Origin of the sequence: Mesorhizobium sp. Mes31 (assembly GCF_024519675.1) — a bacterium.
Taxonomy (GTDB): Bacteria; Pseudomonadota; Alphaproteobacteria; order Rhizobiales; family Rhizobiaceae; genus Mesorhizobium.
The window spans coordinates 57209-246204 of sequence record NZ_JALJRL010000011.1; the positions used below are offsets into that span (position 1 = coordinate 57209).

The following is a 188996-nucleotide window of genomic DNA, read 5'->3' on the forward strand; positions in this document are numbered from 1 at the left end:
CCCGCATCGAGCAGCAGCGCGTCGAAGAGCAGAAGAAGGCCGCCGGGGGCACCAACCCCGGCGATACCGCGACGCCGGTGGCACCAGGCGCCATTCCCAACGCACCGGGCACCGACGCCGTGACGCCGGCCGGTCGTGAACAGGCCCTGGCGACCAGCAAGCGCGTCAAGATCGACACGCCGAGCCTCGAGGGCTCGATCAACCTGACCGGCGCCCGTCTCGACGACCTCAGGCTCAAGCACTACACCGAGACCGTCGACAAGAACTCGCCCGAGATCAGCCTGCTCAACCCCGCGGTGCTGCCCAACGGTTATTATGCCGAGATCGGCTTTGTCGGCAACGACAAGACCGGCGCCGTGCCGGGTCCGGAGACGGTGTGGTCCGTCGATGGCAACGCGACGCTGACGCCGACAACACCGGTCACGCTGACCTATTCGAACGACAAGGGCCTGACCTTCAAGCGCACCTTTTCCGTCGACACCAACTACATGTTCACGGTTTCCGACACGGTGCAGAATTCGGGCGCGGCTCCCGTCTCGTTGTCCAACTACGGCCGCGTTACCCGTTTCGACAAGCCGGCCGTCGCCAGCACCTATGTGCTGCATGAAGGCCTGATCGGCTTCACCGGCACGGAAGGCCTGCAGGAACACAAATACGCGTCCATCGAAAAGGACAAGCAGGCCACCCCCGGCAAGTCGACCGACGGCTGGCTCGGCATCACCGACAAATATTGGGCGGTGACCCTGGTGCCTTCCGAAAAGCAGCCGTTCCAGCCGCGCTTCGCCTATTTCGAGGACGGCCGCCATCGCTATCAGTCCGACTTCCTGACCGACCCGATCACCGTCGATGCAGGTCAATCGGCGACGGTGGAAAGCGAAATCTTCGCCGGCGCCAAGGAAGTCGCCAAGATCAACGCCTATGCGGAAGACCGCCACATCAAGCGGTTCGACCTCTTGATCGACTGGGGCTGGTTCCACTTCATCACCAAGCCGATGTTCTGGCTGATCGACACGCTCTACAAATTCTTCGGCAATTTCGGCCTGGCGATCCTGGCCACCACCGTTATCGTCAAGGCCCTCTTCTTCCCGCTCGCCAACAAGTCCTACGCGTCGATGGCGAACATGAAGAAGGTGCAGCCCAAGATGCTCGAGATCCGCGAGAAATATGCGGACGACAAGATGAAGCAGCAGCAGGCGATGATGGAGCTGTACAAGACCGAGAAGATCAACCCGTTGGCCGGCTGCTGGCCGGTGGCGTTGCAGATCCCGGTCTTCTTCTCGCTCTACAAGGTGCTCTACATCACCATCGAGATGCGGCACGCGCCGTTCTTCGGCTGGATCCAGGATCTGGCGGCACCCGATCCGACCTCGATCTTCAATCTGTTCGGCCTCATTCCGCTCACGCTGCCGCACATGCTGATGATCGGCGTATGGCCGCTGATCATGGGCGTCACCATGTTCCTGCAGATGCGCATGAACCCGACGCCGCCGGACCCGACCCAAGCCGCGATCTTCACCTGGATGCCGGTCATCTTCACCTTCATGATGGCGGGTTTCCCGGCCGGCCTCGTCATCTACTGGGCCTGGAACAACACGCTGTCGATCCTTCAGCAAGGCGTGATCATGAAGCGCCAGGGCGCCAAGATCGAGCTGTGGGACAATCTGGTCGCCCTGTTCCGAAAGAAACCGTCGCCGGCCGAATAGCCGCCGCCTCTTTTGTGAAAAGCCCCGGCTCGTCCGGGGCTTTTCCATTTGGGCAAGCATCGGTTCACGTTCCCGTGATCGGCGAAACTGCAAGCGGTCGCAGGGCGTGACTGCGTGTGCATTTCCAAAAGGCTGTCAATTCCGATCAGCCCTCACACGGAGGAAGAACACATGCGCTTGTCGTCATTCAGGATCATTGCGCTTTCCGCGCTCGTCGCCGGCGCGACGATCGTCGCCCCGGCCTATGCCAAGAACCCGGTGGTTGGCGGCGCGCCGATGTATGCCACCAAGAACATCGTCGAGAACGCCGTCAACTCGAAGGACCACACGACCTTGGTCGCCGCCGTCAAGGCCGCCGGCCTGGTCGACACGTTGCAGGGCGCTGGCCCGTTCACCGTCTTCGCGCCCACCAACGAGGCGTTCGCGGCCCTGCCCAAGGGCACAGTCGACACGCTGCTGAAGCCCGAGAACAAGGATCAGCTCACCAAGGTGCTGACCGCGCATGTCGTGGCCGGCAAGATCTCCGGCAAGGACATGATGGCCAAGGCCAAGGCGATGGGCGGCAAGTATGAGATGAAGACCGTTTCCGGCGACACGCTGACCGCCGAGGTCAAGAAGGGCAAGCTCTACGTCATGGACGAGTCCGGTGGCGAGGCCAAGGTGACGATCGCCGACGTCAATCAGTCGAACGGCGTCATCCATGTCGTCAACAAGGTGCTGTTGCCGAAGTAGCGGCTTCCGGCAAAGGGGATCAGGGCAAGTCCGTTGGGGCTTTCTCGGCTTGCCCTCCCCGCCTCATGACGAGGCGCCATTTTTCTCGGGAAGCCGCATCGGCAAAGGCCGGGGTCCTGTAGTCCCTCACAGGACCCCGGTTCGTTTTGTCTTCGGGCGTGTTGTCCGCTGTCATCCCTGTCGGGGATCCCGCGGCCTGGGTAGACGCAGGCTCCACGCATGCCTATAAGCTCGCTCTCGTTCGGGAGTGCCCCATCGATGAACAGGTAGGCTGATGCGTTCCGCAGGCCGTTGGTGCTGTGGTGCGGATCGCGCTATTTTGACCTGTGCGGCTTGAGCCCGAAATTCGCGCGTTGCTTTGCAGACCGATGCGAATTTCGATTTTTGCCGCACCGCCGGCCACATCATTCGACGGAGCCAGACCTCATGACCGGACCCAACCCCAACATCAAGCACCCGATCCCGATGCACACGCGGGTCGGCTTCCTCAAGGGGCTGGTAAGCGCGCCAAACATCGAGATCGGTGACTTCACCTACTATGATGACCCGGACGGTCCGGACAAGTTCGCCGAAAGATGCGTGCTGCATCACTACCCCTTCATTGGCGACAAGCTGATCATCGGCAGATTCTGTGCCATCGCCGAAGGCGCGCGCTTCATCATGAACGGCGCCAACCATGCCATGTCCGGCTTTTCGACCTACCCGTTCAATATCTTCGGCCATGGCTGGGAAAAGGGTTTTGACCCCGTCACCTGGTCGAAGGAAGTGCGCGGCGACACAATCGTCGGCAACGATGTCTGGGTCGGCATGGAGGCGGTGATCCTTCCCGGCGTCGAGATCGGCGATGGCGCCATCATCGCCGCGAAATCGGTGGTGACGCACGACGTGCCGCCCTATGCGATCGTCGCCGGCAACGCCGCCAAGGTGGTGAAGATGCGTTTCGACGACAGGACGATCCGGCGATTGCTCTCGGTGGCATGGTGGGACTGGCCGGTGGACAAGATCAGCCGTAACCTCGATGCTATCAGAGGCGCCGATATCTCTCTTCTGGAGGCAGCAGTTTGAACGCCCTGAACAGCAGCACGATCGGCATCGACCTGTTTACGCGCGGGTGGATATTCATCCGCGGCGTGCCGGCAATGAAATTCCTGCCACCGGAAGGACCGCCGGAAATCGCCTTTGCCGGCCGCTCGAATGTCGGCAAATCGTCGCTGATCAACGCGTTGGTCAACCAGAAGGGGCTGGCGCGCACGTCCAACACGCCGGGGCGCACGCAGGAGCTCAACTATTTCGTGCCGGACGGATTTTCGGGGGAAGGTGCCGACCTGCCGCCCTTGGCGCTGGTCGACATGCCGGGCTATGGCTACGCCACCGCGCCGAAGGAGAAGGTCGACGAGTGGACCAAGCTGGTCTTCGACTATCTCAAGGGCCGCGTCACGCTGAAGCGCGTCTATGTACTGATCGACGCCCGCCACGGCATCAAGGCCAAGGACGATGAGGTGCTGTCGCTGCTCGACAAGGCGGCGGTGTCCTACCAGATCGTGCTGACCAAGACCGATAAGATCAAGGCCGCCGGGGTGCCGAGATTGATCGAGGAGACGCTGCAAAAGATCAAGAAGCGGCCGGCGGCGTTTCCGTTCGTTCTGGCGACGTCGTCGGAAAAGGCCGAGGGCCTCGCGGAATTGCAGGCCGCGATCGTGCTCGCGGCCAATGGCGGCTAGAGCATGATTCCGAAAACTGGGAGCCGGTTTTCGGAAAAGGTCATGCTCTATCTCTTTGCCTCCAGTGCAATCATCTGGTGGCTCTCTTCCGCGGCAAGGCTCTCGGTGCCATAGGCCTTCAGGAACACGCTGACGCCGGAGCTGACGATGTGGTCGACTTCTTCCTGGCTCGGAGCTTTGGTGCGGTAGGCGAATATGCACTGGCGGAAAAGGCCGGCCAGGCACAGGTCGGTGAACTGATAGGCGGCAAGATCGACATCGTCGATCCGCAGCATGCCGCGCTCGATGGCGGCATTGAGAAAGACCATCAACTTGTCATGGCCGCGTTTCGGGCCGCGCTCGAAAAAACGTGCGCCGAGTTCGGGAATCCTGTCGCACGCGCCGATCACCGTACGCTGCGCTTGGATGACCTTGGCCGATGTGATCTTGAAGGCAAGCACCTTGCCGAACTTCACCAGCGTCTTGCGCAGGTCGTCGGTGTGATCCAGCACATCGTACATGTTCTTGAAGATGGTACCGCGTTCTTCCTCGATCAGCGCTTCGAACAGCTCTTCCTTGTTGGCGAAATAAACGTAGATCGTCCCCTTGGAAACACCGGCCTCGCGCGTAATGTCGTTCATGGACGCCGCTTCGAAACCCTTGTCGATGAAGACACGGCGGGCGCCGTCGATGATCTGGCTGCGCTTGACCGGATCCTGACCCGCCGCCGGGCGGCCACGGCGGATGGTGTCCAGCAGATCGTCGCACTGCTCGTTTTCGACGTCGGGCGCAGTCTCGTCCATAAAAGTCACACCTCGAAAAATAATTCGAACCAAGCGGTTCGATTGCTCTTGATATGGTCCTCTTTCCGCGCTATGTCAACGGCCCGATCGAACCGAACGGTTCAGTATTGTTATTTTAGAGAGATGTCATGTCCTCGAATGCACCCACCACCGCCGAAGTCCGTCCCTTCCCCAACGCCAAGGTTGCCCCGGCGACGGAAGCGCCAAGCGCACCGGTCGAGCCCGTAACCACGGCTCCGGTGGAAACGCCAGCCAGGAAGAAGCGTTCCGTTCGCTCTTTCCTGCTGCCGATCATCGGCGTTGCCCTGCTGAGCGCCGGCGCCTGGTACGGCTACAATTACTGGACCACGGGCCGCTTCATGATCTCGACGGACGATGCCTATGTCCAGGCCGACATGGCGTTCATCTCGCCGAAGATCTCCGGCTATGTCGATCAGATCAAGGTGAGCGAGAACCAAAAGGTCAAGGCTGGCGACCCGTTGCTCGTCGTCGATGACGGCGACTACAGAATAGCCGTCGCCCAGGCCGAGGCGCAGATCGCCACGTTGAGCAAGACGCTCGACCGCATCGACGCCCAGACCGAAGCGGCGCGTGCCTCGCTGCTGCAGGCGCAGGCGCAGAAGACCGCCGACCAGGCCGCCGCCGACAATGCGGCGAAGGTCGCCGCGCGCGCCTCGCAGCTGCTCCAGACGCATGTCGGCACGCAGGCACAGCTGGATGATGCCCAGACGGCGGTCCAGCAAGCCAATGCGGCGCTGGTCGGCGCCGACGCCCAGATCGCCGCGGCGCAGGCCAATATCGGCGTGCTGCAGGCGCAGCGCGCCGAATCGGCAAGCACGCTGGCGTCGCTGCAGCTCGGCCGGGACAAGGCCGTGCGGGATCTTTCCTTCACCGTGCTGAAGGCGCCCTATGACGGCGTCGTCGGCAACCGTTCGGTCGAGCAGGGCGACCTCGTCAGCCCCGGCCAGAAGCTCGCCGTCATCGTGCCGATGGACAAGCTCTACATCGTCGCCAATTTCAAGGAGACCCAGCTCGCGCGGCTGGTTCCCGGCGAGAAGGTCAAGATCTCGGTCGATGCAACCGACGGCCAGGATTTCGAGGGAACCGTCTCGTCGCTCGCGCCGGCTTCGGGTGCTGTGTTCTCGCTGCTGCCGCCCGAGAATGCCACCGGCAACTTCACCAAGGTCGTGCAGCGCGTTCCGGTCCGCATCGACGTGCCGGCTGACGTGCTGAAGAGCGGCAGGCTGCGCGCCGGCTTGAGCGTCGTCGTCGCCGTCGACAGCCGCACCGCGCCAACCGCGTCGAACTGATCGGAAGCCGGGGAGCAATGCCATGGCAACCGCAACCCTGACAGCAGGATCACTGCCGGCGAGGCCGGCGGTGCCTGACACCATCTCGACGCGTCGCGTCATCGCCTTCCTGGCGATGGTGTTCGGCATGTTCATGGCGATCCTGGACATCCAGATCGTCTCGGCCTCGCTGTCCGAGATCCAGGCCGGCCTCAGCGCCAGCTCCGACGAGATCCCGTGGGTGCAGACGGCCTATCTGATCGCCGAGGTGGTCATGATCCCGCTGTCGGGCTTCCTCAGCCGGATGCTGTCGACGCGCGTACTGTTCACGGTCGCGGCGGCGGGCTTCACCGCCGCCAGTGCGCTGGCTGCGACCGCCACCAACATCGACCAGATGATCGTCTACCGTGCCGTCCAGGGCTTCATCGGCGGCGGCATGATCCCGAGCGTCTTTGCCGCGGCCTTCACCATCTTCCCGCCCTCGCGCCGCGCCGTCGTCTCGCCGATGATCGGCCTGGTGGCGACGCTGGCGCCGACCATCGGCCCGACCGTCGGCGGCTATATCAGCCATGCCATGTCCTGGCACTGGCTGTTCCTGGTCAATGTCGTGCCCGGCATCCTGGTGACGACCGCGGCCTGGTCGTTGATCGATTTCGACAAGCCCAATCTCAAGCTGTTCAGCAAGTTCGACTGGTGGGGCCTCGCCGGCATGGCGGCCTTCCTGGGCTGCATGGAGTATGTGCTCGAGGAAGGCCCCAACAATGACTGGCTGCAGGATCAGGCAGTGCTCATCTGCGCGGTCATCATGACCGTCGGCGCGGTGCTGTTCTTCTGGCGCGCCTTTACAGCCGAGGAGCCGATCGTCGACCTGAAGGCGTTCAGCAACATCAACTTCGCTTTCGGCTCGCTGTTTTCGTTCGTCATCGGCGTCGGCCTATATGGCCTGACCTATCTCTACCCGGTGTTCCTCGGGCGCATCCGCGGCTACGATTCGATGATGATCGGCGAGGCGCTGTTCGTCAGCGGCCTGGCCATGTTCTTCACCGCGCCCATCTCCGGCATCCTGTCGAGCAAGATGGATCTGCGGCTGATGATGATGATCGGCTTCTTCGGCTTCGCCACCGGAACCTGGTGGATGACGCATCTGACCGCCGACTGGGACTTCTATGAGTTGCTCATTCCGCAGATCCTGCGCGGCTGTTCGATGATGCTGTGCATGGTGCCGATCAACAACATCGCGCTGGGCACCTTGCCGCCCGAGCGGCTGAAGAACGCTTCGGGCCTGTTCAACCTCACCCGCAACCTCGGCGGCGCCGTCGGCCTTGCCATCATCAACACCGTGCTGATCGACCGCAACGCTTTCCACTACGCAAGGCTCTCCGAGCACGTGCAGTGGGGCAGTGCGGCCGCGCAGACCAAGCTGCAGAACATGACGCTCAACTTCGAGCAGACCGCCGGCCTCGACGCTACCAGTGCGGCGATCTCCAAGCTGTCGGGCATGGTCCAGCAGCAGGCGGCGCTGCTGTCCTTCATGGATGTGTTCTACCTGCTGACGGTGCTGTTCGCGACGCTCGGCCTGTTCACCATGCTGATCCGCAAGCCGGCCGCGGCCGGTGGTGGAGGCGGTGGCGGCCACTGATACCGAACGTGGACAGAAATTTCGGGAAGCTCCTCCAGTCCACGCCCGAAAATGCCTGACCACGCAAAAAACTCCGGGCCGCAAAGCCCGGAGTTTTTTGTTTTCGCGGTTGGATCTCGTCAGGCCGTAGCGGGCTTGAAGGTCAGTGCCACGCCATTGATGCAGTGACGCAGGCCGGTCGGCGCCGGGCCATCGTCGAAAACGTGGCCGAGATGGCCGCCGCAACGGCGGCAGTGCACCTCGGTGCGGGTCATGCCGAGCGACCGGTCTTCGGTCTTGCCGATGGCATTGGCGATCTCTTGCCAGAAGCTCGGCCAGCCGGTGCCGGAATCGAACTTCGTCTCCGACGGATAGACCGGCAGGTCACAGCCGGCGCAAGCGAAAATGCCCTTGCGGTGTTCGTTGAGCAGCGGACTGGTGCCGGGATATTCCGTGCCTTCCTTGCGCAGCACGTCGAAGGCGGCCGGCGACAGGATGGCCTTCCACTCGGCCTCGGTCTTGGTGACCTCGAACGTTTCGGCGGCCTGCGCGGCCTGTGGATTGCCCATGCGTAGCACGGCGGCCGCGGCCCCGACGACGCCGATGGCGGCAGCACCGCTCAAAAGAAAGTCGCGACGGTTCATGACCAGGTTCCTCCTGTTGTCTCTTTGCCAAACTATACCGCCACACGGAAATCAAAAGCCGGTGACGGTGGCCCCCTCGCACGAACACTCCGCGCCGTTCCACATCTGAACGTGGACGGCGCGGAGTGCGCGGTCGGTTGCGGATCACGGGAGCGAGACCATGCAATCGACGAAGAGCCCTTGCCGCAATTTCGCTCGCGGCAAGCCTGTTGTTACATCTTCGGCAAAAGAACCTTGTCGATGACGTGGATGACGCCGTTGGACTGTTCGACGTCGGCGATCGTCACATTGGCGACATTGCCGTTCTCGTCGGTCACGGTGACCTTGCCGCCGTCCGCCTTGAGCGACAGTTCGCAGCCGCCAGCCGTCTTGACCTTGTGGGTGCCGCCATCAGCCTTGGCCATCGCGGCCACATCCGCCCCCATCGCCTTGGCGCCGATGACATGGCAGGTCAGGATCTTGGTCAGCTTGTCCTTGTTCTCGGGCTTCAGCAATGTCTCGACCGTGCCGGCCGGAAGGGCTGCAAAGGCCTCGTTGGTCGGCGCGAACACGGTGAACGGACCGGCGCCCTGCAGCGTCTCGACCAGGCCGGCTGCCTTGACGGCGGCGACCAGTGTCGTGTGGTCCTTCGAGTTGACCGCATTCTCGACGATGTTCTTGCTGGCATACATGGCGGCGCCGCCAACCATCGGGTTTTCGGCGTAGGCTGCGGTGGCAAGCGCGGAAGCAGCGATCGTACCGGCAAGCAAAAGGGTGGCGAATTTACGCATGATGTCAAAACTCCTCGGGTTTTCTCTTCCCATTTTTTGGGGACGCGAGGAGATACGGAACGCAAACGCATGAGTTTCAGAATATCGGATTTTTTTGATTCTATTTGCCCGACGATGAGGTTTTGGTGAGAAGCGCTTTGCCGGCTCACAAGTTTCCGCCAGCCCACGAAAGGCGGATAGCCCTTCAGTCTTCGTGATGTTGGTGGTGTGGGGAAGCGTCGGTCAGATGCTCTTCAGATCACCCGCCGCCACCACCGGTCCGGTCGGCTGGCCGGTCGGCGAACCGCCTGCCGGCTCGAGGCTGACGGCGAGCACCGCGCCCTGGGCGAGCTTCTGCTGCGCCGCCGGCGAGACGACGATATGCGCCGTCGAGCCGACGGGGATGACGCCCATCGAGACAGGCGGGTTCTTGCCCTCGATCATCCACAGTTCGAAGTCCTTGCCGGTGGCCCGCTCACCGGAGACGTGCGACAGGCCGACCTCGTGATGCGCGGCATCATAGATGGCAAGATATTTGACATCGCTGCCATCGGCGGCCAGCGAGGCGACGAGGCGCGCCTGCGGCTGCACGACCGGCGGATTGAGGTAGGGCACGGCAATGTAGATCGCCAGCGCGGCAACCGCGGCCGCCGCGAGGCCACGCCAGAAGGCCAGGCTGGACCACAGCCCAGCACGCGCCTCGGCAGGCGCGGTCGTGGTTGATGCGAACAGCCGGCGATCGAGCGCGATCTTGACGGAAGCCGGCGGCTCGATGTCCGGATAGGCGGCGGCCAGAGGCGAAAGGCGAACCTCCCAGCCGTCGACGAGCCGCGCGAAATCCGTGTCCGCGTCGATGCGTCGGGAAACGATCTGCCGCTCTTCCGCCGACAGCACGCCGAGAACGTATTCGGCGGCGAGCAGGTCGTCGCCTCCGCGTTCCGGTCCGTTGTCTTCCGCGAGCGTCATCTTTCCAGACATTCTCTGAGTTTCAGCAGGCTGCGGCGCAGCCAGGTACGCATGGTGTTCAACGGCACGCCATGGCGCTCCGCCAGTTCGGCATAGCTTTCGCCCTTGAGATAGGCGCCCCGGACCGCCGCTGCCCGGTCCTTTTCCAGCTCATCGAGACAATGACGGATGCGTTCGGATTCGCCGCCCGCCACCACCATCGCCTCCGGCCCCGGCGCCGGATCGGCCACGTCGAGCGCGGCATCGATATCGACGGCAGGCTTGCGCCGCGCTCTTATGCGATCGATCGCATGGTTGCGCGCGATCGCCACCAGCCAGGAGATCGGGCTGAGATCGGAAACGGCAAAACGGTCCGCCTTCATCCATATCTTGACGAAGACCTCCTGTAGGGCTTCTTCGGCATCTCCCCGGTCATTCAATACACGAAGGCAGACGCCGAAAAGTTTCGCACTGGTCTGCCGGTAGAGCAGATCGAACGCGGCCCGATCCTTCATCGAAGTCCGGACGATCAGCTTGGTGATGTCCTGCGGCGTCATGCAGGCAAATTAGGGGATCGCAATGTATTTGCAACGGCGGAAATCGCCTTGTGCACGCCAAACCCTGCCGCGCTTGCCACAGGGATTCGGTCCATCGATTGCCAACCGAATCACGACTGGCTAGCTTGCCGGCTGTGACAGGGGGAGCGCGCATGTCGGTTGGGCATACACTGTGGGCGCAAGACGCAACCGGCCTTGCCGACCTGGTCCGCAAGGGCGAGGTCTCGCCGATCGAGCTGACCGAAGCGGCGATTGCACGCGCCGAGGCCACCCGTCCCGACATCAATGCCACGGCCGAGCCGCTCTATGAGGCCGCACGGGCGCGGGCGAAGACCATCGACCGCTCGTTGCCGCTGGCCGGCGTTCCCTTCGCCATCAAGGACCTCGGCATCGCCATCAAGGGCGTACCGACACATGGCGGCAGCCGCATTCCGGCATGGCTGGCCGATGTCAATTCGGTGCTGACCGATCGTTATCTTGCCGCTGGGCTCGTTCCGATCGTCACCTCGACAGCGCCGGAGCACGGGCTGCGGCTGATGACTGAATCCAAGGCCTTCGGCATCACCCGCAATCCGTGGAACACCGGTCACACCAGCGGCGGCTCGTCGGGCGGCGCGGCGGCACTGGTCGCCGCCGGCGTCGTCCCGGTGGCGCATGCCTCGGATGGCGGCGGCTCGATCCGCGTGCCTTCCGCCTGCACCGGGCTTGTCGGCCTGAAGACGTCGCGCGGCCGTATACCGCTGACGCCATTGGTGAGCGAAAGCTGGTACGGCATGGTGGTCGACCATGCCGTCACCCGCTCGGTGCGCGATTCGGCGTTGCTGCTCGACCTCACCCATGGGCCCGACCCGCTGTCGCCCTATGCGGCGCTGCCGCCGAAAGGCACATTCACTGCCGCCGCCGCGCGCGATCCCGGCAAGCTCAAGCTGGCCGTGTACCGAAAATCGCCGCTCGGCCTGCCGGTTTCGTTGGAGACGTTGAAGGCGCTGGACACGGCGGTGGCGCTTGCCCGCGAGGGCGGCCATGCGGTCGAGGAAATCGACCTGCCCTTTATCGGGCGCGATTTCATCGCCGACTTCTGCAGGACGGTTGCCTCGGCCGTCGCCGGCACGATGCGGGCCGAAGCGCTGCGCGTCGGCCGTTCGGTTGCCGGCGACATCGAACGCGCCACGCGGGTGCTTGGCCGATTGGGCGAAATGGTCTCGGCCGGCGAGACCTATGCCGGCCTGCAGCGGCTGCATGCCACCTCGCGACGCCTGATCGAGGAGACCGCGCGTTATGATGCCGTGCTGATGCCGATCATCGCCCACCCGCCGCTCGCCTGCGGCGCCATGGATCCGAAAGGCGCCGATGACCTCATCGAAAACCTGCTCGACAAGCTGCACCTCACACCCTTGTTGAGGTTGAAGCCGTTGTTCGGCCAGCTGATGGACAAGAGCCTCTGGTTCACCCATTGGCCGGCGATCCAGAATGTCAGCGGCCAGCCGTCGATCGCGCTGCCCGTCCATGTCACCGATGCCGGCCTGCCGCTCGGCATCCAGGCGGCCGGCCGTCCGGGTGACGAGGAGACGCTGCTGTCGCTTGCTGCGCAGATGGAGAAGATCTCGGGTTGGCTGGGCCGCAGGGCGCCGCTGAAGGTGCCATCGTGATGACGACGTCGTGAGGCGTTCGAATATGACAGCAATGCCATTTGCGGGCCGCCGCAATTCCCGCTAAGACGCCGCCGTTCTTTCCAAGTGCATGTCGCCCAAAAGTGCTTGGCGGTTTTGGAGCAACGACATGCATAAACCAAGTGCATGTCGCCCAAAAGTGCCTAGCGGTTTTGGGACAGCGGCATGCACAAACCAGAAGCCGGGAACCACGCCGATGACGGAGATCACCGCCACCGCCGAAATGCAGGCCGCCCTGCTTTCGCGGGCGCTGCCCTACATGCAGCGCTACGAGAACAAGACGGTCGTGGTGAAATATGGCGGCCACGCCATGGGCGATATCGAGCTCGGCAAGGCCTTCGCCCGCGACATCGCGCTGTTGAAGCAGTCCGGCGTCAATCCGATCGTCGTTCATGGCGGTGGTCCGCAGATCGGCGCCATGCTGGCCAAGATGGGTATCGAATCCAAGTTCGAGGGCGGCCTGCGCGTCACCGACCAGAAGACGGTGGAGATCGTCGAGATGGTGCTGGCCGGCTCGATCAACAAGGAGATCGTGGCGCTGATCAACGCCGAGGGCGAATGGGCGATCGGCCTGTGCGGCAAGGACGGCAACATGGTGTTCGCCGAAAAGGCGCGCAAGACGATGATCGATCCGGACTCCAACATCGAGCGCGTGCTCGATCTCGGCTTCGTCGGCGAGCCGGTCGAGGTCGACCGCACTCTGCTCGACCTTCTGGCGCGCTCCGAGATGATCCCGGTGCTGGCACCGGTGGCGCCTGGCCGCGACGGCCACACCTACAACATCAATGCCGACACCTTCGCCGGCGCCATTGCCGGCGCCTGCAAGGCGACGCGCCTGCTGTTCCTCACTGATGTGCCGGGCGTGCTCGACAAGAACAAGAACCTGATCGACGAGCTGACCGTCGCCGAGGCCAAGGCGCTGATCAAGGACGGCACGGTGTCGGGCGGCATGATCCCCAAGGTCGAAACCTGTATCGAGGCGATCGAGCGCGGCGTCGAAGGCGTCGTCATCCTCAACGGCAAGACGCCGCATGCGGTGCTGCTCGAACTGTTCACCGAGCATGGCGCCGGCACGCTGATCGTTCCCTGAGGTGCATTGATATTCAGGCGATGCCGGCCTGCAAACGGGGGCTTTCTCCACTTCCGGTGCTCACGGACCAGAACGTCCGCTGCGCTCCGGTTTTGGAAAGCCACCGTTTTCGGCTCGTCCTGACCTGAATCTCAACACACCTTCACCGAGCGCGGTAACAGTCAGGGACTCGGCGAAATCATGATCCCGCATGATGTCAGCTTTCGCGCTGATCGTTGAACGGTCATGGATTCCTCTTCCGCGTCCTGCGGCGCGCCCCAGAACTCGGCGAGGGTCGGGCCGTTCTGCACCCGGCGGTCGCGGGCCAGAAAGCCCCAGACCTCGCGGAACCAGACGCGGCGGCCCATTTGCGTGTACCAGCGCATCGAGTGCCGCTGCTCGGGATCCTTGTGGAACAGGATGCGGGCCAGTGCCTTCGGCCGCGACTGCACCGCCAGCTCGATCAGCTTGACGCTGAAGAACAGCATCCACGGCTTCAGCCTGGTCATGTGCAACACCTGGTGCTTGTAGTCCCACAGCCGGGCATCCCTTTGGATCACCTTGCGATCCCGCGCGATCCTGAAGAACGGTGTCCAGCGGTGTGGCGTCACATAAAGCGCCTGGATCTGGTCCGGGTCATAGGCGATGAGCTGGCGAAAGCCGCGCCACAGATCACGAAAGCCTTCATCCTCGAAGCCGGCCACCCAGGTCGCCATCGACAGGATGCCATGGAGGCGCAGCAGCCTTATCGCCTCGCGGTCGGATGAGGTGCTGCCGCCCTTGCGGATCAATTGGAGCGTCTGTTCGTCGGTGTTTTCCATGCCGAGCAGCCAGCGGATGATGCCGGCCTTGCGGTAGAGATGCAGGATGTCGGCGTCGCGCACGATGTCGTCGGCGCGGGTCGATCCGACGATCAGCACCGGCACGTTCTGCGCAATCATGGCATCGAGAAAGGCCCGCCAGGCCTTCTTCGAAACCGTCGGGTTCTCATCGGCGAGGTTGATCAGCTCGACGCCGTGTTCCCGGTGCAGCCAGGCGATCTCCTTGGCGAATTTCACCGGATCGCGATGCCGCCAGCGGGTCCAGAAGCCGCGCTGGCCGCAATAGTTGCACAGATGCGGACAGCCGCGCGAGAACTGCATGACCACGGCACGCTTGCCGCCCCAATAGCTGTAACGGCTGAGGTCGATCAGCTCCCAGCCGACGCGGTAGGCGTCGAGTTCCGAAATGGTCATTGCCGGTTGCGTCGCGAAGGGACGGCGCAGATCGTCGCGAAAGGCGATGCCGGCCACGCTCGCCGGCGGCTGGTGCATCTCCAGCGCCTCGACCAGCGCCACGACGGTCGCCTCGCCCTCGCCACGCACGATGAAGTCGAAGACTTCCGTCGCCGTGAGGATGTCGCGCCAGTGATAGGTCGGGAAGACGCCGCCATAGATGATGATGGTCGCCGGTTCGCGCTCCTTGATCATGCGCGCGATGAGCAGGGCGGTCGGATGCGCCGAGGTCGAGCCGGAATGGCCGATCAGGACGAAGTCGGGGCAGCCGTCGAGCGCGTTGCGCACCACCATATCGAGCGGCATCGGCCCGAATTCGGCATCGACGAGCCGCACCTCATGGCCGGCGTCGATCAGCGGGCCGCCGAGCGCCAGGAGGCCGAGCGGCGGCAGGTGATCGTCCGGCACGCGGCTGCCGATGGCGGTGTGCGGCGGATTGATCAGGACGATTTTCATGGCGGACCTCCTGGAGAGTTGGTCCGCGCATGCTGGCCGGCGATGTGGACGCGCGCTTGGCCGGTTTCAGCAGTTTGCGTGCAGCTTTTCCGCAGGAATGCGGAGCAGCGTCATCGCCTGAGATGGGCGAGCGGCACGTGGCCGGGGCCCTTGATGTTCTGCAGCACCAGCTGCGTGTGGACGTCGCGCACGCCGTCGAGCCGCATCAGCCGGTGCATGACGAAGGCGTTGAGCTCGTCGACCGACGGCACCATGACATGCAGCAGGAAATCATGGTCGCCGGTCATCGTCCAGCACGAGGACACCTCGTCCATGCGCTGCACGGCGGCAATGAAGGTTTCGGGCGAGCCGTCGCTGTGGCTGACAAGGCGAACCTGGATGAACACCTCGACCATCAGGCCGACCGCCCGGCGGCTGATCACCGCCGCAAAGCCCTTGATGATGCCGGCATCCTGCAGCGCTTCGAAACGCCGCGCGCAGGGCGTCGTCGACAGGCCGATCTCTTGCGCCAGCTCGGAGACGGGCTTGCGTCCGTCGCGTTGCAGCACATCGAGCATCTTGATCTCGAAATCATCGAATTGAGGCATTTTCACTCCGTGTTGACACTAATTGAGTGGATGTTATCTCGAATATTCCGTTGGAGCCATCATCAAAACCGATTTGCCTCGGCAGATCCGGTTAGCCTCATGGCACCATTCGCCACTCATGATTTGCGAGGAGAAAAACCATGACGACGATGAGCGTTGCCGAATACGCCCGCGATTGCGCGGAGCAAGGGTTGCGCGGCGACTATTCGGTCTGCCGTGCCGACTTCACCGTGGCGCAGGGTTACGATTACAGCGCCGAGGAACAGGCGGTATGGCGCACGCTGTGCGACCGCCAGACCAAACTGACGCGCAAGCTCGCCCACCACTCCTATCTCGACGGTGTCGAAAAGCTCGGCCTTCTCGACCGTATTCCCGACTTCGAAGAGGTCAGCGCCAAGCTGCGCGAGCTGACCGGCTGGGAGATCGTCGCCGTGCCGGGTCTCATTCCTGCGGCACCCTTCTTCGACCATCTCGCCAACCGCCGCTTCCCGGTCACCAACTGGCTGCGCACCAGGCAGGAACTCGACTACATCGTCGAGCCGGACATGTTCCATGACTTCTTCGGCCACGTGCCGGTGTTGTCGCAGCCGGTGTTCGCCGACTTCATGCAGATGTATGGCAAGAAGGCCGGCGACATCATTGCGCTGGGTGGCGACGAGATGATCACCCGGCTCTATTGGTACACGGCCGAATATGGCCTGATGCAGGAGAGCGGCCAGCCGCTGAAGGCCTTTGGCGCCGGCCTGATGTCGTCCTTTACCGAGTTGCAGTTTGCCGTCGAAAGCAAGGATGCCCACCACGTGCCCTTCGACCTCGAAACGGTGATGCGCACCGGCTACGAGATCGACAAGTTCCAGCGCGCCTATTTCGTGCTGCCGTCCTTCGATGCGTTGCGCGATGCCTTCCAGACCGCCGATTTCGCGGCGATCGTCGCGCGCCGAAAGGGCCAGCCGGCACTCGACCCGGCGACGGTCTAGCTTTTCGCGTGTCGCGATCTCTCGCCCTCAAATGGGGCGAGAGGCATCGGCACCCCTATCGCCCGTTTGGAGTGTCCGGCCCCTCGGCCTTCAGTCGCGCCAGCTGGTCGCGCTGCAGGTCGAGCGCGGCGTTGACGAAGCGCGATATGGTGGCGAGTTCGGCGTCGCTGAAGGTGGCGATGACCTTTTCGCCTTCCCGCGCGATGGCGCCGTAATAGCGCGCCGACAGTTCCCGTGTCGCCTCGGTCGCCTCTATCACCACCTTGCGCCTGTCTTCCAGACTGCGCGTGCGCGTCAGCAGGCCGCGCGCTTCCAGCCGGTCGATCAGCGCCGTCACCGCGGCCGGCGTCAGCCCGGTCGCGGTCGCGACCGCGCCGGCCGATTGCGGGCCGCCATGGAGCAGCCCGATGCAATGGCGTTCGGCCATGTTCAGCCCGAGCCTCGCCCCCACCGCCTCGTCATAGGCCTGCGTCGCGTCCTGCCACTGCATGATCGCCAGGCCGATAGCGCTCGCCGTCTCGTCGCGATTCTCGCTTGACGATTTTATTTCGATCATCTAACTATCAATCTGTCTAACATTTAGACTGTAACAGCAATATGCGGCTCCGGCTCGGACAAGGCAAGAGCGAGCCGCCGACCAGGAGTGGAAAATGAGCTTGATTCAACAGCGGCAGCCCCTCTCGCATGAGGACGAATTCAAATACGCCAAGCTGGCGATGGAATGGTACGGCTGGGGCTCCCCCATCGGCCTTGGCATTCTGCTTGTGGCGCTGGCCGCCGCCGCCGTGCTGCTGCGCATCGCCGTCTACGGTTTTTGAAACCATGGCGGGTTTCTGCCGGTGCCGTCATCGGCGCCGGCAGGCATGACGTTGCAATGGTACGGACGAGCCTGCCGCCGAAAGCCGCTCAGACGGCGACCACCTTGCTCAGATGTTCGCCCAGCCGGCAGGCCAGCGCGGTAATCGTCGTCGTCGGGTTGGCTTGACCGGATGTGCAGAACACCGAGGAGCCGCCGACATAGAGATTGTCCATGCCGTGCACCTTGCAGTTGGCGTCCACCACACTCTTGGTGATGTCGGTGCCCATGCGCGTGCCACCCATGTGATGGTGGCCCGCTGTCTCCTCGTCGGTCGGATAATCCTCGCCATTGGCAATCCAGTCGATCAGACGAACACGACCGAGATCCTTCTCGATGAGGGTCGTGCCGAACAGCTTCAGGCCTTCGACAAGCGTGCGGCGTTCCAGCTCCGATTTCTTCCAGTGCAGCTCGATGCGCGGCACGCCGGCATGGTCGACATCGGTCTTTGACAGTTCGATCTGGTTGGAGGCCAGCGGCGCCTGTTCCCAGGCAACATAAAGCTGGGCCGCGCAGCGCAGATTCTGGCTGAGCTGATAGGCGACCCACTCGGCCATGTCGGGCGCCGTGCAGGCGAGGTCGGCGATCACGTGCTTGATCCCGGCATAAGGCGTCTCGATCAGCCTGATGCCGAAATTCATGATCTGCAGGCGCTCCATGGCGGCCAGCGTCGGCGAGAAGAAGGCCTCGTTGACGGCATCGACCTCGAACTCGCCATAGTCGGCCAGGATGGCATTGCCGCCCTCGAAGGTCGGGTGTTCCATCCAGTAGCGGCCAAGCGCCGCCGCATTCGGCACGACGCCGCCATTCGAGCGCTGGTTCGACCATAGAAGCAGCCGCGAATTCTCCAGCCCGCCGGTGCAGACGATGAAATAGTCGGCGCTGAACGAGCCGGCATCCTGCCCGTTCGACCATAGCCTGGCGCCTGTCACTCGCTTGCCGTCGCCGGCAAGCTCGGTGGCATAGGTGTTGAGCACCACCGCGATGTTCCTGCTCTTGTCGAGCTCGTCGGCGAATTTTTCGGCAAAACGCACCGCCGGGCTCTTGATCAGCTGCACCCAGCGAATGTCGTCCGAGATCGGCACGTCCGGCCGGAAATCGGGAAGTTCGAGGATGTCGTGCACCTCAGGCAAATAGGGTTCGATATCGGCGCGGCGGATCGGCCAGCCGGTATCGGGTGCCCAGGCCTTTGGCTCGAAATCCTGTTTGTCGAGGACGCGGCACCAGCCGGCCCAGTGGTTCGAGCTGCCGCCCATGAAGCGCAGCCGGGTGATGTCGAGATCGAAATAGAAATCACCGACCGTGGTGCCACGATAGAAATCTTGCGACTCGTCGCTGAACTCCCGTGAGCCCGCCTCCAGCACGACGACCGGAATGCCGGCGGCGCCAAGCTTGCGGGCAATGGTGGTGCCGGCCGGACCGGAGCCGAGGATGCAGACCTTGGGCTTGAAGTTGGTGGCGCGATACCCCTCGTAGCTGTCGAAGATCATGCCAGGTCGCTCCGCTTCAGGATCCAGCCATTGACCTCCACGATTTCATTCGGGTCGGCGTGGGATGGATCGCTGTCGGAAGCGTTGGCATCAGGCAGCTTGCGGAACAGCGACAGGGCAGGCAGTGCGATCAGCGCCTGCACGATGCTGCGGCGCGACATTTTCTTGAAGAAACTCATGACAGGTCTCTCGATGGGGGCCTCGACTGCGCATGGCAGTCCCTGAACGGCACATGCCCTGAAGGAAAAGCCAATTTCGTGCCAAGCTTGCCCGCAGATCAGCGAAAAACCGGGTAAACGGTGCAACCGAATGCAAACAGGGTTAGAAATTCGTTAACAGGCTGGTTGTACCGGATCGGGGACCAATCACGCCGCCGCGGAGATATCCGTGTCGAGGATCGTCAGATTGCGGCCCCCGTGCTTGGCCTGGTAAAGGCGCCGGTCAGCGGCACGCATCAGGTCCGATACGTTGGCCTCCGCGCCACACACGGTGCCGCCGATGCTGACAGTGAGCGGAATGGTCCGCTCGTCGATGGGCCGGAACCGGATCAGTTCGACTTCGCGGCGGATGCGCTCGGCGACGCGCTTGGCCTCCTGTTCGGTGGCGCCGACCAGGAAGGCGCCGAACTCCTCGCCGCCGATGCGGCCGAGCACATCGCCGCTGCGCACGCCACGCTCGATCGCGCTGGCGATCAAAAGCAACGCGTCATCGCCGGTCAGGTGGCCAAAGCTGTCGTTGATCCTCTTGAAATGGTCGGCGTCGATGATCAGCAACGCGCCGCGATCGGACTTGCGCCTGGAGCCGTCGAGTGCGGCAAAGAAACTCTCCCGGTTGAGCATGCCGGTCATGTCGTCGCGGCTCGCCTTTTCCTCCAGGCGGCGATGCGCGGCGGCGAGCTGGGCGTGCGCCCGGGCGAGATCGCGATGCGCGTTCTTCAGCCTGTCGCTCTGCCAGAATGTGCTGGCGCCGGCGATCCAGGCAATGACGAGCGGGCAAACCGTCGAGGTCAGCCAGATCGTCCGGTTGATGGGGAATCCCATCGCCGGAACGATGATCAGCGTCAGCAGGAGAGAGGCGGCGACGGAGGCGAAGGCGATCGCGGCGGACTTCAGAAATATACGACTCATCGCTTGCTCCCACAGGATTGTCTCTCTGCCAGCAAGCCCTGAAGGCCACCTTTCCCGGATGTCTAAAATTTGAATCGTGACGGCATTTTCTGCCCTTTCGACGCGCATAGGTTGTGGATAAAGTCGCTTTCAGAACGTCCGTTTCATGCCATAAGGATCGCATGACAACGCTCCCCGATCCCGCCCGCTTCGCCCACGTCACCGACTGGGTGTTCGACCTCGACAACACGCTCTATCCGCACCATTCGAATCTGTTCTCGCAGATCGACGTCAAGATGACCGCGTATGTCGGCGAGCTCCTGGCGCTGCCGCGCGACGAGGCGCGCAAGTTGCAAAAGGAGCTCTACCGCGAATACGGCACGACGCTGAACGGGCTGATGACGCGCCACGGCATCGACCCCGACGATTTCCTCGAGAAGGTGCATGACATCGACTATTCATGGCTGGTGCCCGATCCCGTTCTCGGCACCGCCATCCGCCAGCTTCCGGGCCGCAAGTTCATCTTCACCAATGGCGACCGCAAGCACGCCGAACGCACGGCGCGCCAGCTCGGCATCCTCGACCATTTCGACGATATCTTCGACATCGTCGCCGCCGGGCTCAATCCCAAGCCGGCGCGCCAGACCTACGAGAAGTTCGCCGAGCTGCACGCCGTCACCGGCCACAATGCGGTGATGTTCGAGGATCTTGCCCGCAACCTTTCGGTGCCGAAGTCGCTGGGCATGACCACCGTGCTCGTGGTGCCGCGCAATTTCGAGCCGACCTTTTCCGAAATCTGGGAGCGCGATCCTGCCCAGGAAGACGATGTCGATTTCGTCACCGACGATCTCGCCGGCTTCCTGACGGCGATCGTCGAGGTCACTGCCTGAAGCTTGTCGATATTCAGGTGATGCCGGCCTGCAAAGGCCCCCGCCACACTCTCACAGATTGTAGAAGCGGCTGATGATGCCCCAGGCCTCGTCGGCGGTGTCGACGAAATCGATGATGTCCTGATCGCCCGGGCTGATCGTGCCCTGTTCGGCGAGGAAGTCGAGGTCGATCGCCCGTTTCCAGAAGGATTTGCCGAACAGGATCACCGGCACGCGCTCCATGCGACCGGTCTGGATCAGGGTCAGCGTCTCGAAGAACTCGTCCATCGTGCCGAAGCCGCCGGGAAACACCGCCACGGCCTTGGCGCGCATGACGAAATGCATCTTGCGGATGGCGAAATAGTGGAAGTTGAAGCAGAGCTCCGGCGTCACATAGGCGTTCGGCGCCTGCTCGTGCGGCAGCACGATGTTGAGGCCGATCGACGGCGCACCGACATCGTCGGCGCCACGGTTGCCGGCTTCCATCACGCCGGGCCCGCCGCCGGTCACCACGACATACTCGCGGTAGTATGAAGCAGCCGACTGCTGCGAGCAGAGGCGGGCGAATTTGCGCGCCTCCTCGTAGTATTTGCTGTTTTCCTCGAGGTTCTTCTTCTGCGTCTCGTTCTTGGCCGCCCAGGCCGCGCCACCGGGCTCTGGCAGGCGCGCGCCGCCGAACAGGATCACCGTCGATCGGATGCCGCGCTCGGCAAGGATCATTTCCGGTTTCAAGAGTTCGAGCTGCAGCCTGACCGCGCGCAGTTCGCGCCGCGTCATGAAGTCGGGATCGTTCCACGCCAGCCGGTATGTCTCGGCCCGCGTCTGCGGTGTGTCCGGCACGCTTCTTGACCGCTCCAGATCCTCATCCGAATGCGGCAGCGGCGTCCATCCCGCCTTTTCCATAGGAGTCATAGTTGCGTTACCCGTCCAGTTCTTCACTTGCGCCGTCCCATGACGCAGCCGCGATTGACCCTCACCAGGGCTTCACTTAAGCAGGTTCCGCAAAAGTGTCCTGCGGTTTTGCGACAAGAACCTGTTACAGGCAAAGACCTGGGCAGGCGAAGCATGCTCAGGGTCCGCGCGACTTTCGAAACAGGTTAAGGCGCAGCCCCTTAACAGCTTGGTAATGGAGCGAATTCATGTCGAACGCCGATCTGGCAAGCCTCGAAAAGACCATCGAGAAGGCCTTCGAGGAACGCGACACGATTTCGACGGCAACCCGCGGCGAGACGCGCGACGCCATCCAGTCGGCGCTCGACCTGCTCGACCGCGGCACAGCCCGCGTCGCCGAGCGCCAGGCCGATGGCAAGTGGCATGTCAACCAGTGGCTGAAGAAGGCGGTGCTGTTGTCCTTCCGGCTCAACCCGATGGAGATCATCAAGGGCGGTCCCGGCCAGGCCGTGTGGTGGGACAAGGTGGCGTCGAAGTTCGACGGCTGGAGCGCCGTCGATTTCGAGAAGGCGGGCTTCCGCGCCGTGCCGGGATCGATCGTGCGCCACTCGGCCTATGTCGCGCCGGGCGCCGTGCTGATGCCGTCCTTCGTCAATGTCGGCGCCTATGTCGACTCAGGCACCATGATCGACACCTGGGTCGGGGTCGGTTCCTGCGCCCAGATCGGCAAGAACGTGCATCTGTCGGGTGGCGTCGGCATCGGCGGCGTGCTGGAGCCGATGCAGGCCGGCCCGACCATCATCGAGGACAACTGCTTCATCGGCGCGCGCTCCGAAGTGGTCGAGGGCTGCATCGTGCGCGAAGGCTCGGTGCTCGGCATGGGCGTCTTCATCGGCCAGTCGACCAAGATCGTCGACCGCGCCACCGGCGAGGTCTTTTATGGCGAGGTGCCGGCCAATTCCGTCGTCGTCGCCGGCTCGCTGCCGGGCAAGCCCCTGCCCAATGGTGAGCCCGGCCCCAGCCTCTATTGCGCCGTCATCGTCAAGCGGGTCGACGCCAGGACCCGCTCCAAGACCTCGATCAACGAATTGCTGCGCGATTGATCTTTGCGGAAAGCGAGTGCACCTTCCGCCGGCGCGACAATCGGTCGCGCTGGTTCAACATGGAGGGGTGACATGGACTGGAAATATCTGCTGACGAGTTTTGACGGCCGCATCAATCGGGCCAAGTTCTGGGCCGGCATCGGCGTATTCATCGTTATCGGCATTGTTGCCTTCATTCTCGACGCGATTCTCGGCACGCGTTTCACCACCGCCAGTGGCGGCCAGGTCGGCATCATCGGCATCCTCGTCGCGCTGGCATCGATCTATTTCGCGATTGCTCTCTATGCCAAACGCTGGCACGACCGGAACAAGTCGGGCTGGTGGACGCTGATCGGCCTCGTACCCGTCATCGGCGGCATCTGGCTGCTGGTCGAACTGGGCATTCTCGAAGGCACCAGGGGTGCCAATCAATACGGACCGGACCCGCTTGCCTGACAGATCAAATCTCACCTGGCTTTTCTTCAAAACCTCGGGCCGCGTCAGCCGCGCGGCCTATTTTCTTGGCGGGTTGCTCGTCGCCATCATCCAGGCATTTCCGCTCTATCGCTTCACGCTGGTGCCGGAAGGCTCGGCGGAGAGCAACATGTGGTCGTTCATCTTCTTCATCGCCTTCATCGCCTCGCTGTGGTCGAACATCGTGCTGGCGGTGAAGCGGCTGCACGACCTCGACAAGCCGGGCATTGCCGCGCTGATCCTGTTCGTGCCGGTCGTCTCCATCGTCGCCTTCCTTGTGTTGTGCCTGTTTCCAGGGCAGCCTGGGCCCAACCGCTATGGCCGGCGCACCAACGAGCCGGCCGAATCGTGAGGCTCGATCGGACATCTCGCCATGCGCTACCGCACGCTTGATCCGAAACTGATCGTCGAAACCGCCGAACGGCTGGAAGAGCGGATCGCCGACCGTTTTCCCGAAGCCGGACTGCGCGGCGTTGCCGCCGAACTGGTGTCGCTGTCGCGCGATCTGGCCAAGGCGGCGAAGGCGCTCGAAGCGCCGATCTGGTGGCTGCGCGGGCTCATCATCGCCGCCGTCGTCGCCGGCGCGCTGATCTTTCTGTTTGTCGGCACCATCCTGCCGCTCATTCACATTTCCCAGACCGACGATGCGGTGCAGTCGGTGCAAGGCATCGAGGCCACGATCAACATGATCATCCTCGCCGTGCTCGGTTTCCTGGCGTTGATCCGCACCGAGGAGCGGATCAAGCGCAAGCAGGTGTTTCGCCAGCTGCACGGTCTCAGATCGCTGATCCACGTCATCGACATGCATCAGCTGACCAAGGATCCGGCGGCGCTGTCGGCCAATTTCAAGCCGACCGAACATTCGCCGGCCCGCATCACCAACGCCGCCGACCTTGCCCGCTACCTCGACTACTGCTCGGAGATGCTGTCGATCACGGGCAAGATCGCCGCGTTGTTCGCGCAATCGGTCAATGACGATGTGGTCATTGACGGCGTCAACGACATCGAGAACCTGGCGTCCAACCTGTCGCGCAAGATCTGGCAGAAGATCACCCTGATCGACGGTCGTCTGGCCGCGCGTTGACCTGTTCCGGCGTCAGGCCGGGTGGTCCTCGTTTTTTCTGCTCGGCCGTGCGCACCAGCGCCGCGACCCGTTTTGTCAGGGGCGCCGATGTGCCCGCCTTTTCAGCCAGCCGCAGGATCGCGCCCTGCAGGTCGTCGATCTCCGTTGGGCGGCCGCGTTGCAGATCGTCCCACATCGACGAGCGCGCCTCGGGGGCGATGGCGAGCATGCGTCGCACCACGAGCCTGAACAGCCAGTCCGGCAGCCGCAGCACCTTCGGCAGCAGTGCTGGCCGCAGGCCGGCGATCCGCGCCGGCGCGATGCCCGACGCGTTCATTGCCTGCAGCGCCTCGTCGATCTGGCCGGCCAGGATCAGGCGCCAGCGACGGTCGGCGAGTTCGCTCGCCAGCGGCAGGCCCGACAACGCGACCAGCGCGTTGTTGAGGTTCATCAGCAGCTTGCCCCACAGCACGGCCTGCATGTCGCCATGGGCTTCGACCGCAAGCCCTTCGACGCCGAGGAGGCCGATCAGGCCGGCGTCGCCGTCCTCGACCATCACCTTGCCGTCGCTGGCGCGATGCACGCGCAGCGGCAACTCGCCGTCCGGCGACTGCACGACATTGAACGGCACCATGCCGGCCAGCACCGTTCGCCCGTCGAGCCCGGCACGCAGCCTGTCGGCATTGTCGACCCCGTTCTGCAGGCTGACCACGACGGCATCAGGATGGGCATGGGCCTTGATGAGGGCGGCCATCTCCGTGGTAGCACCGCTCTTGACCGTGACCAGGATCACATCTGCCTTCGGCAAGGCGACGGCCGGATCGGTGGTGACGACAAGTGCTTCCGGCTTGAGCGAGCGGTCGTGGCCATCGAGGTCGCTGACCCGCAATCCGCCTTGCCGCAATGCCGCCTCGACGCGCGGCCGGGCCAGCAGAATCACCCGGCGTCCAGCGAGCGCCAGGCAGCCGCCGGCATAGCAGCCAATGCTGCCGGCCCCGGCAATGACGATTGTCTTGTCCCCTTCTGCCATCCTGTCGCTCCCCCCGGGGCCCACAACTATACGACATGAAAACCATAATGTCGGCGGTATCGTCGGCCATGGGGCTGGCCCCTATGTCTGGCCGTGACAGGCCTTCCGCTTTCGACTATCGCTTTTGCCATGACGCTGCCGACCGATCCCGCCGAAAACCTCGCCGCCCTTATCCGTTGTGCCTCGGTGACGCCCGCCGAGGGCGGCGCGCTGAGCGCGCTGGAAACCATGCTGAAGCCGCTCGGCTTCCTGGTTGATCGGCCGGTGTTTTCTGAAGGTGGCACGCCCGATATCGAGAACCTCTATGCGCGGCGGTCCGGCAACGGCCCGCATCTGATGTTCGCCGGCCATACCGACGTGGTGCCGGTCGGCGACGAAGCCGCCTGGATGCATCCGCCTTTCGCCGCCGAGATCGCCAATGGCGAGATGTATGGCCGTGGCGCGGTCGACATGAAGGGCGGCATTGCCTGTTTCATCGCCGCCGTGGCGCGCCATGTCGAGACAAATGGCGGTCCGAAAGGGTCGGTCTCGCTGCTGATCACCGGCGACGAGGAAGGCCCGGCCATCAACGGCACGGTCAAGCTGCTCGAATGGGCGGCTTCCAAGGGCGAGAAGTGGGATGCCTCGATCGTCGGCGAGCCGACCAACCCGGATGCGCTTGGCGACATGATCAAGATCGGCCGGCGCGGCTCCATGTCGGGCGACATCACCGTCAATGGCCGCCAGGGCCATGCCGCCTATCCGCAGCTTGCCGATAATCCGGTGCGCGGACTGATGAGCCTTGTCGACGCCTTGCTGCATCCCGTCTTCGACAAGGGAACGAAGGATTTCCAGCCGACCAACCTGGAAGTCACCTCCATCGATGTCGGCAACCCGGCCACCAATGTCATTCCAGCGAAAGCGACCGCCACCTTCAACATTCGCTTCAACGACACCTGGACGGCCGAGACGGTCCAGGCGGAAATCCACAATCGCCTCGACCAGGCGGCTCGTCGCAACAAGTACCGGGCCGGCAAGAAAACGCCCGTCGACTACGACCTCGTCTGGCGCGATCGGCCCAGCCATGTCTTTCTGACCCGCGACGACAGGCTGATCGAGACGCTGAGCGGTTCGGTCAAGGCGGTGGTCGGCAGAAAGCCGGCGCTGTCCACCTCCGGCGGCACCTCGGACGCGCGCTTCATCAAGGACTATTGCCCGGTGGTCGAGTTCGGCCTGGTCGGCAAGACCATGCACATGGTCGACGAACGCGTCGCCATTGCCGATCTCGAAACGCTGACACAAATCTACCAGCGCTTCATCGACGACTGGTTCGGACAGGGCTGAGCAGCATGCTTTCGGCGGACGAGACCCAAGCTTCGCTGACCGGCGCCTGGCGCCTGATGCTCGGCAAGGTCGACGGATTGCGTCTGCTCGACCTGTCGGCCGACGGTTTCTGGAACTCCTTTTTCGCCATCGTCGTTGCCGCACCGGCGCTGATCGTCGGTTGGGTCGGCATTGCCAACGAGATCGGCGATCCCGATGCGTTCGCGGGGCGCTTCGGCATGCTGGTGCGCCTGGCAACGGTCGATATCGGCTCCTGGGTGCTGCCGCTGGTCGCCCTTGCCCTGGTCGCGCGGCGTGCCGGCATCGGCGGCCGCTTCGTCCACTATGTCGTGGCCAGCAACTGGGCCTCGGCCATCACCGCCTGGCTGATGCTGCCCTCGGCGCTGATCAGGCTTTTCCTGACCTCCGCAAGCCAGATCTCGAGCCTTGTGTCGCTGCTGTTGTTCGCACTGTCGATGGCGCTGACCTGGCGCATGACCAATGCCACAATCGGCAAGGGTGCCGCGGTCGGCACCGCCGTTTTCGTCGGCATGTTCATCGCCTCGCTGATGGTGCTGTTCGGGCTGCAGATGCTGCTCGGCATCACCGTTCCGGGTGACGTCTAGGCCTGGGCCACCGCCGCATCAGGTGTCCATGACATTTCTGCGCGATCCAGCCGAGGCAACGCGTCGGGTGCCGAGATCGCGGATATCGACCCGTCCGGGTGAACCCGGCCTGGCATTCGCGTGCCCACCAAAATCTCGTCGGCGCCATTCGGACAGAGCCGCAATCCCGACTTGCCGCAGCCGAAAGGGCTGAGAAGGCTCGTGATTTGAGACGTTTGCCCGACCCTACGGGATGAAGGGCACTGCCGTGCACGGTGCCCATCATGGCGGCTTCCGTATTGCGAGCGCTCACTCCCTGGAAAGTCTTCCATCGAATGCTTTGCGCCAGATCAATGATGAAGTGTGGACTCCAGAGTATATTTATCATGACAAGATTATGACAGTGCTTCGATCTCCGTTAATAAGCCGGCTTCTGATTTCGGTACACTTTGGTAGGCGGACAACGAGGCAGGAACACAACAATGTATCATTGTGTAGGATGGATGGCTGATAGATGGAAAAAGTGGATGTTGTCGCCGCGCTCGGCCAATCGAAACTGCTGCTGCCGGCCCGGATCACCGGCGCGCTTGCGGCCAATGACCGGCTGAAATTCGCACTGACCGCGCTTCAGGCCGCGGCTGCCCATGCCGCGGATGGCGCGGCTCCGCTATCCAACCTGCGTCGCGACTATGCGGCCGCCCATATCAACGCGCCGTGGCTCATGGAGATGCAGGCGACGGCCTGGCTGGAGGGCGGGACGTTGCATCTTGCCGACCTGGCACGACTTGGCAAGCTGCTCGGGGAGGATATCCGCCTGATGGCCCGGCCGCTGGAAGGCAGCGCGGATGCCGACCACAAGGCGCAAATCGCGCGGGTCGATCATTGGTGCGACTGGCTGGACCAGTTGAATGCGGGCGTGCTCGACGACGCCCAAATGCTCGCGCTGACGGGCGGGAAGCGGGGTGAGAGCGATACGTTCCACATTCTGGTGATGGATCTGCACAAGAGCCTGAACCGACTGGCGGTCGATATGTCGGACGATACGGTCGACGGTGCCCATGTCTGGCAGCTCGATGCCGACGACCGCCCTCGCGTCGCTGCCTTCATGCGCGGGCTGAACCGCACGCGCAGGCTCAAATTCGACCATCCCGGCCTCGACACGGCGGCGACGCGCGACGGGGCGCGGTTGCTCATCCAGAACGACATCGGCACCAACGACGTGCATGTGCTGGTGATCCAGATGGAGGGTTTTTCGATCACGCTCACCTATTCGGACCTGCACGAGCGGCGCTTTGCCTTCTTCCAGGGCCTTCTGTCGGAGATTGGAGCGCAATGGTCGGACGTCGGCGCGCGGCGCAGCGCCGGTCTGAACTCGGGCGCCGACTACGTCGTCGGCACGGCGCGCTTCAATTGCGCCGATCTCGCGGCGGCCGACGCGGCCCTTGAGGGGCTGGGCGCGCGCATCGTCTTCCTGATCGATTGGAACCGGGCACGCAAGCGGCTGAACCGGCTTGTCGCCAAGCCACTTTCCATCGCGGTGCTGACAGAGGCAGCCGATCGCGAGGCAGGCCATATGGGCTGGCTCATGGCCGGGGCCGATCAACTGGTCTTCGACGCGATGGAAGCGCTGTCGCCCGACCATTTCCGGATCGGCGACCGGTTGGACAGCGTGCTGGGAGCGGCCGAGGCGCAGGATTTCCTGACCGAGGCGCTCGTGCTTTCCTCCCATGCCATGCAGGTGGACCAGACCGTCGCCCTGATCGCCGACCAGATCCGGCTGCTGCTGTCGCGCCATGTCCGCCGTCACCGGGACGAGTTCGCGCTGCTCGGCGAGCACGCCGCCTTCTGCCACGCCTTGGCCGAAGGCATACGCGATGCGCTGGCCTATGGCCACGAAACGGACGTCAAGGCCGCTCGAAAGCTGTCGGAGCGCGCCAAGATCTGGGAACGCAAGGCCGATCATCTGGTGATGCGCCTGCGCGACCAGGCCGCGGGCAACGCGCGCTGGCTGCCCTTCCTGCAGCTGATCGAATGCGCCGACGATGCGGCGGATGCGCTGGAGGAGGCCGTTTTCATCCTGTCGCTGATCGCCGAGGACAATCACCATGGCTGGAGCGACGAATTGCGCACCGCGCTGCGCCGGCTGGCCGACAAGGTGCTTGAGGCGGCACAGGACCATGTCAAGGCGCTCGCCATCGCGCGCACGCTCAACGAAGCGAGCCTCGCGCAGGACCAGGATGACTTTCTGGCCGCCTGCTGGCGGGTGGTCGATGCCGAAAAGGCGTGCGATGTGCTGACGCGCGAGATCAGGCGCCTGTTCGTGCGCAATGTCTCGGACGCGGCCACGCTCAGCCTCGGCACTGATTTCGCGGCCGCGCTGGAAGCATCGACCGACGCGCTGCTGCACACGGGCTACGCGATGCGCGGCCTCGTCCTCACCCGGGTCGGCGCCGGCAACCAGGGGAGGCGAGCGTGAGCGGCGCATCGACGAGCACTCCGCCAGACGGTTCGGCTGAGCTTGGTCTGATCGTGGCCGGCAAGCCGCTGGAAAAAGCGGCTTCGCCCGAGACAATGGGCTTCAAGGCGTACAACCTTGCACGGATGGCGGCGCTCGGGCTGAACGTGCCGCCGGCCTTCGTGCTGGGCACCGGCTTCTGCGCCCATCCAGAGACGGCAACACCCGCACTCTGGCACGATGCACTCGTCCGGCTCGAGGCCGCGACCGGCCTTGGCTTTGGCGATCCGCGCCGACCGCTTCTGTTGTCGGTCCGCTCCGGAGCGCCGGTATCGATGCCGGGAATGATGGAGACGCTGCTCAATATCGGCCTGACCGAGGCGACGCTGCCGGGACTGATCCGGTCGACCGGCAATCCGCGGCTGGCGTGGGACGCCTATCGCCGCCTGATCGCCGGTTACGGCGAGGTGGTGGCGGGTGTCAACGCGGCCGACTTCGAGGCCGATCTCGACGCCGTGCGGCTGGGCGAGGAAGAGCGTATGCTCGACTTCGCCGCGCTGCGCGATCTCGCGCAACGGCACCTCGAGACCTATCGGCGGTCGGCGGGCGAAGCCTTCCCACAGGACGCGGTCGTGCAGCTGCAAGCGGCGATCGCGGCAGTGTTCCGGTCCTGGTCGAGCCCCAAGGCCGTCGCCTACCGCGAGATGCGCGGATTGAGCCATGGCATGGGCACGGCGGTGACGGTCCAGCGCATGGTGTTCGGCAATGCCGGCGGGTTGTCCGGGGCCGGTGTCGGCTTCACTCGAAACCCCAGCGACGGCAATCCCGCCCCCTGGGTCGATTTCCTGTTCAATGCGCAGGGCGAGGATGTGGTCAGCGGCCGGCGCAGCGCGCAGGGTCACGACCGGTTGGCGGCGATCGCGCCGCGCGTCTGGGAGGAACTGGTCGAGGCGGCGACGGCGCTCGAGCGGCATTTTGGCGACATGCAGGATTTCGAGTTCACGATCGAGGACGGAAAGCTCTTCCTGCTTCAAACCCGCGAAGGCAAGCGTACGCCGCAGGCTGCCGCCCGGATCGCCCTCGACATGGCGGAGGAAGGGTTGATCGACCGGGAAACCGCCTGCCTTCGCACCGCCGGCCTCGACGCCGCGGCGCTGACGACGCGCATCATCGTGGCCGAGGACGGCGCGGCGCCGACGGTGCTCGGCCATGCCGCGACCGCCTCTAGCGGAGTTGTCAGCGGCGTGGTTGCCCTCAACGATGCACAGGTCGCGGCGCTTGAGACGGAAGGCAAACCGGCGATCCTCGCACGGCAGAACGCCGAGACCGGTGACATTGCACTGCTCGAGCGCGTGCAGGGCCTGCTCACCCGGCACGGCGCGCGTACGTCCCATGCGGCCGTGGTGGCGCGGCAGCTTGGCAAGGTCTGCCTCGTCGGCTGCGAGGCAATGCGTATCGACGAATCGAGTGACCGGATCGGTTTCGGTGACACATGGCTCGATCCCGGAGGGGTGATCACCCTTGACGGCAACAGCGGCACGATTTTCGCGGGCGCATCGCGCACCGCCGAGCAGGTGCCGGCGGAATTGCTGCAGCGGCTCGACCGACTGCACGCGACAAGGGATGAAAGAAAGTCTGGCCCTGCATCAACCGGTCTGTGTCTCGCCTGATTTGGTCGATCGTGACATTCTCGCCCTTGGCAGGCATCGGACGGATTGCCGGGCCAAACGTATCAGCAGTCGCGCCGGCCTGCGATTGGGACCTCGGAGGCCTATGGTGTTGGCACAGGAAGTGGAACGCAAGCTCGCGTTGACGCCCGAGGCGGCCGACGGCTGATCGGGTAGGACGTGATCCTCACCGATACCGCCGTCGCTCAGCTTTGGTCGGTCTCCGGATAGTCGACGCCGACGAGAAACAGCCCATCGGGCGGCGCCACCTGGCCGCAGGCGGCGCGGTCGCGCGCCTCGAGCGCGGCTTTCAGGTCGGCAACGGTCCATCCACCTTCGCCGACGCGCTTGAGCGAGCCGACCATCGAGCGCACCTGGTTGTGCAGGAAGGAGCGCGCCGAAGCCTTCACCTCGATCAGGTCACCGCGCCGGCTCACGTCAAGCTGCTCCAGCGTCCTGATCGGGCTGTTGGCCTGGCATTGTGTCGAGCGGAAGGTGGTGAAGTCATGCCGCCCAAGCAGGACTTTTGCCGCCTCGTGCATGGCATCGGCGTCGAGCCGCTTCGGCACCCACCACATCTTGCCCTTGTCGAGCGCCGCCGGCGCGCGGCGGTTGACGATGCGATAGATGTAGTGGCGGCCCGTCGCCGAGAAGCGCGCGTCGAACCCGTCCGCAACCGCCGCCGCTTTGAGGACGGCGATACGGTCGCCGGCCATCTGCAGATGCGCGTTGACGGCGTCGCGCACCTTGTCGTTTGGCCATGCCTTGACGAGATCGACATGCGCCACCTGGCCGGTGGCGTGAACGCCGGCATCGGTGCGGCCGGCACCGCGCAGGGAAACCTGCTCGCCGCAGAATTTCTCGATCGCCAGTTCGATCGCCTGCTGCACCGAAGGCTGGTTGGCCTGGCGCTGCCAGCCAGCGTAGAGGCTGCCGTCATATTCGATGTCGAGGCGAAAACGCGGCATGCTAGGGCATGATGCCGAAAAGTGTGAAGCGGTTTTCGGACGACATCATGCTCTTTCTCGTTGGGTTAGAGGCGGATTCAGATTTCAGGTCGATTCGACCTGAAATCATCCGGCTCCAGGGCCGTTGCCGTTTACGCGGCGAGTGCCGAGCCGAAGGCCGAGGCGTAGACCAGCCTGCCGGCTTCCGGCGCCTCGCCCCAAGCCAGCGCCTGCAGCGCCTCGCCCTGGTACTCGCTCTCGAAGTTTTCGGCGCGTGCGTGGCTGTAGCCGAAACGGCTGTAATAGGCCGGATCGCCCAGCACCACGGCCAGCGTCTCGCCGGCATCCCTGAGGCGGATATGCGCCTCGCGGATCAGCGCGCCGCCGATGCCGCTGCCATGGAACGAAGGCTCCACCGCCAACGGTGCCAGCGCCACGGCCGCAAAGCTTTTGCCGCCATTGCGGACGAACAGCCGGGAAAACAGGATGTGGCCGACAACCTGGCCGTCCTCTTCCGCCACCAGTTCGGCAACGGCGTCGCCACCGGTCACCAGCGCGTCGACCAGCCCGGCCTCCGCCTGCTGGCCGAAAGCGTGTTCCTCGACGAGGCGGATGGCCTCGCGATCCCGCGGCGTCGCCGCGCGTATCGACATCATGCTCATGAGAATTTCATTCCTTTTTCGATCTTGGCCCCGCGCAGGAATTCCGACGCGGCAGCGGGCCTTCCGCCCGCCCGTTGAACTTCGACCAGCCTGATCGCGCCTGCCCCGCAGGCGACCGTCAGCCGGTCATCGAGAATTCCTCCCGACTCGCCCGCGCCTTGCGTAAGCACCGAGCGAAGCAGTTTCAGCCGCTCCGGGCGGCCGCCAATTTCAATCTCGGACCACGCACCGGGGAAGGGCGACAGGCCACGAATGTGATTGTGGACCTCGGTCGCCGAGCGATTCCAGTCCACGCGAGTCTCCGATTTATCGATTTTCTTGGCGTAGGTCACCCCTTCCACCGCTTGGGGGGCAAATATCAGGGTGTTCCTTTCCAGCCGCGCCAGTGCTTCCACCATGAGTGCGGCACCAACGCCCATCAACCGGTCATGCAGGTCGCCGGCCGTCATATCGGGTTCGATGGCACATTTTTCAACCATTCCCACCGGCCCGGTGTCGAGCCCTTCTTCCATGCGCATCACCATCATGCCGGTTTCGCGGTCGCCGGCCATGATGGCGCGCTGGATGGGTGCGGCCCCGCGCCAGCGCGGCAACAGCGATGCATGGCCGTTGATGCAGCCGAGCCGCGGCGCCTCAAGAACCGCCTTCGGCAGCAGCAAACCGTAGGCGACGACCACGGCGACATCGGCCCGCAGGGCGCGGAGAGCGGCCTGCTCGGCCTCACCCTTGAGCGACACCGGCGTACGGACCTCGACGCCAAGCCGCTCCGCCTCGCGCTGCACCGGTGACGGCGTCAGCTCCAGCCCGCGCCGTCCGGCGGCGCGCGGCGGTTGCGTATAGACGGCCGATATCTCATGTCCGGCCTCGCCGATCGCGCGCAGCGTCGGGACCGAAAACTCCGGCGTGCCCATGAAGATGACGCGAAGGGGCATTCCCCTATCCCACCAGCTTGCCCGGCGCCTTGTCCCTGGCGAGCTTCTTGAATTTCTTCACCACCATGTCGCGCTTCAGCTTCGAGATGTGGTCGATGAACAGCACGCCGTTGAGGTGGTCGATCTCGTGCTGCAGGCAGGTCGCCATCAGCCCCTCGGCTTCGATCTCCTGCAGTTTGCCGTCGCGGTCGAGATACCTGACCCGCACCGCCGCCGGACGTTCGACCTCGGCGTAGTAGTCCGGGATCGACAGGCAGCCTTCCTCGTAGACGGAGCGCGCGTCGGCGCTCTCCAGGATTTCCGGGTTGATGACGACGTGCGGCGCCGGTGTTTCGTCTTCCTTGGCGAGATCGATCACCAGCATGCGCAGCGGTTCGCCGATCTGGATCGCCGCCAGCCCGATGCCGGGCGCGTCATACATGGTCTCCAGCATGTCGTCGGCTAATTTGCGCAAGGGCGCGTCGACGCGCTCCACCAGCTTGGAAACCTGGCGCAGGATGGGGTCGGGAAGGATGATGAGCGGCTTGATAGGCATGGCGTTCCACGTAAGACGTCCAGCGAAAAGCGTCAACCGGGGCGCCTGGTTCGCGTTCACGTTTTGATCTGTGCCGACATGCCGAATCATCTATGCTGTCCACATGAATGACCTGACATCAATCCTTTCGGAGCCCGTCGCCCGGCTTGGCGCCACCACGATCACGCTCGGCCATGCGCTGGCTTTCGCCGTATTGCTGTTTCTTGGCCTGTTCGTGGCGCTCGTCATCGCGCTGTGGCGGTCGGCCAAGGCGCGCGCCGTGGCAGCCGCGGAAGCAGCCGACCATGCCCGCGACGCCGAGGCGCGGATGGCCGGCATATTGCAGAGCCAGGCCGAGATGCAGGGCCGCATGGGCGCCATCGCCGAGGTGTTCGGGGCACGGCAGGCGGAACTGACGCAGTCGATCGGCCAGCGTCTCGATGCCATGACCGGCCGCCTCGGCCAGACCATGACCGAGCAGACCAAATCCACGCATGAGAGCCTGGCCAAATTGCAGGAGCGGCTGGCGATCATCGATGTCGCGCAAGGCAACATCCAGTCGCTCGCCGGTCAGGTCGTGCAGTTGCAGGCGATCCTCTCCAACAAGCAGACGCGCGGCGCCTTCGGCCAGTCGCGCATGGAGGCGATCGTTGCCGACGGCCTGCCGCATGGCGCTTACGAATTCCAGGCGACCCTGTCCAACGGCAGCCGGCCCGATTGCCTGGTCAAGATGCCGAACGGCGCGCCGTCGCTTGCCATCGATGCCAAATTCCCGCTGGAGGCCTGGAATGCCATCCGCGCCGCCGATGGCGTCGAACTGCAGAAGGCCGCCTCGCAGGCCTTCCGCCGCGACATCGAGATCCATGTCCGCGACATATCGGAAAAATACCTGATCCAGGGCGAGACGCAGGACACCGCCTTCATGTTCGTGCCGTCGGAATCGGTGTTTGCCGAGATCCACGAGAATTTCGAGGCGATCGTCCACAAGGCACACCGCGCTCGCATCGTCATCGTTTCGCCGTCACTGCTGATGCTGTCGATCCAGGTCATCCAGGCGATCCTCAAGGACGCCCGCATGCGCGAACAGGCGCACCTGATCCAGGGCGAAGTCATCCGGCTGATGGAGGATGTCGCGCGTGTCGACGAGCGGGTGCGCAAATTGCAGGTCCATTTCGGCCAGTCGGCCAAGGACATCGACGATATCCTCGTCTCGACGTCGAAGGTGACCAAGCGCGGCCAGAAGATCGAGGCGCTGGAGTTCGGCGTGCAGCCTGCGGAAGACGGCACGGGCGCGGCTTCGTCGGCACCCCTCGCGAAAGCCGAAGGCGGCGCTCGCGTCGCCGATTCGAAGACCGGACAGCTCAGGCTGAGGGTTGTCGAAGGCGACGACTGAGCGGCGCTACTGCTCCTCCACGATGGTCATGCCTTGAAATTCCGGCAGCCAATGCAGCGCCGAGCGGTGCCATTTCTGCTGTGTAGGGATCAAATCCTCGCGTTGCCGCGCGGTTCCCACTCGAATTCCATAGACCTTTGGACCATCTCCGACCGACGTGGCGTAAAGGTGCGAACCGCAGTCGGCGCAAAAGGCCTGGGCGCGCTTGGCGCCGCTCGCCCCGGTCTTGGTATAGATTTTCGGCGTACCCTTGGTGATCCGGTAATGATTCTCGGGCGCCGGAACCGTCACGCGAAAGGCCGTGCCGGTGAGTTGCTGGCAATCCGTGCAGTGGCAGATCGAGGTCTTTTCCGGGTCGACCTCCGCCTCGTAAGCAATAGCGCCGCAATGGCATCCGCCGTCGATCTTCATCGCCGCTCCTCCAAAATCCACCCTATGGATCATAGCGGGCCAAGGCTGCGAGGCAACGGCACCGCGCTAGAGCATGATCCCGAAAAGTGGAATCCGGTTTTCGGGAAAGATCATGCTCAAACCAAGAGATAGAGCCCCATCCCGATTCCATCGGGATGGAACAGGCTCTAGTCCAGAGCCGGATCGGCTGCGGATGTGATCAGTTTGCGCCGTTGTTCCCAGGTGCCCGTGGTCTGCGGCTTGACGAACAGCCGCATGATCTCCGGCATCTCTGTCTTCAGCCGTTTCTCGAGGCGCTCGACACAGGCTTCGATCTCCGGCGCCGTCAGATGATCCTCGAATTCGATGCTCAGGCCAGCGACGATTTCCTCCGGGCCGATATGGACGCTCAATATGCCGTTCGCCCGCTGCACCGCCGGATCTTGCTGAGCGATGGCCAAAACCCTCCTCTGCACTTCTGGCGAGGCCGGCTCGCCGAGCAGCAGTCCCTTGCTTTCACGCGCCAGGAAGATCGCCGTCGCGCCAAGGATCAGGGCAATGCCGATCGAGGCGGCGCCGTCGAGCCGCGGCATCTCGAGGAGCTCCGCCGCCAGGATGCCGGCAAAGGCGACGATCAGGCCGAGCAGGGCGGCGCTATCCTCGAACAGCACCGTGTAGACGCTTGGATCCTTGCTCGCTTGCACGGCCTGCAGCCAGCCCTGTTTGCCCTTCTGCTGGCGGAACGCCTTCAGCGCCACCAGCCAGGAGCTGCCTTCGAACAGGAAGGACAGGCCGAGAACGATATAGTTCACCTTGGCGTTGGCGACCGGTTCGGGCGCCATGATATGAATGACGCCTTCGTAGAAAGACACGCCGGCGCCGAGCGCGAAGACGAGAAGGGCGACGATGAAACTCCAGAAGTAGAGTTCGCGGCCATGGCCGAGCGGATGCTTCGGGTCGGCAGGGCGGGCGGCACGGTGCATGCCGTAGAGCAGCAGCCCGCCATTGCCGGTGTCGACCAGCGAGTGCACGCCTTCCGACAGCATCGCCGAACTGCCGGTGAAGAAGGCGGCGGCGAACTTGGTCAGCGCGATGGCGAGATTGCCGGCAAGCGCCGCGTAGATGACCCTTTTCGATCCGCCATGACCGGCCATCGTGTGTTGTCCTGTTGGAGCTCCGAGCTTAGCGGAGCCCCTGTCGAAGCTCCACAGCCATCAACAACGCACGAACCGGCCAGTCGTTCAGGGTAGTTGCCTACTCGACGATCTCGTCGGTCCACACCTTGAAGCCGGCGAGCGTGCCCGGCCCGAAGATATGGGTCAGCGGCACGTCGGCGGCGTCACGGCCGGAGGCGATGAGGACGCGGCCGATGCGCGGCGAATTGTTGCGCGGGTCGAAGACATGCCAGCGGCCACCGAGATAGACCTCCATCCAGGCGGCGAAATCCATGCTCGACCAGGGCTTTGGCATACCGATGTCGCTGATGTAGCCGGTGCAGTAGCGCGTCGGGATGTTGAGCGCCCGGCAGAAGGTAACGGCAAGGTGGGCGAAGTCGCGGCACACACCGCTCTGCTCGCGATAGGCCTCCGCCGCGGTGCGCGTCGGCCGCGCATTGCCGTAACTGAAGACGATATGATTGTGGACGAAGTCGCAGACCGCCTGCACGCGCGGGATGCCGAGTTGCGTGTGGCCAAACAACCGCCACGCCTCGCTCGCCAGCAGGTCGCTCTCGCAAAAACGGCTGGGCAGCAGGAACAGCAGCGTGTCCGACGGCAGGTCGCGCACCTCGTGCTGCCAGGCCATCAGGTCGCCCATCTCGAAGGTGCCGGGGTCGCGGATCACGGCGTCGGTGCCGAAAGTGAAGCGTCCGGGCGGGGCGACGAACCGGTTGCACCAGTTGCCGAAGCTGTCGCGATAGCTTTCGATCGGCACTGGTGGGTTGGAGGTCAGGAAATCCGGCCGCTCGAGATCGGATGCGCGGGAATAGTGGACATTCAGCATCGCGATGAGCGGCGTTTCCTGCGGAAAGTCGAAGCTCATCTCGCAGCCGATGTGGATTCGCATTGTTGTCCTGACCAGCCTGCCCTGTCAGTCGCCCGGGCGAAAACCCAAGCTGATGCTGCAGTGCGACAAACAGCATGGCATGGTCCGAACCGCTTTACGAGGGGAAAACCGGTTGACAGCGGAGGGCCGGCGCAAACGAGCGGCAGCAGCCCCTTGCAGTCGGGCGGTTCTCTTGTTTCACTTCGCTTCCCACAATCGGAGGAACGAATCATGGCTAAAGGTGCGATGAAGGCAGGCAAGGAAGCCCGCAAGCCGAAGAAGGACGCCAAGAAGCCCGCCCCGGCTCCGGCCCTGAAGGCGCCGCCGGTCAAGGCGATGAAGCTCAAGGACAAGTAAGTCCGGCCAATCCGCTTTGGACAGGATGACGGCCGGCAACATTGTCATGTCGCCGGCCGTTGTTGATCGGGCACGCGAAATTCCCATATTGGCGTGGCGGGGACGACCTCGCGCTCCCCCGAAATCAGGCCGGGACGCCCCGCCATTCCTTGATCGAGCATCGGTCCGATGCTCGGATGGAGCGTTGCCGATGTCGTGGATCTTGCTGTTTTTTGCCGGCCTGTTCGAGATCGGCTGGGCAATCGGCCTCAAATACACCGACGGTTTCTCGAAGCTGGTCCCGACTGTCCTGACGGTGGCTTCGATGATCGTCAGCCTCACCCTGCTCGGCCTGGCGCTCAAGGTGCTGCCCGTCGGTACCGCCTATGCGGTATGGACCGGCATCGGCACTGTCGGTACCGCACTGCTCGGCATCTGGCTGCTCGGTGAGCCGGCCACCGCGATCAGGCTGGCCTGCATCGCGCTCATCGTCTGCGGCATCATGGGGTTGAAGTTCGCGGCGTGAGCCCCTTCAAGGCAAACGCTTTCAGGGCCGCTGCAAGGCGACCCTGATCCCAAGTCAATTCGGCGCTTGGCCGTGAAGGCGCTAGCGGGCGGAGAAGCCCGGAGGCGTTCTGCCGGTGCGCTGCTTGCGCGCCGCGTAACGCGCGTCGCGCTTGGCCTTGCGTTCGGCTTCGTCGGCCAGCAAACGGGCGATGCGCTCGTTTTCTTCGGCTTCCCGAATCTTGGCCTCCGCCTGTGCCGCTTCTTCGGCCGCGATACGTGCCGCTTCAGCCGCTGCCTCGCGCTCGGCCTTCTCGACCGCCTCGCGTGCCAGCTTTTCCTGCTTCAGCCTTGCCTTCTCGGCCTCGCGTATCTGGCGCGCCTCGAGGATTGCCTTGCGTTCGGCCTGTCGTGCCTGCACCGCAGGGTCATCTGCCGCCGGCTTTGACTTGAAGCGCTCCAGAAGCGCCTTCTTTGCCTCGTTCGCGGCATTGCGCCGCTCGAAAATATCTTTTTCCCTGTAGATAGCCAAGTCCACTTCCCTGAAGTCAATTCGCGAGGCTTACATACGCGCGAATGCCAAGAGTTCAAGCGCCAAATCGGTATGCCAGCCATGAAATTCTGGGTTGTTGCAGCCGGGAGACGGCTTTTTGGCCCAACCGGGACATGCACTGTTCACCGTCCGCCCCTCTGGCGACGAAGGGGGCCGATCGCTACCTCTACTCCGAAAAGCCCAACATCAGGATGACATGACATGGAACTCGGTCTCTATACCTTCGCCGACGTCAGCCCACAGCCGGGCCCCGGCGCCATCGGCCCGCATGAGCGGCTGCGAAATCTGATCGAGGAGGTCGAACTGGCCGATCAGGTCGGCCTCGACGTCTTCGGTCTCGGCGAGCATCACCGGCCCGATTATGCCGCCTCGGCGCCGGTGGTGGCGCTGGCCGCGGCCGCCGAGCGCTCGAAGCGCATCAAGCTGACCAGCGCGGTCACCGTCTTGTCCTCCGATGATCCGGTTCGCGTCTTCCAGCAGTTTGCCACGCTCGACCTTCTGTCGAGCGGCCGCGCCGAGATCATGGCCGGGCGCGGCTCGTTCATCGAATCCTTCCCGCTGTTCGGCTACAATCTGGAGGACTATGACGAGCTGTTCGCCGAGAAGCTCGACCTGTTGCTCGCCATCCGCGATCAGGTGAAGGTCACCTGGTCCGGCAATCTGCGTACGCCGATCAACGACCGCGGCGTCTATCCCCGGCCGTTCCAGGACAGGCTGCCGGTCTGGATCGCCATTGGCGGCACGCCGCAGTCGGCGGCGAGGGCCGGCGCGCTCGGGCTGCCGCTGGCGCTCGCCATCATTGGCGGCGAGCCGGCGCGCTTCGCGCCGCTGTTCGACCTTTACCGTGAGGCCGCCAGGCGTGCCGGCAGTGATCCGGCGGGCCTCGCCACCAGCATCAACGTGCACGGGTTCATCGCCGAAACCACGGAGCAGGCGGCCGATGATTTCTATGGCCCCCAGGCGGAGGTGATGAACCGCATCGGCCGCGAGCGCGGCTGGGGCCCGACGTCGCGGGCGCATTTCGACCAGTCGCGCAGTCCCACCGGCGCACTGTTCGTCGGCAATCCAGAGCAGGTGGCCGAGAAGATCGTCGCCCAGCACAAGATTTTCGGCAACGATCGCTTCCTGCTGCAGATGGCGATCGGCGTCATGCCGCACGCCAAGATCATGAAGGCGATCGAACTCTACGGCACCAGGGTGGCGCCGATCGTGCGCAAGGAAACGGCGAAATCCGCGCCGGCCGTGACAGCGCCTGCCGTATAAACCGACGGCAGGACCCTCATCGCGGGGCAATGCCGGCTAACGGAACCTTGATGCCGCGTCGGCGTTTTCCGTCGACGGACTGCACCAATTGCGGTGCGCCGCCGAGGGACCACGATGAAAGCCGAACCCGCCGCTTCGGGCGCAGGCGTTGCCGATGAGCCGGATCCGCGCGTCGAGGCACGCGCGGACACGCATCTGATGCGTTCGCTGCTCGTCGGCATCTTCGTGTTCATGACCGTCTATGCGCTTTACTTCGCCCGCGCCTTCTTCATGCCGGTGATCCTGGCTTTCCTGCTGGCCTTGACGCTGACGCCGATCGTCCGGCTGCTGCGCAAGCGCGGCATTCCCGAAGTGGTTTCGGCGACCCTTCTGGTGCTGCTGTCGATCTGCGTCTTCGCCAGCGCCGGCTACCTGCTCAGCGGCCCGGTCATCGACCTCCTCAACAACACCTCGTCGATCGGCCAGCAGCTCACCGAGCGGCTGGCACAATTGCGGCGTCCGCTCGAGCGGATCATGCAGATCTCGCACCAGGTCGAACAGATGACCCAGACCTCGCAGGAGCCGGGCATACAGAAAGTGGCGGTGGCGCAATCCGGCATCCTGTCGGCGGCCGCCAGCAACATCCTGTCGGCGGGGACAAGCCTCACCATCATCTTCGTGCTGTCGCTGTTCCTGCTCGCCTCCGGCACGATGTTCTACGAGAAGATCATCCAGTCCTTCGCCAGCCTCAGCGAAAAGAAGCGGGCGCTGCGCGTCGTCTATGACGTCGAGCGCGAAATCTCGCATTACCTGCTCACCGTCGCCATCATCAATGTCGGCCTCGGCACCGTCATAGGACTCGGCCTGTGGGCGCTCGGCATGCCCAATCCGCTGGTCTGGGGCGTGGCCGCGGCGCTGCTCAACTTCCTGCCCTATGTCGGAGCATTGATGACCATCGTGCTTGTCGCGATCATGGCGCTGATCAGCTTCGACACCATCTCCTATGCGCTGCTGGCGCCGGCCTTCGTGTTGTTGTGCGATATCGTCGAAGGCCAGTTCGTCACACCCATGGTGGTCGGCCGGCGCCTCGAGATCAACGCCGTGGCGATCTTCATTGCCATCGCCTTCTGGTCATGGCTGTGGGGCTTCGTCGGCGCCTTGATGGCGGTGCCGCTGCTGGTCGTCATCAAGGTGTTCTGCGATCATTTCGACGGGCTCAGCCATGTCGGCAATTTTCTCGCCGCGCAGCAGACCGTGGTGGTTGTGGAGGAACCGACCGAGGAGGGCGGCAAGGCCTCCGCATAATCGGCGGCCCGTGTTTGCGGCACCCGGATCGAATGCCTATATCCGGCCAGTCAATGCCGGTGCCTGCCTCATGAGCGATGCTTCCTTCGATCTCGACGCCTATCTCACGCGCATCGGCTATGCCGGTTCGAGGGATGCGTCGCTGGACACGCTCAAGGCGCTGCATCTCATGCATCCGCAGGCCATCCCCTTCGAGAACATCGATCCGTTCCTCGGCAGGCCGGTTCGGCTCGACCTCGCCTCGTTGCAGGACAAGATCGTCGCCGGCGGTCGCGGCGGCTATTGCTTCGAGCACAATCTGCTTTTTATGCATGCGCTGAGGGCACTCGGCTTTCAGGTCAGCGGCCTTGCCGCGCGGGTGCTTTGGGGCCAGCGCGAAGACGCCATCACCGCGCGCGGCCACATGCTGCTGAGCGTCGAACTCGACGGCCGCACCGTCATCGCCGATGTCGGTTTCGGCGGCCTGACCTTGACCGCGCCGCTGCTGCTCGAGCCGGGCCGCGAACAGACGACCCCGCACGAGACCTTCCGCATCGTCGAGACGGACGATCATTTTCGACTGCAGGCCGCCATCGGCGGCGACTGGCGCTCGCTCTACCGCTTCGACCTGCAGCCGCAATATGAGGTCGACTATTCCGTCACCAACTACTTCCTGTCGACCCACCCGACATCGCATTTCCTCTCTTCGATCCTCGCCGCGCGCGCCCTGCCGGACAAACGTTACGCACTGCGCGGCAATCGCCTGTCGATCCACCACATTGGCGGCCGCAGCGAGCAGAAGGAAATAGCCACTGAAGCCGAACTCGCCGACACGCTGCAGGGCCAACTCGGCATCGTCATTCCCGACCGCGCCGCCTTCGAAGCAAGGCTGCGCGAAAAGAACATCGTGGAGATCAACGCATGACAGACCTTTCCGTCCTCGACCTGTCGCCGATCGTCGAAGGCAGCGATGCCTCGCAGTCGCTCGCCAACTCGCTCGATCTTGCCCGCCATGCCGAGCGATTGGGCTACAAGCGCTACTGGCTGGCCGAGCATCACAACATGCCGGGCATTGCCAGCGCGGCGACCGCGGTCGTCATCGCCCATGTCGCCGGTGGCACCAGGACCATTCGCGTCGGCGCCGGCGGCATCATGCTGCCCAACCATTCGCCGCTGGTCATTGCCGAACAGTTCGGCACGCTGGCCGCCTTGCATCCGGGCCGCATCGATCTCGGCCTTGGCCGGGCGCCCGGCACCGACATGGGCACTGCGCGGGCGCTGCGCCGCAACCTCGAGGCCGGGGTCGACAATTTCCCACAGGACGTCGTCGAACTGATGGGTTATTTCCAGCCGGCCGAGGAAGGCCAGCGCATCCGCGCCGTGCCAGGCGAGGGCCAGAACGTGCCGATCTGGATTCTCGGCTCCAGCCTCTACGGCGCCCAACTCGCCGCCATGCTTGGCCTGCCCTATGCGTTCGCCTCGCATTTCGCGCCGGCGGAACTGGACAATGCGCTGGATATCTACCGCTCGCGCTTCCAGCCGTCGGACCAGCTCGACAAGCCGCATGTCATGCTCGGCCTCAACGTCTTTGCCGCGCCCACCGATGCCGAGGCGCGATTGCTGTTCACTTCGTTGCAGCAGGCCTTCGTCAATCTGCGCACCGGCAGGCCCGGAAGACTGCCGCCGCCGGTCGAGAACTATGACCGCGATCTCGATCCGATGGCCAGGACCATGCTTGACCAGGCGCTGTCCTGCGCCGTCGTGGGTTCCCCGGAAACGGTCAGGCAAGGCATCGATGCCTTTGTCCGCCGCACCGGCGCCGATGAGCTGATGGTCACCGCGCAGATCTTCGATCATGCGGCTCGGGTGCGGTCGTTCGAGATCCTGGCCGAAGCCCACAAATCGCTGTCGCAGGCGGCCTGAAATTTATCGGCCGCCAAGCGCTTTTGCGGACATCGATGCTCTGCTAAGTGCGGTGCATCCATAGGCAAGAGCGAGCTTTCCGGTGACATATGATCTCGACGCACGCATGCAATTCGCCATCGATCTGGCGCGGCGGGCCGGCGAACTCGGCCTGAAATACTTCCGCGACCTCGACAGCCTGACCATCGAGAGCAAGGGTCATCAGGACCTCGTCTCGCAAGCGGATCGCGAGGTCGAACTGTTCATCCGCGCCGCCATTGCCAAGGACTATCCGCAAGACGGCATCGTCGGCGAGGAACATGCCTCGGTCGCCGGCTCGACCGGCGATGTCTGGGTCATCGACCCGATCGACGGCACCGCCAATTTCGTGCGCGGCATCCCGGCATGGTGCGTGGTGATCGCTTGCGCCAGGGACGGAGAGACGGTGGTTGGCGTCATCCACGAGCCGTCGACCGGCGAGACCTTCCACGGCAGGCTCGGCGGCGGCGCCTTCGTCAATGGCAAGACGATCAAGACAAGCGCGGCCACCAGCCTGGCAGAAGGATCTGTCGGGACCGGATTCTCAAACCGGGCGGAAACCGGACATGTCGCCGTGCTGATCCGCATGCTCCTCGCCGATGGCGGCGTCTTCTTCCGCAACGCGTCCGGTGCCTTGATGCTTGCCTATGTCGCTGCCGGCCGGCTGCTCGGCTATGTCGAAGAGCACATGAACGCCTGGGATTGCCTGGCCGGCATGCTTTTGATCGAGGAGGCCGGCGGCAAAATCGTCAAGCCCGATCCGAAGACGGTGCTGCAGAGCGGAACGCTGGTGATATCGGGGGGCAAGGGTGTCTTTTGGAAGCTGCAGGAGCTTTGTTCGGAGGCGTTCAAGCTCTGATCCTGATCCAGCGTGCTCAACCTGGAATGAAATCGATCACTGCCGCTCAGGCCAGTTTGGCCAGCAGCTTCATGAAGGTGGCGATCTCCTTGGCCGAGAGCGGCGCCAGCGTCTCCTGGGTGATCTCGCGGGCCAGCGGGATCAGGCGCTCGACCGCGTCGCGGCCCTCCGCCGTCAGATTGACCAGCAGCCGCCTTTTGTCGACCTCATGCTTGGAGAGCTCGACCAGGCCGCGCGCCTTCAGCCGGTCGATGACACCCTTCACCGTCGCCGCATCCATGGCGATCAGCGTGCCGAGCTGGTTCTGCGAGGTCTCGCCGACGTCGCGCAGTTTGGCCAGCGCCGCGAATTGCGGCGGCGTCAGATCGGCGATACGCGCGGCGAAGATCGAGACATGGCGCTGATGCGCCTTGCGCAGGATGAAGCCGACCTGCTCCTGCAGGCGATAGTCATTTTCGTCGGGCTCTTCGGCCTCGACCAGTTTGAGCAGATTGTCCTCGCCGCTCACCGCAGCCCGTCCCAGGCCTTGATATCCTTGGCCGCCAGGCCGCCCATGCGGTCGTGCACGCGCGGGCCGCAGGTCATGGCGAGGCAGAACAGGATCTCGTCGGGGCGCGGCCCATCGCTGATGCCGACTTCCATGGCATCGAAATGGCTGCGCACATAGGCGGCGTTGATGTGGCCGAGCGGCACGTCGAGTCGCGAGCCGAAGGCGCCGACCTTCTTCGCCGACGGCACGATCGCCTTGGCGTCGCCGAGCCGCTCGCGCATGGCGTAGCCGCCCGGCACATGCCACAGCGCGCCGTGCTCCAGCTCGCCTGATGTGCCGACAATGGCGCCCTTGCCGTAACCATCGATCTGTTTCGCGTCGCCGCCCAAGGCGGCGATCAGCCGGTCTGCGAGCAGCAGCCCGAGCGGCTTCAGGTCATCCATGGCGCTCTGCAAGTCCTCGACATAGCGCCCGGCGAACGGGTTCTTGACCAATGCCATCGCGGCGGCGCGCCGGCGCGGCACCTTGGCCGCTGGCCCGCCATCGTGAAAGATCTCTTCGGTCAGAACCGCGATCTTGCGGATCGGAAACTCAGGCATGGGCAACTTCCTTCCCTGGGATTTTGTTGGGCGCGGCAAGCGCAACCGAGCCACTGATGCGGGCCTCACCGCCAAGAAACAGCGCCGATCCGGCTATCAGCCCGCGCCGGCGAAAATCTTCGGCGACGGCAAGGCCATTGTCCAGCGCCCGTGCGACCTCGCCAAATGCAAGCGTTCCGACGGCTTGTGTCACTAGGCGCGGGCCGAGATCGCTGTCGGGCGACAGTTCGTGCGCGGGAACGCGCCTGATGGCGGGATTGCCGGGCAGGTCGACGGCGTTGGCAATGAGCGTCGCCGCCGCATCGGCCTCGGCGCCAGTCCGCGCGAGAACGGTGACGGCGTCGGCAATGCCAAGCGAAAAGGAGCGGCCGCGCCAGCCGCTGGTTGCAACGCCGCGAACGCCATCTTCTGAGCGAATGGTGATCCGGTCGGCCAGGCCGTTGCCGGTGCCGGCAACCGCCAGACCCATCGACTGGCCGGTGCCGATATGGAGAGCGCTGTCGCCGCCATTGTTGACATATGCGCGATCGAGCTTGCGGCCGGCAAGCAGCGCGGCGAGCATTTCGTCGGCTACCGATCCAGCAACGGCCGCCATTGGTGTTATGAAGCATTCCGCCAAGGGCATGACGGCTGCTTCCATGCGGCGCGCCGTCGGGCCCGCGAAGGTACGCGGCGCCAGGAAAAACGCCGGGAGCCGCAATTCGGGAAGCTCCTCGACCAGCTCGATCAGGATCGTCTGGAAGCGCGCAACCGCCTGCTCATAGGCGAGGCGGCATTCGTGCGCCTCGCCAACGGCCTCGACGATCAGGTCGATCGGCCCGTGGTTGAGATGCAGCCGCTTGCCGTCCTGCAGCCAGTGCGCTTGCGGGCCGTTCATCATCCGGCCCCGTTCGATCCGGAGCGCCGCAACTGCGCCAGCGGCGGCCATGGATTGCCGGTCTCGGCGCCGGTGCCACGACGCGGATTGAGATATTCGCCACCGTTGGCAACGATATCGTCGACGCTGCGGATCTCGGCCTCGTAGCCGCCGAGCCTGATGTAGTCGTCGCGGCGCAGTGTGAATTCGATCGGCGCCACCAGTGCCGGCGTCGGCACATAGCCGAAGGCGCCTTCCGGCACCCTGGTGACATCGACCATCAGCGTGATGCCGCCGCCCGGCCAGACATAGACCGGCGCGCCACCGACCGTCACGTAAGTGGTCAGGCCTTGCACGGAACGGGTGAGATTGACCGGGTTTTCGGTGACGCCGGCGCGCAGCGAGCCGCCGGCGCCGCCGACGAACAGCACGGTGCACAGCGCCGGCTCGCAATTGTCCTCGATCAGCCCGACCGACTTTTGCAGCCGCTCCGGAAACGGTTTTTGGACCGGCTTCAGATCGTCATCGAGTTCGTAGTAGGCGAACTGTTCGCCGGTGGTCGAAACCATCAGCAGCGACAGGCCGGGCCGCGCGCCCTTCTTGGCGTTCCATTCGCCGAGGATCGACAGCGGATCGGAAATGCTGGTGCCGCCCCAGCCGAGGCCGGGCTCGGAGACCTTGAAATAGCGGCCGGGTGTAGAACGGCGGCCGATGATCTTGATCCCGGTATCCTGCCAGCCCAGCACCTTGCCGGCCTGATGCTCGGAAACGACGCCGGTGATGTGATCGTCGACCACCACCACCTCGTCGACGAGGCCGCGCCATTGCGTGGCGAACATGCCGATCGTGGCCGAACCGCAGCCGACGCGCATACGGTGTTCCTGCTTGCCGTCGATGACGGGTGGCTTGCCGGCTTCGACGATGATGGTGGCGCCGCCGTCGATGGCGAGTTCCACCGGCTTGCGGTTGCACAGATCGAGCAGCGCGTCGCAGGTGGCGCGGCCTTCCGACTTGGAGCCGCCGGTGAGATGATGCACGCCGCCCAGCGACAGCATCTGCGAACCATATTCGCCCGTGGTGACATGGCCGATCGCCTCGCCTTGCGACCGCACTATAGCCGTTTCGGGTCCGATATGACGGTCGGTGTCGATCTTCACCTTGACGCCGCAGTAGGAGAAGATTCCCTCGGTAACCACAGTGACGAGATCGACGCCTTCCACCTCCTGGCTGACGATGAAGGGGGCCGGCTTGTAGTCGGGATAGGTGGTGCCCGCACCGATGGCGGTGACGAAGCGGCGGCCGATGTTGATCAGTTCGCCCTCCCATGCCTCGCCCTCGGCAACGAACGGCACCACGGCGGCGCCGGTCTCCGCCGCATGGTCGAGGATGGTCAGTGGGTCCATCCGCACGATCCTGCCGCCGACATTGCCGTAGCGGTCGCAGGCGCCGGTGCGGCCATCGGCGATGTAGCACATCACCGGGCAGGCATCGCAGCGGATCTTCTCCGCCACCAGCTTCTCGCCGGGATCATGTGTTTCGAAGCGTTCGGCAAGCTCGCTCATCGGCGTGCCTCCTTGTCGCGAATGGCGGCGCGGATACGCGTCGGCGTCGCTGGAACCTTGGTGACCAGGACGCCAGTGGCGTGCCTGATGGCGTTGAGGATCGCCGGTGCCGTCGGGATCAGCACATGCTCGCCCAGGCCCTTGGCGCCGAACGGACCTTCCGGGTCGGGAACCTCGATCAGGATCGTCTCGATCGGCGGCACGTCGCCGATGGTCGGGATGAGATAATCGTGCAGATTCTCGGTGCGGCCGGGGATATATTCTTCCATCAACGCCATGCCGATGCCTTGCGCGATGCCGCCCTCAATCTGGCCCTCGACCAGCAGCGGGTTGATCGCCTTGCCGACATCGTGCGCGGCGGTGATCTTGATCAGCTTCACCGTGCCGAGCTTGAGGTCGACCTCCAGCTCGGCGATCTGCGCGCCGTAGCCGTAGACCGCATAAGGCTTGCCCTGGCCCTTGGCATCGAGCGGCAGTGTCGGCGGATCGTACGTCTCCTCGGCGCGGAAGACGAAGCCATCTGCATCCTCGTCAAGAGCGGCAAGCTCGATGCGGCGAGCGGCGTCACCCTCGCGGATGACGATCGCCGAGCCGTCCAGCTGCAGGGACGCCTTTTCGGAGACATTGGCAAAGCGCAGGATCTTTTCGCGCAAGGCGCGGCCGGCCTTCTCGGCCGCCTTGCCGGTGACGAAGGTCTGGCGCGAGGCCGATGTCTTGCCGGCATCGGGGGTGATCGCCGTGTCGGCGCTCTTCAGCCGGAATTTTCCCAGCGGCAGGCCAAGCGCGTCGGCGCAGATCTGGGCTATGACCGTATTGGAGCCCTGGCCGATATCGACGGCGCCCTGATGCAGGACGACGTCGCCGGAGGGCGAGATGCCGACCCTGATGGTCGACGGATTGGGCAGCGAGGTGTTGCCGCAGCCGTACCAGCAGGAAGCGATACCAACGCCGCGCCTTTTATTTATATTAGCAGAATTGAATGTATCTGCATCGGCGTTCGCGCGCGCCCAATGCGGCCGCAAGGATTCGAGGCATTCGGCGATGCCGACACCGGAGTCCAGCCGCTGCCCGGTGACCGTTTCGGAGCCGTTCCGAAGGCAGTTCTTCAGGCGAAAGTCGAGCCGGTCCATGCCGAGCTTGCCGGCCAGTTCGTCGTAGAGCGTTTCCTGCATGATCGTCGCTTGCGGCACGCCGAAGCCGCGAAAGGCGCCGGAAATCGGACCATGCGTGTGGATGGCGCGGCCCTCGGCGCGGTAATTGGGCGTCGCATAGGGGCCGGAAGCATGCACCGGCACGCGGTTGGCGACGGTCGGGCCCCAACTGGCATAGGCGCCGGTGTTGAAATCGCCGGCAAAGATCATGCCGGTGACATGGCCGTCGGCATCGGCGCCGATGGTCGCCTTCATCTCCGAGGGGTGGCGCTTGGTGGTCGACATCATCGATTCGTTGCGGGTGTAGGCGAGCGCTGCCGGGCGGCCGGTCTTCAGCGCCACCAGCCCGATCAGCGGCTGCAGCGACACGTCGAGCTTCGAGCCGAAGCCGCCGCCGGTCGCGGTCGGCACGATACGCACCTTGTCGGCGGCAAGGCCGAGCACCTTCGCGGTGTCGTCGCGGTCCATATAGGGCGCCTGGGTGCAGGCGACGACGACCAGCGTGTCGCCGTCCAGATAAGCATAGCCGGCTTCCGGTTCGATATAGGCATGCTCGACATAGGAGGTTTCGATCGCGCCGGAAACGGTGATGGCAGCGCCGGCAAGCGCCGCCTCGGGGTCGCCGCGCTCGACGAAGCCTGAGGTGAGCAGGTTCGCCGGGCGGTTCTGATGGATCAGCTCGGCACCACTGGCCTGCGCTTCGCTAGGCTGCAGGAGATGCGGCAATTCGGTCCAGCGGACCGGGAAGTCCGACAGGTCCAGATCGAGGATGGCCTCGCGCTCGCCGGCAACCAGCGCCACTGCTTCACCACGCAGGCGCGCAAACCCTTCGGCCAGTGCAGGCTGGTCGGCGAACGGACCGATGACGCCGAAACAGTTCTTTCCCGGAATATCGGCTGCGGTGAACACGCCGGCGATGCTGGGATGGGCTTTCGTCCAGCCCTCGAGGTCACCGAAGGCGAAGCTGGCGTGATAATGCGGCGAGCGGATCACCAGCACCGCCAGCGCATCGGCGGGGAAGGAATCGCCGCCGAATTTCTCGCCGCCGGTGACCTTCGGCACGCCGTCGAGCCGGACCGGGGAGGAGCCGATCGCATGGCCGGATTGGGGCAAGCGGAAATCGAGGCCGGCTGCCTGCAAGGAGGCATCCATCACCGCCGCGATGATCTTCCGGTAGCCGGTGCAGCGGCAGAGGATGCCGCCCAGCGCATCCTGCACTTCGGTCTCGGTCGGGTTGGGTTTCGCGTCCAGCAGCGCAGTCGCTGCAACAAGCAGGGCTGGCGTGCAGATGCCGCATTGCGCGGCGCCATGGGCGAGGAACGAGGCCTGCAACGCCGACAGCCGGCCATTGGCGAGCCCCTCGACGGTCGTAATCGCCGTCTCCGCGGCGGAAGCCGCCGACATCAGGCAGGCGCAGACGGGATCGCCATCGACCAGCACCGTGCAGGCGCCGCAATCACCGGCGTCGCAGCCGACCTTGGTGCCGGTCAATCGCAATTCGTCACGCAGCACGGAAGACAGCCGGCGCAGCGGGGGCACGTTGACCGAGATGGCCGCGCCATTGACTTCGAAGGCGATATCGGCGCGATCTGAACTCATGCGGCCACCTTGTCGCCTGCTAGCTGCCCTGTAGCGGCAAGAACGGCGCGGGCAACGATCTCGCGCACCGCATCGAGCCGGTATTCGGCGCTGCCGCGCACATCGGCGATCGGCGACAGTTCAGCCATCGGCGCGGACAGGACCGCATCGGCGAGCGATGGACCGACAGCCAGTCCGCGCAAGGCGGCCTCGACGCCGGCAAGCCTTCTGGCCACCACGGAGCAGGAACCGGCGGCGACGGCAGCATCCCTGACAGCGCCATTCTCCACGACCAGACGCGCCGCCACCATGGCGATGGAAATGACGAGATAGCGCCGCGCGCCGAGCTTGACGAAGGCCGACGTTCCGGTGGCGCCAGGCTTGGCCACGCGGATTGCCGTGACCATCTCGCTCGCCTGCAGGGCAGTGCGGCGATTGCCGAGAATGAAATCCTGCAGCGGCAGGTGGCGGGTCGCCACTGCTGAACGCAGTTCGACCTCGGCATCGAGCGCCAGCAGGCCCGGCACGCCATCGGCGGCCGGCGAAGCGTTGCAGAGATTGCCGGCGACCGAGGCGACGTTCTGGATCTGCGCCGAGCCAACCTCGCGCGCCGCCTGTTTCAGCGCATCGAAGGCCGGCGGCAAGGGATGGCGGATGATGTCGGTCCAGGTCGTGCGCGCGCCGATGACCCAGTGGCTGCCAGTCTCGGCGATGCCGCGCAGCTCGGCCAGGCCATTGATGTCGAGGACATTGTCGCGGAAGGGCTTGCTGCCTTGCGCTGGGTAGAAATCGGTGCCGCCGGCAAGGATGCGCCAGGCGCCCTCGCCGAGTAGAGCGAGCGCCTCGTCGACCGTGGTGGGTTTCGCGTAACGGATCACGCTTTACCTTCCAGAAAAGAGGGCCTTCCAGAAATGGGTGTTTCGAAAGACCTTGCCAGCATCGGAACTGGCTAAATTCATTCGTATGCAAATGATATCAAGCCGGCGGGAATTGTCAAAGCCGGAGTTTGCTGCGGCTCGGCCGGCACGTATTTGTTATACCGCCAGAGGTTGACGCAGCCGGCCATCTGGTCAAGTTTCTGCGTCCGGTCGCGTCCGCGGCACTTTTTCACTGGAGCACGCTCCCAGGACAGCCCACAAGGAAGCCCCATGGCCGACGAAGCGCTTGTTGTCATCGACCTGCAGAACGACTTTTGCCCGGGCGGCGCGCTGGCGGTTGCCGGTGGCGACGAGATCGTGCCGCTGGTCAATGATCTGATCCGGCGAACCGACCATGTCGTGCTGACGCAGGACTGGCACCCCGCCGGCCATTCGAGCTTTGCCTCCAGCCATCCAGGCTCACTGCCCTTCACGACGGTCGAGATGCCCTACGGCCAGCAGACGCTGTGGCCGGATCATTGCATCCAGGGCAGTATCGGCTCGGATTTCCATTCCGGCCTCGCCTGGACCAAGGCCGAGCTTGTCATCCGCAAGGGATTTCGGTCGGAGATCGACAGCTATTCGGCCTTCTTCGAGAACGACCGGACGACGCCGACCGGCCTTGCCGGCTATCTGCGCGAGCGCGGCATCGACAGGCTGACCCTGGTCGGCCTGGCGACCGACTTCTGCGTTGGCTTTTCAGCGCTGGACGCCGTCAAACAGGGGTTCAAAATCACCGTTCGCCTCGATGCCTGCCGTGGCATCGATCTCAACGGTTCGCTTGAAGCAATGCTGCAGCGCATGCGCGACGCCGGCGTGACGCTTGAAGACCATTTGTCGGACTGAACGGACAGTGGGGCGTCAGGGGGGCTTCTTGCGGACCACGGGGGTGATGGCGGGCGCGGCGATCGCCGTCGCGGCGCTGTTTCCAGCCCAGGCCTTCGCGGCAGAGGGACACGGCCTGCCCGGCGCCTCGATGTCGCTGTGGTGGGCGCTGCCCTTTGCCGGCCTGCTCCTGTCGATTGCCACGGGGCCGCTGCTGTTCCACCATGTCTGGGAGCATCACTACGGCAAGATCACGGCGCTTTGGTCAGCACTGGTGGTGGTGCCGCTGGTCGCGGCCGTCGGCGTCCCCGCGGCCGCCGAAGCTGTGCTGCATACCGTGCTCACCGAATATATGTCGTTCATCATCCTGCTGTTCGCGCTGTTCACCATTTCGGGCGGTATCCTCCTTGCCGGCAACATCCATGGCACGCCGCTGGTCAATGCCGGACTGCTGCTGGTCGGCGCCATTCTCGCCTCCATCATCGGAACGACCGGCGCCTCGATGATCCTGATCCGGCCGATCCTGCGCGCCAACGACGCCAGGCGGTTCAATGCCCATGTCGTCATCTTCTTCATTTTCCTGGTGTCCAACATTGGCGGCTCGCTGACGCCCTTGGGCGATCCGCCGCTGTTCGTCGGCTTCCTGCGCGGCGTCGACTTTTTCTGGACAACGACGAACCTCTGGCGCGAGACGCTGTTCGTCAGCGCAGTAGTGCTGATCGTCTTCCTGGCGATCGACATCGTCCTGCATCGCCGCGAGGCCGGCGCGCCGAAGATCAAGGACCCGACGCCGGACAAGGCCGTGCGCCTGCGGGGGCTGCCCAACATCCCGCTCCTGGCCGGCGTCATCGGTGCGATCCTGCTGTCGGCAAGCTGGAAGCCGGGCGTGAGCTTTTCCATCCTCGGCGTCAGCCTCGAGCTGCAGAACCTGATGCGCGACGCGATCATCCTGGCGCTCGCCTTCCTTTCGCTTGCCGTCTCGCGCAAGAGCCATCGGGAGGCGAACGGCTTCAACTGGGGCCCGATATCGGAAGTCGCGAAACTGTTTGCCGGCATCTTCATCTGCATCGTGCCGGTCGTCGCCATCCTCAGGGCGGGCCACGACGGCGCATTGGCGCCATTGGTCGCGCTGGTCACTTCGCCAACTGGCCAACCCAACGACCTCGCCTATTTCTGGCTGACCGGAGCGCTGTCGTCCTTCCTCGACAATGCGCCGACCTACCTGGTGTTCTTCGAACTCGCCGGCGGCGATCCACGGCATCTGATGACGGAAGCCGCCCCGACATTGGCGGCGATATCGGCCGGCGCCGTGTTCATGGGCGCCAACACCTATATCGGCAACGCACCCAACTTCATGGTCTATGCCATTGCCAGGCATGGTGGCGTGAAAATGCCGGGCTTCTTCGGCTACATGGCGTGGTCTGGCCTCGTGCTGATCCCGACCTTCTTGATCGCCGGATTCCTGTTCTTCGGGTGAACCTCACCCGACGCCGACATAGCGGCGGACCGCCGACGGATCGGCGCGCAGTTGCTCGACATCGACTGTCTCGCGGTTGCGGCCATTTTCGATGAAGCACACGCGGTCGGCGACGGACAACACGGCATCGACGCGCTGTTCGACCAGGATGGTGGAGACGCCCATGCCGCGCAGCTTCGCCACCGTTTCGCGGATCTTGGCGATCATCGACGGCATCAGCCCCTCGGTCGGCTCGTCGAGCAACAGCACCCGCGGCTCGAGGCAGAGCGCACGCGCCATCGCCAGCATCTGCTGCTCGCCGCCGGACAGCGTGCCGGAGCGCTGCCTGAGCCGCTGACGCAGCAGCGGGAACAGGTCGAGCACGTTTTCGCGCGTCGCCTTGCCCTTGCCGCGCGCCATCAGCCCGATCTCGATGTTTTCCGCCACCGTCATCTCGGCGAACAGCCGCCGGCCTTGCGGCACATAGGCGACACCGGCCTTCGGCACCTCATGTGCCGGCAGGCCGGTCAACTCCTGGCCGTCGAGCCTGATCGAGCCGGCCCTGACCGGAACCAGTCCCATGATCGCCTTCAGCGTCGTCGTCTTGCCGGCGCCGTTGCGGCCGAACAGGCACAGCACCTCGCCCTTGTTCAGCACGAGGTCGAGACCGTAGAGCACCTGGACCTCCCCATAGAAGCAGTCCAGTCCCGAGATCACCAGCGCCTCAGGCTTTGTCTCCGCCTTGTTCGTTTCAGTCATGGGGCGGTCCCCAGATAGGCGTCCTGCACCGCAGCGTTTTCGCGGATCGCTTCCGGCGTGCCTTCGGCCAGGATCTTGCCGGCGTTGAAGACGGTGATGCGGTCGGCCAGATGCATGACCACGGGCATGTTATGTTCGATCAACAGCACGGTGGCGTTTTTGGCGATCTCGCGCACCAGGGTGATGAAATTGTCGATCTCGCTGTCGGCCAGACCTTGCGTCGGCTCGTCGAGGATCAGCAGGCGCGGCTTCAGCGCAAGGCCCATCGCCACTTCCAGCAGGCGCTGATGGCCATAGGACAATTGTCCGGCCGGCATGGCGGCTTGGTCGGCAAGGCCGGTGCGTTCGAGCGCCGCCATGACGGCGGCCTGTATCGCGCTCTTGGAATGGCCATGCCGCAGCGTCAGTTGCGCGGGCAGCGCGACGTTGGCGTAAACGGACAGGTTGGCATAGACGCTGGTGATCTGGAACGTGTAGGCGATGCCCATGCGGACGCGGGCATAGGCAGGCAGGCCCGTAATATCGGCGCCGTCGAAGACGATCATGCCGGAAGACGGCTGGATGCGGCCGCTGACCAGGCTGACGAAGGTGGTCTTGCCGGCGCCGTTGGGGCCGATGACGGCGCGGATCTCGCCCGGCATCAAGGTGAAATCGACATTGTCGACGGCGCGCAGGCCGCCGAAATTGCGCGACAGGCCTTTCGTCGTCAGAAGAGGCGTCATGGCAGCCACCCGAGCCAGCGCTGACGGATGCTGCCGAGAATGCCCTTGGGGAAAAACAGCACCAGCAGGATCAGTGCGATGCCGACGATCAGCAGATAGGCGGAGGTGTAACCGCTGGTGATGTCGATGATATAGTACATGAACAGCGTGCCGAGCAGCGGCCCGAGCGTGGTGGCGGCGCCGCCGAGCAGCACCCACAGCAACGGCAGGATCGAGTATTGCACCGAGGCGAAGCTCGATCCGACATAGCCGAACAGCAGCGCGTAGGCAGCGCCGGAGGCGGCGCAAATGGTGCCGGAGAGAACGACGGCCGCGAGCTTGTTGGAGAAGGTGTCGTAGCCGAGCATCTTCGTCCGTTCCTCGTTCTCGCGGATGGCGACCAGCACGCGGCCATATCGGGAGCGGACGATGGCCAGTGTGATCAGCAGCACGAGCGAGAACAGCACCAGCGCCGTCATGTAGCGCACGGTCGGATTGGTGAGGTCGAGCGCGGTCGCGCCGAAAGTGAGGACACGCGCCGGCTGCGGCACGACCATGCCCTGGTCGCCACCGGTCCACGCCGCGAAGTAGAGGATGAGGAGGTAAAAGACCTGCGCGAACATCATGGTGACGATCATGAAGGCGACGCCCGTGGTGCGCAACGCCAGCAGCGCGATGACCAGGGCCAGAACCGCGCCGCAGGCAATCCCGCTGAGCATTGCCGCCGGCACGCTCCAGCCGAGCTGGATGACGGCAAGGCCGGCGCCGTAGAGCCCGGCGCCGAAGAACATGGCATGGCCAAGGCTGAGCAGGCCGACATAGCCGAACAGCATGTTGTAGCCCATGGCGAAGACCGCCAGCACCATGATGCGGGCGAGCAGGCCGTGATAATAGTCCGGCAGCAGGAAGCTCAGCAGGAAGAGCAGCGCGATGACGCCGAGATGCAGGCCGTAGGCCTTTGCCGGCGAAGCTTCGCTCATCGCGATGCCGTCCCGAACAGGCCCTGCGGCCGGAACACCAGCACCATGGCGACGAGAAGCGTGGCGATGATCTTGGCCAGTGTCGGCGAGAAGAACATCGAGATGATGCCGTCGGACAGGCCGATCAGCACGGCGGCGACGACGGTGCCGCGCAGCGAGCCGAGACCGCCGATGATGACGACGATGAAGGACAAGAGCAGCGGATCCTGCCCCATCAGGTAATGCGCCTGGCTGATCGGCACGATCAGCACCGCGGCGACAGCCGCCAGCATGGCGCCGAGCGCGAAGACGCCACCATAGACGCGGTCGACCGGAATGCCGAAGGCCTGCGCCGTCTCGCTGTCATACTGCGTGGCGCGCATGATGAGGCCGATCCTGGTCCGGGTCAGCACCAGCCACGTCGCCACCAGCAGAAGCGCGGAAGCGGCGATGATCGACAATTTGTAGCCGGAATAGCCGAACCACGGCAAAAGGATGCGGTAGCTGAAGGGCGGCTCCACCGGGCGCGCCTCCGGACCGTAGAAGGTCAACGCCAGCTGCTGGATGATGTAGAGCATGCCGATGGTGGCAACGATGGTGGCTTCCGGATTGTAGTCGAGCCGGCGCAGCACCAGCTGTTCGGCGATCAGCGCAATGGCGCCGACGATCAGCGGCGCAATCACCAGTGCCGCCAGGAAGCCGAGCGCAGGGTGGCCGCCGATCGCGGTGGTGATCGCCCAGGCAAGCACCGCGCCAAGCATGAAGAACTCGCCATGCGCGACATTGACCACCCGCATCACGCCGAACACCAGCGACAGGCCAAGCGCCGTCAGCGCCAGCACGGCGGCGGTGACGAGGCCTTCCAGGGCGGCGAGGAGAAGGTGGGGTCCGAAGGCCATTCAGGGCGCCCTTACCCTCCCCCTTGTAGGGAGGGTGACCGCGCAGCGGTCGGGTGGGGGGGGAATGGGGCATGGGCCGTCGCGGCCCCCACCCCGTCTCATAGGCTTCGCAAGGTGCGAAGCCTATTCGCCGACCCTCCCCACAAGGGGGAGGGTAAGGCGCCTCACAGCGCCTGCGTCGTATAATCGCCCTCGGCCTCGTAAAGCCCGTCCTCGATCTTGGTCTTGTGGACGACCTTCAGCTTGCCGCCTTCGACCTTCGAGATGTTCTGGATGCCGAAGCACTGGTGGATCTTGCCGTTGAAGGTCTTTGGTCCCTGCGGATGCTCGGGTCCCTCGGCGAACTCGGTCAGCGCTTCGGTCGCCTCGACCAGCTTGGCGCGGTCTTCCGGCCCCTTGTAGCCGGCGTCTTCCATCGCCTTCTTGACGACGTAGAGCGTCTCCCAGCAGCCGAACATGTGCGAGGCGGTGGAGATATCCTTGGGATCGCCGACGGCGGCGCCATTGTCGTCGATGCCGACGGCGGCGCGGTAGGCCTTCTGCGCGGCGGAATCGTCAGGCTGCGCATAGCGCGGCGAGCCTTCCCAGAAATGGCTGCCGTCGAGGAATTCCAGCCCGGGGCTGTTGATGTCGGTGGCCTCGAGCGAATCCATGAAGCCGAACAGTTGCGGCCGGTTGGAGCCGTAGAACTCGCCGAGTTCCTTGACGAAGGTGAGCACCGCCGGGCCTACCATGACGTGGTAGAGCACCTCGGTCTCGGCCGGGATCTGCGGGAAGTATTTCGTGAAGGAGGATTCCGTCGGCGGGATGGCGATCTGGGCGATGACGTCGGCGCCTTGCGCCTTCAGCGCCGGCGGCAGGTAGTCGCGATGGTCGTAGCCGAAGGCGAAATCCGGGAAGATCATGGTGACCTTCTTGCCGACATTGCCCGCGATCCACGGCGCCATTGCCTGGATCTGGCTCTTCACGTCGGTGATGCCGGGCTGGAAGACATAGCGATTCAGCTTGGTCGAGGCGACATGGTGGCCTTCGCTGACGACAAAGTAGGGGATCTTGGCCTCGCCGGCGGCGGGCGCGGAGCCGATGACGACGTGCGAGAACAGCGTGCCGAAGACGATGTCGGTCTTGTGCTGGGTGGCGAACTTGCCGACCACCTCGGCGCCACGGCCGGGATCGGTGCCGTCATCCTCGATGATCACCTCGACCTGGCGGCCATTGATGCCGCCGGCGGCGTTGATCGCCTTGATCGCTGCGGCGGTGGTCTTCTCGTACCAGCGGCCATAGGCGGCGCCGATACCGGTGCGGTGCGATTGGAAGCCGATCTTGATCGGCGCCGAACTCTGCGCCTGCGCATAGCGGACGAAACCCGGGGCGACAGCAAGGCCGGCGCCTGCGGCCAGCCCCTTCAACGCCGTGCGGCGGGTGAGGGCAGTCTTGGAGAGGTCGAAAAATCCGTTCTTGTCAGCCATGTTCGTTCCCCTGTTCTTCAGTCTTGACCAACGATAAGGCGGCTTCGGCATCCTCGCTCAGATGGTGCAAAAATTGCATGTATACAAACTAAATCACCAAAGCCCCGACGTGGCAAGCGAGCTTTCCCCGACGACATCGGAGCCGCTCTTTTCTCATCCGGCGGTCGGCGTGGCAAGCAACCAGAGGCCGAAGACCGTATAGGCGATCATCAGCACGGTGAGCGGAAACTGGCTGAGTGCGGCACGCGCCGGCATCGGGTGCAACCGTCCGGCGAAGCCGTGGGCGACGAGGACGGCGAGCACATGGCCGAGGATGATGGCGCCGGCCTGGAGATTCCATAGCCACCACGCGGAATCCGCGCCGGCAACGATTCCGGCTTCGATCTGCATGTCGGCGGTGCCGAACAGGTTCCAGCCCAGCGCGAACGGGTCGGACAGCGCCGCAAGCGCGTATTGGCCGTCGACGAGCAGCGCCGTCAGATAGTGCGCGACATGATAGGCGAGCGCGATCGGCACGATCGACCATACCAGAAGGCCGGCGGCTTGGCTGAATGGTTGATCGCTGCCGGCAAGACGCTGGCCGAGCCAGACGGCAAGCATGAACACCGCCGCCAGCAGCACGAAGGTCAGGACAAGCCCGAGAGTGCCGCTGCCGATCATGGCGGTGCGCCCGGGGAACTCGAGCGGATTGATGCCGAACAGGCCGAGCCAGAAGAAGGTTTTAGACAGGCCGTCGAAGGACACCGACGACAGGGCCAACAACAGAAAGGCGATGCCGCTGATCGGCAGCGGCTCGGCGGCGAGCAGTTTGGCGCCCGGCCAGCACAGGCCGAGCCGGCCGGTTTCGTTGCGCTCGACGACGGCGAAACGCGCCACCATCGAGAAGAAGACTGTCAGGAATTCGCCGCTGCGGCTCCAGTCACGGTAGCCGAACACCAGCATGGCGAGGAAGGTGAGCAGCCAGTAGAGGCCGGCGGCTGCGGCGAGCCGTGCCGGATCATCGGGGGCTGGATCGACGAGCTCGAACCAGGCAAAGGCGAAAAACAAGATGACGGCTGGCCAGCGACCGAGCCAGCGGGGAAGGTGCAGTGCCGCTTCATCGCCTGTGCCGAACAGCCGTGAGACGACGCGCCACGGCCCGTACCACGGGTTCAGCCATGACCAGAGATCGCCGAAGACACCTTGCAGCAGCGTGGCGCCACCCCACAGCAGGGTCCAGATCACCAGAGGCAGCGGATTGGAGAGCGGGTCGCGGCTGCCGAGGACGCCGGCGGCGATCAAAATTGCAAAGCCGGCAAAGGATATCAGGCTGACGGCGGCCCGAGCGCCGTCACCGAATGCAAAAAGCGGCAGCCGGCGGCGCCAGAAACGCTCGAGCCAGTCCGCCGGCAGCAACGCCAGAACGAGGAAACTGACGGCCACGGCGAAGGCGCCGCCGGCCAGATAATAGCCGGTCGGCAAGAGAAGGACATGGCCACGGTCGGAGGCATGGGCGAAGGCGGGGGAGGGCGAGACGAGCCAGAGCGCCGCAAGTAGTATCGCCAACCCCAGACGACAGCGCTCCACGGCGCCCCCCTCTGTCCTGCCGGACATCTCCCCCACAGGTGGGGAGATCACACGGTTATCTTCGGAAGGGAGCCTCTGCCGTTGAGGACTGGCGCCTGCTCGGATAGCTTGGCACCCTTCCTCTCCCCCGTCGATCGGGGGAGAGGTGTCGAGCGCAGCTCGACGGAGTGGGGGTCGACCCTGGCGCGGGTCAAGACGATGCTTGCGCGTGGTCCTCTTTCCTATGTCCGTTGCGGCGGTTGCCGAGTGGTTCCCCCACTCCGTCGCCGCTTCGCGGCGCCACCTCTCCCCCCTCCGGAGGGAGAGGAAAGGAGCCTCTGCCGGGTCATCGAGCAATCTCGTCAAGCGGTTGACACAACGGTTTTTGAAATGTGTGCATGCTGTAGCCCCCTTGAGGGGGAGATGTCCGGCAGGACAGAGGGGGGGCGCCAAGGAACTCAGCCTGTCCTAGAGCTCGCCACCCTCAAACCTTGACCAGTTGCTCCACGCGGTCCTTCTCACCGAAGATGCCGATATAGCGCTCGATCTCTTTCTCGTCGCCGGTCGCCTTGGCCGGATTGTCGGAAAGCTTGACCGCCGGCCGGCCATTGGCTTCGGTGACCTTGCAGACCAGCGATATAGCGTCCAGGCTCTTGGTCTCGGTCGGCGCGCAACCTTCGAAATCATTGGTCAGGTTGGTGCCCCAGCCGAAGGACATACGCACCTTGCCCTTGAAATGGCGGTAGGTCTCCTCGATGGTTTCGACCTCGAGCCCGTCGGAGAAGATCAGCAACTTCTGCCGGGGATCCTTGCCCTTCTCGCGCCACCAGGACAGGATCTTCTCGCCGCCTTCGATCGGCGGCGCGCTGTCGGGGCGAAAACCGGTCCAGTCAGCCACCCAGTCCGGCGCGTCGCGCAGGAAGGAGGCGGTGCCGAAGGCATCGGGCAGCACGATCAGCAGATTGCCGCCATAGTAGCGCTGCCAGTCCTGCAGCACCTTGTAGGGCGACTGTTTCAGTTCCTTCTCCGAATTGGCGAGTGCTGCAAACACCATCGGCAATTCATGCGCATTGGTGCCGAGCGCTTCGAGGTCGTTGTCCATCGCCAAAAGCACGTTGGAGGTACCGGTGAAAGCCTCGCCGATGCCTTCCTTCAACGCCTCGACGCACCAGCGTTGCCACAGGAAGGAATGCCGCCGGCGCGTGCCGAAGTCGGAAATGCGGATGCCGGGGAGCGCCTTCAGCCGCTCGGTCTTGGCCCACATCTTGGCCTTGGCGCGGGCATAGAGCACATCGAGCGCGAAGGGGCCGAAGGCGCGCATGGCCGCGCGAGATCGAAGTTCGTTGATGATGGCGAGCGCCGGAATCTCCCACAACGTGGTATACATCCACGGACCGCTGAAGGTGAGCTCGTACTGGCCATCGCGCCTGCAGAGCTCGTATGCGGGCAGCCGGAAATTCTCCAGCCAGGCGAGGAATTCCGGTTCGAAGATCTGCTTGCGGCCATAGAAATTGTTGCCGCCGAGCCAGATCATTTCCTTCTTGGAAAAGCGCAGCGTGCGCGCATGGTCGAGCTGTTCGCGCAGGTCGCCTTCATCGATCTCGTCCGCCAACCGCACCGAAGTGGTGCGGTTGATCAGGGTGAAGGTGGTGTCGACCTTGGGATACATGCCCCAGATCATCTGCAGCATCAAAAGCTTGTAGAAATCGGTGTCGAGCAGGCTGCGCACGATCGGGTCGAGCTTCCAGGTGTGGTTGTAGACGCGCCGCGCAATATCGGTCTTAGCCATATTTCAACACCGCCTTCGCTGCCTGCTGTCCACACCGCGACAGGCCTCATAGCATCGAATTGCCCAAAACGCTGCCCGGTTTCAGGCTGGCCCGACAAAAAGAAAACCCTGCGGCAAAGCCGCAGGGCTCAGTTCGTGATCGCAGGATCAATAGCAGTAGTAGGCGTATTCGCAGTAGCCGTTCCAGTAGCAATAGTACTGCCAGTAGCAGACGGCCTTGGAGTTGGCCTGAGCCAGGGTGCGTACGTCGCCGGCCACCTTGGTGATCAACTCGTCGCCCTGGGCCAGCCCTTCGGCCTTCTTGAGCACCGCTTCGATGTCGAAGTTCGCGCCCTTGTCGCCCTGCTGGCCATCGGCCAGGACGCGGCCGGGAACGCTTGCCACCATCTTGGCGGCGGTGACGAGGGCAAGCGGATCGCCCTTGGCTTCGCCATAGCTTTCGAGAGCCCGTGCCGTCTCCAGAATCTGGCGGCCCTCGGCCTGCTGGGCTGCGGAAATGTCCGGTTTCTTGTCTTCCGCAAGCGAGGCGCCGGCGGTCAGGCTGGTTGCGGCCAGAAGGCCGGCAAGAAGCAGTTTCTTGATCATTGGTCAGTCCTCCGTTGTGTCAGTTTCACTACCGCCGGCTACCCATCGGTTTTTCCGGCGCTTCCCCAATCCGATGCCGCCTCCCTTCGCAGCGAAACCAGTTGCGGACCTTGCAGGCGCCGGCCCTGACGGCGCCAATTCGTTCTGCTGCCCAGGCAGCCTCTATTTGCCCTTCACGGTCGTGAAGGGCCTGATATCGATCGACATTTCCTCCTCGATGCGCGGCGATTTGCTGGTCGAGTCCCGCGTCATGTCGTTCAGGCTCGTCGAAACCAGATTGTGCAGTTCGGCGATCTCCGGTGCATCGTCGTTCGCCGCGGCATCGCGCAGGCCCTCCTGCTCGAGATTGTCGAAGACAGTATGCACCTTGCCGAGGCCCGGCACCGCAATGAAGACCAGGCGCTCGTCGCTGGCTGTCGGCGAGCCGGGATCGATCTGGGCGATGTCGGCGCTCTTCTCGTCGCCGGAGGCTATCCGGTTGATGGTTGCCTGCGCCGGCCACAGCGTGGTGATCGAGAAATCCTGGCCGATCAGCAGCACGGTCACATCAGCCGGTTTGGCTCCCGTATTGCGCATTCTGACCGATATGATGTCGCAATCGCTCAGGCGTGGCGCCGGCCCCGCCTCGACCGGCGGCCCATAATTGGCGCGATCGTCGGAACAGGCGGCTCCGCCAACAGCTTGCGGCTTTGCGGTTGAAATCAGCACCTGCGATTCCAGCCCGATGGCTTGCCCGGCCGCACTGCCGGCCAGGCGTTGCAGGGCCAGGGCGCGGGCTATCCGGTTGATTGCCGCGGCCACGGTCGAAGCCGCGGCGGCTGGATTGCCAGGCAAGGTCAGGCGCGGTGACGAACCCGGCCCGCTTTGGTCGACCTGCCCGCCGGTGGCGGAAAAGGCCAGTTTGCCGTCGACCAGGGCGACGGCAATGTCGTAACCGCTCGAGCGCATCGACACGCGCCGAGACAGCGCCTCGGAGCCTATCGCCGCGCGAAGGGCCGTAATCACAGGTTCGTAGTCCTTGCCGTCGGTCGGGTCCATCCGGACGGGCTCCGACAGCGTGACCGAGAGATCGACGCCGGGCTCGACGACACGGGCGAAGCGGCCTTTCTTGAAGGAGGCGGCATCGGGCGCGGCCGGGCAGGAGCCGTTCTCGGAGCTCGGCATAGAACACGGCCAGGCGACCTGCGTGACGACGCTTTTGGTCGCGCCCGCGCTCTCCACGACGCCATAGGCCACGGCGTCCGCCTCGGGGGCGGCGGCATCGGTGTAGAGCGCGACGATGGCGCCGTCGTTCAGGCCGGCGAGCTGGCCGGCTTGAAGGTTTCCGGCATAGATTGGCCACTGCCGGATCGCGGCGGCCTTGCCCAGTCTGAGCACCGGTTCATCGAGCAGGTCGCCCTCCAGGTCCGGTGTCTGTGTCGCCATCAGCGTGTTGCGCTTGATGTCGGCGACCACGGCCTGATGCAGCGTCCGGTATGTCAGGTCCGGCGTCTGGTTGAGCCGGCTCAGCATCGTGTAGGTGAAGACGCCATAGCTTTCGCCGTCGGCGGCGCCCTTCGGCGTTTTCTCCAGGGCCACCTCGGTCGTCTGGGCGGCATAGAAGAAGGCGGCTCGGCCACGGCCTTTCGGCAGCGCCTTGCGTTCGAGAACAAGCGACCGGACTGCCGAACCAGCGCCCTCCGGCACCCCGAGATCGGCCGGATCGACGGCGCGGGCGCGAGCGTCATCGCCGGCAATGTCGCGAAAACCGGTGGCGGAGTGGCAGGCATCGATGATGCCGAAGAAGTCGGCGCCTTTGTCGAGGATGCGCTGGACGCGCTCGCCGAGTTCGTCATCGACAATCGCACGGTCGACGCCTTCGCCGTTCCAGCGGCCGATGTCATAGGGAAGGAAAATCTGGTCGAGACCGCCTTCCTCGTCGCCATTCAGGTCCGGCTGCTGCGAGCCGTGGCCGGAGAAATAGAAGATGACGAGATCGCCATTGGCGGCCGTGTCCGCGAGATGATCGAGGCCGGCCAGAACCGATTGCCTTGTGCCGGGACCCGGCGCCGACACGCCGTCGGCCAAGTCCTTGACCCCATCGGCCAGGACGGTGACATCCCTCGCCCGCACACCCAGACGAACGAGCGTGTTGGCCACTTCACGGGCATCGTTCTTCGGTCCGACAAGGTGAATGGCTTCCGGAAGATTCGGATAGCCCGATACCCCGACGATAAGCGCTCGGGTCTCCGCATGCACCAAGGTACAGCCAAGCAGAAAAGCACTGGCAAAAACGCACGGCCACCCCAAGCGCACAGTCATGTCGCTCGCCCGCCACTATTTTAGCCCCAGCTCACATTCGCAACCAAGGCAGCCCATGTCCAGTTAAATCGCCAAGTTGGGCGCCCTGATGTCCATGTCAGGGCGCCTTCGCGGGCTTTTCGCAACAATCCGATGAATTTGTATCTGGCCCGTGACGGTCGTGGCCTCGCACCGGTCGTCGGATCAGGATGTTGCCTTGCCGCCGATCACCTTGAGTGTCGGGCGCTTGCGCCGGGTGACGATGCGGCCCGCCACCGGCGCGTCGGCGCGGCCGTCATCCTGCGCCTTCTCGGCAAACAGCCAGTCGATGAACACCTGCACGATCGGCGTCGATCGCATCTCGTTGCGGCAGACGACGTAGAAATCGTCGACCGCCGGCACCGACAGGCTGAACGGCGCGACCAGCATGCCTCTGGCCAGCATCGCGCTCGCCGTCACCGAATCGCCGAGCGCCACGCCATGGCCGTGGACCGCGGCTTCGGTCGCCATGCGGGCATCGCCCAGGTGATGGCGGCGGCCGCGCTCCAGATCCAGGGCATCGGCGGCTGCCAGCCAGGTGTGCCACTCTCGGCCATCGTCGCCATGCAGGAAGACATGGTCGGCGAGATCGCGCACGCTGCGGATCGGGCGGTTGTTGATCAATGTCGGGCTGACCACGGGAAACAGTTCGAGGCCCGACCATTTGCGCATCCAGCAATCGGCCCAGCTGCCGTCGCCATAGTGCACGCAGACATCGATATCCGGCGCCCTTATATCCTTGGGATCGTTGGAGGGATTAAGCGTCAGCTGGATGTCGGGATATTGCGCGGTGAAGCTGCCCAGCCGCGGCGTCATCCAAAGCAACAGCAGCGCCGGCACGCAGGACACCGACAGCGCGCCGCTGCTCGCCGGCCTTGTCAGCCGCTGGGTGGCTGCCGCGATGCCGTCGAAGGCGGTCGATACGGCCGGCAAGAGTTCGGCGCCATGCGGGGTCAGCTTGACCCTCTGGCCGACACGCTCGAACAGCTTGACGCCGAGCGATTGCTCCAGCGCCTTGATCTGGTGGCTGATGGCGCCGTGGGTGACATTCAGCTCGCTCGCCGCCTTGGTCAGCGAGCCATGGCGGGCCGTTGCCTCGAAGGCGCGCAACGGATTGAGGGGCGGCAGGCGCTTGGCCATCTGGCTCTCGGTAGTCTGTGAGTTTTTCTCACAGAAAACACCCTAACAATATCAATTGATTTTTCAAAGGGGCTGCCCGACACTTTGCCCCGGGAACAGCATCAAGACGTCAGGTCAACAGGCGGCCGGCGCAACCAGGGCGGAATCCGAACGGGTCGAGCCACGCGTCGCCGAAGACCAGAACGCTCCAGTCAAGCAGGGAGAACCGGCATGGGTTACGATCGCGGCAAGCTCGACGCGTTGCGTCGCAAATATGGCGAGAGCCATGGCGGCGAGATGTTCGACCCGAAATTCCGCAAGGTCGCCGACAAGATCTTTTCCAAGTCCGGCACAAGGCTGGCGCCCTATTCCGGCATCCCGACCTTCCTCGCCGCGCCTTATCGCGAAATCGCGGCCGAGAACCCGGATTTCGGCGATCTGCAGGTGGCGATGATCGGCGTGCCGATGGATCTCGGCGTCACCAATCGGCCGGGCTCGCGTTTCGGGCCGAGGGCGCTGCGCGCCATCGAGCGCATCGGCCCCTACAACCATGTGCTGGAATGCGCCCCGACCCACGAGCTCAGGGTCGCCGATATTGGGGACACGCCGTTCCGCAGCCGCTACCGGCTGGAGATCAGCCACGAGGATATCGAGCGCCGCACCAACCAGATCGTCGATGCCGGCGTCATTCCGCTTTCGGTTGGCGGCGACCATTCGATCACCCATCCGATCCTCAAGGCCGTCGGCAAGAAGGCCCCGGTCGGCCTGATCCACATCGATGCCCATTGCGACACCAGCGGCCTGTTCGATATGACCAAGTTCCATCATGGCGGGCCATTCCGCAACGCGGTGCTGGACGGCGTGCTCGACCCGACGCGCACCATCCAGATCGGCATCCGCGGCTCGGCCGAATATCTGTGGGAGTTCACCTACGAGTCCGGCATGACCGTGGTCCATGCCGAGGAGGTCACCGGCCTCGGCATTCCCGCCATCATCGAGAAGGCGCGCAAGATCGTCGGCGACGGCCCGACCTATGTCTCCTTCGACATCGACAGTGTCGACCCGGCCTTCGCGCCCGGCACCGGCACGCCGGAAGTCGGCGGACTGACGACGCGGGAAGTGCTGGAGCTGCTGCGCGGCATGAAGGGCCTCAACATCGTCGGCGGCGACGTCGTCGAGGTGGCGCCGCAATACGACGCCACCACAAACACGGCGCATGCCGCGGCACAGGTGCTGTTCGAGATCCTGAGCCTGATGGTGTTCAGCCCGGCTGTCACCGGCAAGGCAGCCTGATCCCGACAAAGCAAAGGGCGGCCGCCGCGCTGGAGCCGGCGACCGCCTCAAACAGACAAAGCTTCCAGACAGGGGAATAACAATGACAATCCGCACGACACTCAAATCAACCATCGCCGCCGTCTTGGTGCTGGGCGTCGCCGGTCTCGGCTTCGCCACACAGGCCGCCAACGCCGACGCACTGGCCGACATCACCAAGGCCGGCACCATCAATGTCGGCGTCTTCGCTGATTTTCCGCCCTTCTCCTCGGCCAGCGCCGACATGAGCCTCAAGGGCTACGACATGGACGTCGCGCAGTACATTGCCGACACGCTCAAGGTGAAGCTCAACCCCGTCGCCGTCACCGGCCAGAACCGCATCCCTTATCTGAACGACCACCGCGTCGACATCCTGATGAGTGTCGGCTATTCGAAGGAACGTGAACAGGTCATCGACTTCGCCGCCGCTTACGCACCCTACTACATCGCGGTGATCGGTCCGGCGGCCCTGACGGTCAAAGGCAAGGAAGACCTTGCCGGCAAGTCGATCGCCGTCAATCGCGGCACCCTCGAGGACACCTCGCTCACCGAAGCCGCACCCGCCTCGACCGACATCAAGCGCTTCGACAACTACAATTCGGTGATCCAGGCCTTCATCTCCGGCCAGACCCAGCTGATGGTCGTCGGCAACGATGTCGGCGCCCAGGTGCTGGCAAAGCAGGATCAGCTCAAGCCGGAGCAGAAATTCCAGCTTCTGACCTCGCCCTCGCATATCGGTCTCAACAAGAACGAGGACAGCCTGAAGAAGGCGGTCAACGACGCCATCGCCAAGATGCTGGCCGACGGCAAGCTCGACGAAAGCTCGAAAGCCTGGCTGAAGACGCCGCTCAATCCCGACAACCTCAAGGATTGAATTTCCGTGGCCTTTGCCTGGCTTCCAGGTGCTGCCGGCGACATCGCGCGCGGGGCGGCCACGACGATCCTGTTGATCGCCGTGACCACGCTGGCCGGAACGTTCCTCAGCATCCTGGGCGCGGCGGGACGCCGAAACGGTCCGGTGCTGCTCAAACGGGCGATCGCCATCTATGTCGAGATTGTCCGCAACACGCCGTTCCTGGTGCAGCTGTTCTTCATCTTCTTCGGGCTGCCCAGCCTCGGTATCAGGCTCGACCCGATGCTGGCCGCCATGCTGGCGATGACGCTCAACATGGCGGCCTACACCATCGAGATCGTTGGCGCCGGGCTTGACGCCGTCCCTGTCGGGCAGACGGAAGCAGCCCTGTCGCTTGGGCTGCGGCCACGCCAGGTGTTCATCAAGATCGTGCTGCCGCAGGCGCTCAAGGTGATCTTTCCGGCGCTCACCAGCCAAATCGTCATCATGATGCTGGAATCCGCCGTCGTGTCGCAGATCGCGGTGCGGGAGCTGACCTACGAGGCGGATATGCTGCAGGCGCGCACCTTTCGCTCCTTCGAGACCTATCTTGTCGTGACGATGGTCTATCTCGTCCTGTCGATGGCCTTGCGCCGGCTGCTGGTTTCCGGCGGGCGCCGCGTGCTGGGGGCTGGCGTGTCATGATCGAATTCACCTTCTGGGACATCGTTCGCAACCTGCTGCTCGCCGCCCGCTGGACGGTGCTGTTGTCGCTGGCCGCCTTCATCGGCGGCGGCATCGTCGGCATGATCGTGTTGTTCTTCAGGATCGCCAAGAACAGATGGAGCCGGCGCCTCGCCTCCGGCTATATCGCGCTGTTCCAGGGAACGCCGCTGCTGATGCAGCTCTTCCTGATGTTCTTCGGCCTGCCCATGCTCGGCCTGCGCATCGAACCATGGACCGCGGCGGTGCTCGGCCTCACCTTCTTCGCCAGCGCCTATCTGGCCGAAATCTGGCGCTCCGGCGTCGACGCACTGCCGCGCGGCCAGTGGGACGCAGGCGCCAGCCTCGGTCTGCACTATCTGCAGGAGCTCAGGCTGATCATCCTGCCGCAGGCCTTTTCGATCACCCGCGCGCCGACCGTCGGCTTCCTGGTGCAGCTGATCAAATCGACGGCGCTGACCTCGATCATCGGCTTCGAGGAGCTGGTGCGGACCTCCAACGCCATCAACAACGCCACCTTCGAGCCGTTCAAGGTCTATGGCCTGGTGGCGCTGATCTTCTTCGCCATGTGCTTTCCCCTGACGCAATACGCCCGTTCGCTCGAGAAGCGGGCATCGGCGCACTGAGCCGAAGGCATGTTGTGTCGACCCGCGGCCTCGGGGAGATTTGCTGGACTCACGGTGGAACGTCGCTGCGTTACGCAAGTTTTAAGCGATCGCATTCACCCTGGAGGACATGTTATGGCCAAGCGTCGAGAGCAAGAGACAGAGCTGACACCCACCGAGGCGACGGACCGCATCTGGGAACTCGCCAAGCAAATCGACGTCTGCATGTTCGTGACCTGGGACGGCGAATACAATCGCGCTCGACCGCTCTCCGCGCGCGTCTCGCGTGAAGAAAGCGCCATCTACTTCCTCGTCAATGATGACAGCGCCAAGAACAAGCAGCTGTCGGCCTATCCGAAAGTGACATTGGCCTGGAGCGACAGCAGCCACTACAAATACGTCACCATTTCCGGTCCCGCCGCTGTGACCAATGACAGGAAGAAAATTGCCGAGCTTTGGGAGAAAACCGACGCGGCTTGGTGGGACAATGCCGACGATCCCGAGATCCGTTTGATAACGGTCAAGCCGGACGAAGGCGAATTGTGGGACAGCCCTGGACTGGTCGTTGCAACGGCAAAGATGGCGTTGGCGGCCCTCACCGGCTCCAAGCCGGATGTGGGCGACAACGCCAAGGTCGATCTCTGACGACCGCCCGACAAGTGATCGTTGAACTTTTCACGCGCTCTTCTTGCGTTCCGCCACTTCGACGCCAAGCCGGAACGCCTGGCCATCCGCATAGGAGCGTGCGTGACTTTCAGCCTCGAATGGGACTGTCAGCGTGTTGCCGTAGGCGGTAACGCGGACGGTCCATTTCTTGTCGCGAATGATTTCGACGGCGTGCTGCTCGGGCGATTCCATGATTTCCTCCACCATCACCAAGTGAGAGGGCGCAAAAATAGCGTCGTAAAGTCGTTTGAATGCGAACAATCCCACACAGCCGTGTCGCAATGTTTTGAATCGACCGCGCGTGTCCATAGGGCCCTTGAGCAACTTGGTTTCCTGCCCGAGCCGCTCTGACTCGCTGGAAGTCGTTAGGGGTGAACCCCATCCGGCCGTGGACCTATGTGCCGCGTGCCTTCCGGAAGCGGTCTCTCTCGTCGGTGCCCCGCGAGAGAGCGGAGAGATTGCAGGGGCCACTACTCGTGCTCATCCGGTTTGGTACTTGCTTGCAGTGCTTCGAGCGTTTCGCGCCCTTGCCCGGCTCCCCACAGAAATGCGTCCGCGTCCAGCCCGTGCACTCGACTTCAATCTCACACCGAATGCAGGGATTTCGAGGTCCACAGCCGGACATGGCGACTGCTTGGCAATCGGCGTCCGGTCAATGCCCAAACACCAACGGCGGCGCGATCCGATCGCGCCGCAGCCAGCGCACCAGAAGCAGGGCCGCCACCACGGCCAGCCCCGACGACAGGCCGATCCAGATGCCGACGCCATGCAGGCCGAAATGGAAGGCGAGCAGCACGCCGAGCGGCAGGCCGACGCCCCAATAGCCGATCGCGGCGTAGATCATCGGCACCTTGGTGTCGTGCAGGCCGCGCAGCATGCCGGCGGCAACCGCCTGCGCGCCGTCGAAGACCTGGAACAGCGCGGCGAAGGCCAGGAACGACACGGCAAGCGCGATCACCCTGGCATTGGCCGGGTTGCTGAGATCGATGAAGGCGCTGATCAGGAGATGCGGCCACAGGATCATCACCAGCCCCATCAGCGCCATGAACGAGACACCGATGACGAAGGCGGTCCAGCCAGCGCGGGAAACGCCTTCCGGATTGCCGGCGCCGTGGGCAAGACCGACGCGCACCGTCACCGCCTGGTTGAGGCCGAGCGGCACCATGAAGCTGATCGAGGCGATCTGGATGGCGATCGCGTGCGCGGCCAGCGAATCCGCGTCGATCAAGCCCATCAGCAGCGCCGCCGCATTGAAGATCGTCACCTCGAAGGCGAGGATGCCGGCAATCGGCAGGCCGAGCCGCAACAGGCCCTTGAAGCGCGGCCAGTCAGCGCGCCAGAAACGCCCGAACAGATGGTAGCGGCGGAATTTCCTCTCCAGCATCACCACGACGGCCATGCCGGCGAACATCAGCGTGCTGGACAGCGTGGTGGCAAGGCCTGAGCCGGCAATGCCCATCGGTTCGACGCCGAGATTGCCGAACATGAACACCCAGTTGAAGAAGACGTTGCAGGCAACGGCGACGAAGACGATGACCAGCGCCCAGCCCGGCCGCTCCAGTGCCGAGATGAACGAGCGCAGCACGATATAGCCGTAGAACGGCAGCACCGCCCATTCGAGGTAGCGCAGATAGATGCCGGCCTGACGCGCCAGCGCCGGTTCCTGGCCCATGGCCAGCAGAATGGCCTCGCCATGCCAAAGCACGATCCAGATCGGGATGCAGATAAGGATCGCCAGCCACAGGCCCTGGCGCACCGTGCGGCGCAGGTCGCGCACCGAATGACGGCGGCGTCCGAGTTCGGTGGCGATCATCGGCGAGGTCGCCAGCATCAGGCCAAGCCCGAAGATCAGCGGCATGAAATAGAGGTTGGCGCCAAGCGCGCCGCTGGCCAGCGTATCCGGCCCCAACCGACCCATCATCATGACGTCGGTGGCCGTCATCGCGGTCTGGCCGAGATTGGTCAGCACCATTGGCCAGGCGAGCGCCAGCGTCGCCCTGATTTCCTGACGCCAAAGATTTTCCGGCGCGCGAGCACCGGCTTCGATCGCAGACATTTTCCGCTCTTTCCAGGTACGGCACGTCGGCAAGGAGCCGGAAGCCGCATGTCAAACGGCAAAACCTTCGGTTTCGCAGCGTTTGCGTCAGCTTTTGGACGAAACGCGACATGAAGGCAAGAGAGGAGGGAGCGAGAACAGATTAAGCCAGGGATTGGCTTCCGCGCTCTACCGGATCGCGTCCAGCACCTGCCGCTGCCGGTGCATCTCGAGGAAAATCCGGTAATCGCGGTCGAAGCGCCCGGTTGCCGTGGGGTTGGACGCGCGCCTCTTGCCGCCCTGCTGCATGGCAAGGCAGGCAGCGTTGAGGTCGGGAAAAAGCCCGGCCGCGGTGGCCGCCACCATGCCAGTGCCGAGCAGCACCGCCTCGTCGGCCAGCGGCTCGATCACCGTGCAACCGGTGGCGTCGGCATAGAGCTCCATCAAAAGCGGGTTCTTGGTGTGGCCGCCGGTGACATGAAGCGTGTCGATCAGGTAGCCGTTCTCGTTCAGCGCCTCCAGCACATGGCGCACGCCGAGCGCGATGCCGACGGCGGTGCGCCAGTAGAGCTTGCACAGGCTGTCGAAGGAGGAATCCAGCGTCAGCCCGCTGACGACGCCGACGGCGTGCGGATCGGCAAGCGGCGAGCGGTTGCCGTGGAAGTCCGGCAGCACATGCAGCCTTGCAGCCAGGCTTTCGCCCTCGATGGTGCGCAGTTCGGCGACACGCCGGGCGATTTTGGCATGCATGGCGGCGTCTGGCTCGCCGCCGGCGCCGTGCCAGCGGATGATGTGGTCGAGCAGGGCGCCTGTCGCCGACTGGCCGCCTTCCGACAGCCACAGCTTGGGCAGCGCCGCGCCGTAATAGGGACCCCAGACGCCGGCGAATGGCTGCGGGTCGGGCGACATCGCCATGACACAGGAGGATGTTCCGGCGATCAGCGCCAGATGGCGGCCGATGTTCTGTTCGTCACCGGCAAAGCCGCCGAGCACGCCAAGCGCGCCGGCATAGGCATCGATGACGCCGGCGCCGACCCGGCACTTTTCCGTCAGGCCAAGCTCCGCCGCCGCCTGCTCGGTCAATTGGCCGATATCGGCGCCGACCGCACTGGCTCTCTCCGGCAAATTGCCGTGCTCAAAAAGATCATCGAGGCCGACGATCTCGAAGAAATCGCGCCGCCAGCCGCTCTCTTCATGCGCCAGATAGGTCCATTTGGCGGTCAGCGTGCATTGCGAGCGGGCCAGCGAGCCTGTCGCTTGCCAGGTCAGGAAATCGGTCAGGTCAAATAGATAGCCGGCTTCATTCCAGGTCTTCGGTAGATGTCGTTTCAGCCACATCAGCTTCGGCGTCGCCATTTCCGGCGACATGACGCCACCGACATAATCAAGCACGGCGTGGCCGCTTGTCGTGCATTCGTCGGCCTCGGCTATGGCGCGATGGTCGAGCCAGACGATGGTGTCCCAGCGCTTGTCGCCGCTGACCGAGACGCTGAGCTGGTCGCCTTGCCGGCCACGCACCACCAGCGAACAGGTGGCGTCGAACGAGATGCCGACAATATCTTCGGCGGCGACGCCGGCTTTTTGGCGCGCGGCGCGTACGGCGGTGCAGACTGCCGACCAGATATCGCGCGAATCATGTTCGGCGTGATCGGCCTTTGGCTGGTTCTTGGCGATGGGCCGCTCGGCGCGTCCGAGCAAGCTGCCAGTGGTGTCGAGAATGCCCGCGCGGGCGCTCCCGGTGCCGACATCGACCGCGCAGACAAATTGTTTCGTCAAGATGCTTTAACTCTCGCTCCCAGGCCTGCAATCAGATCGGGCAATTGCAGCATGTCAGCAAATATAAAGTCCGGTTCACTCGACGCAAGCCGCGCTTTCAAGGTGGGGTTGCCGGCATGCGAGCCGCCGGTGAAGGCAAGGACGCGCATGCCTGCCGCCCGCGCCGCGGCGATGCCGGCGGGGCTGTCCTCGACGACGACGCAGTTGCGCGGCTGGGCTCGCATGCTGGCGGCGGCATGCAGGAACAAGTCCGGCGCGGGCTTTCCCTTGGCCACCATGCCGGCGCTGAACAGATGTGGCTCCATCAGCCCAAGCAATCCGGTGACGTCGAGCGCATAGCGGATACGGTCGAGCGTGCCCGAGGACGCGACGCAGAACGGCAGCCCGAGCTTCGGCAGCATCTCCGTGACGCCGGGGATCGGCTTCAGCTCCTCGCGGAACCTGCGCATCAATTCGACGCGCATCTCGGTCAGGTGCCTGTCGGTGATGTCGAGCCCGAAGTCGCGGCCTAGGATCTCGCGGACGGTTTTCATGCTCTTGCCGAGGAAATGCTCGTAGGCGGTGTCCTCACTGACGCTGCCACCGGCAAGTTCGATCATGCCAATCAGCGCCGAGACGGAGAGCGCTTCGCTGTCGACCAGAACGCCGTCGCAGTCGAAGATGACCAGTTCAGGCGCCATGGTTTCGGGTGGTCTCAGAGCTTGCCGGCGAGGTAGCGCGTCAGCGTGGCCCGCGCGCCATCCGCCCACAATACATCGAGGGCATGAGCGAACGCCTCGACGAACGGTGCGGCGCGGCCGACATCGCCATAGATGTCCTCCATGGCAAGCCAGGCGGCAGGCGCTTCCCTGGCCGCCTTTGCCGTCACCTGCAGCCGGTCCCAGCTCGGATCGTTGGGCTCGATGACGGCGCCGCTATCCGTCGTGCCGAAGCAGTAGCGGCACCACAGCGCTGATTCCAGCGCCAGGCCGGCGACGCTTTTCCCCGCCTTCAGGCGGTCGGCGATGGTCGGGATGATGAATTTCGGCTGGCGGTTGGAGCCGTCGAGGCAGAGACGGCGCACCGTGTCGCCGATCTTGGGATTGGAGAAGCGGCTCTCGATGAGCTGGTAGTACTCTTCCAGAACCGTGTCCGGCACCGGCGGCACCGTCGGAATGATCTCTTCCCGTTCGAGTTTGGCCAGGAAGCCGGCGACCAGAGGCTCCTGCATCGCCTCATGGACGAAATGGATGTCCATCAAGCCGGCCGGATAGGCAATGGCGGCATGGCCGCCATTGAGGATGCGGATCTTCATCAACTCATAGGGTGCGACGTCCCTGACGAACTGCACGCCGACTTTTTCCAATGGCGGACGGCCATCGGTGAAATGGTCTTCCAGCACCCATTGCCGGAACGGCTCGCAGAACACCGGCCAGTTGTCCTCGACGCCAAAGTCCCTGGCCAGGATGCCGCGCTCGCGGTCGGTGGTGGCCGGGGTGATGCGATCGACCATGCCGTTCGGAAAGGCAACATGGTCGCTGACCCAGTTCGCCAGATCCTCGTCGATCAGGCGCGCCAGGCCGATGACGCCGTCGGAGGTGACATGGCCATTGTGGGGGATGTTGTCGCAGGACATCACTGTGAACGGCACGATGCCGTCATCGCGGCGGCGTACCAGTCCGGCAAGGATGATGCCGAACACGGTCTTCGGCGTGGCGCCTGGCTGCGCGTCGGCGGCGATATCGGGATGGGTCGGGTTGAACACGCCGGAGGCCGGATCGATGAAGTAGCCGCCCTCGGTGATGGTCAGCGAAACGATCCTGATCGCCGGGTCGGCAAGCCGTTCGATGATGCCGGCCGCGTCGCCCGGCGTCAGGAAGTCGATCATCGCGCCGGTGACGCGGGCACTCATATGGCCACTATCCTGCTCGACCACCGTGGTCAGCCAGTCCTGCTCTTCCAGTTTGGCCCGGCCGATCTTCTCGCCCTCGAACACGCCGGCGCCGACCAGCGCCCAGTCGTGGCCGATGCCCGAATTGAACAGGTCGTCGAGATAGACGGCCTGGTGCGAGCGATGGAAATTGCCGACTCCGAAATGCACGATGCCGGCCTTGAGCGCCGCGCGGTCATATTTCGGACCGGCGACCTTGGCGGGCAGCTTGGAGAGATTTGAAGACGAGAGTTTCACGGTCATCTGTTTTACCCTTTGGCCGGGCTGCGGCCTTCGTTACTCCCTCTCCCCGTCTTTCACGGGGGAGAGGTAGGGGCGGTGCAATCTTCCGAGGTCGATGCTGCCCGCCCCTGATGTCGGCCTCTTCTCCGCGCGGAGGAACGAGGAGAAGAGGCTGTCCCCGCCCTCAACTCATCCACTGGCCGCCATCGACATTGTAGGTCTGAGCGACGATGTAGTCGGCGTCACTGCTGGCGAGAAAGACCGCCATGCCGGTAAGGTCATGGGCCGTGCCCATGCGGCCATAGGGCACGGCGTCACCGACCAGCTTCTTCTTCTCGCCCTTCGGCCGGTTTTCGTACTTGGCGAACAGCGAATCAACGTGATCCCAATGCTCGCCATCGACCACGCCGGGGGCAATCGCGTTGACGTTGATGCGGTGCTTGATCAGGTCGAGCCCCGCCGACTGGGTCAGCGAGATGACGGCGGCCTTGGTGGCGCAATAGACGCCGACCAGTGCCTCGCCGCGCCGTCCGGCCTGGCTCGCCATGTTGATGATCCTGCCGCCCTTGCCTCGCGCGATCATCGAGCGGGCGGCGGCCTGCAGCATGAACAGCGTGCCGGCGACATTGACGGAGAACAGCCTGTCGTAGCTCGCCCTGGTGATCTCGACGATCGGCGCCAGATCGAACAGGGCGGCGTTGTTGATCAGGATATCGAGGCCGCCGGTCTTCGCCTCGACGGCTTTCACCGCCGCCTCGATCGAGGCAAGGTCGGTCACGTCGAGCTTGACCGCATAGGCCTTGACGCCGATCTCGGCGACTGTCTTCTGCGCAGCCTCCAGATTGATGTCGGCAATGGCGACGGTGGCGCCTTCGCCGATATAGGCTTCCGCGAAAGCCCTGCCGATGCCACGGGCGGAGCCCGTGATCAGCGCCGATTTGCCGGCCAGTCGCATGGTCACATCGCCTTTCCGTCGGCGCCGAAACGATGCAGCTTGGCCTTGTCGGGCGTCAGATAGATGGTGTCGCCGTGATGCACGGCCAGCTCGCCGTCGGCGCGCACCGTCAGCGGACCGACGCCATCGGCCTGGACGTGCAGGAAGGTGTCGGATCCCAGATGCTCGGCAACGCCGACGGTCGCTTTCCATTCGCCAGCGGTGGTCGAGATCTCCATGTGCTCGGGACGGATGCCGATCGTCTTGGCGCCGTATTTGGCCGCCGGCGCGCCTTCGATGAGGTTCATCTTCGGCGAGCCGATGAAGCCGGCCACGAACAGGTTCTTCGGTGTCTTGTAGAGTTCCATCGGCGAGCCGACCTGCTCGATGTTGCCGGCGTTCAGCACGACGATCTTGTCGGCCATGGTCATGGCTTCGACCTGGTCGTGGGTGACGTAGATCATGGTGGTCTTGAGCTGGTGGTGCAGCTCGCTGATCTCCAGCCGCATCGTGCCGCGCAAGGCGGCGTCGAGGTTGGACAGCGGTTCGTCGAACAGGAAGGCCGAGGGCTGGCGCACGATGGCGCGGCCGATGGCGACGCGCTGGCGCTGGCCGCCGGAGAGCTGGCCGGGCCGGCGTTCGAGATAGTTGGTGAGGTTCAGCACGCGCGCCGCGTCCTTCACCTTCCTGTCGATGGTGGCCTGGTCCTCGCCCGCCATCTTCAGCGGGAAGGCGATGTTCTTGGCCACCGTCATGTGCGGGTAGAGCGCGTAGGACTGGAACACCATGGCGAGCTTGCGCTTGGCCGGCGCTTCGCCGGTGACATCACGGCCGTCGATGTTGATGGTGCCGCCGCTGGTGTCCTCCAGCCCGGCGATCAGGCGCAGCAGCGTTGACTTGCCGCAACCCGACGGGCCCACGAAGACGACGAACTCGCCATTCTCGATCACCAGGTCGAGGCCGGGGATGATGGACGTCGCCCCGAAGGACTTGGAGACGTTCTTGAGCGTGATGTTTCCCATGGTTTCCTCCCCGAGGGGTTATTTTTCGTCGTTTGCTTCAGGCAACGTCCGTTACTTCACCGCACCAAATGTCAGGCCGCGCACCAGCTGCTTCTGGCTGAACCAGCCCATGATCAGGATCGGCGCGATGGCCAGTGTCGAGGCCGCCGAAAGCTTGGCCCAGAACAGGCCTTGCGGGCTGGAGAACGAGCTGATGAAGGCCGTCAGCGGTGCTGCTTCGGTAGTCGTCAGCCGGATCGTCCAGAACGCCTCGTTCCAGGCCAGGATGATGTTGAGCAGCATGGTCGAGGCGATGCCCGGCACCGCCATGGGTGTGAGCACATAGACGATCTCGTTCCACAGCGAAGCGCCGTCCATGCGCGCCGCTTCCAGGATCTCGCCGGGGATTTCGCGGAAGTAGGTGTAGAGCATCCACACCACGATCGGCAGGTTGATCAGCATCAGCATGATCATCAGGCCGATGCGGCTGTCGAGCAGGCCGGTGTCGCGGAAGATCAGGTAGATCGGGAACAGCACGGCGACCGCAGGCATCATCTTGGTGGACAGCATCCACATCAGGATGTCCTTGGTTCGCTTGGTCGGCGAGAAGGCCATCGACCATGCCGCCGGTATGGCGACCAGCAGGGCCAGGATGGTCGAGCCGACCGAGAGCAGCACCGAGTTGAAGAAGAATTTGAAGTAGCCGCTCTGCGCCTGGACCTCGGCGTAGCTCTCCATCGTCCCGGACGGGATGATGCTGAAGCCCTGGATGGCTTCCTGCTCCGACTTGAACGAGGTGATGATCGTGTAGAGGATCGGGAAGAAGATCAGCAGGGCGACGATCCAAGCGGCCGCGGTCGCGATCGTCTTGTGCTGGGTGGTGACTGAGCGTGCCATCGTATCCTCCCTATTTGTCCAGGTTCTTGCCGACGGCGCGCATGGCGAAGAAGGCAACGATGTTGGCGAGAATGACGGCGATCACACCGCCGGCGGATGCCTGGCCGATTTTGAATTCCAGCAACGCCTTCTGGTAGACGAGGAAGGGCAGGTTGGTGGAGGCGTATCCCGGGCCGCCATTGGTGGTGACGAGGATCTCGGCATAGACGGAGAGCAGGAAGATCGTCTGGATCAGGATGACGACGGTGATGGCGCGCGACATATGCGGCAGCGTCAGATAGATGAAGCGGCTGATGAAGCCGGCGCCGTCCATCTCGGCGGCCTCCTTCTGCTCACCGTCGAGCGACTGCAGCGCGGTCAAGAGGATCAGCGTCGCGAAAGGCAACCACTGCCAGGCGACGATGATGATGATCGCCAGCATCGGATGTTGCCCGAACCAGTCGATCGGCTGGGCCCCGAACAAGCGCGCTATATCGGCGAACACGCCATATTGCGGGTGCATGATCATGTTCTTCCAGACCAATGCTGCCACCGGCGGCATGACGAAGAACGGCGAAATGACGAGAATGCGGACGATGCCTTGTCCCCACATCGGCTGATCGATCAGAAGCGCCAGCAGGATGCCGCCGATCACCGTGATCAGAAGCACGCTGACCACCAGCGTGAGCGTGTTGAGGATCGATTGCAGGAAGGCCGGGTTTGAATAGAACAGCGCGTAGTTCGAGAAGCCCACGAAGCCGTCGTGGATCGGGTTGAGTGGGTTGTACTGCTGGAAGGAGAACCAGATGGTGATGACCAGCGGCACAATCATCCAGACGAACAGCAGCACCACGGATGGCGCCATCATGAAACGGGCAAGCGAACGGGTCTGCTGAGTAGCCATGACGGTCACCCTTCACTGGTCAGACTGAATTTTCAGAGGCGTTAAAGGCGGCCGCCCGAACTGGGATTCGGGCGGCCGTTGCCGGCCAGGAAGGCGACCGGCATTCGGCACCGGGAGGAGCCTTACTTGATATAACCGCCTTCGGTCATTGCCGCGGTGGCAGCGTCCTGGGCCTGCTTCAGCGCATCGTCGACGCTCGACTGGCCGGCAAGAGCCGCCGAGAAGAGCTGGCCGACTGTGGTGCCGAGACCCTGGAATTCAGGGATGGCGACGAACTGGACGCCGACATAGGGCACCGGCTTGACGGTCGGATGCGTCGGATCGGCGGCGTTGATGGAGTCCAGCGTCATCTTGGCGAACGGAGCCGCCTTCTGGTACTCGGCATTGGCGTAGAGCGAGGAGCGCGTGCCCGGAGGAACGTTGGCCCAGCCTTCTTTCGAAGCGACCAGTTCCGCGTAGTGCTTGCTGGTCGCCCAGGAAACGAACTTCTCGGCGGCGTCGGCCTTCTGCGTGCCGGCGGGGATCGCCAGCGACCATGCCCACAGCCAGTTGCCGCGCTTGCCCAGGCCATTGTCGGGCGCCAGGGCATAGCCGACCTTGTCGGCGACGGTCGAGTTCTTCGGGTCCGAAACGAAGGACGCCGCGACGGTGGCGTCGATCCACATGCCGCACTTGCCCTGCTGGAACAGCGCCAGGTTTTCGTTGAAGCCGTTGGACGACGCGCCTTCGGGGCCGTCGGCCTTCATCAGGTCGACATAGAACTGCAGCGTGTTCTTCCATTCGGGCTGGTCGAACTGCGGCTTCCAGTTCTCGTCGAACCAGCGGGCGCCGAACGAGTTCGACATCGCCGTCAGGAAGGCCATGTTCTCGCCCCAGCCGGCCTTGCCGCGCAGGCAGACGCCATTCACGCCATTGGCGCGGTCGGTCATCTTGTCGGCGGCCTGCTTGATGAAGTCCCAGGTCGGCGCGTCGGGCATCTTCAGCCCGGCCTTGTCCATCAGGTCCTTGCGGTACATGACGAACGAGCTTTCGCCGTAGAAGGGCGCGGCATAGAGCTTGCCGTCGACCGAAAGACCGCCGGCGATGGCCGGGATGATGTCCTTGGCGTCATAGTCGTCGCCGAGCTTGTCGAGCGGCAACAGCCAACTCTGTTTGGCCCAGATCGGAACCTCGTAGGTGCCGATGGTCATCACGTCATACTGGCCGCCCTTGGTGGCGATGTCGGTCGTGACGCGCTCGCGCAGCACGTTTTCCTCGAGCGTAACCCAGTTCAGCGTGATGTCGGGGTTAGCCTTGGTAAAGTCGTCGGTCAGCTTCTGCATGCGGACCATATCGCCATTGTTGACGGTGGCGATGGTGATGGATTCGGCGTGTGCGGCGAAGGCAAGAGCGCTTGCCGACAACAAGCCCAGGGTGAGCGTGCGAAGTTTCATCAAATTCCTCCCATGAACCAAGATGAGCATTTGCCTTGGCTGTGAGCAATTACTCATTTAGTGTTAATTATGTCAAGCCGGATTCGATGCTGCAGCGCAGCACACCGGCGACGCCGATGGGCAATGGACGCGCGGATAGTGCGGGGACGAGCCCCGCCCGCCGCCTTTGTCAGGCGGCAGGACAGGACGGCGTGCAGGATTGAGTGGGATTGCTGGAGGCTTGCCTCTCAGCAGGCGATCTCGGCCAGCAGCCAGTCGCGGAAGGCGCGGATCTTCGGCACGTTGCGGCGCGCTTCCGGGTAGACCAGCCAATAGGCGTGGCCGTCGTCACCGACCAGGTCGAAAGGCTGGATCAGGCGGCCGTCCGCCAGCTCCGCCTTGAACAGCGCCCTGGTCAGGATCGCCACGCCATGACCGGCGATTGCCGCATTGGCCTCATAGGCCTGTGCGCCCATGCTGCTGCCGGGCCGACTGGCAAGATCGTGCGAATGCACGCCGGCAGCCTCGAACCACTGCGTCCACCAGATGTCGCCGGGATCGAGGATCGGCAGCCGCAACAGGTCGGCCGGTTCCTTGACGCCGCCAATGCTCGCGGCCAGCCTGGGGCTCAGCATCGGCGTGAAATCGGCATCGAGCAGCTTGTAGGCTTCAAGCCCCGGCCATTTGCCGCCACCCGAGCGGATGGCGAGATCGACATCCTCGCGGGCGAAATCGGTCAGCCGGCTCGACGTTTCGAGCCGCACGGCAAGAGCCGGATGCGCGATCTGGAACGAGCCCAGATGATGCGCCAGCCAGTTCGAGGCAAAGGTCAGCACGGTGGTGACACATAGCAACCCATCGGCCCCGCCGCGTGCCGCGGCATAGGCCTGGCCAAGAATGGCGAAGGCCTCGCTGACCGCCGGCGCCAGGCGCTGTCCGGCCTCGGTCAGTGCGATCTGGCGCGGCCGCCGCAGGAAAAGCGGCGCGCCGACCCGTTCCTCCAGCACCTTGATCTGATAGCTGACCGCAGCCTGCGTCATGGCAAGCTCCTCGGCGGCCTTGGTGAAGGAAAGATGCCGGGCCACCGCTTCGAACACCCGGATCGCCTGCAGCGGCGGGAGCTGCGAAACCTGTCGCGAGCCAAGGTCCGGCATAAAGCCTCCTTATGGGTCCTTATCGACGTTCGATTGGCAAAGGCGGCCGGCAAGACCGACATTCAGCATCAGCCCGTCATTCGGGTGCAAGATAGCGAAGGTTGACGATCATGACCATGGCGCAGCAAAAATGCATTCCAACCCCGGATCATCGCTGGATTTCGTGGCTCGCGGACGGATTCGGCTGGTTCGCTGTCAGAAAAAGAGCGCATCTCGACATCAGGGACCTCTCCCCGCATTTGCAACGCGACCTCGGTTTCCTTGATGGCAACGACCCTTTCGGGCGGGGCAAATAGCTTGACTGACCTTATCCCAAATAGGTCACGGTGCCGTTACAGTCCCGCAAGCGAAAGCGGTTCGGCGTCATCCGCTAGCCAGCAGGGCTGCCGCCGTCCGTTCATCGGTTATGAGCCCGTTGACCAGCCGCCTGTTCACCGCCGCCAGGATACCAGGCAGCTTGCGCTCGCCCATGGCAAGCGCGATGACCAGCGATTTTTCGCGTGACGGCAGCGAAGCCGACGACACCCGGTCGTTGGTGATGCCTTCGATCATGCGGCCTTCGCGATCGAACACCCAGCCGACGATTTCGGCGATGCCGCCGGCCTTCTGCAGCGCCTTCAACTCACTTTCCGAAATGAAGCCGTCCTCGTAGAGCGGCGCCTTGGGGCCGAGGTCGCCAATGCCGATGAAGGTGACGTCGGCCTCGGCGGCCAGCGCCAGCGTCGGCTGGATCATCGGCTGGTTGAGCAGCATCTCGCGCTCCTCCGGCGAAGAGGCGATGACCGGCAGCGGCATCGGGAAGGATCGCGCCTTCACCCTGTCGGCCATGGTGAAGATGACGTTGTAGAAGGCGGCCGAGCCGTCCGGCGAGATGTTGCCGGTCAAGGACACCACCTTGTGCTGCGGACAGTCCATCGGCGGCAGCTGCTCGATCGCCGCCTTCAGCGTGCGCCCGGTGCCGATCGCCATGACGATCGGGGTCGGCGATCGCAGCCGCCGCTCGATCTCGGCGGCGGCCGCCTCGGCGATGCCGATGGTGGTGGAGGACGAGTTGGGATCGCTCGGCACCACCTCGACCAGATCGAGCGCGAAGCGCAATTTCAGCCGTGCCGCCAGATCGAGGCAGTTGGCGATCGGATGGTCGACGCGAACCTTGATCAGCCCTTCCGACACCGCCAGCGATACCAGCCGCTGTGCCGTCTGCCGTGAAATGCCGAGCGTGGCGGCAATCTGGTCCTGCGTGTTGCCGGCAACATAATAAAGCCAGCCGGCGCGCGCCGCGTCGTCCAGCCTGTTGCTGCCGCCATCCTGCCGGATACTCACGTCCTGCCTCCCGAAGCCGCCGGTCATCAGGGCGGTTCGCCGCTACTCTTACAGGGAAAAGCGTCCTGCGCAATTGTCAATCTCCAGGGCAATTGCTTGCGCCGCGACATGCCCACGACGGAAATGTCATCCTTCGCTCGTGTCGAGCGAGGGATGACGGGCGGTTTCGGCCCTGGAAAGACGACAAGGGATAGCTGGCCGGAAGGTTTATCTCCCGGCGCAAACCCTTTAAGGGATCAGAAAAAGGGATTTTCTCCATGACACCGAAAGCGGTTTTCTGGGATATGGACGGCACGCTGGTCGACAGCGAACCCCTGCACGAAGCCGCCCTGGTGGCGGCGATGCGCAATGTCGGCCTCGTGCCGCCGCCCGACCTGCATGAGCGCGTGCTCGGTGTCGCCGCCTGGCCGGTCTACGAAATGATGCGCGACGAGTTCGGCCTGGATCTGCCCTTCGACGACTGGATCGTCCGCAAATACGAGCACTATCTGCCGCTTGTAGAGAGCCTGAAGCCGCGCCCCGGTGCGATCGAGATCTTCAACGATCTGCGGGCAAGGGGCGTCGCGCAAGCCGTCGTGTCGAATTCGGACCGGATGATCGTCGACGCCAATCTGCACATGGTCGGGCTGACCTATCCTGGCATGAAGACGATCAGCCGCAACGATGTGCGCGAAGGCAAGCCGCATCCCGAACCATTCCTGCGCGCCGCGTATCTCGCTGGCGTCGATCCCGCGCAGGCAATAGCGATCGACGACAGCTGGCCGGGCGCCATGGCGGGGCTGGCGGCGGGGATGAAGACGATCTTCTGGCCGGAAGCGCCGATGGCTGGTCCGCCGGGCGCTGTCGTCATCAACAGCGCCGGTGAGCTTCGGGCAGAACTGGGGCTCTAGCCAGGCGCTCAGTTCCGGTAGGCCGGTTCCTGCTCGTCGAGGATCGCCTTCAACTCGCTGAGATGGCGTTCGGCCTGGCCGGGATAGTCATCCATCTCGCTCGCCGCCTTCTCCGCGATCGCGTCCGAGAGCACGCGCAACGGCCGGCCGGTCCACAGCGCCTTGATATAGGTCTCGGCGGCACGCTCGAAATAGAACATGCGGTTGAAGGCATCGGCGACCGTGTCGCCGATGACCAGCACGCCGTGATTGCCCATCACCATGACCTTGACCTTGGGATCGACGAGCAGCTGCGAACAGCGCTCGCCCTCTTCCTCGAAGGCCAGCCCGCCATAGTGGCCGTCGACGACATGGCGGTTGAAGAACATCGCCGAATTCTGGTCGACCGGCGGCAAGCGAGAGTCGGCGAGCGACGCCAGCACCGTGGCATGGATGGAATGGACATGCATGACGCAGCGCGCGTGCCGCACATTGCGATGGATGGCGCCGTGCAGGCCCCACGCGGTCGGATCGGGCGCGTTCGGGCCGGAGAGCGTATCGGGATCGTTGGCATCGATCATCAAAAGGTCGCTCGCCTTGATGCGCGAGAAATGCATCTGGTTGGGGTTCATCAGGAACTGCGTGCCGTCATCGTTGATGGCCAGCGAGAAATGGTTGGCCACCGCCTCGTGCATGTTGAGCCGCGCCGTCCAGCGAAAGGCGCAGGCGAGATCGACGCGCTCCTCATGGAAGGGCAGGTTGGTCAGCGTTTCCTTCTGCAGGCGGGCGATGCTCATCGACGACACTCCGTGAAAGAGGCGAGAATGCCGCGACCAGCCCGGGCCCGCAACCGGTTTCGCTTGGTGCAGCCCACGGCCCTATGCCGCCGTGCTTGCTGCTACGCCGGTCCGCAGCCCGCCATGCTCGACGATGAAATCGATGACCTCCTGCAGCCCCTTGCCGCGCGACAGATCGGTGAAACCGAACGGCCGCTTGCCGCGCATGCGGCTGGCGTCGCTCTCCATCACGTCGAGGTTGACGTTCACATAGGGCGCAAGATCGCTCTTGTTGATGATGAGGAAATCGGAGCGGGTGATCGCCGGCCCGCCTTTGCGCGGGATCTCCTCGCCCTGGCAGACCGAGATGACATAGAGCGTCAGGTCGGCAAGGTCCGGCGAGAAGGTGGCGGCGAGGTTGTCGCCGCCGGATTCGATGAAGACGATGTCGAGATCCGGAAATTTCCGGTTCATCTCGGCGATCGCCTGCAGGTTGATCGAGGCGTCCTCGCGGATGGCGGTATGCGGGCAGCCCCCGGTCTCGACACCCATGATGCGATCCTCGGGCAGCGCCTGCAACCGGGCCAGCATCATGGCATCTTCCTTGGTGTAGATGTCGTTGGTGACGACGGCGATCGAGAATTCGTCGCGCAGCGCCTTGCACAGCTTTTCGGTCAGCGTCGTCTTGCCCGAACCGACCGGGCCACCAATGCCGACGCGCAGCGGGCCATTTTTCTGTGTCATGTGGGAAACTCCGTGATGGCAAGGACTGCGAAGCCGAGCCCGATCAGCAGGCACAGCGGCGAATAATAGCGGACATCGAGCCGCGCGAAAGGCTGCTCCGGCGCCAGCCGGCGCCACCATGGCGTGAAGCCGGCGATGCCGCGCCCCAGGAAAACCATACAGATGAGCAGCGCGGTTGCAGCAAGGCCCTCCCTGGGGAAGGGTGAAGCAAAGACGCCCTCGAGCGCCAGCGGCCACAGCGTCGCCAGGCCCAGGCACGCGGCCACGGCGAAACTGGCGAACGGCGTCGGCATGTCATCGACACCGTGAAAGCCGACGACGGCATGGGCGCAGGATGCCGCATCCTTGCCCGGCCAGATGCCGCCAATGCCCCAATAGACATGCAGCGCGGTGATCAGCAGCAGAACAAAGGACAGCACGAAGGCAAGGACGATCATGAGCGGAACAATCGCGAATACTGGGTTTCGTGCTTCATCGCCATGACATCGGAGACGAAAGCGCAGCCGCCGAGATCGTCAAGTGATGAGCGCGCAGCGCGGGCGGCAGTTGACAGCGCCAAAGGCTCGAAGCCAGCAAGCAACACGGTGGCCGCGCTCTGGCCGACGACGCCGAGCCTGATCGCGGCTTGGACGAGGTTGGAGAAGAAGGCTTGCAGGAAGGCGGAAAGCGCGTCCTGAAGCGCGATGCCGTTGCCGCCGGCAACAGCGCCGACGGCGACACAATAGGCGCATTCGGCCGGCAAGCGATCCAGCCCGGGGTTGGGCCAGGCCGAGGCTGCTTTCAGGAAGGCGGCGCCCTGCAGCATGGTCTCGGTATGGCGTTCGCGCGACCCGGCCAGAGCCTCGGCCAGCGCGGCAATCTCGTCGAGATCCCCGGCGCGGCGCGCGCGGCGCCAGCTCTCGGCGAACAGCACGGCATCGTTCCAGCCGGAGCCCATCTCGACCAGCGTTTCCAGCCAGCCGGCGAGGCTGCCGGCATCGGCAACCAGCCCATCGTGCACCGCGCGTTCGAGACCGTGGCTGTAGGAGAAGCCGCCGACCGGAAAGGCCGGCGACAGCCACGCCATCAACCGCAGCAGGGCGATGTTCGACGGCTGGTCAGTCATGGTCGTGGTGGTGGCCGGCGTGGCTGTGCGAATGGGAGTGCGATTCGCCATGGGCATGGCTGTGCGCTTCGGTGTGGCTGTGTGCATGCGCCTCGGCATGACCATGGCCGTGATCGTGCCCGCCGGAATAGGCCCCGCGCACCGGCTTGAACGGTTCGGAGACGTCGCGCACCGTGGCGCCGAGCCCCTCCAGCATCGCCTTGATGACATGGTCGCGCAGGATGAGGATGCGCCCGGCCTCTATGCTTGCCGCGAGATGGCGGTTGCCGATATGCCAGGCGAGCTCGCTCAGATGTACGGCATCGCGGGCGCGGATATCATAGACATCTTCCGGCGCCGCGATGATCTCGATATGGCGTCCATCCTCCAGCACCAGCCGGTCACCATCGTTCAACGCGACAGGCTCTGGCAGGTCGACCAGCACCTTGTTGCCGTCGGCAAGTTCGATAGCCCGGCGGCGCAGATGCCGCTCGTCATGGGCAAGAACGGCACGACCGGATGGCGCGGTGGTTCCGGCGCCGCCGGCGGGCAGCACCGCGACGGCACGCGGGAATTTGGTGAAGTCGGTGTTGAGATTGAGCTTCATTTCATGGCTCCGCCATTGGCTTGTGCCCGTGCGCGGGCGGGTCGCGAAAGCACGCGGTCGAGATAGGCGTTGACGCGGTCGGACTCGATCGGGAATTTTCCGGCGCGAGCCCAGCTTCCCATGTCGCCGAGCAACACGTCGACGGCGGAAAACCGGTCACCCAGCGCAAAGGGCTTGTCGCCAAGCCGACGGTCCAGTGCCTTGACCTCCGTGGCAAAGTCATGAGCCGCCGCGGGGCCGACATCGACCCGCACTTCCTTCGGCAGCAGGAACCGGTGGCGCAATTTGTTCCACAGCGGCGCTTCGAATTCCGATTGGGCAAAATGCATCCAGGAATCCATCTCGGCGCGGCCGGCAACGCCCGGGTTTGCACCCATTCCCATGTCCGCGTGCTTGTCGGCCAGATAGACGCAGATCGCCGCCGAATCCGTTACCGTGAGGTCGCCATCGATCAGGATCGGCACCTTACCCGACGGGTTCAACGCATAGGCTTCCGGCGAACGCAATTTGACCTCGACGAATTCATAGGGCTGCCCGAGTTCCTCGAGCATCCAGAGAACGCGGCTGACCCGGGACCCACGCGATCCGACGGCCTTGTACATTGTTGAACCCTGCTTTCCCAGAAGCCTAGACCATGCCAGCGGTCCACCCAATGCCGCTCAAACGATCGTGTCGAAGAGCCGCAGGATGAACGATATCTGATAGACGAGCGCGGCCGCGACAAAGGCGATGTGGAAGCGGCGGTCGCGCACCAGGATCGCGACGATGCAGAGCACGACGAAGACCGGCGTGCGGAACAGGTACTCGTTGCCGAAGCGGGCGAAATGCTCCGGCCCCTTCAAGAGCGTATCGACAACGTCGAGCAGATAGGTCGCTGCCAAGAGGCCGAAGAACCAGCCTCGGCGCGAATAGAAGAAATCCTCGTAGCTGGTGTAGTCCAGCATGGAATCCGGAAACAGCAACGCGCAGAGCAGGAACAGCGTGATCGCATAGAAGATGATGAACAGGTACTTGCCGAAGGTCCAGGTTTCGATCGCGTAGAGGCCGAACTCCCACCACCAGAAATGCACCAGCATCAAAAGCACCGAGGCGACCCAGGCCAGATGCACGGGATAGAGCTTGTACTGGCCGGGATGCTGGACGATGCGGGCCAGTCCCGACAAAAGGCGGGTGACGCCGAGCCCGATCACCATGCCCATGACGATGCGGATATGCGGGAAGATATCGTGGGCAGAGGCGATTTCGGTGGCCATGGCTGGTCATGCGGTTTCGTTGAGCCGCATATTGCGGCGTCCGGTCACCAGCCGCAACGGATTTTGCACCAGTCGGCCCGATCCCCGATTTCGCGTCAAAACAGAAAGTATCGTTGCGCCATCGGCAGCACCGTCGCCGGTTCGCAAGTCAGCAGTTCGCCGTCGGCGCGGACCTCGTAGGTCTCGGGATCGACCTCGACATGCGGCGTGGCGTCGTTGAGCACCATCGAATGCTTGCCGATGCCGCCACGCGTGTTTTCCACGGCGACGAACTGCTTGTCGACGCCGAGCCTGCCATGCAGCCCCGACTCGAGCGCGGCTTTCGAGACGAAGGTCACCGACGAGTTGGTCCTTGCCTTGCCATAGGCGCCGAACATCGGCCGGTAGTGCATTGGCTGCGGCGTCGGGATGGAGGCGTTGGGGTCGCCCATCGGGGCGGCGGCGATCATGCCGCCGATCAGCACCATGTCCGGCTTGACGCCGAAGAAGGCCGGGTTCCACAGCACCAGGTCGGCGCGTTTGCCAACCGCGATCGAGCCGATGTCCTTCGACAGCCCGTGCGCGATGGCCGGATTGATCGTGTATTTGGCAATGTAGCGGCGGACGCGGAAATTGTCGTTGTTGCCGGTTTCCTGCGGCAGCGAGCCGCGCTGGCGCTTCATCTTGTCGGCGGTCTGCCAGGTGCGGATCGCCACTTCGCCGACGCGGCCCATGGCCTGGCTGTCCGAGGAGATGATCGAGAAGGCGCCGATGTCGTGCAGGATGTCTTCCGCCGCGATGGTTTCCTTGCGGATGCGGCTTTCGGCAAAGGCGATGTCCTCGGGGATCGACGGCGACAGATGATGGCAGACCATCAGCATGTCGAGATGCTCGGCCAGAGTGTTGACCGTGTAGGGTCTTGTCGGATTGGTCGAGGACGGGATGACGTTGGGCAGGCCGCAGACCTTGATGATGTCGGGGGCGTGGCCGCCGCCGGCGCCTTCGGTGTGGAAGGCGTGGATGGTGCGGCCCTTGATCGCCGCCACCGTGTTCTCGACGAAGCCGGATTCATTCAGCGTGTCGGTGTGGATCATCACCTGCACGTCGTAGTCGTCGGCGACCGACAGGCAGCAGTCGATCGCCGCCGGCGTCGTGCCCCAGTCCTCGTGCAGCTTCAGTGAACAGGCGCCGCGCAGCACCATTTCCTCGAGCGCTGCGGGCAGCGACGCATTGCCCTTGCCCGACAGGCCGATGTTCATCGGAAAGGCGTCGAACGACTGGATCATGCGGGCCATGTGCCAAGGCCCCGGCGTGCAGGTCGTCGCCAGCGTGCCGTGGGCCGGGCCGGTGCCACCGCCCAGCATGGTGGTGATGCCACTCATCAGCGCTTCCTCGATCTGCTGCGGGCAGATGAAATGGATGTGCGCGTCGAAGCCGCCGGCGGTCAGGATCTTGCCTTCGCCGGCGATGATCTCGGTGCCGGGGCCGATGATGATGGTGACGCCATCCTGCGTGTCCGGATTGCCGGCCTTGCCGATGGCGGCGATGCGGCCGTCGCTCAGGCCGATATCGGCCTTGAAGATGCCGGCGCTGGCATCGATCACCAGCGCGTTGGTGATAACGGTGTCGACGGCGCCCTGTGCCCGCGAGACCTGGCTCTGGCCCATGCCGTCGCGGATGACCTTGCCACCGCCGAACTTCACCTCCTCGCCATGGATGGTGAAATCCTTCTCGACCTCTATGAACAGCTCGGTGTCGGCAAGCCGCACCCTGTCGCCGACGGTCGGGCCATACATCTGCGCGTAGGCGGCGCGGGTTATTCTAGCCATCAGCAATTGCTCCCGAAATGCGCTCTGGCCGCAGCCGAACTCCATAGCGTCGCCATCCTATGGTCATGCAATGACCCGCTGGGCGACACCTTCTGATCCCATTTCCCGGTTGAGGTGGGCCGGCCACCCCAAAACGACCATTTGTCAATCGATGGAAAGGAAAATCCATGCGCAAGATGATACTTCTCGCGGCGGCCAGCCTGATGCTGGCGGGCGCGGCCAGTGCCCAGCAACAGCCCACGCCGGCTCAAACGCCAGCCGCGCCCGCGCCCGCGGCACCCGGTGCGCCGGCGGCCGCGCCGACGATCCAGAGCGTCAACATCGTCGACATCAAGGAACTGCCCGAAGCCACGCAGACGCAGGTCAACCAGGTGATCGCCAAGCGTGGCGACGCCGGCCTGCAGAAACTGCGCAGTTCGATCGACGCCACGCCCGAGGTCAAGTCGGCTCTCGAAGCCAAGGGGCTTACCTCGGCGCAGGTGATCGCGGCCAGCATGCAGCCCAACGGCGCGCTGACCCTGATCACCAAGAAGGCGAGCTAAGGACGCGGAGCGGCGGGCCAGATTCCGGCCCGCCGTCCACATCGGCAAGGGAACCGTGGCAGGGCTGGAGTCGTTTCGTTTCCTGAGTGCTGAAACAAATCTCGAAAGCGAGCGATGTCCATTACCACCTTGCCCGACGCCCGATGGCCGCAGGCCATTGCGGTGGCTGCGTTTCTGGCCCTGAGCCTCCCCCACGCCGCGCTGAATGCGCAGGGCCTTGAAAACCCGGAGACCGTCAACCGTATCATCGGCTCGGAGGTCAAGCAGGAAGAGGCCAAGGCCAACGCCGAAGCTGGGACCGTCAACACGGCGATAGAGCGGACGCGTGAAAACATCGGCACGGTGCGCAAGACGTCCAAGCTCGACAAGGTCGATATCGTGTTCCTCACCGACGCCGCGCGCAGCGAAGGCGGCCCGCCGCCGGCTATCGAGAGCAAGGTCAAGCAGCATCAGGACGACATTGCTGAACTGCGCAAGGAGATCGAGGCCAACGCCCTGCTGTTCAACGCCATCGAGTCGCGGCGCGTGCTTGCCGAGGATGTTCTCGCCGTCGAATTCGACGCTCCAGGAAAGATCGTCATCTACGCCGCGGCGAGGCCGTCGAACTGAGTCGAAAGCGCCACGTGTTTCTATGCATGTCGTTGCCCCGACACCGCTCGACACTTTTGGGCGACGCGAAGACGCCATCGATCTCACAGCTTCCCCATCACCTTCTGCTGAAATCCATAGACCTCGCGCTTGCCGCCGAGCGGCACCAGCGTGACGTCACGCTCCTGGCCCGGCTCGAAGCGCATGGCGGTGCCGGCGGCGATGTCGAGGCGCATGCCGCGTGCCTGGTCGCGGTCGAACTTCAGCCCCTCATTGGTCTCGAAGAAATGGTAGTGGCTGCCGACCTGGATCGGCCGGTCGCCGCTGTTGGCCACTTTCAGGGTGACGGTCGGCAGGCCCTTGTTGAGCTCGATGTCGCCGCTTGCGGTGATGACTTCGCCCGGGATCATCGCGCCCCTCACAGAACGCCGAAGACGAGGCCGGCACCGACCGCCGCGCAGGCCGCACCCGCGGCGCGGGCCAGACCACGGAACCTGATGCCGAGGCCAAGGCCTGCGGCGATGCCGATGGCGTGCAGGAGCGCGGTGGCGATGGCAAAGCCGGCCATGTATTCGAGCCCGCCGGCGTTTTCCGGCACTTCGGTGCCATGGGCATGGCCGTGGAACAGGGCGAACAGGCCGATGATGGCGACGCCGGCCGAAACCGGCAGATCGACCGCCAGCGCCACCAGCAGCCCGAGCGCCACGACCGAGGCCAGGATGGCCGGTTCGACGAAGGGCAGCGGCACATGCAGCATGCCGAGCGCACCGCCGGCCGCCATGACGCCGACAAAGGCCGCCGGCCATGCCCAGATTGCCTTGCCGCCCTTGAGCGCCGCCCACAGGCCGACCGCGATCATGACAGTCATATGGTCGAGGCCGGAGAGCGGATGCATGAAGCCGGCCGTGAAGGAGGAGGTCGTGCCGGCGCCGACATGGGCATAGGCCGGCATGGCCGCGGCCAGCAGCAGGATCGCCGAGAGGCACAGGCGTTTGGCTGACATCATCGATTTGCCTTCCGTTTGAAGTGTCGTGGTGCTCACGCGGCCTTGCGGGCCGGGCCGCAGCCTTCGGCCTTGAGAACGCGTTTGGTCGAAGCCGGATGCTTTTTCAGCATCGTTGCCGGGCGGATCGGCCGGGCTGAAAAATTGCCGCCGCAATTGGGGCAGACGCCGTCCAGCACGTTTTCGGCGCAATCGGCGCAAAAGGTGCATTCGAAGGTGCAGATCACCGCATCCGCCGCCTCCGGCGGCAGGTCCTTGTCGCAGCATTCGCAGTTGGGGCGCAGTTCAAGCATTTTTCTCTCCTCACCGAATAGGCTCGTGCACGGTCACCAGCTTGGTGCCGTCGGGGAACGTCGCTTCCACCTGCACGTCATGGATCATCTCGGCGATGCCTTCCATCACTTGCGCGCGGGTGACGACATGGGCGCCGGCCTCCATCAGTTCGGCGACCGGTCGGCCGTCGCGGGCGCCCTCGACGACGAAGTCGGTGATCAGCGCGATCGCTTCCGGATGATTGAGCTTGACGCCGCGTTCGAGCCGTTTGCGCGCCACGATCGCCGCCATGGCGATCAGCAGCTTGTCCTTTTCCCTCGGCGTCAGGTTCATGCGTTTTCCCGGACTGGCATAGACAAGATCACAGTGACCATAATTTGGGCAGTCCCGCCCTTCCGTTGAGCAGTTCGACGAGCGGAACCAGCCGCTGGCGGAGCCGGTAGCCGTCCTCGGCGTAAAGCCTCGCAAGAAGCTTGCCAGATTTCCTCACGCTCCAGACACTGGCGCTGCCCTGGTCGCCGACGATCTCGAGAACCGGATCGAGCAGGGCATCGGCCCGCGGCGACACCAGCAGCAGCGTCGCCATCGCGATCGCACCACCGGCAATCGCCGGGCGGCCGAGCGTGGCAGCAATATCGGGCCCGATGCGGAAATCCTCGGCATGGATGAGGGAGCCATCCTGGCGGACCCGCCAGCGGTCATGGAAATTGCCCTGCGCGGCGCGCTCTCCCATGGCCAGGCGGCCGAACACCGTGGCCTCCAGCACCAGCGCCTCGGCGTTGGCGGCAAGCTCGACGTCGAGCGTACGGGCAAACGCAGCCCTGTCGAAGACGATGGTTTCCTGCGGCAGCCAGGCGATGCGGCCGTTTTCGCCGACCGACAATCCGACCCGCACTTCGGCACGGTCGGACGCCGCGCGATAGATCTTCTCGCAGGCCTGGGTCGTTACCGACGCCGAGGCGCCGGGGCCGACATCCACCTGCCAGCCGAGACGGTCGCCGCCGGTCATCCCGCCGGCGGTGTTGATCAGCACCGCTTCGAGCGGATCGGCCGCGACGGTCGGCATCCTTATCTTGGCGGCACCGTCCTGATAGAGGCGCAACAAGCGCGTGCGACCGTCGCCAACAGCGCAGGAAAGCCGCGCCACGCCCGCCGCGCGCTGGGCCGCCAGCGTCGAAATCCCGCCATGTTCGATCGTATCCATGCCTGCACGTTAAGCACTACGGCGGCTTTGTCGATATATAGCTTGTTGCTTGACAACGTTTTGGTTTCTATAGAGGGAACCACCTTGGTACGGTCATGCAGCGCTTGGCGGGGGTATAAAGCGACGACGACGGCTTGATACCGGGAGAACAAGGGGCGCTGTCCAATTGGCGTCGGGAAACGCGACAAAAGTGGGGAAGAAACCGAATGGCCGACCAGCTGGCAACGGATATCATCGCGAAGATCAAGGCTCATGCCGAGCCGGGCGGCGAGGAAATCACCACCAACACCGAATTGACAGCGCTTGGTATCCATTCGTTGGAGCTGACGGAGATCATCTTTGATCTCGAGGAAGAATATGGCATCGAGATCGAGATGAACACGGTCGATGCCTGGAGCAATCTGAAGAATGTCGGCGACATGGTTGAAGCTGTTCGCGCGCTGATCGCGAAAAAAGCTTGAACTGAATGCATAAGCGCGTCGTCATCACCGGCATGGGCGGCATTTGCGGGCTCGGCACCAACGCACCCGCGATCTGGAACGAAATGCGTGCCGGCCGCTCGGCCATCGGCGCGATCAGCAGCCCGCAACTGCATGATCTCAAGGTCAAGGTCGGCTGCGAAATCAAGACGCTTCCTGATCACGGCATAGATCGCAAGCAATTGGTGTCGATGGACCGCTTCAGCCTGCTGGCGGTGATCGCGGCCAGGGAAGCGTTGCGGCAGTCCGGCCTGGTTGCGGATGAAGCCACCACCTACCGGATGGGCACCGTCGTCGGCGTCGGCGTCTGCGGCTGGGAAGCGATCGAGGAGAACTATCGCGCCATCCTGATCGAGGGCAGGAATCGCGCCGGCATCTTCACCGTGCCGAAAGTGATGCCGAGTGCGGCCTCCGGCCAGGTCAGCATCAATCTCGGTCTGCGCGGTCCGGTTTTCGGCGTCACATCCGCCTGCTCGTCGTCCAACCACGCCATCGCCTCGGCGGTCGACCAGATCAGGCTCGGCCGCGCCGATGTGATGGTCGCCGGCGGCACCGATGCACCGCTGGTCTGGGGAATTCTGAAGGGCTGGGAAGCGCTGCGGGTGCTGGCTCCGGATACGTGCCGGCCATTCTCGGCCGACCGCCAGGGCCTGTCGCTTGGCGAAGGCGCCGGCATGGCGGTGCTGGAAACCTACGAGCACGCCATGGCACGCGGCGCCACCATTCTTGCCGAAATTGCCGGCGCCGGCCTTTCCGCCGACGCGTCCGACATCGTCGCGCCGACCATCGAAGGACCAACGGCCGCCATGCGCGCCTGCCTGGCCGACGCCGGGCTCAATCCCGAGGATGTCGACTATCTCAATGCCCACGGCACCGGCACCAAGGCCAACGACCAGATCGAGACGGCGGCCATCAAGCGCGTCTTTGGCGACGCCGCCTACAGACTGTCGGTGTCATCGACCAAGTCGATGCATGCCCATTGCCTTGGCGCATCGGGCGCGCTGGAGATGATCGCCTGTGTCATGGCGATCCGCGAGGGCATCGTGCCGCCAACGGCCAATTTTCGCGAGGCCGATCCCGATTGCGACCTCGACGTCACGCCGAACGTGGCACGCGAGCGCAAGGTGCGGGCGGCGATCAGCAATGGCTTCGCTTTCGGCGGCACCAATGCGGTGCTGGCGTTCAAGGCGGTCTGATTCAGGACCGTCCCGCGCCATCCGTTCCGTTGACTGTCCGTGCACGGCGAAACTGTCGCCACCATATTGATCATGCCGCGTCGCGCGCCTAATCCTTGGCCGCCCCCGCCAAACCGCGCCTCCCGACGCACCCCCCCATTCAGGAGTTTTCCATGGCTGACCTGTCCGCCTTCCCGATCGCAACGCGCTGGCCGGCCAAGCACCCGGACCAGATCCAGCTCTACTCGGCAACAACGCCGAACGGCGTGAAGATATCGATTGCCCTGGAGGAACTCGGCCTGCCCTACGAGCCGCATCTGGTCGCCATCAGCAAGAATGAAAGCTGGACGCCGGAATTCCTGTCGCTCAATCCCAACGGCAAGATACCGGCGATCATCGATCCGAATGGCCCGGACGGCAAGCCGATCGGCCTGTTCGAATCCGGCGCCATCCTGCTCTACCTCGCCGAAAAGACCGGCCTGCTGATCCCGGCGGACGCGGCGCGGCGCTACGAGACGATCCAGTGGGTTTTCTTCCAGATGGCCTCGGTCGGACCGATGTTCGGCCAGCTCGGTTTTTTCCACAAATTCGCTGGTCGTGAGATCGCCGACAAGCGCCCGCTGGAGCGCTATCGCGATGAATCGCGACGGCTGCTCGGCGTGCTCGACGACAGGCTGAAGGGTCGCAAGTGGATCATGGGCAACGACTACACCATCGCCGATATCTCCCTGCTCGGCTGGGTGCGCAACCTGATCGGCTTCTACGAAGCGCGCGAGCTCGTTGGTTTCGATGATTTCGCCAATGTGGCGGCATGGCTGGAGCGCGGCCTGGCGCGACCGGCGGTGCAGAAGGGTCTCACGATTCCGGCGAGGGGCTGAGGTGTAGGCGCCGGAAAACGCGATTTTCCTGCTACTTGGCCTTTGCCTTGGCTTTCGAGCCACTCTTGCCCATGACGGAAGCCGCAAGCGATGCGGCACCCCTGGCAGCAATGACGACGGCGCCAGCCGCTACATTGGCCGTCGCCTTGGCCGTGCGCATGGCGCTTCCCGCCAACGAGTCGTTGGTGTTTGCCGGTGTTTTCGGCTTTGCGGCTTTCGCGGTGGCCTTCGTTGCGCCCGGCACCACTTTTCTCGGTGCTGCCTTGCCGAATGCGGGTTTTGCCGCATCCTTGGAGCGTTCGGCGATAGCCGGGCCGGCGCCGGCCTTCGATTGGGTTGCCTTGCCCTTGGCGGGCGCGGGCTTTCTTGCCTTTTGTGCCATCGGACGGAATCCTTCTTTGGCGGAAATGCCTCGTCGGCGATAACGGCCCGAAAGTCTTAAGGTTCCCGTTGAAGAATCCGTAGAATCAAGCGGAATCGCCGACCACGAGGTCGGCGGCCCGGCGGCGGGCAAGCACCCGGTCGATGTTGGGCATGTCGTTGGAGTCGATCCAGGCCCGCGCATCGGCGTCGGACCGGCCATGGCCGTGCCAGCGTTCGAGCAGGCGGCGCTCGAGTTCGGCGCGCGGTACGTCGACGAAGATCGAGAAATCGAACAGCGGCGCCAGCCGCGACCAAGGCTCCTCGTCGAGCAGCAGGTAGTTGCCTTCGACCAGGATGAACTTGGTCTCCGCGCCGATGATCGCGGCGGCGGCGCGCGACAGTTCCATGCTGCGGTCGAAGACCGGGATGGCGATATCGGGTTCGCCGGCGCGGATGCGCTTCAGCAGGGTCTCGAAGCCGGCGAAATCGAAGGTTTCCGGCGCGCCCTTTCGCGCGCGCAGGCCACGCCGGTCGAGCACCACGTCGTCATAGTGGAAGCCGTCCATGGGCACGACTTCCACGGCACCCTCGGGCAGCAGATCGCGCAGGCTCGCCGACAGCGTCGACTTGCCCGCCCCCGGCGGGCCGGCGATCGCGACGATGAAGCGTTGTGCCTTGCCGGCACGCTTGAAGATGGTGGCGGCGAGATGGGCGATTTCGGACATGAGAGCCTCTCTGGCGGAGCTTCAAATCCACCATGATCCGCATGATGATTTCAGCCACATCTTGGCGGCTATTGACGAAAATTTCAAACCCTGCGAGCGCGCAATCCCGCCTATGAGGCCGCTGGTTGGCCGATGCGCAGGAAATCGCTGTCGAAGGGAACATCCCGGGTCGAGCCGCCGGTCGCCAGCCGCATGCGGCCGTTCGCCGTAGTGACCTCCTGCGGCGGCTCGCCGCCGGACAAGGGCATGGCGCCGATAACATGGCGAAAGGAAACGCCGCGGCCCAGCGCAAACGCGGTCGCCACCCCTTCGCGCTTCAGCCAGTTGTCGCCGATCGAGGCGGCATGGCCGACGGCGGCGCGGCCGTCCTCGATGCCGAGCACGCCGCGGTGGCGGCCGTTCCACGGCGCGTAGTCGCGGCCGCCATTGCTGAGCCACAGCATGGTGATCGGCAGTTCGGCCGGGTTCTTGAGCACCAGCACGAGGTCCTCCTCGGCCTGACGCGCCAGTGCGGTCCAGCCCGGGCCGCCATGATCGGCCTCCACCAGGGTGACGAAATCCTCGCGTCGATCATCCATGCGGTACTGCGCCAGGTCGAGCGTGCCGCCGCCGGCGGCGGGAAAACGGCTGAGATCGGCGGAGCGCGCCGGATAGGCCAGCATGAAGCGGCCGCGTGCGGGATCCGGCTCCAGTGGGTCGTCCAGCGTCGCGGCAAATCGCTTCGGCGAGAAGGCGAGTTTGCCGCCATTGGTCATCGCCGTCATCGGATGGTGCGCGACGGAAATGGCGCCATGGCCACCGGAAAACACATGCTCCTGATAGAGAAAGGAATGGTCGTCGCGCAAAGTGAGGATCTTGTCGACGCTGGCGCCCATCACCGTGTGCCGCAGCCGGAGCACGGCCCGCCAGCCATCTTCCGTCGCGGCGCTGTCGACCACATCCCAGGCGCTGTTGGCCGGCCAGCCATGCAGCGGCGCGTCCTCGACATCGCTGCGCGAAAACGGCGCGCAGAGGAAGTCACCGGACAGGCGAACGGTGCCTTGCGGCAGGTCTTTCGGCAATGTCTCGGGCGTGTCGACCCACGGCGCGCGGTGCAGCGGCTTGAGCTGGCGCCCGTCCCTGTCGATGACCATGTCGGCGAGATGGCCGACCGTGAGATCAACCGAAACCGAAATGCCTTTGGCCTTGATCGTGCTGATGGTCATTGCGTTCTCACCGATTCTGAAGGCGCAGACAGAACCCTTTCGGCGTGGATTGCGCAAGCATGGCGACAGGCATTTCGCATCAGGATCGCCTTCACCCTCCCCTTGGGGGGGGTGGCCGCGCCTACTGCCGCTTGTATTCCCGTACCGGCGACTTCGTCCCGTCGGTGTAGGTGACCTGCACCGCCATCGACTTCACGCTGTCGGCGACCTTGAAATAGGGCTGGTAGTCGTAGGGGATGGCGTAGGGGTCCTTCTTGTCGCAAGCCGGCATCTTGATCTCCTTGTCGAGTGCCGCGCCGTTCAGGCTATAGCGCACCTCCTTGATGGCGCAGCGGTAGGACAGCATCTGGGTGAAATAGACCAGGCCGTGATTGCCGCTGGCATCGAAGGCGATCCACGACGTCCAGAACTGGTCGAGGATCTGCTTGTTGCCTTGCTGAAGGGCGGTCTCGGGGTCGAAGCGGATGTCGAACGGGCCGGTCTCGCGGCCCCTGATGTCGAGATATTTGATGGCGATGGTGCCGGCCTGCGTGCTGTCGGGCAGCTCGAAGCTCGGATTGGGCATCGGCTTGCCGGTCGCCTGGTCGTTCATCGCCAGGAAGCCGGTGTCGGTGAACGGCCCGCTGTCGCCCATGCGCCAGGAAATACCGGTCGCCGGCTCCGGCAGCGAGATGGTCATCGACCAGCCCTGGTTGGAGCGCATCGGCGTCAGCGAAGGCACGAAGCGGGCGGGATCCAGCACGTCGCCAAGCGCGGCCAGCCGGCTGCGGCTACGGTCCAGCCAGTCGGCGAGCTGGGTCTGGTCGACGAAATATTTGAGCAGCCCGCCATCCTTCTCGTAGGAAACGAACTTGGTCAGCGCCTTGGCCTCGTTGCGCTTGTCGGCCAGCGTCTGGGCGCCGAGGCGGTCTTCGGAAAACTCCTGCGCCAAAAGGAAATAGGCCGGCGCGAAATCCGCATTGGTCGCGATGAAGGCGTTGAGCTTGTCGAGGCGCTGGGCGTCGTCGAACTGCAGGATATGCACGAGCTTGATCGACAGCGCCTTGCCCTTGTCGGCCAGCGCCCCGAACACCTCGCGGGCGCCGGCCTTGCCGTCCTGCACCCGAAGCAGCGTGGCGAAGCGCGTATAGGGGTCGATGGCGTCGACATCGAAGCCGGCAAAAGCGAGATAGGAGCGCCGCGCATTGAGCATGTCGCCCGACAATTCGTAGACGCGGGCATTGTGGTAGAACTCGTCCGGCCGCTTCGGCTCGGCGATGGCCCCGCCCTGCGCGGCAAGGGCGGCAAAACCCTTGGCGATGGTGTCGATCGAGGCCGCGATCTGCTCGGTCGTCGCCTGCAGCTTCTCGGTCTGGGCCTGCTGCTGTGCCTGGCCGGCGGCCAGCGTCTCGGTGGTCTGCTTGACCGCCTCGACGGTCTTTTGCGTCTGGGCTCCCTGCTGCGTCTGCTGCTGCTGGGTGGATGCGATCTCGTCGGTCTTCTTCGCCACGGTGTCGGTCGACTGCTTGACCTGTTCGACCGTCTTTTGCGTTTGCGTGACGGTCTGCTCGATCCTTGCCACCTTGGCCGAGACGATGCCCATCGACTGCTGCAGCCCGGCCACCGCTGGCACCAGGCTGGCGATCACCCCGTTCTGCGAATTGGTCTCTTTCTGCATGGCATAGACGCCCCCGGCGACAGCCGCCGCACTGGTGGCGAATACCAGCGCCGGCAGCGCCTTGGCCGCCAGCACCAGCCTGAGCACGATTGCAATGGCGATGATGACCGCCGCCACCGAGGCGACCAGCGCGATATAGGCGGCGAAAGGCGCCAGCGGATTGAGCACGTCGGAAACGGCACCGCTGACGAAAGCGACGCCGCCGGCCCATTTGCCGGTGCGGCTGAGTGATGCCTTGATAAGCGACGGCGCAGCGCCGCCAACCCCGATGTCCGCCATTCCCCAGTCCCCCAAGCCCAGTCAATGCCGCGCCCCTTCCCACGGGAAACGCGGCTTTGGCAAGAAGGACACAGAAACAGGCGATTTCGGGGCGGATAAGGCTCAAGTTCCTCGCCCCCACTACCGTGCTACGGCATGCACACATTTCGAAGCGGCTGGCCTTCGGCGAAAGCATGCGTTGTCTCATGCCGCGCTGGTCGACCCCCACTCCGTCTCGGCTTCGCCGAGCCACCTCTCCCCCAATCGACGGGGTAGAGGAAAGGCGCCAGGCTTTTTGCCGTCAACGCTCGTAAAGCAAAGCTCCTTTCCTTTCCCTCCGGAGGGGGGAAAGGTGGCGCTGCGAAGCAGCGACGGATTGGGGGAACCACGTGGCCATCAAGCCTCGAGCTGATCAGTCACGCAAATCACAGAAAATGTTTGCATAGCATAGCGCAAAGCGTGGACGAGGAACCCGGTCGAGCTCGACATTCCTGGGTATGACCGACATTAACCAAATGGACGCAGCTGGCGGGTTACGTTAGCTTCGCCTCATCTCAGCAACAGCATCGCCAGAACAGACTTGCCCTTGTCCAACCCGCGTCCCCTTCCGCTCATCCAGAGACTTGTCGCGGCCCTCGGCCTGTTGCTGCTGCTTGCCGCTTGCTCGACCACGACGCCGCCGGATGCGGTGCTGGCGGTGCCGGCGCCGCCGCAGAAATATGCCGCGATCGTCGTCGACGCCAGGACCGGCAAGCAGCTGTTCGAGGTCAACTCGACCGCCCAGCGCTATCCGGCCTCGCTGACCAAGATGATGACGCTCTATCTCTTGTTCGAGGCGCTGGAGAGCGGCCGCGTCACCAAGCAGACGCAGATCCCGGTATCGGACCATGCCGCCTCGCAGCCGCCGACCAAGATGCGCTTTCGGCGCGGCGAGACCATCGATGTCGATTCGGCGATCCGCGCCATCGTCGTCAAATCGGCCAATGACGTCGCCGTGGCGGTCGGCGAATATCTCGGCGGCTCGGAGGATCAGTTCGCCGCCATGATGACCGCCAAGGCGCGCCAGATCGGCATGACCAGCACCACCTTCCGCAACGCCTCGGGCCTGCCCGACGACAGCCAGATGACGACGGCGCGCGACATGGCGGTGCTCGGCATGGCGCTGCATTCCCGATTTCCCCAGCAATTCCACTATTTCTCCGAAAGCGATTTCATGTTCCGCGGCAGGCTGGTGCGCGGCCACAACGATATGCTCGGCCGGGTGCGCGGCGTCGACGGCATCAAGACCGGCTACATCAGGGCCTCCGGCTTCAACATCGTCACCTCCTACAACGCCGACGGTCACCAGCTGATCGTGGTGGTGATGGGCGCCGACAGCGCGCGCCAGCGCAACGACCATGTCGAGGCGCTGATCCAGCGCAGCCTGTCGCCGACGGTTGCCGACACCAAGACCAGGCTGATGTTCGCCGAGCAGCAGTGAGCACCGAAGAGCGGAGCCATCCCTCTCCTCGTCATCCACGGGCGGAGCAAGGAGCGCAGCGACGCGGCGCAGACCCGAGAATCCACGCCGCGACCTCCGGGCGCTGCCGCGGTGCGGAATTCTGCTGCGCTGCACGCTACGTCCAACATCCCGGCATGGATCCCAGGGTCGCCGCGACTGAGCTTCGCTCCTGCTTCGCCCCGGGATAACGAAGTTGGGGAGGCTTCGGCCAATCCCGAATGTCTCTGATGATCCTCCGCCCTGAGCCCGCGAAGGGCTGCGGATCGCAGTCGCTGCCGGCAGCCAGGGCATCGCCCCTCCGGTTGATCAAAATTGCTTGTCCCGGCATGCGAAGTCCGCTGTCGCGCTGGCTATGCGCCGCCACCTCTGCTTATCGTCCTTCGCAACGCGACAGCAGGAGCCCGCATCATGAGCACCATCCCCAAGGCGCCCGAGCAGCAAGCGGCGGACAATCAGAACGACAGTGGCGGCGAATATTTCGAGGCGCCCACCATCGGGGAGCACGACGCGGATCAGAATTCGGATGAGCAGCTCGAAACGCCTGATGTGCCGGACTCGGAGCCGGCCGGTCCAGGCGCGTCGCGCGGCAAGCCCAAGAAGAAGCCATCGGCGATATCGGGCCGGAAATTCCGCAAGCGCGATCTGGTGCGCATCGACAATCTGCGCCCGAGCCTCGCCGACCGCATCCGCGCCGATCATCCGGACCTGCCGGCCGGCGCCCGCATCAGCCGCGCAGAGCTCGGCCGCTACCGCATGCGCTACATGGAGGAGCTGCTGCAGCAGGAGCACGGCGAATTCTCCGAGCTCGACCGGCAGGTGGTCGAAAGCATCGCCAGGCAAGACACTATTTCCGAAAACTCGGAGGAGGAGTTCGAGGAGCACAGGACGTTCGCCGACCGCGTCTCCGACAACATGGCGGCCTTCGGCGGCAGCTGGTGGTTCCTGATCTCGTTCGGCAGCGTGCTTCTGGTGTGGATAGGCATCAACCTGATCGCCGGCATGAGCGCCGCCTTCGATCCCTATCCCTTCATCCTGCTGAACCTGCTGCTCTCCTGCATTGCCGCCATCCAGGCGCCGATCATCATGATGAGCCAGAAGCGGCAGGAGACCAAGGACCGCCTGCGCTCCTTCAACGACTACCGGGTCAACCTCAAGGCCGAGCTGGAAGTGCGCCACCTGCACGAAAAGCTCGACTACCTCATCTCGCGCCAGTGGACGCGGCTGGCCGAAATGCAGCAGATGCAGCTCGACGCCATGCACGAACTGACCGGCGCCAAGAAGCCGAAGCGCGCGCCGAGGCGGAGGCGGACGGTGCGTAGCGAGGCCGGGCAGTAGAGGCGGCGCGGCGCGGGGTTGACCGGGAAAAGCGGGCTGCGGCCACAAAACGCGCCCCAGGAAAGCTTGGGTTCCTCGCCCCTACAAAGTGGGGGGTCCGAAGGATGGGCGAGACCCGTGGCTCGCCCCAAGGTGACTCGGCGAAGCCCAGACGGAGCGGGGGAGCGCCATATCCGATAAGCCCGCACCCGTGAGAGGACCTCCCCACCTCCAACACGGGACGCTCGCCCAATCGCCAATTGCCCGTTGAAGCCCGCCCCAGCTTCCGCTAAGAAGCCGTGACTTGCCGGTTCACCGGCTGGTTCGTTTTCCGGATCGCCGGGAAGCACCCGTAGCTCAGCTGGATAGAGCGCTGCCCTCCGAAGGCAGAGGTCACAGGTTCGAATCCTGTCGGGTGCGCCAACTCCCCATGGTCCATTCTGGACACATGGGTTACGGTTTATACTGGAGACATGGGTAACACTTTTGGCCCGAAGGGGTTTTGGAGTGGTTCGAGCCTGCATGTCTCGTCATCGAAATATCCCAAATCATAATCCATGAAGCTGGCCAGCCAGATATGGTCCTCGACCAGTTTGATGCCGACGGTCTGGCCGGCGAGGACGAGGCTGATTTTCTTGCAATTGTAGCAGATGCGGCCGCAGGTGGTGACGGTGACGGCCTTGTCGTGAAACGGATTATCGAGATCGGGCAGGCCGGCATAGGGTCGCGTTGAGGGCAGAGTAGGCGCGCCGCCGCCGAAGGGGATGGCAAAGGAGAAGGCGGAGTGGCCTAAGCCTGGTCAATGCTGCGCGATTTCGGGGAGGAGAACGGCCGCAGCTAGGCCTTCGTTCTTCCCTCTCGAAACATCGCCCGCGCTATCGCAAATTTGCCTTCACCCTGGCGTTTTTCTTCCGCGCATATTGTCAGTGGCGACCAGGCGTGGGGAGGGAGCAACTGCGCCGCGATTGGGCAGGCGGGCGTGTTCCCCATGCGCGGCCTGGCATGACTCTTGCGGGACGGGGAATACTGGGACGAGGTTGAGAACGTAATGCGTCGGCTTGCGGCGACACGCGAGCTCCGCGATGCGGCCCGCCAGTTCGACGGGAAGCACAATGAGGGCCGAGGCACAGGGCCGAGAACGGGAGCTTGGAGAAGCTGTGGCCGTCACAGCCCTGCGCACCCCACCGGCCTGCAGCGCTACCTGATCTACGCACGATAACAAAAACCCGCCGGCTCTGACCGACGGACTTTTGTGTTTCAGGCAATGTCTTAATACTTGGCTCCGGCGGTTTAATCTCCGTTTTCAAGTGCAATAGCTCGATCGCGGCGGCGAGCGCCTCCGCTTCGTCCGCCGGCCCGTCAGGCCCGAGGCTGGGTAGTGCATGCTTTGGCCGACACGCACTTGGAGGTCAGTTCGAATGACTAATGACCCATCCCGAATTTGTATGTGACGCGCGCCATCACCGCATCCACCTTGGCGTCGGTCCGATAGGTCTCCGGATTTGCTCCAAGGGTGCCATTATCAAACACGTTGTTGCCGGTGCTGGTCTTGGAACCAAGATCGATATGGGTGTAGTCCACGCCCAGCGATATGTTGTCGGTGATGGCATAATCAAGCCCGGCCCCGAGCGCGTAGCCGCTTTGCCAATCGTTCTTCTCGTATGTAACCAAGGCGTCGTTGTCACGTGCCGTGAACCTTACCTTGCCGCCTGCATAGCCAGCCTTGGCATAGATCAAGACCCGATCGAAGGCATAGCCGACGCGCCCGACGGCCGTGACGTAGTTGGAAATCTTGCCGGTTTCCGTGTCGCTGTCCGGAAAGTACGGGCTGACGATGGTCTTCTTTATGCCCGTAGCGGTCCAGGTCGCTTCGCCTCCGAAAACAAACTGGTTCCACTGATACTGCGCGCCAATGTGAGCACCACCAGCAACGCCGGCCTTGTTGAAATCGAAGCCCTCTGTGCCCGCAGGCACCGCATCTGTGAAAAAGCCACCGTCAGGCTGAGTCACGTCGGTCGCGGTGATGTCGCCGTTTGCCACGCCAAGATGTGCGCCGGCGTAGAAGCCGCTCCAATCGTAAGCCGAGCCGACAATGGGGCCGGACATATCGGCTGCCGACGCGCCGCTTGCGCCGAACCCGGCAACCGCAAGAATTGCAAGAAATTTGTACACTGACTTCTCCCGTTCCCTAAAACCCTCGATTTGGACAATATGTCAAAGCACGATACTTTACTGTGCTATTTTTGCCTCAATTACCTTAAAAGAAGGTGGTTGTGAATTGTCTCAGGACAAGTCATCGCAAATATTTAAGCGACAGCTAATATTTAACAGTCAAGCAGAAATCAGGTCGTGGGCCAATTTTGCATTGCTCAACACAGTCGCCATTGGCGCTGGGTACGCTCTCAGAGCAGCGAGCTTTTTTGTTCGGGCCAATCACGCTGAGGCGCGCCGTCGTGAGAATGTGCTTTGCGACGGACGGAGCGGGCCCTGCGCGGCCTGGCGGGAGGCTACAGGGGCCGATAACTGGAAGCAATTATCGCCGCACTGACGTCGGGGAGGCGTGCCCAATATGCAATGCTGGGCGGATGAAGGCAGTTGCCTCTCATGAGCACCCGCGATGCGGCTTCGCCGGCGTGTCACAAAGAGGCGGTGAACATATTCGACTAGCTTCCGGATAGCTAAGATCGGAGAATGGGATGGCGCAACAGCCAAGGAATCACGGGACGGCGTGGACGCCCGACCAAGTGAAGACGCCAAAGGAATTGGCTAAGGGAATACCCACACGCGTGATGGGCCTCAAGCTTCAGCGCACCGAGGACGCCATTTACTCCAAGGCGAGCCAGGAGGGCATTTCGCTAGGCCCAACGAACCGGTCATTGCATAATCGGACCAAATAACGCTGCCAGTCAGATGGACCGCGAATGGCTCGATCGCCACCCAGCAAGGGTTGGTTATCGGGTTTGGCGCGACCGAGGCTGGGTTCCTCCTCAAGTAGCCACCCCCCGCACACTCTCCCGCTCCACCAGCGGGCATTCCAGCTTGGTGATCGGATAGCGCCCCCTTCCGGGCGGTGACGGCGCCTCGAGCTGCTCGATCGCCCATTGGCCCATCGCCATGTGCGGCAGGATCGAGGTTGTCAGCGGCGGGAACAGATGCCGGGCGATTTCCTCGTCATCGTAGCCGACGACGGAGATGTCCTGCGGGATGTGCAGGCCGGCCTCCTTCAGCGCTTCGTAGCAGCCGATCGCGGTGCGGTCGTTCTGGCAGAAGATGGCGGTCGGGCGGTCTTTCAGCGCCAGGAGCTTGACGGTCGCGGCATAGCCGGCGCTGGCCGACCAGTCGCCCTCGACCACAAGTTCGGGATCGAACGGGATGTCGGCGGTGGCGAGCGCCCGGCGATAGCCCTTCAGCCGGTCTTGTGCCGCCTGCATCCAGGGCTCGCCGGTGATGGTCGCGATGCGGCGGTGGCCGTGGCTGATCAAATGGCGGGTGGAACTCTGGCCGCCGGCGATCTCGCTCGGCACCACGGCGGGAAAGGCATAATCCGATGTGTAGCAGTTGAGCAGGATCACCGGGATGTCGAGGCCGTAGAGATAGTCTGGCGCCGTGATCTCGCGGGTGAAGATGGTCATGTAGATCAGCGCCGAAATGCCCCGCTTGGTCAGCGCCGCGATGGCGCGCGGCTCCATGACGGCGTCGCCCATGGTCTGCGCCACCAAGACCACGTTGCCGGCATTCCACGAGGCCTGGCGCGCGCCCTCGATGGCGACCACCGCCTCGGGGCTGGTGGCGAGCTGGTCGACGACGAAGCCGATCACCCCGTCAAGTCCTTCGAAGGCGGGCCCCTCGAAGGCGGGGACAGGGCCACGCAGGGCGGAAAAGGCCGGTGGCGCATAGCCGAGCGCGCGCGCGGCCTCGATCACCCGCTCGCGTGTCTGCTGCGACAGCCTGATGCCGGGCGAATTGTTGAGCACGAAGGAAACGGTGGCTTGCGAGCAGCCGGCGGCCCTGGCGATGTCGGTCATGGTGACGCGACCCCTGGCGCTCTTCGCCGGCGCCTTGCGGCGCTTGGCCGTATCGAGGGCCGGACCGTCCGTATCCCTGGTCTCGCTCATGTCACTCGTGTCCCCAATCCCCAGCCTGTCTAGCGGCAGCCTGCCGGGCCGACAAGGTGGTGCGACGTCGCCGATTATGGAAGCCGTCGCCGTTGTTTATATTAATTAGCAGCTTCGAGACCCATCTGTCATGCGGTTCCGGATGCGCCGGGAACACAAAGACCGCAAGGCTCGGGCTTCCGGATGGCCAAGGCAGCAGTTCGTCGGCAAATCCGCGACGGTATCGCAACGATGTGCCCGGATATGTCCGGAACTAATACTGTTTACTAATACAAAAATGCGCTGTACCGTCAATCCATCGCGTCCGGCCCTTTCGGGTCCAGGTGTGATGGAAGTGTGCATGGATAGCCCGATGGCGAGCGGATCGACCGCCGCGAGCCCTGTCTCGGACATGTGATATGTCAGACAAATCGGACTATTTACGAACGATGGATGAGTCTCTAAAGTCCATGATCGTGGCTGGAACGACGCCATTCTTTCGTTGCCGGGGAACCCCTTTGAGGAGGAGGGCGTCCAAGCCGCAGACGGCAAAATGCAAAATCAGGTCAGTGCAAGATCGGTCAGTCGAACGACTGAACCAAAAGGGAGGTTGAACATGAAATCCTTGATACGAAATGCATCCGTAGCCGCCGCGGCGCTGCTGCTCGGCCTGTCGGCGACGGCCATCGCGCGCGCCGACGACAAGCCGACCCTGGCCTTCGTCGTCAACGGCGCTTCTGATTTCTGGAAGGCCGCCGAAGCCGGCGTCAAGAAGGCGCAAGGCGAACTGCCGGACTACAATCTCGAGCTCAAATACCCCGAGCAGTCCTCGGTCGCCATCCAGCAGCGGCTGATGGACGATCTGGTGACGGCCGGCGTGAAGGGCATCATGGTCTCCGCCGTCGATCCGAAGACCTCCACCGATGGTCTCAACAAGATCGCCTCGGAAACGGCGCTGTTCACCACCGACAGCGACGCCCCGCAGACCAAGCGCGTCGCCTATATCGGCTCGTCCAACGTCGATGCCGGCAAGCAGGCGGCGGAGATCGCCAAGAAGGCGATGCCCAATGGCGGCAAGTGCCTTGGTTTCGTCGGCCTGCTCGGCGCCGACAATGCCAAGGAGCGCATCCAGGGCATGAAGGACGGTTTGGCCGGCACCAAGATCGAGCTGGTCGACGTGCGCGGCGACGACATCGACCAGGCGCGCGCCAAGAAGAACGTCGAGGACGCGCTGGTCGCCAGCCCCGACGTCACCTGCATGGTCGGCTTCTACTCCTACAACACGCCGCGCATCTATGAAGCGCTGCGCGACGCCGGCAAGCTCGGCTCGATCACCGTCGTCGGCTTCGATGACGATCCGATCACGCTGGGCGGCGTCAAGGAAGGCACCGTTGCCGCGACCGTCGTGCAGCAGCCCTTCGAATGGGCCTATCAGGGCATGAAGCTGATGGCCGCCTATCTCAAGGGCGACAAGTCGGGCATCCCGGCCAACGGTCTCATCATCATCCCGACCAAGATCATCGGCAAGGATGACGTCGATGCCTATGCCGCCAATTTGAAGGCGATGTCCGGAAACTGATCGTCGTTGGCGCTGCCCCTCATCCGCCTGCCGGCACCGTCTCCCCGTGAACAACGGGGAGAAGGGACAAGGCCGGAATGGGTAAGGGTGAGGGGCAGCGCGACGCCTCGCTTGATATTGACGGGCTCGCTCAGGCCCGTCAGTCTGCGGGGAGGCCGGCCCGCTAACTGCTGTCAGGCATGATGAACTATTCCGACACATCCATTGCTGCATCGGTGCCCGCTCCGTTCCTCAGCCTCGAGAACGTGCGCAAGACCTATCCGGGCGTGGTCGCACTCGATGGCTTCTCCATGGAGGTCAGGCCGGGCGAGGTCATCGGCCTCGTCGGCGAGAACGGCGCCGGCAAGTCGACATTGATGAAGATCCTCGGCGGCGTCACCACGCCGGACACCGGCACGATCACGGTCGACGGCACCGCCCACACGGGACTGACCGTCGAAGCCAGCCTGGGGTCGGGCATTGCCTTCGTCCACCAGGAACTCAACCTGTTCGACAATCTCGACGTTGCCGCCAACATCTTCTTCGGCCGCGAGCCGTTGCGCGCCGGTCCACTCAAGCTCGTCGACCGCGCCAGGCTGCGCACCATGGTGGCGCCGCTGTTGAAACGCGTCGGCGCCAATTTCTCCGCCGACACCCCGGTAGCGACCCTGTCGCTGGCCCAGCAGCAGATGGTCGAGATCGCCAAGGCTCTGTCGATCAAGGCGCGGCTGGTCATCCTCGACGAGCCGACATCGAGCCTGCCGCTCGCCGAAACCGACAAGCTGCTCGACGTCATCAAGGCGCTGAAGGCGGACGGGATCAGCGTCATCTTCATCTCGCACCGCCTGCACGAGGTCGAGCGCGTCGCCGACCGCGTCGTTGTGCTGCGCGACGGCATGCTTGCCGGCACGCTGCAGAAGCGCGACATCAACCACGACCAGATGGTCAAGCTGATGATCGGCCGCATGCTGAAGGAGCGCGAGAAGGCCTCCGAGGCCGCGCGGGCACCGGGCGCCGTCGCGCTCTCGGCCAAGGCCATCCGCACCCCCGCCTATCCCAGCCGGCCGGTCGACCTCGACGTCAGGCGCGGCGAGATCCTCGGCCTTGCCGGGCTTGTCGGCTCCGGCCGCACCGAGCTCGCGCGGGTGTTCTTCGGTATCGACAGCACCCTTGGCGGCGCGCTCGAGCGCGACGGCAAGCCGCTTGTTCTCGGCTCCGCGGCGGATGCCGTCGCGAACGGCATTTTTCTCGTGCCCGAGGACCGCAAGCTGACCGGCATTCTGCTCGACCTGTCGATCGCCCAGAACATTTCGCTGCCCAACCTGCCGGCGCATGCGCGCCGCTCCCTGGTATCGGCAAGCGCGGAGGCCAACACCGCCGAGAAGCAGAAGAGCAATCTCGGCATCAAGGCGCCATCGGTGCAGACCCGCACCGGCACGCTGTCGGGCGGCAACCAGCAGAAGGTCGTGCTCGGCAAGTGGCTGGCCATGAACCCGAAGGTGATGATCCTCGACGAGCCGACGCGCGGCATCGACATCGGCGCCAAGGCGGAAATCTACGGGCTGATGCGCGCGCTCGCCGACGCCGGCGTCGCCGTGCTGATGATCTCCAGCGACATGGAAGAGGTGATCGGCGTGTCCGACCGCATCGCCGTCATGCATGAGGGCCAGATCTCCGGCATTCTCGACAAGGAACAGTTCAGCCAGGAAAACGTGCTGCTGCTGGCGGTGGGCAAGCAGCCGAAATAGTTCTGCCGCGGGTTTCGCAAGACGGCGCAACCCGCTCAGGCAGGCATTGGGGAGAAGACGATGAGCAAGAAAGATCTCGGCCTGCTGATCCTGATCCTGGTGGTCGGGACCGTGGTCGCCATCATCAATCCGCGCTTCCTGCTGCCGATCAACCTCGCCAACACCTCGAACCTGATCGGCCTGTTCGGCATCCTGTCGATCGGCCAGGCCTTCGTCATCATCACCGGCGGCATCGAACTGTCCGTCGGCTCGGTCGTCGCGCTGCTCGGAACGCTGTTCATCGACTTCATCGCCGTGCGCGACCTGGACTGGCCGCTGGCCTTCGTGCTGATCATCGCGCTCGGCGCCATCATCGGCCTGGTGCACGGCTGGCTGATCACGCGGCTCAAGCTGCAGCCTTTCGTGGTGACGTTGTGTGGCCTCTTGATCTATCGCGGCGTCGCCCGCTTCTACACCGCCGACGGCACCGCCGGCTTCGCCTTCGGCCAGAATTTTCCCGAGCTCGAATTTCTCACCGCTGGGCGGTCATATGGCGTGCCCAACAGCTTCATCGCGCTGATCGTCATCGCCATCGTCATGTGGGTGGTGCTGCACCGTTCGGTGTTCGGGCGCTATCTCTACGCCATCGGCAAGAACGAGGAGGCGGCGAAATATTCGGGCATCCGCACCGGCCGCGTCGTCATGGCCGCCTATGTCATCTGCGGCGTGCTGACGGCGCTGTCGGCGATCTATTTCGCCATGTACACGCGCTCGATCTCGCCCGCCAGCCACGGCCAGTTCTACGAGCTCTACGCCATTGCGGCGGCGGTGCTCGGCGGCTTCTCGCTGCGCGGCGGCGAGGGGTCGCTGATTGGCGTCATCCTGGGCACCGTCCTGCTGCAGGAGCTGCAGAACCTCGTCAATCTGCTCGGCATCCCGTCCTCGCTCAACTTCGCGGTGATGGGCGGCGTCATCCTCATCGGCGTGCTGGTCGACCAGCAATGGGGCGTGTTCCGGGCAAGGCGGCTGATGGTCGACGCTGCCCGCAAGAACGTCGCCGGTGCGGCGGCGGAATAACCGCCTTGGCAACGACCCACCTGCTTGTCCGGGCCTTGAGATTATTATAATAGCATAACCCGGGAATTGCTCGGGGGCTGACGGGACATGCGCTGCGATTTGCGAGGCAAGGTGGCGCTGGTCACGGGAGCCGCGGGCGCGATCGGCAGTTCCATCGCCAGGCGCCTGTCCGACAATGGCGCCGCGGTCGTCGTCGCCGATATCGACGGCGAAGGCGCGGATCGGGTCGCGGCGGGCTTGAGCAATGCCATGGCCTGCACCGCCGACATCCGCAACGTGGCATCGGTCGACAGTGCGATCGCCGCGATCATGGAGCGCCACGGCCGCCTCGACATCCTGGTCAACAATGCCGGCGTCAACACGCTGGCGCATCGCGTCACCATCGATGAATTTCCGGCCGAGGAATGGGATCGCATCACCGGCATCGATCTCGATGGCCTCTACATCATGAGCCGCGCGGCGCTTGGGCCCATGCTCGCCGCCGGCAAGGGCGGGCGCATCGTCAACATCGCCTCGGTCGTCGGCCTTGCCGCCATGCGGCTGCAAAGCCCGTTCGTCGCCGCCAAGGCCGGCATCGTCCATCTGACGCGCTCGATGGCGATCGAACTCGGAGCCAAGGGCATCCTGACCAACGCGATCGCGCCGGGCTCGGTGATGACGGCGCTGACCGCCAAGCTGTTCTACGGCGACGACGGCAAATTCGCCGGCCGCACCCAGGAATTCCTTGCCCATGTGCCGCTCGCCCGGCCGGCCCGGCCGGAGGAGATCGCCGAGGCCGTGCTGTTCCTTGCCTCCCCGGCCGCCAGCTACGTCAACGGCCAGGTGCTGGCCGTCGATGGCGGCTGGACGGCGGGATACATGATGTGAGTGCCGCCATGGAAATCGATCTCGAGGGTGCCGCTTTCGCACTGGACGGCGACACCAACCCGGTTGCCGAGGCAGCGCTTGTCGCGCTGCAGGCCAATGGCGGTCATCTTGTCGAAGGCTCGCATGCGCGCGCCGCCGATATCCTGCTGATCTCCTGCCCGCTGCGGCCGGGAACGGCGACCGGCGATCCGCGATCGCTCTATGCCGACGCGCGCAAGGCTGCCGTGACCATGACCGAGCGTGGGCGTGGGCGCATCGTCTTCCTGCTGTCGGCGATCGCAGGCATGCCGATGCGCCGGCATCCGCGCTTTTCCATGGAGAACGCGTCGATCCTTGCCGGCATGCGCACGCTGGCCATGGAGTTCGGCCCGAAGGTGTTGGTCAATGCCGTCGGGGTCGGCGCGGTCGAGGATGAAACCATGGTGTCGGGCGACAAGGCGATGCTCAGCCACACGCCGGTCGGCCGCGCCGGCAGCATCGAGGAAGCGGTTGCAGCCGTGCTGTTCTTCTGCGATCCACTGAACACCTACACGACCGGCCAGATGCTGGGCGTCGATGGCGGGTGGATGGCAGGCTATGGCCGCAATTTCTGACCCAATGACGCTCGACGCTGAAGCGCGCGAGGTCGGGCTGGTGCCTGGGATCTGTAGCAGCGTCGTCCCGCCGTGTTGGCGTGGCATCGATCTCATGCGCCGGCTTTCGGATCGGTGAAGTCTTCGACCGCGCGATGGTCGGGCGCATCGCTGGAAAGCGTCCGCCGCAACCGCTATGAATGGCGTTGTCGCGCGACCCCGGAAGACATTGCTTTGGCGGATCGCGCTCTCTTGGAGCACTTGCGATGACCGACAGGCCGGACGGCCCGGGCGAGAAGAAGTCACGGCGCCTTGGCGTCCGCGAGATCGCCAAGCGCGTCGGCGTCGCGCCGATGACGGTGTCGCGGGCGCTGTCCAATCCCGACATGGTCTCGCCGGACACGCGCGCCAAGGTGCTGCAGGCCATCGAGCAGGCCGGCTTCGTACCCAACCGGCTGGCGTCCAGCATGCGCGGCAACGGCCGCATGATCGGCACGGTGGTGCCACCGCTGATCAATTCGGGCATCGCCGAACAGGTACAGGGCATGTCCGACGAATGCCATGAGAGCGGCTATTCGATGCTCCTGGTGCAGGGCGAGTTCACGCAGGAGGCAGAGGAAAAATCGATCCGCACCCTGCTTGGCTGGCGCCCGGTCGGCATGATCCTGCAAAGCTTCGTGCAAAGCGAGACGGCCCGTGCGCTTCTCAAGAGCAGCGGCGCGCCGGTGGTCGAGATATCCGAGATCAAGGGCCGCAAGCCGATCGACATGGTGGTCGGCGTCTCCAACTTCGAGACCGCCTACGCCATGACCATGCATCTGGCGGCCAAGGGCTACAAGCGCATCGGCTTCGTCTCGACGCCAATCCATGGCAATGATCGCCTGCAGCAGCGCCGCACCGGATATCATGCCGCACTCACCGAACTCGGCATCAAGAACCATGCCGACATGGAGGTCGAGGTGCCGATCACCGCGCAAGGCGGCGCCGAGGCGCTGCTGACGCTGACCTCTCGCCACAAGGACATCGACGCCATCTTCTTCTCCAGTGACACGCTGGCCGTCGGCGCCGTGCAGGAATGCCACCGCCGCCGCTGGGCGGTGCCGGGCCGGATCGCCATCGCCGGTTATGGCGACATGGACCTTGCAGCGCAGCTTTATCCACCGCTGACCACGGTGAAGGTCAATCGCTACGAGATGGGCCGGCGCGCCGTGCGGCAATTGCTGGCGAGGCTCGGCGGCGACACCAAGGTGCCGACCATCACCAGCCTCGGCTTCGAGATCGTCGACCGCGAGAGCGCTTGATCAGGACGGCTGTTTCTTTGCCGTGTCCTCGCGCCGCCCGAGGCGCTTTTCCCAGCCCTCGGCATGGACGTTGAGATAGGCGTCGGGATCGTAAGGGTGATGCTTGATCGCATCGATGTCGAGATCGATACCGAGCCCCGGCGCGTGCGGCAGCGACAGATGGCCATTGTCCGGGTTGATGGTCGGATGCCAGGTCACGAGGTCGCGCGTCCACGGATCGTTGAAGGCATCGAAATGTTCCTGGATGAGGAAATTCGGCACCGCGGCGGCCAGTTGCAGGCACACCGCCGTCGCCACCGGTCCGCCGCTCTGGTGCGGCGCGATATGGCTGCCATGCGCAAGCGCGAGGTTGGCCACCTGCATCGACGGCGCAATGCCGCCCAGCGACATCGGCTCGGGCTGGAAGATGTTGACGCCGCCGCCGGCCGCCAGCGTGTAGAACTGGCCGACCGTGTCGTACATCTCGCCGGTCGCCACCGGGATCGGCGAGCGATGCGCCACTTCGTGCACGGTCTCCTGGCGGTCGCGCGAGGTCGGCTCCTCCCACCAGTAGATATCGAGGTCGGCGAACTTCTGCGCCGCCTGCAGGGCGGCGATCTCGGTGAAGCGGGCATGGACGTCGATCAGGATCAACGTGTCCTTGGGCAGTTCGTCACGCAATTTTCGGCAGATCGCGTAGGACAGGTCCAGCTCCTCGCGCGAAATGAAACCTTGCGCGGTGCCGAACGGGTCGAGCTTGAACGCCTTGAAGCCCTTGGCCAGCACCGCCTTGGCGGTCTCGAGGAAAGCCTCGGGCGTGCGCTCGGTGCGATACCAGCCATTGGCATAGCCGAGCACGCTGTCGCGCACCTGGCCGCCGAGCAACTGATGGATCGGCACGCCGAGGCTCTTGCCCAGTATGTCCCAGCAGGCCACCTCGATCGCCGCGATCACCGTGCGGTGGATGTGGCCGCCGTCGAGCGAAACGCTGTCCAGCATGCGTTTGGCCAGCGCGTTGATGCGGCGCGGATCTTGGCCGATGGCGAGATGCTTGAGTTCATGCACGCCGGCTTCGGTGGTTTTGATGAAGCCGTTCAACGTGCCTTCGCCGACGCCATGGATGCCCTTGTCGGTATGCACTTTGACGAACAGCCAGTTCTTCCAGCCGGCGCCGACGGCAAAGGTCTCGATCTCGGTGATCTTCATGCGAAACTCTAGCTCAAACCAGTGATTGTCGCGATGACGGCATCGGTCGTCAGGCCGTATTTCGCTTGCAGGGTCGGCACCGCGCCGCATTCGATGTAGCGGTCGGGAAGGCCGATGCGCGTCACTTTCTTTGCAATGCCGGCATCGAACAAGGTCTCGACGACCAGGCTGGCCAGACCACCGACGACGACATGATTTTCCGCCGTGACGATATGGCCGGCATCGGCCGCGAATTCGGTCACCGCTTCGGCGTCGAAGGGTTTGATGGTCGGCACATGCAGCACGCCGGCGGAAATGCCCTGTTTGCGCAAAGCGTCCGCCGCGTCCAGCGCCCGCTCGGTCATGAAGCCGGTCGAAATGATGCCGACATCCGAACCGTCCCGAAGCCGCCGCGCCTTGCCGATCTCGAAGCGGTAACCCGGCTCGAACACGACTGGCACGCTGCCGCGCAGCAGCCGCATGTAGACCGGGCCACGATGCTCGGCGATCGCCTCGGTCGCTGCCTCGATCTCGGTCGCATCGCAGGGATCGATGATGGTGAGGCCGGGGATCATGCGCATCAGCGCCAGGTCCTCGATCGCCTGATGCGTGCCGCCATAGCCTGTCGTCAGCCCCGGCAGGCCGGCGACGATCTTGACGTTGAGGTTGGAGTGGGCAAGCGCGATGGCGACGAAATCATAGGCGCGCCGCGTCGCGAACACGCCATAGGTGGTGGCGAACGGCACCTTGCCGGTGCGCGCCAGCCCGGCGGCGACGGCGACCAGATTCTGCTCGGCCATGCCGACATTGAAGAAGCGGTCCGGGAAGGCATCGCGGAACGGCAATATGTCGGTGTATTTGCCGAGATCGGCGGTCAGCCCGACAATGTCCGGATGGCTCTGGCCAAGACGGGCCAGCGCGCGGCCGAACGGTGCCTCGACGCTCTGCCGGTCGCCGCCACCAGCTTCGTCCTGGCCCATGGCCAGCGTGCGGCCAGCCTCCATTGCCGCGCCGCTCACTGGCCCGCTCCCGCGCTGTTCTCGAACTCGGCGATGATGCCGTCCCATTGTGCCACGTCGATGCGGAAGAAGTGCGATTTCTCGCTGCTCTCGATGCGCGGAACGCCCTTGCCGGGCAGTGTGCGCAGCACGATCGCCTTCGGCTTGCCGTTGCGATTTCTTGCATCGGCCAGCGCACTGACCACCGCCGTCATGTCGTTGCCGTCGATCTCGGATGTTTCCCAGCCGAAGGCGCGCCATTTGTCGGCGACAGGTTCCATGTCGAGCACGACAGGCCCGTCGGCCTGGATCCCGTTGCAGTCGATCAGCGCCACCAGCCCGTCGAGCTTGAAATGGCTGGCCGACATTGCCGCTTCCCAGGTTGAGCCTTCCTGCATCTCGCCGTCGGACAATTCAACGAAGACGCGTGCGTCGGAGCGGTCGACGCGCAGTCCGAGCGCCTGGCCGACACCTTGTCCCAGCCCATGGCCGAGCGAGCCGCCGATCATTTCGACGCCGGGCGTGGTGTCGAGCGTCGACATTTCCAGCCGGCTGTTGTCGGCGCCATAGGTGACCAATTCCTCGACCGGAATGATGCCGGCCTCGGCCAGGGCCGCCCACAATGCGATGGAATAGTGACCGGTCGACAGCAGGAAGCGGTCGCGTTCGGGCCAGGCCAGATTGTGCGGGTCGTAGCGCAGCTCATGGAAATACAGCGCGGCCAGCGCATCGGCGATGCCGAGGCCCTGGCCGATATAACCCTGGCCCTGGCCGCGCGCCATGGTCAGCATGTGGCGGCGCAACTGCGTCGCCTTGCGTTCGAGCGCGCCGATATCGGCGGTGCCGGGAGGAGAGTTGCGCAGCATTGGATCAGTCCTTGTCGAGTCCGCCCGACATGTTGAGCCGCTCGGCGGTCATGTATTTCGGCGCGTCGAGGCAGAGCCAGACGACAGCCTCCGCGACCTCGGAAATCTCGGCGCGGCGGCCGAGCGGTATGCGGCGCGTGCGTTCGTCGAGAAAGGCCTGCAGGTCGTTGCGGCCATTGGCGCGGGCGAGATCGGCCTCGGTCGAGCGCTGCATCTCGGTGTCCATCATCCCCGGCGCCAGGCTGTTGACCAGCACGCCGTAGGGCGCCAGTGCAACCGCCGCGGCGCGGGTGATGGAGTCGACGCCGGCCTTGCTCGCCGTGTAGGCGGTGTAGTCGGGCAGCGCCATGCGCGAACCGGGTGAGGTGATGTTGATGATGCGCCCCGAACGCTGCTCGCGCATCACCCGGCCCGCCGCCTTGCAGGCCATGGCAAGCGCGGTGACGTTGAGCGCCAGCGTGCGCGTCCAGGATTTGTAAGTGGCGTCGAGGAACGGCTCGATCACACCATAACCGGCATTGTTGACGAGGATGTCGATGCCGCCCCATTGCACGACCACCTTTTCGACCGCTGCCTCCGGCGCGCCTTCCCTGGTGAAGTCGCCGATGATCGTCTCGGCCTCGGCGCCTTTCTCCCGAACCAGGCGAGCGGTCTCGGCCGCGCCTTCGGCGTTGACGTCGGCGATGGCGACCGCGCATCGACGGGCCGCCAATTGTATCGCAACCTCGCGGCCAAGGCCGCCGGCGGCGCCCGTGACCAGTGCCCTGCGCGGCGTTGTCTCGAGAATTTCGGCAGGCAAGCGAGCACCCTCCCGGTGGCCATCTTGACGGAATTGATACCGGTACCATAAATGGCTGTCAACGGGGATGTGCTATTGTCCGCCGACCGAGCGGTCAATCGGTGCAGGGAGGAAAAAATGAAAGTCGTCGCGCTCGAGACGCTGCAGCTGGCGGAGTTCCCGTTCCTGTTCTGGCTGCGCGTCCACACCGATGCCGGCCTCATCGGCACCGGCGAGACCTTCTGGGCGCCAGGACCGGTCGCCTCCTACATCCACGACAATGTCGCCGCCTATCTTCTGGGCAAGGATCCGCGCGACATCGAGCTGCACGACCGTACGCTGGGCAGCGTCTATGTCGGCGCGCGCGATTCCGGCGCCGAGGTGCGCGGCAATTCCGCCGTCAACATTGCGCTCTGGGATATATATGGCCAGGCGCTCGGCGAGCCGGTCTGGCGGCTGCTCGGAGGCCGTACCCACAGGACCGTGCCGATCTACAACACTTGCGCCGGCTACAAACATGTCCGCGCCACGAAGAAGAACGCCCTGTTCGAGCGCGGCGAGGACTGGTCGCTCAAGGCCGGCGATTCGAACGAGGGCCCATATGAGGATCTGCTCGCCTGGCGCTACAATGCCGGCGACCTCGCCAAAAGCCTGAAATCCGAAGGTATCAAGGCGATGAAGATATGGCCGTTCGACATTGCCGCCGAGGCGTCGAACGGCACTCGCATTTCGCTTGCCGATCTCGACAAGGCGCTGGAACCTTTCCAGAAAATCCGCGACGCCGTCGGCCGCGACATGGAAATCATGGTCGAGCTGCATGGGCTGTGGACCTTGCCGCCGGTGCTGCGCATCGCCGAGGCGCTGAAAACGTATGACGTCGCCTGGCTGGAGGAGCCCATCCGCTACAACGAGCTTGACGCCATGGCCGAGCTTGCCCGCCACACGTCCATTCCGATCGCCGCCAGCGAAAGGCTGGCCTCGCGGCAGATGTTCAAGCAGTTGATCGACAAGCGCGCCGCTTCGGTGATCATGATCGACCTCGCCTGGTGTGGCGGCCTCAGCGAGGCACGCAAGATCGCCAACATGGCCGAAGCCAGCGAACTGCCGGTGACCTTGCACGACTGCACCGGGCCGATCGTCTATGCCGCCAGCTGCGCACTGTCCGCAACCTTGCCGAACGTCAACTACCAGGAGGCCGTGCGCGCCTATTTCACCGGCTGGTACACCGAGATCGTCGCCGACATTCCGCTGGTCAGCGACGGCCATGTCGCACCGCTGGAGGGGTCGGGCCTTGGCCTCAGCCTGCGGCCGGAGTTGTTCGAGCGGCCTGACGCCACGGTGCGCATCACCAAGATCTAGCGGCCATACGGGCTCTGTTCGGAGCCAGTAGACATTATGCTATTATAATCTATTATGAACCGAAGCGGGCGACCAACAAGCTCGCCGCCGGCGCTCTGCAGTCCGGCCAGACGGATTCAGGGAGGCTTTGGTGGCAATGTCTGCGGCGCGCACGCGCGAGGATTTCAAGAGTGCGCCAAATCTGCCCGACCGGAAAATCCTGCTCGACCTGTTCGAGCGCATGGTGCTGTTGCGCCGCTTCGAAAGCATCGCCCAGATCGCTTGCCGCAAAGGCGAAACGCCGGGCTTCCTGCATCTCTATATCGGTGAGGAGGCGACAGGCGTTGGCGTCTGCGGGCATCTGCGCCCGACCGACTGGGTCACATCAACCCATCGTGGCCATGGCCACGCGCTGGCCAAGGGCGCCAACCCCGGCCGGGTGATGGCGGAGCTGTTCGGCAAGGTCGACGGCATCTGCGGCGGCCGCGGCGGCACCATGCATCTCTATGACCGCTCGGTCGGCCTGTTCGGCACTAATGGCATCGTCGCCGCCGGTATCGGCCATGCCGTCGGCATCGGCATGAGCGCCCGCCAGCAGGGCCGCGACGACATCGGCGTCGCCTTCTTCGGCGACGGCGCCGCCAATCATGGCGGCTTCCACGAGGCGCTCAATTTCGCCGCCGTGCAGCGCGCCCCGGCGGTCTTCGTCTGCGAGAACAACCTTTACGCCACCGCGACGCCGCTCAAGTCCGTCACGCTCAATCCCGAAATCGCCACCAAGGCCGCGTCCTACGGCATGCCCGGCGTCGCCGTCGACGGCAACGACGTCTTTGCCGTCTGGCTGGCCATGAAGGAAGCCACCGAGCGCGCCCGCGCCGGCAAGGGTCCGACGCTGATCGAGGCCAAGACCTATCGCACCGTCGGCCACCATGAGGGCGATCCCGTCATCGGTACCTACCGCACGCAGGAGGAGCTCGACGCCTGGATCAAGCGCGACCCCATCGACATGTTCCGCAAGAAGCTGGTCGAGGACTATGGCGTCGCCGATGCCGAGGCGCTGGCGGCCATCGAGTCACGAATCGAGAAGGTGGTCGAGGAAGCGCTGACCTTCGCCCGCAATTCACCCGAGCCCGATCCGGCAACGGTGCGGCTGCACGTCTTTGCCGATCCGATCAATCCGCCCGCCGCCCTGCAGCCGCGCGCCGCCGGCGAGACGCGCACGCAAGGCTGGCTCGAAGCGGTGCGCGACGGCATCGCCGAGGAGATGCGCGCCAATCCGGCCATCCTCTATTTCGGCGAAGGCACCGGCGAGCGCGGCGGCAGCTTCGCCCACACCAGGAATCTCTGGCAGGAGTTCGGCGCCGAGCGCATGGTCGACACGCCGATTTCCGAACAGGGTTTCACCGCCGCCGCCGTCGGCGCCTCGGCCACCGGCGCGCGCACCGTCTCGGACCTTATGTTTGCCGACTTCGCCTTCGAGACCGCCGGGCAGATCTTTTTGCAGGCGGCCAAGCTGCGCTACATGACCAGCGGCTTGATGAGCGCGCCGATGGTGGTGCGCGTCGGCGCTGGCGCGCTGCGCAGCTCCGGACCGCATCACAGCGGCATCTATCATCCGGTCTTCGCCCATATGCCGGGCCTCATCGTCTGCGTGCCCTCGACCCCGGCCGACGCCAAGGGGTTGATGAAGACGGCGCTGAGGGCCGGCGATCCCGTCATCATGCTCGAACCCAAGGCGCTGTTCGCCTCGAAGGGCGAGGTGCCCGTGGGCGAACATTATGTGCCTTTCGGCGTCGCGCGCATCGCCCGGTCCGGTGCCGACATCACCATCGTCGCCGCCGGCCAGATGGTGCAGCGCGCGCTGGAGGCCGCCGAGACGCTGGCCGCCGAAGGCATCGAAGCCGAGGTGATCGACCCACGCACCATCATGCCGCTCGACATCGACACCATCGTCGCCAGCGTCCGCAAGACGCATCGTCTGCTCATCGTCGACGAGGCCTGGGCGATGTGCGGCCTTGGCGGCGAGATCGCGCAAGCCATCAACGAGCTCGCCTTCGATGAACTCGACGCGCCGCCCGGAAGGCTGCACACGGCGCCGACTTCGCATCCCTTCGCGCCGGTGCTGGAGCGCGCCATGCTGGTCGATACAGCGCGCATCGTCCAGGGCGTGCGCGACGTCATCGCTGGCCAGCCGCCGGTGCCGGATCACTGGTACACGGTCGGCCTGAAAAGTGCTGCGCCGGCTAAGCTTGCTTCTGCTCCTGCCAAGCCGCAGCCCACCGTGGCTGCGACGTCTGCTTCTCCTGCGGGCGACGACGAGCCGATAACGATGCCGTTCGGCGATCTCACCGTCAGCGAAGGCACCGTCATAAAATGGCTGAAGGCGGTCGGCGATGCCGTCAAGGAGGGCGAACTGATTGCCGAGATCGAAACCGACAAGGCCGTGGTCGAGATCGAGGCGCCGGTCAGTGGCACGCTTGCCGCGATCGACCAGCCGGTTGGCGCCGTGGTGCCAATGGGCGGCCGCATCGGCGGCATCAGGAAATAAACCACCACCAGATATGAAATCCGAAGGGCAAGCATGAAGATCCTGTGCGCCAACTGGCAAGCCGCCGACGAGGCCGAGCTCGAATGCGAGCACTATCCTGATATCGAGTTCATACTGGCCCGCTCGACCAACGACAAGGCTGCCAGCCTCGATCCCGCAATCTGTGGGTCGGTCGATGCCGTCATCAACTATTCGCCGACCCACAATGTCGCGGCCGCTCCGACCGCCTTTCCCAAGGCGAGGATCGCGGTGCGCTCGGGCGTCGGCTTCGACAACATCGACACCGCGGGCTGGGGCGCGCGCAAGATCCCGGCCTGCAATGTTCCGGACTATGGCACGACCGAAGTCGCCGACCACGCCATCGGGCTGATGCTGGCGCTGACGCGCGGCACCTCCGCCTATGGCGCGGAGCTTTCCGGTAACGGCGCCGAAGGCTGGCATTTCTCCAAGGCGCCACTGGTACGCCGGCACAAGGGTGCCATCTTCGGCGTTGTCGGGCTCGGCCGCATCGGGCTTGCCACTGCCCGTCGCGCCGCCGCTTTCGACATGAAGGTTGTGTTCCATGACCCGCATCTTCTGTCCGGCGTCGACCTCTCGACCGGCTACGAGCGGGTCCATTCGCTGGCCGAGCTGATGCGGCGGGCGGATGTGGTGAGCGTTCACACGCCGTTGAGCGAGGAAACCCGCAAGCTGCTTGGGGCGCCTGCCTTTGCCGCCGCCAAACCCGGTCTTGTGCTGGTCAACACGGCGCGCGGCCCGATCGTCGATCTCGACGCGCTGGAAGCGGCAATGCGCGAGGGCGCCGTTGCCGGGGCCGGGCTGGACGTGCTGCCGAACGAACCGGGCGATCTCGACCATCCGCTGCTGGTGGCATGGCGGCGCCGCGAGCCGTGGATCGCCAACCGGCTGATCGTCACGCCGCACGCGGCCTTCTACAGCCCGGCGGCGATGCGCGACCTCAGGCTGAAATCGATCGAAGTGGTGCACGCCTATCTCGCCGAGGGCCGGCTCACAAACTGCGTCAATGCCGAGTATCTGAAATGAATATGGCGGTCGGCCAAACCCGGCGTCTACCGGCGTCGCCCTATGCGCGCCGCCTAGCGCGCGAGCGTGGCCTTCCGCTCGAGACGCTCCGCGGCAGCGGCCCGGGTGGCCGCGTCCTGGCCGCCGACGTGCAGGACTTCGTCCCTGTTCCCGCCCCTGTAAATTCGCCTGATGTCGTCGCCCCTGCTGCTGCCGCGCCATCTGTCGCGGCGCCCCGCATGGCCGCTTTCGCCGCATCGCTCGCGCTGGGCGCGCTGCGCGACCTGCTGGCCGCGCTGGACAGCACCGGGAAAGTGTTCGACATCGACGACGTGCTGCTGCGCGCGGCCGGTCATGCATTCGCTGAAACTCCCGAGGCCGCCATGCTCGGCGGCGCTCCGGTGGCTCTGGAACTCGCCGGACGGCAAGCGGTCTTCGCGGTTGCCCCGCAGGTTACCTTGACGTCACTGCGCTCGACACGGCTTACGGCTGTGGCCGACAACCATGACGACGCGGACAAACCGGCCGCACTGTCCTTGCGGCTCTTGCCGGAGAGCGAAATCCGGCCGCTGATGATGCCGCTTTTGCCGGACCGAACCATGCGCCTGACCGTTTGCGTCGCTGCGGGAGGTGGCCATGCCGAATGCCTGCTCACCACGGATACGGCGAGCCTTGACGAGGCGGCCGCGGCTGCGTGGCTCGCCGCCCTGAAATCGGCGATCGAACACCCGCTCCGGCTCTTCGTCTGACGTTCCGCATCGTCGGCGGCATCGCCTAGCCTCGGGGCAAGTAAGCTATTATAAAAGCTTCGACACAGGCGCGACGAGGCTCATGGATCACTCCGTTCCCACCATCGACATACTTCCCCGGCGCACGCTCGGCCGTTCGAACGGGCCGCTTTACCGCCAGCTTGCCGACATCTTGCGCGAGCCTATCGGCGACGGCACCTTCCCCGTTGGCGGTGAACTGCCGAAGGAGGCGACCATTGCCGAGCATTTCGGCGTCAGCCTGATCACCGTGCGCCAGGCGTTGCGGGACCTCGAGGCCGACGGGCTGATCAGGAAGCGGTCGGCGAAACCAGCGGTGGTGACGGCGCGCAATCCGTCGGTCAACCTCAGCTGGAAATTCAAGAACTTCGCCGACATGGCGGCCTTCACCAAGGATGCCCAACTGACGGTGAAATCCTATCGCAAGGAGGTCTCCCCCGTGCTTCAGCGCCATTTCGGCATGGGCAAGGACGAGGCGGGCTACTGCTTGCGCGGCATCCTGTCGGTGGGTGAGCAGAAGAAGGCTCAGATCACCAGTTATTTCCCGCCTTCTGTCGGAGCGAAGCTGAAGCGGGACGATTTTTCCGACGTGCTGATCTTTCGTTCCGTGCAACGGCATCTCGGCCTTCGGCTGGACGTCGCGCATGTCACGGTCCGCGCCGAGATCGCCGACGAGGTCATCGCGGACGACCTCGGCATCGTGCTGGGCAGTGCGGTGCTGAGTGTGGAGATGCTCTACCAGTCGGCTGACCAGCAGAGCATCGAGTTCACCATCGCGCGGCATCCGGCCGATCTCTTCAGCATCAGCTACGACGCGCCGAACGACCTCGCCTGAACCCGATCGGCGGGATTGCCACGCCGATTTCGTCGTCTCGGCCATGGACAGCTTTATAAAATTATAATAGCATCATAGCTAGGATAGAGGCTGCGCCGGGAACCACGGTCAAACGTGGATGCGCAGCCGCATCCGACGTCGAGCATTTGCCTGTTGCGTGTCGCCCGAGTGCACAGTGGGTCTGGGTGGCGGCATGCACAAAACAAAGTCTGTCCATAAGGGGGTGTGCGGCGAAGGCACTTGATAGGCAGCGGCGTTCGCGCGGCTGACACCAAACACGGGAGGAGGAAATCATGAAAGCAGGCGCATTCTTCGCCGGCCTTGCGGTGATCGCGACGACTTTGCTGTCGATCGATGCCGTGCCGGCCAACGCACAGGACAAGAAGCCCTACACGATCTATCTGTCCAACAATTTCGTCGGCAACGACTGGCGCCAGCAGATGCTGCGCAGCGCCGACATCGCGGTCAAGAAGCCCCCGCTTGCCGGCCGCGTCGACCTCAAGGTCGAGGTGGTCGAGACCACGGTCCAGGCGCAGATCAATTCCCTCAACAACATCATTCGCAACAAGCCCGACGCCATCGTGATCGACGCGGGCTCCGGCGAAGCGCTCAACCCGACGATCGAGAAGGCCTGCAAGGCCGGCATCGTGGTCATCGCCTTCGACCAGATCGTCAGCGCGCCCTGCGCTTACACGATGGAGTCCGACTGGGGCCGGGCACCGCGCGTGGAGGCCGAATGGCTGGTCAAGAAACTCGGCGGCAAGGGCAAGATTCTCGTTGACCGTGGGCTTGCCGGCGCTCCGATCTCCGCCCAGCTGCAGGGCGGTTTCGAGGAAGTCATCAAGAAATATCCCGGCATTGAGGTGGTCGGCTATTTCAACGGCGACTATGCACTGGGACCGGAGCAGGCCGGCGTCGCCAGCTTGCTGGCGGCGCACCCGCAAGTCGACGCCATCTTCGTCCAGGGCTACGGCGCCGGAGCGATCAAGGCGCTGCAGGATGCCGGTCGCCCGATCGTTCCCATCACCGGCAGTCCGTTCAACCTGACGACGACGACCTGTGCGCAGACCCAGGGCGCCCAGTGCATCCTTGCACCCAACCCTGCCTATCTGTCGGCCGAGGCCTTGAAGCTGGCGGTGGAGATACTGGACGGCAAGAAGCCGGCGGAGAAAAAAATCCTGCTGCGCAATGCCTTCCTCACCACCGATCCGGTCCCGTCGGAATTGTATCCCGACGCGACCATGCAGAAGATAGAGGTCGGCAAGAATGCCTTTCCGGACATGGCGCCGGGCCTGTTTCTTCCGGTCAGCCCGGACTGGGTTGAAATCACCCCGGCCGAGGCCGCCGGCTCGAAATGACGATGCCTGCCGATCGGTGACGAAATGGTCGCCTCCAGGCCTCTCCAATGCGCCTTGGCTTAAATTGACAAGGCGCATTGGTACCGGTATCAATTTACACGCAGCACCCACCAAGATGGCGAAGTCCGTCACCGGCTGATGCAGGAAACGCAAGGAGGAGAGATCATGAAACTGAAGACAATTTGCGCCGGACTGGCAAGCCTTGCCGTGTCCGCGATCGCCATCGGCACGGCACCGGGCCACGCCGAGGACAAGAAGCCCTACACCATCTATCTCTCGAACAATTTCGTCGGCAATGACTGGCGCCAGCAGATGGAGCGTGTTGCCACCGTGTCGGTCAACAAGGGACCGCTGAAGGGTCGCGTCGACCTCAAGATCGAGAACGTCGAGAACACGGTCCAGGCGCAGATCAACTCGCTGAACAACATCATCCGCCAGAAGCCGGACGCCATCCTCGTCGATGCCGGTTCGGATTCGGCCTTGAACCCGACCATCAAGAAGGCCTGCGACGCCGGCATCGTCGTCATCAGCTTCGACCAGGTGGTGACCGAGCCCTGCGCCTTCGCCGTCGCGTCCGACTGGGACCGCATCCCCTCGGTCATGGCCGAGTGGATGGCTGTGCAGCTTGGCGGCAAGGGCAACATCATCCTCGACCGCGGCCTTGCCGGCGCGCCGATTTCGGCGCAATTGCAGCAGGGCTACGAGAAGGTGCTGGCTAAATATCCCGACATCAAGATCGTCGGCTACTACAATGGCAATTACGCGCTCGGGCCGGAGCAGTCGGGCGTCGCGGCGCTGCTTGCCGCCAATCCGAAGATCGACGGCATCATGACGCAAGGCTATGGTTCCGGCGCCATCCAGGCGCTGAAGGATGCCGGCCGGCCGATCGTCCCGGTCGTCGGCTTCTCCTACAATGTCGCCGCGCTCACCTGTGCGCAGACGCAGGGCGCCAAGTGCATCCTAGGCTCGAACCCGGCCTATCTCTCTTCGGAAGCGATCAAGCTGGCGGTCGATATTCTCGACACCGGCAAGAAGCCGGCCGAGCGCTCCGTCTCGGTCAAGGGTGACTTCGTCACCACCGATCCGTTCGAGTCCAAGCTTTACCCCGGCACCAAGATGATCAAGATCGCGGTCGGCGAAAATGCCTTCCCCGACCAGGCGCCCGGCCTGACGCTGCCGATCACGCCCGACTGGGTCGAGATCACCGCTGCGGAAGCCGCCGGCAGCAAGTAACATCTGTCACCGCGACCCTGTCTCCCGGCATCGCAGGATGTCGGGAGAGCTTTTCGAGAGCAGCCCATGGACCTCGTCACCGTCAAAGGCCTGTCCAAACGCTATGGCGGCATCGTCGCGCTGAGCGAGGCGACATTCAGTGCCCGCGCCGGCGAAGTGCACGCGTTGCTCGGCGAGAATGGCGCGGGCAAGAGCACTTTCATCCAGATCCTGTCGGGCGCGGTGCGGCATGATGGCGGCTCGATCCTGGTCGACGGCCAGGACTATCGCCCGGCCAATCCGGATGCTGCCCAGGCGCGCGGCATCGCCGCTGTCTTCCAGGAGTTGTCGCTGATCCCCGATCTCAGCGTCGAGCAGAACATCTGGTTCCGCCACGAGCCAAGAACGCTTCTGCGCACCGTCAATCGCGCCGAGATGCGCCGCAAGACGCTGGCGCTGCTCGAAAGATACAATTTCCCGGCACTTCGTCCCGACCAGGAATTGCGGCGGCTGACACTGGCCGAGCGGCAGATCGTCGAGATCGCCAAGGGCCTGGCCAAGGACCCGCGCATCCTGATCCTCGACGAGGCGACCTCGGCGCTGCCCGCGCGCGAGGCCGAGTGGCTGCTCAAGCTCACCCGGCAACTGGCCGCCGAGGGCAGGCTGGTCATCTTCATCTCGCACCGCATGGCCGAGGTGCGCGCCATTGCCGACCGGCTGACCATCTTCCGCAATGGCAGCACCATTGCCGTGCACGAAGCCAATGCCGTCTCCGACAACGAGATCGTCACCCAGATGATCGGCCGGCACCTCGACCGGCTCTATCCCGAGCGTATTGCCACCGCGACCGATCGCATCGCGCTGAGCGTCAAGAATTTTTCGAGCGGCAGCCGGCTCTCCGGCGTCGACTTTGCGCTGCGCGAGGGCGAGGTGCTCGGCGTCGGCGGTCTGCAGGGGCACGGCCAGCGCGAGCTGTTCCAGGCGCTGTTCGGCGCCAGCAAGGCGAGCGGCACCATCGAGCTCTGGGGCAAGCCGGTTTCGATCGCCAATCCGCGCCAGGCCCTGACCGGCAAGGATGGTATCGCATTGGTTCCCGAGGATAGGCGCGGGCAGGGCCTGCTTCTGACCAAGAGCGTGCGCGAGAACCTGACACTGTCGGTGATCAAACGCTTCACGGAAAACGGCTTGCTCAGCCGGCAAAAGGAGGCGGCCTTGGTCAAGGAGATGGTCGACTTCCTGCGCATCAAGGCCGGCACGCCGGAACAGCTTGCCGGCACTTTGTCCGGCGGCAACCAGCAGAAGGTGATCTTCGGCAAGATGCTGCTGACGCAAGCGCGGGTGCTGCTGCTCTACGATCCGACGCGCGGCGTCGATGTCGGCACCAAGGGGGAGATCTTCCAGCTGATGCGCGACCTCGCGGCCAAGGGCTATGCAATCCTGTTCCATTCGAGCGACATGCCGGAGCTTGTCCACGTCGCCGACCGCGTGCTGGTGATGCGCAACGGCGGTGTTGCCGCGACGCTGGAGGGCGACCGCATTTCGGAGGCGGGCATTTTGCGCGCCGCCATGCTTGAAAGCGAGGCGGCCTGAGGCATGGTGATGGCGATCGCGGAGCAACCTGTGGAGATGGCGCAAAGGCCAGCCGAAATGAAATCCGCCAAGCCGGGTATCGACTGGCGCGGCCGCGCGCTCGACCGCGCTCCCTTCCTCGTAGCATGCCTGATGCTGGCCTTGATCGTCGCCATCTATGGCAGCCTGCAGTCCGGCGTCTTTTCGCTGGATGAGCTGAACCTCGACACGGCGGCGGCGTTGACGCTGATGCTGGCGGCGACCGGCCAGACCATCGTGCTGGTGCGCGGCGGCATTGATCTGTCGATCGGCGGCATGATCAGCCTCGGCACGGTGATCGCGGCAACGCGCTTCACCGACGACCCCTCGACCACCGCGCTTTGGGCGTTGGCCATCCTCGCGCTCGGCTTCCTGATCGGCGCGCTCAATGGTTTGCTGATCTCGCTGCTCAAGCTGCAGCCCTTCCTGGTGACGCTCGCCACATGGTCGATCCTCAACGGCGTCGCCATGATCATCCTGCCGACCGATGGCGGCAGTGTGCCAGGCTGGTGGGTCAGCTTCGGCTACGCGCAACTGTTCGGCCTGACCAGCCCGGTCTGGATGCTGCTGGCACTGCTGTTGTTCTGGTGGTGGTTCCGTGCCACCGGCGTCGGCATCACCATCCAGGCAACAGGCTCCAACGAAAAGTCGGCCTTCCTGTCGGGCGTATCGATCACCCGCGTCAACGTCATCACCTATGGCCTCTCCGGCCTGTTCGCGGCGGGGGCGGCACTGTTTCTGACGACGCAGACCGGCGCCGGGTCGCCAACCATCGGCAAGGACTACATCCTGCCTTCGGTGGCGGCGGCGGTCATCGGCGGCGTCAGCCTGTTCGGCGGCCGCGGCCATCTCGCCGGCACGCTGATCGGCGCCTTCGTGCTCACCCTGATCGGCAATCTGGTCTTCGTCCTGCATGTGTCGAGCTACTGGCAGCCGGTCGCTTCAGGCATCATCCTCCTGCTCTCGGTGCTTGCCAGTTCCGTCGCCGAGAAAGCCGCGAGGGGCCGTGTCCAATGAGCGCCTTCCTCGCCCGCAACCGGCTCATCGTGCTTGCCTATGCCGGCATGGTCGTGCTGCTCCTGGTCACGGCGCTGTTCTCGCCGGGCTTCCTGTCGGTCTCCAACATGCGCTCCACCGTCGTGCTGGCCGCCTTCGTCGGCATCGTCGCGCTCGGCCAGACCTTCGTCATCATCGGCGGCGGCATCGACCTGTCGGTGCCATGGGTGCTCAATTCGGCGGCGATTGTCATGGCGCTGCTCTGCGGCGGCCAGGACCTGCCGCTGGTCTGGGTCATGCCGTTGCTGCTCGCCGGAGGCGCCTTCATCGGGCTCATCAACGGCATTGGCGTCGCCCAGTTCGGCGTGCCGCCAATCATCATGACACTGGCCACCAACGTCATCCTGCAAGGCTTGATCCTGGTGCTGACCGGCGGTTCGCCGACGCCCTCGGCGCCGGCCTTGATCCAATACCTTTCGGTCGGTCGCATCGGCGCCTTCCCGGTCATCGCGCTGATCTGGCTTGCGCTGACGCTGGTGGCGACGCTGCTGCTCTCCAAGGCGGCGTTCGGCCGCCACCTTTATGCGCTCGGTACAAGCGCCACTGTCGCCGAATTCTCCGGCGTGCCGACCGCGCGCACCACCATCCTGACTTATGTGATTTCCGGCCTCACCGCCGCCTTCGCCGGCATGTTGCTGACCGGCTATTCCGGCCAGGCCTATCTCGGCATGGGCGACGCCTATCTGTTCACCTCGATCGCGGCGGTCGCCATCGGCGGCGCCTCGATCCTCGGCGGCAGCGGCCATTATCTCGGCACCGTCGCCGGCGCCATGGTGCTCACCATTCTCACCGGCCTGTTGCCGGCGCTGAACCTGTCGAGCGGCGCGCTGCTCATCGTCTATGGCGCGGTGATCCTGCTCACCGTATCGATCGGCAGCGAGACCTTCGCAGGTCTCGGCGGCAAGCTACGCAGAAAGGAGAGCTGACCATGGTCGAAATCACCTGTGTCGTCGATGCCGGGGCCGAGCTCGGCGAAGGCACGCTCTGGGACCCGAAGGCCGGCGTGCTGTGGTGGATCGACATCTGGAAGAAGCTGATCCATCGCTACGATCCGTCGACCGGCAAGGACATGGTCTTCGAGACGCCGGAATATCTCGGCTGCCTTGGCCTGCGCGAGAAGGGCGGCCTGGTGCTGACCATGACCAACGGCTTCCATTTCTTCGATCCGGCAACCGGCAGGTTCGAGGCGATCGTCGACCCGGAAGCGCATATGCCGAAGACCCGCTTCAACGACGGCAAGCCGGACCGCCAGGGCCGTTTCTGGTCGGGCTCGATGTTCGAGGTGCCGGGCCAGCCGATCGAATTCATCGGCGCGCTCTACCGGCTCGATCCAGACCTTTCGGTGCACAAGATGATCGACGGCATCGGCTGCTCCAACGGGCTGGCCTGGAGTCCGGATTCAAAGACCATGTATTTCTCCGACAGCCATGCCGGCGCGGTGTGGGCTTATGATTTCGATGCCGCCACCGGCGAGATCGAGACCCGCCGTACCTTTATCGACATGACGGTGACCGGCGGCGTCGCCGACGGCGCCACCGTCGATGCGGAAGGCTGCTACTGGGTGACGATCCCGGTGACAGGCAAGGTCTGTCGCTACGATCCGGACGGCGAGCTGATGCAGACCGTGCAGTTGCCGACCGACCTGCCGACCTGTTGCGAGTTCGGCGGCAAGGACCTCGATATCCTCTATGTCACCTCGGCCGTGCTCCGGCGTCCGGCCAGTCACTTCGTCCGCCAGAAGCATCCGGGCGGACTGTTCGCGCTCGACGTCGGCGTCAAGGGCCTGACCTTGCCAGCGTTCAAAGGCTGACCTTTCCCTACTCCACCGGCGTGTCCAGCGGTTCCAGACCTCGGGCATCGTTCCGGTAACGAAACGATGCCCGAGATAGCTGGTATGCCGTGGACTCCGTCAAGTCGCAGTGGGTGTCGTGCGGCGCGAAGCCAAAACCCTATTGCGAGAGCTTGTAGAACCTAGATCAGACCCGACATGTCGGAAAAGGCCATCGCCTTGCGCAGCACCTCGGCGAAGCGCTCGCCGGCCGTTTCGCGCGGACCGCTGTTGTCGATCGAGGTGACGCCAGGTCCCGACAAGGTCACATTGGCGCTGCGCGCCAGCCGTGCCAGCACTTCGCCGCGTGACTCGCGGCCGCGCATCGCCAACCGCTCGGCCAGCACTTCCGGCGAGGCGGTGATCTCGACGATCGCCAGATTGGCATAACGCTGACGCAACACCGGGATGATCGCGCGCGATACGTTGGCCACGGCAACATGGCCATTGGCGACCGACCAGTCGACGTCGGCCGGGATGCCATAGCGCAAGCCGTGCGCCTCCCAGGAGATGGCGAAGGCGCCATCGGCTTCGGCTTCGGCGAAGGCGGCCTCGGCCAGCGTGTCGTGATCCTCGCTCGCGGCATCGCTCGGCCTGGTGATGACGCGGCGGACGAACTCCAGCCGGGTCTCATCAGTGAAGCGGGCACGGGCGTAGCCGATCACCGTGTCCTTGCCGGCGCCGCTCGGGCCCACAACGGCGACGAAGACGCCGTCGCGGATCGGAAACGTCTCGGCGGACAGTTCACGCTCGATCAACGCCGACACCATCATGCAACCCGGCGCCCCTGCCGCCAGACCGTACGCACCACCGGAACATGGTCGTCGACGCGTACGCGCACGAGGTCGGCGCGCCGGCCCTGTTCGATGACGCCGCGGTCGGCCAGGCCAACGGCTTCGGCAGGGTTCTTCGACACCATGGCGACCGCCTGCGGCAAGGTGATGCCCTCGACGACATCGCCAAGGAAGAAGGCGGACTGGATCAGGCTGAAGGGAATGTAGTCGGACGACAAGATGTCGAGCAGGCCGTCGCCGGCCAGCGTACGGGCCGAGACGTTGCCCGAATGCGAGGCGCCGCGCATGACGTTGGGCGCGCCCATCAGCACGCCGAGCCCGGCCTCTTTCGAGGCCCTGGCGGCTTCCTCCGTGGTGGGGAACTCGGCGACGCGCACACCTTGCTCGATCGCTTCGTCGACATGGCCAGTGGTGGCGTCGTCATGGCTTGCGAGTACGATGCCGCGCTCACGGCAGGCGGCGGCGATCACCGCGCGGTTCGGTGCCGAATTCCGCGCCGATTCCGCCATCCGCTTTTCGCAGAACACTTTGAAATCGCGGTCGGTCAGCTTCAGCTTGCGCTGGTAGTAGTAGGCATAGGTTTCGAGATTGACGAACTGGCGCTGGCCGGGCGCGTGGTCCATCAGCGATGCCAGCTTGACCCGCTCGTCGCCGTCGAAATTGGCGAATGCCTTGAGGCAATCCGGTGCCGAAACCTCGCAGCGCAGATGGATGAAATGGTCGGCGCGCAGCCGATCCTGCTGCACACTGTCCTCGATCGCGTCGGCCAGCTTGCGGATGTCGGCCAATGTCAGGTCGGCGTCTTCGTCCATGCCGACGCGCAAAGCATCGAGCACGGTGGTGATGCCGGCGGTCGCTACCTGTGCGTCATGCGCGAGCACGGCGGCGATCGGGTTCCAGCGCACCTTTGGCCGCGGCGCGTAATGGCCTTCGAGATGGTCGGTGTGGAGTTCGACCAGGCCCGGAATGATGTAGTCACCGCCCATGTCCTCGCCGGTGCGGCCGGCGCCGGCATCGATGCCGGCGATAAAGCCGTCACGCAGTACCAGAGAACCCTCGACGATCTCGTCGGCAAGCACGATGCGGGCATTGTGGAGAACGGTCTCGGCGGTCATTTCAAGCAGTCCTTGGTTGTTCATGCAGGGTTTGTTCAGGCGGTTCTTCTGGCCTGACGGCGCCCGAGCACGTGATGGGAGAGCACCATGAACGGCGCCCCCGGTTCGGTTTCGACAAACAGCGTCAGCGCGTCGACCAGGACCGGCTGTTGCAGAACCTCCGCGAACAGGCTGTCGATGGCTAGGCGAAGACGAGGGCTTTCCTGTGACGCTGCCCGGCCGGACAGCGTCATGTGGAAGCGAAAGGTTTCGAAGACATAGGGATAGCCCCATTGGCAGAGATTGCGGAATTCGCCTGGCTTGAGCGAATCGGGACTGCGCCGTTCGATCTCGGCGTCGGTCAGCGGCGCGCGAAAACGGTCGAAGCCGCGCACCACGTCATCGGCGAAGCGGTTGAGCGCCGGCAGCGGCGCTTCCGGCACCAGCGCGAAGAAGCCGTCGATCTGGCTGACGACAAGTCGCGGGATGGTCACCACCGGCGTCGCTTCGGCAAAGGCGTCGAGGGCGGCGCGCAGCGAGGCTTCCGTCTCGTTGGCGGCCAGGCGGAAGGGCGCTTTCAGGGTCGCGTGAAAACCGTAGCGGCGCGCCGACGCGGTATGGAAGGCGACTTCGGCCGCCGACAGGTCGGCCACCGCCTCAACCGGCCGTGTCGCGGCGCCGAACGGGTCGCGGCCCAGCCAGTTGGCGGCAATCCGCGCCAGCTTCTCGTCCTGCCGGGGGGTGAAATAGATCGCGTAGCGCATGAGAAGTCCTCGTCAGCTCCGCTGCCATAGGTGATTTCCATGACGGAATGACGAAGCCTTGCTGGCTTTCAGGTAACAAAACGCTGCGGCCGGGTCATTAGCCGACGATTTTTTCGTGCTGGACCAGTTCCCGGGTCCTGAAGCAATGGCCGATCAGGCCTTCATCAGCCATTCGTGCTCGGGCGCATTGTGGAATTTCCACGTCCGCTTCGGCCCGGCCATGACGTTGAGATAGTAAAGGTCGTAGCCATGGCAGGCGGCGCAGGGATGATAACCCTTGGGTACGAGCACGACATCGCCGTCCTCGATCGCCATCGCTTCGTCCAGAGCGCGATGGCCGGTCCTGTCGGCGTCGGTATAGACGCGCTGGAAGGCAAAGCCCTGCGGCGGGTTGAGGCGGTGATAGTAGGTCTCCTCGAGATAGGACTCGGCAGGCAGATTGTCCTGGTCGTGCTTGTGCGGCGGATAGCTCGACGTATGGCCGCCGGGCGTGATGACCTCGACCACCAGCAGCGAGTCGGCCGGCTTGCCCTCCGGCAGGATGTTGGTGACGTAGCGCGTGTTGGTGCCCTTGCCGCGCACCTCCTGGCCGAGATCGTCCGGTGCGATGACCCGGACTGGCAGGCCGCCGCCAAGGCTCGGCGCCGAGCAGACGGCGAGCTCCAGCTCGGTGTCCGCCGTCACCGACCAGTCCGAGCCTTGCGGCACGTACACAGACCATGGCTTGCCCTCAAAGGGCGACATGCGCTCGCCAAGCAACCCAAGATCCTTGCCGCCGGCTTTCGCATTGCCCTTGCCGGTAACGAACACCAGGCAGGCTTCGCGGTCATCTGTTTTTCCGGAAGCCGTCTCGCCGGGCTTTAGCCGATGCAGGTCGAAACCGACATAGGTCCAACCAGCGCTTTCCGGCGTCACATGGGCGACGCGGCCATGGCCCTTGTCGGCCTTCACCAGCAGCTTCGACATGTTTGTCTCCCTACACTTCGATTTTCAGGCCTACTTGCAGTCCCGATGAACAAACTTCGGAGATTGGCCGTGGCCTTCTCAACTTCGTCATCCTAGGGTCTGCGCTGCGTCGCTACGCTCCTTGCTCCGCCCTAGGATGACGAAGTGAGGGGCGTTCCAGCCAGTCACCAACGTATGCGATGTCATGCACACAGAATCCGATACACAAAACTTCCGCGCCATGGACCGGTTTATTCCTTCGGCTCGAGCGGAAGCTTGGGCTCGTCCGCCGGCTTGTACAGATAAAAAAACTGCCAGACGGCGTAACCGGCGAAGCCGAGCGCGATGACGCCCCAGAAGGGCGTGCCGGTGGCGAACTCGATGATTGACCATATGACGCAGACAGCGACGACGGCGACGCGCCGCCACAGCGGGCGGAAGAACGGGTGTTCGGAATCTTTCATCGGGCCAACCTACAGCAACCTGCTTCGCAGGGAACCATCGCATCAGGCATTGGGGAAACCCTGCGTTTCAACCGTATAGCCGGCAGCCGTCATCACCCGCATCAGCTCCTTGTAGCCGACCTGCGCCATTTTGAGCGGCGGGTTCTTCTTCGGGTCCTGCTCGGCTTCGACGACGAACCAGCCCTCGTAGCCATGGTCGGCGAAGCGTTGCACGATGGCGCCGAAATCCAGCGAGCCGTCGCCCGGCACCGTGAAGGCGCCGAGCGCCACGGCGTCGAGGAAGGATTGCTTCGTGCGGTCGAGTTTTTCGATCACGCCCATGCGCACGTCCTTCACATGCACATGGTTGATGCGCTTGTGGTGGTTGTCGATGGCGCGCAGAACGTCGCCGCCGGCAAAGGCCAGATGTCCCGCATCGAGCAGCAGCGGAATGCCGGCTCCGGAATAGCGCATGAAGGCGTCGAGCTCCGGCTCGGTCTCGACCACTGCCGCCATATGATGGTGGTAGGACAGCGGCATGCCTTGCTCGGCGCACCATTCGCCAAACTCGGTGAGGCGCTTTGCATAGGCCTTCATCTCGTCGTCCGACAGCTTCGGCTTGGTGGCAAGCGGCTTCGAGCGGTCGCCCTGGATCGAGCGGCCGACCTCGCCATAGACGATGCAAGGCGCATTCACCGCCCGGAACAGGTCGATCATCGGCTGGATGCGGTCCTTGTTCCTGGCCATGTCCTCATCGACCAGCGTGCCCGAGAACCAGCCGCCGCACAGCGTCACGTCGGCTGCCTTCAGGATCGGCAGCATGACATCGGGATCATTGGGAAAACGCCGGCCCATCTCCATGCCGGTGAAACCGGCCGAACGCGACTGGCGCAGGCACTCCTCCAGCGATACGTCATCGCTGAGTTCCGCAAGATCGTCGTTCCACCACGCGATGGGGGACATGCCCAGTCTGGCTTTCAAGTCGTCACTCCATTTTTAGGTTCGAGTCACCCTCCCCCTTGTGGGGAGGGTCGCTGCGAAGCAGCGGGGTGGGGGTGCGGTGCCAGACCCCCACCCGGACCTTCGGTCCGACCTCCCCACAAGGGGGGTAGGGGCTTGGCAGCGCGATCATTCAATCGCCAACGCTCTGCATCTGCCGCTTTTCATCATACGCCTTGCGCGCCGCGTTCACCTGGCTGCGTGCCGAGACCTCTGGCACCGCCACGTCCCACCAATGGCCGCCGGCCTCGGTGGAAACCAGCGGGTCGGTGTCGATGACCAGCACGGTGGTGCGGTCGTTCTTCTTGGCTTTTTGCAGTGCGTTTTCGAGTCCCGCTATCGACGGCACTTTCTCCGCGATCGCCCCCATGCTCGCCGCGTGCGCGGCGAAATCGATGTCGGGCAGAACGTCATGCCGCGTGTCCTTCAAGAGATTGTTGAAGTTGGCGCCGCCGGTCGCCATCTGCAGCCGGTTGATGCAGCCATAGCCCCTGTTGTCGAGCAGCACGACGGTCAGCTTCAAACCGAGCATCACCGACGTGGCGATCTCGGAATTCAGCATCAGATAGGAGCCGTCGCCGATCATGACGACGACCTCCTCGTCGGGCTTCGCCATCTTGGTGCCGAGCCCGCCGGCGATTTCGTAGCCCATGGTCGAGAAGCCGTATTCGGCGTGATAGGAGCCGGGCGCGCCCGCCTGCCAAAGCTTGTGCAGTTCGCCCGGCAGGCCGCCTGCGGCATTCAGCAGGATCACGCCAGAGCCCATGGCGCGTTGCACGGCGCCGATCACCTGCGCGTCGGACGGGTAGGCGGCATTGGTCGACGCCGTCGCCTTGGCGGCGTCGGCCCGCCAGGCCTTCTTGCCGGTGGCCGCATTGTCCGTCCAGGCGGATGGCGCCTTCCAGCCTTTCAGCGCGGCGCCCAGTTCGGCGAGCCCTTCGGCCGCGTCGGCGACCAGCGGCAGCGCTCTGTGCTTGCCGGCGTCGAAGGACTGCACGTTCAAGCCGATGATGGTCTTGCCGGAATTCTTGAACAGCGCCCACGAGCCGGTGGTGAAATCCTGCAGTCGCGTGCCGATGGCCAGCACGACATCGGCTTCCTCCGCCAGCCGGTTCGCGGCCGAGGTGCCTGTGACGCCGACCGCCGCCATGTTGAGCGGATGATCGTCCGGCAACGAGGATTTGCCGCCTTGCGTCTCGCAGACCGGAATTCCGGCGGTGTCGGCGAACTTCGCCAGTTCATCCGAGGCTTGCGAATAAAGCACACCGCCGCCGGCGATGATCAGCGGCTTCCTCGCGCCCTTGAGCGCCGCGACAGCGGCGGCGAGTTCGTGGCGGTCCGGCCGCGGCCGGCGTTGGTGCCAGACCCGCTCGGCAAAGAAGCTCTCGGGATAATCATAGGCCTCGGCCTGCACATCTTGGCACAGCGCCAGCGTCACCGGCCCGCACTCGGCCGGATCGGTCAGCACCGCCATCGCGCGGCTGAGTGCCGGAATGATCTGTTCCGGCCGTGTGATGCGGTCGAAATAGCGCGACACCGGACGGAAGCAGTCGTTGACCGTCGCCGTGCCGTCGGAGAAATCCTCGGCCTGCTGCAGCACCGGATCGGGAATGCGGTTGGCGAAGACGTCGCCGGGCAGGAACAGCACCGGCAAGCGGTTGACATGGGCGAGTGCCGCCGCCGTCACCATGTTGAGCGCGCCGGGGCCGATCGAAGAGGTCGCCGCCATGAAGCGGCGGCGGAAATTGGCCTTGGCGTAGGCGATCGCCGCATGCGCCATCGCCTGTTCGTTGTGGGCGCGGAAGGTCGGCAATTCGTCGCGCACCTGGTAGAGCGCTTCGCCGATGCCGGCGACATTGCCATGGCCGAAGATCGCCCAGACACCGCCGAAGATCGGCACTCGTCTGCCGTCGATCTCGGTCATCTGTTTGCTGAGAAAGCGGGTCAGCGCCTGCGCCATCGTCAGGCGGATTGTCTTGCTCATGGTATTTTCCTCCGCAGTCCTTGTGCCGCGCCTTCTTATGCTGCCTTGCGGCCGCGCGCGGCAAGCCACGCTTCGGTCAGCTGTTCGAAGCGCGACGCCATGTCGGCCACTGCCTCGTCATCAGACATCTTGCCCGCCAGCCATTGCTCGGCCGCGTGGACGAAGATGGTGCGGCCGACGGCAAATCCCTTGACGATGGGTGCATTGGCCGTGGCGGCGAAGGCGGCTTCCAGCTCGTCCTGCGGTGCTTCGAGCCCAAGCAGCACGACGCCGCGGCACCAGGGATCGTGTTTCAGGATCACCGCTTCGATCTTGGCCCAGGCGCCGGCCGACGCCTGCGGCTCGAGCTTCCACCAGTCGGGCTTGATGCCGAGCGCATAGAGTTCCTCCAGCGCGCGCGGGATGGTCGTGTCGTCGAGCCTGCCATGCTTGCCGGCAATGATCTCGATGAGAAGTTCCCGGCCCACTTTCCGCGCCGCCTCGAACAGCGCGCGCAGCTTCTGCTGCTGTTCTTCCTTGAGCGCCGCCGGATCGTCGGGATGATAGAAACACAGGCACTTGATGCAGTGATCGACAGGCCATTCGGTGAGCTGCGAGCCGATATCCTGCGAGAATTCGAAGCGCAGCGGCCGCGATCCCGGCAGCTCCACCGGCCGGCCAAGCCAGCTGAAGGGATGATGCGCGAATTCGAACATCGCCTTGCGGCCATGTTTCTCGTCGATCAGCATGCCGTAGCCGTCGCGGCCGGCGGCGACCTTGGCCGCTGCCTTGACGGCCAGCACCTTGAAATCGCGGATACGCGCCGGATCGGCGCCGGCTTTCGCCGCCACATCTTCCAACTGCACGCGGTGATCGCAGGCGAGCGCCATCAGCGAGGGAATGTCGCGCCGGCGCGTCGTCGCCCAATGGATGTGGTTGATCGCCTCGTCCTTGCGCAAGGCCAGGTGCTTGCTGCCGTTCTTGAGGAAGAACTGCAGCTCCTCGAAGGTCGGATACTCCGGCGCGCAAAGCAGCCGCGACACGGCGAAGGCGCCGCAGGCATTGGCCCAGGTCGCCGCCGTCGCCAAGCTCTCGCCGCCCAGCCAGCCGCGCAGGAAGCCGGACATGAAGGCGTCGCCGGCGCCAAGCACATTGTAGATCTCGATCGGGAAACCCTTGCCGACGACGCCGTCCTCGAGATCGTCGCTGATCGGGCCGTCATAGACGATGCAGCCCATGGCGCCGCGCTTGAGAACGATGGTCGCCGAAGACAGCGAGCGGATCGTCTTCAAGGCGCTCAGGCAGTCGTCGGCGCCCGACGCGATCATGATCTCTTCCTCGGTGCCGACGATGAGGTCGCAATCGGGCAGCACCGTCTTCAGCTGGGCCGAGACCCGGTCTGATTTGACATAGCGCTCGAACCCTTCGGCATGGCCGGCCAGCCCCCACAGATTGGGCCGGTAGTCGATGTCGAACACCACCTTGCCGCCCTTGGCCTTGATGATGCGGATCGCCTTGCGCTGGGCGGCGTCGCTGTTGGGGCGGGAGAAATGCGTGCCCGTGACGACGATCGAGCGGGCCGAGGCGATGAAGGCTTCGTCGATGTCTTCGGGCGCCAGCGCCATGTCGGCGCAGTCTGAGCGGTAGAAGATCATCGGCGAGACGCCTTCATCCTCGACCGACAGCAGCACCAGCGCGGTCAACCGCTCCTTGTCGGTCTTCAGCCCGTCGACATTGACCCCTTCACGCGTCAGCTGCTCGCGGATGAAGCGGCCCATCTGCTCGTCGCCGACGCGTGTAAGCAGCGCCGACTGCAGGCCGAGCCTGGCCGTGCCGACCGAAATGTTGGCCGGGCAGCCGCCGACCGACTTGGCGAAGGAGGTGATGTCCTCCAGCCGCGAGCCGATCTGCTGGCCGTAGAGGTCGACGGAAGCGCGGCCGATGGTGATGACGTCGAGCGGCGTATGTTTCGCTTCCACGGCTTCGCTCATTGGAACCTCCCGTCGGCCTTGTTGTTTTGGGGTACACGCGCGAGCGGCAGCGTGGCGCCGGGAATATGAAATAATAATTCCAATCCATAGTCAATATGGAATGAGCATTCCCCGGTTTAAAATTGCCCGGCCATGATCCCGAAAAGTGGCTGCCGGTTTTGGGAAAGGATCATGGTCAAACAAGAAAAAAGGGCCTGATCAGGCCCTGCGCTTGCGACCCGAGTCGCGCCGTTTCTCGCCGACGCCAACGGTCAGCGCCATGGCCAGCGCCATCGTCGCCGACAGCGAGCGGAAGCCGGCGAAATCCGCTTCGGCCACCTCGAACCAGACCCGGGCGAACTGGGCGAGTGGTGAAAACGAGCTGTCGGTGATGGCGACGATCGGCACGCCCCGCTCGGAAATGGCCCGCGCTTCCTCGATGGTTGCGGGCGCGTAGGGCGAGAAGGAGATGGCGATGACGGCATCCGCCGGCGTGGCAAAGGCGATCATCTCGGCATTCAGGCCAGCCGCCGATTCGATCAGCTGGTTGCGGATCTTCAACTTGCCCAGTGCATAGGCGATATAGGTCGCCACCGGATAGGAGCGGCGCTTGGCCAGCACGTAGATGGTTTCGGCCCTAGCCAGCAGCGAGATCGCGTCTTCCAGATGCGTCTCGTCCAGCGTGCGTGAGATATCGTTGAGCGACGTGCTGGCGGCGGCGACGAAGCCGTCGAAGATCGCGCGGTGGCCGGCGCCGCCTTCGGCCTTGGCGCGCAAGGCCAGCAGCCTTTCGTCATAGGACGAGTTGCGCTCGCGCAGCCGCTCGCGAAACACCTGCTGCAGGCTGGTAAAACCGTCGAAGCCAAGCTGCTGGGCAAAGCGGATCAAGGTCGACGGCTGCACGCCGGCCGAGGCAGCGATGCTGGCGGCAGTACCGAAAGCGATGTCGTCGGGATTGTCGAGCGCATAGGCGGCGATCTGGGCGATGCGTTTCGGCAGGCTTTCACGCCGGTCCAGGATGGTGGCGCGCAGCGTCTCGAAGTCGCGAGGTACCCGTTCGTCCATCGTCGCCCTGTCCAAGCTCATCTGTGGATGCCCTCTCTGCCTCATCATAGCGAGCCTGCGCAAGAACGCCATAAAAAATGAGGCAGACATTCCATTCCTGGGGAAAATGGATTAATTCATCCATCGAACGCTTCAGGCAGTGGAGAAAACGGAAGATGGTCGGCGTCGGTCTTATCGGCACGGGTTTCATGGGCAAGTGCCATGCCATCGCATGGAGTGCCGTCGGCGCCGTCTTTCCGGACGTGGCCAAGCCACGGCTCGTCCATCTCGGCGAGGTCAATGAGGAGCTCGCCAGGCGCAAGGCGGGCGAGTTCGGCTTTGCCAAGGCGTCCGGCGACTGGCGCGCCGTCGTCAACGACCCGGAAGTCGACGTCATTTCCTTGACCACGCCCAACCAGTTCCATCCGGGAATGGCCATCGCCATCCTCGAAGCCGGCAAGCATCTGTGGTGCGAAAAGCCGATGGCGCCAAGCTTCGCCGAAGCCGAGGCGATGGCGGCCGCGGCAAAAAAGTCCGGCAAGGTCGCGGCCCTCGGCTACAACTACATCCAGAGCCCGGCCATCCGTCACATCGGCGCGCTGCTCGACGAGAAGATCATCGGCGAGGTCAACCATCTGCGCATCGAGATGGATGAGGATTTCATGGCCGATCCGGAGGCGCTGTTCTTCTGGAAGCACGAGGCCGCTTCCGGCTATGGCGCGCTCGACGATTTCGCCGTCCATCCGCTGTCGCTGGTCTCGGTGCTGTTCGGGCGCGTCGCCAGCGTCATCTGCGATATGGCCAAGCCTTATGCCGACCGCAAGCTGGCGGCTGGTGGGCGCCGCGCGGTCGAGACCTACGATATCGCCAGCGTGCTGATGCATCTGGAAAACGGCATTGCCGGCACGCTGCTGGTCAACCGCTCCGCCTGGGGCCGCAAGGGGCGCATCGCCATCCAGATCTTCGGCTCGAAAGGGTCGATCCTGTTCGACCAGGAGCGGATGAACGAGTTCCAGCTCTATCTCACCGCCGATCGCCCGACCGAGCAGGGCTATCGCACCATCCTGGTGGCGCCGCACCACAAGCCCTACGACGCCTTCCTGCCGGCGCCCGGCCATGGCCTCGGCTTCAACGATCTCAAGATCATCGAGTGTCATGAATTGCTGACGCGCCTTGCCGGCAGGCCGGCGCGGCTCATCGAGTTCGCCGAAGGGCTGGAGATCGAGCGCACGGTGCACGCAATGGCAAGGTCGTTTGAGGAAAAGCGCTGGGTGGATGTGAGGTAGGTCCACCTCTCAAGTCCTAGAGGTGTCGGCCCGAGCTTGCTGAGCGGAAACCGTATTCCTTCGTTGCTCCGCTACAACGAGCAGACAATCCGTCCCTGTCCTAGCCAACTCCGCGCCTTCGCGTTTGCGGGGGCGAACGCCTTCAGTCATGCAAATCCGTGCATAGGAGGGGGCTGACGAGGCTGTTGAGTCTGCCTATGCTCTTGGATCGACATGGGGACTGGGTTTATGACCGCAATAAAGAAAGAAATTGATGAGGTCTGGAAAGACGACAAGATCGGTAGAAAAAATGATGCGCGCTTCATCATCGATTTTTTGATCCAGAGTGTTGATCTACGAAAGAGGCTTGGCAAAACCGCCTCTTATGTTTTGAACATTGATAGCGAGTGGGGAAGCGGAAAGAGTTTCTTCGTTTCAAGATTTGCGCGTCAGCTGCGGGCAGAGGGCTATCTTGTTGCTGAAGTGAACGCTTGGAGAGACGATCATTCAGACGATCCCTTGGTTGCCATCATGGCTGAGATCGACAAGGTCTTGAAGCCGCACACAGGCAAGAAAGCCATCGTTAAGAAGGTCTGGAATGCTGTAAAATCAAATGGCGCACAGATAGCTGGCCGTACGTTGGTCGCGTTGGGTAAATCGGCAATCCGCCGCTACACAAATTCGACGATTGATGACCTTTTGCATGGCGAGGATGCAGGCAACGTGGCTCCGGCCGAAAACCCAGAGCCGGGCGTTGGAGTTCTTGATGACGCAATAGCTGCCGCCAGCAAGGAGATTGAAACACTTACTGACAAAACTGCTGACACATTGATCGCCGAATTTGCGAAAGCTAGCCAGTCGATTCAGTCATTCCGCTCGAATATGGGGGAGTTAACCTCAAAACTACCGGAGATCGGAATAAAATCTCCACTTTTCGTCGTGATTGATGAGTTAGATAGGTGTCGACCATCTTACGCTGTTGCCGTACTCGAGCGTGTGAAGCATCTGTTTGAAGCAAATGGGGTGGTCTTCGTTTTCTCGACTGACACGGGCCAGCTACAGCACACAATCCGGGGCGCTTATGGCGGTGATTTTGATGGGCGCAGCTACCTAAGCCGGTTCTTTGATCGCCGCTATAGCTTCGCTGAACCGCGGCTGGGAGAGTTTGTCGCAAGCAAGCTAGACCTAATCGACCTTACGAAGCTTTCCAGCCCAGCGCAAAGCGATCTTCTTGAGCCAAATGACGTATTAAAAAACATCATCACGGCTGGCTTTGCCGCCCAAAAGCCAATCCCCCTTCGGGCAATTGAACAGATAATGGATATAATGGGATCTACGACGGCCGCATGGAGGTACCCAGAAAAAATAGACCTTCCATCCCTGCTGATCCTGGCATCCTGCTATCATCGAAGACAGAATTTCGACTACATTGCCTTCGCAAACACAATGTCATCGTGGAATGCCGATGCGGTATGGGCACAAGCTAGGGAGTCAATGAATGTCACACAGATAGCCCTCAACGTTATGGGCCGGGCACAAAATATCCGGACAGCGCTGATGGATTCGCCTCGATCTGCCGCAGATTCGTACGTCGAGTCAGTTTTTGCAGAGGAATACAACAGGCGTAGCGAGGCCGGCGGGTCCGCTCCAGCGAGCGTGCAGGCGGAACTTCAGGGGCTAATCAGGAACGCCGGTCGAATTACTAGGGGGAGGGCTTAGCGCTTCGAGAGAGTGAGGAGGCACTCCCGGCCTGGCCGATCCAGTTGCCGACCGTGTGTTTGACCGCCGCATGGTGGAGACAACGAGCATCTGCCCGCAGTGCTTGCCGTCTATCCGCAGTTCCTGAAGCCGGACTACGGCCCGATCTGGATGCAAGCAACTGGCCGCGATCTATGGTGGGCTCGCGATCACTGCAGGCCGCAGCCGCAATCGTTTGATCGCCAATCCGCGGGCAACCATCCTTGCAGGCCGGGCGACCGGGCTGCTGCTCTTTGCGGTCTCGGTGTTCACCGCTTGGGAGGGGCTGAGGGCGGCGTAATCTCCATTAGCGCCGCCCCTGCCAACATCGTCATCGTATCAGGCGGCTCCCTGACGGCTGTCCATCATGGCGCGGCGCGCCGAGCGGCGCCACTCGACGGCGCCGGCAAGGCCGTGCAGCACCGTCTCGGTAGTCGCCCAGTCGATGCAGCCGTCGGTGATGCTCTGGCCGTAGACGAGCGGCTTGCCGGGCACGACGTCCTGCCGGCCGGCAACGAGATTGCTCTCGATCATGACGCCGATGATGCGTTCGTCGCCAGCCGCGACCTGGCCGGCGACGTCGGCCGCCACCTTCGGCTGGTTCTCCGGTTTCTTGCTTGAGTTGGCGTGACTGACATCGATCATCAGACGGGCTGCGACGCCGATGCGGCCGAGTTCCACGCTGGCGGCCTCGACGCTCGCCGCATCATAGTTGGGCTGAACGCCGCCGCGCAGGATGACGTGGCAGTCCTCGTTGCCGGTGGTCGTCGCGATGCCGCTGCGCCCGCCCTTGGTCACCGCCATGAAATGATGCGGCTGGGCGGCGGATTTCACCGCCTCGGCGGCGATCCGCAGATTGCCGTCGGTGCCGTTCTTGAAGCCGACCGGGCAGGACAGGCCCGATGCCAGTTCGCGGTGGATCTGGCTTTCGGTCGTGCGCGCGCCGATCGCGCCCCAGGCGACGAGGTCGGCAATGTATTGCGGGGTGGTCATGTCGAGGAATTCGGTCGCCGCCGGCAGGCCGAGATTGTTGACGGCGGAGAGCACGTTGCGCGCCATCCTGAGCCCCTTGTCGATGTTGAAGCTGCCGTCCAGGTCGGGATCGTTGATCAGGCCTTTCCAGCCGACCGTCGTGCGCGGCTTCTCGAAATAGACGCGCATCACGATCTCCAGCCGATCCGCCAGGCTCTCGCGCAGCGCCGCCAGACGGCTGGCATAGTCCACGGCGGCGACCGGATCGTGGATCGAACACGGGCCGACGACGACGAGCAGCCGATTGTCGGTACCGTTCAAAATAGCGTGGATCGCGTTGCGTGACGCGCTGACGGTGCGCGTCGCCGTCAGCGTGCGCGGTATCTCCCGCATCACCTGGTCCGGCGTACTCAATTCCCTGATTTCCTTGACCCTGAGGTCATCTGTGGTGGTCAACACGGCTTTCTGCTCCTGTTAGGAGACCTGCCGGCTGAAACAAAAAAGCCGCCAGGTCTGGCGGCTTGTCGGATTTTGATGCTGCAATCTTCAGATCGACCGCAATCCTCCCGCCGCCAGCGAGCTCCTAAAGTACCAATACGTGGCGGTCAGGTTGATCATGCGGCTCATATAGTCGAAGCCGAAGCGTTTGTCACGTGCCGTAAATGAGTTAGCGAAATCGCCGGCGAGAGCGCCCCTCTCCCCGTATAGTGACGGGGAGAAAGGGGCCGGCCTTACTCCGGCGACGTCCCCGCAACATTCTGGTCGTAGTCGACCAGCGACCCAGTCATGACGCCGGATTGCGGGCTCACCATGTAGCTGATCAGCCGTGCCAACTGATCCGGCTTCACTAACTGGCCCATCGGCTGGCCGGCCTCGGCCTTGGCCAGCCAGTCGTCGGAGGCGCCGTGCCATTTCTTCTGCACGATGTCCTCGCCTTCGGTGTCCATCCAGCCGGGCAGCACGGCGTTGCTGCGGATGCGGTTGGAGCGATAGGCGTTGGCGACATTCTTGGTCAGCGTCGCCAGCGCGCCCTTGCTCGAGGAATAGGGGGCCAGGAAGGATTGGCCGCAATGCGCCGACATCGACAGCACGTTGACGATCGATCCGGGCGCTTTCTTGTCCAGCAGATGCGCAACCACGCCCTGCATCAGGAAGAACGGGCCGCGCACATTGGTGTTGAAGATCTGGTCGAAGACGTCCTCGGAGGTTTCGACCAGCGAACCGCGCGCCGACGTGGCGGCGGCATTGACCAGCGCATTGACGGTGCCGAAATGCGAGATCGCGGTTGCGACGGCGCGCTTGCAATCGGCCACCTTGGCGACGTCGGCGCTGATGAAGATCGCATCGACGCCTGTTTCCTTGAGGCTTGCGACGGCCTTGTCGCCCTTCTCCTGCGAGCGCCCCACAAGCGCCAGTGCTCGGCAGCCCTCGTCGGCCAGGGCCTCGGCGACGGCGAAGCCGATGCCTTGCGCGCCGCCGGTGACGATGGCGCGCGTTTCTGAATTGCGACCGGCTGAACCGTTCATCGCTCTGCTCCTGTGTCTTGGGTCCAGATACCGGTTCTTACTTTGCCGTGTCGAGGCGGACGGTCTTGCCCGATGTGGCTGATCTCAACGCCGCGTCAGCCAGTTTCAGCGCCACGAGCCCGTCGGCGCCGCTTGGCTCCGCCTTCTTGCCCGAGGTCGCCGCGGTGATGAAGGCGGCGATCTCATTGGCATAGGCGTCGAGATAGCGGGTCATGAAGAAGTCGTGCAGCGGCGGGCGCGTGTAGCCCTTCTCGTTGGCCAGCTCGATCGACACCGGCCGCTGGTTCTCGGCCGCGACCATCCCCTTCGAACCATGCACCTCGATGCGCTGGTCGTAGCCATAGGTGGCGCGGCGCGAGTTGGAGATGACGGCCTGCTTGCCGGAAGCGGTTTCTAGGATGACGCTGACGCTGTCGAAGTCGCCGGCCGCCCCAATCTTCTTGTCGACCAGCACCGAGGCATGCGCGCTGACCGCCACCGGTTCCTCGCCGAGCAGGAAGCGCGCCATGTCGAAATCATGGATGGTCATGTCGCGGAAGATGCCGCCCGAGCGCTTGATGTAGTCGATCGGCGGCGCGCCCGGATCGCGCGAGGTGATGGTGACCATCTCGACGGTGCCGATGGCGCCGTCGTCGATCGCCTTGCGCACGGCGGCGAAGTGTGGATCGAAGCGGCGGTTGAAGCCGACCATCAGCGTTGCCTTGGTCTTCTCGACCACGGCCAGGCACTTCTCGACGCGCTTGACGTTGAGGTCGATCGGCTTCTCGCAGAAGATCGCCTTGCCGGCCTTGGCGAAACGCTCGATCAAATCGGCATGGGTGTCGGTCGGCGTGCAGATGACGACGGCGTCGATGTCCCCGGATTTTTCGATGGCGTCGATCGTCCGCACTTCGGCGCCGTAGGCAGAAGCCAGTTCCTTTGCCGCCTTCTCGAACGCATCGGCGACGGCAACCAGTTTGGCCTGCGGGTTGGAGCCGACGGCGCGGGCGTGGACCTTGCCGATGCGGCCGGCACCGAGGAGGGCGAAGCGGAGAGTCATGGAATGTCCTTTGAGGATGGTTCGAAACTGTCGGCGCCGGTCATGGGCGCGGGTGATTTTCCGGTCAAGACGACATCGACAGGGAGGCGACGACCACCGCCTCCACGCCCGGCCTAGGCCGCGAGTTCCGCCTCTCCGGTCTTGGCGCCGGTGATGTAGGAGACGATGTCTTGCCCGTCGGTGTCCTGCTTGCGCAGATTGGCGACGATGCGGCCGCGCCGGAAGACGACGATGCGGTCGCAAAGGTCGAACACCTGGCGCATGTTGTGGCTGATCAGGATCAGCGGCTCGCCATTGTCCTTCAGTGTGCGGATGATGTTCTCGACCTGCGCCGTTTCCTGCACGCCGAGTGCCGCCGTCGGCTCGTCCATGATGATCAGCTTGGAGGCGAAGGTCGCGGTCCTGGCGATCGCCACGCACTGGCGCTGGCCGCCCGACATGTGGCGGATGGTGTTGGACAGATTGGGGATCTTCACCGCCGTGCGGATCAGCGCCGCCTCGGTCGCCTTGCGCATATACTTGCGGTCGAGGATCGAGAACGGCCCGAGATTGAACAGGACCTTTTCCCGGCCGAGGAACAGGTTCGACGGCACGTCGAGATCGTCGGCCAGCGCCAGGTTCTGGAACACGGTCTCGATGCCCGCCGTGCGCGCCTCGATCGGGCCGGTAAAATTCACTTCCTTGCCGTCGAACCAGATCTGGCCGCTGGTGCGCTGCTCGACAGCGGTGATCTGGCGCACGAAGGTCGATTTGCCGGCGCCATTGTCGCCCATGATGGCGACATGCTCGCCCTTGCGCAGCTCGAAGTTCGCGCCTTCCAGCGCGTGCACGCCGCCATAGCGCTTGGTCAGGTTTTCGGTCTTCAGGACGATGTCTGACATGGTCAAGCCCTCATAGCCCGCAGGCGTTGACGCCACTGGTCGAGTACGACCGCACCGACGATGATCACGCCCTTGACCATCTCCTGGTAGTAGGCGTCGAGACGCAGGAAGGTGAAGCCGGAGATGATGACGCCGAAGATCAGCGAGCCGATCACCGTACCGACAATCGAGCCGCGGCCGCCCGACAGCGAAACGCCGCCTATGACCGCCATGGCGATGGCGTCGAGTTCGTACATCACGCCCATGCCGGACTGGGCGGTCAGGTTCTTGGAGCTCAGCACCACGGCGGCGAGCGCGGCAAGCACGCCGGCGATGACGTAGACGAGGATCTTGTGGTTGGCGATCTTGATGCCGGACATGCGCGCGGCGTCCTCGTTGGAGCCGATCGCATAGCAGTGCTTGCCATACCTGGTGTAGCTCATAATCAGCTGGAACAGCACGGCCAGCGACAGGAAGATGATGACGGGCATCAGGCCCTTGCCGATCGCGGCGAAACTGTCGGTGGGAAATGAGATCGGCTGCCCCTTGGACCACCATTTGGCGATGCCGCGCGCGGTGACCATCATGCCGAGCGTGGCGATGAATGGCGGGATGCGCGTGTAGGCGATCAACGAGCCGTTGACCAGGCCGGCGAGCAGCCCGCAACCGATCGCCACCAGCACCGGCACGATGACCGGCAGGTCGGTCCAGCCTTGCGCCAGGAACATCGCCTTGGGGTTGGGGTTGCCGTTCACCGTCGCCACCTGGGCGAAACTCATGGCGATCATCGCGGTCGCGCCGACGATGGAGCCCGAGGACAGGTCGATGCCGCCGCAAATGATCACTTGCGTCACGCCGATGGCGATGATGCCGACGATCGACACTTGTAGGATGATGATCTGCAGGCGCGCTTCGTTGAAGATCCCCGAGACGTCGCTGCGGGTGTTGAACAGGAAGCTGTCGCCGAGAAAGATCCGGCCGATCAGTTCGAAGACGACGACGAGGATGACAAGCGCCAGGAAAACGTTGAATTCGGCCGGCCATGCGCGCTTCTTCGCATCATAGCTGAGACCTCCGACGCCGTGAGATGTCTGTGCCAAATCTTCTATCCTCCGTCAGCCCTGGTCGCCCCTCGTTTGCCTTGCTGGCGTCGAGGGAAAGAAGAGCGGCGCTGTCTGTTGCGTGAGAGCGCCGCTCCGTATGCCCGCTGCTCAGTTCTTCTTCAGGAACTTGTCGATGTTGGCAGGGGTCACCAGCTGGAAGGGGACGTAGACCTTGTGTTCGACCTTCTCGCCCTTGGCCAGCTTGAGCGCTGCATCGAGAGCACCCGCGCCCTGGCCGGCCGCGTCCTGGAACACGGTTGCGTCGAGGTCGCCGGCCTGCATGGCGGCAAGCGCGTCCTGGGTGGCATCGACACCGCCGACGACGACTGACTTCATGTCGACGTTGGCGGCCTTCATCGCCTGGATGGCGCCGATGGCGCTTTCGTCATTGTTGGCGATCACGCCATCGAACGGCTTGCCGGTCGACAGCCAGTTGGTCATCAGGTTCTGGGCTTCGTCGCGGTTCCAGTTCGATGTCTGCTTGTCGATGATCTTGATGAAGCTGCAATCCGGCGTGGCGATCACTTCCTCGATGTCCTTGGTGCGCTGCACCGCGGCCTGGTTCGACAGCTCGCCCATGATCACATAGACGTTGGCTTCCTTCTTGCCGGCTTCCTTGAACAGGCGGCAGACTTCCTTGGTCTCGAGCGTGCCGGAATCGGCCTCGTTCGAGGCAACGAATGCCTGGTTGTCCGGCAGCGTGTTGACGTTGACCGGCTCGCGATTGACATAGACCAGCGGAATCTTGGCAGCGGCCGCGGCATCGGACATTGCCTGCGTGGCCGAGGTGTCGACCGGGTTGACGATAATCGCGTCGACGCCCGAAGCGGCGAAGTTCTTGATCTGGTCAAGCTGCTTGGCAACGTCGTTCTGCGCGTCCTCGACCTGCAGCTCGACGCCGCTCATGCCCTTGGCCTGCGCGATCATTCCATTGCGCAGCACGGTCAGGAAGTTGTCGTCGAACTTGGCCATCGATACGCCGATCTTGGCGGCCATGGCGGATGAACTCATCAGCGCCGCGAAAGCGACGCCCAAAAGCAGTTTCTTCATTGTATCTCTCCTCCACTCTTGGTGTCCGGTTGCACCGATCTATCCGGAATCCCCGATCTTCCGGGGAATCTCTCCCGATTGCCATTTCCGTCCCGGGTGACGCCGTCCAGTTTGCTGGAACGTCAAACCCTCTGTCTGAAACAGATGCTACCGGAACGAAAGAACCAAAATATACAGCTGGTGAAATATTTATTCCATTTTGCGCCAAGGCGTCAAGGGCGATTCCAAAACCGGATGCGCGATTTTCGGATGACGGGCGCCTGCCGCCAAGCTGGACGCCGACGATCGGCGGACGTTCTCGCGACGTCGCTTCGCTGCTGCTCCGTTTGAAATGACGAGGCGGCAGGCGTTTCAGCCAATCTCGAGGATCGCGACCCCTAGATATTCTCTGGCAGGTAGATGTCGAACGGCAGGAAGGTCTGGCCCGGCGCGTTCGCGGCGCCCGTCTCGATGGCATGTGCCATGAGGTCGACCAGTTCACGGCAAAGCGCCGCAAGTGGCGTGGAGATCACCATGGTCAGGATGTTATCGGCCAGGGCGGAACGCGATACCGCTGTGATCTCGTTGCAGATGACCGCGGGCATCTCGGCCGGCCTTGCCTGCCGGAGCGCCGCGACCGCGCCCTCCATGCCGCCGCCGGCGACATAGAGCCCGGCGAGGTCGGGGTGGCGGCCCAGAAGCTCGATGATGGTGTCATGCGTGATCTGGTTGGCTTCCAGGTTGACCAGCGTTTCAAGCAAGGTGAATTCCGGTGCCTGCTCGCGAAAGAAGGAACGAAAGCCGATCTCGCGCAGTTCGTGGCCGTGGAAGCGGTGGCTGCCGACGAACAGGGCGACTTTGCCCGGCCGCCTGGCGGCCTTCGAGATCATCCACGCCGCGGTGCGGCCGACCTTGCGGTTGTCGAGGCCGACATAGCCCTCGCGAATACCGGCGGCAAAGTCGGACAGCAGGGAAAACACCGGCAGTCCTTTCGCCTTCATCTCCTCGACCGCGACCGTCAAGGTGGGGTGGTCCGGTCCGACCAGGGCTACGGCCCTGCATTTGGCCGCCAGCTTGCGCGCGCGCTCGACGATTTCGTCGGGCGCCAGCGAGTCCGCAAAGTCTATTGCTGCGACGCCACGAAAGCGCGGCGATCGCGACACGGCGAGTTCAAGCTCGCGTGCAAACTCGCTGTAGAAGACATAATTGCCCCTGAGCAGCAGGAAGCCGAGCTGATACTCGGGCAACTCATGGCGCATGCGCTGCTTGATCAGACCCGCGGCGTGGTAGCCGATCTCGGTCGCCGCCTCGTAGACGCGACGCGCCGTTTCCTCGCGCACCGGCAAGCGGCTGTTGAGCACGCGGTCCACCGTGGCGACGCTGACTCCGGAGATGCGCGCCAGATCGGTGATGGTCGGCCGTTTCGCCATGCTTGCCTCGCGGAATTGTTCGGCCTTCCTACATCATTCTGATAGGAAATGATAGAAACTATCTTTGTGATGTTGAGTCTATCATGCGTCGGCGCTATTTTTACGCCTGAAGCTAATGGAGGTAAGGCATTCGTCTTGGCGGGTGCCTTTGCCCTGGGAGGCAACCATGTCCACAACGCCGTCCCGGCGTGACTACAGCCTGATCGGCCGCGACGCCCAGCTCGCCGTCGAGACAGGCCTGTCGGCGGCCGAATGGTATCACACCGAGATTCCGCGCAAGCAGATGAAGGAGCTGATGCAGCGCTCCGACGGGCCGGCGATACGCGATACGCTGATCTGGCTCGCCGCGCTGGTCGTCAGTGGCGCCGGCGGCGCCTGGTTCTGGGGCACCTGGTGGTGCGTGCCATTCTTCTTCGTCTACGGCGTCCTCTATGGCTCTTCCACCGATTCACGCTGGCACGAATGCGGCCACGGCACGGCGTTCCGGACGCAGTGGATGAATGATGCGGTCTACCAGGTCGCCTGCTTCATGATCATGCGCAATCCGGTGACCTGGCGCTGGAGCCACACGCGCCATCACACCGACACCATCATCGTCGGCCGTGACCCGGAAATCTCCGTCATGCGGCCGCCGGACCTGGTTCGCGCCGCCCTCGGCTTCGTCGGCGTGCTCGACGCCTGGCATGCGATGAGCGACATGCTGCGCAATGTCGCCGGCAACATCAGTGCGGCGGAAAAAACCTTCATTCCCGAGCAGGAGCAGCCAGAGGCGATCCGCATTGCCCGCATATGGACGGCGATCTATGCCGCGACGATCGCGCTGGCGCTGTATTCAGGTTCGTTCCTGCCGCTGATGCTGGTCGGACTGCCCCGTCTCTATGGCGCCTGGCATCACGTCATGGTCGGTTTGCTGCAGCATGGCGGGCTGGCCGACAACGTCACCGACCATCGGCTCAACAGCCGCACCGTCTACATGAACCCGATCAGCCGTTTCATCTACTGGAACATGAACTACCATATCGAGCATCACATGTTTCCGATGGTGCCCTATCATGCGCTGCCGAAGCTGCATGAGCTGATCAAGCACGACCTGCCGGCGCCGACCCCGTCGATCCTGGCCGGTTACCGCGAGATGATTCCTGCCTTCCTGCGCCAGCTGCGCAACGAGGACTATTTCCTCAAGCGCGAATTGCCGCCGACCGCGAGGCCATACCGCGAGGAATTCCACGACGATGCCGTCGCCGCCGCGGCGGAATGATCTGGCTATCCGATTTTCCAGGAGAGGACTGAATGAGCGACTGGGTCGAGGCCTGTGCCGCCGGCGATATCGACGAAGAGGACGTGAGGCGCTTCGATCATGGCGGCCGCACCTTCGCCATCTATCGCAGCCCCGACGACGAATACTTTGCCACCGACGGCCTTTGCACGCATGAGAAGGTGCATCTCGCCGACGGGCTGGTGATGGACGACATCATCGAATGCCCCAAGCACAATGGCCGCTTCAACTACAAGACGGGTGACGCCCGCGGCGCGCCGGTCTGCGTCAACCTCAGGACCTATCCGGTCAGGGTCGGCGCTGGCAAAGTCCTGGTTCGGATCGGATGATGGCGATGGCGCGCGGGATGGTGATTGTCGGGGCCGGCGAATGCGGTGGGCGGGCTGCGCTCACGCTGCGCGATCTCGGCTATGCCGGACCGGTGACGTTGGTCGGTGATGAACCGCATCTGCCCTACGAGCGCCCGCCGCTGTCCAAGGACGCGATGGTCAGCGATGCGCCAGAAATCAGGGCGATCGCCAGCGACGAGGTGCTGGCCGAGAAATCGATCCGGCATATCCATTCCGTCCAGGCCGTGGCGATCGATCGCGAGGCGCATGATGTGTGCCTGTCGGACGGCTCGGTTCTGCCTTACGACAAACTCTTGCTGGCCACCGGCTCGACGCCGCGCAAACTGCCGATGCCGGGACTAGGTCGCCGCTGCGTCTATCTTCGCACTTTTGCCGATGCACTGGCCATTCGCGCCTATCTGCGCGCTGGCAGGCGTGTCGCCATCGTCGGCGGCGGCTTCATCGGCCTTGAGCTCGCCGCCGCTGCCCGCAAGCTCGGCGCGGCGGTGACGGTCATCGAGGCGCAGCCGCGCATCCTGATGCGCGGCGTGCCGTCCGAGATCGCCGAGATCATCCATGATGCGCATGTCGCCGAGGGCGTCGATATCCTGTGCGGCGACGGCATTGCTTCCATCTCCGACGACGGCAACGAGGTGCGCGTGACGCTTGCCGGTGGACGAGAAATCGTCGCCGATCTCGCCATCATCGGCATCGGCGCCGTGCCGGCGACCGGGCTTGCGGCCGAAGCCGGCCTGGCGATCGACAATGGCATCGCTGTCGATGCCGAGCTGCGCAGCAGCGATCCCGATATCTTTGCCGCCGGCGATTGCTGCTCGTTCCCGCTCGCCGTCTATGGCGGCCGCCGGGTGCGGCTGGAAGCCTGGCGCAACGCCCAGGAGCAGGGCGCGCTGGCGGCCAGAAACATGCTGGGCGCCGGCGAGGCGCATGCGGCGGTGCCGTGGTTCTGGTCGGATCAGTATGGCCTGAGCCTGCAGATATCAGGACTTTCCGACGAAGGGCGCAGCATCGTGCGCCGCGATATCGGCGACGGCGCCTTCATCCTCTTCCACCTCGCCGAGGACGGCAGGCTGGTGGCGGCCAGCGGCATCGGCCCCGGCAACGCGGTCGCCCGCGACATCAGGCTGGCCGAGATGCTGATCGCCAAGCGGGCGAAGCCGGCGCCGGAAGCGCTCGGTTCGCAGGCCATCAAGCTGAAGTCATTGCTGGCGGCGTGAGCTCATACGGGAGCCCTAGAACAGCGCCCTCAGCTCCGGCAGCTTGTCGTTGACCAGCCAGCCATAATAGTTCTCTTCCGGCAGCTTTTGAGGCTCGCCGGCGGCGCGGCGCTTGTCGTTCTCCGCTTTCAGGGCATAAGCGCGCTGCTCCGGATTGCCGACATTGTAGAGCGTGGCGGTCAGCCCCGGATTGGCCGAAATGTCGAAGCCGGCGATGCTCTTGTAGGCGTCGATCGATTTCCTGATCGTCGCGGCGACGTAAGGCAGCGTCAGGTCGGGATCCATGATGGTCTTGTAGACGGAATTGGGGTCGGCGACGTCGAGTTTGGGCAGGCCTGAAACCTTGTGCACGAGATCGCTCATTTGCAGGGCGGTCAGCGGGTTGAGCTGGCCGAGGCCGAAGGTCTGGCCGGCATAATAGGGCTGGAAGAAGGTGGCGCCGAAACGATCGTCGGGAAAGCTCTCCCCGCCAACGCTCTTGCCGCGGAACGAATGGTTCCACACCTGCTCGCGGCATTCCCACAGATCGTAGCTGTCGGACATCCCGGCGCATTTCTTGAATTCCGGCCGCTGCACGAAATCGGTGATGTCCTCGCCGTCATAGGCGAAGGACAGCTTGCTCGACAGATAGGAGATCGCCTTGACGTAGTAGGTCTGCAGCCGGTCATAGGCGTCGACATTGTAGGTGTGCTCACCGACAATGGCGCCGACGATGTGCAGGGGATCGATGCCGTAGGCGGCGGCGGCCTTCTTGATCTTGCCGCGCAGGTCTGCGTCGTTCTGCAGCAGGGCGTAGACCTTGCGGTACTTCGCCTGGAAGGTGGTGTTGGTCGCCTGCGTGCGCCGGCTCGAAGCGCCGGGAATGTCAGGCTGCTCGGCATTGCGGTTTCCCGCCGGCACCAATGTTGCTGCGTCGGCGGCGAACAGCGTCGCCGCCAGCGTCAAGCCGAGAATGACCAGGATCAGTTTTTTCATGCGCCGCCGCCTAGAGAATTGCCGCGCAAACTAGGTAAAGCTCTTGGTCGAGTCGAGAGCGTCCCTTCACCCGGCAAGACGAAAGGTGGCCGGATGGTACCATCTGGCCACACATGATTGAGCTGCCGGAACGCGTTGCCTGAACCGGCGCCGGTACAGCCCGGCGCCGTTCTTTAAAGGATAAATCGCGACAAATCTGTGTTTCGCGAGAGGTCGCCGACATGCTTTTCCACATAGGCGGCGTCGATTGTCACCGCGGTGCCGTTGCGATCCGGCGCGTCGTAGGAGATTTCATCCAGCACCCGCTCCATCACCGTCTGCAGTCGCCTTGCGCCGATGTTCTCGACGCTGGCATTGAGGTCGACGGCGATGCCGGCCAGTGAATCGATGGCGTCGTCGGTGAAGGACAGCTCGACACCCTCGGTCTTCATCAGCGCGATATACTGCTTGATCAGGCTCGCCTCGGTCTCGGTCAGGATGCGGACGAAATCGTCCTTCTCCAGCGCGCGCAGCTCGACGCGGATCGGCAAGCGGCCTTGCAACTCCGGCAACAGGTCGGACGGCTTCGAGACATGGAATGCGCCGGAGGCGATGAACAGGATATGGTCGGTCTTCACCGGTCCATACTTGGTTGCCACCGTGGTGCCTTCGACCAGCGGCAGCAGGTCGCGCTGCACGCCTTCGCGTGACGGGCCGCCCGAAATGTCTGATCTGGCCGCGATCTTGTCGATCTCGTCGAGGAAGACGATGCCGTCATTCTCGGTGGCGTCGAGCGCCAGTCGCACCACTTCGTCCTGGTCGAGCAGCTTGTCGGACTCGTCGCCGACCAGCAGCCCGTAGGACTCCTTGACCGTCGTCTTGCGCGTCTTGGTCTTCTTGCCGCCCATCGCCTTCGACAGCATGTCGTTGATGTTCAGCACGCCGATGTTGGCGCCCGGCATGCCGGGGATCTCGAAGCCGGGCATGCCGCCATTGCCGGTGTCGGCAACCTCGATCTCGATTTCCTTGTCGTCGAGCTCGCCGTCGCGCAGCTTCTTGCGGAAGCTGTCGCGGGTGGCGGGGCTCGCCGTCTTGCCGACGAGCGCTTCCAGCACGCGTTCCTCGGCGTTGATGTGGGCCCGTGCCTTGACGTCCTCGCGCATCTTCTCGCGCACCAGCCCGATGGCGATCTCGACCAGGTCGCGGATGATCTGCTCGACGTCACGGCCAACATAGCCGACTTCGGTGAACTTGGTCGCCTCCACCTTGACGAACGGCGCACCGGCGAGACGCGCCAGGCGGCGCGAAATCTCGGTCTTGCCGACGCCGGTCGGCCCGATCATCAGGATGTTCTTCGGCATCACCTCTTCGCGCATCTGGCCTTCCAGCTGCTGGCGGCGCCAGCGGTTGCGCAAGGCGATGGCCACGGCGCGCTTGGCGTCCTTCTGGCCGATGATGAAGCGGTCGAGTTCCGAAACGATTTCACGGGGAGAGAATGTGCTCATATCACTAAATTCCACTTTGCCACTGCTTGATGGCCTCGAACGGATGCAGCAGCATGATCACGTTGAGTGTCAGATTGTCCCGGATGAGATAGCCGGTTCCGAGTTCGAAGAGGATGGCGAGGCTGACGATCACCCATATAGGTAGCCTTCGCGCCATCACAAATCCCAGCACCATGGCCAGTGTGTCCGACACCGAATTGATGATGCTGTCGCCGTAATAATCGAGCGAGATGGTGCCGGCGCGGTAGCGTTCGATGATGAACGGGCTGTTTTCGAGCAGCTCCCAGCCACCCTCGACGAGGACGGCAAATGCCAGCCTCAGCCCGATCGGCGACCGCGGGAACAGATATCTCGCCAGCGCGTAGAACAGGAAGCCGTGGATGATGTGCGAGAACGTGTACCAGTCCGAAATGTGCTGGGAGTTCTCGGAACTGTTCACCACGCCGTGCCACAGCTTGACGTAGCCGCAGGTGCAGATCGGTGGGTGGCCCATCAGGTAGAGCGTGACGGCCTGGACAATGACCAGGCCGAGCACGATCAGAAGTCCCATTCGCCAGCTGTTCTCGTAGGCCGAGAGGTCTTTGTCCTCGCCGGATACGGATGCGTTCATGCTCTATTGCCCCTCTTCCGCGTCGCTCGCTTCGGCGTCGATCGCCATCAGCACGACGTCACCATAGACTGATTGCCGCCGATCAATGGCCTGGAACCCAGCCTTTTCATAAGCGCGGATGGCTCGACCGTTGGTGGGATCGGGGTCGATGATGACGCGCGGAACGCCTTCCTCGAACAGGTGTTCGACGAACTGGCGCACGATTGCCGAACCATGGCCGATGCCGACCAGCTCCGGCCGGCCGATCGACAGGTCGATGCCGAGCGTGCCGAACGGTTGGTCGGCATAGGGGTGTTCGTCTTCCAGATGCGGATCGTAGCTCTGCAGGTAGGCGATCGGCTTGCCGTCGAGCTCCACGATCAGCGGCTCGACGGAAATCGAGTCGATATGTTCGCGAATCTCGGCGATTTCCGTCTCGGGATCGTTCCACCATTTCGCGACATGCGGCTCGGCGAGCCAGCCTGCGATCATCGGCAGGTCTTTCTCGGTCACCGGCCGAAAATCGTACCTATCTTCTTGTTCAACCATGATCTTTTCCGAAAACCGGTTTCCACTTTTCGGGACCATGGCTGGCGGCCGGGTTAGCCGGCATCGAGCGTTTCGACGACGAAATTGTTGTTGGTGTAGACGCAGATGTCGGATGCGATCTGCATCGCCTTGCGGGCGATCTCCTCGGCGTCCTTGTCGGTGTCCATCAGCGCGCGTGCTGCGGCCAGCGCGTAATTGCCGCCCGAACCAATGGCCATGACGCCATATTCGGGTTCGAGCACATCACCGGTGCCGGTCAGCGCCAGCGAGATCGACTTGTCGGCAACCAGCATCATCGCTTCCAGCCGGCGCAGATAGCGGTCGGTGCGCCAGTCCTTGGCGAGCTCGACGCAGGCGCGCGTCAACTGGTCGGGAAATTGTTCGAGCTTGGCTTCGAGCCGTTCCAGAAGCGTGAAGGCGTCGGCGGTGGCGCCGGCGAAACCGGCAATCACATTGCCGCCCTTGCCGATGCGGCGCACCTTGCGTGCATTGCCTTTCATGATGGTCTGGCCAAGGCTGACCTGGCCGTCGCCGGCGATCACCACCTTGTTGCCCTTGCGCACCGTCACGATGGTCGTGGCGTGCATGGTCAGTTCATTCGACATTCCTGGCTCCGATTCGCGCGATCCCAAAAGGCGATTGGCGCGGTACGAGTAACATTGATCGGCCATATGTATGCATGGGGCAAACGATTGCAAATCGCCTCTCCGGCAAGGCCGATACCTTTCCGCATGGCAACTGGCAATCGCCGGATCATGCTGATAGAAGGCTCTCGTTTTCAAGCCTGCGAGCGCTTGGAGCCCGTGAAGCGGTCACGATGTGAACCTCTGGGACAAGGATAGAGTGATGGCGCCCCGTTCCGCCGAAGCAAGCCGCAAGACCAAGGAAACCGACATCTCCGTGTCGGTCCATGTCGACGGTTCGGGCAAGTCGGACATCGCCACGGGCGTCGGCTTCTTCGACCATATGCTGGACCAGCTCTCGCGCCATTCGCTGATCGACATGACGGTCAGAGCCAAGGGCGACCTGCATATCGACGACCACCACACGGTCGAGGATACCGGCATCGCGCTCGGCCAGGCGCTGGCCAAGGCGCTCGGCGAGCGGCGCGGCATCATGCGCTACGCCTCGATCGACCTTGCCATGGACGAGACCCTGACGCGCGCCGCGATCGACGTGTCCGGCCGCCCGTTCCTGGTCTGGAACGTGTCGTTCTCGTCGCCGAAGATCGGCACCTTCGACACCGAGCTGGTGCGTGAATTCTTCCAGGCGCTGGCACAGAATGCCGGCATCACGCTGCATGTCACCAATCACTATGGCGCCAACAATCATCATATCGCCGAGACCTGCTTCAAGGCGGTGGCGCGCGCGCTGCGCGCCGCTCTGGAACGCGACCCGCGCCAGCCGGACGCGGTTCCCTCCACCAAGGGATCGTTGAAGGGATAGCGTCATGGCCACCTATGTCGTCATGGAACCGCCCGGCCGCAGTGAAAAGGTCGACGCAACGGCCTTTGTCCGCGATGGCTTCACCTGGCTCGGTTTCCTGGTGCCGCCACTATGGCTTGCCTGGCAACGGCTGTGGGTCGAAGCAGCGCTCGCCTTCGTCGTCATGGGCCTGCTTTCGATGCTGGGCGAAAAGCTCGGTCTTGGGCTGGCCGGTTCACTGCTGTCCCTGCTGGTTTCGCTGTATGTCGGGCTGGAAGGACAGGGGCTGCGCATCGCGGCGCTTCGCCGCCGCGGCTGGCACGAATGGGGCGTGGTCGAGGCCGGTTGGCTCAATGATGCCGATATTCGCTATGCGCTGGAAGCCGATGCGCTTGCCGGTGAGGTTGCGCCGCCGCCGCGCATGGTCCCGGACGCCGCCCGCGCGCGCCCGGCGCAGCCGGGAATGGCCCTGGGGCTGACCCACATTCCGGGACGAAGCTGACATGCGGGTTGCGATCATCGACTATGGTTCGGGCAATCTGCGCTCGGCCACCAAGGCTTTCGAGCGCGCCGCTCGTGAAGCCGGCATTGCCGCCGACATCGATCTGACCGCCGATGCCGAACGGGTGCGCACCGCCGACCGCATCGTGTTGCCCGGCGTCGGCGCCTATGCCGACTGCGCCGCCGGACTGCGTGCCGTCGCCGGCATGTGGGAAGCGGTCGAGGAAGTCGCTATCGGCAAGGGCCGGCCCTTTCTCGGCATCTGCGTCGGCATGCAGCTGATGTCCGAACGGGGCCTGGAAAAGACGGTTACCAACGGTTTTGGCTGGATCGCCGGCGACGTCAAGGAGATCACGCCGGCCGATCCGTCCCTGAAGATCCCGCAGATCGGCTGGAACACGATCGAGCTCAAGCGCCAGCATCCGCTGTTTTCCGGCATTCCCACCGGGACCAGCGGATTGCACGCCTATTTCGTCCATTCCTATCATCTCGATGCGCGCAAACCCGAGGAGGTCCTGGCGGTTGCCGACTATGGCGGACCGGTGACGGCCGCCGTCGCCCGCGACAATCTGGTCGGCACGCAGTTCCATCCGGAAAAAAGCCAGGCGCTGGGCCTGGCGCTGATCACCAATTTCCTGCGCTGGAGGCCCTGAAGAATATGAGCAAGAAGGGCTACTGGATGGCGATGATCGATGTCCGCGATCCGGAGGTGTACAAGCAGTACATCGAGGCAAATGCCGTTGCCTTCGCGAAGTACGGCGCGAAATTCCCGGTGCGGGCCGGTCGCTATGAGAATCCGGAAGGACCGACCGGAAACCGCCACGTGCTGGTTGAGTTCGACTCCTACGACAAGGCGGGTCGAATGCTATCATTCGCCGGAATATCAGCAGGCCTCGAAGTTCCGGCTTGCCGCATCGACTGGCCATTTCGTCATCGTTGAAGGCGCCTGAACGGATGATCCTTTTCCCCGCCATCGATCTCAAGGACGGCCAATGCGTGCGCCTGAAGCACGGCGACATGGCGACCGCGACGATCTACAATGACGATCCGGCGGCCCAGGCGCTGGCCTTCGAAAAACAGGGCTTCGAATGGCTGCACGTCGTCGACCTCAACGGCGCGTTCCAGGGCCAGAGCGTCAACAGCGCGGCGGTCGGCGCCATCCTCAAGGCAACGAAGAACCCGGTGCAGCTCGGCGGCGGCATCCGCACGCTGGAGCAGATCGAGGACTGGCTCGATCGCGGGCTCGCCCGCGTCATCCTCGGCACGGTGGCGGTGCGCGATCCCGACCTGGTCAAACAGGCCTGCAAGGCTTTTCCGGGGAAGGTGGCCGTCGGTATCGACGCCAAGGGTGGCAAGGTCGCTGTCGAGGGCTGGGCCGAGGCGTCCAGCCTCGGCGTCATCGAACTGGCGAAGAAATTCGAGGGCGCCGGCGTCGCCGCCATCATCTACACCGACATCGACCGCGACGGCGTGCTGACCGGCATCAACTGGGACGCCACGATCGACCTCGCCGATGCCGTGTCGATCCCCGTTATCGCCTCCGGCGGCCTTGCCTCGATCGCAGACATCGTGCGCATGACCATGCCCGACGCAAAAAAGCTCGAAGGCGCGATCTCGGGACGTGCGCTCTATGACGGCCGCATCGATCCGGCCGAGGCGCTGGCAATCCTGCAGGGCAGGCCGGCGATGGAGACGCGGCCGTGAAGCTCTCCATCATCCTGGCATCCTATGACAGCGGTCACTATCATGGCGGCATGGGCCAAGGTCCGGACGCGCTGATATCGGGCGGTCTCGTCGACGCCCTGACCATGGCCGGTCACGACGTCGCGGTCGAGGACATCGGCAAAGTCGGCGACGACCAGGAGCGCGAGATCGTCACCGGCTTCGCCGTCTGCAACGCCGTTGCGACCAAGGTTCGCCTTGCCCGTGACACCGGCCGATTTCCCATCATTCTTGCCGGAAATTGCCTGACCAGTGCCGGTGCGGTCGCCGGCGAGGGCGCCGATGCGATCATCTGGGCCGACCAGCATGGCGACCTCAACACACCCGAGACATCCATATACGGCTTCCTCGACGGCATGGCGCTGGCGACGGTACTTGGCCTGTGCTGGCGGCCGATGGCAGCCGCCATTCCCGGCTTCAAGCCGATCGACCCGGCACGCTGCGTGCTCGTCAACGCCCGCGACCTCGATCCGGCGGAAAAGCAGCTTCTCCAGACATTGCCGGTCATTCGGACGGAATGTCCAGGAGTGGCCCAGGCAACCGAAAAGCTGAAAGCCGCCGGCGCCAAACGCGTGCACATGCATCTCGACCTTGACGTGCACGACCCGGAGGAACTGCAGGCCAACCGCTATGTCGGTCCAGGCGGGCCCAGCCCCGAACAGTTGCGCGACGCGGCTTGTGCCATGGCGCTTGCGGTGCCGGTCGTCGGCATCACCATATCAGCCTACGATCCGGCCTTCGACGCGCAAGCGGATGTTCCGCCGCGGGTCGGTCAGTTGCTCAACGATCTCATCGCCACGATAGAGGCAAGGTGATGCTGAAAGCCCGTGTCATCCCCTGTCTCGACGTCAAGAACGGCCGTGTCGTAAAGGGCGTCAACTTCGTCGATCTCATCGACGCCGGCGATCCGGTCGAGGCGGCCAAGGCCTATGACGCGGCCGGTGCCGACGAACTCTGCTTTCTCGACATCACCGCGTCATCCGACAATCGCGAGACCATCTTCGACGTCGTCGCCCGCACCGCCGAACAATGCTTCATGCCGCTGACCGTCGGCGGCGGCGTGCGCCAGGTCGCCGATATCAGGAAGCTGCTGCTGGCCGGGGCCGACAAGGTGTCGATCAATACTGCGGCGGTTAAAAACCCGGATTTCGTCGCCGAGGCGGCCGACAAGTTCGGCAATCAGTGCATCGTCGTCGCCATCGACGCCAAGAAAGTGTCAGGCGCCGGCGAGGCCGACCGTTGGGAGATCTTCACCCATGGCGGTCGTGAGAAGACCGGCATCGATGCGGTTGAATTCGCTCAGCTTATGGTCGATCGCGGCGCCGGCGAGATCCTGTTGACGTCGATGGATCGTGACGGCACCAAGGCCGGCTATGACATCGCGCTCACCCGTGCGGTCGCGGATGCGGTGCGCGCGCCGGTCATCGCTTCGGGCGGCGTCGGCACGCTCGATCACCTGGTCGAAGGCATTCGCGACGGTCATGCCGGCGCAGTCCTGGCGGCTTCCATCTTCCATTTCGGCACCTACACCATAGCGCAGGCCAAGGCCCATATGGCCGCCGCAGGGCTGCCGATGCGGCTGGACTCCCCCGGCAATCGGCCGTAAAGCATGATCCCGGAAAATGGGAACCGATTTTCGGAAAAGATCATGCTTAAACAAGCAGATAGATGACGCCAATGACCGAGTTTTCATTGTCCGATCTGGAAAAAATCGTCGGGGAACGCGCCCATTCCGGTGACCCGGACTCGTGGACGGCGAAACTGTTCGCGCGCGGCATCGACAAGGCGGCGCAGAAGCTCGGCGAAGAGGCGGTCGAGACGGTGATTGCCGCCGTCAAGGGCGACAGACAGGCCCTCGTTTCGGAAAGCGCCGATCTTATATATCATTGGCTCGTCGTTCTCGGCCTCTCGGAGGTTCCGCTGAGCGACGTGCTCAAGGAGCTCGAAAGCCGCACCGCGCGTTCGGGCATCGCCGAGAAGGCATCACGGCCCAAGGGCTGACCGCGAGGGAGGGCAGGTATCTCGATGGATCAGCTCGCGCCAACCGAGAAATATTCACCCTTCCGTTTTTTCACCGCCGAGCAATGGTCGCAATTCCGCGCCGACACGCCGCTGACGCTGAGCGCCGATGAATTCCGCCGTCTGCGTTCGCTCAACGACCCAATCGACCTCGAAGAGGTCAAGCGCATCTACCTGTCGCTGTCGCGGCTTTTGTCGGCGCATGTCGAAGCGAGCCAGCTGCTGTTCAGGCAACGCCAAGCCTTCTTCAATGCGCAGGACATCGTCAAGACGCCGTTCATCATCGGCATTGCCGGTTCCGTCGCGGTCGGCAAATCGACCACGGCGCGCGTGCTGAAGGAGCTGTTGGCGCGCTGGCCCTCGAGCCCCAAGGTCGATCTCATCACCACCGATGGCTTTCTGCTGCCCAACGAGGTCCTGCGCCGCGAAAACCTGATGGAACGCAAGGGCTTTCCCGATAGCTACGATGTCGGGGCGCTGCTGCGTTTCCTCTCCGGCATCAAGTCGGCGCTGCCCAATGTCCGCGCGCCGGTCTATTCGCATCTCACCTATGACGTCATTCCCGGCGAGTTCGTCACCATCGACCGGCCCGACATCCTGATTTTCGAAGGCATCAATGTCCTGCAGCCGGGCAAGCTGCCGCAGGACGGCAAGATCGTGCCCTTCCTGTCCGACTTTTTCGACTTTGCCATCTACATCGATGCCGACGAGAAGCTGATCCACCAGTGGTACATCTCGCGCTTCATGCGGCTGCGCGAGACCGCCTTCCGCAATCCGGACTCTTTCTTCCACCGCTATTCGCAGCTCTCGGAGGATTCGGCCCGGGCCATCGCCGAAGGCCTGTGGACCAACATCAATCTGAAGAACTTGCGCGAGAACATCCTGCCGACGCGGGCCCGCGCCGACCTCATCCTGCGCAAGGGCGCCGACCATCTGGTCGAGGAAGTGGCGCTACGCAAGCTATAGCGGCCGGCGTTCAGCCATCAGGTTGGAACGCCCTCAACGGCTGGCTGCTGGAAACCCAGTGACACCAGCTGTTCTGGATCCACGACCTTGCCAGCCTTGATGGCGCCCGGGCGTAGAACGGCTTATGCGGGAGAGGGGTCGTCTTCCTCCGGCTTTGTCACTCGCCGCAGCGTCAGATTGATCCTGCCGCCATTCTTGAGCAGCGCCGAGGTCGAGGAGTAGATGCGGTCGACGCCGTGAAAGCACAGCCGCCCTTCGCCGCCGAGCACCACGACGTCACCGCTTTGCAGCCTGAACGACTTCGTGGCGCCGTCACGCGTCGTCTGGCCGACCCGGAACAGGCAATCATCGCCCAGTGAGACGGAAACCACCGGGGCCGAAAAATCGGCCTCGTCACGGTCCTGATGCAGGCCCATTTTTGTGTCCTGCGTGTAGAAATTGATCAGGCACGCTTCCGGTGGCTTGGGGTAGCCCGAGACCTGCCGCCACAGCTCGAGCAGCGCCTCCGGGATTGGTGGCCATGGTGAGCCGGTCACCGGGTGCGTCGGCTGGTAGCGGTAGCCGCGTTCCTTATCGGTGACCCAGCCGAGCGGGCCGCAATTGGTCATGCGCACGCTCATCTCCTTGCCGGTGCGCGGCATGGCCGGCACGAACAGGGGTGCTGCCTGCACGATGCTTCTCACATCCTCGACCAGCGCTTCCTGTACCGCGCGCGACAGGTAACCGGGCATGTGGCGGACACCTTTGGGCAGGACGAGCATGGCTTCGGTCAATCAATCCGTTTGATGTGGCGACAAGCGAGATTGCCACGAGGACCCGCAAAGGACGACCCGAAAGCCGCGCTTGCCGCCCTGAAAGGAAATAGCAGCGGCCGCACTCAGTCGTCGCCGACCCGGCCGCGCAGCTTTTTCACGGTCGAGCGACCGGCCTTGCTCTTCAGCCGCCTCTCCACCGAGCCCTTCGATGGCCTCGTCTTCTTGCGTGGCGGCGGCGGCGGTTCGGCGGCCTTGGCGACCAGCGCAGTAAGCCGTGCCCGGGCGTCCGCCCGGTTCTGCTCCTGCGTGCGGAAGCGGCCCGCTTCGATGACGATGACACCGTCCTTGGTGGCGCGCTGGCCGGCCAGCTTGATCGTCCGCTCGCGCACGCGCTCCGACAGACCCGTTGCGTTGGCCGCGTCGAAGCGCAGCTGCACGGCCGTCGCCACCTTGTTGACGTTCTGGCCGCCCGGCCCGGACGAGCGGATGAAGTCCTCGTGCAAGTCGCCCGGGTGGATCACCGCGTCGTCGGCAATGATGATGTTGTCGTCGCTCGCCATGCCGCAGTCATGGCGCGGCGGATCAAAAAAGAAAAGGCCCGATCGAGACCGGGCCCTTCAATGGTGCTGAGCGACGTGGCGATTATTCCGCCGCTTCCTGCATGTGGGGCGCTGCACCCAGCACGACGGCATCGACATGGCTTTCGAACTTCCCGAAATTGTCGATGAACATGCCGACCAGCCTTGCCGCCTGCCGGTCATAGCCGGACTTGTCGGCCCAGGTCGACCGCGGATCGAGAATGGCGCTGTCGACGCCGGGGACGGCCACCGGCACTTCGAAACCGAAATGGGCGTCGGTGCGGAAATCGGCCGTCTTCAGCGAGCCGTCGAGTGCCGCCGCAAGCAGCGCCCGCGTTGCCTTGATCGGCATCCGCTTGCCAGTGCCGTAGGCGCCACCGGTCCAGCCGGTATTGACCAGCCAGCAATCGACCTGGTGCCGGGCGATCAGGTCGCGCAGCAGATTGCCGTATTCCGACGGATGGCGCGGCATGAACGGTGCGCCGAAACAGGTCGAAAATGTCGCCTCGGGCTCGGTCACGCCCTTTTCGGTTCCGGCCACCTTGGCCGTGTAGCCGGAAAGGAAATGGTACATTGCCTGCGCCGGGGTCAGCCGTGCGATCGGCGGCATCACGCCGAAGGCATCGGCGGTCAGCATGATGATGTTCTTCGGATGATTGGCGCGCCCCGTCTTGCTGGCATTGGGGATGAACTCCAGCGGGTAGGCGCAGCGCGTGTTTTCGGTGAGCCGACCGTCGTCGAAATCCGGCACCCGGTCCGCGCCAAGCACGACATTCTCCAGCACGGTGCCGAAGCGCTGCGTGGTGGCGAAGATTTCCGGCTCGGCCTCCGCTGACAGCTTGATCGTCTTGGCGTAGCAGCCACCTTCGAAATTGAAGATGCCGTGCGGTCCCCAGCCGTGCTCGTCGTCGCCGATCAGCGTGCGCGACGGATCGGCCGACAGCGTCGTCTTGCCGGTGCCGGAAAGCCCGAAGAAGACGGCCGTGTCGCCGGCCGGCCCCTCATTGGCCGAGCAGTGCATCGGCATCACGCCCCTGGCCGGCAACAGGTAATTGAGCACGGTGAACACCGACTTCTTCATCTCGCCGGCATAGGACGTGCCGCCGATCAGCACGATCTTGCGCGAAAGGTCGACGGCGATCACCGTTTCGGTGCGGGTGCCGTGACGGGCGGGATCGGCGCGGAAGGACGGCAGGTCGATGATCGTCATCTCAGGCGCGAACTGCTCGAGTTCGGCGGCACCCGGACGGATGAGCAGATTGCGGATGAACAGCGAGTGCCAGGCGAATTCGGTGACCACCCTGGTGGTCAGTTTCTGTTCGAGGTCGGCGCCGCCGACCAGATCCTGCACGTAAAGATCCTTGTCCGCGGCATGCGCCCGAAAATCAGCGAGCAGCGTGTCGAACTGGGCCGGCGAGATCGCCTTGTTGTTGTCCCACCAGACATGCGGCTCGGTGGTGCCGTCGCGAACGACGAACTTGTCCTTGGGCGAACGACCAGTGTGCTGGCCGGTCTCGGCGACCAGCGCGCCATGCGCGGTCAGCCGGGCTTCGCCGCGCCGGATCGATTCCTCGTAAAGGGCAGCAGCGCCGAAATTGTAGCGCACCACGCCCGTGGTTTTCAGGCCGATACGATCGATCCCGCAAGCAGGATTGCGTTTGCCGACTTCCGACATGAGGGTCCCTTCTTCAATTTGCCGCATCTGCCGGGGCATTTCCGGCGCGCCCACTCCGCAGGCTGAGATGGTCAGAACCAGAAAAGCCAAATGATATCAAATCATTAATCGATTTAAATATTTTGAAAGTTGTTTAAATCGTTTATATGTGCAAGAAGTTCGGCGGTTGCCCAAAGGATTGGCAGGGTTCGATCGTCTAATCCGTAGTGAGGTGCAATTGTGACCGCCGGCACGCCGCCCGTGACAGCGGACAGGGCCTATGCCACATTTTGTACCTAATTTGTCCTGCAAAAGCCCCTTCTCTACGAAAGAAGGGACAGCTCATGAGGGAGCCGCTTGAAATGGCAACAATCGCGCTTGTCGATGACGACCGCAACATTCTGACGTCGGTGTCGATCGCCCTCGAATCCGAGGGCTATCGCGTCGAGACCTACACGGATGGTGCGTCCGCGCTGGAGGGCCTGGCGGCACGCCCGCCGAATCTTGCCATCCTCGACATCAAGATGCCGCGCATGGACGGCATGGAGCTGCTGCGCCGGATGCGCCAGAAGTCCGACCTGCCGGTGATCTTCCTGACCTCCAAGGATGACGAGATCGATGAATTGTTCGGCCTCAAGATGGGCGCCGACGATTTCATCCGCAAACCGTTCTCGCAGCGTCTGCTGGTCGAGCGGGTGCGTGCCGTGCTGCGCCGCGCCAGTGCCCGCGAAGCCGCGGCCAAGACGCCCAGCCAGCAGGCACGTTCGCTCGAGCGCGGCCAGCTAGTCATGGATCAGGAGCGCCATACCTGCACCTGGAAGGGCGAGCCGGTGACGCTTACCGTCACCGAGTTCCTGATCCTGCATTCGCTGGCGCAGCGTCCCGGTGTCGTAAAAAGCCGTGATGCGCTGATGGATTCGGCCTATGATGAGCAGGTCTATGTCGACGACCGCACCATCGACAGCCACATCAAGCGGCTGCGCAAGAAGTTCAAGGCCGTCGATGACGACTTCGAGATGATCGAAACCCTTTACGGAGTCGGGTACCGCTTCCGCGAAGCATGAGTTGATGCACGTCGCACGACGTTATGCATCGAAATAGAGATTAGGCAGGGCCTGCTATTCGATGGCAGTGGAGGCACAGCGAACAAGACCGGCGGGCGCTGCCAGGCGGCCGTCGCGCATCATGCCGTCATTCGTATCGAAAATCACGGTGCCGATGCGCCGCTTCCTCGGCCATCATATCTTTTCCAGCCTGACGCGGCGCATCCTCTTCCTCAATCTCGCTGGCCTGGCCGTCCTGGTCACCGGCATCCTCTACCTCAACACCTTCCGCGACGGGCTGATCGATGCCCGCGTCGAAAGCCTGATGACCCAGGGCGAGATCATCGCCGGCGCGATCGCCGCCTCGGCGACGGTCGAGACCGACTCGATCAGCATCGATCCGGAAAAGCTGCTCGAGCTGCAGGCCGGCGAAAGTCTCGGCCCGGGCTCGGACCAGCTCGACAACCTGGACTTCCCGATCAACCCGGAGCGCGTTGCGCCGGTGCTGAGACGGCTGATCTCGCCGACCCGGACCCGCGCCCGCATCTATGACCGCGACGCCAATCTGCTGCTCGATTCGCGCCATCTCTATTCGCGCGGCCAGATCCTGCGCTACGACCTGCCGCCGGTCGAAGAGGAAGAGCCTGATCTGCTCGAGCGCATCCAGAAGTTCGTCTTCGATTTCTTCCGCAACACCGAACTGCCGGTCTATCACGAGCAGCCAGGCGGCAACGGCGCCGCCTTCCCGGAAGTGGTCAAGGCGCTCACCGGCAGTCCGTCGACCATCGTGCGTATCTCGGAACAGGGCGAGCAGATCGTTTCGGTGGCGGTGCCGATCCAGCGCTTCCGCGCCGTGCTCGGCGTGTTGATGCTGTCGACCGAAGGCGGCGACATCGACAAGATCGTCGCCGCCGAGCGCAAGGCGATCCTGCGCGTGTTCGGCATCGCGGCCCTCGTCACCGCCATCCTGTCCATGCTTCTCGCCTCCACCATCGCCAACCCGCTGCGCCGGCTGTCGGCTGCGGCGGTGCGCGTGCGGCGCGGCGTCAAGAGCCGCGAGGAGATCCCGGACTTCTCCGACCGGCAGGACGAGATCGGCAACCTGTCGATCGCCATACGCGACATGACCAACGCCCTCTACGCCCGCATCGAGGCGATCGAAAGCTTTGCGGCGGACGTCTCGCACGAGCTGAAGAACCCGCTGACGTCGTTGCGCAGCGCGGTGGAAACCTTGCCGCTGGCCAAGAACGACAATTCGCGCAGCCGGCTGATGGACATCATCCAGCACGATGTCAGGCGTCTGGATCGTCTCATCACCGATATTTCCGACGCCTCCCGTCTTGATGCCGAGCTGGCGCGTGAAGATGCCGGGACGGTCGACCTGAAGAAATTCATCACCGATCTGGTCGCGGTTTCGCGCGAGGCGACGCGCAACAAGAAGGCGGTCGAGATCGAATTCAAGGTCGCCAAGCTGCCGCAGGGCGTCAAAGGCTATTTCGTCGTCGGCCATGATTTGCGCATCGGCCAGGTCGTCACCAACCTGATCGAGAACGCCCGCTCCTTCGTTCCCGAGGATCATGGCCACATCACCCTGTCGCTGGCGCGCGTTGGCAAGTTCAACATCCTCACCATTGACGACAATGGTCCCGGCATCCGGGCCGACAACATCGACCGCATCTTCGAACGCTTCTACACCGACCGCCCGGCGGGCGAGGCGTTCGGCCAGAATTCGGGCCTTGGCCTGTCGATATCCAGGCAGATCGTCGAGGCCCACGGCGGCACGCTGACCGCCGAGAACATCCCCGGCACCAAGCCCGGCGATATCAAGGGCGCGCGCTTCGTTGTGACGCTGCCGGCCGAAGCATGATCCCGAAAAGTGGGAACCGGTTTTCGGGCAAGATCATGCTTCATCCAAAACGCATGATCCCGAAAAGTGGGAACCGGTTTTCGGACAAGATCATGCTTCATCAAAAAACATGAACGGGCAGGATCGTGCCTGATCCAGTTGCGCAGCCAGAAAACATTCACGGAACCGCGATCCTGATCGGCGAGCGCGGCGTCCTGATCACCGGGCCGTCCGGCGCCGGCAAGACGACGCTGGCGCTGACACTCCTGGACCATTGCCGTGCGCGCGGGCTGTTCTCGCGGCTGATCGGCGACGACAGGCTGCTTGCCGTGGCCCGCGCCGGGCGGCTGGTCTGTCGCGTGCCGGCGCCCATCGCCGGTCTCGCCGAAGTGCCTGGATTCATGCCGCGCCCGCTGCCGTTCGAGCCGGGCGGAGTGATCGACCTGCATGTGAGGCTGGTGCCAAAGGCACAGATGGCCCGCTTCCAGGAGGAAATCAGCGAGCCGGTCGCAGGCTGCCCAGTGCCGCGTATCGACCTTGCCGAGCGCAACGCCGCCACCGCCTTGCCCGCCGTGATGGCGCGGCTGTCGATCGCGCCTTTTCTATGATCCGCCGCGGATTTTTTGCTGCAATGCGTCAAAATGGCATGGGCCCGCGCAATTTTGGGCTTGTCAACCGGCCGCGCGTCGACAAGATAGCGCTCCCGCCGCCTGGAATGGCTGGCGAGCATAAAATACGCCTGTGAAGCGGCGATGACGGGAGCCACCAAAGAATGATCGGACTCGTGCTTGTAACGCACGGTCAACTGGCCGCCGAGTTCCGACATGCCGTGGAACATGTCGTCGGGCCACAAGACAATTTCGAAACCGTGGCGATCGGGGCCGATGACGATATGGAGCAGCGTCGCCGCGACATCGTCGACGCCGTGGCCCGTGTCGATACCGGGACGGGCGTCATCGTTCTGACCGACATGTTCGGTGGAACGCCCTCCAACCTTGCCATTTCGGTCATGGAGTCCGGCCGCACCGAAGTTATCGCCGGCATGAACCTGCCGATGCTGATCAAGCTCTCCTCGATCCGCAAGGGCGACAACATGGCGGCGGCGCTCGACGAGGCGCAGGCGGCCGGCCGCAAGTACATCAACGTCGCCAGCCAGCTCCTGAGCAGCAAATGAACGCCCTATCCCCGGAAAAGGACCAGATCGTCCGGGAGTTTCCGATCGTCAACCAGCGCGGCCTGCACGCGCGCGCCTCGGCGAAGTTCGTCCAGGTGGCCAGCGGTTTCGACGCCTCGGTGCATGTCGAGAAGGATGGCGTCCAGGTCGGCGGCACCTCGATCATGGGGCTGATGATGCTGGCGGCAAGCCCGGGCTATTCGATCCGTGTCACCGCCAGCGGTCCGGAGGCCTTGCAGGTCATCGACGCGCTGGAGCAGCTGGTTGCATCCCGCTTCGGCGAGGAAGCCTGATCCCGCGCGGAGCGAAAGAAACTGCTCCTCGAGACATGCACGGATAAAGATTTCTTTATATCCCATTGTCGTCTTGAGCCTGATCTGCTAGTCAAGCCGGCAATTCGCGCCCTTCGACGCGCCGACCAGCGCGGGCGCATCCGCAACCAATTCGCAGCACAACAATTCGCATCGGAGCACTGCCATGACGGGTAGCAAGGACTATGTGGTCGCCGACATCTCGCTTGCCGGCTGGGGCCGCAAGGAAATCGAGATCGCCGAAACCGAAATGCCGGGCCTGATCGCCTGCCGCGAGGAATTCGGCGACAAGAAGCCGCTCAAGGGCGCGCGCATCACCGGCTCGCTGCACATGACCATCCAGACGGCGGTGCTGATCGAGACGCTGAAGGCGCTCGGCGCCGATATCCGCTGGGCCTCCTGCAACATCTTCTCGACCCAGGACCATGCGGCCGCGGCCATCGCCGAGGCTGGTATCCCGGTATTCGCCGTCAAGGGCGAGTCGCTCGAGCAGTACTGGGACTACACCGACAGGATCTTCCAGTGGACCGACGGTGGCACCTCCAACATGATCCTCGATGACGGTGGCGACGCCACCATGTACATCTTGATCGGCGCCCGCGCCGAGGCCGGCGAGGACGTGCTCTCCAACCCGCAGAGCGAGGAAGAGGAGTACTTCTACGCCCAGGTCAAGAAGCGCCTGAAGGCTTCGCCGGGCTTCTTCACCAAGCAGAAGGCGGCGATCCGCGGCGTCACCGAAGAGACGACGACCGGCGTCAACCGGCTTTACCAGCTGCAGAAGAAGGGCCTGCTGCCTTTCCCCGCCATCAACGTCAACGATTCGGTCACCAAGTCGAAATTCGACAACAAATACGGCTGCAAGGAATCGCTGGTCGACGGTATCCGTCGCGGCACCGACACGATGATGGCCGGCAAGGTCGCGGTCGTCTGCGGCTATGGCGACGTCGGCAAGGGCTCGTCAGCCTCGCTCAAGGGCGCCGGCGCCCGCGTCAAGGTCACCGAGGTCGACCCGATCTGCGCATTGCAGGCGGCGATGGACGGTTTTGAAGTCGTCACGCTGGAAGATGCCGCACCGACCGCCGACATCGTCATCACCACCACCGGCAACAAGGATGTCGTCACCCTCGACCACATGCGTTCGATGAAGGACATGGTGATCGTCGGCAACATCGGTCACTTCGACAACGAGATCCAGGTGGCGTCGCTGCGCAACCTGAAATGGACCAACGTCAAGCCGCAGGTCGACATGATCACCTTCCCGGACGGCAAGCGGATGATCCTGCTGTCGGAAGGTCGCCTGCTCAATCTCGGCAATGCCACCGGCCACCCGAGCTTCGTCATGTCGGCGTCCTTCACCAACCAGGTGCTGGCCCAGATCGAGCTGTACACCAAGCCCGGCCAGTACGAGAACCAGGTCTATGTGCTGCCCAAGCATCTCGACGAAAAGGTCGCGCGCCTGCATCTCGACAAGCTCGGCGCCCGACTGACCGAACTGTCCGGCGAGCAGGCCGCTTATATTGGCGTCACCCCCCAGGGTCCGTTCAAGCCGGAACACTACCGCTATTAACCAAAGCTAAATTTCCTACCATATATTGACGCCGGGCGATTGACTTTTCGCCCGGCTTTATTTTTGCGCGCCATCAGCCTTCACGGCGATTCGGTGAGGGTTTATTGTCAGGTGATTCGCGACGCTTCCGGCCCGAGAGGGGATCAGAGAGGCGCGTATCAGGGCGGTCTTGCATTCAGGCGGCGGAGAGGACCAAGACATGCCGGGGCAACACCCGCACAAAGCGGGACGGGCCGTTTCCGGCGGCCACGACGATTCGGGGATCGCTGGCCCTGCCTCGCAAGGCGGGAGCCTTTCATGGCGCGCTCGCGCCGGAGTTTTCCTTGCCACCTCTGCATTGGCCGGCCCCTTGCTCGCTGCGGCCGCGCATGCCGAAGCCGTGGGCGTCGCCGCCGGCTTGTCGATCAGCACGGTAGAAGTCATGCAGCTTGCCGTGTTTGTCGGCGTGACGGGCGCAGCACTTCTGTCGGCCATCGTTCTCATCCGCGAGCGGGCCCGCACCTCGGCGGAGAATGTCGAACTCAGGAGCCGCATCGCCGACATCAGCGCGGCTCTGCGCCGCTCCGAAGCGCTGCTCAATCTGCGCGACCAGCGTGTGGTCGTCTGGGCCTCCGAAAACAAGAAACCCGAACTCATCGGTACATTGCCGGTCGAAAGCGGCGCTCCCGAAGACCGTGCCGCCTTCCTCGCTTTCGGTCGCTGGCTGATGCCGCGCTCGGCGGCGGCGCTCGAGCATGCCGTTGCGGGATTGCGCGAAAAGGCGAAACCCTTCGATCTCGTCATCGAATCGCAGGCCGGCGCACCGCTTGAGGTGCATGGCCGCAAAAGCGCGGCGCATGTGATCGTGCGTTTCGTTTCGCTTTCGGAGACGCAGCGCAGCCAGGCCAGGTTGAAGATCGAAAACCAGCGCCTCGTCGCTGACCACGAGACGATGATTGGCCTGTTCGACGCGCTGAAGATGCCGGCATGGCTGCGCACCGAGGATGGGCGGTTGAAGTGGGTCAACCGGGCCTATGCCGACGCGGTCGAAGCCGACAATGCGGAAACGGCCGTTCGCGAGGCGAAGGAGTTTCTCGGCGGCCAGGCACGCGATGCGATCGCCGCCCAGCACAAGTCGCATCCGGTCTTCGAGCAGACGCTTTCCACCGTGATCGAAGGCGACCGCCGCGTGTTCGCGGTGACCGACTTCGCCGGCCCGGATGGTTCGGCCGGCCTTGCCTGCGACACCAGCGCCATCGAGGCCGTTCGTGGCGAATACGAGCGGACCGTCAGAAGCCACGCCGACACGCTCGACCAGCTCAACACCGCGGTCGCCATTTTCGACACCGACGAGAAGCTGCGGTTCTTCAACCAGGCTTTCCAGAAGCTATGGGGTCTCGACAGCGGCTTCCTGCACAGCGCTCCCGACAATGCGCTGTTGCTCGACCGTTTGCGCAGCGAGGGCAAGATCGCCGAGCAACCCGAATGGCGCCGCTGGAAGGAAGGCCTGCTTGGCGCCTATCGCGCCGTCGAATCACAGGAACATTGGTGGCACCTGCCGGACGGCAAGACCATCCGCGTCGTCGCCAACCCGCAGCCCAAGGGCGGCGTGACCTGGGTGTTCGAGAATCTGACCGAGAAGATGGATCTGGAAAGCCGCTACCAGACCGCGGTGCGGGTCCAGGGCGAGACGCTCGACAATCTCGCCGAAGGCGTGGCGGTATTCGGCCCCGACGGCAGGCTTCGACTGTCGAACCCTGCCTTTGCGACACTTTGGGGGCTTAGTGCGGAGGCCGCCAAGCCCAATGTCCACGTATCCACGATCCGCGACCTTTGCGACCGGCAGGCGGTCGACAGCCCCTGGCCCGGCTTCGTTGCCGCCATCACCGGTTTCGACGACGAGCGCCGCGACCGCCACGGCCAGACCGAACTCAACAATGGCAATGTGCTCAGTTACGCCATGATCCCGTTGCCCAACGGGCAAGTGATGATGACGTTCGTCGACGTCACCGACAGCGTCAACGTCGAACGGGCGCTGAAGGACAAGAACGAGGCACTGGAGAAGTCCGATCAGCTCAAGAACGAATTCGTCCAGCACGTCTCCTATGAACTGCGCTCGCCGCTGACCAACATCATCGGCTTCACCGAACTGCTTTCGCTGCCGGCGACCGGCCCGCTGACGCAGAAGCAGCGCGAATATGTCGGGCATGTCAGCTCGTCCTCCTCGGTCCTGCTTACCATCGTCAACGACATCCTCGACCTGGCGACCGTGGATGCCGGCATCATGGAGCTCGATATTTCCGAGGTGCATGTCGACCAGACCATCGCCGCCGCGGCGGAACTGGTGGCCGACCGGCTGGAAGAGCATTCGATCAGGCTCGAGGTCGATGCCGCCAAGGCGCCGAAGACGTTTCACGGCGACGAAATCCGCGTCCGCCAGATCCTCTACAATCTGCTCAGCAACGCCGCCAACTACGCGCCGGAAGCCAGCACCATCAGGCTCGCTTGCCGCCAGCTGTCGGACGGCGTGGAATTCTCGGTTCATGACGACGGACCCGGCATGCCGCCGGACCTCCTCGATTCGGTATTCCGCCGCTTTGAGCCGCGCACCAATGGCGGGCGCCGGCGCGGCGCTGGTCTCGGCCTTTCGATCGTGAAGAGCTTTGTCGAACTGCATGGCGGCAACGTTCGCATCGAAACCGGCAAGGACAAGGGCACCACCGTCATCTGCACCTTTCCCGACATGCCCGGCATCCGCGCCGCGGCCGAGTAGCGCACTCGATGACGGGATTGGTGCTGGAGCGTTTACTCGCGGACGAGACACAGACAGCGCTGCTGGGCGAGGATCTCGCGCTGGCGCTGCGCGCCGGTGACGTGCTGGCGCTCAAGGGTGATCTCGGCGCCGGCAAGTCGACGCTGGCGCGGGCATTGATCAGGGCTTTGGCCGACGATGCCGACGTCGACGTTCCGAGCCCGACCTTCACGCTGGTGCAGAGCTACGACACGCGCATCCCGGTCCATCATTTCGATCTCTACCGCCTGTCCTCGGCGGCCGAAATCGACGAGCTGGGTTTCGAGGAGGCCCTGACGCAAGGTGCCGCCCTGGTCGAATGGCCGGAACGGGCGGAGGCCTATCTGCCGGAAACCTCGGTGCTGATCGAACTCGTCCAGCATGGCGAGGGCCGGCTGGCGCGACTGTCGGGGCAAGGTGCCGCCTTCGACCGCGTGGCACGGTCGCTGGCCATGCGCGACTTTCTCAGGAGTGCCGGCTGGGGCGATGCGCGGCGCCGTCATTTCATCGGCGACGCCTCGGCCCGCTCCTATGAGATCGTTTCGCTGGCCGGCCGCAAGCCGCAAGTGTTGATGAACTCGCCGCGGCTTGTGCTCGGACCGCCGGTGCGCGACGGCAAGCCCTATGCCGAGATCGCTCACACCGCCCAGTCGGTCTCCGCCTTCGTCGCCATCGACCGGGCATTGAAGGCCGGCGGCGTCAGCGTTCCGGAAATCCATGCCGAGGACCAGAATCAAGGGTTCCTTCTGCTCGAACATCTTGGTTCCGAAGGATTCCTCGGTGAGGACGGCCAACCGGTGGCCGAGCGTTACGCGGCGGCGGCGGAACTGCTCGCCATGATGCATGGCAGGAACTGGCCCCGGCACATGGAAACCGGGCAGGGCGGCTTCCACGACGTGCCGCCTTTCGACCGCGACGCCATGATGATCGAAGCCGATCTGCTGGTCGACTGGTACGTGCCGGCCATATCGGGCAGCCCGGCCAGCGATGATCTGCGCGCCGGCTACGCCAAAGCGTGGAATGCGCTTCTCGACCGGCTGGACGGCCGCGAGTACACGCTGATGCTGCGCGACTTCCATTCGCCCAACATCATCTGGCGCGGTGACCGTTCCGGCCATGATCGGCTGGGCATCGTCGATTTCCAGGATGCGTTGATCGGTCCTTCTGCCTATGACGTCGCCTCGCTCGCCATGGATGCCCGCGTCACCATATCGCCGGAAATCGAGAAAAGGACGCTCGACGCCTATGTCGCCGCGCGTCATGCGGCGGGCGCTTTCGATGAAGCGAGCTTCCTGGAATCCTATGCAATCATGGCGGCGCAGCGCAATTCGAAGATCCTCGGCATTTTCGTGCGCCTCGAAAAGCGCGACGGCAAACCCTACTACCTGAAACATCTGCCGCGCATCCGCGACTATCTGCGGCGGGCGCTGTCCCATCCTGCATTGGCCAGCCTGCGGGATTTCTACAGCGCCAATGGTTTGCTCGAGGAGCGAGCGCTGTGACAGCACGACCGGACACTGCCATTGTACTTGCCGCCGGGCTCGGCAAGCGCATGCGGCCGATCACCGACACCATCCCCAAGCCGCTGGTCCGGATCGCCGGCAAGACATTGCTCGACTGGGGCCTCGACAGCCTGGCCGCCGCCGGTGTCGGCAAGGCCGTGGTCAACGTCCACTATCTTCCCCAGCAGATCGTTGCCCATGTCGCGGCGCGTCGGGTACCGGAGATCATCATTTCCGACGAGAGCGACCGGTTGCTCGATTCCGCCGGCGGCATCGTCAAGGCGCTGCCGGACCTGGGCGACCAGCCCTTCTATGTCCTCAACGCCGATACTTTCTGGATCGACGACGGTCCCCTCAATCTCGACCGCCTCGCCCTTGCATGGGACGCGGCGAAAATGGATATTCTGCTGATGCTGGCGGATCTCCATCAGGCGACCGGACACTGGGGCAGCACCGATTTCCTGGTGGCCCCGGATGGCGCCTTGCGCCGGTCAAAGGGCGATCCGGCAGGCCTGATCTATGCCGGGGCTGCAATCATTCATCCGCGCCTGTTCAAGGACGCACCGGCCGGGCCGCACTCGCTCAACGCCTATTTCGATTCGGCCATTGCCGTGGGCCGGCTCTTCGGCATGCCGATGCACGGCCACTGGATCACCGTCGGCACGCCCGATGCCATTCCGCTGGCGGAAGCGGCGGTAGCCGGCGCGCTAGACGAGTTGCAATGAGCGGCTCGAGCCGCGTTTTCTCGGTTCCCTCCGGAGCGCCGTTTCTGCCGACGCTTGCCGAGGCGCTGCTTGCCGGCCGCCTGGTTCCGGGGTTTCGCTTTGACGGCGACCCGCTCGCCCTGGCCGATGTCACCATCTACGTACCGACGCGCCGTGCCGCGCGTGCTTTGCGGGGTGTTTTCGTCGACAGCCTGCGGGCACGCGGCGGCGGCGGTTCGGCGATCCTGCCGGTCATTCGTCCACTCGGCGAGTTCGACGAGGATGAGGCCGCATTCGAGACAGAGGCATCGGCGGCGATCGATCTCGCGCCACCGATCGCGGCGACCGAACGCCTGCTGCTGCTGGCGCCGCTGGTGCGCGCCTGGAAACGTCGGCTGCCGGCGCATGTCGCGGCCCTCTTCGCCGAGGAGATCGTCATCCCGGCCTCCACCGCCGATGCGATCTGGCTGGCGCGCGATCTCGCGGGGCTGATGGACGAGATCGAGACGGAAGGCACGGACTGGGCAAAGCTCACCGATCTGGTCACCGGCAACCTTGCCGGATGGTGGCAGGTGACGCTCGAATTCCTCGGCATCGTCACCGACGCCTGGCCGAAATTCCTCGAGGAGCGCGATCGCTCCAATCCGGCCGCGCATCGCAGCGCCTTGATCCGCAGCGAGGCCGCGCGGCTGCAGCGCAATCCGCCTGCCGGACCCGTCATTGCCGCTGGATCCACCGGTTCGATTCCTGCCACGGCAGAGCTGCTTGCCGTGATCGCCCGCTTGCCCGGCGGGGCCATCGTGCTGCCCGGCCTCGACCGGACGCTGGACGAAGCGTCCTTCCAGGCGATTGCCGCGCCCGGCGCGCGTCCGGCCGTGCTCGGCCACCCGCAATATGGCCTCGCCAGGCTGATCGGCAAGATCGGCGTGCTGCGCGGCGATGTCGAGGAGATCGGCGTGGCCGAGCCGTCGCTTGCGCTTCGCGCCGCCCTTGTCGGCGAAGCGTTGCGGCCGGCCGAGACCACCGAATTCTGGGCCGAGACACGCGCTGGTTTCTCAGCCGCCGCCATCGCCGGTGCCTTCGCCGACGTGACGCTGCTCGAGGCGGCCAACGAACGCGACGAGGCCGTCACCATCGCCGTCGCGCTCAAGCAGGCGGTCGAGCAGCCTGGCCAGAGGGCGGCGCTCGTCACCGGCGACCGTGCTCTGGCGCGCCGCGTTTCGGTCGAGCTTCTGCGCTTCGGCGTCGTCGCAGACGATTCCGGTGGCACGCCGCTCGCCAACACCCCGGCTGCCAGCCTGCTCAGGCTGGCGCTCGAAGCGGTGTTCCGGCCAGGCGATCCGGTTGGCCTTTTGTCGCTGCTCAAGCATCCGTTGCTTGGCCTCGGCCTGCAACGCGCTGATGTGCGCCACGCCGCCGAACTGGTCGAACTGGTGGCGCTGCGCGGCGGCACAGGTCGCCCCGACATCGCTTCACTGTCCGAACTCTTCGAGGCCCGCCTCACCGGTCTGGGCAGCGGCAGCCGGCCGCCCTTCTGGTTCTCCCGGCTGACCGTGCGCTCCATCGAAAGCGCGCGCAATGTGCTCGAACGTCTCAACCAGGCATTGGCGCCGCTCGCGGCCTTTCGCGGCCAGGCGGACGCGGACCTTGCCGCGCTGGTCAAGGCCAGCGTCGTGGCGCTCGAAAATCTCGGCCGCGCCGAAGATGGCGGCCTTCGCGAACTCTATGCCGGTGACGCCGGCGAAAAGCTTGCCGAGTTGTTGCGCGGGCTGGTCGCGGCTTCGGCATCGCTGTCGTTCGCGGCGAGCGAATGGCCTGACGTGATGGACGCGCTGATCGCGCCTGAAACGGTCAAGCCGGCACAGGGCACCGACAGGAACATCGCCATCTGGGGCGCGCTGGAAGCCCGGTTGCAGAATGTCGACACGCTGGTCATCGGCGGGCTCAACGAGGGTGTGTGGCCGCGCAAGCCGGAGAGCGACCGCTTCATGTCGCGGCTGATGAAAACCGGCATCGATCTCGAACCGCCCGAACGGCGTATCGGTTTGGCCGCGCATGATTTCCAGATGGCCATGGGCGCCAGGAAAGTGGTGCTGGCCCGCTCGGCGCGTGCCGGCGACGCGCCCGCCGTGCCGTCGCGCTGGCTGCAGCGCCTCCTCACCTTCATCGGCAACGACCAGGCGGCGGAGCTGCGCCGGCGCGGCGACGAACTGCTCGCCTGGGCACGCGCACTCGATACCGGGCCAAGGCAGGATTTCGCGCCACGACCGCAGCCGAGGCCGCCACTGTCAGTGCGCCCAAGCCATTTCTCGGTCACCGAGATCGAGACCTTGCGCCGTGACCCCTATGCCATCTACGCAAGAAGGATCCTCGGCCTGATGCCGCTCGATCCGGTCATCCGCGATCCGGGTGCCGCCGAGCGCGGCACGCTGTTTCACGCCATTCTGCATCTCTTTTCGGCGCAGGTGGCCGATCCGCGCGCGCCGGATGCGCTGGCCGGCCTCATATCCGCCGGTCGCGCCTGTTTTGCCGAAGCCGCCCTTCCGGCCGATGTCGAGGCGGTGTGGTGGCCGCGCTTCGAAAAACTCGCGGCCAACATCGTCGTATGGGAGCGCACGCGCGCCGACGCGGTAGTACGGCGGCATGCCGAGGAGCGCGCCGGCAAGACCGTCGTCGGCCAGTCCGGCGTGACGCTGTCCGGCTATGCCGACCGGGTCGACCTGCTGGATGGCGGCATGGCCGACATACTGGACTACAAGACCGGCTCTTCGCCATCCAAGGCGCAGGCGCACACGCTGCTTGCGCCGCAACTGGCGCTGGAAGGCGCGCTGCTCAGGCGCGGCGCCTTCAAGGATCTGGGCGCGCGCGAGCCGTCGCAACTGGCGTTCGTTCGGCTGAAGCCGAATGGCGAGGTGTTCGAGGAATCGATCCTCGAGCACAACCGCCAGCCCAGGACCGCCACTGATCTCGCCGAAGAGGCCTGGGCGCGGCTGGAGAAGCTTCTGATCCACTATGCCGACCCGGCGACCGGATATCTGTCGCGCGCGCTGCCGTTTCGCGAGGGCGAGACCGATGGCGACTACGACCATCTTGCCCGCGTGCTCGAATGGTCGGCGGGCGGCGACGCCGGCGACGAGGGAGGGGAGGCATGAAGAAGGCCTATCCCATCCCGAGCGATACGGCTTCCAGCCAGGCTCGCGCCGCCGATCCCAAGAATTCCGCCTGGGTCTCGGCCAATGCCGGCTCCGGCAAGACCCATGTGCTGGCCCAGCGTGTCATCCGGTTGCTGCTGCGCGGCACCGATCCGTCAAAGATCCTGTGCCTGACCTATACGCGCGCCGCCGCCGCCAACATGTCGAACCGGGTGTTCTCGACACTGTCGGAGTGGACGACACTCGCTGACGCGGACCTGGCGGCAGGGGTCGAGGCGCTGGAGGGTCTCCGGCCCGATGTCGAGACCATGCGCCGTGCCCGCCGCCTGTTCGCCGAGGCGCTGGAAACGCCTGGCGGGCTGAAGATCCAGACCATTCATGCCTTCTGCGAATCGGTGCTCCACCAGTTCCCGCTGGAAGCCAACATCCCGGCCCATTTCGAGATGCTCGACAGCCAGATGGAGGCATCGCTGTTTGCCGCAGCGCGCCGCGAGATGATCTCGGCCGCCGGCGATAGGAATCTGGCCGAGGCCTTTGCCACCATTCTCGATCGTGGCGGCGAAGCTGGTCTCGATGCCTTGTTGGGCGAGATCGTGCGCAAGCGTGACGGTTTGCGCAATTTCATCGACGCCGTCGGGCGCGACGGCTCGCATTTCCAGGCGCTGTTCGATGAGTTCCAGTTCCGCCCCGGCCATACCGCCGAAGGCATAGCGGCGTCGGTCTGGCCGTTGCCGGGCTTCCTGCCGGATTATTTTGCCGGCTTTGCCCATGTGGCGGAAGCTGCCGACGCCAGAACGGTGCTGAACAACATCCTGCCCTATGCGCGCCTGGCTTTCGCCGAGACAGATCCGGTTCGCCGTCTGCAATTGCTGTCGAGAGCCTTCCTCAAGGCTGATGGCGACACCTACGATCCGGCAAAGGCCTTCAAGAAGGCCCTGGTCGACCGGCTGCCGGATCTGGTGGAACGCTATGTTTCAGCGGCCAATGCCATCGTCGAAACCGTCGACCGGCTGGCCCTGTTCCGGATGCTGGAAGGCACGCGCGCGGCGCTGATCATCGCCGACTGGCTGATCGCCCGCTACGAAGTGCTGAAGCGCAGCCGCGGCTTTCTCGACTTCAACGACCTGATCACCCGCACGGTCAACCTGCTGGCACGGCCCGATGCCGGCCCCTGGGTGCAGTACAAGCTCGACCAAGGCATCGACCACATCCTGCTCGACGAGGCGCAGGACACCAGCCCCGATCAATGGGAGGTGGTGAAGCGGCTGGCGGAGGAGTTCTTTGCCGGCCTCGGCGCGCGCGACAGGGTGCATCGTACCGTCTTCGCGGTCGGCGATGAAAAACAGTCGATCTACTCCTTTCAGGGCGCGGCGCCCGACTCCTTCGCCGACAGCCGGCTGTTGTTCGCGGGGCGGGTGCGCGACGCCGAGGCGTCCTTCGCCGACCTCAAGCTGACCTGGTCGTTCCGCTCGACCGATGACGTTCTGGCCGCGGTCGACCGCGTCTTTGCCGATCCCCTCGTGCGGCGCGGCATCAGCCACGATCCCGATCCGCTGAGCCACAAGGCGATCCGCACCGACGCGCCGGGCTATGTCGAGGTCTGGCCGTCGCTCGGCGCCGACGTCGTCGACGAGCCCGACGACTGGACCCAGGCCATCGACCATGCCCATGCGCCGGCGGTGCGCGTTGCCGAGAATGTCGCGGCGACCATTGCCGGCTGGATCGGTGCCGGCGAGGTCATCGAAGGCCGTGGCAAGCGGCTGCGGCCGGGGGACGTGCTGGTGCTGGTGCGCAAGCGCGATCGCTTCGTCCACGCGCTGACTCGCGCCTTGAAACGCCGCGACATTCCGGTCGCCGGCGCCGACCGGCTGAGCCTGCCTGGCCATATCGCGGTCAAGGACCTGATCGCGCTCGGCCATCTCCTCATCCAGCCGCAGGACGATCTGTCGCTCGCCGCCGTCCTGCGCAGCCCGATCTTCGATCTGCCGGAAGAGGCGCTTTTCATGCTCGCGGCGGAGCGGCCGCCTGGCCTGTCGCTGATCGCGTCGCTGCGCCGCCATGCCGGCGAAAGCGAGCGACTTGCGGCGATCGTCGCCCAACTCGACATCTGGACGAACGAAGCGGCCTTCAAGCCGGTGTTCGAGTTCTATGCCGGCCTGCTGGCGCGCGATGGCGTGCGCGGCAGGATGATCGCGCGGCTCGGACCCGAAGCAGGCGATATCCTCGACGAGTTCCTGAGCTTCTGCCTTGCCGAGGAGCGAACCGGCCTGCCGGGGCTGGAAGCCTTTCTGTCGACGCTGGAGAACGCCGGCCCCGAGATCAAGCGCGAGATGGACCAGACCCGCGACGAGGTTCGCGTCATGACCGTGCACGCCGCCAAGGGCCTGGAGGCACCGGTGGTGTTCCTGGTCGATGGCGGCTCCGCCCCGTTCAGCGACCAGCATCTGCCGCGCCTGATGCCTTTCGATGGTTCCGGCACGTATTGGGACGGCAAGGGCTATCTCTGGCGCTCGGCCAGCGATGTCGCCAATGGCTTTTCCAAGGCGGCGGCAGTTAGGGCGCGAGAACTCGCCGACGACGAATATCGTCGCCTGCTCTATGTCGGCATGACCCGCGCCGAGGACCGGCTGATCGTCTGCGGCTATCATGGCAAGCGGGCGCCGAACCCCGGCACCTGGCATTCGATCGTCAGCCGCGCCCTAGTCGGCGCGCCGGAAAGCGAACAGCGCGCGCATCCCGCCGGTGGCGAGCCCGTGCATCGTTTCCATGTGACCAAGCTGCCGCCCGTCGCGGCAAGCTCGAGCGAGCAGGCACGGCAAACGCACATTTTCGGGCCGTTGCCGGCAAGCCTGTTCCGGCCCTTGCCACCTTTCGAGGACCTGCCGCGTCCGCTGTCGCCATCCGGCGCCTCGGCGCTGATCGACGAAGGCAAGGAAGCCGTGGTCGACAAGGCTTCGCCGGTGCTGGATGCCGATGCCGAGCCGGGCTTTGCCGTGATGCGGGGGCTCGCCCTGCACAAATTGCTGCAGATGTTGCCCGGCATTGCCGAGGGCGAGCGTGGTGGCGCGGCGGAACGCTATCTCGCGCGAACGGGTGCGGACTGGACTCAATCCGAGCGCGGAAAAGCCTTGGCGTCGGTCACCGCCATCCTTGCCGACCCACGCTTCGGCACACTGTTTGCGCCGTCATCGCGTGCCGAGGTCGCGATCATGGGCAGCCTCGAGGTGAAGGGCAAAAAGCGCTCGATTTCCGGCAAGATCGACCGGTTGGCGGTGACATCGGACACAGTGTCGATCGTCGACTACAAGACCAACCGGCCGGCGCCCGCCTTTTTGGCCGAGGTTCCGCCGGCCTATCTGCTCCAGCTCGCGCTTTATCGCGCCCTGCTGCAGCCGCTCTATCCCGGACGCGCGGTCCGGGCGGCCCTGCTGTTCACCGAGGCGCCCCGGCTGATCGAATTGCCGGCCGGCGCCATGGATGCCGCCCTTGCTCGACTCACGGGAGCGTGACACAACACCTGCTTGAAGAAGGGCGCGATCACCACCACATTTGGTGCGACAAAACTCTCGAAAGGATTTCCGTATGACCACCGTCAAGGTCGACAAGAGCAATTTCCAGGCCGATGTGCTTAACGCCAATGTACCGGTCGTGGTCGATTTCTGGGCGGAATGGTGCGGTCCCTGCAAGATGATCGCGCCGGCGCTGGAAGACATCGCCACCGAACTTGGCGCCAAGGTGAAGATCGCCAAGCTCAACATCGACGAGAATCCCGAGCTCGCCGCCCAGTTCGGCGTCCGCTCGATCCCGACGCTGATGATTTTCAAGGGCGGCGAAATGGCCGACATGAAGGTCGGTGCCGCGCCGAAGACCGCGCTGTCCCACTGGATCAACGGCAACCTCTGAGCCCCAACATCAGGATTGAAGAAAGGCCCGCCTCGCGCGGGCTTTTTGTTGGCGCCATCGCTGCGCCGCTCTGGCCCTCGCGTGCGGGCACTCCATGTCGTCTGCTTGAGGCCGACAGGAGAACCCCATGACCGGATCCGCCAAGGCTACCGTCTTCATCGACAATGAGCGCGTCATCGTCACCGAATACCGCTTCGCGCCGGGCGACAACACCGGCTGGCATCGCCACGGCCACGACTATGTCGTCGTGCCGCTGATGGACGGCAAGGTGAGGCTTTTGACCAAGGACGGCGAATCCTTTGCCGAAATGAAGAAGGGCGCGCCCTATTTCCGCAAGGAGGGCGTCGAACACGACGTCATCAACGCCAATGAAGGCGAATACGCCTTCATCGAGATCGAGCTGAAGTAGTCCACCAAGGCCACGTCAGGGCCGGCAGGCGCGATTACCAATCGGCGATACGATCGCCGCCGACGAATTGCGCACTTTTTTCGGTGTACTCGAACAGCTCTAAAGCGTGTCGCGATTAATTGGCCTCATATCCGGCAGCCTTGAAGAAGTTTCTG

General features: G+C 64.1%; 184 protein-coding genes, 1 tRNA gene and 3 pseudogenes (1 of these 188 cut by a window edge). 92 read left to right on the forward strand and 96 right to left on the reverse strand.

The genetic code is table 11. The features are described from left to right. From yidC to yihA, 4 genes are all read left to right on the forward strand, one after another. Positions 1-1703, forward strand: the 3' portion of a protein-coding gene (gene yidC / locus NR193_RS19435) for a membrane protein insertase YidC (protein ID WP_256752399.1). The gene continues 109 nt to the left of window position 1, outside the view; 1703 of the gene's 1812 nt are visible here — the last part of the coding sequence; its start codon lies off the left edge, out of view; the stop codon is at positions 1701-1703. Between the two features lie 171 nt (positions 1704-1874). Then, positions 1875-2435, forward strand: a complete 561-nt coding sequence (locus NR193_RS19440; RefSeq protein ID WP_256752400.1) for a fasciclin domain-containing protein — start codon at positions 1875-1877, stop codon at positions 2433-2435. 426 nt (positions 2436-2861) lie between these two features. Further along, a complete protein-coding gene (locus tag NR193_RS19445) occupies positions 2862-3500 on the forward strand; it encodes a CatB-related O-acetyltransferase (RefSeq protein WP_256752401.1) in 639 nt (212 codons plus the stop codon). Then, positions 3497-4156, forward strand: a complete 660-nt coding sequence (gene yihA / locus NR193_RS19450) for a ribosome biogenesis GTP-binding protein YihA/YsxC (RefSeq protein ID WP_256752402.1) — start codon at positions 3497-3499, stop codon at positions 4154-4156. The genes NR193_RS19445 and yihA overlap by 4 nt, the downstream gene beginning before the upstream one ends. Before the next feature lie 47 nt (positions 4157-4203). On the opposite strand, the gene NR193_RS19455 is transcribed toward yihA, so the two are convergent. Further along, entirely contained in the window at positions 4204-4938 is a 735-nt protein-coding gene (locus NR193_RS19455) for a TetR/AcrR family transcriptional regulator (protein ID WP_256752403.1), read from the reverse strand. Between the two features lie 128 nt (positions 4939-5066). On the opposite strand from NR193_RS19455, the gene NR193_RS19460 reads away from it, so the two are divergent. Further along, complete coding sequence (locus NR193_RS19460) at positions 5067-6248, forward strand: HlyD family secretion protein (RefSeq protein WP_256752404.1); 1182 nt, start codon at positions 5067-5069, stop codon at positions 6246-6248. Between the two features lie 22 nt (positions 6249-6270). Then, positions 6271-7866 (forward strand): DHA2 family efflux MFS transporter permease subunit, encoded by a 1596-nt coding sequence (locus NR193_RS19465; RefSeq protein WP_256752405.1) that lies wholly within the window; start codon positions 6271-6273, stop codon positions 7864-7866. A gap of 119 nt (positions 7867-7985) precedes the next feature. Here NR193_RS19465 and msrB read toward each other — a convergent pair whose 3' ends face one another. The 4 genes from msrB to NR193_RS19485 all read right to left on the reverse strand — a co-directional run bounded on the left by msrB (position 7986) and on the right by NR193_RS19485 (position 10740). Continuing rightward, the gene (gene msrB, locus NR193_RS19470; protein ID WP_256752406.1) at positions 7986-8489 is read right to left on the reverse strand and encodes a peptide-methionine (R)-S-oxide reductase MsrB; all 504 of its coding nucleotides are present in this window, start codon (positions 8487-8489) and stop codon (positions 7986-7988) included. Between the two features lie 212 nt (positions 8490-8701). Continuing rightward, complete coding sequence (locus NR193_RS19475) at positions 8702-9259, reverse strand: fasciclin domain-containing protein (protein WP_256752407.1); 558 nt, start codon at positions 9257-9259, stop codon at positions 8702-8704. 222 nt (positions 9260-9481) lie between these two features. After that, positions 9482-10204 (reverse strand): anti-sigma factor domain-containing protein, encoded by a 723-nt coding sequence (locus tag NR193_RS19480; RefSeq protein WP_256752561.1) that lies wholly within the window; start codon positions 10202-10204, stop codon positions 9482-9484. After that, positions 10201-10740, reverse strand: a complete 540-nt coding sequence (locus NR193_RS19485; protein WP_256752408.1) for a sigma-70 family RNA polymerase sigma factor — start codon at positions 10738-10740, stop codon at positions 10201-10203. The genes NR193_RS19480 and NR193_RS19485 overlap by 4 nt, the downstream gene beginning before the upstream one ends. A gap of 152 nt (positions 10741-10892) precedes the next feature. Between NR193_RS19485 and NR193_RS19490 the strand changes: the two genes are divergently transcribed. Both NR193_RS19490 and argB read left to right on the forward strand, forming a co-directional pair. After that, the gene (locus tag NR193_RS19490; RefSeq protein ID WP_256752409.1) at positions 10893-12389 is read left to right on the forward strand and encodes an amidase; all 1497 of its coding nucleotides are present in this window, start codon (positions 10893-10895) and stop codon (positions 12387-12389) included. 217 nt (positions 12390-12606) lie between these two features. Further along, complete coding sequence (gene argB / locus NR193_RS19495) at positions 12607-13500, forward strand: acetylglutamate kinase (protein ID WP_256752410.1); 894 nt, start codon at positions 12607-12609, stop codon at positions 13498-13500. A gap of 161 nt (positions 13501-13661) precedes the next feature. Here the strand turns inward: argB and bchE are convergent, their stop codons facing one another. Together bchE and NR193_RS19505 are read right to left on the reverse strand one after the other, a co-directional pair. Continuing rightward, complete coding sequence (bchE, locus tag NR193_RS19500; RefSeq protein ID WP_256752411.1) at positions 13662-15209, reverse strand: magnesium-protoporphyrin IX monomethyl ester anaerobic oxidative cyclase; 1548 nt, start codon at positions 15207-15209, stop codon at positions 13662-13664. A 110-nt stretch (positions 15210-15319) separates the two neighbouring features. Further along, positions 15320-15796 (reverse strand): Lrp/AsnC family transcriptional regulator, encoded by a 477-nt coding sequence (locus tag NR193_RS19505; RefSeq protein ID WP_256752412.1) that lies wholly within the window; start codon positions 15794-15796, stop codon positions 15320-15322. Between the two features lie 140 nt (positions 15797-15936). Between NR193_RS19505 and phhA the strand changes: the two genes are divergently transcribed. Further along, entirely contained in the window at positions 15937-16773 is an 837-nt protein-coding gene (phhA, locus tag NR193_RS19510; protein ID WP_256752413.1) for a phenylalanine 4-monooxygenase, read from the forward strand. Positions 16774-16828: 55 nt separating this feature from the next. Here the strand turns inward: phhA and NR193_RS19515 are convergent, their stop codons facing one another. After that, complete coding sequence (locus NR193_RS19515; protein WP_256752414.1) at positions 16829-17329, reverse strand: MarR family winged helix-turn-helix transcriptional regulator; 501 nt, start codon at positions 17327-17329, stop codon at positions 16829-16831. A gap of 94 nt (positions 17330-17423) precedes the next feature. Here NR193_RS19515 and NR193_RS19520 point away from each other — a divergent pair, with 94 nt between their 5' ends. Next, complete coding sequence (locus tag NR193_RS19520) at positions 17424-17591, forward strand: hypothetical protein (protein WP_256752415.1); 168 nt, start codon at positions 17424-17426, stop codon at positions 17589-17591. A gap of 88 nt (positions 17592-17679) precedes the next feature. On the opposite strand, the gene NR193_RS19525 is transcribed toward NR193_RS19520, so the two are convergent. From NR193_RS19525 to NR193_RS19535, 3 genes are all read right to left on the reverse strand, one after another. After that, positions 17680-19119: a GMC oxidoreductase gene (locus NR193_RS19525; RefSeq protein ID WP_256752416.1), complete on the reverse strand. Its 1440-nt coding sequence runs from the start codon at positions 19117-19119 to the stop codon at positions 17680-17682. After that, entirely contained in the window at positions 19116-19298 is a 183-nt protein-coding gene (locus NR193_RS19530) for a hypothetical protein (protein ID WP_256752417.1), read from the reverse strand. Before NR193_RS19530 ends, NR193_RS19525 begins: the two co-directional genes overlap by 4 nt. A gap of 186 nt (positions 19299-19484) precedes the next feature. Continuing rightward, positions 19485-20246 (reverse strand): GGDEF domain-containing protein, encoded by a 762-nt coding sequence (locus NR193_RS19535; RefSeq protein WP_256752418.1) that lies wholly within the window; start codon positions 20244-20246, stop codon positions 19485-19487. A 161-nt stretch (positions 20247-20407) separates the two neighbouring features. Here NR193_RS19535 and NR193_RS19540 point away from each other — a divergent pair, with 161 nt between their 5' ends. Next, a complete protein-coding gene (locus NR193_RS19540) occupies positions 20408-21115 on the forward strand; it encodes a pyrimidine 5'-nucleotidase (RefSeq protein ID WP_256752419.1) in 708 nt (235 codons plus the stop codon). A 51-nt stretch (positions 21116-21166) separates the two neighbouring features. Here NR193_RS19540 and NR193_RS19545 read toward each other — a convergent pair whose 3' ends face one another. After that, the gene (locus NR193_RS19545; RefSeq protein ID WP_256752420.1) at positions 21167-22006 is read right to left on the reverse strand and encodes an LOG family protein; all 840 of its coding nucleotides are present in this window, start codon (positions 22004-22006) and stop codon (positions 21167-21169) included. A 227-nt stretch (positions 22007-22233) separates the two neighbouring features. Here NR193_RS19545 and dapD point away from each other — a divergent pair, with 227 nt between their 5' ends. The 4 genes from dapD to NR193_RS19565 all read left to right on the forward strand — a co-directional run bounded on the left by dapD (position 22234) and on the right by NR193_RS19565 (position 24625). Continuing rightward, positions 22234-23088, forward strand: a complete 855-nt coding sequence (gene dapD, locus NR193_RS19550) for a 2,3,4,5-tetrahydropyridine-2,6-dicarboxylate N-succinyltransferase (RefSeq protein WP_256752421.1) — start codon at positions 22234-22236, stop codon at positions 23086-23088. A 72-nt stretch (positions 23089-23160) separates the two neighbouring features. Continuing rightward, a complete protein-coding gene (locus tag NR193_RS19555; protein WP_256752422.1) occupies positions 23161-23523 on the forward strand; it encodes a DUF805 domain-containing protein in 363 nt (120 codons plus the stop codon). Continuing rightward, positions 23516-23893, forward strand: a complete 378-nt coding sequence (locus tag NR193_RS19560) for a DUF805 domain-containing protein (protein WP_256752423.1) — start codon at positions 23516-23518, stop codon at positions 23891-23893. The genes NR193_RS19555 and NR193_RS19560 overlap by 8 nt, the downstream gene beginning before the upstream one ends. A gap of 21 nt (positions 23894-23914) precedes the next feature. Beyond that, a complete protein-coding gene (locus NR193_RS19565; RefSeq protein WP_256752424.1) occupies positions 23915-24625 on the forward strand; it encodes a hypothetical protein in 711 nt (236 codons plus the stop codon). On the opposite strand, the gene NR193_RS19570 is transcribed toward NR193_RS19565, so the two are convergent. Beyond that, positions 24591-25634, reverse strand: coding sequence for a 2-dehydropantoate 2-reductase (locus tag NR193_RS19570; RefSeq protein ID WP_256752425.1), 1044 nt, complete (start codon positions 25632-25634; stop codon positions 24591-24593). The two genes, NR193_RS19565 and NR193_RS19570, sit on opposite strands and share 35 nt — an antisense overlap. A gap of 129 nt (positions 25635-25763) precedes the next feature. Between NR193_RS19570 and dapE the strand changes: the two genes are divergently transcribed. From dapE to NR193_RS19590, 4 genes are all read left to right on the forward strand, one after another. Next, positions 25764-26957, forward strand: coding sequence for a succinyl-diaminopimelate desuccinylase (dapE, locus tag NR193_RS19575; protein WP_256752426.1), 1194 nt, complete (start codon positions 25764-25766; stop codon positions 26955-26957). A 5-nt stretch (positions 26958-26962) separates the two neighbouring features. Further along, positions 26963-27562, forward strand: a complete 600-nt coding sequence (locus NR193_RS19580) for a transporter (RefSeq protein WP_256752427.1) — start codon at positions 26963-26965, stop codon at positions 27560-27562. A gap of 493 nt (positions 27563-28055) precedes the next feature. After that, positions 28056-30017 (forward strand): DUF47 family protein, encoded by a 1962-nt coding sequence (locus tag NR193_RS19585; RefSeq protein ID WP_256752428.1) that lies wholly within the window; start codon positions 28056-28058, stop codon positions 30015-30017. Positions 30018-30070: 53 nt separating this feature from the next. Next, positions 30071-31666: a PEP/pyruvate-binding domain-containing protein gene (locus NR193_RS19590; RefSeq protein ID WP_256752429.1), complete on the forward strand. Its 1596-nt coding sequence runs from the start codon at positions 30071-30073 to the stop codon at positions 31664-31666. A gap of 203 nt (positions 31667-31869) precedes the next feature. On the opposite strand, the gene truA is transcribed toward NR193_RS19590, so the two are convergent. The 4 genes from truA to def form a co-directional block, all read right to left on the reverse strand. After that, positions 31870-32631: a tRNA pseudouridine(38-40) synthase TruA gene (gene truA, locus NR193_RS19595; protein ID WP_256752430.1), complete on the reverse strand. Its 762-nt coding sequence runs from the start codon at positions 32629-32631 to the stop codon at positions 31870-31872. 131 nt (positions 32632-32762) lie between these two features. After that, positions 32763-33272 (reverse strand): GNAT family N-acetyltransferase, encoded by a 510-nt coding sequence (locus NR193_RS19600; protein ID WP_256752431.1) that lies wholly within the window; start codon positions 33270-33272, stop codon positions 32763-32765. Then, the gene (fmt, locus tag NR193_RS19605; protein ID WP_256752432.1) at positions 33269-34204 is read right to left on the reverse strand and encodes a methionyl-tRNA formyltransferase; all 936 of its coding nucleotides are present in this window, start codon (positions 34202-34204) and stop codon (positions 33269-33271) included. The genes NR193_RS19600 and fmt overlap by 4 nt, the downstream gene beginning before the upstream one ends. A 4-nt stretch (positions 34205-34208) precedes the next feature. Next, on the reverse strand, positions 34209-34739 hold the full coding sequence (gene def, locus NR193_RS19610) for a peptide deformylase (RefSeq protein ID WP_256752433.1): 531 nt from the start codon (positions 34737-34739) through the stop codon (positions 34209-34211). 103 nt (positions 34740-34842) lie between these two features. Between def and NR193_RS19615 the strand changes: the two genes are divergently transcribed. Next, positions 34843-36111 carry a DNA recombination protein RmuC gene (locus NR193_RS19615; protein ID WP_256752434.1) on the forward strand — a complete coding sequence of 423 codons (1269 nt, stop codon included), beginning with the start codon at positions 34843-34845 and terminating at the stop codon, positions 36109-36111. Positions 36112-36117: 6 nt separating this feature from the next. Here NR193_RS19615 and NR193_RS19620 read toward each other — a convergent pair whose 3' ends face one another. The 3 genes from NR193_RS19620 to NR193_RS19630 all read right to left on the reverse strand — a co-directional run bounded on the left by NR193_RS19620 (position 36118) and on the right by NR193_RS19630 (position 38565). After that, entirely contained in the window at positions 36118-36522 is a 405-nt protein-coding gene (locus NR193_RS19620; RefSeq protein WP_256752435.1) for a GFA family protein, read from the reverse strand. Positions 36523-36689: 167 nt separating this feature from the next. Next, positions 36690-37655: a cation diffusion facilitator family transporter gene (locus NR193_RS19625; RefSeq protein ID WP_256752436.1), complete on the reverse strand. Its 966-nt coding sequence runs from the start codon at positions 37653-37655 to the stop codon at positions 36690-36692. A gap of 100 nt (positions 37656-37755) precedes the next feature. Continuing rightward, entirely contained in the window at positions 37756-38565 is an 810-nt protein-coding gene (locus tag NR193_RS19630) for a transglutaminase family protein (RefSeq protein WP_256752437.1), read from the reverse strand. A gap of 210 nt (positions 38566-38775) precedes the next feature. Here NR193_RS19630 and NR193_RS19635 point away from each other — a divergent pair, with 210 nt between their 5' ends. Together NR193_RS19635 and sugE are read left to right on the forward strand one after the other, a co-directional pair. Continuing rightward, entirely contained in the window at positions 38776-38901 is a 126-nt protein-coding gene (locus NR193_RS19635) for a hypothetical protein (protein WP_013528464.1), read from the forward strand. Positions 38902-39091: 190 nt separating this feature from the next. Next, entirely contained in the window at positions 39092-39406 is a 315-nt protein-coding gene (sugE, locus tag NR193_RS19640) for a quaternary ammonium compound efflux SMR transporter SugE (RefSeq protein ID WP_256752438.1), read from the forward strand. 81 nt (positions 39407-39487) lie between these two features. On the opposite strand, the gene NR193_RS19645 is transcribed toward sugE, so the two are convergent. Further along, positions 39488-39916: a DUF6481 family protein gene (locus NR193_RS19645; RefSeq protein WP_091575699.1), complete on the reverse strand. Its 429-nt coding sequence runs from the start codon at positions 39914-39916 to the stop codon at positions 39488-39490. Positions 39917-40138: 222 nt separating this feature from the next. Between NR193_RS19645 and NR193_RS19650 the strand changes: the two genes are divergently transcribed. From NR193_RS19650 to NR193_RS19670, 5 genes are all read left to right on the forward strand, one after another. Further along, positions 40139-41200 carry an LLM class flavin-dependent oxidoreductase gene (locus NR193_RS19650; RefSeq protein WP_256752439.1) on the forward strand — a complete coding sequence of 354 codons (1062 nt, stop codon included), beginning with the start codon at positions 40139-40141 and terminating at the stop codon, positions 41198-41200. A gap of 114 nt (positions 41201-41314) precedes the next feature. After that, positions 41315-42484 (forward strand): AI-2E family transporter, encoded by a 1170-nt coding sequence (locus NR193_RS19655; protein WP_256752440.1) that lies wholly within the window; start codon positions 41315-41317, stop codon positions 42482-42484. A 70-nt stretch (positions 42485-42554) separates the two neighbouring features. Then, positions 42555-43388: an arylamine N-acetyltransferase gene (locus NR193_RS19660; protein WP_256752441.1), complete on the forward strand. Its 834-nt coding sequence runs from the start codon at positions 42555-42557 to the stop codon at positions 43386-43388. After that, complete coding sequence (locus NR193_RS19665; protein ID WP_256752442.1) at positions 43385-44386, forward strand: LLM class flavin-dependent oxidoreductase; 1002 nt, start codon at positions 43385-43387, stop codon at positions 44384-44386. Before NR193_RS19660 ends, NR193_RS19665 begins: the two co-directional genes overlap by 4 nt. Positions 44387-44468: 82 nt before the next feature. After that, the gene (locus NR193_RS19670) at positions 44469-45263 is read left to right on the forward strand and encodes an inositol monophosphatase family protein (RefSeq protein ID WP_256752443.1); all 795 of its coding nucleotides are present in this window, start codon (positions 44469-44471) and stop codon (positions 45261-45263) included. Positions 45264-45309: 46 nt separating this feature from the next. Here NR193_RS19670 and NR193_RS19675 read toward each other — a convergent pair whose 3' ends face one another. From NR193_RS19675 to NR193_RS19700, 6 genes are read right to left on the reverse strand one after another with little or no spacing between them, the layout of a single operon-like run. Next, positions 45310-45771 carry a MarR family winged helix-turn-helix transcriptional regulator gene (locus tag NR193_RS19675; protein WP_091575693.1) on the reverse strand — a complete coding sequence of 154 codons (462 nt, stop codon included), beginning with the start codon at positions 45769-45771 and terminating at the stop codon, positions 45310-45312. After that, positions 45768-46352, reverse strand: coding sequence for an amino acid synthesis family protein (locus NR193_RS19680; protein ID WP_256752444.1), 585 nt, complete (start codon positions 46350-46352; stop codon positions 45768-45770). Before NR193_RS19680 ends, NR193_RS19675 begins: the two co-directional genes overlap by 4 nt. Further along, entirely contained in the window at positions 46345-47229 is an 885-nt protein-coding gene (locus NR193_RS19685; protein WP_256752445.1) for a UPF0280 family protein, read from the reverse strand. The genes NR193_RS19680 and NR193_RS19685 overlap by 8 nt, the downstream gene beginning before the upstream one ends. Next, complete coding sequence (locus NR193_RS19690) at positions 47229-48770, reverse strand: 6-hydroxynicotinate reductase (RefSeq protein WP_256752446.1); 1542 nt, start codon at positions 48768-48770, stop codon at positions 47229-47231. The genes NR193_RS19685 and NR193_RS19690 overlap by 1 nt, the downstream gene beginning before the upstream one ends. Further along, on the reverse strand, positions 48767-51520 hold the full coding sequence (locus tag NR193_RS19695) for a molybdopterin-dependent oxidoreductase (RefSeq protein ID WP_256752447.1): 2754 nt from the start codon (positions 51518-51520) through the stop codon (positions 48767-48769). Before NR193_RS19695 ends, NR193_RS19690 begins: the two co-directional genes overlap by 4 nt. After that, complete coding sequence (locus NR193_RS19700; RefSeq protein WP_256752448.1) at positions 51517-52377, reverse strand: xanthine dehydrogenase family protein subunit M; 861 nt, start codon at positions 52375-52377, stop codon at positions 51517-51519. Before NR193_RS19700 ends, NR193_RS19695 begins: the two co-directional genes overlap by 4 nt. Positions 52378-52647: 270 nt before the next feature. On the opposite strand from NR193_RS19700, the gene pncA reads away from it, so the two are divergent. Together pncA and NR193_RS19710 are read left to right on the forward strand one after the other, a co-directional pair. Next, positions 52648-53262: a bifunctional nicotinamidase/pyrazinamidase gene (gene pncA / locus NR193_RS19705; protein WP_256752449.1), complete on the forward strand. Its 615-nt coding sequence runs from the start codon at positions 52648-52650 to the stop codon at positions 53260-53262. A 46-nt stretch (positions 53263-53308) separates the two neighbouring features. Beyond that, complete coding sequence (locus NR193_RS19710; protein ID WP_256752562.1) at positions 53309-54718, forward strand: sodium:proton antiporter; 1410 nt, start codon at positions 53309-53311, stop codon at positions 54716-54718. 3 nt (positions 54719-54721) lie between these two features. Here the strand turns inward: NR193_RS19710 and NR193_RS19715 are convergent, their stop codons facing one another. The 10 genes from NR193_RS19715 to gcvA (NR193_RS19760) all read right to left on the reverse strand — a co-directional run bounded on the left by NR193_RS19715 (position 54722) and on the right by gcvA (NR193_RS19760) (position 66862). Continuing rightward, on the reverse strand, positions 54722-55456 hold the full coding sequence (locus NR193_RS19715; RefSeq protein WP_256752450.1) for an ABC transporter ATP-binding protein: 735 nt from the start codon (positions 55454-55456) through the stop codon (positions 54722-54724). Beyond that, complete coding sequence (locus tag NR193_RS19720) at positions 55453-56178, reverse strand: ABC transporter ATP-binding protein (RefSeq protein ID WP_256752451.1); 726 nt, start codon at positions 56176-56178, stop codon at positions 55453-55455. The genes NR193_RS19715 and NR193_RS19720 overlap by 4 nt, the downstream gene beginning before the upstream one ends. After that, entirely contained in the window at positions 56175-57137 is a 963-nt protein-coding gene (locus NR193_RS19725) for a branched-chain amino acid ABC transporter permease (protein WP_256752452.1), read from the reverse strand. Before NR193_RS19725 ends, NR193_RS19720 begins: the two co-directional genes overlap by 4 nt. Continuing rightward, positions 57134-58015 (reverse strand): branched-chain amino acid ABC transporter permease, encoded by an 882-nt coding sequence (locus tag NR193_RS19730; RefSeq protein ID WP_256752453.1) that lies wholly within the window; start codon positions 58013-58015, stop codon positions 57134-57136. Before NR193_RS19730 ends, NR193_RS19725 begins: the two co-directional genes overlap by 4 nt. Positions 58016-58179: 164 nt before the next feature. Further along, entirely contained in the window at positions 58180-59484 is a 1305-nt protein-coding gene (locus tag NR193_RS19735) for an ABC transporter substrate-binding protein (RefSeq protein ID WP_091575683.1), read from the reverse strand. A gap of 153 nt (positions 59485-59637) precedes the next feature. Then, positions 59638-61077 carry a hypothetical protein gene (locus NR193_RS19740; protein WP_256752454.1) on the reverse strand — a complete coding sequence of 480 codons (1440 nt, stop codon included), beginning with the start codon at positions 61075-61077 and terminating at the stop codon, positions 59638-59640. Between the two features lie 436 nt (positions 61078-61513). Continuing rightward, positions 61514-62818, reverse strand: a complete 1305-nt coding sequence (gene pncB / locus NR193_RS19745) for a nicotinate phosphoribosyltransferase (RefSeq protein ID WP_256752455.1) — start codon at positions 62816-62818, stop codon at positions 61514-61516. 147 nt (positions 62819-62965) lie between these two features. Then, positions 62966-63403, reverse strand: coding sequence for a hypothetical protein (locus tag NR193_RS19750; RefSeq protein WP_256752456.1), 438 nt, complete (start codon positions 63401-63403; stop codon positions 62966-62968). Between the two features lie 162 nt (positions 63404-63565). Beyond that, entirely contained in the window at positions 63566-65704 is a 2139-nt protein-coding gene (locus NR193_RS19755) for a caspase family protein (RefSeq protein WP_256752457.1), read from the reverse strand. A 183-nt stretch (positions 65705-65887) separates the two neighbouring features. Beyond that, positions 65888-66862: a transcriptional regulator GcvA gene (gene gcvA, locus NR193_RS19760; protein WP_256752458.1), complete on the reverse strand. Its 975-nt coding sequence runs from the start codon at positions 66860-66862 to the stop codon at positions 65888-65890. A 210-nt stretch (positions 66863-67072) separates the two neighbouring features. Here gcvA (NR193_RS19760) and speB point away from each other — a divergent pair, with 210 nt between their 5' ends. From speB to NR193_RS19785, 5 genes are all read left to right on the forward strand, one after another. Then, positions 67073-68134, forward strand: coding sequence for an agmatinase (speB, locus tag NR193_RS19765; RefSeq protein ID WP_256752459.1), 1062 nt, complete (start codon positions 67073-67075; stop codon positions 68132-68134). Positions 68135-68216: 82 nt separating this feature from the next. Beyond that, positions 68217-69026, forward strand: coding sequence for a transporter substrate-binding domain-containing protein (locus NR193_RS19770; protein ID WP_256752460.1), 810 nt, complete (start codon positions 68217-68219; stop codon positions 69024-69026). Between the two features lie 6 nt (positions 69027-69032). Next, positions 69033-69689 carry an amino acid ABC transporter permease gene (locus NR193_RS19775; RefSeq protein WP_256752461.1) on the forward strand — a complete coding sequence of 219 codons (657 nt, stop codon included), beginning with the start codon at positions 69033-69035 and terminating at the stop codon, positions 69687-69689. Next, entirely contained in the window at positions 69686-70333 is a 648-nt protein-coding gene (locus tag NR193_RS19780; protein ID WP_256752462.1) for an amino acid ABC transporter permease, read from the forward strand. Before NR193_RS19775 ends, NR193_RS19780 begins: the two co-directional genes overlap by 4 nt. Positions 70334-70447: 114 nt before the next feature. Next, complete coding sequence (locus NR193_RS19785; RefSeq protein ID WP_256752463.1) at positions 70448-70957, forward strand: pyridoxamine 5'-phosphate oxidase family protein; 510 nt, start codon at positions 70448-70450, stop codon at positions 70955-70957. A gap of 30 nt (positions 70958-70987) precedes the next feature. Here NR193_RS19785 and NR193_RS19790 read toward each other — a convergent pair whose 3' ends face one another. The 11 genes from NR193_RS19790 to gcvA (NR193_RS19840) all read right to left on the reverse strand — a co-directional run bounded on the left by NR193_RS19790 (position 70988) and on the right by gcvA (NR193_RS19840) (position 83222). Continuing rightward, positions 70988-71170, reverse strand: coding sequence for a hypothetical protein (locus NR193_RS19790; protein WP_256752464.1), 183 nt, complete (start codon positions 71168-71170; stop codon positions 70988-70990). Between the two features lie 460 nt (positions 71171-71630). Further along, a complete protein-coding gene (locus tag NR193_RS19795; protein WP_256752465.1) occupies positions 71631-73034 on the reverse strand; it encodes an MATE family efflux transporter in 1404 nt (467 codons plus the stop codon). A gap of 168 nt (positions 73035-73202) precedes the next feature. Continuing rightward, positions 73203-74789, reverse strand: a complete 1587-nt coding sequence (locus NR193_RS19800) for an FGGY-family carbohydrate kinase (RefSeq protein ID WP_256752466.1) — start codon at positions 74787-74789, stop codon at positions 73203-73205. Next, entirely contained in the window at positions 74786-75469 is a 684-nt protein-coding gene (locus tag NR193_RS19805) for an HAD family hydrolase (RefSeq protein ID WP_256752467.1), read from the reverse strand. Before NR193_RS19805 ends, NR193_RS19800 begins: the two co-directional genes overlap by 4 nt. A gap of 14 nt (positions 75470-75483) precedes the next feature. After that, positions 75484-76962, reverse strand: a complete 1479-nt coding sequence (locus NR193_RS19810; protein ID WP_256752468.1) for a mannitol dehydrogenase family protein — start codon at positions 76960-76962, stop codon at positions 75484-75486. A 163-nt stretch (positions 76963-77125) separates the two neighbouring features. After that, positions 77126-77896: an L-iditol 2-dehydrogenase gene (locus NR193_RS19815; RefSeq protein ID WP_256752563.1), complete on the reverse strand. Its 771-nt coding sequence runs from the start codon at positions 77894-77896 to the stop codon at positions 77126-77128. Positions 77897-77898: 2 nt separating this feature from the next. Then, positions 77899-78897 (reverse strand): ABC transporter ATP-binding protein, encoded by a 999-nt coding sequence (locus tag NR193_RS19820; RefSeq protein WP_091583998.1) that lies wholly within the window; start codon positions 78895-78897, stop codon positions 77899-77901. A 51-nt stretch (positions 78898-78948) separates the two neighbouring features. After that, entirely contained in the window at positions 78949-79773 is an 825-nt protein-coding gene (locus tag NR193_RS19825; RefSeq protein WP_256752469.1) for a carbohydrate ABC transporter permease, read from the reverse strand. A 10-nt stretch (positions 79774-79783) separates the two neighbouring features. Beyond that, on the reverse strand, positions 79784-80656 hold the full coding sequence (locus tag NR193_RS19830; protein WP_256752470.1) for a carbohydrate ABC transporter permease: 873 nt from the start codon (positions 80654-80656) through the stop codon (positions 79784-79786). Positions 80657-80778: 122 nt separating this feature from the next. Further along, complete coding sequence (locus tag NR193_RS19835) at positions 80779-82089, reverse strand: sugar ABC transporter substrate-binding protein (protein WP_091584003.1); 1311 nt, start codon at positions 82087-82089, stop codon at positions 80779-80781. Between the two features lie 227 nt (positions 82090-82316). Further along, positions 82317-83222 (reverse strand): transcriptional regulator GcvA, encoded by a 906-nt coding sequence (gene gcvA, locus NR193_RS19840; RefSeq protein ID WP_256752471.1) that lies wholly within the window; start codon positions 83220-83222, stop codon positions 82317-82319. Between the two features lie 110 nt (positions 83223-83332). On the opposite strand from gcvA (NR193_RS19840), the gene NR193_RS19845 reads away from it, so the two are divergent. Beyond that, a complete protein-coding gene (locus NR193_RS19845) occupies positions 83333-83518 on the forward strand; it encodes a hypothetical protein (protein ID WP_256752472.1) in 186 nt (61 codons plus the stop codon). 67 nt (positions 83519-83585) lie between these two features. Here NR193_RS19845 and NR193_RS19850 read toward each other — a convergent pair whose 3' ends face one another. Further along, positions 83586-84545: a sugar-binding transcriptional regulator gene (locus tag NR193_RS19850; RefSeq protein WP_256752473.1), complete on the reverse strand. Its 960-nt coding sequence runs from the start codon at positions 84543-84545 to the stop codon at positions 83586-83588. Between the two features lie 257 nt (positions 84546-84802). Between NR193_RS19850 and NR193_RS19855 the strand changes: the two genes are divergently transcribed. Next, positions 84803-85435 carry an HAD family phosphatase gene (locus NR193_RS19855; protein WP_256752474.1) on the forward strand — a complete coding sequence of 211 codons (633 nt, stop codon included), beginning with the start codon at positions 84803-84805 and terminating at the stop codon, positions 85433-85435. Positions 85436-85443: 8 nt separating this feature from the next. Here NR193_RS19855 and NR193_RS19860 read toward each other — a convergent pair whose 3' ends face one another. From NR193_RS19860 to ureC, 8 genes are all read right to left on the reverse strand, one after another. Next, positions 85444-86211 carry a class II aldolase and adducin N-terminal domain-containing protein gene (locus NR193_RS19860; protein ID WP_256752475.1) on the reverse strand — a complete coding sequence of 256 codons (768 nt, stop codon included), beginning with the start codon at positions 86209-86211 and terminating at the stop codon, positions 85444-85446. An 81-nt stretch (positions 86212-86292) separates the two neighbouring features. Then, positions 86293-86934: an urease accessory protein UreG gene (gene ureG / locus NR193_RS19865; RefSeq protein WP_256752476.1), complete on the reverse strand. Its 642-nt coding sequence runs from the start codon at positions 86932-86934 to the stop codon at positions 86293-86295. Continuing rightward, positions 86931-87371: a DUF3995 domain-containing protein gene (locus NR193_RS19870; RefSeq protein WP_256752477.1), complete on the reverse strand. Its 441-nt coding sequence runs from the start codon at positions 87369-87371 to the stop codon at positions 86931-86933. Before NR193_RS19870 ends, ureG begins: the two co-directional genes overlap by 4 nt. Beyond that, positions 87368-88039, reverse strand: a complete 672-nt coding sequence (locus NR193_RS19875; RefSeq protein ID WP_256752478.1) for an urease accessory protein UreF — start codon at positions 88037-88039, stop codon at positions 87368-87370. Before NR193_RS19875 ends, NR193_RS19870 begins: the two co-directional genes overlap by 4 nt. Continuing rightward, positions 88032-88625, reverse strand: a complete 594-nt coding sequence (locus tag NR193_RS19880; protein WP_256752479.1) for an urease accessory protein UreE — start codon at positions 88623-88625, stop codon at positions 88032-88034. Before NR193_RS19880 ends, NR193_RS19875 begins: the two co-directional genes overlap by 8 nt. Then, a complete protein-coding gene (locus NR193_RS19885) occupies positions 88622-89227 on the reverse strand; it encodes a glutathione S-transferase family protein (protein WP_256752480.1) in 606 nt (201 codons plus the stop codon). Before NR193_RS19885 ends, NR193_RS19880 begins: the two co-directional genes overlap by 4 nt. A gap of 57 nt (positions 89228-89284) precedes the next feature. Continuing rightward, complete coding sequence (locus NR193_RS19890; protein ID WP_256752481.1) at positions 89285-89878, reverse strand: hypothetical protein; 594 nt, start codon at positions 89876-89878, stop codon at positions 89285-89287. A gap of 95 nt (positions 89879-89973) precedes the next feature. Continuing rightward, positions 89974-91686 carry an urease subunit alpha gene (ureC, locus tag NR193_RS19895; RefSeq protein WP_375162717.1) on the reverse strand — a complete coding sequence of 571 codons (1713 nt, stop codon included), beginning with the start codon at positions 91684-91686 and terminating at the stop codon, positions 89974-89976. A gap of 167 nt (positions 91687-91853) precedes the next feature. Here ureC and NR193_RS19900 point away from each other — a divergent pair, with 167 nt between their 5' ends. Next, positions 91854-92228 (forward strand): hypothetical protein, encoded by a 375-nt coding sequence (locus tag NR193_RS19900; protein ID WP_256752482.1) that lies wholly within the window; start codon positions 91854-91856, stop codon positions 92226-92228. 114 nt (positions 92229-92342) lie between these two features. Next, entirely contained in the window at positions 92343-92837 is a 495-nt protein-coding gene (locus NR193_RS19905) for a hypothetical protein (RefSeq protein ID WP_256752483.1), read from the forward strand. Between the two features lie 83 nt (positions 92838-92920). Here the strand turns inward: NR193_RS19905 and NR193_RS19910 are convergent, their stop codons facing one another. Genes NR193_RS19910 through NR193_RS19930 form a run of 5 tightly spaced genes read right to left on the reverse strand, consistent with a single transcriptional unit; the run spans position 92921 to position 95296 of the window. Next, a complete protein-coding gene (locus tag NR193_RS19910; RefSeq protein ID WP_256752484.1) occupies positions 92921-93226 on the reverse strand; it encodes an urease subunit beta in 306 nt (101 codons plus the stop codon). Positions 93227-93234: 8 nt separating this feature from the next. Further along, positions 93235-93822: a HupE/UreJ family protein gene (locus NR193_RS19915; protein WP_256752485.1), complete on the reverse strand. Its 588-nt coding sequence runs from the start codon at positions 93820-93822 to the stop codon at positions 93235-93237. 32 nt (positions 93823-93854) lie between these two features. Continuing rightward, a complete protein-coding gene (locus NR193_RS19920; RefSeq protein ID WP_256752486.1) occupies positions 93855-94112 on the reverse strand; it encodes a DUF1272 domain-containing protein in 258 nt (85 codons plus the stop codon). 10 nt (positions 94113-94122) lie between these two features. Further along, on the reverse strand, positions 94123-94425 hold the full coding sequence (locus NR193_RS19925) for an urease subunit gamma (protein WP_023693076.1): 303 nt from the start codon (positions 94423-94425) through the stop codon (positions 94123-94125). Positions 94426-94453: 28 nt separating this feature from the next. Beyond that, a complete protein-coding gene (locus NR193_RS19930; protein ID WP_256752487.1) occupies positions 94454-95296 on the reverse strand; it encodes an urease accessory protein UreD in 843 nt (280 codons plus the stop codon). 206 nt (positions 95297-95502) lie between these two features. On the opposite strand from NR193_RS19930, the gene NR193_RS19935 reads away from it, so the two are divergent. From NR193_RS19935 to NR193_RS19945, 3 genes are all read left to right on the forward strand, one after another. After that, a complete protein-coding gene (locus NR193_RS19935; RefSeq protein WP_006325998.1) occupies positions 95503-95757 on the forward strand; it encodes an acyl carrier protein in 255 nt (84 codons plus the stop codon). 5 nt (positions 95758-95762) lie between these two features. Then, the gene (locus tag NR193_RS19940) at positions 95763-96971 is read left to right on the forward strand and encodes a beta-ketoacyl synthase (RefSeq protein WP_256752488.1); all 1209 of its coding nucleotides are present in this window, start codon (positions 95763-95765) and stop codon (positions 96969-96971) included. Positions 96972-97123: 152 nt separating this feature from the next. After that, a complete protein-coding gene (locus tag NR193_RS19945) occupies positions 97124-97828 on the forward strand; it encodes a glutathione S-transferase family protein (protein WP_256752489.1) in 705 nt (234 codons plus the stop codon). 31 nt (positions 97829-97859) lie between these two features. Here NR193_RS19945 and NR193_RS19950 read toward each other — a convergent pair whose 3' ends face one another. The 4 genes from NR193_RS19950 to NR193_RS19965 all read right to left on the reverse strand — a co-directional run bounded on the left by NR193_RS19950 (position 97860) and on the right by NR193_RS19965 (position 102057). Beyond that, positions 97860-98210 (reverse strand): hypothetical protein, encoded by a 351-nt coding sequence (locus NR193_RS19950; protein WP_256752490.1) that lies wholly within the window; start codon positions 98208-98210, stop codon positions 97860-97862. An 85-nt stretch (positions 98211-98295) separates the two neighbouring features. Next, on the reverse strand, positions 98296-98916 hold the full coding sequence (locus tag NR193_RS19955) for a nucleoside triphosphate hydrolase (protein ID WP_256752491.1): 621 nt from the start codon (positions 98914-98916) through the stop codon (positions 98296-98298). A gap of 110 nt (positions 98917-99026) precedes the next feature. Further along, positions 99027-100121, reverse strand: coding sequence for a hypothetical protein (locus tag NR193_RS19960; RefSeq protein ID WP_256752492.1), 1095 nt, complete (start codon positions 100119-100121; stop codon positions 99027-99029). A gap of 121 nt (positions 100122-100242) precedes the next feature. Continuing rightward, positions 100243-102057: a methyl-accepting chemotaxis protein gene (locus NR193_RS19965; RefSeq protein ID WP_256752493.1), complete on the reverse strand. Its 1815-nt coding sequence runs from the start codon at positions 102055-102057 to the stop codon at positions 100243-100245. A gap of 565 nt (positions 102058-102622) precedes the next feature. Between NR193_RS19965 and NR193_RS19970 the strand changes: the two genes are divergently transcribed. From NR193_RS19970 to NR193_RS33620, 4 genes are all read left to right on the forward strand, one after another. Further along, positions 102623-103516 carry a D-alanyl-D-alanine carboxypeptidase family protein gene (locus tag NR193_RS19970; RefSeq protein WP_256752494.1) on the forward strand — a complete coding sequence of 298 codons (894 nt, stop codon included), beginning with the start codon at positions 102623-102625 and terminating at the stop codon, positions 103514-103516. Between the two features lie 429 nt (positions 103517-103945). Further along, positions 103946-104872: a DUF1003 domain-containing protein gene (locus NR193_RS19975; RefSeq protein ID WP_256752495.1), complete on the forward strand. Its 927-nt coding sequence runs from the start codon at positions 103946-103948 to the stop codon at positions 104870-104872. Positions 104873-105197: 325 nt separating this feature from the next. Next, a tRNA-Arg gene (locus tag NR193_RS19980) sits at positions 105198-105274 on the forward strand. Positions 105275-105353: 79 nt separating this feature from the next. Continuing rightward, positions 105354-105584 carry a hypothetical protein gene (locus NR193_RS33620; RefSeq protein WP_256752496.1) on the forward strand — a complete coding sequence of 77 codons (231 nt, stop codon included), beginning with the start codon at positions 105354-105356 and terminating at the stop codon, positions 105582-105584. 689 nt (positions 105585-106273) lie between these two features. On the opposite strand, the gene NR193_RS19990 is transcribed toward NR193_RS33620, so the two are convergent. Both NR193_RS19990 and NR193_RS19995 read right to left on the reverse strand, forming a co-directional pair. Next, on the reverse strand, positions 106274-107023 hold the full coding sequence (locus tag NR193_RS19990; protein ID WP_256752497.1) for an outer membrane protein: 750 nt from the start codon (positions 107021-107023) through the stop codon (positions 106274-106276). An 815-nt stretch (positions 107024-107838) separates the two neighbouring features. Beyond that, the gene (locus tag NR193_RS19995; protein WP_256752498.1) at positions 107839-108966 is read right to left on the reverse strand and encodes a LacI family DNA-binding transcriptional regulator; all 1128 of its coding nucleotides are present in this window, start codon (positions 108964-108966) and stop codon (positions 107839-107841) included. 595 nt (positions 108967-109561) lie between these two features. Between NR193_RS19995 and NR193_RS20000 the strand changes: the two genes are divergently transcribed. The 6 genes from NR193_RS20000 (at position 109562) to NR193_RS20025 (ending at position 116047) form a co-directional block, all read left to right on the forward strand. Then, the gene (locus tag NR193_RS20000) at positions 109562-110524 is read left to right on the forward strand and encodes a sugar-binding protein (protein ID WP_091584278.1); all 963 of its coding nucleotides are present in this window, start codon (positions 109562-109564) and stop codon (positions 110522-110524) included. A 179-nt stretch (positions 110525-110703) separates the two neighbouring features. Next, complete coding sequence (locus NR193_RS20005; protein WP_375162718.1) at positions 110704-112251, forward strand: sugar ABC transporter ATP-binding protein; 1548 nt, start codon at positions 110704-110706, stop codon at positions 112249-112251. Positions 112252-112311: 60 nt separating this feature from the next. Continuing rightward, a complete protein-coding gene (locus NR193_RS20010; protein WP_256752499.1) occupies positions 112312-113307 on the forward strand; it encodes an ABC transporter permease in 996 nt (331 codons plus the stop codon). Positions 113308-113394: 87 nt separating this feature from the next. Beyond that, positions 113395-114174 carry an SDR family NAD(P)-dependent oxidoreductase gene (locus NR193_RS20015; RefSeq protein WP_256752500.1) on the forward strand — a complete coding sequence of 260 codons (780 nt, stop codon included), beginning with the start codon at positions 113395-113397 and terminating at the stop codon, positions 114172-114174. Positions 114175-114182: 8 nt separating this feature from the next. Further along, positions 114183-114767 (forward strand): SDR family oxidoreductase, encoded by a 585-nt coding sequence (locus NR193_RS20020; RefSeq protein ID WP_256752501.1) that lies wholly within the window; start codon positions 114183-114185, stop codon positions 114765-114767. A gap of 245 nt (positions 114768-115012) precedes the next feature. After that, positions 115013-116047, forward strand: a complete 1035-nt coding sequence (locus NR193_RS20025) for a LacI family DNA-binding transcriptional regulator (protein ID WP_256752502.1) — start codon at positions 115013-115015, stop codon at positions 116045-116047. Here the strand turns inward: NR193_RS20025 and NR193_RS20030 are convergent, their stop codons facing one another. The 4 genes from NR193_RS20030 to NR193_RS20045 are packed head-to-tail and all read right to left on the reverse strand — an operon-like array spanning position 116048 to position 119874. Then, the gene (locus tag NR193_RS20030; RefSeq protein WP_256752503.1) at positions 116048-117232 is read right to left on the reverse strand and encodes a mandelate racemase/muconate lactonizing enzyme family protein; all 1185 of its coding nucleotides are present in this window, start codon (positions 117230-117232) and stop codon (positions 116048-116050) included. A gap of 8 nt (positions 117233-117240) precedes the next feature. Next, on the reverse strand, positions 117241-118215 hold the full coding sequence (locus NR193_RS20035) for a transketolase C-terminal domain-containing protein (protein WP_306280323.1): 975 nt from the start codon (positions 118213-118215) through the stop codon (positions 117241-117243). An 11-nt stretch (positions 118216-118226) separates the two neighbouring features. Beyond that, positions 118227-119075 (reverse strand): transketolase, encoded by an 849-nt coding sequence (locus NR193_RS20040; protein WP_256752505.1) that lies wholly within the window; start codon positions 119073-119075, stop codon positions 118227-118229. Between the two features lie 4 nt (positions 119076-119079). Next, positions 119080-119874: an SDR family NAD(P)-dependent oxidoreductase gene (locus tag NR193_RS20045; protein ID WP_256752506.1), complete on the reverse strand. Its 795-nt coding sequence runs from the start codon at positions 119872-119874 to the stop codon at positions 119080-119082. Between the two features lie 117 nt (positions 119875-119991). Between NR193_RS20045 and NR193_RS20050 the strand changes: the two genes are divergently transcribed. From NR193_RS20050 to NR193_RS20105, 12 genes and pseudogenes are all read left to right on the forward strand, one after another. Beyond that, a complete protein-coding gene (locus NR193_RS20050) occupies positions 119992-121212 on the forward strand; it encodes a mandelate racemase/muconate lactonizing enzyme family protein (protein WP_256752507.1) in 1221 nt (406 codons plus the stop codon). 136 nt (positions 121213-121348) lie between these two features. Beyond that, positions 121349-123739 carry a thiamine pyrophosphate-dependent enzyme gene (locus NR193_RS20055; protein WP_256752566.1) on the forward strand — a complete coding sequence of 797 codons (2391 nt, stop codon included), beginning with the start codon at positions 121349-121351 and terminating at the stop codon, positions 123737-123739. 33 nt (positions 123740-123772) lie between these two features. Then, positions 123773-124783 (forward strand): C-terminal binding protein, encoded by a 1011-nt coding sequence (locus NR193_RS20060; RefSeq protein ID WP_256752508.1) that lies wholly within the window; start codon positions 123773-123775, stop codon positions 124781-124783. Between the two features lie 2 nt (positions 124784-124785). Beyond that, positions 124786-124905: pseudogene (locus NR193_RS20065) on the forward strand (E3 binding domain-containing protein); the annotation flags it as partial. 96 nt (positions 124906-125001) lie between these two features. After that, positions 125002-125511 (forward strand): hypothetical protein, encoded by a 510-nt coding sequence (locus NR193_RS20070; protein ID WP_256752569.1) that lies wholly within the window; start codon positions 125002-125004, stop codon positions 125509-125511. A gap of 82 nt (positions 125512-125593) precedes the next feature. Further along, complete coding sequence (locus NR193_RS20075) at positions 125594-126364, forward strand: GntR family transcriptional regulator (RefSeq protein ID WP_256752509.1); 771 nt, start codon at positions 125594-125596, stop codon at positions 126362-126364. Positions 126365-126657: 293 nt separating this feature from the next. Then, positions 126658-127722, forward strand: coding sequence for a sugar ABC transporter substrate-binding protein (locus NR193_RS20080; protein ID WP_256752510.1), 1065 nt, complete (start codon positions 126658-126660; stop codon positions 127720-127722). A 165-nt stretch (positions 127723-127887) separates the two neighbouring features. Continuing rightward, entirely contained in the window at positions 127888-128955 is a 1068-nt protein-coding gene (locus NR193_RS20085) for a substrate-binding domain-containing protein (RefSeq protein ID WP_256752511.1), read from the forward strand. A gap of 66 nt (positions 128956-129021) precedes the next feature. Then, a complete protein-coding gene (locus NR193_RS20090) occupies positions 129022-130524 on the forward strand; it encodes a sugar ABC transporter ATP-binding protein (RefSeq protein WP_256752512.1) in 1503 nt (500 codons plus the stop codon). Positions 130525-130581: 57 nt separating this feature from the next. Beyond that, positions 130582-131559, forward strand: coding sequence for an ABC transporter permease (locus tag NR193_RS20095; RefSeq protein ID WP_256752513.1), 978 nt, complete (start codon positions 130582-130584; stop codon positions 131557-131559). Next, positions 131556-132524 (forward strand): ABC transporter permease, encoded by a 969-nt coding sequence (locus NR193_RS20100; RefSeq protein ID WP_256752514.1) that lies wholly within the window; start codon positions 131556-131558, stop codon positions 132522-132524. Before NR193_RS20095 ends, NR193_RS20100 begins: the two co-directional genes overlap by 4 nt. A gap of 2 nt (positions 132525-132526) precedes the next feature. After that, complete coding sequence (locus NR193_RS20105) at positions 132527-133408, forward strand: SMP-30/gluconolactonase/LRE family protein (RefSeq protein ID WP_256752515.1); 882 nt, start codon at positions 132527-132529, stop codon at positions 133406-133408. Positions 133409-133569: 161 nt separating this feature from the next. Here NR193_RS20105 and phnN read toward each other — a convergent pair whose 3' ends face one another. The 9 genes from phnN to NR193_RS20150 all read right to left on the reverse strand — a co-directional run bounded on the left by phnN (position 133570) and on the right by NR193_RS20150 (position 143463). After that, on the reverse strand, positions 133570-134199 hold the full coding sequence (gene phnN, locus NR193_RS20110) for a phosphonate metabolism protein/1,5-bisphosphokinase (PRPP-forming) PhnN (protein WP_256752516.1): 630 nt from the start codon (positions 134197-134199) through the stop codon (positions 133570-133572). Further along, positions 134196-135335 (reverse strand): alpha-D-ribose 1-methylphosphonate 5-triphosphate diphosphatase, encoded by a 1140-nt coding sequence (locus NR193_RS20115; protein WP_256752517.1) that lies wholly within the window; start codon positions 135333-135335, stop codon positions 134196-134198. Before NR193_RS20115 ends, phnN begins: the two co-directional genes overlap by 4 nt. Positions 135336-135370: 35 nt before the next feature. After that, positions 135371-136078, reverse strand: a complete 708-nt coding sequence (locus NR193_RS20120; RefSeq protein WP_256752518.1) for a DUF1045 domain-containing protein — start codon at positions 136076-136078, stop codon at positions 135371-135373. A gap of 153 nt (positions 136079-136231) precedes the next feature. Beyond that, positions 136232-137044, reverse strand: a complete 813-nt coding sequence (iolB, locus tag NR193_RS20125) for a 5-deoxy-glucuronate isomerase (RefSeq protein ID WP_256752519.1) — start codon at positions 137042-137044, stop codon at positions 136232-136234. A gap of 230 nt (positions 137045-137274) precedes the next feature. After that, on the reverse strand, positions 137275-137487 hold the full coding sequence (locus tag NR193_RS20130) for a DUF3329 domain-containing protein (RefSeq protein WP_256752520.1): 213 nt from the start codon (positions 137485-137487) through the stop codon (positions 137275-137277). Positions 137488-137529: 42 nt separating this feature from the next. After that, positions 137530-138447, reverse strand: a complete 918-nt coding sequence (iolE, locus tag NR193_RS20135; protein WP_256752521.1) for a myo-inosose-2 dehydratase — start codon at positions 138445-138447, stop codon at positions 137530-137532. Between the two features lie 151 nt (positions 138448-138598). Next, positions 138599-140449, reverse strand: a complete 1851-nt coding sequence (gene iolD, locus NR193_RS20140) for a 3D-(3,5/4)-trihydroxycyclohexane-1,2-dione acylhydrolase (decyclizing) (protein ID WP_256752522.1) — start codon at positions 140447-140449, stop codon at positions 138599-138601. Between the two features lie 35 nt (positions 140450-140484). Then, complete coding sequence (gene iolC, locus NR193_RS20145) at positions 140485-142419, reverse strand: 5-dehydro-2-deoxygluconokinase (protein WP_256752523.1); 1935 nt, start codon at positions 142417-142419, stop codon at positions 140485-140487. A 198-nt stretch (positions 142420-142617) separates the two neighbouring features. After that, entirely contained in the window at positions 142618-143463 is an 846-nt protein-coding gene (locus NR193_RS20150) for a MurR/RpiR family transcriptional regulator (RefSeq protein ID WP_256752567.1), read from the reverse strand. A gap of 155 nt (positions 143464-143618) precedes the next feature. Here NR193_RS20150 and NR193_RS20155 point away from each other — a divergent pair, with 155 nt between their 5' ends. From NR193_RS20155 to NR193_RS20165, 3 genes and pseudogenes are all read left to right on the forward strand, one after another. Continuing rightward, positions 143619-144728, forward strand: a complete 1110-nt coding sequence (locus NR193_RS20155; protein ID WP_256752524.1) for a Gfo/Idh/MocA family protein — start codon at positions 143619-143621, stop codon at positions 144726-144728. 228 nt (positions 144729-144956) lie between these two features. Continuing rightward, entirely contained in the window at positions 144957-146426 is a 1470-nt protein-coding gene (locus NR193_RS20160; protein ID WP_256752525.1) for a P-loop NTPase fold protein, read from the forward strand. Positions 146427-146525: 99 nt separating this feature from the next. After that, positions 146526-146745 (forward strand): annotated as a pseudogene (locus NR193_RS20165) (LysE family translocator); the annotation flags it as partial. A 38-nt stretch (positions 146746-146783) separates the two neighbouring features. Here NR193_RS20165 and NR193_RS20170 read toward each other — a convergent pair. The 7 genes from NR193_RS20170 to NR193_RS20200 all read right to left on the reverse strand — a co-directional run bounded on the left by NR193_RS20170 (position 146784) and on the right by NR193_RS20200 (position 154403). Next, positions 146784-147875, reverse strand: a complete 1092-nt coding sequence (locus tag NR193_RS20170; protein WP_256752526.1) for a 3-deoxy-7-phosphoheptulonate synthase — start codon at positions 147873-147875, stop codon at positions 146784-146786. A gap of 272 nt (positions 147876-148147) precedes the next feature. Further along, on the reverse strand, positions 148148-148942 hold the full coding sequence (locus NR193_RS20175; RefSeq protein WP_256752527.1) for an SDR family oxidoreductase: 795 nt from the start codon (positions 148940-148942) through the stop codon (positions 148148-148150). Between the two features lie 37 nt (positions 148943-148979). Then, the gene (iolG, locus tag NR193_RS20180; protein WP_256752528.1) at positions 148980-149981 is read right to left on the reverse strand and encodes an inositol 2-dehydrogenase; all 1002 of its coding nucleotides are present in this window, start codon (positions 149979-149981) and stop codon (positions 148980-148982) included. Positions 149982-150094: 113 nt separating this feature from the next. Next, complete coding sequence (locus tag NR193_RS20185) at positions 150095-150862, reverse strand: ATP-binding cassette domain-containing protein (RefSeq protein ID WP_256752529.1); 768 nt, start codon at positions 150860-150862, stop codon at positions 150095-150097. A gap of 2 nt (positions 150863-150864) precedes the next feature. Beyond that, positions 150865-151941 carry an ABC transporter permease gene (locus NR193_RS20190; protein ID WP_256752530.1) on the reverse strand — a complete coding sequence of 359 codons (1077 nt, stop codon included), beginning with the start codon at positions 151939-151941 and terminating at the stop codon, positions 150865-150867. A gap of 111 nt (positions 151942-152052) precedes the next feature. After that, a complete protein-coding gene (locus NR193_RS20195; protein ID WP_256752531.1) occupies positions 152053-152994 on the reverse strand; it encodes a sugar ABC transporter substrate-binding protein in 942 nt (313 codons plus the stop codon). Between the two features lie 377 nt (positions 152995-153371). Beyond that, complete coding sequence (locus NR193_RS20200; protein ID WP_256752532.1) at positions 153372-154403, reverse strand: LacI family DNA-binding transcriptional regulator; 1032 nt, start codon at positions 154401-154403, stop codon at positions 153372-153374. A gap of 166 nt (positions 154404-154569) precedes the next feature. Here NR193_RS20200 and NR193_RS20205 point away from each other — a divergent pair, with 166 nt between their 5' ends. The 3 genes from NR193_RS20205 to NR193_RS20215 are packed head-to-tail and all read left to right on the forward strand — an operon-like array spanning position 154570 to position 157243. Then, complete coding sequence (locus NR193_RS20205; protein WP_256752533.1) at positions 154570-155661, forward strand: fatty acid desaturase family protein; 1092 nt, start codon at positions 154570-154572, stop codon at positions 155659-155661. A 32-nt stretch (positions 155662-155693) separates the two neighbouring features. Continuing rightward, positions 155694-156008: a MocE family 2Fe-2S type ferredoxin gene (locus tag NR193_RS20210; RefSeq protein ID WP_256752534.1), complete on the forward strand. Its 315-nt coding sequence runs from the start codon at positions 155694-155696 to the stop codon at positions 156006-156008. After that, positions 156005-157243, forward strand: coding sequence for an NAD(P)/FAD-dependent oxidoreductase (locus tag NR193_RS20215; RefSeq protein WP_375162719.1), 1239 nt, complete (start codon positions 156005-156007; stop codon positions 157241-157243). The genes NR193_RS20210 and NR193_RS20215 overlap by 4 nt, the downstream gene beginning before the upstream one ends. A 15-nt stretch (positions 157244-157258) precedes the next feature. Here NR193_RS20215 and NR193_RS20220 read toward each other — a convergent pair whose 3' ends face one another. The 5 genes from NR193_RS20220 to hslV form a co-directional block, all read right to left on the reverse strand. Next, positions 157259-158218 (reverse strand): DUF1402 family protein, encoded by a 960-nt coding sequence (locus NR193_RS20220; protein WP_256752536.1) that lies wholly within the window; start codon positions 158216-158218, stop codon positions 157259-157261. 173 nt (positions 158219-158391) lie between these two features. Continuing rightward, a complete protein-coding gene (gene hslU / locus NR193_RS20225) occupies positions 158392-159702 on the reverse strand; it encodes an ATP-dependent protease ATPase subunit HslU (RefSeq protein WP_091584160.1) in 1311 nt (436 codons plus the stop codon). Between the two features lie 4 nt (positions 159703-159706). Next, positions 159707-160252, reverse strand: a complete 546-nt coding sequence (locus NR193_RS20230) for a DUF2585 domain-containing protein (RefSeq protein ID WP_375162721.1) — start codon at positions 160250-160252, stop codon at positions 159707-159709. Positions 160253-160315: 63 nt separating this feature from the next. Further along, positions 160316-160840 (reverse strand): GNAT family N-acetyltransferase, encoded by a 525-nt coding sequence (locus NR193_RS20235; RefSeq protein ID WP_256752538.1) that lies wholly within the window; start codon positions 160838-160840, stop codon positions 160316-160318. A gap of 53 nt (positions 160841-160893) precedes the next feature. Next, positions 160894-161445 carry an ATP-dependent protease subunit HslV gene (hslV, locus tag NR193_RS20240; protein ID WP_256752539.1) on the reverse strand — a complete coding sequence of 184 codons (552 nt, stop codon included), beginning with the start codon at positions 161443-161445 and terminating at the stop codon, positions 160894-160896. A gap of 241 nt (positions 161446-161686) precedes the next feature. Between hslV and hisB the strand changes: the two genes are divergently transcribed. The 10 genes and pseudogenes from hisB to coaA all read left to right on the forward strand — a co-directional run bounded on the left by hisB (position 161687) and on the right by coaA (position 167473). After that, positions 161687-162286, forward strand: coding sequence for an imidazoleglycerol-phosphate dehydratase HisB (gene hisB, locus NR193_RS20245; RefSeq protein ID WP_091584171.1), 600 nt, complete (start codon positions 161687-161689; stop codon positions 162284-162286). Positions 162287-162290: 4 nt separating this feature from the next. Next, positions 162291-162767 (forward strand): DUF2628 domain-containing protein, encoded by a 477-nt coding sequence (locus NR193_RS20250; RefSeq protein ID WP_256752540.1) that lies wholly within the window; start codon positions 162291-162293, stop codon positions 162765-162767. A 1-nt stretch (position 162768) separates the two neighbouring features. Further along, positions 162769-163419, forward strand: coding sequence for an imidazole glycerol phosphate synthase subunit HisH (gene hisH, locus NR193_RS20255; RefSeq protein ID WP_256752541.1), 651 nt, complete (start codon positions 162769-162771; stop codon positions 163417-163419). Between the two features lie 32 nt (positions 163420-163451). Next, positions 163452-163562: pseudogene (locus NR193_RS33475) on the forward strand (DUF1330 domain-containing protein); the annotation flags it as partial. Further along, entirely contained in the window at positions 163555-163716 is a 162-nt protein-coding gene (locus NR193_RS33480) for a DUF1330 domain-containing protein (RefSeq protein WP_306280312.1), read from the forward strand. The pseudogene NR193_RS33475 and the gene NR193_RS33480, both read left to right, overlap by 8 nt. 4 nt (positions 163717-163720) lie before the next feature. Continuing rightward, the gene (gene hisA, locus NR193_RS20265) at positions 163721-164470 is read left to right on the forward strand and encodes a 1-(5-phosphoribosyl)-5-[(5-phosphoribosylamino)methylideneamino]imidazole-4-carboxamide isomerase (protein WP_256752542.1); all 750 of its coding nucleotides are present in this window, start codon (positions 163721-163723) and stop codon (positions 164468-164470) included. Beyond that, complete coding sequence (locus NR193_RS20270; RefSeq protein WP_256752543.1) at positions 164467-165303, forward strand: arginase family protein; 837 nt, start codon at positions 164467-164469, stop codon at positions 165301-165303. The genes hisA and NR193_RS20270 overlap by 4 nt, the downstream gene beginning before the upstream one ends. Beyond that, positions 165300-166094: an imidazole glycerol phosphate synthase subunit HisF gene (gene hisF, locus NR193_RS20275; RefSeq protein WP_256752544.1), complete on the forward strand. Its 795-nt coding sequence runs from the start codon at positions 165300-165302 to the stop codon at positions 166092-166094. The genes NR193_RS20270 and hisF overlap by 4 nt, the downstream gene beginning before the upstream one ends. 71 nt (positions 166095-166165) lie before the next feature. After that, entirely contained in the window at positions 166166-166489 is a 324-nt protein-coding gene (locus NR193_RS20280; protein ID WP_256752545.1) for a phosphoribosyl-ATP diphosphatase, read from the forward strand. A 24-nt stretch (positions 166490-166513) separates the two neighbouring features. After that, on the forward strand, positions 166514-167473 hold the full coding sequence (gene coaA, locus NR193_RS20285; RefSeq protein WP_256752546.1) for a type I pantothenate kinase: 960 nt from the start codon (positions 166514-166516) through the stop codon (positions 167471-167473). A 122-nt stretch (positions 167474-167595) separates the two neighbouring features. Here coaA and NR193_RS20290 read toward each other — a convergent pair whose 3' ends face one another. From NR193_RS20290 to NR193_RS20300, 3 genes are all read right to left on the reverse strand, one after another. Beyond that, on the reverse strand, positions 167596-168234 hold the full coding sequence (locus NR193_RS20290) for an alpha-ketoglutarate-dependent dioxygenase AlkB (RefSeq protein ID WP_256752568.1): 639 nt from the start codon (positions 168232-168234) through the stop codon (positions 167596-167598). 116 nt (positions 168235-168350) lie between these two features. Further along, positions 168351-168788 (reverse strand): alternative ribosome rescue aminoacyl-tRNA hydrolase ArfB, encoded by a 438-nt coding sequence (arfB, locus tag NR193_RS20295; RefSeq protein ID WP_256752547.1) that lies wholly within the window; start codon positions 168786-168788, stop codon positions 168351-168353. Between the two features lie 82 nt (positions 168789-168870). After that, on the reverse strand, positions 168871-170481 hold the full coding sequence (locus tag NR193_RS20300; protein ID WP_256752548.1) for a phosphoenolpyruvate carboxykinase: 1611 nt from the start codon (positions 170479-170481) through the stop codon (positions 168871-168873). Positions 170482-170822: 341 nt separating this feature from the next. On the opposite strand from NR193_RS20300, the gene NR193_RS20305 reads away from it, so the two are divergent. From NR193_RS20305 to NR193_RS20365, 13 genes are all read left to right on the forward strand, one after another. Next, the gene (locus tag NR193_RS20305) at positions 170823-171524 is read left to right on the forward strand and encodes a response regulator transcription factor (RefSeq protein ID WP_013528337.1); all 702 of its coding nucleotides are present in this window, start codon (positions 170823-170825) and stop codon (positions 171522-171524) included. Positions 171525-171585: 61 nt separating this feature from the next. Then, positions 171586-173370 carry a sensor histidine kinase gene (locus NR193_RS20310; RefSeq protein WP_306280315.1) on the forward strand — a complete coding sequence of 595 codons (1785 nt, stop codon included), beginning with the start codon at positions 171586-171588 and terminating at the stop codon, positions 173368-173370. Between the two features lie 125 nt (positions 173371-173495). Then, positions 173496-173957, forward strand: coding sequence for an HPr kinase/phosphorylase (locus NR193_RS20315; RefSeq protein WP_256752550.1), 462 nt, complete (start codon positions 173496-173498; stop codon positions 173955-173957). A gap of 164 nt (positions 173958-174121) precedes the next feature. Further along, complete coding sequence (locus NR193_RS20320; RefSeq protein WP_056589309.1) at positions 174122-174523, forward strand: PTS sugar transporter subunit IIA; 402 nt, start codon at positions 174122-174124, stop codon at positions 174521-174523. Beyond that, a complete protein-coding gene (locus tag NR193_RS20325; RefSeq protein ID WP_091584207.1) occupies positions 174520-174816 on the forward strand; it encodes an HPr family phosphocarrier protein in 297 nt (98 codons plus the stop codon). Before NR193_RS20320 ends, NR193_RS20325 begins: the two co-directional genes overlap by 4 nt. 184 nt (positions 174817-175000) lie before the next feature. After that, positions 175001-176401 (forward strand): adenosylhomocysteinase, encoded by a 1401-nt coding sequence (gene ahcY / locus NR193_RS20330; protein WP_256752551.1) that lies wholly within the window; start codon positions 175001-175003, stop codon positions 176399-176401. A gap of 199 nt (positions 176402-176600) precedes the next feature. Beyond that, positions 176601-179153: a PAS domain-containing sensor histidine kinase gene (locus tag NR193_RS20335; protein WP_256752552.1), complete on the forward strand. Its 2553-nt coding sequence runs from the start codon at positions 176601-176603 to the stop codon at positions 179151-179153. 8 nt (positions 179154-179161) lie between these two features. Then, positions 179162-180673, forward strand: a complete 1512-nt coding sequence (gene tsaE, locus NR193_RS20340; RefSeq protein WP_256752553.1) for a tRNA (adenosine(37)-N6)-threonylcarbamoyltransferase complex ATPase subunit type 1 TsaE — start codon at positions 179162-179164, stop codon at positions 180671-180673. Next, the gene (locus tag NR193_RS20345) at positions 180670-181398 is read left to right on the forward strand and encodes a nucleotidyltransferase family protein (RefSeq protein ID WP_256752554.1); all 729 of its coding nucleotides are present in this window, start codon (positions 180670-180672) and stop codon (positions 181396-181398) included. Before tsaE ends, NR193_RS20345 begins: the two co-directional genes overlap by 4 nt. Continuing rightward, on the forward strand, positions 181395-184529 hold the full coding sequence (addB, locus tag NR193_RS20350) for a double-strand break repair protein AddB (protein ID WP_256752555.1): 3135 nt from the start codon (positions 181395-181397) through the stop codon (positions 184527-184529). The genes NR193_RS20345 and addB overlap by 4 nt, the downstream gene beginning before the upstream one ends. Beyond that, positions 184526-188038: a double-strand break repair helicase AddA gene (gene addA, locus NR193_RS20355; RefSeq protein WP_256752556.1), complete on the forward strand. Its 3513-nt coding sequence runs from the start codon at positions 184526-184528 to the stop codon at positions 188036-188038. The genes addB and addA overlap by 4 nt, the downstream gene beginning before the upstream one ends. 73 nt (positions 188039-188111) lie before the next feature. After that, positions 188112-188432 carry a thioredoxin gene (gene trxA, locus NR193_RS20360; RefSeq protein WP_256752557.1) on the forward strand — a complete coding sequence of 107 codons (321 nt, stop codon included), beginning with the start codon at positions 188112-188114 and terminating at the stop codon, positions 188430-188432. A 127-nt stretch (positions 188433-188559) separates the two neighbouring features. After that, positions 188560-188841 carry a cupin domain-containing protein gene (locus NR193_RS20365; RefSeq protein WP_256752558.1) on the forward strand — a complete coding sequence of 94 codons (282 nt, stop codon included), beginning with the start codon at positions 188560-188562 and terminating at the stop codon, positions 188839-188841. Positions 188842-188996: the final 155 nt, after the last annotated feature.

What these genes read in the sequence shown, in the direction of transcription:
- NR193_RS19440 (WP_256752400.1), top strand. Translation starts at nt 1,875, where the DNA reads ATGCGCTTGTCGTCATTCAGGATCATTGCGCTTTCCGCGCTCGTCGCC.
- NR193_RS19445 (WP_256752401.1), top strand. Translation starts at nt 2,862, where the DNA reads ATGACCGGACCCAACCCCAACATCAAGCACCCGATCCCGATGCACACG.
- NR193_RS19455 (WP_256752403.1), bottom strand. Translation starts at nt 4,938, where the DNA reads ATGGACGAGACTGCGCCCGACGTCGAAAACGAGCAGTGCGACGATCTG.
- NR193_RS19460 (WP_256752404.1), top strand. Translation starts at nt 5,067, where the DNA reads ATGTCCTCGAATGCACCCACCACCGCCGAAGTCCGTCCCTTCCCCAAC.
- NR193_RS19465 (WP_256752405.1), top strand. Translation starts at nt 6,271, where the DNA reads ATGGCAACCGCAACCCTGACAGCAGGATCACTGCCGGCGAGGCCGGCG.
- msrB (WP_256752406.1), bottom strand. Translation starts at nt 8,489, where the DNA reads ATGAACCGTCGCGACTTTCTTTTGAGCGGTGCTGCCGCCATCGGCGTC.
- NR193_RS19475 (WP_256752407.1), bottom strand. Translation starts at nt 9,259, where the DNA reads ATGCGTAAATTCGCCACCCTTTTGCTTGCCGGTACGATCGCTGCTTCC.
- NR193_RS19480 (WP_256752561.1), bottom strand. Translation starts at nt 10,204, where the DNA reads ATGACGCTCGCGGAAGACAACGGACCGGAACGCGGAGGCGACGACCTG.
- NR193_RS19485 (WP_256752408.1), bottom strand. Translation starts at nt 10,740, where the DNA reads ATGACGCCGCAGGACATCACCAAGCTGATCGTCCGGACTTCGATGAAG.
- NR193_RS19490 (WP_256752409.1), top strand. Translation starts at nt 10,893, where the DNA reads ATGTCGGTTGGGCATACACTGTGGGCGCAAGACGCAACCGGCCTTGCC.
- argB (WP_256752410.1), top strand. Translation starts at nt 12,607, where the DNA reads ATGACGGAGATCACCGCCACCGCCGAAATGCAGGCCGCCCTGCTTTCG.
- bchE (WP_256752411.1), bottom strand. Translation starts at nt 15,209, where the DNA reads ATGAAAATCGTCCTGATCAATCCGCCGCACACCGCCATCGGCAGCCGC.
- NR193_RS19505 (WP_256752412.1), bottom strand. Translation starts at nt 15,796, where the DNA reads ATGCCTCAATTCGATGATTTCGAGATCAAGATGCTCGATGTGCTGCAA.
- phhA (WP_256752413.1), top strand. Translation starts at nt 15,937, where the DNA reads ATGACGACGATGAGCGTTGCCGAATACGCCCGCGATTGCGCGGAGCAA.
- NR193_RS19515 (WP_256752414.1), bottom strand. Translation starts at nt 17,329, where the DNA reads ATGATCGAAATAAAATCGTCAAGCGAGAATCGCGACGAGACGGCGAGC.
- NR193_RS19520 (WP_256752415.1), top strand. Translation starts at nt 17,424, where the DNA reads ATGAGCTTGATTCAACAGCGGCAGCCCCTCTCGCATGAGGACGAATTC.
- NR193_RS19525 (WP_256752416.1), bottom strand. Translation starts at nt 19,119, where the DNA reads ATGATCTTCGACAGCTACGAGGGGTATCGCGCCACCAACTTCAAGCCC.
- NR193_RS19530 (WP_256752417.1), bottom strand. Translation starts at nt 19,298, where the DNA reads ATGAGTTTCTTCAAGAAAATGTCGCGCCGCAGCATCGTGCAGGCGCTG.
- NR193_RS19535 (WP_256752418.1), bottom strand. Translation starts at nt 20,246, where the DNA reads ATGAGTCGTATATTTCTGAAGTCCGCCGCGATCGCCTTCGCCTCCGTC.
- NR193_RS19540 (WP_256752419.1), top strand. Translation starts at nt 20,408, where the DNA reads ATGACAACGCTCCCCGATCCCGCCCGCTTCGCCCACGTCACCGACTGG.
- NR193_RS19545 (WP_256752420.1), bottom strand. Translation starts at nt 22,006, where the DNA reads ATGACTCCTATGGAAAAGGCGGGATGGACGCCGCTGCCGCATTCGGAT.
- dapD (WP_256752421.1), top strand. Translation starts at nt 22,234, where the DNA reads ATGTCGAACGCCGATCTGGCAAGCCTCGAAAAGACCATCGAGAAGGCC.
- NR193_RS19555 (WP_256752422.1), top strand. Translation starts at nt 23,161, where the DNA reads ATGGACTGGAAATATCTGCTGACGAGTTTTGACGGCCGCATCAATCGG.
- NR193_RS19565 (WP_256752424.1), top strand. Translation starts at nt 23,915, where the DNA reads ATGCGCTACCGCACGCTTGATCCGAAACTGATCGTCGAAACCGCCGAA.
- NR193_RS19570 (WP_256752425.1), bottom strand. Translation starts at nt 25,634, where the DNA reads ATGGCAGAAGGGGACAAGACAATCGTCATTGCCGGGGCCGGCAGCATT.
- dapE (WP_256752426.1), top strand. Translation starts at nt 25,764, where the DNA reads ATGACGCTGCCGACCGATCCCGCCGAAAACCTCGCCGCCCTTATCCGT.
- NR193_RS19580 (WP_256752427.1), top strand. Translation starts at nt 26,963, where the DNA reads ATGCTTTCGGCGGACGAGACCCAAGCTTCGCTGACCGGCGCCTGGCGC.
- NR193_RS19585 (WP_256752428.1), top strand. Translation starts at nt 28,056, where the DNA reads ATGGAAAAAGTGGATGTTGTCGCCGCGCTCGGCCAATCGAAACTGCTG.
- truA (WP_256752430.1), bottom strand. Translation starts at nt 32,631, where the DNA reads ATGCCGCGTTTTCGCCTCGACATCGAATATGACGGCAGCCTCTACGCT.
- NR193_RS19600 (WP_256752431.1), bottom strand. Translation starts at nt 33,272, where the DNA reads ATGAGCATGATGTCGATACGCGCGGCGACGCCGCGGGATCGCGAGGCC.
- fmt (WP_256752432.1), bottom strand. Translation starts at nt 34,204, where the DNA reads ATGCCCCTTCGCGTCATCTTCATGGGCACGCCGGAGTTTTCGGTCCCG.
- def (WP_256752433.1), bottom strand. Translation starts at nt 34,739, where the DNA reads ATGCCTATCAAGCCGCTCATCATCCTTCCCGACCCCATCCTGCGCCAG.
- NR193_RS19615 (WP_256752434.1), top strand. Translation starts at nt 34,843, where the DNA reads ATGAATGACCTGACATCAATCCTTTCGGAGCCCGTCGCCCGGCTTGGC.
- NR193_RS19620 (WP_256752435.1), bottom strand. Translation starts at nt 36,522, where the DNA reads ATGAAGATCGACGGCGGATGCCATTGCGGCGCTATTGCTTACGAGGCG.
- NR193_RS19625 (WP_256752436.1), bottom strand. Translation starts at nt 37,655, where the DNA reads ATGGCCGGTCATGGCGGATCGAAAAGGGTCATCTACGCGGCGCTTGCC.
- NR193_RS19630 (WP_256752437.1), bottom strand. Translation starts at nt 38,565, where the DNA reads ATGCGAATCCACATCGGCTGCGAGATGAGCTTCGACTTTCCGCAGGAA.
- NR193_RS19635 (WP_013528464.1), top strand. Translation starts at nt 38,776, where the DNA reads ATGGCTAAAGGTGCGATGAAGGCAGGCAAGGAAGCCCGCAAGCCGAAG.
- sugE (WP_256752438.1), top strand. Translation starts at nt 39,092, where the DNA reads ATGTCGTGGATCTTGCTGTTTTTTGCCGGCCTGTTCGAGATCGGCTGG.
- NR193_RS19650 (WP_256752439.1), top strand. Translation starts at nt 40,139, where the DNA reads ATGGAACTCGGTCTCTATACCTTCGCCGACGTCAGCCCACAGCCGGGC.
- NR193_RS19655 (WP_256752440.1), top strand. Translation starts at nt 41,315, where the DNA reads ATGAAAGCCGAACCCGCCGCTTCGGGCGCAGGCGTTGCCGATGAGCCG.
- NR193_RS19660 (WP_256752441.1), top strand. Translation starts at nt 42,555, where the DNA reads ATGAGCGATGCTTCCTTCGATCTCGACGCCTATCTCACGCGCATCGGC.
- NR193_RS19665 (WP_256752442.1), top strand. Translation starts at nt 43,385, where the DNA reads ATGACAGACCTTTCCGTCCTCGACCTGTCGCCGATCGTCGAAGGCAGC.
- NR193_RS19680 (WP_256752444.1), bottom strand. Translation starts at nt 46,352, where the DNA reads ATGCCTGAGTTTCCGATCCGCAAGATCGCGGTTCTGACCGAAGAGATC.
- NR193_RS19685 (WP_256752445.1), bottom strand. Translation starts at nt 47,229, where the DNA reads ATGAACGGCCCGCAAGCGCACTGGCTGCAGGACGGCAAGCGGCTGCAT.
- NR193_RS19690 (WP_256752446.1), bottom strand. Translation starts at nt 48,770, where the DNA reads ATGAGCGAGCTTGCCGAACGCTTCGAAACACATGATCCCGGCGAGAAG.
- NR193_RS19695 (WP_256752447.1), bottom strand. Translation starts at nt 51,520, where the DNA reads ATGAGTTCAGATCGCGCCGATATCGCCTTCGAAGTCAATGGCGCGGCC.
- pncA (WP_256752449.1), top strand. Translation starts at nt 52,648, where the DNA reads ATGGCCGACGAAGCGCTTGTTGTCATCGACCTGCAGAACGACTTTTGC.
- NR193_RS19710 (WP_256752562.1), top strand. Translation starts at nt 53,309, where the DNA reads ATGGCGGGCGCGGCGATCGCCGTCGCGGCGCTGTTTCCAGCCCAGGCC.
- NR193_RS19715 (WP_256752450.1), bottom strand. Translation starts at nt 55,456, where the DNA reads ATGACTGAAACGAACAAGGCGGAGACAAAGCCTGAGGCGCTGGTGATC.
- NR193_RS19720 (WP_256752451.1), bottom strand. Translation starts at nt 56,178, where the DNA reads ATGACGCCTCTTCTGACGACGAAAGGCCTGTCGCGCAATTTCGGCGGC.
- NR193_RS19725 (WP_256752452.1), bottom strand. Translation starts at nt 57,137, where the DNA reads ATGAGCGAAGCTTCGCCGGCAAAGGCCTACGGCCTGCATCTCGGCGTC.
- NR193_RS19730 (WP_256752453.1), bottom strand. Translation starts at nt 58,015, where the DNA reads ATGGCCTTCGGACCCCACCTTCTCCTCGCCGCCCTGGAAGGCCTCGTC.
- NR193_RS19735 (WP_091575683.1), bottom strand. Translation starts at nt 59,484, where the DNA reads ATGGCTGACAAGAACGGATTTTTCGACCTCTCCAAGACTGCCCTCACC.
- NR193_RS19740 (WP_256752454.1), bottom strand. Translation starts at nt 61,077, where the DNA reads ATGTCCGGCAGGACAGAGGGGGGCGCCGTGGAGCGCTGTCGTCTGGGG.
- pncB (WP_256752455.1), bottom strand. Translation starts at nt 62,818, where the DNA reads ATGGCTAAGACCGATATTGCGCGGCGCGTCTACAACCACACCTGGAAG.
- NR193_RS19750 (WP_256752456.1), bottom strand. Translation starts at nt 63,403, where the DNA reads ATGATCAAGAAACTGCTTCTTGCCGGCCTTCTGGCCGCAACCAGCCTG.
- NR193_RS19755 (WP_256752457.1), bottom strand. Translation starts at nt 65,704, where the DNA reads ATGACTGTGCGCTTGGGGTGGCCGTGCGTTTTTGCCAGTGCTTTTCTG.
- gcvA (WP_256752458.1), bottom strand. Translation starts at nt 66,862, where the DNA reads ATGGCCAAGCGCCTGCCGCCCCTCAATCCGTTGCGCGCCTTCGAGGCA.
- speB (WP_256752459.1), top strand. Translation starts at nt 67,073, where the DNA reads ATGGGTTACGATCGCGGCAAGCTCGACGCGTTGCGTCGCAAATATGGC.
- NR193_RS19770 (WP_256752460.1), top strand. Translation starts at nt 68,217, where the DNA reads ATGACAATCCGCACGACACTCAAATCAACCATCGCCGCCGTCTTGGTG.
- NR193_RS19780 (WP_256752462.1), top strand. Translation starts at nt 69,686, where the DNA reads ATGATCGAATTCACCTTCTGGGACATCGTTCGCAACCTGCTGCTCGCC.
- NR193_RS19785 (WP_256752463.1), top strand. Translation starts at nt 70,448, where the DNA reads ATGGCCAAGCGTCGAGAGCAAGAGACAGAGCTGACACCCACCGAGGCG.
- NR193_RS19790 (WP_256752464.1), bottom strand. Translation starts at nt 71,170, where the DNA reads ATGGAATCGCCCGAGCAGCACGCCGTCGAAATCATTCGCGACAAGAAA.
- NR193_RS19795 (WP_256752465.1), bottom strand. Translation starts at nt 73,034, where the DNA reads ATGTCTGCGATCGAAGCCGGTGCTCGCGCGCCGGAAAATCTTTGGCGT.
- NR193_RS19805 (WP_256752467.1), bottom strand. Translation starts at nt 75,469, where the DNA reads ATGGCGCCTGAACTGGTCATCTTCGACTGCGACGGCGTTCTGGTCGAC.
- NR193_RS19810 (WP_256752468.1), bottom strand. Translation starts at nt 76,962, where the DNA reads ATGACCGTGAAACTCTCGTCTTCAAATCTCTCCAAGCTGCCCGCCAAG.
- NR193_RS19815 (WP_256752563.1), bottom strand. Translation starts at nt 77,896, where the DNA reads ATGCGACTGGCCGGCAAATCGGCGCTGATCACGGGCTCCGCCCGTGGC.
- NR193_RS19820 (WP_091583998.1), bottom strand. Translation starts at nt 78,897, where the DNA reads ATGGGAAACATCACGCTCAAGAACGTCTCCAAGTCCTTCGGGGCGACG.
- NR193_RS19825 (WP_256752469.1), bottom strand. Translation starts at nt 79,773, where the DNA reads ATGGCACGCTCAGTCACCACCCAGCACAAGACGATCGCGACCGCGGCC.
- NR193_RS19830 (WP_256752470.1), bottom strand. Translation starts at nt 80,656, where the DNA reads ATGGCTACTCAGCAGACCCGTTCGCTTGCCCGTTTCATGATGGCGCCA.
- NR193_RS19835 (WP_091584003.1), bottom strand. Translation starts at nt 82,089, where the DNA reads ATGAAACTTCGCACGCTCACCCTGGGCTTGTTGTCGGCAAGCGCTCTT.
- gcvA (WP_256752471.1), bottom strand. Translation starts at nt 83,222, where the DNA reads ATGCCGGACCTTGGCTCGCGACAGGTTTCGCAGCTCCCGCCGCTGCAG.
- NR193_RS19845 (WP_256752472.1), top strand. Translation starts at nt 83,333, where the DNA reads ATGACCATGGCGCAGCAAAAATGCATTCCAACCCCGGATCATCGCTGG.
- NR193_RS19855 (WP_256752474.1), top strand. Translation starts at nt 84,803, where the DNA reads ATGACACCGAAAGCGGTTTTCTGGGATATGGACGGCACGCTGGTCGAC.
- NR193_RS19860 (WP_256752475.1), bottom strand. Translation starts at nt 86,211, where the DNA reads ATGAGCATCGCCCGCCTGCAGAAGGAAACGCTGACCAACCTGCCCTTC.
- ureG (WP_256752476.1), bottom strand. Translation starts at nt 86,934, where the DNA reads ATGACACAGAAAAATGGCCCGCTGCGCGTCGGCATTGGTGGCCCGGTC.
- NR193_RS19870 (WP_256752477.1), bottom strand. Translation starts at nt 87,371, where the DNA reads ATGATCGTCCTTGCCTTCGTGCTGTCCTTTGTTCTGCTGCTGATCACC.
- NR193_RS19875 (WP_256752478.1), bottom strand. Translation starts at nt 88,039, where the DNA reads ATGACTGACCAGCCGTCGAACATCGCCCTGCTGCGGTTGATGGCGTGG.
- NR193_RS19880 (WP_256752479.1), bottom strand. Translation starts at nt 88,625, where the DNA reads ATGAAGCTCAATCTCAACACCGACTTCACCAAATTCCCGCGTGCCGTC.
- NR193_RS19885 (WP_256752480.1), bottom strand. Translation starts at nt 89,227, where the DNA reads ATGTACAAGGCCGTCGGATCGCGTGGGTCCCGGGTCAGCCGCGTTCTC.
- NR193_RS19890 (WP_256752481.1), bottom strand. Translation starts at nt 89,878, where the DNA reads ATGGCCACCGAAATCGCCTCTGCCCACGATATCTTCCCGCATATCCGC.
- ureC (WP_375162717.1), bottom strand. Translation starts at nt 91,686, where the DNA reads ATGGCTAGAATAACCCGCGCCGCCTACGCGCAGATGTATGGCCCGACC.
- NR193_RS19900 (WP_256752482.1), top strand. Translation starts at nt 91,854, where the DNA reads ATGCGCAAGATGATACTTCTCGCGGCGGCCAGCCTGATGCTGGCGGGC.
- NR193_RS19905 (WP_256752483.1), top strand. Translation starts at nt 92,343, where the DNA reads ATGTCCATTACCACCTTGCCCGACGCCCGATGGCCGCAGGCCATTGCG.
- NR193_RS19910 (WP_256752484.1), bottom strand. Translation starts at nt 93,226, where the DNA reads ATGATCCCGGGCGAAGTCATCACCGCAAGCGGCGACATCGAGCTCAAC.
- NR193_RS19915 (WP_256752485.1), bottom strand. Translation starts at nt 93,822, where the DNA reads ATGATGTCAGCCAAACGCCTGTGCCTCTCGGCGATCCTGCTGCTGGCC.
- NR193_RS19920 (WP_256752486.1), bottom strand. Translation starts at nt 94,112, where the DNA reads ATGCTTGAACTGCGCCCCAACTGCGAATGCTGCGACAAGGACCTGCCG.
- NR193_RS19925 (WP_023693076.1), bottom strand. Translation starts at nt 94,425, where the DNA reads ATGAACCTGACGCCGAGGGAAAAGGACAAGCTGCTGATCGCCATGGCG.
- NR193_RS19930 (WP_256752487.1), bottom strand. Translation starts at nt 95,296, where the DNA reads ATGGATACGATCGAACATGGCGGGATTTCGACGCTGGCGGCCCAGCGC.
- NR193_RS19935 (WP_006325998.1), top strand. Translation starts at nt 95,503, where the DNA reads ATGGCCGACCAGCTGGCAACGGATATCATCGCGAAGATCAAGGCTCAT.
- NR193_RS19940 (WP_256752488.1), top strand. Translation starts at nt 95,763, where the DNA reads ATGCATAAGCGCGTCGTCATCACCGGCATGGGCGGCATTTGCGGGCTC.
- NR193_RS19945 (WP_256752489.1), top strand. Translation starts at nt 97,124, where the DNA reads ATGGCTGACCTGTCCGCCTTCCCGATCGCAACGCGCTGGCCGGCCAAG.
- NR193_RS19950 (WP_256752490.1), bottom strand. Translation starts at nt 98,210, where the DNA reads ATGGCACAAAAGGCAAGAAAGCCCGCGCCCGCCAAGGGCAAGGCAACC.
- NR193_RS19955 (WP_256752491.1), bottom strand. Translation starts at nt 98,916, where the DNA reads ATGTCCGAAATCGCCCATCTCGCCGCCACCATCTTCAAGCGTGCCGGC.
- NR193_RS19960 (WP_256752492.1), bottom strand. Translation starts at nt 100,121, where the DNA reads ATGACCATCAGCACGATCAAGGCCAAAGGCATTTCGGTTTCGGTTGAT.
- NR193_RS19965 (WP_256752493.1), bottom strand. Translation starts at nt 102,057, where the DNA reads ATGGCGGACATCGGGGTTGGCGGCGCTGCGCCGTCGCTTATCAAGGCA.
- NR193_RS19975 (WP_256752495.1), top strand. Translation starts at nt 103,946, where the DNA reads ATGAGCACCATCCCCAAGGCGCCCGAGCAGCAAGCGGCGGACAATCAG.
- NR193_RS19995 (WP_256752498.1), bottom strand. Translation starts at nt 108,966, where the DNA reads ATGAGCGAGACCAGGGATACGGACGGTCCGGCCCTCGATACGGCCAAG.
- NR193_RS20000 (WP_091584278.1), top strand. Translation starts at nt 109,562, where the DNA reads ATGAAATCCTTGATACGAAATGCATCCGTAGCCGCCGCGGCGCTGCTG.
- NR193_RS20005 (WP_375162718.1), top strand. Translation starts at nt 110,704, where the DNA reads ATGATGAACTATTCCGACACATCCATTGCTGCATCGGTGCCCGCTCCG.
- NR193_RS20010 (WP_256752499.1), top strand. Translation starts at nt 112,312, where the DNA reads ATGAGCAAGAAAGATCTCGGCCTGCTGATCCTGATCCTGGTGGTCGGG.
- NR193_RS20015 (WP_256752500.1), top strand. Translation starts at nt 113,395, where the DNA reads ATGCGCTGCGATTTGCGAGGCAAGGTGGCGCTGGTCACGGGAGCCGCG.
- NR193_RS20020 (WP_256752501.1), top strand. Translation starts at nt 114,183, where the DNA reads ATGGAAATCGATCTCGAGGGTGCCGCTTTCGCACTGGACGGCGACACC.
- NR193_RS20025 (WP_256752502.1), top strand. Translation starts at nt 115,013, where the DNA reads ATGACCGACAGGCCGGACGGCCCGGGCGAGAAGAAGTCACGGCGCCTT.
- NR193_RS20030 (WP_256752503.1), bottom strand. Translation starts at nt 117,232, where the DNA reads ATGAAGATCACCGAGATCGAGACCTTTGCCGTCGGCGCCGGCTGGAAG.
- NR193_RS20035 (WP_306280323.1), bottom strand. Translation starts at nt 118,215, where the DNA reads ATGGAGGCTGGCCGCACGCTGGCCATGGGCCAGGACGAAGCTGGTGGC.
- NR193_RS20040 (WP_256752505.1), bottom strand. Translation starts at nt 119,075, where the DNA reads ATGCTGCGCAACTCTCCTCCCGGCACCGCCGATATCGGCGCGCTCGAA.
- NR193_RS20050 (WP_256752507.1), top strand. Translation starts at nt 119,992, where the DNA reads ATGAAAGTCGTCGCGCTCGAGACGCTGCAGCTGGCGGAGTTCCCGTTC.
- NR193_RS20055 (WP_256752566.1), top strand. Translation starts at nt 121,349, where the DNA reads ATGTCTGCGGCGCGCACGCGCGAGGATTTCAAGAGTGCGCCAAATCTG.
- NR193_RS20060 (WP_256752508.1), top strand. Translation starts at nt 123,773, where the DNA reads ATGAAGATCCTGTGCGCCAACTGGCAAGCCGCCGACGAGGCCGAGCTC.
- NR193_RS20070 (WP_256752569.1), top strand. Translation starts at nt 125,002, where the DNA reads ATGGCCGCTTTCGCCGCATCGCTCGCGCTGGGCGCGCTGCGCGACCTG.
- NR193_RS20075 (WP_256752509.1), top strand. Translation starts at nt 125,594, where the DNA reads ATGGATCACTCCGTTCCCACCATCGACATACTTCCCCGGCGCACGCTC.
- NR193_RS20080 (WP_256752510.1), top strand. Translation starts at nt 126,658, where the DNA reads ATGAAAGCAGGCGCATTCTTCGCCGGCCTTGCGGTGATCGCGACGACT.
- NR193_RS20085 (WP_256752511.1), top strand. Translation starts at nt 127,888, where the DNA reads ATGAAACTGAAGACAATTTGCGCCGGACTGGCAAGCCTTGCCGTGTCC.
- NR193_RS20090 (WP_256752512.1), top strand. Translation starts at nt 129,022, where the DNA reads ATGGACCTCGTCACCGTCAAAGGCCTGTCCAAACGCTATGGCGGCATC.
- NR193_RS20095 (WP_256752513.1), top strand. Translation starts at nt 130,582, where the DNA reads ATGAAATCCGCCAAGCCGGGTATCGACTGGCGCGGCCGCGCGCTCGAC.
- NR193_RS20100 (WP_256752514.1), top strand. Translation starts at nt 131,556, where the DNA reads ATGAGCGCCTTCCTCGCCCGCAACCGGCTCATCGTGCTTGCCTATGCC.
- NR193_RS20105 (WP_256752515.1), top strand. Translation starts at nt 132,527, where the DNA reads ATGGTCGAAATCACCTGTGTCGTCGATGCCGGGGCCGAGCTCGGCGAA.
- phnN (WP_256752516.1), bottom strand. Translation starts at nt 134,199, where the DNA reads ATGATGGTGTCGGCGTTGATCGAGCGTGAACTGTCCGCCGAGACGTTT.
- NR193_RS20115 (WP_256752517.1), bottom strand. Translation starts at nt 135,335, where the DNA reads ATGACCGCCGAGACCGTTCTCCACAATGCCCGCATCGTGCTTGCCGAC.
- NR193_RS20120 (WP_256752518.1), bottom strand. Translation starts at nt 136,078, where the DNA reads ATGCGCTACGCGATCTATTTCACCCCCCGGCAGGACGAGAAGCTGGCG.
- iolB (WP_256752519.1), bottom strand. Translation starts at nt 137,044, where the DNA reads ATGTCGAAGCTGCTGGTGAAGGCCGACAAGGGCCATGGCCGCGTCGCC.
- NR193_RS20130 (WP_256752520.1), bottom strand. Translation starts at nt 137,487, where the DNA reads ATGAAAGATTCCGAACACCCGTTCTTCCGCCCGCTGTGGCGGCGCGTC.
- iolD (WP_256752522.1), bottom strand. Translation starts at nt 140,449, where the DNA reads ATGAGCAAGACAATCCGCCTGACGATGGCGCAGGCGCTGACCCGCTTT.
- iolC (WP_256752523.1), bottom strand. Translation starts at nt 142,419, where the DNA reads ATGAGCGAAGCCGTGGAAGCGAAACATACGCCGCTCGACGTCATCACC.
- NR193_RS20150 (WP_256752567.1), bottom strand. Translation starts at nt 143,463, where the DNA reads ATGGACGAACGGGTACCTCGCGACTTCGAGACGCTGCGCGCCACCATC.
- NR193_RS20155 (WP_256752524.1), top strand. Translation starts at nt 143,619, where the DNA reads ATGGTCGGCGTCGGTCTTATCGGCACGGGTTTCATGGGCAAGTGCCAT.
- NR193_RS20160 (WP_256752525.1), top strand. Translation starts at nt 144,957, where the DNA reads ATGACCGCAATAAAGAAAGAAATTGATGAGGTCTGGAAAGACGACAAG.
- NR193_RS20175 (WP_256752527.1), bottom strand. Translation starts at nt 148,942, where the DNA reads ATGAACGGTTCAGCCGGTCGCAATTCAGAAACGCGCGCCATCGTCACC.
- iolG (WP_256752528.1), bottom strand. Translation starts at nt 149,981, where the DNA reads ATGACTCTCCGCTTCGCCCTCCTCGGTGCCGGCCGCATCGGCAAGGTC.
- NR193_RS20185 (WP_256752529.1), bottom strand. Translation starts at nt 150,862, where the DNA reads ATGTCAGACATCGTCCTGAAGACCGAAAACCTGACCAAGCGCTATGGC.
- NR193_RS20195 (WP_256752531.1), bottom strand. Translation starts at nt 152,994, where the DNA reads ATGAAGAAACTGCTTTTGGGCGTCGCTTTCGCGGCGCTGATGAGTTCA.
- NR193_RS20200 (WP_256752532.1), bottom strand. Translation starts at nt 154,403, where the DNA reads ATGGCGAAACGGCCGACCATCACCGATCTGGCGCGCATCTCCGGAGTC.
- NR193_RS20205 (WP_256752533.1), top strand. Translation starts at nt 154,570, where the DNA reads ATGTCCACAACGCCGTCCCGGCGTGACTACAGCCTGATCGGCCGCGAC.
- NR193_RS20210 (WP_256752534.1), top strand. Translation starts at nt 155,694, where the DNA reads ATGAGCGACTGGGTCGAGGCCTGTGCCGCCGGCGATATCGACGAAGAG.
- NR193_RS20215 (WP_375162719.1), top strand. Translation starts at nt 156,005, where the DNA reads ATGATGGCGATGGCGCGCGGGATGGTGATTGTCGGGGCCGGCGAATGC.
- NR193_RS20220 (WP_256752536.1), bottom strand. Translation starts at nt 158,218, where the DNA reads ATGAAAAAACTGATCCTGGTCATTCTCGGCTTGACGCTGGCGGCGACG.
- hslU (WP_091584160.1), bottom strand. Translation starts at nt 159,702, where the DNA reads ATGAGCACATTCTCTCCCCGTGAAATCGTTTCGGAACTCGACCGCTTC.
- NR193_RS20230 (WP_375162721.1), bottom strand. Translation starts at nt 160,252, where the DNA reads ATGGGACTTCTGATCGTGCTCGGCCTGGTCATTGTCCAGGCCGTCACG.
- NR193_RS20235 (WP_256752538.1), bottom strand. Translation starts at nt 160,840, where the DNA reads ATGGTTGAACAAGAAGATAGGTACGATTTTCGGCCGGTGACCGAGAAA.
- hslV (WP_256752539.1), bottom strand. Translation starts at nt 161,445, where the DNA reads ATGTCGAATGAACTGACCATGCACGCCACGACCATCGTGACGGTGCGC.
- hisB (WP_091584171.1), top strand. Translation starts at nt 161,687, where the DNA reads ATGGCGCCCCGTTCCGCCGAAGCAAGCCGCAAGACCAAGGAAACCGAC.
- NR193_RS20250 (WP_256752540.1), top strand. Translation starts at nt 162,291, where the DNA reads ATGGCCACCTATGTCGTCATGGAACCGCCCGGCCGCAGTGAAAAGGTC.
- hisH (WP_256752541.1), top strand. Translation starts at nt 162,769, where the DNA reads ATGCGGGTTGCGATCATCGACTATGGTTCGGGCAATCTGCGCTCGGCC.
- NR193_RS33480 (WP_306280312.1), top strand. Translation starts at nt 163,555, where the DNA reads ATGAGAATCCGGAAGGACCGACCGGAAACCGCCACGTGCTGGTTGAGT.
- hisA (WP_256752542.1), top strand. Translation starts at nt 163,721, where the DNA reads ATGATCCTTTTCCCCGCCATCGATCTCAAGGACGGCCAATGCGTGCGC.
- NR193_RS20280 (WP_256752545.1), top strand. Translation starts at nt 166,166, where the DNA reads ATGACCGAGTTTTCATTGTCCGATCTGGAAAAAATCGTCGGGGAACGC.
- coaA (WP_256752546.1), top strand. Translation starts at nt 166,514, where the DNA reads ATGGATCAGCTCGCGCCAACCGAGAAATATTCACCCTTCCGTTTTTTC.
- NR193_RS20290 (WP_256752568.1), bottom strand. Translation starts at nt 168,234, where the DNA reads ATGCTCGTCCTGCCCAAAGGTGTCCGCCACATGCCCGGTTACCTGTCG.
- arfB (WP_256752547.1), bottom strand. Translation starts at nt 168,788, where the DNA reads ATGGCGAGCGACGACAACATCATCATTGCCGACGACGCGGTGATCCAC.
- NR193_RS20300 (WP_256752548.1), bottom strand. Translation starts at nt 170,481, where the DNA reads ATGTCGGAAGTCGGCAAACGCAATCCTGCTTGCGGGATCGATCGTATC.
- NR193_RS20305 (WP_013528337.1), top strand. Translation starts at nt 170,823, where the DNA reads ATGGCAACAATCGCGCTTGTCGATGACGACCGCAACATTCTGACGTCG.
- NR193_RS20310 (WP_306280315.1), top strand. Translation starts at nt 171,586, where the DNA reads ATGGCAGTGGAGGCACAGCGAACAAGACCGGCGGGCGCTGCCAGGCGG.
- NR193_RS20320 (WP_056589309.1), top strand. Translation starts at nt 174,122, where the DNA reads ATGATCGGACTCGTGCTTGTAACGCACGGTCAACTGGCCGCCGAGTTC.
- NR193_RS20325 (WP_091584207.1), top strand. Translation starts at nt 174,520, where the DNA reads ATGAACGCCCTATCCCCGGAAAAGGACCAGATCGTCCGGGAGTTTCCG.
- ahcY (WP_256752551.1), top strand. Translation starts at nt 175,001, where the DNA reads ATGACGGGTAGCAAGGACTATGTGGTCGCCGACATCTCGCTTGCCGGC.
- NR193_RS20335 (WP_256752552.1), top strand. Translation starts at nt 176,601, where the DNA reads ATGCCGGGGCAACACCCGCACAAAGCGGGACGGGCCGTTTCCGGCGGC.
- tsaE (WP_256752553.1), top strand. Translation starts at nt 179,162, where the DNA reads ATGACGGGATTGGTGCTGGAGCGTTTACTCGCGGACGAGACACAGACA.
- addB (WP_256752555.1), top strand. Translation starts at nt 181,395, where the DNA reads ATGAGCGGCTCGAGCCGCGTTTTCTCGGTTCCCTCCGGAGCGCCGTTT.
- addA (WP_256752556.1), top strand. Translation starts at nt 184,526, where the DNA reads ATGAAGAAGGCCTATCCCATCCCGAGCGATACGGCTTCCAGCCAGGCT.
- trxA (WP_256752557.1), top strand. Translation starts at nt 188,112, where the DNA reads ATGACCACCGTCAAGGTCGACAAGAGCAATTTCCAGGCCGATGTGCTT.
- NR193_RS20365 (WP_256752558.1), top strand. Translation starts at nt 188,560, where the DNA reads ATGACCGGATCCGCCAAGGCTACCGTCTTCATCGACAATGAGCGCGTC.